We start from the raw sequence: 230,686 nt of genomic DNA, 5'->3' as shown, positions 1-230,686 counted from the left end.
CATCGGTCGAGTACCGGTGGATACCCCCTCCCAGGTGATCGTAGATGCCACCATTCCGTATCGCATGAAAGGTTTTTTCCACCATTGAGAGTGCCCGGGAATCTGCTTTTCTCACGGCGTACCTGAGCAGGAAGAGAAGGGTATGAGGTGTGGGAAATTTCGGGGCATTACCAAATCCCCCGTACACGGGATCGAAGTGGAGGAGCAGAGCGTTATAGCCTTCATCAAGGAGCTCGCTATCCGGTTTTGTTCCGTAAGGAGATCTCGCCGGGCCAGAAATGGCAGCAATTACCCGGTCACCGGACCGGATGAGATCCGATCGCTGTTCCCGCCACATTTGGGTAATCCGGGGAAGGAGGGTGAGCAGGCCCATCATGGAAAACCGGGTCTCTTTGGGAATGTACGTGGCAGCAAAAAACGGCTTTTTCTCCGGGGTCATAACGATCGTCAGCGGCCAGCCGCCCTGTCCCGCCATCTGCTGGCAGATTTCCATGTAAACGCTATCGATATCCGGTCGCTCCTCGCGATCGACTTTTATGGAAATAAAATCCCGGTTGAGCAGGGCAGCCACATCACTATCTTCAAACGATTCATGCGCCATCACGTGACACCAGTGGCAGGTCGCATACCCAATCGACAGAAAGACCGGTTTATCCTCGCGGGCAGCCCGCAAAAAAGCTTCCTCGCCCCACGGGTACCAGTCCACCGGGTTTCCCGCATGCTGGAGCAGGTACGGGCTCTTCTCGTGCATCAGCCGGTTATGAATTTTGTCGCCTTCCCGTCCGTTATCGGCCAAAGGAACTTCCGGCAGCATAATGCCTCATGGGCGCGCTGACATTATGAGCCTTTCAGAAGTACAATCGGGCGAAATCACTCAGGTTATGATAAATGCCGCCAACAGTACAAGATAATTTAAGGATTTTTCATGGATATTGCCGGGTATCTCCTCGTCATTGCAACAGGCATTGCGGTTATCCTCATCTCGCTGGCACTGGATTTTCTCTGGGCCCGGTGTATACCGGTCAGGTTTTTTTACTATTTCCTGCGCGCACCCGGCGTTGTTGTCCATGAATGCGCCCATGTACTCGGTTGCCTGATCACCGGGGCAAAAATCCAAAAGGTGGTGCTTTTCTCAAAAGGCGGTGGATCCGTCACCTACAATCCCCCGGCGATTCCGGTCATGGGAAATGTTGTGATAAGTACCGCACCACTTTTTGGTATCCCCCTTGTGCTCGCATTCTGCACATGGATTTTTTCAACATACTTCGGCTGTATATTCCCGGCGCTTCCCCTCACCTTCGATTCACCGGATACCGTAATATTAACCGGGGGTGCAATTCTGGGAACATTTACCCAGAATCTCGTAGTGCAATTCAATGCATGGTTTCTTCTTTACCTGTACCTGGTACTCAGTCTTATCCTGTCAGCAGCGCCGAGCATGCAGGATATGAAAAACGCAGCCATCGGGTGCTGCATCCTTGCCATCGCCAGTATACTCGTACTCTGGAGCCAGAACCCTTTGTCAGTCAGTATTCTTACGGAAATCATGCGCATCATTGGCATGGGATTTGCCCTTGGGCTTGGTTTCGGGCTGATAGCGCTGATGCTCTCGTCTCCCCTTATCATCATCTGTCTCCACCGGCACCCTGCATGAGCAGGGAGTGCATAAAAGATCGGTATTAATTGATCCGGAAGGCTACATTTCTGCACCCATGGTCCGTGAGTCTCCTCAGGCAGAATCCGATACAGAACTGGCAGGCCCCCGCCTTACCCCGGTTATGCGGCAGTACCGCGAGCTCAAGGAGAAATTTGCCGATACCGTCCTCCTGTTCCGCATCGGCGATTTCTACGAGACCTTTGAAGAGGATGCAAAGATCATCTCCCGGGAACTGGAGATCGTGCTCACGTCCCGGTCAAAGATTGGCGACAATCCCATCCCGCTTGCCGGTGTCCCCTATCACGCAATTGACGGTTATATCGCAAAACTGATCGGCAAAGGCTACAAGGTTGCCATCTGCGATCAGGTCGAAGATCCCAAAACCGCAAAAGGGATCGTGAAGCGGGAGATCGTGCGGGTGATTACGCCCGGCACGGTTATCGATTCATCCATGCTCTCCTCGTCCGCGGCTACGTACCTGATGGCCATCTGCCCGGATAACAGGAAAAACCTATGGGGAATAGCGCTGCTCGATATATCAACCGGTGAATTTTTTGTCACCACTATCGAGCAGGACGCCCATCACCAGAATATCCTGTCAGAGATTGCCCGGTATCACCCGGCAGAGTGTATCCTGCCATCTTCCGTAACGCAGGATCTGGAAGAGCGTATCCGGGAACGCGGCGTCCTGGTCTCCAAGGTTCCGGATGCACAGTTTGACGAGGAACGGGCCAACCGCCTTCTCACATCTCACTTCCGCGTTCCCTCACTTGCAGGGTACGGATGCGATGATGAACCGGCAGCAGTTGGTGCAGCAGGGGCAGCACTTGCCTATGCCCAGGAAACCCAGTACTCCCAGCTCCCCCATATCTCCAGCATGTCACGGCGCACATCGGCCCAGAGCATGATGCTCGATGCCATCACCCTGCGCAATCTCGAAGTGATGGAGAGCATCCGCGGAGGATCGAAAGGCGCAACCCTCTTCTCCTGCCTAAATCTCACAAAAACATCCATGGGAAGCCGGCTCTTGAGCCGGAACCTGAGCCGGCCGCTCACCGACATTGACGCCATTAACAACCGGCTCGATGCAGTCGAGTACCTTGCAGGACATACCGCAGAACGGCTTGCCCTGCGCTCTCATCTCTCCCGTGTGGCAGATATCGAACGGATTGCAGCCCGTATCGCGTACGGCAATGCCGGGCCACGCGATCTCCTCGCTCTTGCAGAATCGCTCAGCACGCTGCCGGAACTCAGGAAGCCATTAGAAGAACTGGGTACTAAAAACCAGCCCCGGCTGTTGCAGGAAGCATTCGAACAGATCCGGGATCTTCCGGAGACCATTGATCTTATCCAGCGAGCGATCGTTGACGAACCCCCGGCCATTGCCCGCAATGGCGGTGTGATCCGGCGCGGGTATTCCCCGGCACTCGATGAGATCACGGTAGTCCTGCACTCCGGCAAGGACTGGATTGTTGAACTGCAGGCAAAGGAACGCGAACTGACGGGGATAAAGTCGTTAAAGATCGGATATAACCGGATCTTCGGCTACTATATCGATATCACCAAACCCAACCTGCACCTTGTCCCGGCGCATTATGAGCGCAAGCAGACAACGGCAACGGGAGAGCGGTATACGCTCCCCGCACTCCGGGAAAAAGAGACCCTCATCACCAATGCCGATGAGCGGGTGCTAGCGCTCGAACGGGAGCTCTATACCAAACTTATAGAAACCCTGCAGAAACAGGTCGATTTCCTCCAGTCAATTGCCGCAGGAATCGCAACGCTCGACGTTGCGGCTGCGCTTGCCGAAGTTGCCCAGACCCGGGACTATGTGCGCCCGCAGCTCAATGACGGCGATGCGATCATGATCCGGGACGGGCGTCATCCTGTCGTGGAACAGGGGGTTGCGGGAGGATTTGTTCCCAATGATACCGAACTTTCGGGCAGCCAGACCCAGATCATGATCATCACCGGGGCCAACATGGCGGGTAAATCCACCTACATGCGCACGGTCGCCCTCTGCTGCATCATGGCGCAGGCCGGAAGTTTTGTTCCCGCCCGTCATGCCAGCATCGGCATCCTTGACCGGGTCTTCACGCGGGTCGGGGCTTTCGATGATCTCGCAAGCGGGCAGAGTACCTTTTTTGTCGAGATGCTCGAACTGGCAAATATCCTGAATAATTTTACGACAAAGAGCCTCGTTATTCTTGACGAGATTGGCCGGGGAACCAGCACGGTGGACGGGTGCTCGATTGCAAAAGCAGTGCTCGAATACCTGCACGGCAAAACTACCACCGGCCCAAAGACCCTTTTTGCCACGCACTTCCACGAACTGATCGCCATGGAAGAGCAACTCAAACGGGTGAAAAATTATCATTTCGCGGTAAAAGAGACCAAAGAAGAGGTGGTATTTTTGCGAAAACTCATCCCCGGTGCCACGGATAAGAGTTATGGTATCCATGTGGCCCGCCTTGCCGGCATCCCGAAAAAAGTAACCGAGCGGGCAGAAGTGCTCCTCTCCGAGAGTATGAACCGGGCCGTCCCGGCCGGCACCCGCCCCCAGCGCTATACGCAGATCCTCCTTGTCGATAATGCAGCAGAACCGGTCATTCCTGTTGAACACCCCACGCTCCGGGCACTTGCCCGGGTCAACCCGGACGAGATGACCCCCATGCAGGCGCTTGCAAAGATTGCCGAACTCAAAAAGACCCTGGACCGGAACACGACGCCATGAGCCGCGAAGATTCCATCCCGGTTATCCATATCCTTGACCCGGCAACAGTCAACAAGATAGCAGCCGGCGAGGTTGTTGAGCGCCCTGCGTCTGTAGTCAAGGAACTTGTCGAGAATGCGATCGATGCCGGGGCCCGCACGATCCGCATCGATCTTTTGGCATCGGATGGAAAAATCAGCAGCATCAGGATCACTGATGACGGGTGTGGCATGTCACCGCAGGATGCTGCGCTTGCATTTGTACCGCACGCGACCAGCAAGATTGCCGGCATCAAAGATCTCGACACCATCCGTACGCTCGGTTTTCGTGGCGAGGCCCTTGCCAGTATTGCCGCAGTTTCCCGCGTAACGCTCGTCACCAGACCCCATAATTCAGGTACCATTGCCGGCACAAAAATGATAGTTTCCGGGGGCACGGTAACAGAAACGACCGGTATCGGTACACCGGAAGGTACCAGCATCCTTGTGGAAGATCTGTTCTTCAATACCCCGGCCCGGAAAAAATTTTTGAAAAGCGTGAACACAGAACTCGCTCATATCCACACGATCATGGAGGGGGTCTGCTTCTCCCACCCGGAGATCTCATTCCGCATTTTTTACAATAACCATGAACAGATGGTGACCGACCGGTCACCACGTACAATCGACACCATCGCCCGCCTCTTTGGTACTGACACAGTAAAGCACCTGATCCCGGTAGAGGCGACCGTTCCCATCATGACGATCGCCGGGTATATCTCACGCCCGGCACTTTCACGAAAAGATGCCGCACGGATGCTGGTATCCATCAACGGGCGCTTCATCTCCTCATCCATCATCAACGGGGCAGTCAGGGCGGGTTATGGAACTTTGCTTGCCAAAGACCGGTTCCCGGTGGCATTCCTCTCATTGCAGATTGATACCGGCCTTGTGGATGTAAACGTCCACCCGACAAAAAAATTAGTAAGGATCTCCCGGGAAAAAGAGATCACCGAGATCATAAAAAAAGCCGTATCGGATGCCCTGCTCAGCCATGACCTGATCCCGGTAGCAGAATCTCCCGCACAGGTACCGGTCTCCCTGCCGGAATTTACGGACAGTAAACCGGCCCGGCAATATATCCCGGACCAGCAATACATTCCGGCCGGCCCGGAACCATCCGGGGTCTGCGAATCCACGCATGCAGGAACCATTGATTCCGACGAACGCCTTCGCCAGACCGAGCTCCTGACCGGACTCACGCCAGTCCAGTCACCTCTCCCGGCAATGGAAGTTATCGGCGAATTTGGCGGGATTTACATTCTCGTCCGCACGGTCACCGATGAACTGATGATTATCGACCAGCATGCAGCCCATGAACGCATCCTCTATGAACAGGTGATTGCGCGTTCACAGGGAAGTCCCGTTACCCAGGAACTCATTTCGCCGGTCATTATCCATCGCACGCCAAAGGAAGCAGCCATCCTGCGCGAACTGCTCCCGGGACTGGCACAGGAGGGATTCCTGCTCGAAGAGTTCGGCAACACATCCTACCTTGTCCGGGCCGTGCCGGTAGTACTTGGCCGGATGGAAGATACCACGATTATTGACGAGATCATCAGTGATCTGGTCAGCACGGTTCCGGTGCGTCCGGTCAACAGCCGGGAAAAACTTACCCGGATCATTGCCTGCCGCGGGGCGATCAAAGCAGGAACGGTCTGTACCCATGAACAATGCCAGCGCATTGTCAACCAGCTCCGGCGTACACAAAACCCGTTCACCTGTCCGCATGGAAGGCCGACAATTATCCGGTTCAGCCGGGCAGATCTCGATGCCATGTTCAAGCGGATTTAGGTTTTTTGACCGGTTCCCTTGTTCAGACAGAAGGGATAGCATCCATTCGATCAACAGAATTTCTTCCGGTTTTGTCACGAACTGAATAATTATAATTCATGCCCGAAAAGATCGTATGTCAAAAAACATACGGCCCACCCATGAAAAACAGGAAAAGTACGCGCCAGGTAACGCTGGAAAATAAGGTACAGACCTTTTCAAAAAAATTTGATCCGGTAACGGACATTTCATTATTCCAGCAAATGGTACTGGATTATTACCGCGACCATGGCCGTCCCATGGCATGGCGCGACACTACCGATCCCTACCGGATTTTTGTCTCCGAGATCATGCTCCAGCAGACGCAGGTGGAGCGGGTTACCGTTAAGTACCCGGAATTTCTTACGGCCTTTCCCGATTTTCGTACACTCGCTCAGGCCCCGCTCGCAGATATTCTCGCGGCATGGCAGGGGATGGGGTATAACCGGCGGGCACTATCCCTGCAGAAATGTGCACAGCGGGTGATGGATGAGTATAGCGGAACACTTCCTGCAGATGTCGATACTCTTGCGACATTTCCCGGTATTGGCAGGGCAACAGCGTCGTCAATTTGTGCATTTGCCTTTAACATGCCGGTCGTATTCATCGAGACCAACATCCGCAGGGTCTTCATCCACTACTTTTTTCCCGATGCGGATGCCATCAGCGATATAGAAATTCTCCCGCTCGCGGAAAAGTCAGTGTACCGGGAAAATCCCCGGGTCTGGTACTGGGCACTGATGGACCTCGGGACTGCGCTCAAAAAAAAATGGGGTAAATCCAAACCGGAAGAGCGCCCATTATGCAAAACAATCACCGTTTGAAGGATCGGATCGAAAGATCCGTGGCAGGATTATTGCATTACTTCTAAAAACACCGGAAATCACCATTGACGAAATAGTGGCCATGATCAGTGATGAACCAGACCGGATTATCCGGATTATCAAAGCACTGGAAAAGGAGGGTTTCATCAGTTGCTCACAAAACTGTTATTCCCTTTTTTCATGAGATATGCAGACAGCAATATTTTAAAAAATTGCATCGACACATTCATTGATATAACCCTGTTTCCCATACACCATTAAGGGGAGAGATGCACAGATGCCTGACCTCAAATCCATTCCCGATGATGTCAAGTGGCGGCTTGCAGCGGATTGTGCAGCCCGGCTTCCTGCAATGTACGATGTTGCATTCCGTAAGGTACTGTGCGATAAATTCGATGATATTGAACGGGAGATCTGGATTGAATTATCCAAAAGGGCATTTACCATTGCCCGGGATCTCTCGCTGCCGATGAATAACGCACATGATCTGGCAGAGAGTCTGCACATCGTCATGACCATCCTCTTTGGCCCGGAGTTCCGGAGCGAGACCCTTGACGTGTCGGAAGACGGCTCAGTCATTCTCATCAAACGCTGCCCGCTTCTTTCCGTGGCTCATGAAACCGGGGCTTTGGGAGAGCATACCTTCCCAAAATGCATGGCCCTCACGCTCACGACAATTCCTGCACTAAAAAAAGATTACTCGGCACGGTTTGTCCGGTCCATGTGCCACGGGGATCGCCAGTGCGAGATCAAGATCAGCCCGGAGAAAAAACCGGATACAACGGGAAGCGGGAAAGAAAAGAAGAGATAGTTTCCTTCCGGCAGAGGCAAAAAAGAATTGCCGGGTTACTTGAGATAGTACCCGATGATCATAAAGATCAGGCCGATATAGAACATAATGGCAAATGGCAGGGAAAAGCCAAGGTTGATGGTATCGAGGCGTTTTAGATCCTGCATGATCATCATCGCTAAACCGATCACAAAGAACATAACACTTAACTGCGTTTTGGTGGCTTTATCCATAGAAACTCATTCCTCATTCATTTATCCAATCTGACAGGGAAAAAAGCTTTGTTGACCGGGTTTTGTATTCCGGCAGAATACCGGCAGGGAACAATTTCAAAAATTACCAATAACCAGCGAGTAGAGATCCGCAGAGGGAACCGGGGGCGAGGCAATCTCTCCGGAAGTTATCCGCTCTTCGGGATAGCCAAGATTTTCGCAGACCGCAATCCGGAGCGGTTGGCAATTCTGTACCGCCAGCCTCCGGTACAGCTCCGCCACATCGAATTTCGGATCAGCGAGCAGGTAGACAATTTTTCCCCGCTGCACTTCTTCAAGGGTTTCCTGCATGCCTTTTTCATGGCCCCTGCCATGGGCAACTACGACCGATATGCAGGATAAGGGTATATGCAACCGGGCAGCGGCAACCTGGAGAGAAGATACACCGGGAGTCACGTCACCGGCAAGGTACCCGAGGCCGGCAAGCATGGGATCTCCGGTGGAAAGAACAACCGCATCTTCCGGCAGGGTATGAAGGGATTTGAAATCATCGATAGTCCTGACCACGCATCCGTTCCGGATATGCGGCCGGGCAATCCCGATAGCGCGATCAGAACCATAAATCGTCTTTGCTTCTGCGATCCTGAGGATCGCCTCTTCCGTCAGCATTCCCGGCCCGCACCCGACACCAACAATTTTCATGGACTCTCCCCAATTACCGCACCATTACGATCAACGAGCACTACATGAACATTGGGTCTTTCCTTTTTAAATGCTGCAAGGGTTTCGCGCATTACCGGCAGGAACGCAGGTGAAGCCGCGAATTCTTCTACCGTGGAAAACCCGGTACCGTTAAGTATCTGCGGCCGGATGTAGCGGAGGATCAGGGCCGGTAACCCGCAGAGAATAATATCGCCCTGTGCCGCATCAAGGGCAGCACCAATCTTACCGCCAACAAGAATCACCTCGCGTTCTGGAAAGAGCAGCCGGGCATACCGGAGACCGACCCGGCCGGTAGTAATCACCGGGCTCTGTGCCGCGGAAACCCGGCCGCAGACCGATTCCTCAAGATGATCGTCCCACGGTTCGACAAGTCCCGTGGTCCCGAGAATCGAGATCCCTCCTTCCACCCCGACCCGGGGATTCAGGGTTTTTTTGCCAACGTCTGCACCCCGGGGAACATGGAGTATCACCCGGATTCCCGGAAATCCCCGCTCATCAATGGCTTCCTGTATCGATGCCAGTATGCACGCGAGAGGGGCCGGGCTGATTGCGGGATCTCCTTTCCGGTAACGGGGCGTGTCGCGGGAAAACCTGCCAATACCTTCCTCCGGAAGGAAACTGATGCCTTCCGGTATGGGAATTGCTTCGGCAACAAAATCGAGACCTGCCGTCAGGTCTGCTGGATAATCACCGGCATATTTTTTGCACGAGGATTTTCCTGCACGGGCATCCACCGGCACTTCCACCGTAAGCCCGCGGGGGATCTGGACGGGGACTGAGGTAATAACAGTACCGGAGAGAGAAAGAATCGCAGCCTTGCACGCAGCAGCCGCAGTGGTCCCGGTGGTAAACCCGCGCCGGAGCACGGTTCCTGAAGAGGTGAGAACAGCAAGACCCTGCTCTGCGAGCAGGAGCCGGGCCGGATCGGTACACCGTTCCACCCATTCGTCTGGATATTCAAAACCGGTAACCGGATCTCTCATACCTTTGAGCCTTCGATAAAGATGGTAATGCACTCGTTGATGGCAGCAACTGCAACCGGCGTGCCGCCCCGGGTACCTTCATTGGAGATGGACGGGATATCGATAGTTCGCAGGACTTCTTTGGATTCCGCAGCATTGACAAACCCAACGGGCGTCCCGATAATGACTGCCGGGCGGATACCCGCTCTGACAAAGTCGCAGAGCATGAGCAGGGCTGACGGCGCATTGCCGATCACCACAATGGAGCCGGGGAGCCGCTCTTTCAGGGCGATAAACCCGGCAGAACTCCGGGTAATGCCCCGTTCTTTTACAATGTCCGCACCGTAATCCAGCGCACAGATCACTTCGCTCATATGCCCTTTCTTCTGGATGCCGACCTGCACCATGCGGATATCGGTAATTACCGGTGCACCGGCCCTGAGCGCCCCGAGTGCAGCAGGGACAGGATCATTGCTGAACCGGAGCAGGTCAGCCATCGAGAAATCACCGACTGCGATGGAGCAGCGCTGGCGTATCCGGTCCTCAACGGTCGCGTTTCCCACCATCTCGCGGGCGAGCGTGCGGGATTTCTGTGAGATCGCATAACCTTCCCGGGTGTCGGCGCCCGGATCAATATACGTATTTGTGGTGGTACCCGCGTGGTGTGATGATTCCTTTGACATTGTTACCCATCCTCCATATCCTGCTTTCCTTCCCGCCTATGAACACGGTCGTGTGCATATCAACCTGTTCCATCACCTGCTCAATGTCATTGAGCGTGGTGACAATCTGTTCTTCGCCTTCATCCCGCAGGGCATTTTTCACCAGTGCCACGGGAGTCTCGGGCGGAAGATATTTCCGGGCATGTTCTATTGCAACGGCAAAATTATACGGTCTGCCCCGGCTTCTCGGGTTGTAGAGCACGACCGGGATGCCAACCGAAAAGACTGCGTCAAGGCGCTGCTCGATCACTTCAAGCGGGGTTAACAGGTCCGAAAGGCTGATCACCGCGAAATCACCGGAGAGCGGCGAGCCGAGTTTCGAGGCCCCGGCATTGGCCGCAGTCACGCCCGGAATTACTTCCACATTGATCTCGATGCCGCTGTGCTCAAGCACTTCGAGCACGATACTTGCCATACCGTACACGCCGGCATCGCCACCGGAGACGATCGCAACGGCATGGGTTTTTGCAAGCTCGATGGCCTGTTGTGCCCGTTCCACCTCTTTTCCCATCGAGCTCCGGATCACATTCTTTCCGGTAAGCAGCGGTTCGAGCGGCTCAAGGTAGGAGGCATTGCCGATCACGTAATCTGCCATAGCAATCGCTTTGAGCGCCCGGGCAGTCATGTATTCCCTCCTGCCCGGCCCGAGACCGACAATGGCAAGACTTCCTTTCTCTTCAGTGTGCGATGGCAACTGTCACTCTCCCGTAAACTTTCTTTCCCATGACCAGCGTTTTTCGCCGGGCCGTTGCAAGGGCGCAGGGCTCGGCAACACCGAGAAGACCGATCTTCGATGCCCGCGAGGGACCTGTCCCTGACTGTGCGTTTATGGTATCGTCGTCAAGGAATATTAAATTGCCAGAAAGTATCCCGACTGCTTCAACCAGACCGGTCTCGTTAAATTTTTTTGTTGTCGTCGCGTAGATGAAAATATCTGTCTCAGAAATTGCATTCTCTGCAAGAGCTTCCAGTACCGCCTCTACGACTTCTGCGGAGGTGACACCTTTCCGGCACCCGATGCCAACGGTATACTCACCTTTATTCAGAAGAATGGAAACATCCGGGCCGGCCAGCACAACCGCAGGCCCTTTGACCGCGTGCACCGGGATATCTGCGTTCAGCAGGGCGGCATTCACCTGCCGGGTGGAATTACGGTTCAGCACATCCGTACCGGTCCGTTCAGCAATCGTCTCGACAGAGTCCCGTCCCCGCGATTCCGTTGCGGTGGTAATGACCGGTTGAATTCCGATTCCGGAGAGTTCCTTTGCAAGGGCATTGGCCCCGTGATGACCCCCGAGTACCGGCACTGCATATTTCATATCGGGGCTCACGACAACAACCGCAGGATCCGTCCACTTGTCCTGTAAGAGCGATGCTAACTTCCGTACAACAATGCCCATCGACATCAGGGCAACAATCCGTTTTCGCCCGACAAAAACGGTAGCAAAAATTTCCGGCGAGTATTCGACTACGTCAGCGTCAAGAAATGCGGCAATGCGCTCAGCTTCCGGACGGGAATAGGGAAACGTAATAACAACAGTCTCGGTCATGAATAGAGGTGCGATCGCTGGTAACCGGATTCTGTTCCTCTGACCGCATTACCGACAATGAGCAGGGCCGATTTTGTGATGCCGGCAGCCTGTGCCTTCTGGGCAATATCGGCAACGGTGCCGGTGATGACCTGCTGGTCGGGCCACGATGCATGGAAGATTACCGCAGCCGGGGTATCCGGCGGGCAGGCAAGTTTTGCCGTGATATCGAAAAAGTGCTCGCTTCCCAGGAAGAAGGCCATGGTAGCCGGGTACTGCGAGAGTTCGGCAATGTAATCCTTCTCGAGCGTCTTTCCGGCCGGGCGGGTGATGATCAGGGTCTCTGATACCCCCCGGGGGGTGAACTCAGTTGTGAGAGCGGCGGCAGCAGCAAAAACCGAAGATACGCCCGGCACAATCCGGACAGCGATATCGTGTTTCTTAAGTTCGGCAATCTGTTCAACGATTGAACCGTACAGGGCCGGGTCGCCCGAGTGGAGCCGGACAACCTGCTTTCCCTGCTTCACCCGGTCAGCCATGAGGGCAACCATATCGTCAAGATGCATGCCCCAGCTGTCCACCTTCTCAGCAGCGGGGCTTGAAGCGACCAGTGCGGGATTGACTAACGAACCGGCATAGAGCAGCACTTCGGCCCGGTCAAGCAAAGATTTTCCTTTCACGGTTATGAGTTCGGGATCGCCGGGACCGGCGCCGACAAACCAGATCACGTTCTGAAGATTATTTCCGGGCATACATCACGCTCATGTAATCGCTCTTCTCCGGAAGATTATCGTTCCGGTAGACTTTCATATCCTCAAAAAACATCCGCTCGACCAGGACAAACTCCCGGTAACCTTCGGCCCGGAGCTGGCCGGCTTTCTCCATTGGCTTGCGAACCTTGAGCAGGATCTTCGTATCCGAGACCGTGCCGTCCGAGACCGAGAACCCTTCGTTTATTGAAACACCGGAAGCCGCGGCAAACGCGGTGATGGAACTTATGCCGGGTTCTGTCCGGTACTCAATGCCCGGATGGGTCTCGTCAATGACATCGCAGAGCCGGGAGAACGTGGAGAAGAAGTTCGGATCGCCCAGGATGCCAAAGACCGCAAGACCGTCTTTTGCCACGGGAGCGATCTTCTTTGCGTTTTCCTTAAGGCAATTGCGGATCTTTGCTTCATCATCGGTCATCGGAAAATCGAGCATGACCGGTTCCCGGTAGGGGGCAACGAGGTCGTGTGCTATCCGGCCCGGGACAAAAACTGCATCCGCTTCCTTGAGGAGCCGGACTGCCCGGAGCGTGAGAAGTTCCGGGTTGCCGGGCCCAAGGCCAAGACCTACGAGCATGCAGCACCCCGGGCAACAATGATATAGACAGGATCAATCGGTCTGAACATGATGCTGCCGGCAATATCGTACGATCGCGAGACCTGCACCTGCACAACTTCAGTAAATATCCCGAGTTCTTTTAAGGCTGTCACCGCCCGTTCGAGCGTACTCACCATCACCGCGTTGATCACGATCGTCCGCTTTACTTTTTTTGCCATTACGGGAAGAATCTCTGTAAGGTGTTGCGTGCCGCCAAGAAAAGCGCAGTCAAACACCCGCTCTTCTTTAAGAAAATCCGAAGCGTCCGTGCAGAAAAATTCGATATTATGTACACCTGCGTTTTGTGCAGATTCTGTTGCAAGCGATACCGCTTCTGTCCGCTTGTCAAGCGAGAACACTTTTTTTGCGGTTTTTGCCATCGCAACCGAGACCTTGCCGGTACCGCAACCAATCTCAAGGACGGTGTCGGTGCTGAGGAGTCCCAGTTTGAAAAGTGAAACTGCCATGATCTCATCCTGGGTCGGGCCTCCGGCAAGTTTTGTCCCGTTCATCTGCACAAGTTTGGTTGCGTTATGGTATTAAGGCTTGTTTTAACGAGGGTCAATATCGATATCTGCAATATTACCGCGAGAACGGAGGTGTAATTAATGGGTACGATGACCAGAACAGGCCTTTTTTTCATTTTCCACTAACGGTCCTTAATCCGAAAAACGATCGGCCATCCAATTGATGCTATTAGCGTTTTTTTTAGAGCCCGATAACCCTGAATCCAGCAAAACGGGGCTCATTGTGCGATTTTCCGAAAACAATAGTGTCGTTTTTCCATGAATTCGTGTCAATTTGGGGGCCGGGGCTCTTGTTCGGGGAACAGGTCTCCGACGGAGAAGTAAATCGGACGGAATGCAGATCACCCGGGGCCACCGGGCCGGAATATCCGATCCTCAAAACAGGGGTTTTTTTGCTCGTCTTCCTGCCGAATCACCTGCCCCAAAGTGCGTTCGGAGATCCTCAATCCAAACTGCACAGGACTGGCCGGTCGCCCTCATCGCAAAACATTCCGTTTCCTTATCCGGATTCAAAATAAGATTTTCTCAAAAGAACTGGCCGGAAAAACATCGGAACTGGCCGGTCGGGTACCGGAAATGATGCAATCCGGGGGCAATTTGAGCCCGGATGAGGGGTTTATGGGAGCAGCCCTGGTGATGGGGTAAGTGGCAATGGCCTGGATCCCGGCACCCCCAAAACAGGGCTTCTTTTAAATTTCACCTGCCATTACCCCACCGGAAAAACCGGGGCGATTTAAAGCCCGCTAAATTGCACGGTTTTATTCTTATTAAATCGCGTATTTTTTGAAAATATTCATTTATAACAGTATTTTCCGTAACTGTTGGCACTGTTTCCACTGGAACCGGAAAATGAGAACCCCGGAACGGCAAAATACGCCCAAAATGAACCCGGTTGACTTGAGGTCCCGGCACCCTTTCCATTATCAGGATTCGCGCTTACCGAACCTGATCCAGGCCCGGGCTTATTGTATCCCCCCGGGGTATATTTCCGGAATTGGTTTACGGATTGTTGTTGTATTTTTGTTTTGTAAAATTTTCAGGAATAACAAAAATTTTAAAAATCCGGTAGAGCAACAATTTTTTTTCCCGGAATTTCAAAAAAAATCATGGAAAATTTTGAAAGATTTCCTCCACAACAAAATTTTAAAAAAAATCCCCTGACCCGGAAAAATCCCAAACACATTTCACCTCTCCGGAACAAAACCAGTACCAGTCATTATGAAATTCGAGATCATAGGCAACAACCTGCAGATGGCAAAGATCGACCTGCTGCCGGGCGAAGGCGTCTTTGCCGAGGCCGGGGCAATGGTGAACATGAGCGGCTCGATGATCATGGAGAGCCAGCTCAAAGGCGGGATCATCTCCGGCTTAAAGCGGGCGGTGATTGGCGAGAGTCTCTTTCTGACCAAGTTCATATCCCAGAACGCGGCGGGATTTGTCTCGTTTGCCGGCTCCATGCCCGGTAAGATCTTCACGGTTCACGTTGCGCCGGGAAAAGAGTTCATCGCACAAAAGGACTCGTTTCTCTGCTGCGAGGAATCGGTTGAACTGGACATCGCATTCACCGAAAAAATCCGGGCCGGCCTTTTTGGCGGTGAAGGGTTTATTCTCCAGCGCATGAATGGCGAAGGCACCGCCTTTTTGCACTGCTGCGGGGATATTATAGAAATGACATTGAAACCCGGCGAGGTCATTAAAGTGCAGACAGGTCTCGTTGTCGGTTTTGAAGACACGGTCAAATATGATATCGCACTTGCCGGCGGTATCACCACGGCACTGTTCGGCGGCGAAGGTCTCTTTGTCACGACGCTTACCGGCCCGGGAAAAATTGTTCTTCAGTCCATGGATATTGTCAAGATCGCCGCTTCGATCATCCCGTTCCTGCCCAAACCGGAAATAAAAGTAAAACCAGTATAATTTTTTCCGGTTTTTTTAGTAAGGAACCGGATTATTAACCCCGGATTATTTTTTCCAGCCGAGTCGCTCAATCAGGGCGTCTGTCTCATCCAGTGCCTTGCATCCGATAACACGGGGTTGCACCACGAGGGTTATCGCGTCTTTTAAGGGAATGCTCTTTGTTTTTCCCTTGCAGAGGATATAATCGCCATTGAAACGGCTGAGCGCTTTTTCAAAGGCATCGAGAATTTTTTTCCTGCTCTTGAGATCGCTCTTTTTGAGAGCCATAAGATGCTCGAAGATCGAGACATCGATGAGCGTGCTCGCCATCCACCCGATCTCACAGGTATACCCGAAGATCCATGCAATATGAGAATTTTTTGTGGTCGAGATGAAATCATCGATATTATTGCCAACACTGCACGAACCTATCAGCACTCCTTCAATATTGGAATAATTCGCTGCGTTTTTCACGGCCTTGAACATTGCCGGAAGTTTCATGCCGGTCTTGGATTTCAGCCCGCCAATCCGTTTACCGGTCCCGTGGGCTGCCACGTATAAGAAAAGCCGGTCCTCGCTGGTGTTGGTCAGGTCATCCTCAAGCGCCCGGCGGAACCCGATCTTTTCATAAAAATTCGCATAATAGATATTGAAATCTCCCTGAAAACTTTCCAGTCCCTGTAAAAACAACAGGACCGAAGGTCGCTTGGGTTTCTGCTCCGGAGTCCACCAGAGCCCTTCAATGACCAGCAGTGCCGAACTTGACATTATTTCACCAGTGCCATGTGCGTTAACCTATCAAAGCGCGCTGGTACAATAAAGATTTGGCAGAATTATCAATACACTAATGTATTTATTCTGAAAAACAAGACATTTTTTAGACGCATGCACCCCGTTAAGGCAATTGTACTTTCATCATTCCAGGAGAAAATCACGTGACAGAAAAAGAGATTCCTCCCGACTCAGCATCTTCCTGCAGTACCCCGGCACCCGCAGGAGATACCTCTGCTTCAGAATTTTCCGGAGGGATTACCCTTGAACGAATCCTCGATGAAACGGATGAGATGAACCATCTCAACCAGTTCATTCTTCTTTACGTGGAAAAGTGCGGAGGATTTACTACTCCGGAGGCATACTTTTCCCAGGTACAACCAGTCCTTGATCTGCTCGAAGTAGAAATCCGGGTAAGATACCAGCCCGGTATGACAAAAAATGATATGAAACTCGTGGTGCAGGATTGGATCGATCTTGAAATCGCCCAGTTGCAGAAAGAAAAATAAGATTTTACCTTCCGGATGATGGTCGGTATGACAAACTTTCAAATTCCGGGAAGGAAATCTTTTTTTAAAATTTCTCTGATAAAAAAGATTTATCTCAACTTTTTTCACAAAATAAAAAATCAGATGAGGTGAATGATCCAGGTCCACATGTTATGGAGACCGGTTGAGATGACCACACCCGGATCGATACCGAGCACGGGAAAGACGAAGATAAAGTACAGCACCGTGCCCAGCAGGCTGCCAAGATTGGTAAGGGCAGCTACCAGTACCACCTTAAACAGGGGGATCTTTGCCATGTCGGTGAGGGATTGGGCGTCATAAATTTTCCGGAAATCCGATACCGGTGGTTTCCTGACTTTGGCTTCCACAAATGCTGCAATCCAGCCGGAGTGAAGCATGGGATTGAGCGAAGTCATCCATGCCACGGAAAAACTCGCAAGTGCCGTGTAGGGATGTCCACCGGCCGCAAGAGTTCCTATTGCCGCAAGTACACCGTGAATGATTACCCAGAAAAGGAATGCGTAGAGCAACACTCCCAGACCGACGCCGGAAAACGCAATTGCGGCGAGCAGCAATGCAAACAGCGCAGTAACGGTAAAACCAAAGAGCTTTGCCCAGGGAAATGATTTCGGTTCCCGCGTGAGCGAATCAAACGGGGGAAGACTTGCCGGGTTCTGGATATAATTCTCAATGCCCTGCCGGTGTCCGGCCCCAACCACTGCAAGGATGCGTCCTTCGGGGCGCTGGACTTTTAACAGGACCAGCTGGTGGGCGATATAGGCATCCCGCTCATCGATTAAGGCACGGGCCCCGTTGGGAGAGAACTTACGGAACTCCACCATGACCATATCGATCACATCCTGCTGTTTGAGCGACTCGATATCGATCGCCTCACCGTTGTCAATCTCCGCAATCGAAGTGATCAGGGCCCAGACCATCTTCATTTTTTCCAGAAAACCCATTGCATTCCAGAACCGCAGGAGCGTGAGACGGATATCGCGGTCCACGAGGGCAATGGCGATGCCGCGTTGCTCTGCTACTTCGATTGCCGCTTTCATTTCAGCGCCGGGTTCAACACCGACATCAAAACCGATCTTGCGCTGGAGATATGCCATCAGCCACTGGACAAGAAGGGTATTGAAATTTTTGACTTCAAGTACATCATTGACCGAAGGATCCCGACCCTGTTTTTTCAGGGCAGCATAGCGTGACGGGTCAAGTTCAATCGCAACCGTATCCGGTAAATATTCATCAATAGCAACCCGCACTTCATCGACACTTTGCTGCGAGACATGCGCAGTTCCGATTATTTTTATTTCGGCCATTTACCACCGTATTGTCACCAGTATTGGTGCTGGGGGGTGATTAAGAATAGGCATGGGAATCATAGGATCCAGAAAATACTATCCGGTCTGTCGCAATTCCGAACGGAATCTGGACCGAATTGTCCCGTCACGCGCAGATTTTAAGAGACCGTTAATCGGCAAGGTATGGCGGTTGCATTGTGTCATCCCTATGAATAAAATGCAGGATTAAAGAGATAAAATGAACAAAATGGTTTTTCTACCGGGATTAATGCCGGGGTATATTGTCCTGATCCTGGGATGAGTGGTTGATATCGATCTCGATCTCCCGGGCAATACCCAGAATAATGATGATCACGGGAACAATCTCCAGTCGCCCCAGCCACATCAGCAGGATAAAAATCCATTTTATCGTGACCGGGCTTGCTGCGCTGATAAAACCCACGGTGAGACCAACGTTGCTTAACGCAGATACGAGTTCAAAAACTACCTCCTCCAGCCGGAATGAGGTAATATACAGGTGAAGGGTCACGATAGTTGCAATAAAGATGGTAATGACGTACAATACCACAACGAGCAGGTTCTTTGTTATTGCGAGTTCGGAGATTTCCTTGGATAATGTGCGTCCCCCGGATTTTAACGGGACGAGCACGCGACTGCTGACAAAGAACCTGCGGAACCACCATTTCACCCCGTCAGCGATAAGCATGATACGATTAACTTTTACTCCCCCGGCCGAACTGCCCATGGCTCCGCCAATAAACATCAGCATGGCAATGACAGCAATCGGGATTGCAGCCCAGAGGTGAGGATTTGAATTCTGGAGACCGCACGTGCAGAGACCGGATACGGCGGTAAAAACGCCCTGCCGGAATGCCGTAGTGAGGGGCAGGTTTCCGAAATAAAACAGATCCAAAGAAGTGATTACCGATCCCACCACCGCGATGAGCAGCAGGATCCTGACCGTCGGGTCCCGCAGCATATTGATAATTTTCCCATGGTACAGGAAAAAAAAGACTTTGAAAGGAATTGCTCCGGCAAGCATAACCGGAATAAGCAGGATTTCCAGGAGAGGATTATTGTAATAGGTCAAGCTGCCGGCATGCAGGGTAAATCCCCCGGTGGCAATTGCTACCATGACAAGGTTGAGTGAATCCCAGAGAGGTATTCCCGCGAGCATAATGAGCCCGGTAAAGGCAAAGGTCAGGACAAGATAGATCATCCACATGCGCCGGCTGGATGATACGGAAGCAGGAACCAGTTCCTCTTCCCGGCCTTCCGCACGGTAGAGACGGAACAATGACAACCGGGTCTTGCTTCGCAGGGAAATCCCAAACACAATGATACCGATACCCCCGATCCATTGGGTAAAGGATCGCCAGAAGAGCAAAGTTTTCGGGGTGGTGTCCAGCGAGGTAATCATCGTAAAGCCGGTACAGGTCCAACCGGACATTGCCTCAAATACACTGTCCACATAACTCATGTGCAGCCCGAAAACAAACGGGAGTGCTCCAATCAATGCAATTGCAAGCCAGGAAAAGGCAACGGCAGCAAGAGTTGCAGAAGAGGAGGGCTGGAGATCCTGGTAGGGGATGTGCGAGATAAGATACCCGAGCAGGATAAAAGCGATCGGTGCGCTTGCCATGGGCAGGATGAGATCCCACTCCTGAAAGATTACGAGCACAAGGAATGGCAGGAGTGATACGACACCCAGGAACTCAAAGATCAGTCCCATGTCGTGCGCGATCATGGCGATATGCTCGATGCGCTTCATCTGATAACCAAGGTGATTGGGCGGTTATTAGTGTTATGGGTATCGATTTCTGATGTTGAACAACAAAACAACGGGACGAACCTATTAATTTCCCATCCTGCACAATAGGAGATCATTCATGATCCGTATCCGAACCGACCAGTTCCCGTCCATTATTTTGATCATTCTCACGATTGTGGCATTTATCGTATTCTGGTCAATTATGGATATGGTCCTTTTAGGTGCATCACTGGCAATCGTACTCATTCCGCTCCATCACCAGCTGTCGCGCCATATGCGACCCTGGATTTCGGCATCGGTGATGACTCTTTCAGTGCTGGGTGTTTTTTGCGTGATGGGACTGATCACGCTGGCAATGTTTTCTGAACATGCTGCTACCCTCTCCCAGATGTTTATCACCATCGGCAACTGGATCAATAATCCCCTGACCAATCCCATGGCATACGGTATCCCGTTAAGCAAGACAACTCTTTCCGGCCTGTTACAGGAAGGAACAGGATTATTCGTCGATTACCAGAAAACGCTGATCACCTACCTTCCAATTATCCTGTTCAAGATGTTCGTCTTTTTCTTCACTTTGTTTATGCTGTTTTTAAAGGGTGAAGAACTCAGGGAAAAAATTATTTATCACGTGCCCGCGGTGTTAAAAAAATATGTAAACCGGCTTTCCGATGCCACCGGGGACACATTATATGCAATTTATTATGTCCAGGTTGCCATTGCGGTCCTCACGTTCTTCATTTCAATCCCGGTTTTTTATCTTCTTGGCTATGGCGATATTATTTTTTACTCATATTTTGCTGCATTCTGTGAACTTATCCCCATCATCGGATCATCCGTCGCGTTTATCCTTATTGGCGCCTATGCCCAGGCGATTGGGGATTTCCGGGGGGTATTAATCCTGTTTTTCCTCGGTTATCTTATTGTATCTCTCGTTCCTGAGATCTATGTCCGTCCGGTCCTTGTCGGCAGGAGGGTCAAGATCCACCCGGTGATCATGTTCATCGGCATTATCGGGGGACTCCTGACCATGGGGCTTGCGGGTTTTGTGCTGGGCCCGCTTATCATTGTGCTTCTCATTACCAGCTACCGGATGTATACCGAAGAAAGAAAAGAACGCGGCTTATCCTGTTTTGGGGATGGCCGGCAATAAACCGGTAATCATCTGAGGATATTAAAGGGAAAGCATTATACCCTATTTCCGACGACAGATAATAAAGAATGACAAGCGGCCCTGTATCTTTTTCCGGAATAATCAAGTCCATGGGACTTGTGTTTGGCGATATCGGGACCAGTCCCATCTATGCACTCGCGGCAATCTTTTACCTCATTCCCCCTACCCCGCAGAATATCATGGGTATCTTGTCATTGATCATCTGGACCCTCACGCTGCTGGTCACCCTTGAATATACATTCCTTGCCATGCACCTTGGTAAAAAAGGTGAAGGGGGAACAATTGTGCTCAAGGAGATCCTGCTCCCGATGTTAAAATCCGGAAACCAGGTTGCTTTTGTTTCGCTCATTGCAATTATAGGGATTTCGCTGTTTATCGGAGACGGCGTTATCACCCCGGCAATCAGTATTCTCTCTGCAGTCGAAGGTGTGCTCCTGATACCGGGATTTGAAGGCACAACCCAGATGACTATAATGATCATTGCTGCTGTTATTGCAATCGGCCTTTTCATGTTCCAGGCGCGGGGTACAGAACGGGTAGCCTTTGCCTTTGGCCCGATAATGGTTGTCTGGTTTATCGCTCTTGCGGGTTTCGGCTTGTTCTCATTGTTTTCTGCGCCGTCAGTTCTTCTCGCGATAAACCCGATGTACGGCATTAACTACCTGCTCCATCACGGGCTTGAAGGATTCCTGATCCTTTCTTCCGTGATCTTATGTGCTACCGGTACAGAGGCACTCTATGCAGATATGGGCCACCTCGGCAGAGAGCCCATTATCAAGGCGTGGTATATTGTTTTTATTGCCCTTGTGTGTAACTACCTGGGACAGGGTGCTTTCCTTATGACCCATCCCGGTGCAAAAAATATCCTTTTTGAGATGGTGTTTACCTATGGTCAACTGCTCTATATCCCGTTCCTGCTTATGAGTATTGCTGCAACAGTTATCGCTTCGCAGGCAATGATTTCCGGCCTGTTTTCGATTGTGTACCAGGGCATCACCACCCGCATCATGCCGCTCCTGCGGATTGAATATACCTCCCCCCAGCTTCGCTCGCAGATTTATATTGATATTATGAACTGGCTCCTCCTGTTTGCAGTACTGGTTGTCATTATTATCTTTAAATCATCCAATAATCTCACCATGGCCTATGGACTGGCAGTGAGCGGGGATATGGCGATCACCGGGTTACTGATCACCTGGATCCTGATTGCCCGGGGCGAAATTGTCAAGACCATGCTTGCGGCAAGTCTCTTTTGTATTAATATCATATTCCTGCTCTCCAATTTCCACAAGATACCCTCTGGAGGTTACTGGTCCCTGCTGATCGCGTTCATCCCGTTCTGCATCATCATGATCTATGTCCATGGCCAGAAGAAACTCGCTGCAGCATTAAGCCCGATTCCGCTCGATGATTTCTTAGTAAAATTCGATAAGATCTATACTTCGGTGAACAGGATCTCTGGTACGGCGTTATTCTTTGCCCGGGACTTCCGCAAGCTGCCGCAATATGTTCCCCGGATTATGTTTACCAATAATATCGTCTACGATGACAATATCATCATCTCAATCATCCGAACCGAGCAGCCGTTTGGCGTGACCTGGGGAGTCACCCGGGAAATCACCAAGGGCCTCTCGATCTTTGAGATCTATCTGGGTTACATGGAGATTGTGGATATCGGCAGTATCTTAAAAGAGGCTGAGATCGAAGAGAAGACGATCTTCTATGGCATGGAAGATATCATAACTACCCACGTGGTCTGGCGTATCTTTGCAGCGATAAAACGCCTGTCTCCTTCCGTTGTGCAGTTCTACAAGCTGCCATCCGATAAGATCCATGGTGTGGTGACACGGGTGGAGATGTAATTTTTTTTAGCAATAATTTCTATATCACACCAGCACAAATATAACCCGGCGAGCGAGGGTTGCCGAGCCAGGTCAAAGGCGCTGGATTTAGGGTCCAGTCTTGCAGGAGTTCAAGGGTTCGAATCCCTTCCCTCGCATTGGATTTTTTTTAGATTAATTCATGGGTACAGAATCGTAATTCTGACTTTATTTTTTACTTTCCGGTCGATCCTATGAGCACCCGAAGTAGTAAATGGATTGTCATCAATTGCGCGAAGCACAAGAAGAAGATATACTGATTAGTAACTATTTTTACACTCTTGCCATTTTATGAGAATCTGAAAATTACCTGAGTGTTTCAGGATTCCGAACAGGTAATTTCTCCTCAGCGTATCCCGCATGAATATGGATAACCAAAAATCGAATTAATGTTGGGATATAACAAAAAATGATAGGTTATTTCTATTCACCTATAACGTGAAAAGAAATCAGAATAACAATGTTTTGATAAAACGAAAAAAAATTATCGGATTAGAGGGTGGTATCGATCAATACCTGCTCTGAACCGTCAGTGAACTTCCCGACACCAATAATCTTGGAATTGGCCGCGGCAGCAAATCTGGTTGTATTACCGATATTAAGGGTTTTGGGGTCTTGTGATAGAAGTCCACCAGCATTGGCGGCGACATCAACACCATTCACAGACCATTGAATACTGGTAAGCGAACCAGAGTCCTGTCCTCCCTGGTAAACCGCTGATACAGTAGTTGTATTAACCCTGCTCAGAGTTGCCGAAACAACCTTTGTCTTGTTGATATTTCCAGCCATGCCGAACACGAATGCAGCGATAACCGCTGCGAGGATCACCGTGATTGCGACCATGAGGATCACACCAATGACCGGTGATACTGCTTCTTCATTCTTTTTTGTAAACGCCATAATTCAAACACCTAGAGAATGCCCAAAGATGGACATGACAATGTATATTCTGATTATGCATCATTTTTGTATATAGTATTTTGCATGCGATTTTCGCATTTTACTCAAGCCAGACTATGAAAGCAGCAGTAAATCAATGGGTTTTATTTTTATTTTAGTGCGAATATTATATTTTCCCCGGATGGCGATATGAGAAATCCATGAGACACTTTTTTCATTGAACCGTTTTATGGTGCAGAATTGAACAAGATGGTTAAAATATTGGAAACGGTCAAAATTGAATCTCTTGCCAGTCAACCAATAATATTTTAAATCGTTTCAAAATTATGAATCAATTTTGATATTCCCTTGTTTTTGTCCGAAATTGGAAATAATCAAAAATCATTCTTCGCTGGATCCAGAAGGATCTCATGGGGAAGTCCGGCAAGGGCCACTGCACCGAGTGCGCCGATCACCCCATTGCCCCCCCAGAGATAAATCCCGAACTGCTCTGCCGTAGCTTCGGCAATTGTACGGGAAATCACCTGCTCACGCACTAGCCTGCCATATTCCCGCAGTTGTTCCGGAACTCCGAGCCCGGTACGAACCGCAATACCCCATTCCGGGGAGAGCGATTCATCTGCAACAAACCGCCGCACCTTATCGGATAGTTCGTCAAGCATTTCGGGAATAACTGCAACTTCGATGAAACTTGCGGAATTGCCCGCAGTTTTTACAAACACATCCTGGTTGAGCATCGCAACATGATGACTGATAGGAAGTACGCCTTTGATCCGGGTCACGTGCGAGAGCAGGGCAAGGGCAAGCGCAAAGGTTGCACCACCCTCTTTTGTATCGGTGTCATCGATACCGATAGTCACGTGGACCATTGCCCGGGTCCAGACATCGCCTTCCACAATGTGACCGTTATGATGAGTATCGACCCGGGTCACCCCTTCGGCCCGGGCCATCATATCGGACAGGGAATAGGCCGGGCCGCCAATGCAACGGATCTTCTGGACAATAGAATCGCCGACATGCTCAACACCAATCACTCCGACTGCCGGAAGGGGCATAAGGCCAACCAGCACATCCCGGTATCCTGTACGGGCACATTCCCTGAGCAGCGTGCCGTCTCTCTCGACGTGGGATAATACTCCCCCGGCAAGCGAATGATGGTGCCCGCAGAACGCGGCACAGGCACCACTCATACAATCGTGATATATCTCGACATTATCGCCATCCACGGTGGTGAATATCCGACGGCAGGTACTGGACGGGATCGCACTGAATGCGGCATAGCGTGCTGCATTTCTTCCCCGCTTCTCTTCGCGGAGGAAGACACATCCTTCACGGAGGAGGCGGCTCACCCAGTCCTGTGCGGTGCTGCGGGGAATATCTGCTGCGGCGTGGATATCGGTGACGGTAAAAAATCCCTTGTCAAGCGTAATCTGTCGCATCAGGCGCAGGTACTCGCGCCGGTGTTCAAGTACGCCGGTCATAATGATCCCTGATAAACAGGATGTCTCCGATGATCGCACTTGCCGTCTCGACCGATCCTGCACCCCGGCCAATGAGCGTGATCTCTTTAGCCATATCGGTCTCGATGGTCAGGGCATTTAACGTGCCTTCAACGACCAGGGGGTGATTCTTTTTAATAATACGGGGTGAAACACGGAGAATGCGCTTGCGGGGAATCGCTTCAGCAATAAGACGGATCGTGCACCCATCATCTTCGGCCAGACGGAGGGCATCCGGGGTCAGGAGATCGATGCCGGTACAGTCAACGTCATTCAATGTTACGCCGTTTCCCCAGATCGTGTTTGCGAGAATCACCAGTTTGATCGCTGCATCGATGCCCTTGACATCATAGGTCGGGTCCGCTTCAGCGTACCCCATCTCCCGGGCTTCCATCAGGGCCTGGTCATAGGTAAGACCTTCAACGGCCATGCGGGTGAGGATATAGTTACAGGTGCCGTTGAGGACACCGTAGAGCGCAAGGATCTCGTTACCGGCAAGTCCCTGCTCCAGGGTATGCATTACGGGAATCGCGCCGGCAACCGTGGCTTCATACCGGAGTGCCACGTTACTCATGTGCGCCATATCACGGAGTTCTTTGTTTTTTAGCGCGATCGGGCCTTTATTGGAAGTTACAACGTGTTTTTTCCGGGCAAGGGCTGCTTTTATATATCCGGTTGCAGGCTCTCCCGATAGTGCATTTGTCGGTGTGACCTCAACGAGTATATCATACTCGGCTTTCTCTATGATATCTAATGCGGTAAGATTTCTGTCCCCGCAGTACCCGTTTTTCTTCTTGTTTGAAAGAAGTGCAGGTATGTCAAGCCCGCCAGAATCCATTGCCCCGCTTTTTGAATCGGCAAGCCCGGTAATGGTTAGGCCCAGATCTTTTTTCGTGATCATTTCTGCCACGCCGCGTCCCACAGAGCCAAGGCCAATTAAAGCAATCTTCATGCGATCTCCTCCAGCGGTTCAATGAGAAGCAGGGATTTATGCCGGGATACCCGGCGCAGGATTGCGAGAGCGGCTTCCATATCTTCTTTGCTTACCGATTTGATGGTAAGGCGTGATGATGAGCGGTCTTTTACTGCCGGCATACTCATGGAAAGCTCACTCACCTCAGCAAAGCCGGTGGAGTCAATCTGGTCAATGGTATCGGAAAGATCTGTGTGCATGAGATGCCCGATCAGGATGACCGTCCGCTTGTAGAGCAGGCGTTGTTCACCAATGCGCTGAATATGGACTCCCTGTTCCTTGAGAAGTTCAACCAGTTTTTCCAGGTGCCCTTCCGGTAGTTCGAGCACGATCTGGACATCAAGAGTGCCATGATCCGAATCGGGTTCCCGCTGGTGGATAACCGCGATAATATTTCCCCCAACATCGGATATGGGCTTTAAGGCCGCGACCAGCTGGCCCGGCGAATCCTTCATCTCAAGTTTCATGGAGACCTGCACAAAACCACCAGACCAGTAGTAGCACGGCTATTTAGATAAGTCTTTTATTTTGCGTACAGGCTTTACACAGCCATGCTATCTGAAAAAAACATCCCCGATTGTTATTTTCTAAAGGAAACCGGCAACGGTAAAAAAAAAGGATCAGAGTTTTCGTAATTTGCTGTCCACTTTTTCAAAGAAATTCCGCCCGGTATCCACAAACAGGGCAGGATGCTTGGCTGGTTTTACCTCGAGAGTCATAGAAGTACCCAGCTCGATGGTCTGCTGGCCGTCAATAACTAGATTCGCCGGTTTGGTGCTCTCAAGCCTCACTTCAAGGCGCCGGTTGCTGCTGATGATATGAGGGCGGGATGAGAGGAGATAGGGTGCAAGCGGGACCAGGATAAAACCATGAATTCTCGGATCTACAATAGGCCCGCCGGCACTCATGGCATATGCCGTGGAACCCGTCGGGGTGCTGATGAGGAGGCCGTCTGCACGGAACTGCTCGGTAATAATGCCATCCACTATTATCGAAAATCGCAGCATCTTTGCCGGACGTGTTGTTACGATCAATGCTTCGTTGAGAGCGGTGCCCAGAATAATACCGTCTTTTGCCAGAGTGATCCGCATCCGTTCTTCAACGGAAAAACCCCGGGGAAGGGTCCTGACAAAATCGATCGCTTCAGCCGGATCGAGGTCGGCCAGAAATCCTACCTCCCCACGGTTAATGCCGATTACCGGAACCGGGTGCTGCATCAGCTGGATTGCGCGGAGGATCGTGCCATCCCCGCCGACAATCACAACCGCATCGGCAGTGGTGTCAGCCAGCGGTAACCCGGTTTCACCAAGGATTGCCGCAGTATCATCATCGAAATGCACCTCAACTCCATCCTGTTCCAGGATCTCCTTAACCTTCCGGGAATAGGCAATTGCATCCGGATTATCGATTCGTGAAACAAGTAACAGACGCATCGTAAAATCACCGAAGATATTCGATCACTTTATGGTGTAATGCCCTGTTGGTAGCAACAATACACCGCCCGATAGTCACTTCATCCGGGAACTGTATCGGATCCCCGTTGAGATCCGATACCTTGCCTCCGGCTTCAGAACAGACAAGCATACCCGCTGCAGCATCGGTGACCCGGAGGGTATTACGCAGATCAATAAAACCATCTATCCTGCCACAGCCGACATAGCAGAGCTCTAATGCAGAGGCTCCCAACAGGCGCCAGCGGCGGATTTTTTGTCCCAGCTGCATTACGCGCGTCGGGTCAAATTTCCGCCCGTAAATGCTCATTGCACATTCATCAAGATTCGTAACATCCGATACCTGTATCGGTTTGTTATTGCACCGTGCAAATTTTCCCCGTATCGCCGTAAAAGTTTCACCACTGGACAGATTTCGAACAAATGCCTTTTGGATTTCTCCTTTTTCTGCATACGCAATGGAAAGCGCGAAAAAGGGTATTCCCGCTATGGCGTTGAAAGTCCCATCAACAGGATCGAGAAAAATTGTTCCCCGCTCTCCTTTAAATTCGACTTTTCCCGCTTCTTCACTGATAAGGAGACTGCACAGGGGATTTTCTGTCAAATAGTGCAGAACACAATCCTCTGCAACCTGGTCAATTACCTTGGTAGGAGTAAGATCTGCACCCATCCGGAGAGTTTTGCCGCCTTCGGGTGTCCCTACGAGATCACGGATACTCTCTTCGACCTCATCTGCCATCTGGTTGCATGCTGACAGGAACTCCATGACCATATTTCCCGTTTTTCTACGCTGTATTTATGTAATGCTATGGTGATAAATTACTACCGCGATTATTAAATTTCAAAAAAGAGATGTGAACGAGATGAAAGAACAGACAGAAATCGGAAAGATCAAGGAAGGACGGTATATTGTCATTGAGGATGAACCCTGCAGGGTGCTGAGTATTGCAACATCCAAGCCAGGAAAACATGGTGCAGCAAAAGCTCGTATCGATGCAATGGGCCTTTTTGATGGCGTCAAGCGTTCAATTGTACAGCCGGTATCGGCAAAGACGTATGTGCCGGTTGTTGAGCGAAAGAGCGGACAGATTCTCTCTATAGCCGGAACCACCGCGCAACTGATGGATATGAAAGACTTCACCAACTTTGAAATTCCGATTCCGGATGAAAAGAAAGGAACCATCGAAGTTGGAAAAGAGTATATGTATATCGAATCGATGGGCAAGAAAAAATTTGATTAATTTTTTTTAGTGTTTTACTTTGGCCGAAAAACAAATAATCAAAAAATGGCCCTGTAATATTTCTCTAAGTTCTTGATGCTATTAGAAAGCCTTGATCTTTGCACATACCACTCCAGGGGTATTTCCTTGGGGATAGATTCTAATGAAAAATAAAGTCAAGCGAGTGTCCGCACGGGTTGCATTCTCTTTATTGAAAAAAAGGATAACACTCATAACAGATAGTGAAATTTAGAGCATTTTTGGAGAAACTAGAATTTCAGAATAACCAAAAAATAAGGTAATTATTTGATATATTCAGATGGAACCCGTATCTCAATTCCATAGGAATTAATTGCATGCGTATTAATAATGAAGAAATAATTTCTGTTACCCTCAAAAAATTTTTCTTTCCAGGGTCTGGGATCTGGGATATTTACTGAACCGGAATAATCACTCTCAACCGATTTTCCCTTCCAAAGGGCTTTATCAAGTCCCCCGGGAGGTGTGATGGTCCGGATAATCCGGTTTGGATCATCCCCATCCATCACCTGAACAGTAAAGGAAGGAATCATTACAGAAAACGATCCTTGGATTACCTGGGCGCTTCCAATGCTCTTTTCCCCGCTTTGTTTTGAGCCTGTTACCGATGATGAACTAAGGGATTGTTCTTTTCCTCCCATATCCGTAAAGGGATCAACCGTGTACCACATTTCCCAGTAAGGGAAGGGGATATTCATGATCTCGGTTGTACCGCTGTATTGCCCGGATATTTTTGCAATAGTGGTCATACTTTTATTCTGGGTGATGCTGTCAATCCGGGTACCCCCGGGAAGGGACTGGTTAAAAGAGACACCATAGGTTGAAGGATTGACAAATACAACCGATGAGACGTTTTTGTCCCAGGTTGGAACCGGTGTTGGAGTAGAAGTAGGTACTGGAATTGTTGTAATGACCGTGACAATCTTATGGGAAATATTTGCAGTTTGGAGGGTAACAGATATTTCGGTAGGTTGTGGCGTGGCTGTTACAATGCCGGTATTAACAGGTTGCCCGGTCATGATGGGTTTTATAACTAAAGCTATGATCAGTATTATGCAGAGCGCGCCTGCCATGTACATAATATCTTTTTTATCCATTTTTCTGATTTATACTGTTGATTGCGAGCAGATAAATATTCATTCAATATACAAATTGCAGGAAACGAAAGTGAATACTATCCGACGATTTAACGACTATTAACCTACTGAATTTTGGCAATATCATATGCAATTTTTCAAAAAAACTGATTATGACTGTTTTTTGATTCCGGATTTTGGCCTAAATATAAATACAATGACATCATCCTATGAAATAAGGATGCTGCGATATTCAGTATCCACAAAGAAAAAGGTGAAAAGATGAATTCCTTGAAACATAATGATGAAGGGTTCACCGGTCTTGAGGCAGCGATTGTGCTTATCGCATTCGTTGTCGTAGCAGCGGTGTTCTCGTACGTGGTACTCGGTGCCGGGTTCTTTACAACCCAGAAGGCACAGGAGTCAGTGCACACGGGTGTACAGCAGGCAACCTCGGCACTTGAACCTTCGGGGCCGGTAACAGTTCGGGCAGCAACTGGCGGCCTCACAGCAGACAATGTGTCATTCTACCTTCAGCTCGCTGCCGGGGGTGCTCCGGTTGATATGGGTACAATTTCTTACACTGTTTCCACGGCTAACCGGGTTTCAACATATTCTGCCGGTCAAGTAACTCTCGAGATTCTCAACGAGGTAACTACCGGGAATTCCCTTGAACCACGCGAGATGGCATTTGTTACGATCCCTCTTGCCGCTGCATCTGACGGGGTTTGGACAAGTGATCAGCTGACGGTCAATGACAAGTTTATTGTTGAGGTAAAACCCTCTATTGGCGCAGCACTGCCGATATCAAGAACAATGCCATTAGGGATGACTGCCGGTACCTATTATGAGGTATTTTAAGGAGGGTGAAAAAATGAAAAATCTTTATTCAGATGATGCATTCACCGGACTTGAAGCCGCCATTGTGCTGATCGCATTCGTGGTCGTTGCGGCAGTCTTCTCGTACGTGGTACTTGGCGCAGGATTCTTCACATCCCAGACGGCCCAGGCAACCGTCCACACGGGTGTGCAGCAGGCAAGCTCAAGTATGGAGCTGGTGGGAAATGTGTATGGACTTGCTCCAGCATCTGGTGCAGCCAATCTAACTTCCATGAACGTAACGGTTGCTCTCACTGCTGGAGGTACCGGCATGGACTTGTCCCAGATGGTGGTATCCTACCGGGATAATAACGGGGGCTATAATTCAAGTGTGCAATTCTCAGAATCCTGCGGTGATGCAGTCAATGGCGGAGGAGCACAGTTGTCATGGTGTATTGGCGAAAAACTCTACAGCCAAAATGGTGTTGAAAATAATGTACTTGACCCCAATGAGCAGATGATCCTCATTGTTGGAATGCCAATAACGGCAACGCCAAACACAAAGATTTCTGTTAATTTCCAGCCTGCAATTGGAGCAGTTCTGCCGGTCACAAGAACGGTACCTGGTTCAATTACTAAGGTTCAGGCAGTATACTAATCTCTTTTTTTTCTCTCAATTAACCTGAAATCATTTCTCAAATGATTGTAAAAGAATCATCCTCGTCCCATTCTTATCACAAATTATATTTACTGTGATTGTACTATATTCATATATCATGGCGGTAAACCAGTCACAGGTAGACCATATCATCACTGCCGCATCTGAAGATGACCCCGAGGTCAAGCTCCAGAACCTCGAGCGTGAAGTCGACCTGATAAAGACCTCCATCAAACGTCTCCTTATGGATATCCGCGAACGGATGAATGAACTTGAAAACCCGTTCACGCTTGCCCCGGCAACGGGTGGGGGAATTACTTTACCGTCTTCTACAGATTCTGATGCAGAAGAAGCAAAACAATCTGCCCTTGAGGCACGGGAAGCTGCTCTGGATGCCCGTGAATCGCAGATTGATGCAACCAAATCAAAAGATGAAGCAGAAAAGTTAAAAACAGAGCAACTTAAAGAAAAAGAGCCGGAAAAATCACCTCCGGTAATGACTCAACAGGAGGCAGAACGGAAGATGCTGGATGAACAAATGCTCGCTGCCTTACGGAACCAGATCAATGTTCCACCACCATCAGGTCATCTTCCAAAAACAGCACAACCTCCTGCAGTTCCCGCAACAGAAAAACTCCGGCTCCAGAAAGTGTATAAACTCTTTAAATGGACGCACCAGTCGGTAAAAAAGTACGGGCATGACCGTCTCGAGATCATGTTGGGATCCTACCAGGCAATGGGATATATCACCAAAGATTCCTGTGATGAAATTCGCGAGATCTCCCGCCTTATGCCGGCAAATCTTGGTGAGGAGCACGAAGTAGGGCCAGATGAGTTCGTTGCTGAGCTCTATGCACTCAACCGCATCCTTGCGCCGACGGATACATCCCTTGACCGGGATATGATAGAAGTTATGATGGAGCAGCGCCAGCAGGATCCTCCAGCTAAAGAAAAATCCGGCGAAGGAAGAATAGATATAGCAAGTGTTTCGATGAGGGAGCGCTCTTCCCCTTCAAACAGCAAAGAAAAAGATGACGACTGGATGAACCTTCCCGACAGGATATAATCAATGTCTGCCGAGACATTCACCACTGCCATGTTTTTGATTACCGCAGTCATTGCGGCCGGTGTATTGATCAATGCCATTTTTCCGGTAGTCTATAACATGGCAGGAACATTCCAATCCTCAACGCATGAATCGGATCAGCGCCTCCGTACTGATTTTAAGATTGTTGCTACCTTTGCAAACAGTACACATGCTACAGTGTGGATGAAAAATATCGGAAGCCAGAGAATTACCTATACAGATATTCAGCGATCCGATGTTTTTTGTGGACCGGTAGGTAATTTTGGCCGGCTTACCTATGTTAATGACTGGCCACCCGTTGGTTACTGGACTGAATTACTGAGTGATCTCAATGTTCCTCCAAATAACTATTGGGATCCTGGTGAAACACTTGAGGTAATTGCACAACCCCCTACAATGCCATCAACGGGTGACATTGTGTACTTCCAGTTTGTCCTGCCAAACGGAATATGGCGTTCGAATGAATTTACCGTGAGCTGATTACTATGGCTGTTGCAGAGATTATTGGAGCAGCAATCGGAGTGATGCTGCTGGTGGTGGTGGCTTACATGCTTGTAGGTAGTGTACTTACTGCAGCTGAAGTTGTCTCAACCGCACAAAAAGATCTCACCCTGCAAAATGAGGAGCGAATGAGGACCAGCTTAGTAATCACCGATAAGAATAAAGATAGCAACATCCTCAATATCAGTATCACCAACACGGGATCCGAGATAATTAGTGATAAAACCCATATGGATATTTTTACCAGTTTGGTTGGGGGTTCAACTGGATACTGGCACCTGACTTACAATACTGCATGCGGTATTGAAGGGACATGGTGTATACCCAGCGATAAGGGGATTGTTCCTGATGCAATACATCCCAACCAACTGGACCCGGATGAAAAGATGTGGATAATGGCAACATCTCCAACTGGCACGACTCCCGGCTGGTGTCAGGTTGTCACCAGCAATGGCGTGTCTGATTCAGCATATATATGATTAAAATACTTGAGGAGATCGTTAAATGGCACACATTTCTGACCTGATGGGGGGAGAAGATAAGCATATCCTCTCTACCGGCAACAGTGAACTCGATAAAAAGATAGCCGATGGTCTACCGCTTGAATCGCTCACCCTGATTGAAGGAGAAAATGATACCGGGAAAAGTGTGTTGACCCAGCAGATCATCTGGGGCGCAATGAAGCAGGGATTGTCGGTTGATCTCTTCACTACAGAGAGTACCACCAAGAGTTTTATCAAACAGATGGAGTCGATGAGCCTCGATATATCCGAGTATTTCGCCTGGGGCTACATCAAGGTCTTCCCCCTTCACGTTGTCGGATTTGAATGGAAAAAAGAAGAGATGACCGGTATTCTTGCACATCTCATCAAGCATATCCAGACAAGTAAATCACAGGTTGTAATCGTTGATTCATTAACCTTATTTACCGAATATGCAGAGACTGATGCCATCCTTACCTTCTTTACCAGCTGCAAATCACTCGTTGATCACGGCAAGACAATTCTTGTGACACTCCATACCTACGCCTTTGAAGAAGATACCCTTGTACGAATACGATCAATCGCTGATGCTCACCTGAACATGAAAAAAGCCCTTGTCGGGGACAAGTATGTGATGGTAATGGAAGTAAACAAGGTACGCGGTGCAAGAAAAACCACTGGTAACCTTGTCAGTTTTGAAGTCCATCCGGGTTACGGGATGAAAGTTATCCCCATGAGCTTTGCGAGAGTCTGATATGGGCACGCCATCAATCGCAGTCAATCTTCCCTATAAACCCGAAGTAGTTGATTCCAATGTTGATTTTTACAATGATATCGAATCGAGCCCGCTGTACAAAATGCTCCCGGCGAATGCCAAGGAATATGTGAAAGCAAGCCCACACCTGCTCGAATACCTCCATACATTTCCGGTAAACACATATGGCATTCCGCTCTTTTTGTCAGAATTGAAAAAAGATCTCCGCAAGATGGAGAGCCCCAATATCATTTATCCGGTCAATGAGACCACATTTATCCACATTCTTCCCGATCCTGATGATGTCAGGAATTATTATATTCCTATTGAGCCGTCATTCCTCCACAATGTCGGTGCGATGCTGCCGGTTATTGAGACCAAACTTATTGACCTGATTGATGGCCTGGATGAAGATCCCATCAGTGACAAGGAACGTGCAGAAGTCATTAAACGAATGCTTGCAATTGTAGCAGTGATCCGACCCAAAAACGTTGATCTTGCACAGTTTACCGGTAGTAGCGGGGGACAACAGCAGGATATGAAATCCAAGATCACGACTTTTTTAAAGACAGACTTCTCGGCAAAAGACAAGATGAAGAATGTCAAAAAGAAGCATCAGGTCCCCCTCACACCCGATGGCAAGGTAATCCTTACGAATGAGGAGTACCGGGCTATCGAGTACCTGCTCATCCGGGACAAGGTTGATATGGGGATACTCAAACCGTTCCTCTCCGACTCCTATATCGAAGATATTTCCTGTGATGGTATCGGACCCATATTTATTGAACACAAGATTTTCAAAGGACTCAAATCAGTTATTGAATTCAAAGTCTCGAGCGAGCTTGATGAGTTTGTTGTCAAGATGGCAGAGCGGATCAAGCGTCCGATCACGTACCGCAACCCGGTCATCGATGCCACCCTGCTTGACGGATCGCGTATCAACATCGTATACGGCACCGCGATCAGCAGACATGGGAGCAACTTCACTATCCGTAAAGTGAACGAAGTTCCGCTTTCCATTCTCAACATCATTGATAGCAATGGCCTCGACTACCTGTCAGCAGCTTACCTCTGGATATGCGTGGAGTACGGTATGTCTCTTTTCGTTTCCGGAGAAACGGCAAGTGGAAAAACAACACTCCTGAATGCGATTACGACATTCATTCCCCCGGAAAACAAGATTGTTACTATTGAAGATACACCAGAGCTGAATGTGCCCCACAGGAACTGGATCCGGGAAGTAGCACTCGCCAAAGGAAAGGGTGAAGGCGGTGGTGCCAGTGGAGAAGTTTCAATGTTTGACCTGCTCAAGGCCGCCCTCCGTCAGCGGCCCAACCAGATCCTTGTTGGTGAAATTCGTGGAGTGGAAGGAGCGGTGGCGTTTGGTGCCATGCAGACAGGTCACCCCGTGATGAGCACGTTCCACGCAGCCTCTGTCGAAAAACTTATCCAGCGTCTCTGCGGTGACCCGATCAACATTCCCCGGACCTATGTCGATAACCTAAATCTTGTAGTCATCCAGAGTGCCGTCAAGCGCCCGGACGGGCAACTGGTGCGCAGGATGATCAGCTGTAATGAACTGGTGGGATTCAACCCGGAAACACAGGGATTTACATTTGTCGAGATGTTCAGCTGGGAACCGGTTACCGATACTTTTACCTGGAGCGGTAAAGGCAGTTCGTTCCTGCTTGAAAACAAGATTGCCACCATGCTGGGTATGCCGGACAGCAAAAAATCTGAAATATATCTTGAAGTAGAAAAACGGGCAAAAATTCTTGAACGCCTGCATAAAGCCGGTTATACTAAGTTCTGGGACCTGTTCCACATGATGACCAAGATCAAGAAACAGGGACTCCTGCAGATTGGTTCCTGATATGGCTGATATCCAGCAAGAGAAATCGGATACACCGGCAAAGCGAGAGATCCCGTTTGCTTCTACACTTGAAGAGCTAAAGGGAAAAATCGCTGTTGTTACCGAAGCAAAAAAAATGGGAGCAGATCTGCTCTTTATGATGACCTATATGGCATCTCTCGGACTTGCCAGTGCCACCCGCCCGGAAATTTTTGCCTACTCAGCCAACCGCACGGAGTATATCTCTGCAAAATACATCGCCAAAGTGGATACGCTTGCAAAGAAATGGGGTTTTAGTTATTCCGAATCGCTCAGCATTGTTGCCGAACGCACAAATAACATCATTCTCAAGAGCATGCTCAACCGGTATGCAAATGCCATTGAATCCGGTGTCCCGGATGAAGATTTCTTAAAAAATGAGCTATCTACGGTTCGAACCGTGTACCGGAGCCAGATCGAGCAGGGACTCGAGATGCTCAAGAAATGGGGGGATGCCTATATCGCCATGCTCCTTTCAGGTACCGTTATAGCGGTGGTTATGATGATCTCCATCGCCATTTACGCTCCGGCAGGGATTCAAGGCACACTGAATATCGCCTATGGTATCATCTTAGCCATCTCGGTCAGTGGCAATGTGCTGATGTATACGTCAGTTCCCGATGATCCAAAATCCCATGGCCTGATAACCCGTGCATCGAAAGAACAGGAGACCATCCGTGCCATGGAAAGGATTATTGTCCCTCTCACCATTGTTGCAGTTATCGTCCTTGTGCTGCTCGGTATTCACGCAGGACTGATTTTTGTTCTCGTAGGAATTCTCATGGCACCGCTTGGCATCATCGGCTATATTGATGATTCCAATATTACGATTCGTGATGCAGATTTTTCAACATTTATCAGGAGTCTCGGGGCGGTCATGGGAGGGCAGGGTACCACCGCAGTATATGCACTGGGAACAATCGATCGAAAATCACTCACGGCGCTTGAACCGCTGGTAAATTCTGTATATTCCAAGATGAATCTCGGACTTGATGATAAACAGATCTGGGATAAATTTATCGGTGAATCAGGAAGCGATCTCATCTATAAATACTTAAATATCTACCTGGATACAATCATGCTCGGGGGTCCCCCGGAACCCATTGGTACGGTCGTGGGATCTTCGGTGCTTGAACAGACACTCCTGAGGCAGAAGAAAGATATGCATGCAAAAAGTTTTTTTGTGCTGCTCATTCCCATGCATATCGCAATGATAGGAATTTTTGTTGCACTCTACCAGATCATGGTAGTCCTGACCGGCTCTGTTGCAAAAATGATGGCACAATTCGAAGCGAATGCAGCAGCCGCAGGATCATCAGGAGTGGGCGGTATGTCGTCAGGTTCTGCACTTGGCGGGATGAGCCTGCTTTCTAACTTCCCGGAAAAGGAGATGATGACCTTTGTAGTAATTATTCTCACCATCATCACCATTTCTAATATCCTTGCAGCAAGAATAGTTGGAGGAGGGGATCGGTATATGTATTATTTCTACACAGCAATATTCTGTTCATGTACCGGACTCGTGTTGCTCCTGGCACCCATCGGTGTCGGTTTGTTCTTCAGCCCGGAAGGACTTGCGAATATGGCAAAGCAAGGTTTGGGAGGATAAGAGATTCACCATGAAAGATAGTCTTCGCCGTCCAATACTGTTTGCTGTTATTGTTATCACCGGATCCATCCTGATCCTTTTCGATATCCCTATCATCGTTATGATCCCCATTGTGCTTATCGTGGGCTTTGCAATCCTCCTCATTCTCGGTGCAATTACGATTGCAGAAATTAAAACCGGTCTGGGAAATCTGAAAAAGAAATCCACACCCGGGCAGAAAGATAAAGCGCAACCAGTAAAAACTGCCGCAAAACAACCGGGTAAAAAGCCGGATAAAAAAACCGGCATAGGCTTCCACATTACTTCATTTGTATCGTCTATCAAATCGCTGGGAACATTACTCAAAGAACGCAGTAAACGCGGGAAAAAGGTAGAAGATATCAACATGATGCTTGACAAAACAGTCAGCGAAAAAGTTGTGAAAAGTTCAGCATCCGCGAGTGGTGGAAATGGTGGAGGCTCATCCGTTCCTTTACCATCCGGAGGTGCAGGGGGTATGACAAAAGATCAGGATCCCTTCCTTTCGCTTTCTGAGGATGAATTCGATATGGGGCTGCTCGACTCTCTCGATGATCAGGACTCCCCGGTAACAACTGCAGGAATTACTGACAGTCCAGATGCTTCAATTCCGGACACAATGTCTCTTGAGACCAATGAACCCGATATCCCGCTCCCCTCGCTTGACGTTGATGATGTAGCGGGAGATATTCTTAAGGACAATGCGGAGGGACTTGACGAATTTGGGGATCTTGGGAGCATTGAATCACTTGACAGCGACTTTGGGGATCTTGAAAACCTGAGCCTTGATGATGTCGATCTTGATGAAGACGGACAGGAAGAACCCGGACAGTCACCGGAAACTCCGGATGCTGACGCTCCGGTAAAAGCAGTTACCATTACTGAACCCGGCAAAGATGAGGTCAAGACAGAGTGGATTAAATCGGATGCTCCAAAAGATGCATCTCAATTCGAAGACCAGATATCGACCCAATCCGATATGGCTGCATTTGCCGGGGGTGGCGGGAGCGATGCAGATCTTTTAAGCTCGCTTGCTTCAGACGTCAAGCATGTCAAAGTCGAGAAAAATCTCAGCCTTCTCAGAGAATTAAAAGATTTCAAAGCCCCGGCTTCTGATGTTGAGAGCGAACTATCCGACATGTTCACAAGAATGAGTGCTATTCAGAAAACTGAAAAAAAGGAAGTCCCCCCGAAAGAGGGAACAAAATAAACCATATCACTACACACGTATAATTCAGGATATCATATAATACAATAAAGGAAAATTTTATCGAGGATTCATGAAAGAAGTTCCAGTAAAAATTGAGTTCAACAAGGAATGGATCGTTGCCAAAATGAGTGTTGGCGAAGATCGTATGATACTTCCGGCTCCGATTAACAAGGAGATCCTCTTTAAATCCGTATCGGACGTTTCTGAAAAGAAAAACATTCTCATTATTACCGTAAAAACGGACACGGAAGTAGTATATAAGATACTTTCCGTTGAAAAAGTCCTCCAGTTTTTAAAAATCCATATTCTCCCGGCATGCAATGCATACCGGCTCATGGCGTACTTTATGTCTCCTGCTATCCGTGGCGGTGTGATGATAAAAGAAGCGCAGTGGGAAAAAGGGAGCGTCGTTGTTGTCAAGAGCGGTATCTGGTTTGTTGGCGCAGCAAAACAGATCTGTGTACCCATATCGGATGTGGCAGCGATCGAACTCACCAAACGGGATGTCCAGGGAAAAGCTACCGATGTGGTAAGAATTGACCATCTGGAATCAGCAGAAGTGGTCTCAAGTCTTGTACTCTGCCCACTGTCTACCCTGCAGGTCCTCTACAATTTCTTAAAAGACACAACAAAAAGCATGGATATGAAAGGAACCGAGCTGGACGGAATTGACCAGCAGGTTGCCATGCTCATATACTCGGGAATGGATTCCCATGCCATCGAGAATATGCTCAATATACCCCACAAGCAGCTCGACTCGATTTATGATAAGATTTTAAAACTGGGACTGGCTGAAGTAGTTATCATAAGAAGAGAAGTCCAGCTCACGACAAAAGGGGTAAGATATATATCAGATGCCACAAAATCTCAAACAAATTAGAATTTCCCCTTTTTTATCACCAATACTTCTTTAAGTAATGATCTCACTAACTGTAAATTGATCGTCAATGGGAAAGATTTTGATCGTGGATGATACGCTCTTCATGCGAACCCTTATCAAGAATATTCTGTTTTCTGGCGGACATACGATAGCCGGTGAAGCAGGGGATGGCGAAGAAGCGGTAGCAAAATATCAGGAATTGAAACCAGACCTCGTCACAATGGATGTCGTGATGCCTAAAATGAATGGAATCGAGGCATTAAAGGCCATCAAGGCAATTGATCCCGCAGCAAAGATCATCATGTGCACGGCTGTAGGACAGGAACAGATGGTCAAACTTGCAATAAAAAGTGGTGCAAAAGGGTACATTGTCAAACCATTCCAGGCACCCAAGGTCCTGGAGGAAGTCAAAAACGTACTGGCGTCCTGATTATGGTTAAGGTACTTATCATAGATGATTCCGTGTTCATGCGGACAATCATCAGGGATATGCTGACAAAAGATCCGGCCATTGAAATAGTGGGAACTGCATCAAATGGTGCTGAAGCATTAGAAAAGATCCAGAGCCTGTCACCGGACGTTATCACTCTGGATATCGAGATGCCCGTGATGAATGGAATTGAAGTTTTAAAAGAACTTCAAAAACGAGCAAAGCGTCCAAAAATACTCATGCTGAGCACGCTCACGTCAAAAGATGCTGATCTGACTCACCAGGCAATACGGCTGGGGGCTGATGATTTTATGCTCAAGCCAAAAGATATCCCCCATGTGCGGGAGATCGGGCAGGAACTTATCAATGCAGTCAAACATCTCATCACCCTGCCTTCCAAAGCAGTAACAAGGAAAATCTCTTCAGCCACCGGACCCGCAGACCGGGTGGTTCTCATCGGGTCATCCGCCGGTGGTCCTCCCATGCTCGATATACTTCTTGCCGATCTCCCGGCAGATCTTCCGGCAGGTATTATCGTTACCCAGCATATGCCCCCGGGCTTCACTGCACCCCTAGCAGAACGATTTAACCGTATTTCCCCCATCCCGGTCAAAGAGACAGAAACCGGGGATTCCATTCTGACCGGGAGGATCCTTCTTTCAAAAGCGGGCGTGCACACTGTTGTCAGTGGAGTATTATCTGAGAACAACAAAAAAACCGGGCGTATTATTCACACCAATTCACCTCCGCTCCATGGAGTCAGACCGGCCGTTGATAAAACATTTGAGTCTGCAGTTACGGTATATGGAAAAAATATCGTGTCCGTAACTCTTAGCGGCATGGGAAATGATGCCGGGGCGGGGGCTCTTGCAATAAAAGAGGCAGGAGGGAAAAATCTTGTCTGTGATGAGAAAGACTGCCTGGTCTATGGCATGGCACGATCTGTTATCAAACATGATGCTGCCGACAAGATCCTGCCATTGAAAAAACTTGCAAAAGAGATCGAAAAGGTAGTGCGTGAAATGGAGGGCATCTATGTCTGAATTTGAAGCATACCGTGGCTTGTTCGTTGCAGAATCCCGTGAGAATCACGAGAATCTTGTAAAGAACATGTTAATCCTGGAAAAAGGCGGAAGCCAGACTGCAATTGATGAAATATTCCGTTCCATCCATACACTCAAAGGAGCCTCGGCATCCATGGGTTTTTCCGAAATGGAGCGGCTCTGCCACACCATGGAGGATGTATTCCAGCTCATCCGCAGCGGAAGCGCAGTAATTACCGCAGAACTGAGCAATATCCTTCTTGCGAGTTCTGATATCATCGAACTGATGCTTGATGATGTTGAAGGAGGAGGAGATTCTTCTTCTGTCAACCCTGATGAACAGGTAAAAGCCCTGAAACTATGGCTTTCACAGGATGATACCAAAGCAAAAGGTGACAAGGCCAAACCCGCAGTCATCCATGAAGCAGTTCCGGTAAAAATAATGGAAATTGACGATGATACAGATCGCCCGCGTTATTCCATTACAATCAAAGTTGCTGAAGACTGTGCCATGAAAGATATCCGGGCACTGCTTGCAATCGGCAACCTTGAATCTTTGGGAACCATCCTGTCAATAAATCCATCACGCGATGATATTGATGAAGGTAAATTCGATGGCTCTCTCGTATTGAAAATTGCCAGTGATGTTGGCGAGGATGCTCTCAAAACTGCTGCAACCGGCACAGATATTGCATCCGTTGAAATTCTGCCGGCAGAAAAAGAAGAGCCGGTTGCTTCAACCGATGCATCCAATGAGTCAAAATCAGCAGAATCTGATAAAAAGCAACAGACCGCAAGCCAGGACAAAACACGGGAAATAAAACACCTCCGGGTCGATATCAACCAGCTCGACCATATCATGAATCTTGTTGAAGATCTTGTCATTAACCGCGGCCGCCTCAAACAGATCGCCGAACAGAACAAGATCAAGGAGATGGATGAAGCAATAGGCATGGTTGAGCGGTCTGTATCAGATCTCCAGAACCTGATGATGATCATCCGCATGATTCCCCTGAATCATATTTTCAATCGCCTTCCAAGGGTAGTCCGCGATGTTGCACAGTATGATGGTAAAGAAGTGGAATTTGTTATGGATGGTGGAGAGACAGAGCTTGACCGGAGCGTTATGGACGGGCTCAATGATCCCCTCCTCCACTTAATCAGGAATGCGGTGAATCACGGTATTGAATCCCCCGATACCCGGGAAAAAGCCGGCAAGCCTCGCAAAGGATTTGTCAAGCTCTCTGCTCACCGCGACCGGGATAATGTCATTATCGAACTGATTGATGACGGGGGCGGAATCAATGTTGAGAGGGTCAAGTCAAAAGCGGTCGAGAAAGGGATGATTACCCCGGAAATTGCGGCGACGCTGACCACAGACCAGGCTGTTGATCTCCTGTTCCAGCCGGGATTCTCCACGGCCGAAAAAATAACCGATATCAGTGGACGGGGCGTGGGACTTGATGTGGTAAAGCGATCCATTGAGGCCCTGAAAGGTTCAATCCGCGTAGAAACAACCCCGGGTAAAGGCAGTCGTTTTGAATTACTGCTCCCGCCCACAATGGCCATTGTCGATGTCATGATCGTACGGATCAACAAGCGGAGACTTGCCATACCTATCAGCAGTATTGTGGAAGTTGCAAATTTCAAGAATGGTTCAACCCACAGGATAGGAAAAAGTGATGCGATTCTCTTAAGAGATGAAGTGCTCGAGATCTTCTTACTGGAAGATATGATGGGAGAATCGGAGGAACGGGAGATCCTTATTGTTGTGCAGTACCTGAAACGAAAGTGCTGTATTGCAGTTGACCTTGTAGAAGGAAAGCAGGAAGTAGTAGTAAAACCATTAAGCAGCATAATCGGTAATACCCGGGGAATAAGCGGGATTACCATTCTTGGTGACGGTGAAGTCGTACCGGTGCTTGATGTAAATACTATGGTGTAGGTGAATGTGATGAAATTATCAGCAGTACAGGCAGATGCGATACAGGAACTGGGAAATATTGGTGCAGCCCATGCGGCAACAACGCTATCACAGATGCTCTCGAGTACCGTCTCGATGAGCGTCCCGGCAATAAAGACTATTGACCTTTCCGAACTCGGAAACTATCTTGGAGAGGAATCTGCCGCAATGGTTGTATTCGAACTCCAGGGAGAGATCCAGCATGGCGGATATATTATTTTTTATATCACCAAGGAATCTGCCATACGACTGACAAACACCATGCTGGGAATGACTGATATGGATCGTGAATTTACTGAGATGGACCAGAGTGCTCTTCTCGAAGTAGGTAACATCATGGTCTCTGCATTCCTTGATGCCACAGCAGAACTTCTTGGTTTTATTATGCTCCCCTCCCCTCCCGCACTCAGTATTGATATGGCCCATGCTGCAATGGAGTCGCTCATCGCTCAGTTAGGCGAGGAAGTGGATGAGGTTTTACTCTTCTCAACAGAGCTTATCTGTGAAGAACACAAGATTGACAGCGATATCATCATGTTGCCGGAGATTAGTACATTGAGAAGAATTACTGAACTCCTTGAAGAGATGATGAAAGGTGCATAGATAACGTGACCATAATGGCCGATCAACCAACACAGACACCGCAAACGGCGATGATTGGTATTGGTGAATACCGGGTAGGTTCCTATCCCATGATGACCATCGGGCTGGGTTCCTGTATCGGGCTGACCCTGTATGACCCTCAGCGTAAAACAGGTGCTATGGTGCATATCATGCTACCGGAAAGTGGCGGGAGAACGGATCGTCCTGGAAAATATGCAGATACTGCCATTCCCCTCCTCTTAAAAGAACTGGATGCTATCGGTTGCAACAAACGTACCCTTATTGCAAAAATTTCCGGGGGAGCATGTATGTTCGAATATTTCGGCACTAATCTCAATATCGGTCAACGGAATACAGAGAAAGTCCGATCTGTGTTAAAAGAGCTGGGAATCAAGTTGTCTGCTGAGGATGTTGGGGGAAAAGTCGGACGCTCAGTCACCTTTTTTCCCGCTAATGGCGGTAAAGTCTCGATAAGGAGAGCAGATGGCGTTACGAGCGAGTTATGACTTCGCAATAATTATTATCATTTTTCTCTTTTTTTTCCCGGTGAATGCACTGCCGCAGGATAATGCTGCCCTGCCTGGCGATTCGATGGCAACCAGTATCCAGACAATGCCATACACGATTGTATTGTTCATCCCCTCATCGAACCAGGTCCATTCTGACCAGATCAAGGACCAGATTAATGACCCGAATGGTGATGTTGTATTAGCCACCTCGTATGGCTTATCCACCTTCAATGGCACATGGAGCACACGCCATATCAACCGTGATAATATATCTCAGGGACTGATGGATGATTTTATCACGGCTGTTGAATATGATCACCAGGGACGCCTCTGGATCGGGTATTCCGGCGGCATCCAGATTTATAACGGTGTCTACTACCAGGTAATCCGGGATCAGCAACTCCTCAAAGATCCCCAGATCCGTGATCTCCAGCGGTGGGATGATAACATCTGGATTGCAACCGGCAACGCAGGGATTCACCGTTACCACGATGGCGAATGGACATGGTTCCAGCCGATGACCAACGGGGGGCCGGGATTTTATGAGATCGACAGTATGGTCATTGATACCGGAAGCAATTCGCTGGTGATTGCCACCGAAAAAGAAGGCCTGTGGATTATCAGATCTCAGCTCGATCCGGTGCATTTTGAGATGCTGGCTGGCAAAGATTCTGCTGCCGGGCAGATGCAGCATGTTACGCGGGATCCGTTGGGTGGAGTCTATTTCTTCAACCCGGAAAAGATCATTCATTATGACACAGTGTCAGGTTTCAAGCATATCCTGACCACGGGTGATCTGACACAGGAACAAATTACCATCAATGATGTTGCTGCTGGATCCGATGGGAACCTCAACATAGCGACCGATGATGGAATATATATCTGGCGGGAAGGGGGAATATACCGTCACATTAGCAGTTTTGAAGGAATTGGTACATCGGACATTGTAAAAACGATCAATGTAGATATCAAAAACCGGGTCTGGTTTGCCACACAGGGATATGTTGGATATTATATCGATAACACAAATCCTGAAAAAATAGTGCAGATAGCCATGGTCACACCGATGGGGTCACTGATTCCCATTGTTATGGTCACACCCGATAAACCCAGTCCAACCGTAGTTACAACCGTCAGTTCACCTCCTGATTCATTCTCCATTACGGGGATCTTTGCCCAGATTACAGATCCAATAGCACGTGCCATTAGTGCCGTGGCGCAGAAATTTGGTGTGAATATCTTTTCCTGAACGGTTAATGATTATATCGCCATCAGGGATAGACAAATATTTTTATTTCTTAATATTCCTGAGTTCTTCAGTACAATATTGCTCAATAGAATCGAGAAGTGCTTTTTTGGCCCTTTTAACCCGGTTTTCATTATCAGAAAAGAAATCGGCGGCAATATACCGGAGCATAATGACATAATACTGGTAGTGCGGAAATTCGCGTTCAAAATCAGTGATCTTATTCATTGCTGCCGTTTTATCCTGGTTCAGCAGATCAAAGGATAAATCAAACAGTTCTACGATAGAAGCGGGCATGCCTTTTGTTGTGGCCAGTTTCCTGAAACTCTGGTACGTGATTTTCTTTGTCAGCATCAGGGACAACTTCAAGCCGAGGTATATTGGTTCAAGATCGTTAGGGTATTGCTTGATCATCTGGTTAACAACGCCAGCTGCACCGGCTGCGTCGCGATTCTCCAGTTTTGAGTAATACAGTTCCCTTAAAAAGACTAAGTCCGTGTAGAACCGTTCTGATCCTATCTCCAGCAGACGCATCTTCATTTCATCATTTTCAGTAATCTTAGCGTTTTTCAACCCAATTTCAAGGAACCATTGTTCGCTCGGGAACCATTCAAGCCCTAAAAAGATCATCTGCCAGAATATCTTTTCAAGAAATGCCGGATCCTCAACATCCAGCTGTTTCAGCTGGTTTACCGGAGGCCTGATGCGGACAAGATCGAGCATGGTTTCCCGGGCCAGAAGTTCCATCTCACCGGGGCGCTGGTTTCTCGGGGTCTCTTCGTTCTTTTTAAATTCCCTCAATGACAGGACATACTGGCAGTAGGCTACAGCGGTTCCAATCTTCGCATCGAGCTCGCTGTATTTTTTTAAGAAATCAAGGGCATGACCATAGTCCCCGTTCTTTAATAATTTCAGGCCGACAACCAGGTTTACTCCGATATCTGCATCCTTTCTCTTTTTTAAGCGAAGGGCATTGAGAATAACTTTCCGGATATATTCAAAATCATTAATATTTACGCTCGAATCAAGCACCTTAAACGTGATGCTATCGATAAAATCGTCATAGGATTCATCTGACAGGTGAGGAAAAGAATTGTCGAGAGCTGATATCACATGCCCGAAAAAAACGGGAAGATTTGAATCAACCTTTGCTGTATTGCGCCCGATATAACCTGAAAAATCCTTTTTTAAGAGGTTCAGCTTATCATAAATAATTGCATCAGTAAGCTGTTCTCCCCGCATATGGTGAAAATTGCATGTCCTAATATTAAAAGGTATAACAGACGAAGTTACACTTCATCTGCGGTATAATAATAAAATTCTCCCGAACTTTTCTGCTCGCGGTCAAGGAATGAACCGGGTTTATTGATTCGCGGTCGTCCGCTCTGGTCTCTCCTGAACGTGACATCAAGCTCGTCAAGGAACCGGTTCATCCCGTCACGCATCTTAAAAGGCCCTGCCGCGGTACCGGAGATCCCCGGCTCACCTTCAAAGACTAAAATCCGCTCGCTGATCATATCGATGAGGTAGATGTCGTGATCAATTACCATGATGCCTACCTGTTTTCCCTCAGCATGGTGCTTGATCATCCGGGTTACTTTCACCCGCTGCTCAACATCAAGATGTGCGCTGGGTTCATCGAGAATATATACATCGGCATCCCGGGAAAGGCATCCGGCAATCGTTACACGCTGCAGTTCACCGCCACTGAGGGAATCCACCGATGACTGGAGTATGGGCTCAAGCGAGAGCGACTCGATAATCTCGTGCTGGTAATACGAAGTATCGAATTTTGTCGTGCATCCACGGAGGTACATTTCCACGCTGTCGGATGTATCAGCCTTGATATACTGGGGTTTATACGATATGCGCAGGGATGTCTCCATCTTACCGGTTGTCGGGGTTTCCACACCCGCAAGAAGTTTTGCAAAAGTGCTCTTCCCCATACCATTTGCACCGACAATCCCGAGCACCTCCCCGCTCCTGACCGTACCGCCAGAGACCGTGAGATGGAATGACTCGTATTCCTTTGTCATTGCCGGGATGACAAAGAGATCATCCCGGTTGGATCCCTTATCATGCGCCCGCTTTTCAAAGACCACCTGCGAGGTGCGGAACCGGACATTCTCTTCGTTTAAGAATCCCTCAAGGTATTGGTTGATGCCGACGCGGACACCCTTGGGGCGGGTGATAATCCCAAAGACTGCCGGTTTGCCATAGCCAACATGGACGGTATCGGCAAGCATGTCGAGAATTGCCAGATCGTGTTCGACTACCACAACCGGACGCTCTGCTGCCAGTTCCCGAATCAGTTTTGCAGCCGCAATCCGCTGGTAGATATCCAGAAACGGGGTGATCTCATCGAGGAAATAGAGGTCAGCATCGCGCGCCAGGCAGGCAGCGATTGCCACTCTCTGGAGTTCCCCCCCGCTCAGCGTACTGATATCGTGATCCAGTATCGCATCAAGCTTCAGTGCCGGCAGCATCTCGTGCAGTTTATTGCGTTCATCCGTTTTTTTGAGGAGTTCCCGGACGCTTCCCGTGAAGACTTTTGGTATATAATCGATATATTGGGGTTTTGACGCGATTTTCAGACTCTTTTTCGAGACGGTCTGGAGATAATCGAAGAGTTCGGTGCCGGCATACCGCTTGAAGATCTCCTCCCACGCAACTTCTGAATCGAAGTTCCCGAGGTTAGGACGAAGTTGGCCGGACAGGATCTTGACTGCCGTGCTCTTACCAATACCGTTGGCACCAAGAATACCGGTAACTTTTCCTTCAACAGGGATGGGCAGGCCATAGAGCGCAAACCCGTTCCTGCCATACCGGTGAGTGGGGTGCTCAAGTTCTTCAGGAAGGCTTACGATATCGATTGCCCCGAACGGGCATTTTTTTATACAGATACCACAGCCAACGCACAGTTCCTCGGATATGACGGCTTTGCCCTCTTCTCCGATAATAATAGTTTCGTCACCGGTCCGTACACGGGGACAATAAATGATGCACTCAGTACCGCATTTTTTTGCGTGGCATCGATCTTTATGAACAATAGCTATTCTCATGGGGATCAAAAACGGTGAGGATTATTTCGGCATTGCCGTAAGCAGGATTGTCCATGTCATGAACCAGAAAGCAAAGGTCATGAATCCCTGGTAAAACCAGTCCTTTGCCCCGAGTTTTTCGGTATCCATTCGCAGGAGCATGAAGATGTGTTTCTGGACGACAACTCCAGCAATCATTATCATGAATGCGAGGAGCCCGGAATCCATGCTGTAGGATATGCTGATGTAGTATGACAGTCCACCCACAAGGATACCAATAAGACTGGCAGCCAGCGTCCGCTTGATGCGTTCGATGTGCTCTGCCTGTTTGTCCGCCTTGGTCTTCTGCTTCTTGGTCTGGACCGGCTTTTCTTCTATAATCTCGTCGCTCATCCCGTTACACCAGTAGTCTTATTTTTTAGTGCGCAAGCCATATGTAATTTGGTACATACAAATGGCATCCGAACAGGGAATGAGCGGGATCGACGTCAAGGCAATGACGTCAGAGTTATGTGAGAAGCTGCCGCTCTGGATCGACAAGGTCTACCAGTTCGATTCCCGGACGCTGGGCATCCGGCTCAACGGCGAGAACAAGGCACGGCACCTGTTGCTTATCGAGTCCGGCAGAAGGACTCATTTAGTAAAGGAATTCCCCGCACCCCCGAAAAACCCTCCCCAGTACGCAATGCTCCTGCGCAAGTACCTTTCCGGCGGAAAAGTGCTAGCAATTCACCAGCACGGGCTCGAACGGATCCTGATCTTCGATGTTGGTAAAGGTACCACGGTCTATCACCTGATCATTGAACTCTTTGATGAAGGAAACGTGATACTGACCAATGAAGAATACAAGATTGTCAAACCTCTCCGGCATCACCGGTTCAAGGAGCGCGAGATTGTCCCCAATGCAACCTATGAGCTGACCGCAACAGATCCCACCGCATCGTTAGAGAACCTGACTGCGGTACTTAAAGGAGAAGACCGGGATCTTGTGCGTGCGCTTGCAATGGGGTGTATGCTGGGAGGCGCCTATGCAGAGTATATCTGCCAGAAAGCAGGGCAGGAGAAAACAATGCCGGCGTCATCGGCCGATCCGGCTCTTCTTTTTGCCGCAATACAGGAGTTTTTTGATCAGGTCCTGAAGTCACGCACCCCGGTCATCTCAGGAAAGCACTGTGAGTCAGTTGACATCAGGGGTGGAACCGATCAGCAGACATTTTCAAGTTTTTCTGGTGCACTTGAAGCCTTCTATCCCCTAACGAAGAAAGAAACGGCAACGAAAGCGGCCAAACCCAAATTTTCCAAAGAAGAGCGGATCAGGAAATACCAGGAATCTGCGATAAAAAAATTCGATGAGAAAGTTGCAAAAACCGAAGAGATTGTTGCGGCAATCTATGAAAATTACCAGTTTGTCTCAAACCTGATCACCTCTTTAGATGCCGCAAGCAAGCAACTCTCCTGGCAGGAAATGGAGCGACACCTGAAGGGGGCAACATCGGCGGATGCAAAAAAGATCACAGCGTTTTATCCCGATGAAGCTGCAGTTGAGGTTGATATCGGTAAACGGGTAAAAATCTATGTGCACGAAGGCATCGAGCAGAATGCAGGCCGGTATTACGATATCATTAAAAAATTCAAGAAGAAGAAGACCGGCGCACTCGCGGCAATGAAGAACGTAGTTGTCAAAAAGAAGACAACACGGCGGGATATCATTCCGTTGAAGAAACTCTGGTACCACCGTTTCCGCTGGTTTATCACCAGCGATGGCATCGTTGTCCTTGGCGGGCGTGACGCTTCCCAGAACGAGGAACTGGTCAAGAAATATATGGCAGGCGGAGATCTCTTTGTACATGCGGATGTGCACGGGGCCAGTGTCGTGATTGTCAAGGGCAAGACAGAGCACATGGATGAAGTTGCACAGTTTGCTGCTTCCTACTCCGGTGCATGGCGAAGCGGTCATTTCTCTGCAGATGTGTACAGTGTCCTACCCCCACAGGTAAGTAAGACACCAGAAAGCGGGGAATTTGTCTCGCGGGGCTCTTTCATTGTCCGGGGCGAACGCACCTGGTACCGTAATGTGCCGCTCTCGGTGGGCATCGGGCTTATGCTTGAACCGAATGCAGCCGTGATCGGGGGTCCACCGTCAGCAGTAAAAGGAAAATGCAAAGCATATAACGAACTCAGGCCCGGGCAGTTCGAGCCCAATGATATCGCAAAGAAGATGCTACGTCTTTTAAAAAGTAAGATCTCTGAAGACGAGGAAAAGGCACTCAAAGGCATCCTGAATACCGATACGGTAGCAGCCTTCGTTCCACCCGGGGGTTCAGATATTGTAGGTCAGCATGAAGGCTGATTGTGGGGACCTGAAAGGAAATAATGGCGAAATCCGACTGTTTCCGGAAAGTGTGGACGATCTCTGGCACCTCCAGCACCTTGTATCACCCGGAGATCTCGTCTTTGCTACCACGTTCCGGAGCGTTGATACAGCAAGTGATAAACTTCGGCCGGAAAAGGTGGAAAAACGGCCGGTTCGGCTGGGAGTCCGGATCGAGCGGGTGGAGTTCTCGGAACACGGTATCCGGCTCCGGCTCAGCGGGATAATTGAACACGGGATTGACATAGGCGCGTATCACACCATCAATGTTGAGACGGGTTTTGAGATCTCGGTCATCAAACAGTGGCGCCCCCATGAGCTCGAACGTATTGAACGGGCCGTGAAATCATCGGCATTCAGCCTGATCCATATCCTCACAATCGAAGAAGGCGAAGCTGAACTCTTCCGGCTCCGGCAATACGGCCCGGAGAGTGTTGTAACCTTTTTAGCCGGTAGTGGTAAAGGTGGAGAATCGGATAATCGTCCCGCATTTTTTGAACAGGTACTTGCCCCCCTTACCGCAATCGACGGGCCGTTAATTATCGCCGGCCCGGGATTTATAAAGGACGATTTCATAAAATTTACCCGGAACAGGGGCAACCCGGTTGCCGAGAAAGCGATCAATGTCGAAACACGCCGCATCGGGCGGGGTGCGGTCCAGGAAATAATTGGCAAGGGTGCGCTGGAAAAACTGATCGATGATCTCCAGCTCTCCCGCGAGGTAAAATTTATGGATGAGGTGCTCTGCCGTATCGCGCAGGACGGGGCAGTTGCCTATGGGCGGCAGGAAGTGCAGGATGCCATCGGGTACGGCGCTGTTGAGCAGGTGCTGGTCGCTGATACATTGCTCCGGGATCCGGCAACCATGGCCCTCATTGAGAGCGCAGAGGCAATGCGGGCGACCGTTGTTGTTCTCTCATCCTCGTTCGAACCCGGCGAACGCCTTGTTGCATTGGGCGGGATTGCGGCTCTGCTCCGCTACAAGCTTGCATAATATTCGAATTCCAATTTTTTAAAAAAGGAAAAACGTGATTTAGATATTTATTGAGAAACTATTGGTCAATGTACCTGTCGTGCCATCAGTGTTTGTCAGAACAAGGTTCCATGTACCGAAAGACCCTGTGGGTATCGGGAAGTAGCATTGCATTTGTGTCTCACTGGTTCGTGATACATACGATGCAGTAATATCAGCATTCCCACTCCGGGTCAGCTTGCAGGCAATGTTATTCTTGAAATTGGACCCGAATATCGTTACCGCTGGATAATTCGAATAAGTGGATGCAGGATTTATGGAAGTAATATCGATACCTCCTGTTGATGAGGTGGTTGTTGTTGCGGTCACTGAAGGATTAACACGAACCGTGAAGCCATTGCTGTACCGGGATGACTGCCCATCCGGGTTACTAACAATAATATCCCAGACACCAATTACGGCATCCGATGGAAGGGAAAACGTACACGAGATATGTGCAGGAGAAAAGACATTTACATTTGTCGCAGAGATATTCGAGCCATCGGACCGTACTAGCTTGACAGTGGCACCGCTCTGGAATCCATCACCCAGAATATCGGTGATTGAGACCGATGTCCCCACATAACCGTTCTCAGGAGCGATCCCCTTTATCTTGGGTGCGATTGTACTGGTGGTTGCTGTTACTGCCGGTGTAGTTGCCGTACCCGTACTGGGGGTTATGGCAGCCGTCATTATCGATGTGGTAACGGCAGGTTGCTTCAGAGGTACCTGGGACGGATCAACATGAGTTACTTTAACCGCGTTGACTTTTTCGAGGATCGGTCGGGTAAGGGTCTCTGTCAATGCATTAACGCGGTAGCCCCAGCTTCCATCAGTATTTCTGTAGATAAAGGCCCTTTCGTAGGAATCAGTCCCTGAATCATATTTTAGAATGAGCCACCCTGTTTCTGCTCCAGATTTTGGACTGACAATATCACCTGCAATGTAGAGAGCTGTGGTCTCTGGGGTTGTTGTCGGGGAGGGTTGTACAGAAGGAGTTGTTGCGGGAGTGGAATCCGTGCAGCCGGCAATCAGTACAGCTGCGAAAAGAAGAACCAGAATGACAATGACTAGACCTGATATCCGTTTCATGGTAGATTATTTCGCCCGAATATTAATTAAAAAAAACGGTTCCGCCTTATATTTATGACACAGCATTGTCTATTTATTTCCCGGAATGTTCGATGAATTAATCTACTCGTGAAAATGCGATGCAGACGTATCTTAAAAAATTATTTTTCCCGCGAAAAACAACCAGTCTCATTCACTACTGAAAAGTTAAGACAACAGACACGGATTGCAATCTAACAGGAATTTCTATACCTCGTTTTCTGCCATAGTGTGGCCCGGAGAGATGGTTATAAAAAATTATAATCCGGAACCGGGATATCTCCGCTTTTTTACAAAATATGCAATTCCCAGGATTATGACTATTGCAAGAATATACACGTTTTTAATCACCAGATCTGTCACCCATGCCATCATACCGATAAAAAAATTCAGAGCCGTACCTGGGGGGGGCGGTGCCGGAGTTTCAAGGGGGGCCTTCATCTGAACGGCTGTAATTGCCTTGGGAACCGGTGTGACAGAGGTAATGGGTTTTGCAAACAGGGCAACGCAACAGAAGTGATCAATTAGTGCTGTTATCTTTCCGGTACTTGCGTCATACGTAGTGATGAGATCCTGCCAGGTACCTGATTGGGGATCAAATGTTTTTACGGTGAATTCCTGCCCCCACTGTGCATTTGGGGGGTAAGCAAATGAAAGTGAAATTGCGGGTGAAAATGTTGCATCATCAGGCCCGAGATCGTATGCCATGCCGGCAAAAGTATAGATTGAAGATGACGGGACCGGGGGTAAACTTTCTGGCGGAAGTGCTGTTAAGGTAACTGAAGCAAGAGGCGAGCCGGTACTGTCTTTTGCCACAACCCCGGTGCCAATGGCAAGTTGAGCACGCTGATCTGTTGACTGGAGAAGCGTTGCCTGGGTGACCACTCCATTTGCGTTGGCGTAAATTTTCTCCGTTTTTCCAATATCGGGAGGTGCGAGCTGGGCCTGGGGGGGGTTTGCATTTTGAACCATAGCTGGTGCTTTGCCGGGGCCTGCAACGGTACCGGGAGAATCACTACCTCCTGAGTTATCTTGTTGGCTTACGTGGCTTACAACGGATAGGGTGATGAGCTGGAGCGGGTTGCCGGAGCCGGAGAGCTGGGATAAACCGAACGTTGAAAATCCATGCGGGGAATCAATCTCGAAATAGTCTAGATTTGTTGCAGAATCATTGTAGAGGAATCTGCTCTGAAGGACTTCTCCGGTTGACCTGTCATCAGATATTCTCTCTACGTATGTATGGGCCCGGCCGTTAAGTCTGTCAACCCACGTTGAGTTTACACTCATATGGAGTTTTGCTGTTCCTCCGGCAGGGAAATTGGTTTTTGTGATTTTTGTGGTATAGGCAATACCCCATATATAGGAATATCCGGCGCGGCTGGCGATAGTATTGAATGCATTCCTGTCGTCGGAAGTATCTCCCTCCCATACTTGAGTATTCAGTGTTGCACCGGTCGGATATGATGGTAGCGTGACACTATAATTAATCGAACTCATGATACCAGTGGAAGTTGAAAAGCCGACAGGATTTATTTCCTTGATCAAGAGTATCACGCTTGAGATATTGCCCATTATTAATGTGCCATCAAGTTTGAATCCGATACCATCATTGGAGATGAAAGTGATGTTCTGCCATCCATGATCCAGCAGAGGCGGGGATGTGCTGATGAGGGTAGTACCACTGTTGACGGGCCCGATAAGCTTCGTTATGTCATAGGTCAGGAATGGTGAACCAAACGGAGTGGAGATTGTTATTCCATCAATCATGGTATCGGCATTCACGTTTGCACCGGTCAGCGCTTGTATGGTTGTCTGTGCATGGGAATAGCCATAGGTATTGCTGGAGTTGAGAACAACGGTGTACGTCCCCCCATCGGTAAAAATATGCTCCACAATTGGCAGCGTGGAATAGGTTCCATCCCCAAAAGACCAGTTCCATGCTGTTGCTGCAACGGACGTATCGGTAAATTTCACCGGTAAAGGAACCATGCCTGAAGTTACATTCGTAGTAAATGATGCAACCGGAGCTGAGCCGACACTGATCTTGTGCATATTGGAAACAGGCGTTTCATCCCGGCAATACTCGTTGTTTATGGTGAGCCTGACATCGTAGTTTCCAGGGATATTATACGTAAAACTGGGGTTTTGGTCAGTTGAGATGTTCCCATCACCGAACTCCCATTTACGATAAGAAACGGTGGCTGGCAATGATTTGTCTGAGAAACTGACACTGAATGGTATGGTCCCGCTCTGTGCGGACATACTGAAATCGGCCACCGGGCAGGTCTGGTCCGGACCTATTGTATACATATAGATGTCATTATTGCCATTCCTCATGTCAGTCCAGACGATCCGATTACCGGAAATCTTCGGGCCACCATCTCCAGTGGAAAGAAGAGCAAGGTCATTGGTAATCCGGGTATCGGAACCACTGGTCAGATTCTTGAGATAAATATCTGGATTCCCAGTGTCTATCCAGACAACATTACTTCCTGATATGGACGGCAATACCTTTTCCGAGACACCTGGCACATCATTGACTTTATCTTTATTCCATGAAGTGGTGTCATTGACGTAAATGTCCACGTTGGGGTTATTCCGGTCATCCTGCCACACAACATGATTTCCCGATATTGCCGGAGAGGTCTGGGAAGATCCGATTGTATCCGGAGTCAAGAGATGTTCGATCCTCCCAGTGAGATCTAAAAGATAAATATCAGGATCCCCATTACGTTCATCCTGCCACACAACGTAATTACCCGAGATAGCCGGAATCGTCTGGTCAGACCCTGCTGTATCAAGAGTCAGCAGTTGTTCAATGCCCACGGAGAGATCAAACAAGTAAATATCAGAATCGCCAATCCGGTTATCCTGCCATACTACGAGGTTCCCGTCAATGGCAGGGTAATCCTGATTATCTGGGTTATTCGTTACCTGCGTTTCAATACCAGTGTCGATATTATAAGCATAAATATCAAAATCCTCGCTTCTGAAATCATCCCACACAATCGTGTTTCCAGAAATCGAGGGGTGATCCGCAATAGATCCGGGAGGAGTGACTCGACGTTCATCCCCGGTGACGACATTATATGCGTAAATATCACGTGATCCGAATGTATCTTCATTTCGGGAATCTGTCCATACAATCCAGTTACCCGAAATTGCCGGAAAGGTCTCGGAAGATGCGCTGGTATTAGTTGTTATGAGAGTTTCTGTTCCAGCCTGTGCCGTACCGGTCAACAGAGAAAAAATCAGGATTAAGACGATAATAATAAAAAAACTGAAAGCAGATTTTTTTCTGTTCGTTTTTTTATACATTATTACCAGACCTTTTCAAAGCCGATTTAAGTTATCACCCAGCTGAAAGCAGCGAAAAATTTAACAAAATCCTCAATTTTCAATGCAAAAACACCGTTTAATGGGCGCTGCTGGCCATCAAAGATAGTCGGGGAGTATCGTACTCCCGCGGTATCCAAAATAGAGTAAAAAATAAGCGGACCCGGTGAAAGAGAATACGCTGTCTGCTCCGGGTCGTAGCCATAGCTTTCGCCCCACGGGTCCCTGAATATGACATATTGAACTGAGTTGAGCATATGAAGCCCCATCAGGGAATATGCATGACTTGCAGTGATAGGATCACTCACATATTCTACCCCAGAACCATGAGGTGCTGCACAATCCGGATGGGGAGGTGGATCCTGATACAGATCCGGATCACGAGTACAGTTAGTCCAGGCAACGGCCGGATATTTGGCTTTCCATGCATTCCATTGAGCGGTTTTCGAAATCGTCAGAGTCTCACAAATGCCCTTGAGTTTTGTCCAGACCTTTATCGGATCACGTTCATCTGATCCTATTGGTTTTCCTTTCATATCGTGTATTTTGAGATAATTGGTGTTTCTATTCATAAGAGCCCGCAGAGTTTCCCCGGCATCACCGCAGGGGATTCTGCAGATATCAGGATGGTACGGATCTGATGGTGGAACGATCGTCCCAATTGTTTCCAGATATCGTGTAAAAGCCTTTTCATAAAACGGTACCCAGCTTACCCCGGTTTTCGTTTTCGCCCCCACCGGTAAGGACTGGGGATCTAAAGGAAGACTGTAATCAGTCACGACCGTTCCCAAAACCTGGTTACTGACGACTTGGATAGGAGTGTTATCCGTTTTTAAAAATTTGATCGCCATGGTTGGATCAGCGTCAATTTTATTTTTGGTAACTGGCTTATTTGCTGCATAGTACCATGCAATGGATGAGAGCGCCGCGAGCAGGTAACAATCAAGAACATCTCCCTGGTACGGATCTCCATACCAGGGTGGTATCATGGCTAAACAATCATAATATATGGGATTGGGTATCGGGGTCATCCAGTTCCAGGGTAAAGAGGCGGGGTCATTAGGTTTCGTTCGATCTTTTAATTCCCAGGTTGCATTGGCAAGATTTTGAGTACACTTCAGATAATCGGGAGGTCCACCGACCAATGCATTAGTAGAATATGTTTCCGATGAGGACTTGGATTTCTGGTCAGGAACAATAGTATCCGGGTTTGCTTCAACGTGAATATGCTTCATTCTCACGGCGTCAATCGTTTTCTGGCAAAACAGGCATGATCCCCACCGCGGATCAAACAACTGATCGTAGGTCAAATCGCTGTTCGCTAATCCTGTTAAACAATTTCGTACTTCTTCGAAAGTCATTTCGGAAAACAGTTTAACAACGGGATCAAGATGAGAGAGAGGACCACTTTTGGTATGATGGATCGGATGTATATTATGAATTATCCGATATACTGCGAAGGGATTCCTTTCCCCAACAAGTTGAGGATGTTTCTTTTTTTCCCCAATTTTTGACATCTCACTTTTATTCCCCGGGATCACAGGTTTCTTTTCCCACTCGTTACCTTTCTGTATCCTTTTGTCATTCTTCACCATTTCATACACCTTTTGTTGTCCACCGGTTGATCCATTATCCGTTTTTATAACCGACAACGAATCCGACATTCTTTTCTGATTTCACCAGCAATTCATAAAATGTACAAGATTCCTTAAGTGCCACCTAAAGATTCTATGGTAAATATTTAATCGATTATATTCTTATGAAATAAATGTTTGCTAATCAAATCTGCTAAAAAATCCCAAATTCAAAAACAATTTTTTTAAAGAAAAAATCGGTCAGAATATACTAAATACAACGTAAAAACAGTCTGCTTTCATTTTTATGCCATATAATCCTCACGGCGGCTCCTCCGGCATTATCTTCGTAATATACCATGCATGGATCCCCAACAACAGGTAAAGAGGAAACAGCACTCCGTAAGTATTCGCTTCACCAGTGACCTTGAACAACCATACCGTGAAGGTGATATCGATCTGAAAGATCATGATCCCCCACCATTTGCCGATGTAACCATACCCAAGACCCGGCAGCAGGAAATTGAGAAATCCTGCAATCAAAGGATTCTTTTTCATGCGCGGCCGTTGGCACAATCCCCGGGGCATGTACATCGGGGGAACCCCGCATTTTTGAGAAGCAAGTACCGCTTCCCAGCGCACCTGCCGGCTTTCATCGCCAAGGCAACGGATAAGTGCTGGTCCGGCATTTCGGTCGCCAATCTCACCGAGTGTTTTTACTGCCTTAATCCGAACCTCACTGTCCTTATCCCGGAGAAGGTTTTCCAGCGGGGGTAAAGCCGGACTGTCGAGCTCCGTTAATTTTTCCCATTCCTGCATTCCCGCAAAGTACCATGCCCATTCAATTTCTTCTGCGGGTTTATGGCCAATTTTTACGAGCGAGATTGCGGATCCGTACCGGACATACTTGTCGGTATCCCTGAGCGCTTCAAGAATTGCAGGAGAAGCAACGGGATCACCAATCTCCCCCAGTGCAATTACAGCCTGCCAGCGGATTTCGCTGCTGGGATCCCGGGTCATTTTGATAAGCGAAGCGACAGCCCGGGAATCCTTTATCTCAGCAAGAGCACCTATTGCCCCTAACCGGAGGTTCCGGTTCTTTTTCTGAAGCGCGAGGATAAGCGGTTCTGTAGCACCAGATCCAAGACTTCCCAGTGCATGCACCGCAGATGCCTGGATTTCTGGATTCCGGGAATACAGTACCCGGATAAGACCGGGGATATCCCGCTTCCGGAGGATGAGATCGGTATCAGGTTTTTTGTTGAAGAACCAATCTAAAAATATCATACGAATCCTCACACTGAATCGGACATCCGCTCTGCCAGGTAATAGGTATGTACTGCAAAAACTGCTGTAACCGGGTACGCGATAAGATAGGGAAGGAATGGTCCGACTGCCAGTTGGGCCATAACAACCAGGGACATGTACCCCATGAAAACGGGAAAACCCCACCATTTGCCCAGGTAATTGTAACCGATACCAAGGAACAGGAAATTCAAGAGTGCTGCTGCTGCCGGGTTCGGACCGATCCGATCACGTCCAGCAAGCATGAGAGGAAGCTTACTGGAAGAAACCCCGCAATTCATGGATGCCAGTACCGCTTTCCATCGCACGGTGGGATCCCGATCCCTCAGCGCTGTAGGGCAGGCGGTTTTGGAATAAGTATCCCCGATCTCTCCAAGAACTGAGACAATCGCCGAGCGGGTTGCCGGGTCCTTATCCCGGAAAATATCCATGAGAGGAACGGTTGCAGCAGATCCCAATGCCCGTACTGCATCCCAGTCCTGCAGGGCAATTAACTGGTAGATTCGATCTGTCTCATTATCCGGCTGCCAGTCCATTTTTAACAGTGCATCTGCAGCACCGTACCGGATATAGCGATTGTCATCCTGCATAGACCGGACAAGTTCAGGTATCGCCTCCATAGAACCAATTTTGCCAAGGGCAAGAACCGCTGCCCACTGCACTTCGCTCATAGGATCGTGATGCAGTACCTCAATGAGGGGTTCAACCGCTCGTATATCCCGGATTACACTGAGCGCTTCGATCGCACCAAGCCGGATTGTTCCAAGAGATGATTTTAAGGCATCAATCAGAAGTGGCGTAGATTTTGTCCCGAATGTGCCCAGCGCATCAGCTGCATGCCACTGGATAGTGAAATCCTTATGCCCGAGCAACCGGATGATTGCCGGTATATCACCATTTTGTTGTAACCGGTCAATATCGGTAACCGATAAATCCGATTGCCACAAGTGAATCATGACAGACATTCCAGAACGTATTGAATGATTATACCGCGATGAGCAATATCAACCTTGTGGGATATAAGTCAGAATATAAAATTTATGTCAGCAGGCCCTGGAAATCTTATGATATTTACCGGGAGTTTCCCCCTCGTACTCATTCAATGCACGGCAAAAGAATAACGATTATACATTTTAAAAAGAGAGAAAGAATCAGGAATCCATTCCATGAAAAGCCCGTTTCATATCATGCTCATCCCGACACTCGGGTGCCCTGCCCATTGCAGTTACTGCTGGAGCTCTGAAGCAGGATCCCCGAAGATGAGTATTGAAACGGTCAGGCAAACGGTAGAATGGCTCAAGGATTTCCGGAAAGACCAGGTCACCATCACCTTCCATGGCGGCGAACCGCTTCTTGGCGGCGTGGATTTTTACCGTCAGGCACTACCCCTGCTCTCTGAAGGATTAAGCCACCTCATGCCCACATTTGCCATGCAGAGCAACCTCTGGCTGCTCACCCCGGAACTGGCTGACATTCTTGCGAAATACAACATCCCGATCGGCACCAGTATCGATGGCCCGGAAGCGCTCAACGACTCCCAGCGCGGTGAAGGGTATTTTAAAAAGACCATGCAGGGCTATGAACTGGCAAAGGCACATGGCCTGCAGGTCAGGTTCATCTGCACATTTACCGGTGAATCAGTAAAGCAAAGAGAAGAGATCTTCCGGTTTTTCCTTGACAACGGGTTCGTGATGAAACTCCATCCCGCCCTTCCATCACTCCGCAGCGATAACCCGAACCAGTGGGCGCTCGAGCCGGCAGTATATGGTGAACTGCTGGTCTTCCTGCTCGACAAGTATCTTGAAAATTTCGGAAAGATCGAGATTATGAATATCAATGACCTGTGCCGGTGTGTCTCCACCCGGAGAGGTTCGGTATGTACGTTTGCCGATTGTATGGGCAATACCTTTGCCATTAGTCCCGATGGCAGTATCTATCCCTGTTACCGATTCGTCGGCATGGATGAATGGGTGATGGGCCATGTGAGAGATAGCCCCACTCCCGAAACACTCGCAAATTCACCTGCTGGAAAACGGATGCAGCAGTTTAAAGAATTCGTAGACACTGCGTGCAAAGAATGTCCGCACATCAGGTACTGCCGTGGCGGGTGTCCTTACAATGCAATAGTCCCTACGGAAGGAAAAATTCAGGGTGTTGATCCCCACTGCATTGCCTACAAGCGGATCTTTGATGAGATGAATGAGCGGGTCAACACCGAGATGTTCGGTTCCGATGAGATGGATATGGCCATTATTTCACCATTCGGGTTGCAGCCAAAACGCCCGACAAAGGCGGGAATGATGACCCTGATGCATGCGGTGTTATCCAAATAAAATTGTCCGTTTTTTCAGAAGGGGAAAATAATCTTAATTGGATCTGTGATTTCTCCAATCTCCAGGATGCTGTCTGGCCACCTCAGCAGAGCCTTGCGGGGCGATTCGGTAATCAGATTATTTTTAATGCTGGGTCGAAATTTCATGGACACGGTTTTTATATATCCTGTCCATGGTAAAGGGCGTTGCACTGGACAAATGATCGCCGCAAATTACATTTGTCCCCATCCGACCCCCTTACGCTCCCCCCCAACACAATTGAGTTAAATTTTCTCCGTGAAATGCAACAAATCCTGACCGAAAACCAAAGGGGGTGATGGGGGGTCAGTGAGGGACATTTGCAATACAACGGCCCGGACCGGGCAGGTAATCCAGAAAAAATACGACGATAACAATTCAGATATCCCCATTCCGTATAAAACCAAAATGCCCCCACTGACCCCCCACATATGGCATCCGGGAACCACTCAAGCACCTCATCAGGATCAAACGGATGATTGTCCTCAGGCCGCCACAATTACACCCCACTAAGGCGACTGGAGATCCTTAAGGTACGGGGGCATCAGTTCCCCTCTTTGTTATCCACTAAAAACAATGGCGAATCAAAAAAATTTTAAAAAAAAACGGTTTTAAAAAAAGAAATTATTCTTCTTTCTTCTCAGGTTTCTTGTAGGATTCTACGAGAATAATCTCGGAGATTCCCTGGATCTGCTCAAAACCTTCATGAATGATTCGGCCACGCCAGAGCATCCAGCGGCGGTCATAGTTGATCCCTGCCGGGAGGATGACCGTTGCCTTGCCATCTTCGAGGGTTGCTTCCATCTCCCTTCCTGCATACAGGCGAATAAGGCCCTTGAGCTCTTCGAGCGGTTCTGTTACCACTTCTTCAATCTTGTAATGGTACTCGAGCGTCTGGCCGGCAAGGGGGGCGTTGAAGTCAACAAGAACGCGGCTGCCAATCACATCGACAACCGTGCCTTCTCCCAGCTCATCCATCTTCACGGGCATACCGCGGACGGGTTTCTGGGAGAACTTGTTCTTGGGGAATGACTGGACACGCTTCATATCGCGTTCGCCGAATGCCTTTTCCGGAGCAACGGTTACATCGCCCTCGTCACCGGCTTTCTTGCCCACAAGTGTTTCGTCAAGACCGAGAATCACATGTTTCTGGCCGACACATATCGTTACCGGGCCGTAAATCGCATTCGGGCTGTGGATACCGGCAGTTTTTGCCTCTTCTTCAAAAGTGGTATCAAAAACATTGCCATTCACTTTGCCGGTATAACTCAGTTTAATAAAATCTCCTTCTTTTATCGCCATGCTTCACCTGACTATATTAAGTCGCTACGATGACAGATAAAAGTGTAGCACGCCTATGCTCGAAGTTGAATTAAAAGTCAGAGTTTCTTCGCTTGAACCCGTCCGCAAACTGCTGCTGGAAAAAGGTGCAGTATGTTCGGGCAGGATACACGAACACGATATCTACTATAACGCCCCCCACCGGGATTTCGGCCAGACCGATGAGGCAGTCCGGGTCCGGTACACCAATAACCACGCTGTTGTAACGTACAAAGGTGCAAAGATCAAAAAGTTCGGCCTCAAAGCAAGGGAGGAGTTAAACACCGCAGTTGAATCCGGCGAAGTGTTTGAAACCATGCTCGACCGCCTCGGATTTACCAAAACAACCGAAGTCAACAAGTGGCGCGAGAATTACAAATTCTCCGGATCTGCAATCTCACTCGACGAAGTCGATGAGCTCGGCACCTTTGTCGAGATCGAGATCATGGCCGAAGATGAGAATACCAATGCCGCTGTCCTGATTGAGAAAATTGCAAAAGAGATTGGTGTATCCGGCGAGCCATTGCTCGCCTCGTACCTTGAACTGCTCCTGTCTAAACGGTCAGCAGTTCAATCTTGATGTCCTTTGCTTCGTTGCCGAAGTGGATCATCGCACAGTTCCCGTCACTTGCCGGGCCTGGATTTACAATTTTTACTCCTTCGACATCCATAATACCCCGTGCCTCATGAATATGGGCACAGCACACGATATCGAATGATTTCATGTGTTTCCGGATACTGTGGCTCCCGATATGCTCGTTGCCGGGCTTGTCGAGAATCTCGTAGGGAGGTGCATGGCAGAGCAGTACATTGTGGACTGATTTCTCCATCTTTTTCATCGCGCTGTTCAACACGTCATCTATCTGCTTGTCGGTCAGCTCGAACGGGGTTCCGAACGGTGTGGGGTTGGATCCGCCACAACCTGCGATCGTCATCTTGCCAAGGTTGATACTGGAACCATGGAGGCTGACGGCGTCGGAGTGTTCAAGTGTCTCGAGAATCTCACGCGGGTCACAGTTTCCGGGAACTGCAAAACACGGGACGTCGATGCGTGAAAGCACGTCGTCGACCGTGTCAACTGGACCCATATTGGTGATGTCTCCTGCAATAAATACCGCTTCTGGATTCAATTCCAGAAATGAATCAATTTTACCGAATTGACCATGGAGATCTGCTATCAATAGCACATCTTTCATGGTATATCATTTGAAGAGGGTCTAAAAAACCTTATCTCCGGTTCACTCCATGAACCCGTGATTTTTCCCGCCAAAGCGAGTTTTCCGCAGGCCTTTTCGGTCTCCTTCAGGAGAGGACGCGCGGTTGTTCCGGCGAGAGGGGTTCCGGGCAACGGGATGAACCGGTGGACGTGGACTTTTCCCGACCGTGCCACATCGCGAATCTGGTTCACCGTTGCCAGCTGTTCTTCGTCGCTCTCGAAAGGAAATCCAACGATAAAATCCACGACCGGGGTGATGCCGGACTCCGTGCACAGCTCAACTGCATGGATCACATCATCCACGGTATGCCCGCGATGCAATCGTTTGAGCACCGCATCGCTCCCTGACTGTGCCCCGAAGTGGAGTTTCGTGTTCGTGCAGTACTGGTTTACAAGAGCAAGAGATTCCCTGCAGACAAATTCCGGGCGCACTTCGGAAGGAAAGGTACCAAAAAAGATCTGGTTGTTGAGTCTTTTGAAGAGTGCCTCAATCTTCTCCCAGCGGGGATGGATACCATCCGAGCCATAGGCAAAGGCATTGGGCGTGACAAACCTGGCATGCTCGTACCGGTTCGAGAATTCGGCAATCGTATCTATCGAGCGGTGCCGCATGCAGTGACCGAATATATGCGGGGTCTGGCAGTACCCGCAGGCAAACGGGCACCCCCGCGAGCACTCCACAAATCCCTGCTTTGCAGAAAATGCAGGATATGCGTCGAGACGAACACACGATGTGACGGGCGTGCAGTAATCGCGGGTCACCACACCCGGGATTATTCCGGTGCCCCCACGCTCGATCTCTTCTAACAGCCGGGGCAGCGTGTACTCCCCTTCCCCGACGATTACATAGTCGGCATATGCGGCCACCTCACCGGGACAGGCGGTTGCGTGGGGACCCCCGACAATGGTAATACAGTCCGCTCCCGCGATCTCTTCACGATAATACGGCTCATTTAGCGAGTTGAGACTGTAGCAGGTAACCTCTGCTTCAGGAGGTTCCACAAGACGTAAGGAAAATCCTGACGGTTCGCATGCTGCCTGTAGTGCTGCATACGAGTTACGTGCCGCGTGAATCTGTCGCCAGTTTACCTGCATGATAATTAATTGTCCTTAAAAATCCTGTCAAAAAGAGAGGAGAGAGATTTTACTGGCGGGTGCGGTACGGGCTCTGAACGTCATTAATCGTGAAACTCTGCCCGTTGTCCATGGATACCCGGACAACCACACGATCGGTCTGTTTGGTGCCTTCAAGTTCAGCCTGATCGCCTTTATTTATGCCAATGGTCGCGGTCTTAATCTGCCCGTCAGAACGGTACAAGGTCACATCGATCTTTTTTACATGGATCTGGCCCATGCCACCCTGGAAGATGACCGGAATGTTACCCAGGTAATCTTTCTCGCCGACATCAACCGTGACCATATTATAGTCAGGCACTGCATCGGTTGGCGAGACAGCCAGATTCCCGGCAGCAGATGAACCTGAAGAACCGGTAGTTGTCCCGGTTGGAGAGGCTGCGGATGTAGTCTGCGTTCCCGTACAACCGGCAATCGCAAGTGCGATACAGATAAGAAAAACCAGAGATAGGATGATTCGATTCTTCATACCAGAAAGTGCAATCCGGAGTATATGATGTTTGTGCTCATGCATCAGGCCGGAGCAAGTTCACCCTCATATTCCATCTCACCAATCCCGCCATCGACCGTTACATGGGTCCCATCCTTCAACCGGGTGAGGGATACATCAATCCGGTCGATCATAGGAATTTTTCCGATAATCGCACCCGTAGCGATGATCGCTTCTGCCTCTGCATTCACGATGGCTGTTGGCGCATGTTTGTTCTGACTCAGCGCATAGAGCACATAGGAGCCGACCGTTGAACCCTTGCCATAGGGAAAGACCAGCACTTTGCCGGCAATACACTGCCCGTTGAGCGGGTGGCCTTTCTCTACAATAATGCCGGACTCCGGATCCACACCGCCCAGAAACGAGATCGGTTGCGGGCTGACAAGCAGCGGGCCGCTTGCCTTCCCCGTAGAAATTCCTCTTCCCCTGATTAGCAAAATCATACCTAATAAATGTTTGAAGATTGAGATATAAGATAGATATGGAAGATACTGCCGTCAATTCTTCTGCACCCCAGAATGAGCTCAAGTACCAGATCCAGCTCAATGAGCTGGAGGCCACCCTGCTCGACCTGAAGGTGAAAGTGGACGATCTCCAGAAGGAGAACGGCCAGCTCAAGCGCGAGAACAACCAGTTAAAGCGCATGCCGCTCTTTGTCGCCGTAGTTGTCGATATTCTTGACAACGGGGAGATCTATCTTCGTCAGCAGGGCAATAACCAGGAATACCTGACCTTGGTATCTGAAGAACTCCGCCCGCAGATCAAACAAGGCGCAAAAGTTGCCGTCAACAACGCCCTCTCGATTGTCAAAGTGATCGGCAATATCTACGACTCCCGGGTCCGGGTCATGGAACTCGAGGAATCACCGGATATCAGCTACGCCCAGATCGGGGGCCTTGTTGAAGAGATCAAAGAAGTCCGTGAAGCGGTCGAATACCCGCTGACACGACCAGAGATATTCAAGCGCGTAGGTGTCGAGCCACCAAAGGGTATCTTGCTCTACGGGGCACCGGGAACCGGTAAAACCCTGATTGCAAAAGCCGTAGCCCACGAAGCAAAGGCCACCTTCATCCGCATGTCGGGAAGCGAGCTCGTGCACAAGTTCATTGGCGAAGGAGCCGGCCTTGTCCGCGAACTGTTCCAGCTTGCCCGCGAACGGGCTCCTGCCATTGTCTTTATCGATGAGATCGATGCGGTAGGCAGCATGCGCACCAATGACGGGACTTCGGGAAGTGCTGAAGTCCAGCGCACCCTTATGCAGCTCCTGGCAGAGATGGACGGGTTTGACAACCGGGGCGATGTGCGAATCATGGCAGCAACCAACCGTGTGGACATGCTGGACCCGGCACTGCTCCGTCCCGGCCGTTTCGACCGGTTGATCGAGATCCCCCTGCCCGATCTTGACTCACGGCTCGAGATCTTAAAGATCCATTCCCGGAACATGCACATGGAAAACGTGAGCATGGAAGTCGTATCGGCCATGACCGAAAAGGCAACCGGTGCCGAGCTCCAGGCAATCTGCCGCGAAGCCGGTATGATGGCCGTGCGACGCGAGGCAGTCACTGTCGGCATGACGGATTTTATCTCTGCGGTCAAGAAAGTCAAGTTAGAGAAAAATACTGATACCCGCATGTATATCTGAACCACGGGGCCCAGCAATTAAAACTGCACACGACAACCCTCAGGAGATCGCATGAATATCCTTGTGCTCCAGAAGGAAGCAATCGATCTTCACCATACCCTTTTTACTTCCGAAACCAGCCGGATGGTGCTGCGTTTTTATCACCCGAAGAGAAAGCCCTGCGGGGTTATGATAACGACAACTTCGCTGGGAAGCGCCATGTCCTTAGTGGCAGAACTGCGCTGGTATATCCGGCGCTATGCCAAAGAACCACTCTTTGAGGTGGCTAAAGGGGTATATTGTACCCACCAGATGGCACAGGACATCTATTACGAGCGGGTGACCGTGCTCGGCACGACATGGCCGTATCGCCGGCTCTATGGATTTAAAGACGGTAAACTGATCAGCACGGTAATCATGTCTCCGGGTTCCACGATTGACGAGTATCACCAGGAATATGCAGGGGTCGATAAAGCAATCGAAATCTGGTGCACGGAAGACGAAGTGGAAGATATAGGCGAACCCATTCCGCTCGAAGATGCGGGCGAGACGGGCAGTGAAATATAACTGCATCAACGGAAACGGGTTTTGTTATATCCGTTCAATGCGTTTTTACATTACCTGCCCACGCACTCATCCAACAGAGAATCCCCGGACTAAAACGCGAATTCAGAGGCACAGTACCCGTTGGGGCATGCTTCGTTCCAGCGGTTTTTCATAATAGTTTTTCAGGAATTGTTCAACCTCGGCCCGGATATCATCTTCCCCGATAACCGCATCGAGCAGTCCTGATGCCACATACGTCTGCACATTGCAATTATCTTTGATACTGTTGGTCATCGTGAAGAGTTCAGCAACAGAAGCCCCGCTCTCCCGGGCAAGGAGTTGGATCGCTTTCGGGCCATAGATCGTGATACAGGCATTCGGGAATGCAACGAATCGTTCGGGATCGAATCCTGCCCCGCCCATTGCATAGAGACCGGCAGTATACGCTTTGCGCACGACAATGCAGAGATGTGGAACGGACAGGTTTGCGATCGTCGAGAATACCAGAGCCCCGTGGTGGATAATCCCTGCCTGTTCGGCAGATTTTCCCACCATGAAACCCGGAATGTCAGCAAGGAATACGAGCGGGATATTGAAAGCATCGCAAAGGGATGCAAAGGCTGCCATTTTCCGGCAACTTTCCGGAAAGAGAATCCCGCCTTTCTGTTCTGGGTTATTTGCAATAATGCCAACCACATTTCCCTTTACCCGTGCAAATGCGGTGATGACCTCGCGTGCATATCGAGCCCGGTGTTCGAGGAGGGAACCCGCGTCGATGAAAGAACCCAGGACCTCGTGCATGTCATACTGTTGATCCGGATCCTCCGGAATGATACTGCGGAGTTTCGGGTAATCCGGTTCGGGGGGATGCGGCTGTGCAACCGGGGGTTTTTCCGTGAAGTGTGAGGGGAAGAGTGCAAGATATTTCCGCACCCAGTCCAAAGCATCCTTTTCTGAAAAGACGAGTTTGTCACAGGTTCCCGAGATCCCGGCATGCATCCCGGCACCCGCGTATTCCTCGTACGGGCTCTGGTCACCCGTCATCAGCCGGACCATATCCGGACGTGCCAGCGACATCCCGGCATGGTCCATCATGACCACGGCATCGCATTCAACTACCGGATACGTCAGGGTTGTTGCAATGGGACTAAAAACGACCGCGATTCTCGGGACAACCCCGGACAGGTGCGCAAACCGGGCAAAGACCCTGCCGGCTCCCCGGGAATCAATGAACGTCTGCATAATAGTCAGCGGGATTGCCGTTGTGTCCATCGCCACGCGAGCAGGACGATCTGCCAGGTGGATAAGCGGGAGATGCTGCTCTTCTGCCAAGTCGAGCAATGCAAGCTCCTGCTGGAGAACTGCAAAGGCTTCGACCGGTCCACTGGCTTCCGGATTGATGGCGATGATGCAGACACGGCGGCCCCCAATCATGCCGGTTCCACCGACAAGTTCGCCATCATCGGCAGTGCAATGCGGGACAAAACTCCCGGGATCCAAAAGAAGTGCAAGGCGATTCGTCATCAGCGGGTTCAACAACATCTTCTCCTCATGAATGGTTTTTCTCATTCACGTTAATTGCCGTGTTCTCTGTATACCGGGGATGTAATCGGGCTTGAATATTCGCAATTATTTTTCCTATTTTCAATTACTCTGGTGCGAAGAGGCACTGCATGCCCGATTACCTGACCTTGACAACCATCAGGGTGATATCATCGTATTGCGGCTGGTTCTGGCTGAAATCATTTACGCTCTTGATTATGGCATCTACAATTTCCTGCGCAGTCAGCGAGCGTGATGCTAAAACAATGTCCATGAGCCGCGGGATCTCAAACATCTCTTCCTTGTCATTGACCGCTTCGGTTACCCCGTCGGTATAGAGGATCAGCAGGTCACCGCTCGCGAGTGTGACTTCCTTCTGTTCATAGGGAGCGTCATCCATTGCACCGATGGCTATACCGGTGGCTTCGAGTTCTTCAGCCACATCCAAACCTGCCCGGATGAGAAGTGGGGGGTTATGACCGGCGTTTACGTACGTAATGCTGTGGGCCGTATTATCCAGTACACAGTAAAAGACCGTTACAAACATGCCGGTCTTGGAGTCCCGGCTGATGATGGGATTAGCAAACGCAATCGCTTCCGAGGACTTCGAAAACCAGGTTGCACTGACCCGTATCACGATCCTCGAGAGGGCCATGAAGAGAGCGGCAGGCACTCCCTTTCCGGAAACGTCGGCAATCATCACCCCTACGCGTTGTTTATTAAAGGGGATGACTTCAAACGGCATCACATCGTAAAAATCTCCGCCCACCTCTTTTGCCGGGATGCTGGTGCCGGCAATTTCAAAACCGTCAATCTGGAGAATTGTTTCCGGAAGGAAGCTTTTCTGGATCTCTGCGGCGATCTGGAGCTCTGCATCTTTCCGGGCCATCTCGCGTTCAAGCGACTCCTTCTCCCGCTGCGTTTTTCGCTCGTTGAGCAGGTTATGGACAATGAACGAAAAGACTCCCACGGCAACGGAGGTGAGAACGATCATGGGAATCGCGACGTTGACAATTACGGTCCACACCGATGAAGAAGAACCGCCCATAGCCCGGATGATGAGGGCAACTGCCGAGACGAACGATTCTATGATAATTGTAAAGATGATTGCTCTCTTTGTCGAGAGCAACTCGCGCTTGTTAAAGAGGTATATGAGGCCCGAAAAGAGACCGGCAATGACCGGCCCGATTGCTGCTGCCATGACATTGGACCCGCCCATGGAGAGACGGTATGCACCGCCAATCAGCCCGGCGCCGAGGCCAACATAGGGACCGCACGTGAGGCCGGCGAGGATGGGGCCAAGATCGCGGATATTGACCGTTGCCCCGGAGAACGTGACTCCGCTGGAAAGACCATAGATCGAAAGACAGCCGAAGATTACGACAAGGATAATCTGGGTAGAGACAAGCGGGTGGTGCTCGAGAACCTCAAGAAAAAAACGGCTGCGGGTGAAGAGATAGGCAAAAACAATGACCACGCAGATCATTTCAAAGAGCATCAGGAATGTCTGCAAAAGACTAAGATCCATGTATAAGAATGTTGGTCAGGTAAGAATAAAGAGATTGAGTTATTTTCCTTAACAAAGAGATAATCTTCCCGGTTCTGCATTATAACAATGTAATAAGCAGGCTGGTGCATTTGACCGGGAAAAAACCGGTTAATAGAGGAGAGGATGCATGTCCTTCCGGATCGCACGGTGTTTTACGATAATATTGTATTTCTCCCAGGAATTATGCCGGGAAAGGAGAGGCCGCGGGATATAAAAACACCCCGTATGCAAAGATCCCAGGAATATTAAGAGAGTGTTCAGGAAAATTTTCCTGAACAGAATATTTTACCCTTTTTAGTATACCGCATACCACGTGTTGGGATTCATTCCCATGGGAACTGTTCCCGAGATGGGTACCGCTGCACCAACCGAAGGCTTCACTTCAACAAGGAACTTTGTCCTGGCGCCCATTTCCGTTGAACTGAACCCTGGGTTAATCGTGACAAGGACCATTTCACCGAGATTCATCACACCAGAATGCTCTCCATGGTTCGTCCCGGCAATTTCTTTGACCCACGTATACGTGACATCAGTACTGGTAAAGGTCCCGACCTTTGCAGGCGTAGTAACCGTATACGAAAAGGTTCCCATGTCCACTCCCGTACCGCCAGCTGCAAGCTGGAGGTAGAACGTAATCGTATTGATTCCCGTACCCGCTCCATCCGCCTGCACACTAAGCTCCCCGGATGGCTGGACTGCCGATGTTGTCTGTTGTATACCAGCATGAACCGACTCCTGGGCCTTCTCGGTGGTTAAGAAGCCGGCACCCAGTACCACATAGGCAAATACTGACGCCACGATAATAAATGCAATAAGCACAATCGCAGCTTCAAGACCGGTAAATGCTTGCTCAATGGATTTGGGCAATTTCATTCATTCACCTTGGTAAAGTAGTGAAAACTCCGGTTAATACACATAACATTTTGACATGAGATCTTATTGTATTTAGAGATTTTGTAATTTTTTCTAAAAAATTGGACTTTATTTAAAAAAACAGGATTGAATATCTGGACAAAATCAAATTGAGATGAAATTTGGACGGGAAAGGTCAGTGCCCTGAACCAGGCATCCTGCAGGCAACATTTGGAGAAATAGACCTTCAAAGGGCGGTATTTTATAAAAACTGCCCTTAACGTTCCTAAAAAAATGATCGTGCCGGATTATCCGGAATGAAAAACACCCTGAATAATAGTTACGGTATTAATCCTGCACAAAAGAACGATTAAAAAAAAGGATTTTTCCCTTACGCAAACATCTCGCCTTCAACATCCAGCGGGCCGCGGTTGAAATCAAGGCCTACCTTTGCCACTGCCGCCCGGAAATCGTCCTGCGTAATGGTGGGGCGTTCCTTCCGGATCGCAAACATACCTGCTTCCATGCAGATCGCGTACAGATCGGCACCGTTCCGGCCTTCCGTTAGCTGGGCAACTTCGATAAGATTGATATCCGAATCAACCGCAAGCGAGCGGCTGTGCACCTTTAAGATTGAGAGCCGCCCGTCCACATCGGGAAGCGGGATCTCGATGATTCGGTCAAACCGACCGGGGCGGAGCAGTGCCTTATCCAGAATATCAATCCGATTCGTGGCACCGATAATCTTCACATCGCCCCGGTTCTCGAACCCGTCCATGCCGGCCAGCAGCTGCATGAGGGTTCGCTGTACTTCGCGGTCACCGGATGTATTTGCCTCCGTGCGGGACGCACCCACTGCATCGATCTCATCGATAAAGATGATGGTCGGGGCCTTCTTCTTGGCAAGATCGAAGAGCTCGCGAACCAGCCGGGCACCTTCGCCAATGTATTTCTGGACCAGCTCGGAACCCACCACTCGCATGAAATGGGCATTGGTCTCATGCGCAACTGCCTTTGCCAGCAGGGTCTTTCCCGTGCCCGGCGGACCGTGGAGCAGCACCCCCTTGGGCGGCTCTATACCGATCTGCCGGAACAGTTCAGGGCGCTTGAGCGGGAGTTCAACGGCTTCCCGGATCTCATTGATTTGGGCCTGCAATCCCCCGATATCCGCGTAGGTCTCGGTCGGGGAATCCACCAGTTCCATGCCATAGACCTGTGAATCGAAACTGTTGGGCAGCAGTTCGACAATGGCTAACGACTGCTGGTTGAGCGTGCACCTCACGCCGGGCTTAAGATCATCTGCACTTATCGAAGGCGAACTCCTCACCATGAAGCGGGGGCCTGCACTGCTTCGCACGATCACCCGCGTGGAATCCACGATATCGGTAACCGTCCCGATGATAAGCGGCGGGCTCCTGAGCTGCTCGCTCTCGCTCTTGAGCTTCCTGACTTCACGCTCATACCGGATCTTCTGGGTCTCGATATACCGCTTGTCCGCTTCGGTCTGCCGCAGCTGTTCGCGGAGCTCAAGATTCCTTGATTCCAGGTTCCCTACCCGCTCCATCATCTGGACTTCCAGCTCATGCTTGTCGCTTTCGATCTGGCCCAGCTGCTCGCGGAGCTGTTCAGAAAGCGTCCTGTACAGTCTGTACAGCTCTTCCGGCGTCTGGGGTTCCGTGGATTGATGGAGGATGTCGCCCATCTCGTATCTCAATTAGGTATATAGGGAAATTGGGTATAAAGTGTTTGTGAGATTATGCAATGCGAAATGTGCGGAGAAACAATACGCGGCACCCCTAAGTTAGTCCGTGTCGAGGGAGCTGAACTCTCGGTATGCATGAAATGCGAGAAGTTCGGCACCGAGGTGCAACAGGTCCGGCGAACGGGTCTTCCCAGTCCAGCACGGGCCCCGGCAAAACCCGGCTTACCAAAGGGCGGTGCGGCCGCCCCGACCTGGCACAAACGGGACATGTTTGATTTCATGGAAGGCGAGGTTGTGGAGGACTACGCGATCCGGATCCGGAATGCCCGGATGGAAAAAGGCCTCTCCCAGAAAGATCTCGCCATGCAGATGAAAGAGAGGGAACACTTAATCAAGAAGATCGAGAATGCCGAGTTGATCCCGGAAGACGATGTGCGGAAAAAACTCGAAAAGGTTTTGAGTATCCGGCTTATCGATGCCCCGGCAGAACCAGAGGCCGGCAAGAAGGTTCCCGGCAGTCTTGCACCGACCCTTGGGGATCTCACGATTATCCGGAAAGTAAAGAAATAATACTCATTTTTTTGCAATACCCGGGACTCGCCATCCTTTTCAGAGATGAAATGGTGTTGAGCATTTTTCTGCCGATCTCTCCCCTGAGATACCGGCCAACCACTTCATCAGGATTTTCCCGCGCAGGGCTTTTTTAAAAATATCGTTCCAAAAAAAAGCCAAGTATTCTGACTGCTATCATCCCAAAATATAAGAAGTGAAAACACGGAAGGGATCGTATATGCAGGGCCAGAGAAACCTCTTGTTCATCTACAACACGGATAGCGGAGCGTTACAGGGATTCAAGGATTTTTCCTCGGGTAAGGCAGATTCTTCCGGAGCGGGTGCCTGCACCCTGATGGGGATCACGCATAGCCCTGTGGGAATGAAAAAGGAGTGGAAACGTTTTTGCAAAGATCTTGACATTCCGTCACGACCATTGCACCGGAATGAGTTCCTGGCAGAGTTTGGATCCCGGCAGCAAAAGATTACTTTTCCGGTTGTGCTTACCCAGAAAGGAACGGAGCTGGAGATTTTTATTAGTACCGATGAGCTCAACCAGTGCAGGGATCTCAATGACCTGATTCTCCTCATGAAACAGCGGCTTTTATTCGAATAATTTTTTTATCCACTCCACCGGGAAGATGAACGCATCACAAACCGGTTCTCTTGCACCTTTACCGTGTGCAACACTGCTTTACCTCTCTCGCCATTCAGTTGATGATATGAAGTTAATTCGGGAACTAAAACCCCGTAGCTAAAAAAAAGGAAATTGCCGGCACAGGATTATTTTACGATAAATCCATCGACCCGGTATCCCTGAGTGCATTCACCATCGAGAACCGATTCAAACGTGACCGACTGCCCGGCACCCATGGTGCCTATGAACACGGATCGGGAATCGCGTATGGTCCCGGTGCCGGTATTGACAAGGTTGAGATTCAGTGCCACATTGTCAACCGGTGAGTTCCCTGCATTGTAAGCATACCCGGAAACTTTCCCGTAGCACCCAAGGGTGGGCGACCAGCTCTCCTGGTATGCATAATGGGCCCGGATGGTGTCCCGGGCAGTCTCCTGGCCGGCGGCTGGTGTTGAAGTGCATCCCGCAAGCAGTACCGCTGCGATGATGAGCAGGATAACAATAACAGTTTTTTTCATTGTTCATCTCTGGTTCTGTTCTTATTCAGTAATCTGATTATTGCGTTTCGCTATTTGTGGTTGCTGGTCTCGTTGCTGGAGGCTCTTCTCGCAGAAGATTATAAAAAAAAGAACGCGGGGATTTCGGTTCAAAGACCGGTTGTAAATTTTATCCATTATTGACGGATATGCCAGCAAAGGCAATTCTCCCCATCCGGATGGGACCCTTACACCTTTGAACGATCCGGCTTCTCTTCCTCGGCTGCGAAGATCAGGGGATTTTGTCTGCTGCTCGCAGAGTTGTCCTTCCGGTTTCGCCCATATCCCCCGGAGGAATCAATATGTTTTGCTTCCCCGTACCGGGGTTCCATTTTCATGGTACCATCGGACTGCATAATCCGGACCATTTCTGGCTCTGCCGGGGCGACCGGCATCGCCGGCTGGTGTGAACCCCGGGGCCGGATCACGGTATTGCCATCAGGAGAGGCTGCAACGGAGGGTGATGCTGAAGTGCCTCCTAACGCAGGAGAGATTGTGCCCTGCGGCATTGTTCCCCATTTGAGCTGCTGGCGGTCGCGTTCCTCGTTCTCCCGGGTTATGTTCCGGGATACGGCCCTGATATCGAGCAGTTCCGCGATCAGTCCCTTGACCAGGGCTTCCATTTCGGTTAACTTCTTTTCAAGTGCCGCGATCCGGTCTTCCGATTCATTGGTTCCTGTAAGTTCCATACCAGTAATCAGTTTCTCCTGGCGATCATGTTCGTACCCGGGAAATTTGATTCTTGCATCAGACTGCGCATACAAAGCATTACAGATGATTCCTGAGATATTAAAGTGATGAGTAGGTTTCACCCGCAGGATATCCTCCCCTTTCTTTGGTGCTGAACCAACTCCCATGCGCATCAACCCCCTGCTCATACATCCTGTCAGCATCGATTGTCAGCGTGACAAACTATTTGGCATAAAGAAGTGCTATTACGATTATCGGACAGGAATTACGAACAACGATAAAGGAGTCCCCATCATCATGAATTTTAATAATTTCACCATAAAATCACAGGAAGCCGTACAGAAGGCAACGGAGATTGCAACGGCACAACAGAACCAGGCGATCGAGACTTCGCATATACTCAAAGGGATGCTGATGGTTGATGAGAACGTCATCCCGTATCTCTTAAAAAAACTGAATGTAAACCTCGATGTTTTCACCCCTGCGCTTGACCGGATCATCGAAACTTATCCCACGGTCAGTGGCGGGGAGCACTTCCTCTCCAGTGATGCCAACACCGCCCTGCAGAAAGCCTCGGCACTTGCCCAGGAATTCCATGATGAATTTGTCACCCTTGAGCATCTTCTCTTAGGAATCCTTTCGGTGAACGACAAAACCTCAAAACTGCTCAAGGAGAACGGGGTTGCTGAAAAAGACTTAAAGACCGCGATCAGCCAGTTACGGAAAGGATCGACGGTAAAAAGCCAGAACGCAGAAGAGACCTATAATTCGTTGGAAACGTACGCACGGAACTTAAACAATCTTGCCCGTACCGGCAAGCTCGATCCGGTCATTGGCCGGGATGAAGAGATCCGCAGGGTTTTGCAGATCCTTTCCCGGCGAACGAAGAACAACCCGATCCTCATAGGAGAACCCGGTGTGGGAAAGACCGCCATTGCCGAAGGTCTCGCCCACCGGATCATTGACGGGGATGTGCCGGAGAACCTGAAGAACAAGCAGATCTATTCGCTCGATATGGGGGCCCTGATCGCCGGGGCGAAGTTCAAGGGAGAGTTCGAGGAGCGGTTGAAAAGCGTGGTCAAGGAAGTGATCTCTGCTGAAGGGGAGATTGTCCTGTTCATCGATGAGATCCATACGCTGGTCGGGGCCGGCGCCAGCGAGGGCGCCATGGATGCGGCCAATATTCTCAAACCCGCGCTCTCCCGGGGAGAACTGCATGTCATCGGCGCCACGACCTTAAAAGAATACCAGAAATATTTCGAGAAGGACAAGGCGCTTGAGCGGCGGTTCCAGCCTGTGATGGTCAATGAGCCGGATACCCTGAGTGCGATCTCCATCCTCCGGGGAATCAAGGAGAAATACGAGACCCATCACCATGTGAGGATCAAGGATGAAGCGATCATTGCCGCTGTGGAACTTTCTCAACGCTATATCTCTGACCGTTTCTTACCCGACAAGGCAATCGACCTGATCGATGAGGCGGCATCAAAACTTCGGCTCGAGATCAACTCGAAACCGGAAGAGTTAGAGATCATTGAACGGAAGATCCGGCAGCTGGAAATTGAACGGGAAGCGATCAAACGGGAAAAAGACCAGGGGAAACTCAAGGGCTTAAACGAGGAGATCGGAAACCTGACCGAGGAACGAAACCGGTTGCAGGCAAAATGGCAATCGGAAAAAGAACTGGTGGAACAGATCCAGTTGCGTAAAACGGATATCGAGAACCTGAAATTCGAGGCCGAAAGTGCCGAACGTAAAGGGGATCTCGGTAAGGTAGCAGAGATCCGGTATGGTCGTATCCCGGAAAATGAAAAGATCATTGAGGAACTCAAAGGAAAACTGACCGTGCTCCAGAAGGATTCCGCGATGGTCAACGAAGAAGTGGATGCGGAGGAGATTGCTGAAGTGGTTTCGCGCTGGACCGGCATTCCGGTCAGCCGGATGCTGCAGAGCGAGAAGCAGAAACTGCTGACCCTCGAGACCGAACTCCACAAGCGTGTCGTGGGACAGGATGAAGCCATCGGCGCAGTTGCGGATGCGATCCGGCGGAGCCGGGCCGGATTACAGGACACGAAACGCCCGATCGGTTCCTTCATCTTCCTCGGGACAACCGGGGTCGGGAAGACCGAACTGGCAAAGGCGCTCGCAGAATTCCTCTTCAACAACGAGAACAGCATGGTGCGAATCGATATGTCGGAGTACCAGGAACGGCATACGGTCTCAAGGCTGGTCGGGGCACCTCCGGGCTACGTGGGTTATGAAGAGAGCGGGCAGCTGACCGAAGCAGTCCGGAGAAAACCCTATTCAGTGGTACTACTGGATGAGATCGAAAAAGCCCACCCGGATGTCTTTAACATCCTGCTGCAGGTTCTTGACGATGGCCGCCTTACGGACAACAAGGGCCGCACGGTGGATTTCAAGAATACCATCATCATCATGACCTCGAACATCGGCTCTACCATCATCCAGGAGAACATGGAGCAGGTCACCGATAAGAACCGTGACGAGGTATACGACCGCACCAAGGAACAGGTCTTTGAGCTGCTGAAAAAGACCATCCGTCCCGAGTTCCTCAACCGGATCGATGAGATCATTATGTTCCGGCCGCTCACCAAAGATGAGATCCAGACGGTAGTCGATATTCAGCTGGGCAATGTCCAGAAGATGCTCGGCAAGAGCGATATCCGGCTCAAGGCAACAAAGAAAGCGATCCAGTTCATTGCCACCCTGGGCTTTGACCCGCAGTTCGGTGCACGGCCGATCAAACGGGTGATCCAGAAGAACCTGTTAAACGAATTGTCAAAGATGATCCTGGAAGGAACCGTGAATAAGGAGAAGGAGATCCTGGTGGATGAGAAGGGCGGGAAACTGACCTTCTCAAATGCTTGAACCTCCACATCTTTTTGATGCATTTCCGGTTGAGCAGCCGGACGGCCCGTCAAGACCGCTTTTTTTAATACAGGTTCCTGTGTTGAAAAATAGGAAAATCAACCCAATGAGAATTCCCATACCCGATGAAAGTCGATATATTTTTCACTCTACCGCTCTTGACAGTAATAACGGTCAGGAACCCGGTATTTTCCCGATTTTTTTGTTCCACCAAAAGAAAGGAATATTGAGGAGTATCAGAGAATATTAGAGATATATTTCAGAATAAACTGATTCGTCCATCTGCTACGAACATACCCTTATACTCCAGGAACTACCATGGCAAAAATTCACGGAACTGCCGGCGGCACCCGCTACCTTCTGAACGGAACGAGACCGATACATGGTAAAAACCTGGCAACGCTTAAAGACATACTCCAGTTCCTGGAGGATTATCCGGAAATCCTTGCCGACGCCGAGGGAGTAGAGGCAAAACGGCAGGACGAGATAATTCTTGCATTGGAAGAACGTGAAGCACAACTCGACCAGCAGTTACAGGATGATATCGAAAAACGCACCCGGGAAGTGTATACCCATATCCTGAAAATCAATGACCGGATCGATGAAAGCGATTCTTTTTTCATGATTCTTGTGTATATCATCTGGTTCTGGGGCGCAAATCTTATCAGTTCCTACCGGATAAACCTGCCTTTTATCGGGGCTAAATGGCATAGAGAGAGATCCAAAAAACAGATGGAAAAAACGATAGCAGATAAACCCGACAACATCAGGTCTGCCGGTAAAAACATCACTGAAACGCAACAGTTTCTTACGCGTAATAATTCATTGCTCCTGAATGCAAAGGAAGAAGAAGAAGTCATCAGCGTCCTCTCAACATTACCTGAAGAATACCAGGTCTTAAGCGGGGTCAACTTACATTTCTTCGATCCCATTTACTGGTGTAAACGAAAGGACAAGGTCAGGTACAACCAGATCGATCACATTGTAATTGGTCCCACGGGATTATTCCTCGTGGGAACCAAGAGCTGGAAGGGGTCAGATGTTGAAATTAAAACCGATGACCTGAAGCGCCAGGTACGTCTTGCCAACTTTACCCTCTGGTGCCATATGAAAGATGAATACAAATTTTATGAGAAAAACCCGAAAATACGATGCGCAATCGTGTCCATTCATGGCTCTCATCCCGATTTAAAGATCGACAAATTCATCGATGTGATCGCTCTTCCCAGGATTTGTGAATTTATTACGAAAGGAGAGAGTACCTTATCGGAAATGTCAATTCACAAACTGGTTCACCTGATCCCATTCCGGGAGACCCATTAGTTACCGCCCGGGAAAGACTTCGGGCAAAACCCATCAGTTTTTAAGATCCCTGTGAGAATACCGATCAGGATATTTATGGGTTTAAGGGAATTTCTGCTTCCACAGGACACGGTTTTTTTCGACCTTTTCGAACAACAGGCAGCCCTGCTTGGAGAAAGTGCCGCAAAACTCGTCATCCTTACCGAAGATTTTACCAATACCAGGGAGAAATACCGCGAGATCGAACTTCTCGGGCAGCAGGCAGACCGGGTAACCAGCGATATCAAGAGGGAACTCTCGAAGGTCTTTATTACGCCTTTTGAGCCTGAAGAGATATCGGGTCTCGCACTGGCACTCGACGCTGTCATGGTCTATATTGCAGGGTCTGCCGAACGGATGCTCTATTACGATATCCGGCAACCTGACGCTCACATGGTCTCTCTTGCCAAAATGATCAGCCTGTCAGTGACCGAACTCGAGGCTGCAATAAAAGGGATCAGGACCATGAAAAATCCTGAGCTTATCGAGAAGCATTGCCATGAGGTGAGCCAGGTGAGGCGCCTCTCCCATGACCTGCTCTCGGATGCAATCACTGAAGTGGTCCGGAGGGAGGATGCACTCCAGGTCATCAAGTCCAAGGATATCTATGAGCACCTCGAAGAAACGACCGGTCATTGTAAAAACGCCGCAGATGTACTCTCGAACATTGCCATCCGCCATGCCTGAACGAGCCGGGATTTCTCTGAATCGGGGGGACTAAGATGCTTCTGCCACCGGAAATCCTTATTGCAGCGATCATCATCATTGCCCTGATCTTCGACTTTACCAACGGGTTCCACGATGCGGCAAATGCGATATCCACGGTCATCTCAACAAAAGTCCTCACGCCGCGAAAAGCGGTGATCTTTGCAGCGTTTTTTAATTTTGTTGCTGCATTCGTGATGGGAGTTGCCGTAGCCTCCACGATGGCCCATATCGTCAACCTCAACCAGGTTGCAGCCAGCATGATCCCGTACATTATCCTGGGGGCATTGCTCGCGGCGATAGCCTGGAATATCTTCACCTGGAAGGTCGCCCTTCCCACCTCATCGTCGCATGCACTCATCGGGGGCCTGGTGGGAGCGGGGATCTCTGCGGCTGGTGTATCGGTGATTCACTGGGAAACGATCGGACTGACCATTGCATTCATGGTCGTGTCTGCCATTGTCGGCCTGGTTGCGGGATACCTGTTCATGGTCCTCCTGCTCCGCACCGTCCGGGGAGCTCCGAAGGTAAAAGCTGATTATTATTTCAAAAAACTCCAGCTCTGTTCGGCGGCGTTATTCAGCTTCTCCCATGGTTCGAACGATGCCCAGAAGACCGTCGGCATTATTCTTCCCCTGCTCTTCTCCATCGGCTATTTCGGGGCATCTGCCGACACGGGCAACCTTCCTGTCCCGCCATGGGTCATCATTGCCTGTTATGGCGCGATATCGCTTGGCACCCTTTCAGGAGGTATGCGCATTGTCAAGACCATGGGATACAAGATCATGAAGGTTCGGCCGGTCCATGGGTTTGCCGCAGAGACCGCGAGCGCCATGACCATTATCGGGGCAACCCTCGGAGGGATCCCGGTCAGTACTACCCAGGTGATCAGTTCTGCGATCATGGGCGTGGGTTCCACGAGCGGAGTTCATAATGTTGGCTGGGGTGTCGGGAAAAGGATCCTGTGGGCATGGGTACTGACCATTCCCCTCAGTGCCGGGCTCGGGTTTTTGATATTCCGGGTAATCAGCCTGTTCATGTAGGGGGAGGGGCTGGAATCTCATCCTATCCCGGGCAAGACCGAGGTAAAAGAGGCCCCGGATAACTATCCTTATCATGCCGCTTTTCCCATCATTATTATACAAAATAAAAGATGCTCTTACCCGGGATAACCCGATCCATCCTGAGTAATGGGGTGATATTCATTAACAAGAAAACGATTCTGCTCATCGCTCTTATTCTGGCACTCCTTGCCGCCGGCGCCTGGATAGGGTACACGATCATCCACGCAAACACCCCGGTACGGATCGGTGTCCTCCTTCCCATGACCGGCGATGTAGAATTCAAAGTGCCGCTCGAATGGGCCAAAGACACCATCAACAGCCAGGGCGGGATAGCGGGGAGGCCGGTTGAACTCGTATACAAGGATACGGGATCCGGTAATACAACCCGGCTGGGACAGGAGTTCTTAAACGATGATTCCATCCGGATCGTGATAGGACCGGACAAAAGTGTTGACGTCTTCGCGCTCGCTCCCGGATTCATTGCGAAAAAGAAAGTTCTGATCAGCCCGGCCGCGACATCCGGCGATATCCTGCGAGCGTTCGGAAAGAACGGGTATATCTGGCGGACCGTGGAGGGTGATGTAGCCCAGGTCAAGGTTATCCTCACGATCCTGAAAGGCAAAGGGGTGACAAAAATTGCATTGCTCGCGGAGAACAGCACCTATGGCGATACCTTCTATGACTGGACCGGGTTCTTTGCAACCGAATACGGCATCGAGGTCCCGTTCATTCGCCAGTTCGATGCAGGGTCGCCCACGCTTGAAGCCGATGTAACCGAGGCCCTGAAGACTAACCCGGATTATATTGTTGCAGTGGCGTGGCCGCAAGACGCTGCAACGATCAAGCGGGCGATCGACCGGTCCGGCAGCAGGACAAAACTGTTCCTCACCGATGCCGCGGCCAAACCGGCCCTGATCAGTTCGCTTGGCGCAGCTGCCGAAGGACTTGAGGGGACCGGCCCTACGGCCGATCCGACAACCGGGTTTACCGAAGCGTACGAGAAGAAATTCGGGTACCGGCCGGCAGATTTTGCCGCGCCAACATATGATGCCCTCCTGATAGCCGCACTTACCGAAGCCCGCCAGGAGCGAGCCCCCTTTGAGTCGCTTGCAGACTCGGTCCATGAGGTTGTTTTTGGCGAAGCAACAGTCACCGGGTGGGATGCCCAGGGAATCCGCACAGCGCTTCAGGATACCCTGCATGGGCCCATGCCCTGGATCACCGGCGCAAGCGGTGGCCTGGAGTACGATGAAGTGCTGGGCGTAGACCCAATCGCCTCGTATTACGCCAACTGGCAGGTAAACAACGGCACGTTCCGGACCATCCGGGTCCTTGATTCAAATAACAGCACCGTCACGGAAAAAATTGGCGGCGAATCTGCCGGGCAGTCCCGGGCTTCGGCCGGACTTATGTCCTCGTCGTCAACCCTTACCGTAACATACAGCGCTCCGGTCGATAGGACAAATTTTAAAGCCGTAATTGTCGGTCCCTCGCGGGGATGGTCAAATTACCGGCACCAGGCCGATGCCCTGGCCGTCTATACCCTGCTCCGCCAGAACGGGGTCAGCGACAACAACATCATTCTCATGGTATACGATGATGTCCCCACCGTCCCGGAAAATCCCCTCCGGGGAGACATCCATAATATTCCCAAGGGACAGAATATCCGGTCCGGGGCGCAGGCGGATTACACCGGTGCAAATGTGACTGCTGCCACGTTTGGGAACGTTATGACCGGCACCAGGACCGAATTCACCCCGGTTGTGCTGGAGAGCAATGCCAGCACCGATGTGTTCGTGTATATTGCAAGTCACGGATCGCCGGGCAATATCGTATTCGGAACGGGTAACTCGTTACTGACCACGGAAGATTTTACTGCTCTTACGAATTCGATGAGAAAAGATCACCAATACCGGCAGATCGCCTTTTTCGTGGATACCTGTTTTGGGGAGAGCATGGCCACCAATGTTACCGCACCGGGTATCCTGTACCTGACCGGGGCAGCCAAAAATGAACCCTCGCTCGGGGCTACCTACGATGTGGACATCCGACAATGGCTCTCTGACGAGTTCACCTCAGGTGTTATCACCACGCTCCAGGCAGATGGCAACATCACGTTCCGGCAACTCTATCCTGAAGTGTACAAGAAAGTGACCGGCTCGCATGTCCGGATGAAAAGTACGGGAAAATTCGATATCGACACGCCCGTTATGCAGTACCTGAAACAATAAACGAAAAACTATTTTTTTGCTGGCGCTAGTGGCTGGGGCAAATCGTCGTTCCTGCAATTGTTCCGGCAGGGTCATATGGTCCCGCGATAGCAGGGAATCCATCCCATTCGGTAAAAAATTTCTAAAGTTCATCGACCGGCATTTCCCGGTAACGAGCAGGTAATTTTATTGGCTTCCTATGCAATGGTGGTAGTAAAATGGAGGAAAAGAATATGAAAAAAATATACATGCTATTGATCATTGCCCTGTTTCTTTCGTTCCTTGTACTGCCGGTACTTGCAGAAAAGGAGGAAAAGGGGGTTCAGAACGGCATCTCAATCGGGGCCGCAGAGAATAACGGCCAGTCTCAAGGGGGAAAGAGTGATGTTAGCGGGGCTGAAGACAACCGCATTTCCCTTACGCAGACCCAAAATATCGCAAGAAACGATCAACAGGAAGTACGGAACGAGAACAGGAATAACTCATATACGCCACGCACAATCTCCCCGGTTCCCGGGCTGAAGAACCAGAGTGGCGAGGAACACGGGGCTTTACTGCGGAACGAAAGCACGATCCCGCCGGGTTTAGAAAGGAACCAGAACGAGGTCAGGGAAGCGGTCCACGCATTGCTGGCCATGGAAAATCGCACCGGGGGGATTGGCCCGCAGATCTCAGCAATTGCCCGGCAGTTCAACAATTCCGCAATTGCAAGCCAGCAGTACGAGGAACGGATAAAGAACCGGGATATGTTCAGCCTGTTCTTCTTTGGCGGCGACCAACAGGCTGCAGCGGAACTGGCTAACCTGACCGTACAGAACCAGGCCCGCATCAGCGAGATCGGGGATCTTATGAATACCACAACACTGGATGCAGATACCCGTGCACAGATGGAACTGCAGATCCAGATACTCCAGCAGCAATTGGCACAGGAGCAACAGCTTATAGCCCAGGCTCAACAGAATAAAGGTCTCTTTGGCTGGGTATGAGATCCACCGTTCGTTGTTCCCGGAGCGGGACCATGCCTACAGCAGGGTCACTTCTCTTTGTGCTGCGAAAGGAGTAGATTTCCCCCCGGGTAATGTGGACAGGGTACCACCCATTTTTTTTTAAATTTTCAGGATTGTCCATTATCCTGCGAGGTTTTCCCGCCCCAAGGTCTCTTTGAGGTACATCGGGGCGGGAAAATTTCTCACTTTGCCAAGGCACCAGAACCGCCGCGGGGAATCCCTTCGGGAACGGTGGGGTCCATCGCAGTTGAAAAATGAGGACGCTCAATTAAGAGGTCTGAATATGAGCGCCCTTTGGTCGTTCTGAAGCATTACCATAAACGGTGATCAGAGAATGATCTCGATATCCAGTTTTTCTGCAAGTTCCTTGTACCGGTTCCGTATGGTGACTTCGGTCACACCGGCAACTTCTGCTACTTCGCGCTGGGTGCGCCGCTCTCCGCTGAGGATGGAGGCAATGTAGATCGCTGCTGCCGCGACACCGGTTGGCCCCTTGCCGCTCGTCAGTTCATGTTCGGTAGCCAGCCGGAGGATCTCGATGGTCCGGCTCTGGACTTCTCCTTTGAGGGTGAGGCCCGAACAGAACCGGGGCACGTAGTCCATCGGCGAGGTTGGAAGGAGCCTTAAACTCAGTTCACGGGAGATGAACCGGAAAGTCCTGCCGATCTCTTTTCTCGATACCCGGGAGACTTCTGCAATCTCATCGAGGGTTCTGGGCACGCTGCACTGCCGGCAGGCGGCATAGAGCGCTGCTGCTGCTACGCCTTCGATGCTCCGGCCACGGATCAGGTTCTTATCAACGGCATCACGGTACACCACCGCGGAGCTCTCGCGGATGTTCCGCGGCAGGCCCAGTGCGGAAGCCATCCGGTCCAGTTCCGATAGTGCAAACGCCAGGTTCCGCTCGGTCGCATTGCTGACGCGGATACGGCGCTGCCATTTGCGGAGACGGTAAAGCTGGGCCCGGTTCTTGGACGAGATCGATCTGCCATACGAATCCTTGTTGCGCCAGTCGATCATGGTGGAGAGACCCTTGTCATGGATCGTCATGGTCATCGGTGCGCCGGTACGGGCCCGTTTGTTCCGCTGCTCGGAGTCAAACGCACGCCACTCGGGACCCCGGTCAATGAACTCGTCATCAAGTACCAGCCCGCAATTCTTGCAGACCAGTTCTGCCCGCTCACGGTCGTGGACCAGCACGCGGCTGCCACACTCCGGGCAGGTGGTTTCGGTCTGGTTTTCCGCTTTCTTCTCCAGCTCATTCTGTTTCGTTCGTGATTTGAACGATTCCCGCTGAGACTGGAGGACTTTTAACTGTTCAATTTCCGCCATTCACATTCCCTTGCTGATGATCTGGTTGTCCAGGTATTTTCTGCTGCATTTTTACCGGTATATCCGCGTAACATCTTCATTCCGCGGACATTTGTGCGGATTTGCCCCCGTTTGCCGGCATCCACTTCCCTTCCCGCGGGTTGAACCGGGCAGGGCATGACATTTCTTTCACTGCCGATCTTTTGAGTCCCGTGACCATTTTTTTCCTGATAAATTCACAATCAGTACAAAAATAATCATGGACCATTCGACAGTTTACCGTCCGGTAGAATTCACCAGACTTGTCGTGGTCAGTTATCTGAGCAAGGATATATGCTTTTGTGTGGTGGCATAGGCCGGGATAAATGCGAAGGAGTGGGGCTTCCTGCCAGGAAAAAATGAATTTTCCTTTTTAAATCACTCCGCTGCGGGCAGGGTGCCAAGGATGTACGCGAGGAAGAAGAGAAGCAGGCCATTGAAGAAGAGGATCGCTGCGGTGACCATGCCGGGGATGAACCCTGGCAGGAGCATGGAGATGCCAAAGAGGATCCCGATGATATTGAGTGCGGTCTGGGTGAGGAGAAGGTTCCGCAGTGGTGTCGGAAGCGCAACCGGCCGGGCCGGAGCGTTTCTCAGCTGCAACACCATCGGCACAACCCGGCCTGCAAGGAGGACGAGGCTGCCGATAAGGTTGAGGAGACCGAGCATAACGCGGAGCAGGTCGGTAAGAACCCCCGGTACAATGCAGGAATAGACCCCCATAGCGACAAAGACGAGGCCAATCGTGACAATGAACCACGAACGCTTAAACGCTCCAAGGGGCGTCTCGCCCATTGCAAGGATCTGGATGGCCATGATAACGAGCAGAAGCCCGAGCTGGCCATCGGGCGAGAACGGAAGCGTCCCAAGGTTGACCGGGACAAGCAGGATGGCTAGCAGCGTTAAGAGCACGCCAAGGAAGATGAGCAATGCGGTCGTGAACGGCAGGGGGACTTCCCGGATAAGGAAGATCAGGCCCGTTTTTTCCCGGACCTCACCGGCCGGTTCAGGCTTCTTTGGGTATTTCTTCCCGACAACATCGATGCACCAGGCAAGGTAGAAGAGGGCTGCTCCATCGATGATGAGGAGAACGGCAGTGAGCTGGTTGGTCGTGATGGCGGGGATGAGCGTGACAAGACCGAGCAGGAACGCCATGAAATATACAAGAGCGCAGGCAACGGTGAGGTGCCGGAGGATGCCGGGGACACTGAACCAGTGGGCGGCCTTCTCCTTGTGGAAGAAGAGCTGGAGCAGGAGGACTGCACCCCCGAGGATGAGGATAACACCGACCAGTATCCGTACGATATCGGAGAGGAGTCCGGGGATGAAGCAGGCAAGCATCCCGGTGATGCCGGCCGCAATCCCGAGGATGATAACGAGCCATGTCCGGCGGAGATCCCCCAGCGGAGTCTTGCCCATCGTGATGACCTGCAGCGCAACGATGACCAGGAAGAGACCATAGGTGCTGTCCGGGGCATAGGGGAGTGCACCGGTCGTGATGGAGAAGAGGAGGAGACCAAAGAGGCCCATGAAGATTCCAAGAACAAGCAGGATCACGGACTCCAGCGTGAAATCAAATTCACCGGTATATGCCGGGACATGGGCGGTTTCGTTTGTCATAGCAGCGTAATCTCCGGAGTTTTTTGGTACACCGGTGTCCCGGCCGTCATATTTTCCCGTAGGGAATTCTTGTACCGGTTCTATTTGTGGGTTTTGAAATGATCCCGTCCGGATGGGTGGGACGCTTTCGATGAGATGGATTACCCGTTTGGTGAGATAAGAGTGCTTAATTATATTCCTTTTCCACTCATCGACACCGAAAAAGGGAGCATCCCCAATGGGGGCCCGGGACGGCATCCCGTGCCCGCAGATCTCTTACCCTCGCTTCAGATCGAAGTCTTTAGGAATGCCCGGGATGAAATATTCACCTATAATATCCAGATCTTCCAGAACGCACAAGCGGGGAATCTCCATGGCTGACACAAATTCAGGAACTTCCAGAAACGCAGCGCCCAAGAATGATGACGAGTTTAAGAAACGCTATGGCGAACAGGTTGGCAGCGGGATGTCTGCGGTAGTCTATGCCCGCGATGGCATCGCGGCAAAGGTCTACCGGCTTGGCCAGCCTTCACGACAGGTGTTCCAAGAGGCATTTACCCTGGCTGCTGTGGCGGAGCATGGTATTCCGGCCCCCAAAGTCTATGGTGTTGAGACGTTCCTTGGCAGGACCGCGATCCTGATGGACCAGGTGAAAGGTGAATCTCTCTCAGACCGGATGGTGCGATCGCCGGAGAAGACCGCCAAATGTCTCGACAAAGTGGTAGAACTCCAGGTCGCGATGCACAAGGTGATCTCATCCCACTTCCGCCCAATCAAGTTAGTCCTCAGGGGAAATATCCTCGTGGCCCCCGGGCTTATGGATGCGGAGCGGGAGCCGCTTCTTTCCCGTCTCGCGTCCCTCCCGGACGGTTTTGCAATTCTCCACGGGGATTTCCACGGCGGCAATATCCTCTTTGACGGGTCATCGTACAAGATAATCGACTGGGCCGAAGTAGCCCTCGGGGACCCGGCAGCGGATGTTGCCCGGAGTTACATGGACTACTTCCTCATGGGCAGGAAGGACCTCAGTGAGATGCACCTTGCCAAGTACTGCGCTTCTACGGGCATTTCCAGGGAAGAGGTCTTTGCGTGGCTTCCGGTCATGGCAGGATCGCTGTACGGGTTCCTTTCTGAGGATGCAAAGCGGATCCTCCGACCGCTTTTTTAAAAACCGGACGGAGGATCTGAATTTTCACTAACACTCATGGGGCTAAAGCCCCCCGCCCCGCATGATTTCTTATGCAACAGGGACAACCGGTAAGCATGAGTGCGGAGATCCCCTGGGACCAGTCAAGGATGGAGTGGAAACCGGTTGACATGACCGTCACGTACAGCGGCGACGGTGCTTTTACCGCTCTCACATCGTCCGGGATCACCTACCCGATGGAAGCCCCGGTCGGGATGGGCGGGCGCGGGACGGTGCCCAACCCCATCCAGTACCTGGTCGGCTCGCTCGGCGGCTGCGTTGGCGTGAAGATCCTCCTTGCGCTGTCGGACAAGGGCATTGTCCCGGAGGAGCTGACGATTGGCATCCACGGGACCCGGGTTAAGACCATGCCGGCATTTTTCGATCATGTCCACCTGACCATCACGCTCCGGGCCGATGCGGACGAAGCTCTTGTGTCAACGATCATCGACCAGACTCTTACCCGCCTCTGCCCGATCGCCGCCATGTTTGCCGAGGTCGGGAAAGTGACCGCGGAACACCGGATTATCCGGACAACATCTGGTTAAAGGGATCCCGTCGCTTCCCGACGGCAGTTAAGGATCGCACGCGAAATGCCAGTTACCCGCAGAATCGATCCGTATATTACAATTCTTCCCATTCAGTGGACCGAACAACCAGTCCCAAAAGGTAAAACCCGTTGTGGTAAATGCCGGATCCCCGGAATTCACTGGCGGGTGCAGTGCCTGAAGTTGTGCCGGCCGGTCCACGACAGCATAATGTAATCCCGCAAGACAGCTTCCGGCGACCGATAAGCAAATCATAAAGAGCACGAGCCGTAAAAGGGGTGATTGTGTGGGGGGCGGGGATGCCATCATGGTATCTATCAGACCTCTATGCAGAGACCTGTGTAAAGGTCACATTCCTTCTTTGGTTGATACGGGGAACTGCAGATTGCAATTTTTTCACTTCCTGAGATCTCGCATCCAAAGGAAGTTTCGCCTAAGGCGATACATTCGTAACACATGTCTCCATACCGTGCACAGGAGTCAAACATGGCGTATGAACAGGCAGAATTGACCGGCACCTTCACATCCTGCTGTTGCGGGAGATCGATAAGGGCATAATGCACCCCGGCTGCCAGGGTACCGGCTACCGATAAGCAGATTATGAACAATACGAGCCGGGCGAGCGGCGATCTTTCGTGAGGAGTTGAAGACAAAAAAAACCAACCTCGTTATAACTTGTTTGGAGTGACGGGCATATAAACGCGGATGATTTGGAAAAACGGGAAATATTCCCGGGCAAGAGGGGGGGTTGTGCACCACTGAAATTTCAGATGCCTTTTCTGCTTCACATGCCAAGGGACTTTAACAATCCATACACCAGAAAAGCAGGCCAGAGAATCGCTTTAATGACTCCCAGGATTCCCCCCAGCAGGCTTGTTGCCGTCGTGAGGTAATACCAGAGGGCCCCTAAAAAGCCCAGTCCATACAGTGCACCGCCCGACCCGTGGTGACACATATGCTTCATCATGTGAGTTTTGGATCCGCACCAGTTTTTCATGCCCTGCTCAGATGTTTCTGTCTCCATGTCTCTCAACTCACAGAATTTTATCTTTTCTATGAATATAAAAGAATCAGGTAGGGTGTTGTCATGCCGCTCCCGATGCATCATTACCGTTCCGGTAAAAACCCGGACTCGGGAAAAACAAAACGCAACCGTTAATGTATCGGCACCCGGAATACCGGTATATGCCCAAAAAACGGATGTACGTCTGTTCGCTCGAGGCGGCAATGGATGTGATTGGCGGGAAATGGAAACCGCATATTCTCTGGAAGATCAAGGAAACCCCGCTCCGTTTCGGGGCAATCCAGGAAAAACTGCCCGCGATCTCCCCAAAAATGCTCACCAGGCAGCTCAGGGCCCTTGAAGCAGATCGCCTGGTCTCCCGCACGGAATATCCCGGCATGCCTCCCCGCGTCGAGTATGCCCTGACGGCGCGGGGGCAGACCATCATCCCGCTCCTCATGTCGCTGAAAAACTGGGCAGATGAGGAACTGGCAGACCAGATCAACGAGAGCCACTAACCGCGCTTTTCCCTCGCGCCGGTATCGGATGTTCTGCCGGCCGGGCCTGCAGACTTTTTGTCCCTGGCTTGCTGACATTTTTGTCCCTGATCCCTTTTTATCTCCGCGGAGTCATCGTAAATTAGAGAATGGTGAGAGGATGCTGTACAGGAAGTTCCCCCAGGTTAATCACGAGATATCTATCCTCGGTTTCGGGTGCATGCGGTTACCTCCTGAAGAGGGTCAGCAGGCTGGAGGAAAGATCGATGTGCCAAAGGCAACCGCCCTGATCCGCACCGCCATCGACGGCGGGGTCAATTATATCGATACGGCTTACCCGTACCACAACGGGGAAAGCGAGGTGGTTGTCGGGAAGGCGCTTGGCGACGGGTACCGCGACAGGGTTTTTCTCGCCACCAAGCTCCCGAGCTGGCTTGTCACCAGCCGGGAGGACATGGGCCGGTACCTGGATGAACAGCTTGCAAAGCTCGCAACGGATCATATCGATTTCTATCTCCTCCACGGGCTGGGTGGCGAAACATGGGAGAACCTTTCCAAACTCGGCGTACTTGAATTCCTTGACAGTGCCCGGGCCGACGGCCGGATCCGGTACCCTGCGTTCTCTTTCCACGACCAGTTCCCGGTCTTTAAGGAGATCGTCGATGCCTATGAGTGGACCTTTGCCCAGATCCAGTACAATTACATGGACGAAGAGTACCAGGCTGGCACGCAGGGGCTCAGGTATGCAGCGGAACAGGGCCTTGGCATCGTTGTCATGGAACCGCTCCGGGGCGGTCTCCTCTCGGGAGACGTCCCCGCAATCCACGAGCATATCCAGAGCGCCCCGGTCCGGCGCACTCCGTCGGAATGGGGACTTCGCTGGGTCTGGAACCACCCGGAAGTCACGGTCGTGCTCTCCGGTATGAATGCAATAGAGCAGGTTAAAGAGAACCTTGCCAGTGCAGAGCAGGGCAGGGCGAATTCTCTCTCACCCGGAGAACTTGCCGTTGTTGAAACAATGCGGGAGACGTTTGCCTCCCGGGTGAAGATCCCGTGCACCGGCTGCCGCTACTGCATGCCGTGCCCAAACGGCGTTGATATTCCCTCATGCTTCATGTATTACAACCAGGCGTACACCTACGAGGCAAAGGAGAAAGCAGCGGGCGTATACCTCTGGGCCCTCGACGGTTCGTTTTCCGGGGGAATTCCGGGGTTTGCCTCCTGTTGTGTCCTGTGCGGGGAGTGCGAGGACAAATGTCCGCAGCATCTTCCCATCCGGGAATATTTACAGGATGTTGGGGATTTATTCGGGAAATGAAAAAACTGAGGTATTACTATGCCGGTAATTACGATTGATCTTTGGGCGGTAAGCCCTGAAACAAAAGCAGAACTGATCGAGAAACTGACTAAAACCGCGTCGGAGATCACGAAACTTCCGCCACCCGCATTTTTTGTGTATATCCGGGAGTACCCGACTGATGCTATCGGTGTTGGGGGAGTCCCGCTCTCCCAGCAGAAATTACCTCCGGGTGCGCCTCCCAAATAGATTCCCTTGTTCCGATCGCACTTGAGAAGGGGTTACCCTGCCATGATGGGGGGTAGGGGAACACCCTTGCTGAGGAGGGGGGTGGCCCCCCCAATCGAACACTGCCCGGAATACCCTGGCACACATTGTCCCGAAATAAGATGGAACAGGGCCGTAATTTCAGTATCCCGGGAAGTTAACCGGGTTTTATTCAACCAGCATCTTTTTTACTCCACTTTTCGTCAGGTTAAAATATGCCCCCATCAACTCACAATAATGAAGGATTTTTCCGGTTGTATCCTTGTTCTGGTTATTGTAGCACTCCTGATTCTTTCTGCCGGCTGTACGGCTGCTACGGGTACGGCCCCGGTATCTCCCGCACCGTCTCCGGCCACGGGCCAGTCATTTTCCGGTACCGGGGTGAATCCCCAGAATGAAACAGAGCTCCACGAGTTCGTTACCGGTTTTGATACCTACGCGGAGCAGGCACGGCAGGACTGGAATGTCCCGGGCATGGCAGTCGCGATTGTAAAGGATGGCAAGATCGTCTTTGCCAAAGGGTATGGTGTGAAGACCGCCGGGGGTTCCGATCCGGTCACTACCGGCACCGTCTTTGAGATAGGTTCCACATCCAAAGCGTTTACCGCCACACTCGCTGCCATGGAAGTGGACAGCGGCCGGATGAACTGGAACGATCCGGTGATCCGTTACGTTCCGGACTTCCGGATGAAAGACCCGTGGGTGACCAAAGAGTACACGATCACCGACTCGCTTGCCCAGAGAAGCGGCCTTGAAGGTTACTGGGGAACTGACCTTCCGATAGTCGGGTACTCCCGGAGCGACATGATTCATGCCCTCCGCTATGCCGAACCAATTACCAGCTTCCGTTCGGCATTCTCGTACCAGAACCTGGCATTTCTGGTGACCGCAGCAGCGATAGAAAAGACGAGCCAGAAGAGCTGGGAGGAGAACCTCCAGACCCGGATCTTTGCACCCCTCTCCATGACCAGCGCTACCACCGGGTATGATGCATTCAGGGCCGCACCCAATCATGTGTCCCTCCACACAACCGGTGTCCTGCCCGGCAACAGGACCGGGCCGGTTCCCACGGATCCCGACTGGTTGTTCAATGATTTTACCGACAGCATGGGACCGGCCGGCGGTATCAATGCCAACGTGAAGGATATGGCCACCTGGGCGATATTCAACCTGGGGAACGGGTCGTATGCGGGTAAGCAACTCATCAGCCCGGAGAGCATGGCCCACCTGCACAGCCCGAAGACTCCGGTTGGGGATGCGATGAGTACGTCGAAGATGTACTACACGCAGGGCTGGATGTACCAGGAAGTGGCCGGGTCGCCGTCCATTGTCTGGCACAACGGTGAGACGGGAGGTAACCATGCCATGGTGCTCCTTGTCCCGGGCAAGGACGTTGGGATCGTGGTTCTTGGCAATGTAGCTGATGCGGGCCTTCCCGATGCGCTTGCCTTTGCGTTCTACAACCGGTATTTCGGCCGGGAGGGACCGGATGCCAGTGCTGAATCCTTAAAAACGTACCAGGAGACCAGTGCCGGGCTCCTTGCCCCAAAGCCGGTCCGGCCGGCAACCCCAACCCAGCCCCTTGCCCTTTCAGAATACACCGGGCCCTACACGAATGATGTCTATGGTACGGCAATGATTGCAGAAGTGAACGGGAACCTGAGCCTCACGTACGGAAAGAGAGCGGTGATCTACAATCTGTCCCCCTGGGATGCAAATACCTTCACTGCCACGTGCCCGCAATGGGGTCCGGACTTTGAGGGGAATGTTATCTTCGGCACCGGAGCGGATGGCACGGTCCGCGAGCTGAATACGACGCTCGTCTTTGCTAATGGCAATACCGCGATATTTAACCGGGCGTAACAAGAAGGAAGAGGGGGTTTCCCCTCTCAATTTTCAGAATGGAGGATGGTACCCTGTCCCGGACGAGACAGGAGAACTGCAATTACCGCCGTATTTTATGAACGGGGAATTTCTCTCGTCTTTCGCGATACCTTTTTAAAACTCCATTTTAGTTCTGTTAAATTACTATGTTCGCTGGCGGGTGGAGTGCGGCCTGTTGCAGGGCGATATCCACAGCATAATACCAAGCGAACGCGATGATAGCGCCGAGGATTGTGAGTCCAATCATGAAGATTACGAGATTTTTTAGGAACCGGTTTTAAAAAAAAATAATTGCCAATCACAACCCTTCTGCGGGCAGCTTCGGGAGCCGGTTTCGGAAATGCCAGAAGACGAGAGCTAGGACAACGTAAACGATCGCAACAAACCACCCGAATTCGCCCAGCATCTCGGATCCGGCCGGTGTCGTGACCGTGAGGGCGGGATAAAAGGCCTGGATGAAATAGTTCCATAACCCGTGGAAGAGGATCGCTACCCAGACACTTCCCGAAGCGAGGCGGAGCCAGGCAAGGATGACCCCGGCGCCCATGACCGAAGGGATGAAAACAGCAAGCGAATACCAGACGGGTCCTGTGCCATGGTAGGTACCAAAGAGGATCATCGGGATGTGCCACGAGGTCCAGACGGCTGCGGAGATCAGCGCAATGGTTGTGAATCCGGAGAACCGGCCCAGTTCGGGGACGAGGAAGCCCCGCCAGCCGAACTCCTCCCCGGCAGCAGCAAAAATGTTGAACACTATGGCGTACATGAACGCGGGGATGAATGAGAGCGAGAAGACAACAAGGGCATTATCGGAATTGAACGATGCGATACCGGTGATCCACGCAAAACCGAACATGACAAGTCCGACCGTGATGGGGATGAGGATTCCCATGGCAAGCCAGACCGGTTTTCCAAGCCGTATACCAAAGCCCTTCAGGTTCCGCTGGAACCAGAGCCGGGTGATGACTGCGGCGAGCGTCGGGCACCACATAAGCCCGAGTGTGTATGCCATCATGATGCCCCGGTTGTCTGCTATGAGCGGTGTCATCGAAGTCAGGTACCAGAATACCGATGAGAACGCAAATGCGAGGATAACGAACGTCAGGACAGTGACCCGGGGGTTGGCCGGAGCGGCCGGTGAGCCGCAGGTCACGGTTGGGGCTGGAGTTTCCATAAACAAATTCCCCGACCGAAAAGAGATAAGGGTTTCCATTTACCTGTGCAGCATTATCATCACAGAGCGGGGGGAGGGCATCTCACGCACAGGGGAGACGACATCACGAATGGGCGGGACACGGCGGGTTTGCCGGGTGAGCGAGGCGTTCATCGTGAGGGGGATCTGCCGCGGAATAAAAAAAAGGTGAAAACCTGCTGGTTTTTATCGTACCTTTCCGTTAATCAAAACACATGGGTTGGCAGGGAATGTTCGTCGGGGCCAGGTTTGCCGCAGCCTGCTGGAGGGGGAGATCTACAGCGAAATACCATGCAAGTGCGATGACTGTGCCGAGGATTGCAAGCGCTATTATGAAATGCACGAGTTTTTTCATAGCATCGGATGGCTGATCATTGGTCATATCAAATTATTTTGTTGATGAACAATAATAATTATCGCGATGGGTCAAAAGGGGGGATTTTCCAGATTCCCACCGTTTAAATATCCCTTGCTCCCAACAAGATAATATTGATTAATTCATCAGGATGGTTACAACGATGCCAGGATCCCCTCATTCACCCCTCGCCCGGCTCGTGCTTTTCATGATCTGCTTATCAGTTGCCGGGACATGTATTGCCGGGGTCCATTATTACGCAGTCGACCTCCCGCAGCAGCAGAACCTGCAGGCACCGGCCAACACCCTGATGACCTGCAGCCAGTACTGCGATGCCCAGTACTATCCCTGTATTCCCTATTGCAAGAAAAGCAGCGATATCAACTCCTGCCGGAATGATTGCCTGACGGAGTATAATGCCTGTTTAGCTTCCTGTTAGAAAAATCCTTTTTTTTACATACGATCATTCTTTACCGGTTCGTCTATTCCCCCGTGCAATTGCGGATGGAAACTTTTCCCCGGTTTTTACCAGCTGCCATCCCGGATCATTCCAGCAGGATTAATTACAAAAAAATGGTAAAATATCGAGATCATCATTATGAGAAAATTACTGGTTCTTATCTTCGCCGGCATCATCTGCGCAATGCTTCTCGCTGCAGGCTGCACAAGCTCACCTGCTACCACACCGGCAACACAGTCTGCCACGACTACCACTGCGCCCGCAGTCACAACCGCTGCACCTGCATCATGGAACGGCACCTGGAACACAAACTACAGTTCCCCGGGCTCCAGCGACGTCATTGAGATGCTCACGCTCACCCAGACCGGTTCATCCGTCACCGGATCGTATGGCCACGGCAACGGTACCATCATAGCAATTGTGCAGGACGGCAAAATTACCGGCACCTGGAACGAGACCGATGACACGGGAGTATATGCCGGGTTCTTCGTATTCGAAAAAGCCGACGATGACAAATCATTCAAAGGTCTTTGGGTAGACACTGCTGATGGAAAAGATGCCCTGAAGAACACCACCCAGTACTGGAATGGTGTCCGGGTATAAGCATACAGGATTTTTTAATGGATTACCTTTCCTGTGGGGATCAAAGCCCCGGATGAAGGTAAGATCCTTTTTTTTGAGTGCCTCCCAACAGATCCCATTTTGCGCTCTGTTTCACTCATCCGGTAACAATTTTATGCCGCATTCGAAAAAAAACCAGGTCCCTTTTTTTGGAATAGGTTCATTCAGCCCCGAAAGGGTGAATCTCCCGGAAAACTGAACCCGTAAATATACTTCTTTAGCACTCTTTGCGAGGCGGAAAACCCGGGCGGGATGTTTGATTCCGTGAAGTATTGTATCCGCATTTTTTATTAAGAACAGGTTTTCCACGTTTTGGTCGTGAATATTTGCGTACAATTCAAGAAACCGGGCAGCTCAGTACTCTGCATGAGCCGGTTGGAAAACGACGGATTAAGGATCATTGCCCTCTACGAGAGAAGGAAAGTGCAGGAGATGCCGGATCCTGAAACGGTACTGTATCACGATCAATCGCTGCGGGTTGATGGCCAGGGGCTGATACCGAGAGCAGGCCCGAATTACTGTGTGCAGATCACCCTAAAGGACGATCCCAAAGACTACCGGTTTCCGGTTCCCGCTGAATTCAACAAAAGGGGATATTTTGTTATTAAGGCTCCAGAACTACCGGTTTCTATCCCCTACGATGCTGACGTTAAAATATCGATCATTGAGACAGACCGGAAAGGTGAAAAGATCCTTACCCAATCCCCGCTCAGGTACCGGACCATCTGACGGGCTGATAAATATCCTGTAACCCCACAAAAAATAAAAAAAATTTACCCATGTGGCAAATCCTGCAATTTATCCAAACCATTTTATCCGCAGATAATAATTGTCACTGTATGAAAACGGTCCATATTATCGGAATTCTTGGTATTACCCTGGTACTAATCTTATGCGCAGGGTGCACCAGCTCGTCGCAGAATACAAATCCACAATCTGCGATAACAACTACGGTATCAACCCCGGTAGCGACCATCCCGACTCCCGTACCCACCGCTACACCCTATCCCGGAACGCTTGCCCTTAATCAGCCGGTAACCATTGGAAAGGCAGACCAGACCGGCATATTAACCGTGTACAATGCAAAAATCCTGCCGAATTACAGCTGGACAGATCCCACGTTCAACAGCGCCCGCGCTCAGCAGAAAGCCGGTGATACCCTTCTCACCACACAGTACGGGTACAACACCCAGGATCCTGCAGAAGGCAATGTATTCCTGTTCGTGTACCCCCGGCTCACCAATACCGGGACAACCAGCCTTGGTGCCCTGTCCACCGGCCAGTTCGTCGTGAACTATGAAGGAAAAGATTATTCATCCCATCCCATCAGCGATCCGCATTTCACCTTCGCAAACGGTCTTGGTTCGCCTTATAATTACGATTCCGAGAATGGAGGCGTGATCGGATTTGTCGTGCCGGGTAGCGCTAATGCCGCATCCGGGTTCCTCATTTATGAAGTCCCGGCCTCCTTCGATATCAGGAAGGCAGCCGTTGTGGTCACGCTCGACGCGGAGAACAAGGCCGCATGGGCACTTGGGTAAATCGTAAAAATTAGTACATAATTTTTTTTAATATTTTTTCTCTGCAGTAAACCCCATAATCACTGATCTGAAGAGTGCCAAAAACATTACACCAGATCCAGCAGGAGGGACGGGAGGGGATCCCCCGGGGGTTTTCAGTACCTGCCGCAACCGGCCAGGCAGATAGCGTACAACGCATCGCACTCCGGCTGGCCGGGGATAAAGGCGATGCAGTGCATCGACTGGCAGGTCTGCTGGCACTGCCCCGGGATGTCAGCCGGCCCGCCGTTCTGCGGGGCCTGCATATGCTGCTGCGGGAGGTCGACGACGTACCAGTGCACCCCGGCAGTGGCGTGCCGGGACGTTGCAGCCCTCCCTTACCGACACTCGTTCACGCAGGTCTGGAAGTAATCGCTGGTATCTGCATTCTCATCGCACCAGTCGTAGCACATCAACCATGCAATTTTTGAAAAGAATTCAGATCGCTGTAAGGGGTATTTGGCACTACATTCGGCCTGACAAAATTGAACCAGATGCGTCGAGTCACATAAATTCTCGCAATAACCGTTCGAAGGCGGCAGCAAAGCGATCCGCTGCTGTGGCAGGTCCACGGCGAAATAGTGCGCACCGGCAACGAGCGTCCCGGCAAGGGACAGGCAGATCATAAACAATACGAGCCGGGCAAGCGGTGACATTTCGGGAAGGGACATTTTTGAGTGCTCTCCTGTGGAACTCTTGTTGTCCAGAGGTGAGACGGGGGCCTATATAAGCGGATGGGATCTGCATGGACACGGGGTCAGCAGTTTTTGGATGGAGGGGCCGGAGGATCAGCCCTTCGGGAGATGTGAAGGGGGGGAGGGGGTGGTACCCTGTCTTGGACAAGAGGGGGGACCCATGTTGAGGGAAATTGAGGGGCCATTCTTTTTCGGATAATTTACGGGTTGGTCATTAACTCGCATGGGTTCCCGCCACGGGAACGTCCCTCCGGAAGCCCTTCCCGGATTGTTCAGTTATGAATCCTTCCGGGCTAGCCGGGCCCCGAGATCGTACGCTCTCTTACAGTCAAGCGGGAACTGCTCCTTATGCCGCGTCTTCTTTTCTTCCGGATCGAACCGGGGGGCAACGTACTTCGAGTAGTCATCGAATTGCAGCGTATCGGTGACAAAGAAGGACTCGCACGACCCGAAGATCCGCTCCATTGCCATCTCGGTACCTTTTGCATTCCGGTCAAAGCCCATCTCCTTTACCATATCATCCGATGCCCCGGCCGTGTAAATGAAGGCTGTCCGGATCTTTTTGCCAAAGAGCGAGGACCGCTCCGCATCGTAAACAGAGAACTGGAACATCAGCCGCTCAAGGAAACAGCGCGTGACACCCGTCGTGATTCCATAGTAGATGGGCGAGCCTATCAGGATTGCATCGACTTTTCCTATTTTTTCAAAGATGGGTTTAAGATCGTCATTTACCGCACAGTGCCCGTAGTTCTTCCCGCCGGCACGCTTGCAGGAAAAACAGCTGATGCAGCCTTTGAAGTCAAGATCGTACAGGTTGTACAGTTTTGTCTTTGCGCCCTGGGACTCGGCACCTTCCAGGGCATGCTCAAGGAGTTGCGCAGTGTTCCATTTTTTCCGGGGGCTCCCGTTGAATGCAAGAAGTTTCATAGCTGTTCGTTGGGCGGTTGCGGATAAAAAAGATTGAGGCGGGGAGTGGGTACCCCTTTTGCCCGGGATAGGGAGGTAGGGGTACCCCCTCTCAAATTTCAGTGGGGGGGAGGGGGTGGTACCCTGTCCCGGGCAAGAGGGGGGGTAGGGTACGCAGGGGACCCCTCCTCATTTTTTGGAGAGGGGGAGGGGGTCCCCCCCACTCATTGGCAGGAGAGGGGGTATCCCACCCTCGTACTTTGGAGGGGGTACCACCCCCCTGTAGATTAGGGTGGATGGGGGGTGGGCTGCTCTTCTTATTTTATGTTCTATGATCTGTACGAAAGAATTGTTGGTGTGGGGGAATACTAAGGAGGGTTTCCCCGCCTCGGGGTCCCTTTGGAGGACGGCGGGGCTGGGAGGGTTTATTATTAGTCATTGAAACCGCCGCGGGGGCGTCCCTTCGGGGGCGGCGGGGTTCATCTTAGCAAAAAATAAGGGCGCCCCGCGGCGAACAGTTCTAATCATACTTCCGGAACAGCGCCGGGTTCTGCCGGCGGATCCACCAGCGCCGGAACAGCAGGACGAAACCTCCCAGCACTACAACCCCAGTTCCGATAATGCAAAGGGTCTTAAACAGGAAACCGGGTACTGGTTCCGGGACGGGTACTGCGGTAGTCTGGGTGGTTACCGGTACGCTCCCGGCTGGCAGGGTAGTTACTGCAGGTTGCGGGGAGACTGCCGGCACGGTAATGCCAAGTGTTGTCACCTGATTACGTACGGAAGTATTTCCCAAAAGACCGGCCTGCCCGGTTATGGCAAAACGGGAGAAACCGGGACTTGTCGCCGTGTAATAAAACTGGCCATTGGCCGTCCGGACCTGGGTTGTGGGGAGTGCCTGCCAGCCGGTCCCGGCACTGTGGTACAGGACGATATCCTGCGGGGCAAGATGGTGCTCATCCAGCCACAACTGCGGGACGACAAAGGAGATGAGGGCCTCAGTTATCGTGGTGAACCGGGCCGGTGAGATATCAACATAGGTGTAGACCGCCCCGGGAGGCACCGGCATACCGGTACCGGGTCCGCTCTCTTCGGTGGCTGTTACGATAATATCCCTGATCCCGGTGCCGGTAACCATAACACCGGTTATGGGGGTAGTACCGATCTGCCCGACATTTACCGGAATGGTTGACAGGGGAACCTGTGCTGAGGAGGTTGATTGTGCCACGGGTGCTGACGGGGGCATGTCGCCGTCCCCGCCATAATTTACCGGTGCGGGAGTCGGGGTCGGGGTTGGAGTTACGGTAAAGGTGAACTGGTCAGCAGCTCCTGTCACGGAGGTACCCCCTCCAGTCGTAACCGTAATGTCAACGGTACCGGCAGCACCGGCTGGTGAAATCGCCGTGATCTGCGTTGCACTGTTCACGGTATAGGACGCGGCACTGGTGGCACCGAATTTCACTGAAGTGGCTCCGTTAAACCCAGTCCCGGTAACCGTAACTGACGTACCTCCAGCAGTTGTTCCGGACGTCGGGGAGATGCCGGTAACTGTCGGCGGTATGACAAAAATATATGCCTCACCCCTTTTTATCCCTCCTCCCGCTGCCTGATATGCACCGACAATTGCCGTGTCATTGGAAATGGCAACAAACCAACCGAAACCGGCATTATCCGCTCCATCGGAAGCGGAGAGGATCTGTTCTTGCCCCCAGTTGTTGGTTCCCCCCGTGTCCTTCCGGAAGGTATATGCCTGACCCCTTTGGCTCCCACCTCCCGCTGCCTGATATGCACCGACAATTGCCGTGTCATTGGAAATGGCAACTAACCAACCGAACTGGGCATTATCCGCTCCATCGGAAGCGGTGAGAATCTTTACTTCTCCCCAGTTGTTGGTCCCATCTTTGTCCTTCCGGAATGTGTATGCCTCACCCCGTTGGGTTCCACCTCCCGCTGCCTGATTTGCACTGACAATTGCCGTGTCATTGGAAATGCCAACTGAATATCCGAACTGGGCATTATCCGCTCCATCAGAGGCGGTGAGAACCTTTACTTCTCCCCAGTTGTTGGTCCCATCTTTGTCCTTCTGGAAGATGTATGCCTCACCTCTTTGGGTTCCTCCTCCCGGTGCAGTATGTGCACCGACAATTGCGGTATCATTGGAAATGGCAACTGAAGTACCTAAATCGGCAAAATCCACTGCATCGGAGGCGGTGAGAACCTTTACTTGTCCCCAGTTGTTGGTCCCATCTTTGTCCTTCTGGTAGATGTAGGCCTCACCCCGGTTTGTTCCCCCTCCCGGAGCATTATTTGCACCGACAATTGCCGTATCGTTGGAAATGGCAACTGAAATACCGAATAAGGCATTATCTGTTCCATCGGAGGCGGTGAGAACCTTTACTTGTCCCCAGTTGTTGGTCCCATCTTTGTCCTTCTGGTAGATGTATGCCTCACCCCTTTTGGTTCCTCCTCCCGGCGCAACGACTGCACCGACAATTGCCGTGTCGTTGGAAATGGCAACTGACCAACCGAACTGGGCATTATCCGTTCCATCGGAGGCGGTGAGAATCTTTACTTGTCCCCAGTTGTTGGTTCCTCCTTTGTCCTTCTGGAAGATGTATGCCTCACCCCTTTGGGTCCCACCTCCCGCTGCCTGATATGCACCGACAATCGCCGTGTCGTTGGAAATGGCAACTCCATTACCGAATAAGGCATTATCCGTTCCATCGGATGCGGTGAGGATCTTTATTTGAGACCATGTCGGGTCGATAGTCACCGGATACACCGCGTTCCGGTCGTCAACCTGCCAGACAAGACGGGTGCCGGTGAGGATCATTATTGCCGGGAGAGTTCTGCCGGTTGCATCGTGTGCAGTCAGCCCTGCATACTTAATGACCGGGCCGTTCCGGGCCGAGAAGACCAGGGTCTGGCCCTCAAGAGCTGGCGTGAGTGTTCCGGAAAGGTCGAATGTTACCTGTACATTTCCCGTCCCGTCAGGGGAGTTCGCGAGTGTCATGCCCTGTTCGATACCGGTATTGCTGTTGAGGTACCATTCAGTGGCAGGGCCCCGGTCGATCTCAAGCCGTGTCCCGTCAGCATGAATGATTCCGGCGGGTGTAGTCAGGGTGCATTCGTCCCGGCAGATGCCGGCGAACTGCATGCCGGCAGTGCCGTTGTCACTGGTAATCCTGATGCCACCGGCATCCGTTGTCTGGAACGCCATGTGCTGGTCGTAATTTACCGCAGTCCATGCGCCGCTTTGTTCATTGTACCGGAATTCAGAGAGCGATGCCTGGATCTGCTTCTTAAGCGTTACCATCGCGTCATGTGTGATCCCGTTCAGGGATTTTTCCCGTTCCCGGGTAACCAGAGTGAATGAAAGATTACCAGATAGCGAAGACCTCATCTGAGCGGCAACGGCAGCGAAGTTCGTACCAGCGTTTGGTATGGAAACACTGGTCGTATTGACCCCGATGGCTGGCGTGATGGTGGTTATCGTGGGAGTTGCTGCACCGGCAGTGCCGACAAGCAGCAGGCAGGCAATCAGGAGTATTCCCGGTATTATTCGCAGACCGTTCATCGTCATTCCATTCTTCCTGTAAGATTGATCATTATCAGCAGATCCCGAGATCGTTGTGAAGTTCCGACACACGCCGGAAAGTAATCAGAAACCCTGAATAGGGGATGTTGTGAATAGCATCGACAGTGTTGAGGATAAATGTTGTTAAACAAAAGGGGAATTTTTATGATGGCAGTTCGGAAAATTTCCCAACAGGCTCTCCGTACCGGTTCTCCCGATGTGATTGAGGGTAATCGCGGGTGGCTGCTGCTGAGGGAGGGGGGACCCTGTCCCGGGAAAGAGGGGGGGTAGGGTACCCAGGGGACCCCCTCTTAAATTTCAGTGGGGGGGAGGGGGTGGTAACCTGTCTTGCGCAAGAGGGGGGGTAGGGTACGCAGGGGACCCCCCCTCATTTTTTGGAGAGGGGGAGGGGGTCCCCCCCACTCATTGGCAGGAGAGGGGGTATCCCACCCTCCGGACAACCGCTTACGAAAAACCCTCTCCGGCGTGACTCCATGCGAAGCGGTGGAGGGGCATGTGCGCCCGGAGGGGGGGAGGTACCCTGTCTTGCGCGAGACAGGGGGGAGGGGATCCCCCCCTCGCTTTTTGGAGAGGGGGTGGGTATACCCCCCCTCATTTTTTGGATAGGGGGGTAGGGTACCCCCTCTCGTACTTTTGAGTGGGGGGGTCCCCCCCTTGCTGAAGCGGACCTGTGCCCGGGTTTTCAGACGGGGGTCCACTCGCAGCGGGGGTTTTGTGGATGCGGAAAAGGGGGGGGGTACCCTGTCTTGCGCAAGACAGGGGGGGAGGGGGTCCCCCCCTCGGGTTTTGGAGATGGGGTGGGTATCCCCCCCTCGTACGTTTGAGTGGGGGGAACCCCCCTCAGGGTGCTGGGGATTAGAATAGATGGGGGTTAGCTTAGTTCTTCTTAGTATATCATCTGTACAAAAAAATCGGTGGGATGGTTGTGCACTATATACTAAGGAGGGTTCCCCGCCTCAGGGCCCCTCCGGGGCACGGCGGGGCGGGGAGGTTTTTCTTAGTCATTGAACCGCCGCGGGGGCGTCCCTTCGGGGGCGGCAGCGTTCATCGTTGTTGGGAAATGAAAGGCATCTATCGATATATCTAAAAAGGGAGCCCCGCGGAGAATCAATTACCGGTATTCTGTCTAAACAACAGACACGCGATAAGGAAAAGGGGGAAAAATCGCGAATCTTATATTAACGAAAATTAGAGAGAACTCAATATATATGATGATGATATTTTATAAATAAATGGATTTTATTGGAGAATTTTAAAAATTAAATCGAGATGATTGCCTTGCGTGAAATAATAATTCTATTTTTCTCACTTATTTTATTTGGATTATTGGGATCTTTCATACTTCTACTTAATTCTTGGATAATTCTACAGTCATTTTTCGAGTTTATAAAAAAATTTACCTTATTTTCATCATTTGATTATACAATTCTATTTTTCGTCATTGAGTTGATATTCTCTTTATTACCTCTAATTTTCATTGTACGCTATTATAAAGATCCTGAAAGAAAACCTTCCACGTTAATAAAAATTATTACTGCATATTCCTGTATTTTACTAATTTTAGTCCTTTTTAACGGTTTTGGAGCAATCGCAATCCAAAAAAATTCTGTAACAACATTCCCATTTGATCAAACCAATAATCCTCGTGAACAAATTTTGACACTTTGGTCATTAACAAATAGTCAAAGTGTTCTCAATTGCTCTCAAAATTTGACAATTAATAACGCTGTTGTCTGCGATTTAAATAATAATACATTAAGAATTACAGATTGGATTACTCTTTTAATAGCAATAATTGCTACAATTGGCGCTTTTATTATTATTTTAGAGATTATTCGGACAAAAGCGAGTTTATTTTCCAAGTTTATGGATTCTGATGATGATGACAGAAATAAGATGTCATATTTCATTTATTCTGCGATATTGACCATTGTAATTGCTTTAATTATTCTGAATTTTGGCAGTATAGTTCTTATTAAAGAAAATTGGTATCAATTCACTTTCTTGATTCTGATCATAGGCATTTTATTCATATCTTTAATTGTTATATCAGAATTAAAGGAAAAGATTTCATTAGATAATCCGTATCAAAAGATCGAACAAATTAATTTTTCATATGATAACAATGAAGACAATATTAAAATATACTTCAAGATTTTAGATCAATTGGATTTTTGGACGTTTATTCTCTCAGGTTTTGCGCTTGTTGTAACAATATCCTTACAATTTTCATTGTTGATTTTTTTTATCATATTGATCTGTTTGATGTTTAGTCATTTTTTTTACAATGCAATTCTGAATATTCCCTACGAAAAATACTCAATTTTCTTAAAAGTAGATTGTGTCAATGAGGATTTATCAAATATATACATAATCAAAACAACAAAAGATACCATGACGGTGTTAACGAAAAATAATGAGACAATTGTTGTAATGAAAAATGCGATATCTCATCAAAAATCTTGGAATAGTAGTCTAAAAGATAACAAATAATATTATCCCTATTTTCTTGCATTTTCCCCTTATTCCTCGTATTTCCCCACCATCATGCTAAGCCTTAGCACACACAAATATATACCCCCGGCATCATACAATAGAGTATGCAGGACGAGTGCTACAGCATTCATGAGGGTTTTTTTGCCCGTGAAGGCCTTTATCTCCACTAGTTCACCCGCCCGTTGCATAGAGTCATCCGTTTCTGAACAGTCTGAAGCCAATACCGCAGGGTATCGCTTTAGCGTTTTTGGTTTTTATTATTGGTATCGTTAAGCCCTCTGGTTCGCTTTTATATATCGCGAAGGCAGAGGGAGGAGTTGTTGTTTACTATGAGAGGAAAAGAAATTCGTCTGGAAAGAATCATGAACCGCAATACGAAAAAGACCATCATCGTACCGATGGATCACGGGGTCTCGGACGGGCCGATCCCGGGCCTGATCGATATGGGCCAGACCGTCAACATGATCGCAGACGGCGGGGCAAACGCGGTGATCGGGCACGTGGGGCTTGCCCTGCATGGGCATCGGCAGGGTGGCCGCGACATCGGCCTGATCCTGCACCTGTCGGCAAGCACCAAGCTTGCGCCGGACCCGAACAGCAAGGTGCTGGTCAACTCCGTGACCAATGCCCTTAAGATGGGAGCCGATGCGGTCTCGATGCATGTCAACATCGGGGCGGAATCCGAAGAGCGGATGCTGCAGGACCTGGGGACGGTCGCGGTGGAATGCATGGAATGGGGCATGCCGCTCCTTGCCATGATGTACCCCCGGGGCAAGAACATCAGTGTCGCAAACGATGTCGATCACGTCAAGCTCGCAGCCCGGGTGGCAGCAGAACTCGGCGCAGATATCGTCAAGACGGTGTACACCGGTGACCCGGAGTCGTTCCGGGAAGTGACCCGGGGCTGCCCGGTGCCGGTCGTGGTGGCCGGAGGTTCAAAGACGGATGACCGCACAACATTGGAACTGATAGAAGGGGCGATGGCAGGCGGGGCAGCCGGCATCTCGATCGGCAGGAACGCCTTCCAGCACAAGAACCCGGCAAAATTCGTGCGGGCCGCTGCCTGCATTGTACATGCGAACAAGAGCGTTGAAGAAGCACTGGAAATACTGAAGTGATTACCATGATCGGAAAGGACATCAGGATCGAGCGGATAATGGACAGGAACACGGGCCGGGCTGTCATCGTGCCAATGGACCACGGCTTTTCCATGGGACAGATTGACGGACTCCTCGACATGACGCAGGTCATCTCGGACGTGAGCAACGGGGGCGCAAACGCGATCATCCTCCACAAGGGGCTCGTCAAACGCGGGCACCGGAAGCACGGCCGCGATATCGGCCTCTTCATCCACCTCTCGGGCAGCACTTCGTTAAACCCGGACCCGAACGACAAGGTCCAGGTCTGCACGGTGGAAGAAGCCATCGCGCTCGGGGCTGACGGGGTCTCCATACACATCAACCTCGGCTCGCCCAATGAATCCAAGATGCTGGAGATCGGTGCCAATGTTGCACGGGACTGCAACCGCTGGGGCATACCGCTCCTGATCATGAGCTACCCGCGGGGCAAGGGCATCGACTCGTTCTCGCCGCAGACAATCGGCCACGCGGTCAGGGTTGCCGAGGAGCTGGGCGCTGATCTGATCAAGACCAACTACCCCAACGACCCGGCGGCATTCGGGAAGATCGTCAAGGCCTGCTCGGTGCCGGTCTTTATCGCGGGCGGGGAAAAGTGCGCAGATCTCGAATCCTTAAACATCATCCGGGACTCGGTCAATGCCGGGGGCGCCGGGGTCTGCGTGGGAAGGAACGCCTTCCAGCGCAAAGATACCAAGGCGTTCGTCCAGGCACTCTGCAACGTGGTGCACCACAACGTGGACCCGGCAAAGGCGCTGGAGCAGCACAAATGAAACAGTTCTGGGTCGACGTCCGCCCCTGGAACAAGGAGATTGCAACAACGGCCATCGAGAGCGGTGCGGATGCACTGGTTGTTGACAAGGCCGAAGATGTCAAGCGCCTTGGCCGGATCGCAACCATTGCACCGGATGGCGATATCAGGCCCGGCACCGATGTCACGGAATGCACTATCACCGATAAGGCCAGCGAGAACAAGGCGGCACAGCTCGGGAAGCACCAGCCCGTCATCGTAACCACGAGCGACTGGACCGTCATCCCACTCGAAAATCTCGTGGCCCAGTCAGACCACATCATCGCCCGGGTAAAGAACGTGGCAGAGACCGAGATGGCAATCCATGTGCTGGAGAAAGGCGTGTACGGCATCCTCCTCAGCACGACCGATCCCGCCGTGGTCAAAGCAGTGGCCGCGATCCTCAAGAGCACGACCGGAAAAGTCGGCCTCATTCCGTTCACGGTCACAAAAATCCACCCGGTCGGTATGGGAGACCGGGTCTGCGTGGACACCTGCTCGATGCTCTCCGATGGCGAGGGCATGCTGATGGGCAATACCTCGTCGGCCATGCTGCTCGTCCACGCCGAAACGCTGGAAAATCCCTACGTTGCCCCGCGCCCGTTCCGGGTGAATGCCGGCGCTGTGCATGCCTACATCCTGCTCCCCGATGGTAAGACCGCGTACCTCTCGGATCTCTCCATTGGCGGGCAGGTGCTGGTCTCTGATGCGAAAGGGACCGCACATACGGTCGTCATCGGCAGGACCAAGATCGAACGCCGCCCGCTCCTGCTCGTGGAAGCAGCAGCCGGGAAAGCCAAGGTCAGCCTCGTGCTCCAGAACGCAGAGACGATACGCCTTGTTAAGGAGGACGGGAGCGCGATCTCGGTCGTGCACCTTGCCCCGGGTGACAAAATTATGGGCTGCGCCCTTGAAGGCGGCAGGCATTTTGGGATGGCCGTAAAAGAGACCATCCGCGAGAAGTGACCATGAAGGCAGGCATCATCGGGGGTACCGGCAGGATGGGCAGGCTCTTTGCCCGGGTATTTGAAAACGTCGGGTACGAAGTGCTGGTCTCCGGGAGAAAGACGACAGTCACCGGTGCCGACATTGCACGGCAGTGCGATATCGTGATCATCTCGGTCCCGATCCGGGAAACGGTAAAGGTCATCGAAGCAATCGCACCGCTCATGCGGCCCGGCCAGCTCCTCTGCGATTTCACGTCGCTCAAGGTGAGACCCGTGGAAGCAATGCTCAGGTCTGAAGCGGACGTGATCGGTCTCCACCCGATGTTCGGGCCGACCGTGAAGTCCATCAGCCGCCAGACCATCATTGTCTGTCCGGCCCGGGCAGACGAAGCCCGCGTGGCAGCACTTATCGGGATCTTTGAGGCGCAGGGCGCGATCTGCACGATTGCAACGCCGGAAGAACATGACCGGATCGTGGCCGTGGTGCAGGGCCTCACGCACTTTGTCACGCTCTGTATGGCAGACACGGTCCGCAGGCTTGGCGTGGACCTCATGAAGACCGGACAGTTCGAGAGCCCCGTATACCAGATCGAGCTCTCGCTCGTGGGCCGGCTCCTCTCGCAGGACCCCGCGCTCTATGCCGACATCCTCCAGCAGAACCCCTATGTGCCGGAAGTCCTTGCAGCCTGCCGGAGTTCCGCAGCAGACCTCGCCGCGATCGTGGATGCAAAAGACCCGGAGCAGTTCCGGGCATTCTTTGAGAAGAACAGCCGCCACCTTGGCAGCTATTGCGAGGAGGGCCAGAAGACAACCGATGCCCTGATCGAATGCATGGTGAACCGATGAAACTCCTCACGCTCGGACCGGAAGGCACGTTCTCCCACGAGATGGCCCTGAAACTGAACCTCGTAAAACCCGGAGAGATCGTCTTACTCCCCACCATCCACAGCATCATGGCCGCAGTAGCGAGAGGCGACGGGGACGGCATTGTCCCGATGGAGAACTCCGAGGCGGGAAGTGTGGGCGAGACGCTCGACGGTCTCTCGCGGCACCCGCTATTCATTACAGGAGAGATGTACATGCCCATCCACCACAACTTAGCCTCGCTCGTCCCGCTGGAAGAGATCCGTGTCATCTACGCCCATCCCCAGACCCACGAGCAGTGCAGCGAAGCAATTGAGAAGTGGGGCGTGCCGGTCATCCACACGAGCAGCAATGCATCGAGTGCGCTGGAGGCAAAAAAGACCCCGAACGCAGGCGCCCTCATCCCGGTCATTGCGGCCGGGCTCTACCACCTGCCCGTGCTCGTCCGGAACACCGAGAACAATGCCGGCAATACCACGCGGTTTGTCCGGATCTCCCCTGCCCCCCTGCCGGACAAAACCCCGGAAAAGTGCAGCATCCTCATCGATCCCAACGCGGACCGGTCCGGCCTGCTCCATGACCTGCTCGAAGCCTTTGCCAAAAGGAAGATCAACCTGACCCGGATCGAGTCCCGGCCATCCAAGCGGAAGATTGGCGAATACGTCTTCTTCCTCGATACCACGTGGTCGGCAAAGACTGCCGAAGCAATCAAAGAACTCAAAACCATCACCGGGGTCAAGGAACTCGGCTGTTACCGGAAGATCGGGGTGGAATCATGATAGTCACTCCCGCACGGGTCACCAGCGTGGACCTGGAAGTAACCGCACCATCATCCAAGAGTTACACCCACCGGGCACTCATAGCAGCAGCTCTTGCCGAAGGAAAGACCACCATCTTCCGACCGCTTGAAGCGGAAGATACCCGGCTGACCGAAGGAGCCCTCCGGTTGCTCGGCGCTGTTATTGAAGACCAGCCGGGAAGGATGCTGGTCACCGGTTGCAGGGGATCCCTGCCGAACCGCAGGCCGACAACCCTTGACCTCGACAACTCCGGCACCAGCCTCCGGCTGCTGACCAACCTTGCCCTGCTCTGCCAGTTCCCGGTGACCCTGACCGGTAGCGCCCGTATGCAGGAACGTCCTATCGGGCCCCTTGCCGGGGCTCTCCCGGCCCTTGGCGGGACTGTGGAATTCCTGCAAAAAGACGGTTACCCCCCGCTCCGCGTGAGCGGGAAACTGCTTGGTGGGCCGGTGGTGATCGACGGCTCCATGAGCAGCCAGTTCATCTCCTCAATCCTGATGGCGGCTCCCTATGCGGAAAAGGAAGTCGAAGTCATCATCCCGACCCCACCGGCATCGGCCTCGTACCTCGACATCACGCTCAGCGTAATGGAAGCGTTCGGGGCAAAGGTTGAGCGGACCGGTTACGAGCGGTTCGTTGTCAGCACCGCTGACCGCTACAAAGCCCGGCGCTATACCGTAGAGGGCGACTACTCCTCCGCCTCGTACTTCTTTGCCCTTGCCGCCATCTGCGGCGGGAAAGTGATGGTAAAGAACCTGGCCCCCGCATCCGTGCAGGGCGACCGCAGGTTCCTCGACGCGTTAGAGGCAATGGGGTGTAAGGTAACCTATGGCGGGAAGTCGGTTACGGTGGAGAAATCCGGTGCACTCAACGGCATCACGTTCGACATGAGCTCATCGCCCGACACGGTTCAGACCATCTGCATGGTGGCAGCAATGGCCGGCACGCCCACCACCCTCACGGGCATCGGACATTTAAAATTCAAGGAAAGTGACCGTATCAGTAGTACCGCAGAGCGGCTGCGATTGCTAGGCGGGGACGTGCAGGTATCGGATGACAGCATCACGATACGACCTGCCCCCCTGCATGGCGGGACGATAGACCCGGCAAACGATCACCGCACCGCGATGAGTTTTGCCGTACTGGGCTGCGGTATCGGGGGAGTTACCATAGAAAACGCAGAGTGCGTGAACAAGTCATTCCCGGAGTTCTGGCTCATGCTGAAACAGGCAGGGGTGCTGCCATGAAGCGGATCGTACTCACCGGGTTTCGCGGAACGGGCAAGACTGAAGTGGGAAAAGTCCTTGCCAACCGGCTGAACGTGCCGTTGCTCGATACTGATGCACAGGTCGAGGCAAAGACCGGCAGGTCCATTCCCTCCATCTTTCACGAGGAGGGCGAGGAACGGTTCCGGGCCATGGAACGCGAGGTGATAGCATCCCTTCCCCCCGACAATGTTGTGATCAGCACGGGTGGCGGAGCCGTGATCGATCCAAAGAACATGGAGCACCTGCGCCGGCAGAGTGTCATGATCCTCCTCACCGCAGATATCGATGCCATCGAACAGCGGCTGGCAAGATCCCCCCGCCCGCCGCTGACCAGCCTCCCGCTCCGGGAAGAGATTGCCGAACTCCTGGACCGCCGCCGCCAGAATTATTACGCATCAGCGGATTTCTGCGTAGACACCAGCGAGACAACGGCTCAGGCTGCAGCAGAGAAGGTGCTGCATTTCCTTGCCTTTGGGAATTCCACGCTGGAGCAGCGTACTACCGCTGTGCAATTCTTCAGGACAGGGCGGATTCCACCCCCCGCACTCACAAAACTGGAACAGGTGCTTACGGGCGATGACCGTGACCCGCAGACCCGGGTCATGGGTGTAGCCGGTTACCCTTGCGCCCACAGCAAGAGCCCGGCACTCTTCAACGCGCTCTTCGAACGCTATGGCCTCAACTACCACTACACCTGGTTTGAAGACCCGGAGATCGATGAGATCATGCGGGTGGCCCGGTGCACCGATGCAAAAGGACTCTCGGTAACGATCCCGTTCAAGCAGGACGTGATGGAGTATGTCGATGAGGTGGATGAACACGCGGCCCAACCGATCGGTGCCGTGAACAGCGTGGTCTTTGCCTGCGGGACAGCAATCGGCTATAACACCGACTGGCTGGGTGTCAGAAAACCCCTCGTCCACCTGAAGGGGGTAAAAGCGGTGCTGCTCGGGGCCGGGGGGGTAGCTGCGGCTGCTGCGTATGCATTGGTCGACCTCGATATGGAGGTGACCATCCTGAACCGGACACCGGCAACGGCAAAAGCGCTGGCCGACCGGTTGGGCTGCAAGTCAGCCGACTGGGATTCCTTTGACAGCATAAAACCGGACCTGGTGGTCAATGCCACCCCGCTGGGCATGGAACCGGATACCCGGAGCCCGCTTCGCGAGGATCAGGTTCAGCCCAACATGACGATTTACGATCTGGTCTACACCCCTCCGGTGACTCCTCTCATCCAGGCAGCCCGGAAGAAAGGGTGTCACACCATCCTCGGCACCGAGCTGTTCATCCACCAGGCGCGTGAACAGTTCTATCTCAACTTTGGCATCGATGTCCCGGACAGCGTAATCAGGGAGCTGGTAGCATGAACACCTTTGGCAGAAATTTCAGGATCACAACATTCGGAGAGAGCCACGGCCCGGCAGTCGGCGTTGTTATTGACGGTTGCCCGGCCGGCCTGGCACTTGCAGAGAACGATATCCAGCCGCTCCTTGACCGGAGACGCCCGGGCACGTCGCCGCTCAGCTCGCCCCGCAAGGAGAGCGATAAAATCGAGATTCTTTCCGGCGTATTTGAAGGAATGACCACCGGCACACCGATAGCCCTTATGGTCAGGAACGAGAACCAGCAGTCAAAGGACTACGAGGAACTCCGGGAGAAATTCCGCCCGGGCCACGCTGATTTCACGTGCCAGGAAAAGTACGGCATCCGGGATCACCGGGGCGGCGGCAGGAGTTCAGGACGCGAAACACTCGCACGGGTGGCAGCCGCTGCCGTGGCAATGAAGTGCCTTGCTGCCCGGGGGATTGCCGTTAAGGGGACCATCAGCGAAGTGCATGGCAAAACCGATCCAGCAGAGATGGAACAAGAGATCCTTGACGCAAAGGCAGCCGGGGATTCTGTTGGCGGCATCGTGCAGCTGACCGCAACCGGCTGCCCCATTGGTCTTGGCGATCCGGTCTTTGGGAAACTGGACGCCCTGATCGCCGGCGCGATGATGGGAATCGGCGCAGTCAAAGGTGTTGAAATCGGTGACGGATTTGCTGTTGCACGAACGTTCGGCAGCGGGAACAACGACCCGATGACGGCTGACGGATTTTCAAGTAATCATGCGGGAGGGATTCTCGGCGGAATCTCATCCGGGCAGGACATTATCGTGAGAATTGCCGTCAAACCCACACCATCCATTGCAAAGCTCCAGCAGACCCGTGACATCCACGGCAATGTTTGCGAGATATCTGTTGGCGGCAGGCATGATCCCTGCATTGTCCCCCGCATCGTACCGGTGGCTGAAGCCATGCTGGCACTCGTGCTCATCGACTGCGTGCTGGAACAGGGGAAATACACGAAGTAAAAACACCCCGGGTAAGAACCAGTACAGGGAATCCTGATATGATGGCACGGACCCGGGTGCTACCCGGACAGGAATCCCTGCGATAATCCTTGCCATCATTCTCCTCATTATCGTAATTTTTCCTTTTTTCGACGGTGTTAAAAGCATTTCCAGCAGCGGCTGGGACAGTAATCCCATCACAGTTTTTTCTAAGATTATTCTGTCCAGCCGGGCCAACCCAACGGAAAATATATAAAATCACTGATAAGAAAAGAACAAACTATGAAATATATTCTTTTTATCGTATTACTGGTGGCAGTCCTGGTAACTGCCGGATGTACCGGGGAAAACCAGACTTCCGCAGTTACACCGACCCCGCAAATCGTATATGTGACGGTCCTCGTAACGCCAACTCCGCAAATAACAACAGAAACACCAGAAACAACTGCCCTCCCAACCCCGGACACATCCGCAGAACGAAAGATTACTGACGGGTACTGGTGCCGGGATACTACGATGAATATCGGGACGGCATCCACCAAAATAACAGAATGCTACCGGTTCTTTTCTGACGGGACCTACAAATGGGGATACTCTCCCGGATGGCCTATGGGAAAATCACTGAGTTGTTCCGGTGATCCGAGTGAAAAATGTACCTATATATTGAATGGGAGAGGCCAGTACGAAGTCGAGGGAGGATACATGTACACATTAACCGGTGATTCGCTCATTGATGCTCACGATCCTCCGTACTTCCTATGGTCTGCCGGGGGAATACCATAATATTCCACAACCATTTTTCCCGGTGTTTTTTTTATTAACAGACAATTGACTATGACAATCCAATAAAAAAATTCTTCTTTTATGACGGATAAATGCCGCGAAGACTGTAAATCTCAGATCTGTAGAAAAGCGATACTTTCTGGCAAAGACAATTCTTCAAAATAAGGATTTTTCTAATAATACCCGCCACCAAGTGCGAGTTCGTCCAGCACCTTATAGCGGACTCCGGCAGATATGACAAAAACCTCGCACCGGTCATTTGCTTTTGTGCCCTGGACAATAATTTCATCGCCGGGCAGGGGTTTCTTACCATCACTCATCACATATTCCGTGGAAGTACCATCTGAAGTGTATACCCGCATGAGGATCTTATTAGTGAATCTCTCTCCCGGTCCGCCCTGGTATTGTAAATGGATTTCCGATGTTGGACGATCTTTTGAGAGCACCACATTTACCTGCTGGTCACCGGGCATGGTCTGGATGCGTTCGGTTGTCGGGATTACAGAGGGGGTCGCTGTTGGCGGGGTGACAATCACCGGTTCAGTAGTGGGTACGGGCGTAGGCACCGCTGTTGCAGGAGCAGGTGCACCGGCATCGGAAGTGCAGCCCGATGAGAGGATGCACAGCAGGATTACGAGAGCGGGTATCAGGGTTTTCACACGATTCATAGCTAAAGGCTTGTTGTTTGTTTCTATTTCTGATTTGCGCCAGCAGGAGTATGCACGAACGAGTGAGATATGGCGTGGCAAAAAGAAACCAAATCGATTCCGTGCAGGCTCTGGATAACGAAAGGTAAAAATGTGGGAGGTTCACCGGGGCAACATGCCGGTCACCGTTTTATTTTCCATGTGCGAGACCCATTCGGTAAACCCGCCTTCGTACATCACCACATCCGGGTACCCGAGATACCATTTCAGGATAAGAAACACAGTAACTGCGGTCCGTCCCGTGCCACAGGAGCAGATAATCCTCTTTTCCGGCGAGATATCCGATCCGGCAAGGATAGCGCGGATCACTCCTTCCGGTTTTAAGAGAGTAGGATTATCCGGATCCAGCAGGCGGATTGCCGGAAGGTTGACTGCCCTGGGAATATGACCCGGTCTTCTCCATGGCCCCTGCCCCTCGTACCACGCTGCCGGCCGGGTATCCAGCAGTACTACGGCGGGGTCATTTTTGATGCGGATGCACTCTTCGTACCCAATGAAAAGATTAACCGGCACCTCAACCATAAACGGCGACGGGGTGGACACCCCAAAATCCTGTGCCAGAGGGTAGCCTTCGGCCCGCCACTGTTCGAGCCCGCCATCGAGTATCATCACCCGCCGGCACCCGAACCGGACAAGAGAATAGGCGATGATCCCGGCTTCCATACCGTCACCGGCTGCTGCGGCGGATGCATTTGCCGGCCGGTTCGCTGAATAGACAACGATCGGATTATCCTGCCCCAACCCAAGCGTCCGGAACAGCACCTGTGCCGCTTCGGCAGGAATCCAGCGAACCGGCATCCCGCCGATATGCATCCGGAGCAATCCTTCATGGAGGTAGATGGCACCGGGGATATGCTCCGTAAAATAGGCATGACTGTTCTGCCGGCAATCGATGATAACCAGCCCGGGATCGTTCCGGTGCGCATCAAGCCATTCCGGAGTAACCCAGCTGACAATGCTTTTATCCGGACTTTTTGGATCAGTCTCTTGCATAGAACTTAATCATCCCCAGATGAGTTCGTTTCCCGGCGGACGTATTGTAGTAACGCTCTTTTTCACCGGAATAGTTATAGCTTATGCATAAGAGGAAATTGAGATCAGGGATGCATCCTGCCTTGCGATGTATTTCCCGCAGCACATATTGTGCTGGTTGCATTATCAGCAGAAAAAAATCTAAAAAAATTATCCCAGCAGCAGTTTCTTCAGCTGGACAAATTCTTCGACCGTGTACTGTCCCTCTGCTGTGGTCTCCCCCATGTGACAGTATACCAGTTCAGAGCCAAAAAGCGGCAGCACTGCCCGGGCATAGCGGAACGCAGAGCCCATGACCCCACAGCAGATCGGTTGTTTCACTGCGTGCGTGAACGCGATAAGCTCGATGACATCATCGGCAGTTGACGGCGTCATAATAATCTTGACAATATCCCCGTATGCCCGGAGTTCGCGTTCCATGACAAACAGCACATGGAGAGGCATCATGATGGGTGCATGGTGGGACGCGATGATCTTTGTGCCTGCTTCCTTTACGGAGACAGCATTTTTTACAAACGATTGTTCCACGTCCACGTAATCGACAAGGGAGATGATCGGCCGGATCTTCTTCTCCCATTCCGCGCCATCGCCAAAGAACTGCCCGCCCTCACGCCCGGAGCGCAGGGTAGCAATTATGGGCAGCGAACAGGTTTTTTTGCACTGTTGCACCAGCTTTTTGGGATCCCCTTTCATCAGGTCGAACCGGAGTTCAATCATATCGGCGCCCTGTTCCTGTGCCCGGGATGCCAGGCGCGGATCCGTAAGCGCTGCAACGATCTTCATGTACCGTGGTGTTGGCCGGCTATTCACAAAAAGATACCCCGGACAACCCTGCGGGCAATCTGTCCGGAGAGTGTATCTCACGGGCAGGTTCTTTGCAGTCTGCCGGAAGATACCAGTTTATCCCTTTTTAAGCAGATAGATCTACCAGATCCATGGACTGCAGCGCGATTCCCCCCTATATCCGCCCGGTTACCGGTGCGATTGCAAAATGCCTGGGATTCGTTGTTCTCCTTCCGGTTGTTGCAGCCGTCATCTTCTCCCAGTCAGTTCCGGCGACACTGGCTCTCATCGCAAGTACGCTCATCATCGAATATGGTGCAGCTCCCATCGGCATCGGTCTTGGCCTTCACCCGGTATTTGTCCTCGGGGTGCTTACCTCGGTTGCGCTGGGAATAATCCTGTTTCTCTTCGACCTGTTCGATACGCTGGGCCGGCATTCCGATCGGGTGGGACGATTTCTTGCACGGTCAGAGGAGAAGGCAAAGCAATCCGAACTTCTTTCAAAATATGGCATATACGGGCTTGTTCCCTGTGTCCTCACGCTCGGGTTCTATGTCTGCCCTCCGGTCTCGTGGGTCTGTGCATGGCGCCGGGATTATTCGATTCTCCTGACCATGGGAGGATATATTGCGATCTCGCTCATCCTTATCCTTGCAACACTCGGATTATTCAGCATCATCTTCCCCTGACGAGGAATCGTTTTGACCGCACCTGCTAAAACTCCTGCAAAAAAAACCCTGCCCGAGCTGCTCGCCCCGGCCGGCTCTCCCGAAGCATTCCGTGCCGCCATTGCCGCGGGAGCTGATGCGGTCTACCTGAGCGGGAAGCGGTTTGGCGCCCGGAAATTTGCTGCCAATTTTTCCGATGCGGAGATCGAAGAGGCAGTGAACTTTGCCCATGCCCGCGATGTGCGGGTCTATGTGACGGTCAATACCCTCATCCATGACCGGGAGATTGCCGGGACGGTTGACTATCTCATCTGGTTGTATTCATTGGGTGTGGATGCAGTCCTTATCCAGGACATCGGGATCGCGGCACTGGCACGGGAGATCATCCCCGGACTCGTTATCCATGCATCCACCCAGATGACCATCCACAATGCAGAAGGCGTGAGATGGGCAGCAGAACAGGGATTTTCCCGGGTTGTGCTTGCACGGGAGCTTGCGCTGGCAGAAGTGGAGCAGATTGCCACCGATACAAAGGATTCCGGTGTCGGGCTCGAAGTGTTTGCCCACGGGGCACTCTGCTACGGGTATTCCGGGCAATGCCTTCTTTCATCTGTCATCGGGGGCCGGAGCGGGAACCGGGGGATGTGTGCCCAACCGTGCCGGAAACCCTACACGCCGGTCACTGCCACTACCGATGCGTATGGAAGACCGGGACCGGTGCAGGTAATTCCCGGCAAAGGGCAGTATCTCCTCTCGCCAAAGGATCTCTGCACGTACCGGCACCTGCCGGCACTGGTTGCTTCCCCGGTTGCTTCGCTCAAGATTGAAGGAAGGATGAAATCTCCTGAGTATGTGGCAACGGTCGTAGCTGCATACCGGCGGGCTCTCGATGCCATTGCAGCATGGGACAAGACACCTCTCCCGGACGAGATGGATAATCTCCTCCTCGCGTTCAACCGGGGTTTTACGTCCGGCTATCTCTTTGGGGACCGGCACCGGGCACTCATGGGCCGGGATGCTCCCGACAACCGGGGATTGTATATCGGGAAGGTAAGCCGGTATGATGCAAAAGTGAGAAGTGCATCGATCAAGCTCGAGAGCGGGATGATCCCAAAGCCCGGAGACGGGCTTTTTTTCAAGGATTATGAACGGCCGGATGAGCAGTTCGGGTTCGCTCTTAATACCGTCCCGACCCGGACTGGAGGAGAGATCCAACTTGCCGTCCCGCAGCCAGTGAGTCCGGGCACCCGGGTATACATCACGTCATCCATTGACCAGGCAGCCCATGCCCGGCAGATCATCAGCCGCCCTGCGACAGCACTGCGCCACCCGGTGCCGCTCGATCTGACCGTTCGTGTGGAGGACAACGGCCGGTTGATACTCGATGGCTGTATCCACACGGGCAGCGGGCGGGAAATCGCCATTACCCATACACCGGGTATCACGCTCGTACCGGCAGAATCCCGGCCGCTCACTGCTGAACAGATGGAACAGCAGATGAGAAAGAGCGGAGGCACCCCGTTTGTCATTGAAGCGGTGAATGTGCAGTACCGGGGTGATCTCTTCGCCCCGCTTGCGGACCTGAACCGGGCACGAAGAGAGTTCCTTGCACTCGCTGAATCTGCCCTTGTAGCTGCATCCCGCCCACCGGCAGAACTGGTTGAACAGGCAACGTCCCGCTGGCAGGCACTGGAGGCCAACTATCCTGCGACACACACTTCCATTTCCCCTGTCAAACCAATGGTCCCGCTCTGTCTTGCTGTATATGTGGATACTCCCGAAGCGGTCCGGGCAGCAGCAGAGTCCGGAGGTAACCGGGTATATTTCGAACCGGACATACCGGTTTCCGGTAAGGTTTCGTGCAGCAGTCAACCCCGGAAAGCCGATACAGAAGAGCAGATCGTGGCTGCCGTTGAACAGTGCCGGGCCCATGACATCCCGCTTGTCTGGAAATTTCCCCGGATAACCCGGACCGCATTTTCCGACAGGGTTCTTCCGCAGGTGCCGCAGATAGCGGAGCGAGGAATTGCAGGAATCATGGTGGAAAACCCGGGCATGATCGATGCTCTTCACCGGATCGCACCAAAGGGTAAAATCTCCGGGGCAACCGGTCTCAATGTGTTCAACCATGCAACGGCAGAAAAACTCTCCTCCCGTTGTCACCTGCTCACCCTTTCGCCGGAACTTTCCCGGGATGAAATACGGCTCCTGATCTCTGCTGCCCGATCACAGGGGCCTGACACCCGGTTTGCCCTGATTGTGCAGGGTGTCAGTGAGGCAATCATTACCGATGACTGCCTGCTGGAACCCTTCCTGCACTGCCGGGGTGCTGCAGAAAAACTGCAAGAAGTGCCGGGAATCTTTTACGGGATCCGGGACTCCACCGGCCATGTTTTTCCGGTTCGCATGGACAGCGAATGCAGGACCCATATCGGCAACGCCGCTGAGCTCTGCCTTTTGGATCACCTCCCGGAAATCCAGGACATGGGTATCAGCGAGGTCGTGATCGATGCCCGGGGAAGACCCGCAGCCTATGTCCTTGAGATGACTCGCATATACCGCGAAGCTCTGGACATCATTGCAGCCCAAAAACCCGTCACGGGAAAACCGTTGCAGGCACTCAAAGACCGGATTAAAAGGATCTCCTGCGATGAGATTACCGCGGGTCATTTCATCCGGGGGCTCAAAGAATCATAAGAACACGCTTCTGCACTGAGGGGGTATTTTTAAAAACCTTCATCAGGTAAAAAAGATCAATCGTGTAAACAGGACTAAAAAATCATTAAAGGAGTAGCAGAAATGGCTTCACCACTGATCCTTGTCAACCTGAAAACATACCGGGAGGGAATGGGCAACCGTGCCCACATGATCGCACAGGCGGCAGAACTCGTGGCGCGCGAAAGCGGGGCGGTTATTGGCATCGCACCTTCGTATATTGATCTCCATCCGCTCAGCCACCACTTTGCCATTCCGGTCTATGCACAGCACGTGGACGGGTGCGAACCCGGCGCAAATACCGGGCATATCACGGTCGATGCAATTAAAACTGCCGGTGCTGCCGGATCGCTCGTGAACCACTCGGAACGGCGCCTCACACTTGCCGATATCGAAGCATCGGTCAGGGGCCTTGCAGCGCATAAACTCATCTCAGTGGTCTGCACAAACAACGAAGCGGCCAGTGCCGGGGCCGCGGCACTCGGTCCGGATTACGTTGCCATTGAGCCACCGGAACTTATCGGCAGCGGGGTCTCGGTCTCAAAAGCAAATCCCGATATCATAAAGCGCTCGGTTGCCGCAGTGCATGCCGTAAATCCAAAGGTAAAAGTGTTGACCGGTGCGGGTATCCAGTCAGGGGAATGTGTGAAGATTGCCGTAGATCTCGGAACAGATGGCGTGCTGCTCGCATCAAGCGTAGTAAAAGCCAAAGATCCCGGCGCCATTCTCCGGGATCTCGTCTCAAAACTTTAAAAAGGTGAATTTTTTAAAGGCGTACTATTTTTTTTTGAGTACTGTTATTTGAGGAACAGGTACCAAAATCCGACAATCACTACAAATATCACAATACCGATTCCGATTACGGTCATACTGCTGATCTCATTTGACTCTTCTGACATGTGATACACCTCCTTAATGGATTAAACCTTGATATCTAATCCTTAAAGTATTGCTATAAATATTCTTCTCATTGCGTTTGCAGGTCTTTCCAGCTATTCGGGAGGATATTCTGTTAAAAGGGATATCAGGCAGGGAAAAATGAGGGGATCAGACAATCAGCGAGATCAGGTCATGCTTGGTAATAACGCCACGGACAATCCTGCCCTCTACTACCAGCACTGCGTGGTTCTGCTGGAGGATATTGATCACCGTCTCAACATCCATATCGGGGGGTACGGTGGGAAATCCCGGTTCCATGAAATCCCGCACAATGAACAGGTGAGTCTTGTGGAGACGCTGCTGCTCGATTGCCTTGACGATCACGGTTTCTGAAATGCACCCGACAGGAACGCCCCGTTCAATGACCGGCAGCTGGGAGATATTGTTTTTCTCAAAGATCTCAACTGCGCGGGTGATTGCGTCCTGCGGCTGGACGGAGAGCACGGGCATATGCATGATCTGCAATGCCTTGATCTTCTTGGGCTCGGCGCTGTTGAGCACAACGATGATCTTGTTGAGCGTGCTGATACGGGGGTCTACATTTCCTGCTTCGATCCTTGCTACCATCGACTGGCTGATACCTGCCCGCCGGGCCAGTTCAGTCTGTTTCAGGCCCAGTGATTCGCGGCGCGTGCGAAGTTCTTCGGGAGTTGGTATATGCATCCTGATTACTGATGGTTATAGAAAGTAATCAATCTTATGCTCATCATTGCATATCCATGACGATAATTCATACAATACGCGCTTGCCTGACGGGCAATGGGCGAATTGGCGGTTAAACAGAGAGGCTCATGATATGAATCACGCTCATTTTCCTCAACGCTCATGCAAAATTCTTTAAACAGCACTGCGTATAGCTATCAACGATAATCCAATCCATGTATTATTGGATTTGTGTTCCATATGACCGATTGTCTCGCTGAAGATGACGATGAAGAGCACCATCCGGTGTCTCTTACCGATTTTATTGTATACCCTGTCACTCAGGGTAGAGAACGAAGAATTGATTGTTTCGACAGGGAGGGGCTCCTGTACTCTTCCAGCCGGGATCCATTTCACCTGACCCTGCCGGGCAATGTAAGGGTAACCGGCCCGGTTGTTCAGGGCCGCTGTTCTTTCGGGTTGATGGGCCTATGAACAACAGGGTGGGAAAAACCCCGTTCCCGGAAAAAATATCTCTCCAGCAGTACGAAGGTTACGGCGCTGTTGCATTGGCCAACGCCTTCCTGGCTGCAACCATCAAGCCCGCACAATCCCTTTCACCCGGAATAGCGGCAGTAAAACCTCCTGCAAAAACAAACGGCAGGAAAAACCATGTGCTGCTGAAAGATTCCCTGTTTATTCTCAAACGGGGTGAGCAGTCTCACGTAGTCAGTGAAGATTATTCGTACAAGACCGATACGTACTATACCATCCTGCAGAGGGAGATGAGAGGAGAGAATATACTACCCTCAAGCAGTGCAGTGATTGATGCATTTGTGGTGCCTATCTGCCTTGAACGGGCAAAACTTGCCGGTATCCCGGTCTGTGAATGGGCAATCTCACAGGCCTATGTGCCGCTCCCGGCCATCATCTATGGCCTGAACTATTTTGCCACTTCATCGGAGTATGCGGCAGTGTATAACAATGAGACCGCAAAAGAAGCGGTCAGGCACCTCACCAACAAGGGAAAATACCCGTTCTGTTACCAGAAACTGGATGAAGGTGCGGAGATCTGCAAGTGCACGGCAATATTCGGACAGACGACCGGTCAGAATGATGCGGTAGCGCAGATTGCAGGGAAGATCTATGCCCTCTTTGCTATTCCACTCGTGCAGATGGTACTGGTGAAAAACAGGGGCCACTATACCCTTTCTTCCCTGTCTCCCACCCGCTATTCTCACCTGCCGGAGAACGAACGCGTAATCCTTGAGGCGTACCTGACCCACCAGGAGTTCCTATGAACCGGCTGGGCATCTTTGTTGACCGGAAAACCCTTTCGAATTCCGAGCAGTTAAACGCCCTGATCCGGTGCCGGGATGTGGCCGAGTCCCTGGGGCATACGGCGAATTTTATCTTCCCGGTAGACATCCACAAGATCAAAAAGATGGATGCACTCTTCATCCGGGCCCGGACCGACCCGATGAACATCACGTACGTAGCTGCACAGATGGCCAGGTTTCATGGTATCCCGGTCCTCGATGACCCGGAATCGATCCGGTGCTGTTCGGATAAGATCAACATGTACTCCCGGTTGATCAAAAAGAACATCTCGCTTCCAAAGACCGTCTTTTTGCCAAAACAGGAACTGAATGTCGAACGGGTCACAAAACTTTTCGATGAACTCGGCACCCCCCTTGTGTTGAAAGAGCCTTCCACGTCATTCTCGCTTCGTGTCGAAAAAGTGAATGATATTGCAGATTTTTTCAAGGTGGCCCACCGGTTCATCAAGCTCTCGGACTGGATCGTTGTCCAGCAATACATAGAAAGCAAATATGACTGGAGGATCGGGGTGCTGGACGGCAAATTGCTCTATGCGTGCAAATACACGATACCTTCGGTCACGTTCAAGATACAGGCCTCGGTCAACGGCCATATCGTGTATTGCGGGGTTGACAGTGTGCCTCCCGAAGAGGTCCCGCCCCACGTGATCCAGCTGGGAATCGATGCGGGCAATGCCATCGGCCGGGGGCTATATGGCGTGGATATCAAAAATAATAACGGAGATGCGTACGTGATTGAAGTGAATGACAACCCCTCTATTGAGAGCGGGGAGGACGATTGTTACCCCCGTGTTTTTGAGAATATTATATCCCATCTTTTTGCAGCGTGATTTTTTATGGAAGACTGGTTATTACGAGCTGAAACTATCTGTATGGAATGCGGCGGTCACTGCTGCGATGAGGCCCATCCCCCGGTATCATCCGCGTGTTGTGAACGGCTGACCACGGCCGGGGTCTCTCCGGATGTTTTTGAATTTGTCGGGTACAAGCGGTTGAAAACCCGGGAAAATGGTGAATGTGTCCTCTCAAAGAATGGTAAATGCAGCATTCATGCCATCAAGCCCGAGACCTGCCGGTCCGGGCCGTTTACCTTTGATATGAACGGTGACATGATCGCAATTTACCTCAAACATGAGCGGATATGCCCGATTGTCGGCCTGTTAAAAGAAGTGCCCGAGGCGTACCAACAGCAGTACGACCTCGCAGTCAGGAGCATCACCCACCTTGTCCGGAACCTGAGCGAAGACGAGCTTGCGGTGATCTGTGCCATTGAAGAGCCGGATACTGACAAAGTGGCAGAAATACCACGATAAATCCTGATTATGACGACAGGCACGGAGCATGAGTTCTCCATCAATGATTGCCGGTTTAATCCCTTACCGGTCTCTGATGAGATCATAAAGACAATCTGCGGAAGATACGAGGGCGAGATTCTCTTTGGGGATGTAAAACTGGGAAAGGAACTCCAGAAGACCGTGCTTGAGATCATTCCCCGTTCACCCGCAGAAGATCTCTGTGTCCTTGAAGCCCACCTGATGGGAGGAATAAGGAAATTTTTCCGGATATTTCCCGACCAGTACCGGCTGCTGGGTCTCGGCATGCACCCGCTGCTCCGGCTGGAACAGACTGCGGTCTGGGACCATGACGAGAGAGAATATTATGAGGTGTACGACCGGCTTTTTAACCTGCGGCAGCATGGCTGGCTGAACATCCAGGCGCTCCAGATCAATCTCTCGTACAAAAACAGCCAGGATCTCATCAGCCAGTATAACCGGCTCTGCTGCCTGATCCCCTATCTGGTCGCCATCACTGCATCATCGCCTTTTGTGGAAGGAAAACTGACAGGCTCCATGGACAACCGCCTGTTGTACTACCGCGAGAACCAGAAAAAGATGCCACGGATCTGCAACGGGATTATACCGGAAACAATCCAGTCGGTCAGGGATTACCGCACCTCGCAGGAAGAGATTTTCACGGAACTGCGCGAGCAGGATGCCGGCATACTCTGCGAGGAATGGCTCAATTCCAGCGGGTTGATCATCCGGTTCTCAAGAAAGTGCCTTGAGATCAAGGCGCTTGATGAGCAGGAGTGCATCCATTCGGATATGGCAGTCTGTGCATTTGTCCGGTCCCTGCTCCGGTGCCGGAAGCTTCCGGTTGAAACCGACCGGGATGCACTCCTGGCACTTATGGAGAATGCCATCCAAAATGGCACGAGCGGGCTGAAGCCGGAACTCGAAAAACTGTATAACGAAGCATGGAAACATGCCACCGATGACGAACGCCAGTACCTGCCGGTGATCCGGCACCGGATCCAGAAGGGAAGTCTTGCCGAGCTCATGCGGTATCGCTATAACAAAAATCCGGCACTATTACCGATCCTGTCAGATATGGCCACATGCCTGAGAAAAAACCAGCCTTATGCAACCCGTTAAACCGATACGGCCCGACAATAACAACACTTAATACTCCATTGCATGTATCCAATGGATAAGAGGGACCAATGTCGCGTCAACTGATTTCCGAGGCAAAAGGGTATGAGATTTTACAAAAGATTGGCGTACCGATACCCCGGTATGCACTTGCCACTACCATCTCCGAGGCTGTTTCCGCTGCGGAAAAAACAGGGTTTCCGTTGGTACTGAAAGTTGTCTCTCCCCAGATTGTCCATAAAAGCGATGCCGGCGGCGTGATTACCGGGATCCGGAATACCGAAGTGCTGCTTGGCGCCTATGACAAGATCCTCAGTAATGTCCGGGCCTATAACCAATCTGTAGTGATTGAAGGGATTATGGTCGAGCAGCAGCTCGAAAAAGGTCTCGAGATCATCATCGGCGGGAGGATCGATCCGGCGTTCGGGAAAGTGATCACCATCGGCATGGGAGGGACGCTGGTGGAACTTATCAAAGACGTATCCATACGGGTACTTCCCGTCACGACCACGGACATCAATGCCATGCTCTACGAACTGAACGGGTACCGGCTGATCAGGGGATACCGCAATGAACCCCCCCGGGACCGGGAAGCACTGGTACAGCTCATCGATACCATTTCCCGTTTTTTCATGGACAGTACGGATATCGTTGAATTCGATATCAATCCGGTCATTCTCTACGAGCAGGGAGTTTGTGCAGTCGATGCACGGTTCTATACGGACGATACAACGGCCATGGCTGAACCGGAACCCGTCCGGCCCCTTCCCAAAGAACTGCTCGATATCAAATCCATCGCATTGATTGGTGCATCTTCTGATCCGAACAAGGTAGGTTATGCCGTACTTCGCAACCTCCTCTCATTTCCCGGAACACTTTACCCGGTAAACCCGAAACACCCGGTAATCCTTGGCCGCACCACTTATCCTTCCATCACCTCCATCCCCGGCCCGGTCGATGTTGCCGTCATTGTCGTCCCGGCAAGAGTAGTCCCTTCACTTGTAGAAGAAGCCGGAAAGAAAGGAATACCCCTGGTAGTGATCATCTCTTCAGGATTCCGGGAGAGTGGGGCTGCGGGGATTGAACTGGAAGATCAGGTGACCGCAATTGCGCGACAATACGGCATACGTATTATGGGCCCCAACTGCCTGGGCATCATGTTCCCTCACCAGGGAATCAACACGACTTTTGATCCGGTCTCTCCCAAGCCGGGAAACCTTGCCTTTTTATCCCAGAGCGGGGCAATCATCACGACGATAGTGGACTGGAGCCTGCCCGAAGAGATCGGTTTTTCTGAAATTATCAGCGTCGGGAACCAGGCGGATCTCACCTTTGAAGACTACATTTACTTTGCCGCAGAGGACCCGAATACAAAAGCGATCATCATGTACGTAGAGCAGATCCGCAATGGAAGGCGTTTTATGGAGATTGTTCGGCAGGTAACGCCAGAAATGCCGGTTGTTGCAATCAAAGCCGGCTCATCAAAAATCGGTCAGATGACAGCTGCATCCCACACGGGTTCACTTGCCGGCAGCTATGAGGTATACCAGGCCGCCTTCCTGCAATCCGGGATCATCCCGGTGCGATCCATACGCGAAGCATTCCAGACTGCTGAACTTCTTTCTTCGGAAGGATATCCCAAAGGCATCCGTGCGATCGTGATCAGCAATGCCGGAGGTTTTGCGGTCCTGTCATCCGATTACGCAGAACTGATGGGAATCGAGCTCGTGGAGTTACCCTTGACGGTGATCAAGGAACTCGATTCTATCCTGCCCGTGGACTGGAACCGGCGCAATCCCATCGATATGGTCGGGGATGCAAGCGCAGACCGGTTTGCGCGAACCTTTGATGTGATGATCCGCAACCAGGAACTCTGGGATATCGCATTTATTATCGCAGTCCCTTCTGCCATTTCCGATCCCATTCGTGTTGCAAACGAGCTTGTCCGGTTTTCAAAAGGCACGCAAAAGATGATTGTCGGGTGCATGATTGGTGGCGATTCGATGAAGACACCCTTGCGGATATTAAGGGATTCCGGGATTCCCAACTTCCCGGATCTTGAGGATGCGTTCAAAGCGGTAGGTAATATCTGCCGGCATATCTGCTGGGAGGAGTTCCACGGGCGCCGGTGCAGCAGGGACGATCACAAATCGTGAGTCCTGCCCCGGTTACAGCGTGATCTTCTTTAAAATCTGCCCGTTCCGGAAGATGGTGATAACCCCGCCGCTCTGGGAGACCACGATCCCTACGGTTTTTGTTACCTGCGTAATCGCAGCTACCGAGTTATGCCGCGTGCCCATTCCCGGCGGAAGTTTGACACTGCTCGTATCGACGGTAATATAGCGTCCCACCGATTCAACAAACCCGTCCCCGGTAATAACAAACGCACCATCGAGCTGGGCCAGTGCCTTGATGTTTTCCTTAAGGCCGGGATTCATCACCAGGCGGTCTTCTGCTTTGTGTCCTTCGAACGGGTTTAAGATGATCTGGCGGGACTTTTCCAGCACGTTCTTGGTATCCCCGATAAGAAAAGTGGTTCCAACCGGCTTTCCTTCCCGGCCCTCGATAGATATCTCCGTGCAGATGTGGAAAACCGTGTCAAAGACTTCCTCTTTCACATCGCTGTCTGCAACAACAAGGTCTTTCCACGTATCCGTGCTGATACGCACAACACCGTCCCGTTTCCGGTCCGTGATGTCGTGACCGATACAGAGAATCTCGACAATATGCCCCTTATCGTCGCGGATGGCTTTGTTGATCCAGGCGATCCAGACCCGGTCGCCATTGCGCCGGACATTTTCATTCACGTTGACGGCATATCCGTCAGCATTGAAACCGAGATCATCAGCCATCGTGGAGAGATCATTGCCGGAACGGGTCTTTGCCGGAACGATGGTGCTGTTCACGTCTTTTCCAATCACTTCGTCACTGGAATAATCAAAGAAGGAGAGCGCATAGTGATTGAAGAAGGTGATAACGCCCTGCATATCCATCCGGATGATGATACTCTGGGTATTCTGGATGACTTCCCGGTACTTGGCCTCGCTTTCCTTCAATGCATCAGAAATCTTCTGTTTTTCTGAAATATCGGTGACAACAAATGTCCCGCCTTTATTAATATCGCGGGGATCGAGGGGAATTACCTGGAGCTGGCAGGTAATGGTTTTTTTATCCAGTTTCACAAACTGCCAGCTCGTGTGCGAGATCCCCTGAGCATCCTGCCTGACCTGAAGTTCCCGGGAAAGGAGATCATACTCATCAGGAGAGGAGAGGAAGGTCTTAAGCGCTTTTCCCACCAGCTGCGACTCTTCATACCCGAGCATTGCCGGGAACGGGTGGTTCACCCATTCGATGATACCATTGCGGGCCTGGAAGATCCCCAGCGGGGTTGCAGAAAGAATGGCGGCAAGCTGCTCATTCTGCGCCTTGATCTCGCGCTCGGATTTCTTCCGCAGGAGGGTCTGCTTGATCAGGTTGATCATCTCAAAAACCTGCGGGCGGATATCGCCGGTCTTTGGGAATGTTATCTCGGTCCCGTTGGATACTTCCATAACGGCAACCTTTCCTGAGCCCCGCCTGCCGAGCAGGATGACCGGGGTTACATTTCCCACGGATTTGAGATACTTGATGAACTCGATCCCATTCATTTCCGAGACAAATTCAATACCATTTACATCCGGCTGCTGCTCGTAGGCAACGATCACATCGTAATTGCGCCCTTTGAGTTTCTCGATGGCCTGTTTTGTTGAATGGGCATTATCGATCTTTATCTCCCCGGTCTTTTCCAGAAACAAGCGCACCTGCGCAAGAAGATCGGTATTGTCATCGACAAACAAAACAGATATCATCGGGCTTCTCCCGGAGGAAATTGGGTTGAATTCACTACTAAAAGGTAGATGGCGGAACGATAAATAGTTGTTCCAGAATAGTGCTCCGGTGAGAAGTTTTTAAAAATGGGTGCTGAAAACCAGAGGGGGAATAAGGCAGACTGGATCTCTTTTTAAGAATCCGGTGCTTCTTTCCCATCATCGTCTGACGCCATTTTATCATCGTTATCTTCGTCATCTTCGTCATTATCGAGATTTTCCTGGTACATCCACCACCCGATGATAAGGATGATCGGAATTCCAATGGGAATGGCATAGCCACCATTAAAACGAAACATCGCAGATAAGCCCAGGAGGATCCCGCCACTAATGGTAAAGTACGATGCTTTTTTGAGCAGTGAAAATTCTTCTTCAATATACGCAGCGTAAACCGTAATCAGGAGGCCGATAAAAAGAACTATCGAACCTGTTGCCCATAAGCCGGCAGCGGCGATATTATATATGCCGGTATTCAGGCCCAGATAGATGTAAAGAATATCCTTGTATCCGAGCAGCAGGCTGTTCCCATATTCAGTTACCTGAAAACGGAAGAGGGCCCACTGTACATCAACGAGCAGGTAGTTGCCCCACATATAGATGTTGAGAGGGATCAAGAAAATAAGACACTGGAATATTAACGAAGACCGGAATTTATCCATAAAAACCAAAATTACACCTGTTTCATTACTTTTTTTTGCAGATGGGATTGATCATTCATGCAAAAAAAGCAAATTATAAGAAAAAAATTATTCGGTATGCTCAACAATTGCCAGCTGGTACATCCAGTCCATGAGCGGGTGACATTCTTCAACAACGCACTCAAGCTCGCAAGCGATACACGGGATTAATTCATCACCGGCAAGCAGATCGGAAGGATTCACCGGCATCTGCCGGGCCTTCAGGAGATAGGTCTTGATCCCTTCCTTTTTGAATTCGATCCGGTCGATGAGTTCGTTCTCTTCAAGTTTCTTGACAATACGCGAACACTTCCGGCTATCAACACCCAGCTCTTTCCAGAGCTCGCTCTGAAGAATGCCTTCAGGTTTTGACTGAATCAGTTTCAGTGCTTCGTCAACAGGATCGTCCATTAGTTCCCACCAAGATCATTTCAGATAACCGGTGCGATAGTCAGGATATTGTTGCCCCGGATCACAACGGTTCCAAGGCTCCTGCTCGGCTGGTTATCTACAAACTCCATCGTCTCGTCCATGTGGATATTGAGATATTCATCCACCGCAACGAGACGTCCCTGCAGTTTCCTGCCTTCGTCTTTGATCTCTACGGATATTTTTGAATCCACAAGCGCAAACACTTTTTTTATCGGCAAAACAATTCCGTTAACCATCTGCCCTAATTTGGGATGTAAGATAATTAAAGTTTGCTCATTGTACCCATCCCGGGCACTTCATACGGCCCGGAAAATGGGATTTTAAAGGCCGGACACGAAAAAAATTATTCGGGTATTGCTTCCCACCGGTCGCGGAACTGTTTCTCAATGCCCGGAAGCGTGGTATACTCCATCTCCTCTAAAGAAAGGCGATGGGGTTCGAAAGGACCCTGATCCCGTATTATGTCGGCAAGCTCATTGCACCGGGCCCGCACGCGATCAAAGGCGACATCATCAAACATATCCGCCGGGCCGATAAGTTCGCCATTGCAGATCTGGAACCCGAGACAGATACATCGTGGCGGGCCATCGAACCGGGTCATGTTGGCATCGCAGACGCCGACTGGCATAAACGGACCATGATGCGATCCCCGCATCCAGCCGGCTACAATGATTGGGGTGCAGAACGGTTCGATCACTTCACCGACAGACGGAAGTCCGCTCTGTGCCCGGACGATCATGACCGGATCGTCTTTTCCCACATACCGGCCCGCCGTGAGGTTTAACTTCTCCGTGCTGGTTGATGCGGCGATCATCCCGTCCTTTCTATACACATACTTGACCACGTACCGGGAACAGGCCCCGATATAGGAGAGGAGGGTGTAGGTCTCTTCGGGACACCGGAACGTGATACGCCGTTTTTTTATCACATCATGCACTTCGAAAATAAAGCCCTGGTGCATGCTGGGATCGATGACAAGACCCGACGTGTTGAAGGGATCGGCAAATATTTTGTAGAGGAAGAAGTTCCATGCGCCGGGTTCTGTTTTATCGGCCATGAATATGAGAACAGGATCGGAACCCCGTTCCTCAAACTCCATTTCCGCAACACCGGGCCCAAGACCCCTGACATTGCCGGAAAAGGCATCCGACAGCATGTCCTGCCCTGCACCGTAAAGTTTCATGTTTTTCGCAATTTTGGTACATTCCATGAACACATCCCATGCCAGCTTGTGGACTTTTTCATTGTCCACACCATGGGTATGGGTCATGATCAGTTCAAGGTCATCCCCGCAATGGGTAACAAAGCAATCAATGAGGAGCTTGCCTTTCTGATCCTTAAGCATTTTAGCCGCTTTTTCCAGGAGCTTCGGATGGGTGCGGGAATGCCCGGGAAAACTTCCCACATCCGCTTTTATTACGGAGATAGTTGTTTTTGGCATACGAGATCACTATTGAATCTCGTTTTTATATAAAAAAAGGTAGGTTGTTTATTTCAGGGATTTCCTGACAAGAGAGGCAGTGCCATAGGAACTGAATGCTTTGAAAAATACCAGACTTTCGGCATACGCCATTGCCTCAATGGCATCTTCAGTTGTGCTGTCAACAGCATAGAGCTCTTTGAAAAATTCTTTAATAGCCATTTTGCAATTCCCGTCAAAGATCTGCTTGTCCGATTTCCCGGCATTGAGCGGACGGTACTTGCCAAGGGTCCATTCCTGGATATCTTTGTAAAGGGCAGGTTCGTACACTTTTAAGATACCAAAGACAACATCCTGCCAGAAGGTCCCCACATTTCCTTTTATGATGTCTCCTTTCGGGAAATGCTGGTTGATAAGATCCCGGGGAGTGCCGGTGATCCCGTGCTGGGCAATGCCGACGTGCAGGTTATTGTCCCGCAATGCTTTTGCAACGGCCCGGGTCTGTGGGATATCGATGGAAAGTTGCTCAACGACATTTCCTAATGCATCGTAGGTATGTCCGTGGGAGCTCCCGTTTGCGATGGCAAGCACCTGGGGGGATACGTCGTTTTCCTGCAGGGCTTTGATAAATGCGACCGCTTCTTCGGGCCGGGTCAGGATCAGTCCCTGACCGTCTTTCCTGCCGATCTCTCCTACTTCCACTTCGAGACCAAATTCCTTACCATTCATCCGGCTTTTTATATGGCGGGCCAGATCCGTAGTGGCAATGATATTCTTGTCCAGCTCTTCGCGGACATTTTTCCCTTCGAAATTAAAGAGATGGGAAGCATCAATGGCAAAGGAGGTATACCCGGCTGCAATCTGGGCATCGATCAATTGCTTTGTTCCCTCGATCTCAGCAGGCTCTCCGGTTTTTACCGAGATGTGATCCGCGTGAAGTGCCCAGATATCGAACTCTTCTGCCTTGGCAGCTTTGTTCATTGTTTCTGAGAATGCCTTGGGGGTGAAACCGGTATACCCCCCTTTCAGATCGCATTCAGACCGGGCAAGTTCCATGAAGATGGCAGAATCGGAATCCTTTGCAGCACGGAAAATACCCCGCGCAACGGTAGCAATCCGGATATTTGCTGCCATAATGATTGCTTTCTGGCCGGAAATGCTATTCAGTATGGTTGAACCGGGGATGGGACCAAATGTATTCTCGCTCATAGATCTTCACTCCTGTTTCAGCACCCATCATTCATAAACGTTTCAATCGCCCGGATCTCATTTTTGCCCCCGATATAGAGAGGGGTTACCTGGTCGATTCCCTTTGGCATAATCTGGCGGATATCAGATTTGCCGTTGCTGATTGCACCGCCTGCTTCATGGATGATCATTCCCATGGGATTGGCTTCGTACAACAGTCTCAGTTTCCCGTTTTCCCGGCCTTTGAACCCCGGGTAACAAAATACACCACCCTTATGAAGGATCTGGTGAACATCAGCAACAAAACAACCACTGAAGCGCAGTTTATACCCGGAGTGTTCGAGAGCCTCAATCCATTTGGCGTGTGCAGGGAGATAATCCCGCCTAAGAGCACCGGGTGCGTATATCTTTCCTTCAGGGATTTTGAGGTCCTGGTGCCGTAAATAAAATTCTCCCGAATCATCAAGAACAAATTCATGAACACCGGTTCCGGTGGTAAACGTCAGGGTTGTAAGGGGACCATACAGGATATACAAGGCGGCGATCATTGTTGCGCCTTTTTCGAGCACATGCCCGGGATAGATGCCAATGATGGAACCCGTGCAGAGATTTACATCAATGAGGGATGAACCATCCAGAGGATCAATGACAACCCCGTAATTGTTCTTCGGGTTCTCCACTTCGATGATGGTTTGCTGTTCTTCCGTTGCAATATAACGGACCAGTCGTGCCTTTTGCAGACCGGAAATAAACACATCATCGGCGAACATATCGAGGGGCATCTGCTCTTCGCCGTACACATTTTTGGTCTTTTCATCCGCCGGTGTTTTCCTGATCGTACAGAAAAATCCTTTCTTCACTTCCTGGGCCTGTTTGCTTAAAAAAAGGATTAATTCCATCAGGTTTTTATCTGTTCCTGCGCCGACAAGGAAATCTTTGAGCATCATGTTATACTTCCCTTTACTCCTGTAAAGAACGTTATTCCAAGATAATCCAACCGTATCTTATGTGTATTCGTATGATTCCGTGGTTAATAGGGATTATTATCCAGTCGTAAAAGATATCAAATCCCCTATATCCCGGGATACGTACCGGCTTTTTTTCACCACGACCGTTATTTCCGCAGGGATAAACGAGCGTGGAAGAGTCCCGTCATTACAAGGAACCATCAGAAGGGTCGGATGAACACGTTCAGCGCAGGAGCGGACTCCTGATGAAAAAAAAGGAATTGCAGGTTTTTTGATTGTTCGCGTTCTTACGGGATTTATAAGATCCTGAACTTCACTTCAAGGACACCGTTCTTGATCGATGTCTGCATCGAGCCCGGATCTACCGGGGGGAGTGCTGCAGTGGTATGATACTGCCGGATACCCCCTTCTGCATCAATGACGAGTTCATTTCCCACTACTGTGAGCCTGACACTATCCCGGGTTGCACCGGGCAACTCGGCAATCACCATCACCTCGTCTTCAATCAGGTGCACTTCCGGAATGGGTTCTGCACCTGAACGCGGGGAAATACTATCGTATTCCTCACGAGGTTTAAGCAGGTTGCCTCCGTTCTGGATAACAACATTATAGCTGAATCCATGTGGCATTCCGGTTCCAAAATCCCGGGCCATGCGGGCAAAGAGATGGTCAGCAAGGGTGTCCATCTCCCGGAATATATCCTGTGCATCATCGTTCATCGCATTTCCTCCTAGTTTTTTTTTGGTTTTTTGTGTTCACTCACGCTTCATTTATCCATATCATCAGTCAGTTTTTTGATCGCTGCAAAGTCTTTTTTGTCGTGATAGATTGCCTTACGGAGCGCTTCGACAGCCGGAACCGGCTTATCTTTTTGTTTCATGCCGGCTCGGTTGATTGCTGCCGATGCGTTTTTCAGGATGGTTCGCTGCTCTTCGTTATACAGCATCTGCCATGCCTGTTGTTCTGAAGTTTCTATGGCTTCACGGTTTAAGGACCCCCGCACATTGAGCAGTGCGGCATCGAAGTGTGCCTGGGTGATCATCACGTTGATGATGGCATCCTTGCGTTCCTGCTCACTGCGGTCACCCATAAGGACGATGAATTCGCGCATGGCCGCCATCTTGGCTTCCCGGACGAGCGATTCGATATCCGCACCCACATAACCCTCAGTCTGTTTCACCAGTGCATCGATATCCACATCCTTAGAAAGGATACTTCCGGTATCGCCACCGAGATAGACTTCGAAGATCTTCTTCCGGCTCTCTTCATCCGGGGCCGGTACGTAGATATGCCGTTCCAGGCGGCCAGGGCGGAGCAGGGCATCATCCAGCATGTCCGGACGGTTCGTTGCTGCAAGGATGGTAACATTTTTGAGTTCTTCCATGCCGTCAAGTTCCGTTAAGATCTGGGAGACCACACTTTCGGTTACATGAGATGAACCTTCGAAGCTTCCCCGTTTGGGCACGAGCGCATCGATCTCATCGAAGAAGATGATTGACGGTGACGCCTGTCGCGCTTTCCGGAATATCTCCCTGACACCTTTTTCGGATTCTCCCACCCATTTCGAGAGAAGCTCGGGGCCTTTTACCGCAATGAAATTGCATTCACTCTCGTTTGCCACTGCTTTTGCAAGCAGGGTCTTACCGGTACCGGGCGGACCAAAGAGGAGAATGCCTTTCGGGGGTTTGGTCTGGAGCCGCTCAAAGACATCGGGATACTTTTGTGGCCATTCAACAGCCTCTTTAAGTTCCTGCTTGGTCGCTTCCAGACCACCAATCTGTTTCCAGGTGATGTCAGGAACTTCGACAAGGACCTCGCGCATTGCTGAAGGCTCGACATGCTTTCGTGCTTCAGTGAAGTCAGCGTTGGTAACCCTGAGGGCATCAAGCACTTCATTGGGAATCTCCTCATCGATCTTGATCTGGGGAATTACCTTTCTAAGCGCATGCATTGCTGCTTCTTTTACCAGCAGCGCTACATCTGCTCCTACAAACCCGTGAGTGGAATTTGCATATTCCTCAATTTTTACATCATCTGCCAGCGGCACTCCCCGAGTGTGGACCTGGAAGATCTCCATGCGACCTTTTTTGTCCGGGATACCGATCTCGATCTCCCGGTCAAACCTGCCTCCACGGCGGAGTGCAGGGTCAATGGAATCCGGCAGGTTGGTTGCAGCGATCACGATGACCTGCCCACGCCCCTTTAACCCATCCATGAGGGCCAGGAGCTGGGCAACAACGCGCCGCTCGAGTTCTCCTTTGGTGTCTTCTCGCTTGGGAGCAATGGAATCAATTTCATCGATAAAGATAATTGCCGGTGCATTCGCCTGCGCTTCTTCAAAGACTTCCCGGAGTTTCCCCTCGCTTGCCCCATACGTTCCACTCACAATCTCCGGGCCGGAGATGGTGATGAAATGAGCATCCACTTCATTTGCAACCGCTTTTGCGATCAGGGTCTTTCCCGTTCCGGGCGGACCGTAAAGTAATACGCCTTTTGGGGGCTGGATACCAAGGCGCTCAAAGATCTCGGGGTGCCGCAGCGGAAGTTCGATCATCTCCCGCACAAGTTGCAGCTCCCTCCCAAGCCCGCCGATATCTTCGTAGTGGATATCGGAGACTTCCCTCATTCCCTCTTCAGGTTTATAGGGCTCTTCCTTGAGTTCAATCTCAGTCTCATCGGTGACAATTGCAATTCCTTTTGGAGCGACTTTGGCAATCACCAGCGTAATCGAGTTTCCGATCACATCCACGCGGACAGTCTGTCCTTCCATCACTGACCGGCCGCGCAAGACCCGTGCAAGGTACTGTTCACCCCCGACGAGACGTATCGGCTGGGTAGGCTGGATTACCACCTTTTTGGCATACACGGCCTCGGATTTTTTTATCTTTACCCGCTCGTCAATACCGGTTCCGGCGTTTCCACGGATGTTTCCGTCGATGCGAAGGATGGAGTACCCGGTATCCTGCGCAAACCCGGGCCAGACAACGGCCGCTGCCTTCTTTTTTCCCTGGATCTCAACAACATCGCCGGATACCAGCCCGAGCTTCTTCATCACTTCGATGCTCACCCGTGCAATACCCCGGCCGGCATCATCGTGAGTTGCTTCTTTTACTAAAACTTCTGCGTAATCTGTTTCTGTCATCGTAAAACACCTCGTCCATTCAAGGTTTACCATAAGTTAGCGTTCAATACTATATAAAACAATTGTCTGATTCGGCCAATTTTCTTCCTAGATGCATCTGATGGAATATAAACCTGAAACAGGGCGGATATCTCCATTTCCCAAGATCAATTCTGCCTTGTTCCCGTGAGAAGACTAAAAAATAGTGATGGAAATATAAACAAAAAATTCTGCGTTAGTCCAAATCAACTTTACTTGTTGAGTAGACAAGCCAGTTTTACTCCAGAATTGAAAAAACAAGCCTTTATCTTGTCTTTACTGCAACCAGTATGCCATGAGTATTGTCGCTGATGCCAAACGAGGTATCATTACCGAAGAGATGAAGATCGTCGCTAAACAGGAAGGAGTCACCGAAGACTTCGTAAGGCGCGGCGTTGCAGGAGGCCATATTGTCATCCCGGTCTCACCCTACCGGAAAGTCAAAATCTGTGGTATTGGCGAAGGTCTCCGCACCAAGGTTAATGCTTCGATAGGAACATCCACCGATATTGTAAATATCCCCGAGGAAATTGAAAAGGCAAAACAAGCAGAGCGTGCCGGTGCCGACACCCTCATGGAACTCTCAACCGGTGGCGATTTTGTCGAGATCCGCAAACAGGTGATCGCAAACACTACCCTTTCTGTTGGATGTGTCCCCCTCTACCAGGCATTCATTGAAGCGGCTATCAAGGATGGCGCTGTCGTCAACATGAAAGAAGACGACCTCTTCCGCATTACTGCCGAGCAGGCCAAACTCGGAACTAACTTCATGGCCATCCATACCGGCATCAACTTTGAGACGGTCAAGCGCCTGAAAAACCAGGGCCGTCATGGCGGACTGGTCTCACGCGGAGGTGCATTCATGACCGCGTGGATGCTCCACAATGAAAAGGAGAACCCGCTGTACAGCGAGTTTGACTACCTGCTGGAGATCATGAAGGAACACGATGTCACGCTCTCCATGGGTAACGGTATGCGGGCCGGCGCAATCCATGACGCGACCGATCGGGCAGCGGTCCAGGAACTGCTCATCAATGCAGAACTTGCCGACATTGCGCACAAACAAAATGTCCCGGTCATTGTCGAAGGCCCGGGCCATGTACCAATCGACGAAATCGCAGCCAATGTTACGCTGATGAAACGTGTCACCAACAACAAGCCGTTCTACATGCTCGGCCCCATCGTCACCGACATTGCCCCCGGTTACGATGACAGGGTTGCTGCGATCGGTGCTGCAATCTCGTCCTCACTCGGCGCGGATTTCATCTGTTACGTTACTCCTGCCGAACACCTTGCACTCCCAACCCCCGAAGAGGTCTATGAAGGAGTCATGAGTTCACGCATAGCCGCCCATGTCGGGGACATGATCAAACTCAAAAAGACCCGTGACCTCGATCTTGAGATGGGACATGCACGCAGGGATCTTGACTGGGACCGCCAGTTTGCGGTTGCCATGAACCCGGCCCGTGCAAAAGCCATCCGCGATGAGCGTATGCCTGCAGACAAAGATGGTTGCACTATGTGCGGTGACTACTGTGCGATCAAGATTGTGAATAAGCATTTCCAGTTCTGATCTGGATTCTCCTCATTTATCTGCCACGACATCACCCCCCCCTTTTTTGAGCGCTTTTTCTTATCGTCACCCTTATTGGATTATACAGACAATATTTGAATGAAAGCCACGAGGATGCACGCCACAATAACAATCCTGCAATCCCGACTCAATACAGTAAAATAATCTATCTGCTAAAATAATCAGGCACGGTGATCCTATACAACTGAACTTCGGGGGATTTGTTTCCCTCTCTACAATCGACTGGCGGGGAAAGGCAGTCTGCACGCTTTTTTTGCGGGGTTGCCCGTTACGGTGCACGTACTGCCATAATGAATCCATCCAGACCGGGGAGGATTTACGAGACATCGGAGAGATCACTGAAATGATTAAAACCTCATCGCCATTTATCAGCGGCGTGGTCTTTTCCGGAGGGGAACCAACGGGGCAGAAAGATGCATTGATTGCCCTGGCCCGGTATGCAAAAAAAATAAACCTTGAAGTAGGGATCCAGACTAATGGTTTTTTTCCGGAAACCCTTGAAGCATTAATTTCTGAAGGGCTGGTGGATAAAGTCGCCATTGATTACAAATCAACATGGGAAGGATATTCAGGTACAACGGGGGGTTACCGCCCTGCGGCAAAAGATAATTATGATAGAAATGTCCTGAAATCGATTGGCATCTGCAAAAAGGCATGGGAAAATAAAACGTTAGCAGAATTTGAAGTAGTGTTTACCATATTTTATGAAAACCGGGAATATATCAGGCAGATCTCAGAAAAAATCGGGGATGTGCCACTTGTTCTTCAGCAGGGTGAACATAAGATTGCATCAATGCATAGTGCAGATCCTGAAATGACCAATGGGGAATATATCTGCAAAAAACAAAACGAACAGAATAAACATCCCCCACTAAGACTAAAAGAGATTAAAGATATTGCAGATACCCTGAAAAAGACGGTACGGATCAGGACACGGGATATCGGGGAAATATCGTATAACTGGAGACATATTCTGTGAAAGTAATAGGAGTTGTCGGGCTTCCCGCAAGCGGCAAAGGTGAATTTTCAAAGATTGCAGCAGAAGCGGGTATTCCGGTCATTGTCATGGGAGATATGATCCGGGCTGAAGTCAAAAAAGCGGGACTGGAACCCACGGATACCAATTTCGGGGCAACAGCAAACAGGCTTCGGGCAGAAGGAGGTATGGATGCAATTGCTGCATTGTGTATACCCGAGATAAAGCGCCAGACCGCTCCTTTGGTACTTGTTGATGGAATACGGGGAGATGCTGAAGTGAACCTGTTCCGGAAGCACTTTTCCGGGTTTATTCTCATCAGTATCGATTCCTCATTTGAAAAACGGCTGGACCGGATCAGGGCACGGGGTCGTTCAGATGATTTTGTCCTCCCCGAATCCCTGCGTAACCGGGATGAACGCGAGATGAACTGGGGGCTGGGTAACGCACTTGCTCTGGCGGATATCAATATAAAAAATGAAGGCAGTCTTGAGGAGTTTTCAACTGAGGTAATTTCTGTCCTTGCCTCTTTGGGGCGTGATCCATGAGCCTTAAACCATATTTCTCTTCCTCATCAAAAGTCTGGGATGACATCGCATGGGTATACGGGATTGAAGATGCGGGTTATGACGGTTGGGAGATTGTAGCAGATGGCAATTACAAACTGGACAATGCAGAGTGCTTCAAAAAAATTGAAGAGGTGATTGCGAGCACCCACCTGGGTATTTCAGTGCACGCCCCTTTTGGGGATCTGAACCTTGCTACCTTAAACGACCCCATATGGCGCGAATCGATCCGGCAGATATGTACCTGTATAACCCATGCATCCGCAATCACTGACAGGGTCACCATCCATCCCGGCTATCTTTCTCCTGTCGGAAAACTGATGCCCCAGAAAGTCTGGGATCTCCAGAAAGAGGCACTCCGACAGATCGGAAGATGTGCTGTTGAACATTCAGTCATTGCATGCCTTGAAAATATGATTGGGGTAAAAGAGTTTCTCTGCCAGCTTCCCGAAGAGCTGATGGGCATGACTGACGGGATGGAAGGAATAGGTATGACCTTTGATTTCGGGCATGCAAATACCCGGGGAAAAGTAAACAGTTTCCTGCCGTATGTCAAAAAAGCCAGTCATATCCATATTCATGACAATCACGGCATGTCCGATGAGCACCTTGCTCTGGGGGACGGTAATATCAACTGGACCGTAGTGGGAAAAACAGTTGCAGACAACTATTCCGGTGTTGTTGTGATAGAAGGGAGATCCATTGAAGAGGCAAAAAAGAGCCTGCCAATATTCCGGAAGTGTTTCATATGAGCGGCGAGACCCTGCACGTCTATTTCCTTGGCACTGCCGGTGCCCTGCCAACACCGCAGCGTAACCCCCCCTGCATCATGGTACGGCGTGGTGCGGATACCCTCCTTTTTGACTGTGGGGAAGGCGCCCAGCAGCAGATGATGCGAGCGCGGTGCGGGTTTTTGGTCAATGCGATATTTGTCACCCACTGGCACGCTGATCACTTCCTTGGGATATTCGGCCTTGTCCAGACAATGTCATTCAATGGACGCACCGAACCCCTCACGATCTATGGGCCGGAATGGGTGCAGGATTTTGTCACAACGCTGCGTCATGTAACACGATTTAACCTGAAATTTTCCATCGACGCGGTTGAACTCACGCATGGCTCGTGGGTTCGGTTTGACGGTTACACGGTCACTGCCTTTGCCGTAAGTCATGGCATGCCGGCACTGGGATACTCGCTGGAAGAAGACCCGCGCCCGGGTCGGTTCGACCGCGAGGGTGCGATTGCGCTGGGAGTTCCTCCGGGCCCCCTGTTCGGCCGGCTCCAGCGCGGAGAAACGGTTACCATTGGGGTCGAGGGGCAACGGCGCGATGTAAAACCTGAAGAAGTCCTGGGCCCCGCCCGCCCCGGACGAAAGATTGTGTACACCGGAGACACCCGGGCTGTCCATACAACACTCGGAGAGATTGCCCGAAATGCGGATCTGCTGATCCATGATGCTACCTACGATGAATCAGAAGCGGCCCGGGCAATGGAATTTTACCATGCTACTGCAGCACAGGCAGGCGAGGCAGCATCCATCCTTTCCGCCAAAACCCTTGTTTTAGTCCACATAAGTTCCCGTTATATCGATGCACAGGCTCACGTGGGCGATGCAAAGAAAAAATTCTCCGGCACGATTTTGGCTCCCAATGACCTTGATATGGTAGAAGTTCCTTTCAGGGATTGATCCGGCCATTCTTTTTTGCATTTTTTCTTTTTTGCGGATAACAAGTAAATTAAATCTTCAGACACCCATTCATGAATATACAGAGCAATATCCAATCGCGTGGCATTAACAAAAAGCAAAAATGCCCGTTTCGCTGTGTGTGGTGAGAGAAAATGGAAAATAATGATTCAAACGATGTGCTCGTCTACCGGCTCGGCACCGGCTGTGATCTTGCTGATGTCGAAGCAGGAAATATCTACCAGGGAAAAGTGCAGGGTTTTGCAACCTTTGGTATGTTTGTGCAGTTAAATGACCGGATCAAGGGACTTGTGCATAAGAGCAATGTAAAGGCAGAACACAAGGAACGCGATTCCGTGCTGGTCAGAGTCCGTGAAGTCAGGCCAAATGGGAATATCGATCTCGAAGAAGTGCAGTACCAGGTTTACCAGGTAGAGAACGTTGAGCGGAAATCCACAACGGTGAGAATAATCGATCTTCCCTCAAAACTCGGAAAGACGGTTGCCATCGAAGGAGAAATCGCCCAGATCAAGCAGACCAGCGGTCCTACCATCTTTACAATCGTTGATGAAACCGGGACCCAGAACGGCGCTGCATTTATCGAAGCCGGTGTTCGGGCGTATCCCGAAGCGGAACTTGGGAACATGGTCAAGCTCATCGGAGAAGTGATGATGAGAAACGGCCAGCTCCAGATTGAAGTGGACGGATTGTCCATTCTCACGGATGAAGAAGCGGCTGTTGTCAAGGTGAGGATCGAAAAAGCCTTAGATCTCCGTTCAGAGCCGGAGAATATTCCGCTTCTTATCCAGAGCGAGGTCATGGAGAAACTCCGTCCCGAGATGAGGAAAGTCGCAAAGATCATCAGAAAAGCGGTCTTTACCTCCCAGCCAATCATCCTGCGGCACCATGCTGACGCTGACGGTATCTGCTCAGCAGTCGCAATCGAACAGGCAGTCGTTTCGCTGATCCGCGAGAGTGGCGGTGACTTTGACGCGGAATACTTCTTATTCAAGCGGGCTCCTTCAAAAGCACCGTTCTATGAAATAGAAGATATTACAAGGGATCTTGACTTCTCGTTAAAAGACCATGTCCGTTTCGGCCAGAAGATGCCCCTGGTGATCCTTACCGACAATGGATCAACCGAGGAAGATGAACCATCCTACAAGATTGCCAGTGTCTACGATATCCCGTTTGTGGTGATCGATCACCATCACCCGGATACCTCTATCGACAAATACCTCCAGGCTCATGTCAACCCCTACCATGTCGGGGGAGACTTCGGTATCACTGCCGGTATGCTCGGAACTGAAGTTGCACGGTTGATCAACCCCAAGGTCGAGTCGTTGATCCGCCACCTCCCGGCGGTTGCAGCAGTCGGAGACCGAAGCGAGGCACCAGAACGGGGATTATATCTGGCTCTGGTTCAGGACAACTTCCCCGAACAGCACTGCAAGGATATTGCCCTTGCGCTCGACTATGAGCAGTTCTGGCTCCGGTTTAACGATGGCAGGGAGATTGTTAAGGATATCTTAAACCTGACCGGAAATACCGAACGCCACAAGAAACTCTTAACCCTCTTAATCGATGGGGCTAATACCATGATCGCCGATCAGATGAGCGCCTGCATGGCCCACATCGATCCCCGCGTACTGAAGAACGATACCCGCCTCTTCCTCCTCGATGTGGAGATCCATGCCCACAAGTTCACCTTCCCACCCCCAGGGAAAACCTCCGGTGAAGTGCATGACCGGCTCTGCCAGCAGAATGTCGGAAAACCGGTTGTTACTATCGGGTTTGGTCCGGACTTTGCCGTGCTCCGGTCCCGTGGCGTACTGATGAATATACCCAAAATGGTCCGGGAATTACGTGTCGAGATTCCGGGTGGCGGAATCAGCGGTGGCGGGCACCTTGTTGTTGGCAGTATAAAATTTGTTGAAGGTATGCGCTCTGTAGTTATCGAAGCATTAATCAACAAAATTGCCGATGCACAGGTACAGCAATAATTTTTTTTAGCGATTATTCCCAATTTTGCTTAAATATCGCCGTAAAAGTTGAAACATGCCCGGAAATCTTTAATTTTAAAAACCGCTCGACCGGAGCGCCCGGTAAATTCTTTCTGGTCTGAATTATGGTGTAGTAAAGGAAAAAAGACCGAATATTTGACCTCAAAATCAGATATGTATATATAGTAGTTAAATTATATGAGTTTCTAATGCTGAGGCACAACATGTCAACTACCAAAAAGTTACGTGAAACGTATAATGAGACCCAGCACAAGATCGTCCAGTACCTCAATTCAGGTATAACCTTGGGCAAGCACTATTTCAAATCGAAATACATTGCCAAAGACCTTGGTTTATCACCCAAAGAGGTAGGAACCAACATGGCGATCCTTGCAGACAACTGTAAGGAACTGGACATCATACGGTGGAGCTATTCGAACAGTACAACATGGATGGTCACGCCAAGGGCGTGCTGAATCCATCCATTATTCTCACTCTTTTTATCATGGCTAAAGTTCTGGAATTCGAATCTGATATAGAATTTGTGGCAGATATTAACGACCACAAGGATTGCCTGATGTCACAGGATCCCACGCAGGAGACACCGAACGCTCTCTGGTACAACATTGACATTCCAAAGGGCCACAATTTAAAAGCAGGTGACCGAATCCGGATCACTGTGGAAAAACTCTAATTTTTCCTGTTCTGACATAAGGTCATGGCAGAGATCCATTAAAACGGCCCATAAAGATTGGTTTCAAGGGCAGGACTTCTTGAGGGTGATGGGGATGGATTATTTCCGACCCCCGATTACGGTCATTGCCAGTTCATAGAAATCAGGGTCAACCGTTTTTAGCGGGTTAACCGCTGTTTCAAGAGGGATGCTTACTATCCTGTTTCCCTGCAGGGCAACCATCTTCCCGAAATCCCCGGCATGCACGAGTTGGATTGCAGCAACACCAAACCGCGTGGCAAGGACTCGATCAAATGCAGTTGGCGATCCACCTCGCTGGACATGCCCGAGTATGGTAACCCTTGTTTCAATTCCCATCCGCCGTTCAAGTTCTTTTCCCAGGATATTACCGACACCAACAAACTTCTCATGACCGCATTCATTCCGTTCATTCTCAGGAACTGTGGATAAAACAAGATCTTCCTCATGAGCCCCTTCTGCAATCACCACGATCGAAAATTTTTTGCCCGCTTCATAACGGCCTTTTAATTTTTTACAGACCCCCTCAAGGGTAAAGTGCACTTCGGGAATAAGGATCTCATCAGCTCCTCCGGCTATCCCTGCGGTAACAGCGATCCAGCCGACATTTCGACCCATTACTTCAACAACAATAATCCGGTGGTGTGATTCAGCAGTAGTATGAAGTCTATCGATCGCTTCAGTTACCGTGGCAACCGCAGTATCAAAACCAACTGTCATATCGGTTCCGCTGATATCATTATCAATCGTTTTGGGAATTCCCACAACAGGAATCCCCAGCTTTGCTACGTCCCGGGCAGCCGATAGTGTCCCGTCACCACCAATGACTACCAGTGCATGAATGCCGTATTTTTTTATGTTGGCTTTGATCTTCTGGAAATCCGATGTATTTTTCAGCGGGTCTGTGCGGGAGGTGCCGAGAATTGTTCCCCCTTTAGGCAGGATACCTGATACAGAGAAATCGGTAAGTGGCTCGACATTGCCATCAATGAGACCCTGCCACCCGTTTTGGATGCCAAGCGTTTCAAATTCATATTTTATTCCCGCTCTCACAACAGCACGGATCACCGCATTAAGCCCGGGACAATCACCACCCCCGGTAAGGACTCCGATGGTTTTCATTCCTTGTCACTTCCTGAGTTCATAGTTCCCAGCCTCGATATATCAGAATGGTTATCAGAAGGCACATTAAACAAATTTTTGGGGCAGTGCCTTTTTCATGAGGGCATCCAAAACGTTTCTTTTGATTCACCGTTTATTCCATTTTTGGATGCGGGTATACAATGCTGTATTAATACCGGCAGGTTTCTATGAAAATCCGACGGTGAATAATGCGCCAGCAAAGAATCAGCTGGGCAAGATCTCCAGCGGTCACATAGTTCCGTTGTTTGAAGATGGAGATCGGATGAACCCGGGTCTGTTCCTCAATACTATGCTCAAGCTTTTTCACCACATGTTCGCTCAGTTCCCCATCAATAATAAGGTTACCCATCCTGTGACCATCCTGCTCATTTGTTACAAACTCCAAAGAGAAATTCCGATCAGATAACGAGAGGATGGAATACAGGTCCAAAGAAAGATCGATATTTTCGATGCTCTGCTTCATCCGGTCCTGGGAGAGGGTGACCTTGTACACATTCCGCTCTTTTCCTAACTGCTGCCCGTACCGGGAATAATCGATACCGATCACGGCATCCGCGTACTCCTTTTGAGGGGCGATGTAACGTTCATACTCCGGTTCCCGTTCGGCAATCTCTTTTATGACGGTGTCATGAGAATACCCCCGCTGTTTTACATCCCGTAGGATCTTCCAGTCATATTTCACTGATTTTGCCGGATCCACAAAAAGAGTGAAATCAAGATATTTTCGCAAAGTGGGGGTGAACAGCGTGTGAAGTCCCTCCAGTATGAGAATTTTCTTAGGCCTAAAAACAGCGGGAGGATCAAATGTGCCCGTGGCATGGTTGTAGGATGGCTTTTCAACCGGAACCCCTCGTTTGAGGGAGATGAGATCCTGCTCAAGTTGCCCAATACGGTTTGCCCTGGGGTTCAAAGCCGTGATGCCCTGCTCCTTCCGCCCGTCACGGTCCAGACTATGGTAATCATCAAGAGTAATAGTCGAGACGAGATCATTGCCAAAAATGTTCCGCACACCTTGCGTAAACGTAGTCTTTCCTGAACCGCTGTCCCCTGCAACCCCGATGGTAAAGATACACGGCGATGCTGCTATTTTCTCTTTAAAGTTCGGATGATGCATGCGTAATTCCTCTATAGTCATGTATCAGGTAAAAACAATCCGGGAGTTCCGTTTGGATTTCAGTGCTATTTCAACACTTACCGATTCAGATGCGATTTCGGTAAGCAAAGGAGCCTCACGAGAAAAGATAAATTTTTCTAATTCCCTGTTTCGAATCGGGACTGTACATATATGCGTATGAGAAAAAAATGACCGCTCTGATAACTAATCATTTTTTCCAACGATAGAAAACATTAAGCATGAAGTGGATGGGACAAAACCATGTCCTCCGGAATTAACCCATAACCTTCTAATTCCGGTGAATTGCTCGTGCCAACATCACTACGGATAATGTGATTATTCTTCACGGGGTTTGTGGAACGTTTGCCAGTGAACGTATCAGTCTCTGGGTTGCCTGCGCTGTATTTGTCGTGTTCACGAGATAAACGGCAGTCCGTTCAAGGAGATTGGTAATATAGCGTTTCCGTATATGTTTTTTATAAGAATTATTGACGAGAATGTGCGGATTGAAATAGTTATTTTCCTCGAATAACTCAAGGCCATCCTCCGGAAGCAGTGAGCGGGCCTCGTTGGAATCTTCCGGATCCCTTTTGAGGATAATCATCATCTTTAAGGTAGTCATGGGAAGAATTCGTCCTTTTCCAATCACCCACCGCAGGTCTGCAACAGCCCTGCCTTCCTTATCAAAATCACTCTCCGGAACAAGCCCGTTGTATTCCTTCCATACGGTTGCGAGATCCTTCCGGATATAGAAATTTTTTTCCGATCCATAGGCAAGGATGTCCGGCCCATATACTCGTGAAAAGAACCAGTCGTCCGATACAATCCGGGTATGGGGATCTTTTAAGAGCCCGTACGTCTGGGTTGTTTTACCTGCTCCGGAATTCCCGATCAGGCAGAGACCTTTCCCGTCTAAATCTATGCAGGCGCCGTGCACAGAATAGATGTTATGTTCATCTTCCAGGATATCCCCGGCAAGACTGAGGGCAATGGATTTTATCCAGCCATAATAATTGAAATTTATCAGGTACGCTGACCGGGAATGCGGATCGAAAAACACCGAGTCCGGAGCGCAGGAAGAATCTTTGAATACAAAAAGCCTGCCATGTGACCGGATATTCTGGGACATGGGGTAAAAATTCTCCTGCCAGGTTTCCTTTACGCTATGATCATCTGAGAGGAGTTTGATACAGCATCCATATATTTCCGATTTGATCTCATAGAGGACCTTGGGACTATAGAGTTCCATCAGGCGCTCGTTTTCATCAGTGGAGATCAGGGTAATGGTATACATCGTAAAACATCCTTAGAAAAACCGAAGATTATCTTCCTATTCCTCATTGGGGACTAATAATCATTTCCCTTATATCAGTATCCAGCCTGAGCTTCAGATCATCGGCAAAAAGGATACGAAGATTTTGCGTCCGGGCGGCAATAGGTAAAAATATTGATTTTACGAGGCACTACCGGAGCCGGTAGAGATCGTAATAATCCCTGGGGGTTTCAAGACTAATATAATAACCATCGATATATGCTGTACTGATAATCATATACATATCAGTGTTGGATGTCTGAACAACACGGTACGAAGAACCACGGTTAAAGATCTCTTCTCCTTCAATGATAGAGCCATTATCTGCATAGCAGAGTGCCATGCGGAACCTGCCATATTGCGGAGTTAGATTTGCAGTAACGGTGGTATTGAGTATCCAAACAGGATAAGGTACAGAGAATACCTGAGTCAGGCCCCCTCGTTTTTCATTCACAAATGCAAACGGAACCATCTCCCGGTTCCGCGCAATAATATCCGATCCCCCGAATGTCTCCATGTTCTCGGGGAGTTTGAAGACCGGGTACGTGAACGGTTTATCAGTATAGAAGATCTGATACGGCGGTGCATCCGCGGGTATTGGAGTAGGGGTCGGTTCGATATAGACAGGGGTAACCGGGGTCTGGTGAATAACCGTTGGAACCGGAACCGGGATAGGGGTGGGGGTTACCTTCACACCAACACTTTTAATGGAGGTTAAGTATTGGGGATTTGCAACTACTGCTATGACGAGCACGATGAGAAGACCCCCAAAAAGGGTAAGAATATCGCCTTTTTCCACACAAAGTACTGGGTGAGGGTCTATAAAAATGATGGCGGTATTAACCTGATAATTATCAAAACTTAAAAGCCCGGTACTGTTTGAATGGCTGTTCCATAGTTGACGAACGCACCATAAAATGTCACAGATATTTTTTATGCATTCGGCGAATAACTGATGAGTATGGAACTGCCGGGACTTCAGACGTGGGTTATATTCTATCTTATTTCGTTTGTTGTTTTACTCTGGGCTGCATTTCTCTCTGCGCAGGGTATCATGCTCTGGGTGAGCCTGATGCTTGTCATTGTGATTGTCGGGGTCAATTTCTACGTGGTGTTTTCCCAGATCAAGCTGCACGCGTCCCGCAAACAAATACAATCTGAACTCACCAAGGATTTCATTCGTGGTGAGGAACTGGAACGGGACGACCGGCAAAAACATTAACCGGCCCTTGGTGGCGCGGTTTTCTCCTTTTTCATAAAAATTTTCTGGGCTGTATTCTTTGATACAAACAGGTCCTCAACCTGGCGCCCGAGATATTCTGTCTTACCCATGATGTAATAGCCATCAGTAATGAGCGCTGAGTGGAAGGTACGCGCAAGATCATCTTTCTGTTTTTCCGTAAAGTAGATCGTAACATTGCGGCAGGTGATAAGATCATTGTACCGAGCAGGAGGGACACCGCTCATAAGATCGTGAGGCCGGAACCGGATCAGGTCTTTTAAGTGCTGCTTGGCTTCATAGGTGCCATCCGGTCGTTTGGTAAAATGGCGCTGGATCTGCAGGGTATTTAATTTGGCGATAGCTTTTTCTTCAAAAATTCCTGCTTTTGCCTTTCCCAGAACAACTTCATCGATATCGGTAGCGATGATATGACCGGACCAGTCCTTATGAGTGGAAAGTATGTCGTACAGGATAATGGCAAGGGAATAGGGTTCTTCACCGGTCGAACTGCCGGCACACCAGATGGAGATACGTTTCCTCAGCTGGAAGAGAGCAGGAAGAACCGTGTTCTTAATCTCATCAAAAACCTCCTTGTCCCGGAAAAATTCAGTTACATTGATCGTGAGTGCATTGCGTAAAGGCTCATTTTCCGCAGGATGTGCTTTGAGATACCGCAGGTAATCTGCGTAAGTTGCCGAATTCGTTGAACGCATACGGGACAAAAAACGTCTTTTGATATAATCTTCCTTATAATTTGAGCACTGGATTTTGAGCAGCTGCTCAACATGCCGTTTTAATTGATTAAATTCAGTTGCCGACTCTTCCATAATGGTAGTTCCCTGATGAGGATTAAGTATTTTCTATATCGTTAAACATTTTTTGTATATCCAGCCAGATGATCAATCCCTTTCCAGCATTCTCTCCATCATCGGTGCGGGTGTTGATAATCCCCTTGATATATCTTGATTCATTCCCGGCAATCCCTTCAGTCATTAAATCAACCTGGGCTGCAGAAATTTCAGTAACACTACTGACATTATCGACGATTACACCAACATTGTTGCCTTTTGCTGCATCTGCCATGAATACAATAATTTTCTGTGATTCAGTAATCGGCTGGTTGGGTAACTTGAGGAACGAGTTAAGATTGAGAATATTGACAATCTCCCCGCGCAGGTTGATTACCCCGGTAATGTGTCCGGGGGCACGGGGAATAACCGTGATAGGTGTCATTTCAACGATCTCACGAACCGGGGTTATATCGAGTGCATAATGCTCAGTACCCAGGGTAAATTCCAAAACTTCTCCTTCATCTGCCATTATCTGCCCTCCTGCTCATCAGTCATTTTCTCCTGCCATTCTGGATTTGTTATTTTACTGTTACTCTGGCACATTTGACCACCATTCCTCCTTACCGGTACATCCCTTCAGGTACCAGGATCTCAAACCGTGCTCCTTTACCGGTTTGCCCGGTTTCTGTAATAGTAAGACCCGTAATCGCGAGCACTTCCCGGGAGAAAAACAGCCCGTAACTTATGCGTCCCCTGCGGGTATGTTCAAAAACCAGCTCTTTTTCATCTACGGGTATACCAACACCGTCGTCTTCATAGACCAGGATCAGGTCCCTGCCCTGCGGTTCGGAAAAAAACCTGATAGTCGTTGTCTTGACGCCATGTTCGAGCGTGTTTTCAATAAGGTTCGAAAATACACGTTCAATTAAATTATCGGCAAAGACCTCAGTATTTTTAATATCTACGGAGACCGAGATTTTTCCAAGCGGGACCGATGCAACTGCGGTATGGAACCGTTCTGCGATGTCCTTCCACTGGGGAGGACGGATGCCAATACTCTGATAATCCCGGGTAAAGTTAATCTGGTGTTGTATAGAGGCGATGATTGTTTCCTGTTGTTCAAAGAAGCGGAGGAGTTTTTCGTCCCTTGTTTCATTTTTCGCAAGATCCAGAGATAACCGCATCTTCGTAATATCATTGAGAATATCATGCCGCGTGATACTGGTTAAGAGGATAATCTGTTTGTTTGCATGACGAAGCGCATCTTCCATGCGTTTGCGCTCATGAATATCAGCAATGACGCCATGATATCCGATGCCTGCCTCTTTTCCCGGGAGGGTTTTTCCGGATACCTGAACCCAGCGCACCGCCCGGTCCTTTGTCAGGAAACGGAATTCAAACGGTTCAAAGATACCGCGGCGATTTCGTTCAAGACCTTTTTCAAAGGGAACAATATCTTCATTATAGACAAATTCCTGGATGGGATGCCCAAGAAATACAGACGGATCGTTTCCTGACAGGTTCGTTATTGCCGGGCTGACATAGGTGATCTGGTTCTGATCATTGAGCGTGAAGATAACTTCTGTGATATTCTCCACAAGTGCCCGGTACTTGGCTTCGGATTCAATGAGTGCCTTTTCGATCTTCCGGTGTTCGGATATCCTGCGTTCGAACTCATCCTTTTCCAATATCTTCCCGGTATCAGTCTCTTTTACCGGATCGGGTTCCGGGGATGTTTCCGGTACATGGGGAACCTGTTCAAAGATTATCCCGAGTCCCTGCTCTCCATGGTCAAGAACAAGGGGTATCATCTTCACGCGGAAATGTTGTGCCTGATCCTGGACCATGAACTGAACAACATGTAACTGTTCGTGACCTTCACGCGCTTTCTGCAGATGATTCATACCTTGAGGGGTAAGCATTACCGCCATGGGGGACTTGTCGATCTGCATGCCAACAAGATCCTCACGCTTCAGGGACAGAAGGGCAAGTATAGGATCGTTCACCTGCTGGATCAGGAGATTATTATCAAGAATGATGATCCCATCCTGCCAGAGATTCAGGAAATGGGAGAGCGGTATGCGGGGCGACAGGGTAAAGATTTTTGCAGGACCGAGATTGCGTTTCTCAATTTTCCCGGATGCGATTAAGAAGTTAAGGTACTTTGCTGCAGTGGTCCGGTTAATTGCGAGCTGGCGGGAGACCTGCTCTATAGTCAGGCCTGCCGGGTTTTCCGCAAGCAATTGAGTAATCCGGTTAATTTCTACCTCTCGCACCATGGTACCTACGTCCTGTATATACTATTTTGTGTATTCATAGCGGTCCTGTCACCCAGTAAGTATTCATCATTATTGCTCAACAGTATTAAACATTGCTTTTGATGAGCAAAAGCCTAACATTTATATACCATTGATGATGAACGTCTATGTTACCCTAGCCCCTTTGATGAGCACAAGTAATGAGGGTTTTGGGTGTGCCCCCGTGGGTGCACATGATTGTAAACTCAACAATAACAGGAAATCGGTGCACCACAGTGCCGGTGTAGAATTAACAAATGGAGATGTGTGTGATTATGAGTTTCATCGACGATATGAAAATTGGGAAAAAACTGATTGGGGTAATCATTGTCGTGATAATCGGCTTTGCGATATTTGGCATGATTGCCTATAGCAGCTTAGGAACTGCATTACAATCAAACAAAGATATTGGAGAGGGCAAAGACCTGGTCGCAGACATTCTTCCACCGCCGGAGTATATTATTGAATCAGACCTGAATGCCTTTCAAATGATAGATGCAGTTGATAAGAAAGCAGATCAGGCCACTATAGAGAAATTAATCAGCCAGGGAACTCAGCTGAAAGCAGATTATGAAGACCGGCATTTATACTGGGTAAAAAACCTGCCCGAAGGGGAGTTGAAAACTGCCCTGACCGTAACCTCATATAATTCTGCAGAAAAATTCTACACCATCAGAGATTCACAACTTATTCCGGCGATCCGTGCCGGGGATTCAACCAAATCAAAAACCATTATTCGAACTCTTATGCAGCCGGAGTATGAGGCACACCGTGCGGCAATCGATAATTCGGTTCAGTTGGCAAACACCCGCAATAAACAGACAGAGACCAATGCCATGGGTGCGATTTCCACAGCAACATTACTGCTGATGCTGACCGGGATCGCTGCAATAATTGTCATCGCATCAGTTACTCTCTTTATCGGCCGCAGTATCACCACTCCATTAGCAGACGTATCGGGCAACTTCCGCCGGCTCAGCAAAGGAATTGTCAGCACGCGCCTGAACATGACGAGGAAAGATGAGATCGGCGATTTGGCCCGGGTGATGGATTCCTATGCAATCGGCCTCCAGAAATTTGTTGTAGGCAGTATGAAAAAGATTGCCGAGGGTGATCTTTCGGTAACCTGCAGGGTCCAGGACGAGAAAGATGAGGTATCTCCCGCACTGAACACAATAAATTCATCGCTCAAATCGCTTGTCGAAGAAGCAAATATGCTTTCAAAAACAGCGGTTGCAGGTCAGCTTTCCAAAAGGGGAAATGCGGACAAGTTCAAAGGCGGGTACTGGGAGATTATTGCCGGCGTCAACAAGACCCTTGATTCCGTAGTCGGTCCTGTCAATGAAGCAATGCGGGTATCCGATGAATATGCGGAGGGCAACTTTACCGCCCGCTTTGATGAGAAACTCAATGTGCAGGGGGACTTTGTCAAATTCAAACAGGCATTGGACAACATCGGCATCGAAGTCTCGAAATCGCTGACAGCAATTAACCAGCAGGTCGGTAACCTTGCTGCAAGCGCAGAAGAGGCAAATGCCAGTGTCGAAGAAGTCTCCGCCGGTTCTGCCCAGGTTGCGAAGAATGCAAGCGGGGTCAGCAATAATGCCGAGAAGGCGACACTGGGCATCGAACAGGTGCAGAAAGCAATGGAAGATCTCTCCCGCACCATCCAGGATGTAGCAACAAAATCCGAGGCTGTGGCAAAGATAGTCCAGGATACAACGGACTTCAGCAGGGAAGGTATGGAACTTGCCCAGAAGACCGAACAGGGTATGCAGGGAATCACCAAATCATCGAATGATGTGAACCAGATCATTGGAGATATCAAAGGCCAGATGGACAAGATCAGCGAGATCGTCAACCTGATCACGGACCTTGCAAACCAGACGAACCTGCTCGCACTGAACGCGGCAATTGAAGCAGCCCGGGCCGGTGATGCAGGACGCGGATTTGCAGTTGTAGCAACTGAAGTCAAGTCCCTTGCCGTTGAGTCCCGTGCTTCCGCTGAGCGGATATCGGAGATGATCGACAACCTCCAGAAACAGACCATGAGCGCAGTCGATGCAGTCACCGCATCAAATAACGGAGTCCGGGAAGGCAGTGAAGCCCTCCACGAAACACTCACCAGCTTCAGCAAGATTGTCGCTTCAATCGATCAGATCAGCCGAAATGTCAGCGATGTTGCTGCTGCGGCAGAAGAACAGGCTGCATCGGTTGAGGAAGTTACGGCAAGCGTCAATGAAGTCGGCGGACTGATGCAGAACACCACGAGGGAGGCAACTGACGCGGCTGCAGCAAGCGAAGAGTCCAGCGCGGCAATCGACCAGATCACCAAAGTGGTAGCAAACGTGAATTCCATCGTTGACAAGGTGACAAAAGAAGTGTCACGGTTCAGGGTATGATTACGGAGGAACAGTCCCATGGCAAAAACAGCAGGTGAAAAAGAGGTAAAACACACCCCCTCCCTATCGGGCAGTGTTCCCCCGGCAGAACTGGCGGAAACAAAAAAAGATCAACACCAGAAAGGCAAACTCCAGGTTGTGGAGTTCCTTCTGGGAAAAGAACATTACGCAGTTGACCTCTTCGATGTGCGGGAAGTGGTGGAGTACACCTCCATCACCAAGCTTCCCAACACACCTTCCTACATGAAAGGGATCATCGATCTTCGTGGAGAAATCACCACGATCATTGATCTCAAGGAGCGACTCAACATTCTTGAAAAATCGGATATCCCTGAAGAGAACAGCCGGATTATTGTCCTCGATGAAAAGATCACCAAGGCAAAGACCGGTATCATGGTTGATGATGTGCTCGCCGTTTCGACGTTCGAGCGCGGAGACATTGATTCTACATCGGCATCCGGTGCCCGCGAAGATGCTGCAATCCTTGGTATCATCAAAAAGAAGATCAAGGAAAAGGAGCACGAGCGTCACGAGCTGATCATCTGGATCGATATCCGGCATCTGCTCAGGGATATAGGAGAAGGATGATGGGTTTTTTTCAAATTCTTCAATTTCCTTTAACAACGATTGTTCACCATAAAAAAATAAAATTCACACTGAAACAACAGGAGATGTAAATAATGTTTGAAGAAATGACAGAAAAATTCAACCGCATGAAGATCGGGACGAAAATCCTGATCATATGTCTTGTACTTGTTATAGTCCCGACCCTTCTGCTCGGAACCGTTGCCTACATCACGGCAAGCAACGCGATCAACGACCAGCTCGACATGACCCTGAACACGCAGATCAGCGATTTCCGGGGAATGACATCCAATTCCTATGATCTCTCGAAGGACAAACTGAACGGGGATTTAAACCTCTTAAAAAGCAGGTTCACCGCGAACGGAGCCCCTGCTCTTGTAGGAGACAAGATCGCATATGGGGGCCAGGTTGTCAATGACAACTTCCAGATTGTCGACTCCATAGAAAAGGACATGGGCAGCAAGGCTACCGTCTTCCAGAAAATAGGCAGCCAGGCAATCCGCGTCTCAACAAACATTGTCGGCGCTGACGGAAAACGTGCCATTGGCACCCCGGTCTCAGATGCAGTATATGATACCGTCATCAACAAAGGCCAGACATTTTATGGGACTGCCGATGTACTTGGTAAAAAATATGTAACCGTTTACGATCCGATTAAGAATACAAAAGGAGACATTATTGGTATCCTCTTTGTAGGTGTCCCCGAAGATACCGTCTATGGTCCGTTGAAGCAACAGATCCTGGATACAGAAATCGGTACGAACGGCTATCTCTATGTTATGGACACCAAGGGCACCCTGCTGGTCTCACCGGTTGCACAGGGTACCAGCGTTGCTGACGCAGATTTTGCCAAGAAGATAATGGCAAACACTGCAGCAGTATCCACCAAAAATGCTCGTATTGCCTATAATGAAAACGGCAAGGAAGTAGTAACCTATTACACCTATTATGCACCCACGGGCTGGATCATTGCATCCCATGTTGATCCGTCGGACTTCAGCGGTCCCGTTGACAGCCTGAGAAATGCGATTATCATCATCCTGATCATCAGCATTGGTGCAGGTGCTGCTATTGCAACAATCTTTGGCAAGTCAATCGCCCAGAGAATGGGAGACCTTGTCAATCTTGGCCGTAAGGTAATGAACGGTGAAATATCCGATGCGGCAAAGGAGATCGACTCCAACGCACGGATGGTCAGCGGCGGCGACGAGATCGGCGAAGTTTCAGAAGCATTTAGCGGCGTGGTCAATAACATCCAGCAGTTCAGCAATGAAATTACCGCGATTAGCAATGCGGCTGTTGAGGGAAAACTCACCTCACGGGGTGACAGTGGCAAGTTCAAGGGCGAATACGCCACTATGATCACCGGCCTTAACAACACGATCAATGCCGTAGTGGGTCACCTTGACACGATTCCCGTCCCGGCATTCATCATCAACAAGGAGTTCTCGATCCTCTACGCCAACAAGGCATCAGCCACCATGGCCGGTGTAACCGTAAAGGACATGATCGGCGCAAAGTGCTTCGATCACTTCAAGACACCGGACTGCCGTTCGCAGAAATGCGCATCCGGCCAGTGCATGCAGTCTGGACAGATGGCCACTTCCGAGACACAGGCAAATCCGAAAGGACGCACGTATGATATCGCATATACCGGCGTTCCGATTAAGGATACCAAAGGAACGGTCATCGGATCAATGGAATTCTTCACTGACCTGACCGATGTTAAGGATGCTGCCCGCCAGGCACAGAAGAGAATTGAAGATGCACTCGCGATGATCAACAACGAGATGACCAGGATCTCGCGTGGTACGGAAGAGGCAAACGCAAATGTTGAAGAGGTCTCTGCCGGTGCCGGACAGGTAGCAAAGAATGCAACCGCCGTCAGCGTGAACGTGGAAAAATCCATGGAGGGTATTATCCAGGTACAGAAAGCCATGGAAGACCTGTCGCGTACCATCCAGGATGTTGCAACCCGGGCTGAAGCCACGGCACAGATTGTCCACGACACCGATGATTACAGCAAGGAAGGCATGGCACTCGCACGGAAGACCGAGCAGGGCATGCAGGGCATTACCAAATCCTCAAATGACGTGAATGTCATCATCCTTGATATTAAGGGCCAGATGGACAAGATCAGCGAGATCGTAAACCTCATCACCGACCTGGCTAACCAGACAAATCTGCTCGCATTGAATGCAGCGATTGAGGCTGCCCGGGCTGGCGATGCAGGACGCGGGTTTGCCGTTGTCGCAACCGAAGTCAAATCACTTGCAGTCGAATCCCGTGCATCCGCAGAACGTATCTCGGGTATGATTGAGAACCTGCAGAGCCAGACCCAGCATGCGGTTGATGCGGTCTCCGCAGCCAACGCCGGGGTCAAGGAAGGCAGTCTCGCACTACAGGAAACGGTTGCAAGTTTCTCAAAGATTGCAGGCTCCATTGACCAGATTACCCACAATGTGGGCGATGTCGCATCCGCTACAGAAGAGCAGGCAGCCTCTGTTGAAGAGATCACTGCCAGCGTTAACGAGGTTAATGAACTTATGCAGAACACGGCAAAGGAATCCACTGATGCCGCGGCAGCAAGTGAAGAGTCCTCTGCGGCAATCGAGCAGATCAGTAAAGTCATTGGCAATGTTTCCGAAGTTGTCGAGAATGTCAAAAAGGAGATTAACAATTTCAAGTAAGGAGGGGGAAAAATGACCGCTGACAGCACAGGATCAGTAAAATCCCACGAAACTGCGGGAACGGTTACACCGCCGTTGTCTAACGGGAGCACTGGTATTGCACGGCAGCAGGATTCATTCCAGGTACTGGAATTCCTCCTGGGAAAAGAGCACTTTGCAATCGATCTCTTCGATGTGCGGGAAGTGGTAGAGTATACCACAATCACCAAACTTCCCAACACCCTTCCCTACATGAAAGGAATCATTGATCTTCGTGGTGAAATTACCACGATCATCGATCTCAAGGAGCGACTCCACATCCCCCGCGAACCGGAACAATCCGATGAGACGGGCAGGATTATTGTCCTCGATGAAAAACTGACCGGGGCAAAGACCGGCATCCTGGTCGATGATGTACTGGCCGTCTCCACCTTTGAAAAATGTGATGTAGACGCTGCATCAACGGCCGGGGCCGGCGATGATGCCGCGATTCTCGGTATCATCAAAAAGCGTGCAAAGGACAAGGATAACTCCGTGCATGAACTGGTCATCTGGATAGATATCCGGGAAACACTCAGCCATATCGAAAAAAATGTCTAGATCGGCCAAACCGGCGGAAGTGATGGGGACACGCCCCTGATCCACCGGATTAAAATTTCTATCATTCTTTATCCAGATAAACAAAAAAACTTCCAAACTTCAAAAAAACACACAAAAATTACCCATTCAGGCAAGATACCATGGAATTTATTGACAACCTTCCTCTCGGAAAAAAGATCACCGGATCATTTCTTGTAATCGGACTGATCTTTGCTATCGTAGCGTTCGTTGAATTCACTATGTACAGTGCAGGAACTGTAGTCCTGTTAAGTATCATCGGTTTTATTGGTGCAATTGGCATGGGGATCCTCCTTACCCAGAGCATCGCAGAACCCGTTCAGCGGGTGACAAAGAACATTGGCGAGATTCACAAAGGTCACCTCGGCGATCGAATCAAACTCAACCGCAAGGATGAGATTGGTGCGATGGCTGAAGAGATGGACAAATTCTCTGAAGATCTCCAGAAATATGTTGTCGGCACCATGAAGATGATTGCCGATGGTGACCTCTCCCGTGAACTCAAAATCCGGGATGACAAGGATGAGATCGTTCCTGCCCTTAAAAAGACCATCGATACGTTGAGAGGCCTTATAGCTGAATCGAATAAACTCTCGATTGCCGCAGTAGAAGGAAAACTTTCCGTCCGCGGAGATGCTGAAAAATTCAAGGGTGGGTACTGGGAGATTATTGCCGGTATCAACAAGACGTTTGACAGCGTCATGCTTCCGCTTAATGAAGGCATGCGGGTCTCACACGAGTACGCGACCGGTGACTTCACCGCCCGGTTCGATGAATCGGTGAAAACGAGAGGGGATTACAAGAACTTCAAAAATTCCCTGGACAGCATAGGTACTGAAGTATCAAAAGCAATGCAGGGTGTTAACCAGCAGGTAACAAATCTTGCAGCAAATGCTGAAGAGGCAAATGCCAGTGTCCAGGAGATTTCAGCCGGGGCAAACCAGATTGCAAAGAACGCTACCGCAGTCAGTGTAAATACGGAAAAGTCCGCCCAGGGTATTGGACAAGTGCAGCAGGCAATGGATGATCTTTCCCGGGCAATCCAGGAAGTTGCCACGAAATCCGAATCAGTGGCCCAGCTCACTACGCAATCGACAAATTACAGCCGTGAAGGGATGGAACTTGCAAAGAAAACCGAAGGCGGTATGCAGGGCATAACCAAATCCTCTAACGATGTAAATCTGATCATTACCGGGATCAAAGGCCAGATGGATCAGATCAGCGAGATTGTCGACCTGATTACGGATCTTGCAAACCAGACCAACCTGCTAGCACTCAACGCAGCTATTGAGGCAGCACGGGCAGGAGATGCAGGACGGGGATTTGCTGTAGTGGCAACCGAGGTCAAGTCGCTTGCTGTTGAATCACGTTCATCCGCAGAGCGCATCGCCGGCATGATCGATAAACTCCAGGCCCAGACAAACAGTGCAGTCGATGCTGTATCAGCAGCAAACTCAGGAGTCAATGAAGGGAGCCGTGCACTCGGGGAAACTATCGCAAGTTTCAGCAAGATCGCCGAATCAATTGATAAGATCAGCCAGCATGTAAGCGAAGTAGCGGCAGCGGCAGAAGAGCAGGCAGCATCCATAGAAGAGGTTGCAGCCAGTGTAAGCGAAGTTATGACATTGATCAACAACAGTTCCAAAGAGGCCATGGACTCTGCAGCTGCATCCGAAGAATCCAGTGCAGCAATTGACCAGATTACACGGGTTGTCGGCAATGTCAATACCGTTGTAGACAATGTATCCAAAGAAGTATCCCGGTTCAAGTGCTGATTCGGGAGGTATGGCATGGCAAAATCTACAAAGCCGGCAGATGAAGAGAAGATCCTTTCTTCCCCTGTTACTGCAGGCCCAGATTGTATCGATAATACCCAATCCAAAAAGGAGGCACAAGCGGGAAAACATGAAAAAGGGATGCTGCAGATCGTCGAGTTCCTGCTCGGAAACGAACGATATGCTATCGATCTTTTCGATGTCAAAGAGGTTGTGGAGTACACGACCGTCACCAAGCTCCCAAACACTGCCTCCTATATGAAAGGCATTATCGATCTCCGCGGTGAAATCACCACAATCATCGACCTGAAAGAGCGGCTTCACATCAACGCTGGATCAACGATACCGGAAGAGAACTGCCGGATCATTGTACTCGATGAGAAGATTACAAACGCAAAGACCGGGATTATGGTTGACGATGTATTATCGGTTTCTACATTCGATATGAGTGATATCGACAAGACATCGGCAGCTGACAATCATGAGGATGCGGCGATTCTCGGTATCATCAAAAAGAAAGTCAGGGATAAGGATCTTGAGAAGAATGATCTTATCATCTGGATTGATATCAAGTACCTGCTCAAAGATATCTGCTAAAAAGACGGTTGCCTGAACCGGGAAAATTTTTTCCATGAAATCTGTGCTGAATGGAAGCAGCACAGAAAAAAACCTTTTTTTTATTTTTAAAAAAATAGCCCTGTAACTTTTTTTCACACGGGCCGTTTATGAAGGGAAACCATATCGTTTTTAAGCTTGCAGTTTTACCATTGGATCATGAACGGGCTGCATGGATTATTACTTCTTCTCTGCACACCGCTCGTTGTAAGTTCCGGCTACACTTCTCCGGCGAACAATGAAACCCGTTACCACTGTGGGGGGATATCGGTCAGGTTGACAAGCAGTCGGGATGTTGTTGATGCACGAATGCAGGTGACCATCTACCAGATCAGGGATCTTCACCTGACCGAGGACACTGTCGTCAATGCTCCGGTTACCTTAAAAAAAGGTGACAATGAATTGTTCCTGCCGGCTCTGCTTGAACCCGGCAGTTACAAACGCTCAATTTACCTGGTACAGAACGGAAAACGAAAATCCGCCATAATCAAGGATATCGTAGTGCAACCATCATGACAGTTTTTTCTCTGGACACAATCAATGCAGCCCGGGGCAATGCACCTGCGGATGCAGTATTTAAAAACGCAAAGCTCTTCAACCCGTTCACCTGCACGTGGGATGAAGGAACCCTTGCCGTAAAAGACGGGATTATCCTTGGCATCGGGGATTATACCGGGAAAACTGAGTACGATCTTGCCGACAGGTACATTGTTCCCGGATTGATCGATGCCCATGTCCATATCGAAAGCTCGCTGCTCACTCCCGGAGAATACACAAGGCTGGTGGCGCAGCACGGGACAGCAACCGTTGTTGCAGATCCCCATGAGATTGCCAATGTAGCAGGTATTGCCGGTATTGACTGGATGCTGGCCCACCGGGCAGGGCTTCCCGTAGATATCCGGTATATGCTGCCTTCCTGCGTGCCGGCAACACCAATGGATGTCGGCGGGGCAGTCCTGGACGCTGCCGATCTCGCACGGTTTAAAGATCGTGAGGGGGTTTCAGGGCTTGGCGAGGTGATGAACTTTCCCGGTGTTCTTGGCGCAGATCCCGGGATTGGAAAGAAACTGGAACTTTTCACTGTCCGCGATGGCCACGCCCCCCTGCTTTCGGGAAAAGACCTGAATGCCTATATTCTTGCCGGACTCCAGAGCGACCATGAATGCACCCGCCGGGACGAGGCGGAAGAAAAACTGAAAAAAGGGATGTATATCTATATCCGGGAAGGTTCGACAGAACACAATATCGAAGAACTCGCCTCCCTTATCACGCCAGTCACCGCTCCCCGCTGCTGCTTTGCCACCGATGACTGCCATGTTGACCTGCTGATGGCAGACGGGCACATCGATCGTTGCATACGAAAGGCCATTGCCTGCGGCGTAGCACCGGAACTGGCGATCCGTATGGCCACGCTCTCCGCAGCAGAACGGTTCAGGCTTACGGATCGCGGCGCACTTGCACCCGGATGCCGGGCGGATTTCTGCATCATTGATGACCCGCAGAAATTTACGGTACTAAAGGTATTTGTTGCCGGAAAAGTTCTGGCAGATTCGATGCCAGTCCAGGGACCCACGTTGCCACCAGCTTTCCGGTGCACGGTTCCTTCCGCGGATGCAATCAGGATTCATGGCAACGGCACGGCACGGGTTATCGGGATTGTGCCGCACCAGATCGTAACGGATTCTCTCAAGGTCCCCATCAATGAACATGCCCGCACTGAAAACGACATACTCAAAGTAGTGGTCTGCAACCGGTACGGAACCGGTGCCTGTGGGGTCGGCCTTGTCCAGGGATTTAAGTTCAGTCAGGGTGCAATCACATCCAGTGTTGCCCATGATGCACACAACCTGATCGCGGTCGGTTGCAGCGATGCAGAAATCCTGCGGGCAATTGATGCCGTGATACATATGAACGGCGGCATGGTCGCAATTGCCGGAGAACAGGAAGTCAGACTCCCGCTTGACTGTGGCGGGCTTATGTCAACACTGCCCTACCCGGAGGTTGCGTCCCGCCTGGAGAAACTCCATGCGGTCACAAGAAAAATGGGCGGCATTGACGATCCGTTCATGTACCTTTCATTCCTCTCATTAACCGTAATTCCCTCGCTGCGTATCACGGACCGAGGTGTGTTCGATGTAAATGAGTTCAGGGATGTGCCATTGTTTTTTTCCGGGAAATAAGCGGATTAAAACAAAAACCTGCGGCCTCTGTACACGATCCGGCCGGTGTCATCACTGCCGGATCCATTCAGCAGTTGTCAGGACCCGCGAGAAGCGCATCGCCTGGGTAACAAGAATCGCTCGGTGCAGTTCCTCACCAGTCACCGTTCCTGCATTGTTGGTGATCCCGAGGGTTCCGGTTGCATCCGACAGGAAGTTCACGGTGTACCCGCGATGAAATGCCTGCCGTGAGGTCGTATCGCAGCACATCTGGGTCATGTAGCCGGCAATAGTTACGATCGAGATGCCCTTCTCCTTTAACCAGTCGCCGAGATTTGTCCCGGTAAAACTTCCGGGCAGGTTTTTCTCGATGATGACATCAGCATGTCGCCGTTTGATCTCATCGTGAAGTTCCCATCCCATCGTTCCCTTCCGGAATGTTGGCGATTCCGGTGCAGGATTTGTGTGCTGGATGACGATAACCGGCATGTGCGCTACGCTGGCATGATCCATTGCCAGAAGAATTTTTTCAAAACTTCGCTCAGGAAACGTAACGGGAAGTTTCCCGGTAAAATATTCGTTCTGGACGTCAATTACGAGTAAAGCTTCTTTCATGTTTTATCCACCGTAAAAAATGTTTTTCTGTCAATCACCATAGTGAAAAATTCCACATTCTTTCCATTGACCACCGAAATGCATTCACCGGTATGTCTGAACCGGAGAGTTTCATACAATTTCCTGGCACGCGGATTATTCTTCCGCACGATTAACCGGATTCGGGTAATATCAGGGTCCGAAAAACCCTGCTGAAGCGTGAGGAGCGTCGCGGTCTTTCCTATTCCCTTGCCAAGATTGTCAGGGTGAAGGGCTATCCGGAATTCTGCTATGCCGGTATCCTCTTTGGTAATTATGGAAAAACCCGCTAACCCGCTCGGATCCGTTACCACGAAAATATTCGTACCGGCTTTTGTGCGGTACTCATCAAGCCAGCCACCATCCCGCAGGGAGTAATCCAGCTCGGAAAACTCCGGAGGATAAGGAGGCCAGGATTTTATACCGGGAATATCTTCATCAGTAAATTTCCTCAGGGCAATCATGAGTATAACGTGAAAATATATCGACAGATTATTGCATAAATGTTTTTTACCCTGAATCCGGGGGTGCGTCCCCCTCGTCTTCCGGTACAGGAATGTCCGGGATACACCGTATTGTGCCAAATCCCTGCGACACGGACTGGCCGATGCCGAAATAATCCGGGATCCGCAGATTCGTCCGGAACTTCCCTAAAAAGACGATGACATTTTCCCGATCGATCCGGTCTATCCGGAACTTTAGCTTTGCCTCGCAACTGATAGGAACAGGCGCTTTATAATCAAGGGATTTTGCCAGCGTTTCGAGATTTCCGACAAGGATCCTGTGCATGAATGCATCCCGGTCCGGCTTGCCTTTGAGATCATAAAACTTCTTTGCATTCTGCTGGTTCAGGGCAAGCCACGGCGTCAGGAACTCATACGTGAAGGTTGTGCCGGAGATCCCAAACTCTTCGGTCCTGACAGAGGCATCACGCTCAAGGATCGTGCAGGCAGTGTTGCCGTTCGAAATTTCTTTCCGTCCCTCTCCGAGCAGAAAAAGGAAATCTGCCCCCTGGCTGATACCCATGACAATCAACGAATTCCGGATCTGTTTGCACTGGACCACCGGGTAACGATGAATGAACCCGGCTGTACTCTCTTTGTGAAGCGCAGTATATTCACCGAGTTTCCCGGTGAGATATGACCGGAATTCAGTGAGGGAGAATTGCACCGGTTTCGCTGGTTCAAGAGTAAGGGTGAATATTTTCAGGATCATGGATGACGCTGCTCACACCATTTTTGCCGGCCATCTTCATGGAGTTATCCCCCGGGGCCTTAGGTAAAAGGATTGCGGGTTATGGCGGGGGGATCGGGAAAACGTTAAAACGCTGGATTGCCGTGGCATTCTGGGAACCCGCCGAGATCATGAAAAAATACTCCTGGGGAATGGTCATATCGAGATCAACTGACCAGGTATTCTCTCCGCACGCACCCCCCGATGCCCATAGCGACAAAGGTTTTTCATTTCCTGCGGTCAGGTTTTTTGGCAGCATTCCGCCGGGAAATACCAGGTATTTGAGTTCTTCACCCGCAGCACGGTTTGTTGTCCCGGTGATGGAAAATTTATTGCCGGCATACTGCTCGTCAATTGGGTTTATGCGAACCCACAATGGTTCATTGACAATATCGGGGCAGATTGTTGGCTCCAGTGTGGGCAGGACCCTGACAATGAATTCCCGGGATATCCCGCAATCCGATACAATGCGGTAGCGGTTAGGTTCAAAGCCGGTAGTGACAAACCCGTACCGGGGGGAGGTTTTTCCGGTCCCCGGGTAGGATTCATTGGTTCCCGGGGGAGTGCCGATCTCCATTTTGGTTGCCCAGGCACCATTGCCTTTCTGGAATTTTACGGAAAATGCCGGGGTATCGTTTGCACAGGAAGGCATTCTGCCATTATCATCAGCAATAAAAAATTCAACAACCTCACCCTGGTTGTACACATCGGTATCCATGTGGAGGAACCGGGATCGTTCATCCGGCTGGGCTATCGTCACTTTGTAACTGGCCGGGAGCGGTTGTATTGCGGCAGTTGCATTTCCGGACTGGTTGGTCTGATCGAACGGCAAAGTGCACCCGGCCACAAGAACTATGCAGGCTATGGCAATAATCAGGAGAAGAGTTGTGGATATGCGAGTCATGAGGTCACCATTCTTTTACCAACCGATACGAAAAATGGGGAGCGGGTCGGTAAATAGGTTGTGAAGGTGGAGTTGTTGATCCTTTTCCACCCGGTTGTCGTGCGGTGTGGTAGGAATGATGAGGTCAGGATCTTTTCCGGTTGAAAGGGGTCAGTGGGGGCATTATTGTTTGATATTGACTGGGAAAATCTGAACACGGTCTCCGTAAATTTTTAAGAGAACCTGAATGTCCCGTCTCGTAATAATCGCAAATGCCCCCACTGACCCCCCTCAATCCATCTGCTCCACGGTCCGGATTTTTGTGTAATATTAGTGGTTTTAACGAGGGAACATCATCCGCATTGAAGGCTCTTTTATATCAAAATGGGTGAGGGGGGTCTGTGGGGGCACTTTGAAAATAGCATAACCATACGGTCCGCATTTCAAAGGTAATTTCCCGGAGAGAGTTCCGGTAAAATATCATGGTCCCGGGGATATTGGCGTGAGGAGATGATCGGAAAAAAGGATCTCGCTGGCTACTCAGAGAATCTTTGCACCGGTTACCAGAGCCAGCAGGAGAACTATTACCGGTTGGTGGACGAGATATATCACCAGTGAGTGACGGCCAAGAAACGAGAGCGGCCTGACCAGCAGATCCGGCAATGACCGGAGGGAAAACTGCCGCACACCTCCGGTATAGAGACACTCGCCCAGCCCCATACCGATCAGCACCATCCCGAACCAGGGGAAGAGCGGTGTGTAATCAACGGAAGCAAAACCGGACGGTATTATTCCTAAGGGCAGCAGGAATGCAGGACCGCCCAAACCTGAAATGATCCAGCCGACCGGAATGCAAGCGAGCCCGAGCAGGATATTCAGTTTCCCGAACCTGAAGAAGAGCGGCGAGAGCATAATCGAGATCCCGATCAGGTGCAGGATACCAAAGATAACATACCCTTCATGCAGGTACCACCAGGTACCAAGCGTTACCAAAAGCCCGAGCGCAAAAATTCCTGCGCCCCGGAGAAAATATTTCTTCACCAGCGGAAAACCGGAAAGTTTCTGCACTGCCCGGGCATGACTGATGATCAGCGACACTCCCACAATCAGGAGGAAAAGCGAGGCGGTCAGATAAGCAAAGTACCGCCAGAATCCGGTCGCGACATCAACAGGAGCGATCCCCAAAAAGCTGATGTCAAACACCGTATGGAACACAACCATCATAAGAATCGCGATGCCACGGAACAGGTCAATCTCCCAGAGCCGTGATCCCATATCCATACAAAAATATCAGTATTGTTGTCTGATATGTATTCGTACCGGTTGCAATGATGGGAAAAATTACCCAACACCATGCACCTAAATACTGATGATAGATATTATGCTTAAGGAACTGATCTCATGACAGCAATTAAAGACGAACACATCATCGAAGCAATAGGAAAATGCCGCGTTGTTGTGCGTGACGGGAAGGTAGTCGAAGTCGGAAAACCGATCATCAATGACTGCCCCCTGGCAAAACGATTCGCCTTTCCCGTGCCGGAGATTACCCCGGAAGCGATCAAGGCAAACATTGAACACCGGATCCAGGCATTCGGGATGTGCACTCCCGAACGCGAGATACTCGATACCCGGCCGTTTGTCGGGTTCGGGGCATCGGAACTGATCAGTTTCGGCATCCAGTCCGGCATGCTTGACGCCGCAGTTATCGCGTGTGATGGCGCCGGGACTGTAGTTGCTACCCGGCCGGAAATGGTGCAGGGAATTGGCGGCCGTATGTCCGGGCTCGTAAGCACGTCACCGCACCAATCGGTGATTGACAGGATCGAGCAAAACGGGGGATATGTCCTGGATCCGGTCAATGCCAGGATGGATCAGCAGTCGGGTGTTGCACTCGCGCACCTCAAAGGATTCCGGCGCATAGCCGTTACCGTAGCGTTACCCGCAGAGGCAGAGGCGATCCGAGCCGCCTACCCGGACACATTGATCATCGCCGTTCATGTCAGCGGCCTGACCCGGGTCGAAGCAGCACGATTGGTCGGGGCATCCGATCTGGTAACTTCCTGTGCATCAAAACCCATCCGGGAGATCGCCGGCCCGCTCGCACTTGTCCAGGCAGGAATCGCGATACCCGTCTTTGCCATGACCCCGGTTGGAAAAGCGCTTGTTATCGAGAAGATCCGCTCGTCCAGTGAGCCGGTTCTCATCAAACCCACGAAGCTTCCTGTCACTGGCGATAAAGAACCTTCACCGCTGGTCTGATCTTTTAGGCCGGCTTTTTGCCTGATAATTTTAAAAATTTCCTTATTAAGAGATTAATCAAATATGCTTTTTTTATTCCGATAATCCTTACCGGATTCTTTTATTGCAAATATGCGGGGCAACAATCACCGAAAGAATAATGGATGAGAAAATATATTCTTGTGATTATGGGGGCAATCATGTTCCCGGGGTGATATTCTATGGTTGACAAAAAAATCGGCGATGCTGAAAAGGCACTTGAAGGTGGTGTTATGGCACTGGGAAAGGGTGCCCAGGGCTTTAATAAGGAGTTCATGGATTTCCTCCAGAAATACCAGGTGATCGGGCTTGCGGTTGCGTTCGTCATCGGTGCTGCTGCCACAAAACTGGTCAATTCAACCGTATCCGACATCATCATGCCTATCATTGCGGTGATTATTCCCGGAGGAAACTGGAGGGAGGCTATATTTCAGGCAGGTCCCATCAAATTCCTGCTGGGCGATTTTGCCGGTGCAATTATTGACTTTATCATCATCGCGCTGGTAATCTTCATCCTTGTGAAGTATATCATGAAGGGAGATGTCTCGAAAAAAATGTGAGTGGCGAATTTCTTTCCTTTTTTCTAATAATTGACAACGCAGGGAAAAAAACCCACATTCACGTTCCTGCAGGGTTTTCGGGTGCCGAAGGGGGTAAATAATTGGCGAAAAAACCTCTTAAAAAAGATGATGAGCGATTCGATAATCGCGATGGATGCGAGGGATGGGATTCGAACCCAAGAACTCCTGCGAGACCAGGCCCTGAACCTGGCGCCGTTGACCGGGCTTGGCTACCCTCGCGCCTGTATAGATTACGATTGAAATTAAATAAAGATAGGGGGTGATTACACCTTTTTGTGGTCACCATTCTCATTCGATACTTTCTTCATTTCCTGCTCACGGAGCTCTTTGCGTCGGATCTTTCCGGATATGGTCTTTGGCAGGGAATCCACAAAATCGATAATACGGGGATATTTGTACGGGGCGGTGACCTTCTTTACATGGTTCTGGATATCCTTAACCAGTGTTTCGGAGGGCTGAAACCCGGGTTTAAGGATCACGAATGCCTTGACAACGAGCCCGCGGACATCATCCGGGGATCCTACAACCGCAGCTTCCTGTACCGAGGGGTGCTCGATAAGCGCACTCTCTACTTCAAAGGGTCCGATCCGGTAGCCGGATGATTTAATCACATCGTCATCGCGCCCGATAAACCAGAAGTACCCGTCTTCATCCTTGTAGGCTTTATCACCGGTATAGTAATACCCGTTGACAAATGATTTCTTATTCTCTTCAGGATTGTTCAGGTATTCCCGGAACATACCGACAGGACGCTTATCCGTTTTGATCGCAATTCTGCCTTCTTCGTGGATGGGGACCGGTTTACCGTTGTCATCGTGGAGTTCAATATTCCAGCCGGGCGAGGGTTTTCCCATGGAACCATACTTTGGCGTCATGCCAGGGAAAGTCCCGATGCAGAGCACCGTTTCCGTCTGCCCGTATCCTTCGTAAATGGTCATTCCCGTGGCATCCTTCCATGCCTTGATCACTTCCGGGTTGAGCGGCTCACCGGCACTTACGCAGTGGCGGAGCTCGGAGAAATCGAACTTGTCGAGATCGGCTAAGATCAGCATCCGGTAAATAGTCGGTGGGCAGCAGAACGTGGTGATGCCATATTTTTCTATGAGCGGGAGGATCTCGGTTGCATTGAAACGGCTTCGTATATCGTACACGAAGATGGCCGAACCTTCGATCCACTGGCCATAGAATTTTCCCCAGGCACTCTTTGCCCATCCGGTGTCGGAAAGCGTGAAGTGGAGATCATTGGTGCGCAGATCGTGCCAGAACCGTGCAGTAACAATATGTCCCAGCGGGTAACTCTGCTCGTGCACCACCATCTTGGGCTCGCCGGTTGTGCCGGAAGTAAAGAAGATCACGAGCGGATCGGTGCTCTTGGTCTTTTTCATACTGGGAAAGTTAACAATCTTGGCAGATACCGGTGCCGGATAGTCAAGTTCAGTCAGGTAACTGATCCATCCCGGCCGCTTTCCGTCAATCAATACTTTACACGAAAGGGACGGGCACTCTTTTGCGATCTCTTCGATCTTGTCCGCCTGCTCTTCCATGGTGATGACCATCTTGATATCGGCAATATTGATCCGGTATTTCAGGTCTTTTGGGGTAAGCATCGTGGGAGCAGGAACATATACTGCACCACGCTTGATCAGACCGAGAGTAAAGGTCCACCACTCAGGAACCCGGGGGAGCATGATCAGTACCCGATCACCCTTGCCAACGCCATACTTGATGAGGATGTTTACAATCTGGTTCGAGAGCCGCATCAGGTCCCAGAACGTAAACGTCTTCTCCTTGCCTTCCTGGTTCAGCCAGAGCATGGCAAGTTTGTTCCGGTCCTTGTTCGCCCAGGCATCGATGACATCAAAACCGAAGTTGAAATATTCAGGAACTTCAATGGCAAATTTCCGGAACATCTCATCGTAATCCGGCATGTTATGATCATCTGGTCCGAAAACCGGACCTGCGGAGGGAAGTGTTGTTGCGCCAATCCTGCTCGTTCCCGTACTTTTGGTGAGCTGGGTGGTGCACGCCTCGTTTATCCAGTCGGACCGGGAAATATCACGCTTCTCACACGATTTGTCTATGCTTTCTGCAAGAGAATCGTCCATAGTGACAGAATACCGCACCATACTACAATGTTTAGTGGTGCAGAAGATGAGTATTTCGATCGACTTCTGCACCACACCACATTTTTTCTAAAAAGTTTTGCAAATATTGTGATTCAGAATATTGTTGAAACAAAAATCGGACGCTTTAAAAAAGAAGGATGAGTATGGTGCAGTTACTTGTGATTCAGGTATTTTTTCAGCTCGGCTGCACGCAGTTCATTGCGCTTGATCTTACCGGATATGGTTTTGGGAAGTTCCGGGACAAACTCGATCTCGCGGGGATACTTGTACGGGGCGGTGGTCCGTTTCACATAGGTTTTGATATCTTTGATCAGCGATTCTGAAGGATCGTACCCCGCGTTGAGAACGACAAATGCCTTTACAATCATTCCCCGGATACGGTCGGGCGATCCCACGACCGCTGCTTCCTGGACCGCAGGATGTTCGATCAACGCACTCTCGACTTCAAAGGGCCCGATACGGTAACCGGAACTCTTGATCACATCATCGTCCCTGCCCACGAACCAGAAGTAGCCATCATCGTCACGGTAGACTTTGTCACCGGTATAATACCAGCCGTTCACAAAGGACTTCTTGTTCTCTTCGGGATTGTCGATATACTCGGTAAAAAGGCCGGGTGGCCAGGGATTGGTGCTGATTCCCAGTCTTCCCTCTTCATGCTCTGCCACAGGTTTCCCGTCATCATCATGTACCTCTATCTTCCAGCCGGGCGACGGTTTGCCCATGGAACCCGGGCGAGGTTCAACATTGGGAAACGCGGCAACGCAACACGCAGTCTCGGTCTGCCCATAGCCTTCGCAGATGGTCAGGCCCGTGCCCTCTTTCCAGACCCGGATCACTTCGGGATTGAGCGGTTCTCCCGCACTGGTGCAGTGACGGAGGCTCGAAAGATCGAACCGCTCCAGGTCAGCGAGGATCAGCATGCGGTAGATCGTTGGCGGACAACAGAAGGTTGTGACCATGTATTTTTCCAGCAGGGGCAGGACTTCTGTTGCCTGGAACTTACCGGTGAAATTGTAAACAAAGATACAGGCACCTTCTATCCATTGCCCGAAGATCTTCCCCCATGCGCATTTTGCCCAGCCGGTATCGGCAACCGTGAAATGCAGATCATTGTGTCGGATGTCCTGCCAGAGCCGGGCAGTGACGATATGCCCGAGCGGGTAACTGTGATCATGCAGCACCATCTTGGGTTCTCCGGTTGTGCCGGAGGTGAAATAGATCAGCATCGGATCGGTACTTTTTGTCTTCCGCTGATCGGGAATGCTGACGGAACGGTGCGAGACCGGTGCCGGGTAGAGCAACTCGTACGGGAAGCTTGCCCATCCCTGCCGCTCGCCATCAGCTACCATGCGGGAGGTCAGCGTGGGGCATTCGTCACAGATCTCTTCGACTTTCGATGCGTTTTCAAGATCGGTGATGACCATCCGGAATTTACCCTTGTTCACCCGGTACTTGATATCGCGCGGGGTGAGCATGGTCGGGCAGGGCGCAAACACGGCACCGAGCTTGATTAAGGCAATGGCAAAGATCCACCATTCAGGAATACGGGGAAGCATCACCAGCACGCGATCTCCTTTGTTGATCCCGTATTTCAGGAGGATATTTGCAGCCTGGTTGGAGAGATTTGCAAGATCCAGGTAACTGTATTTTTTTTCCTCGCCTTCCTGGTTCACCCAGATCATGGCAAGTTTGTTTCTGTCTTTTTTCGCCCAGGCATCGATAACATCAAAACCGAAATTGTAGAATTCCGGGACGTCGATGGAGAAGTGTGCGCACATCTCTTCATAACTCTCTTTGGTAATCGCGCGTTTGCCCATACAATCAGGCATAATGTTTCATGCGGATCTTTTTCAGGTTGTCGTTTTGGTATGAAGTACGAAACGTGCAGAATGAAAAGGTTCCTGCGGTTTTTCATCTTCTGCACAGAAGCAGTCCTGCGGTTCTTCTCATTCACTTCATTATCCCGTGTCCATGAGTACTTTCCCAGCATTCGCACATTCAGGTCACCGGCGATGATGGGGGGGGTCGCATGGGTACAACTCGCAGATCCAAACACAGAACCGGATTCGGGAATCAACCACCCGATTCCGACCGATTAGCGACAGAGAAATCATGCCAATAGATCACCCGGAGTTGCTGGAGAACATGGCAGCAATTATCAGCTGTACCCACGCGACCCCCTCCCGCCTCTCCCGGATTTTGAGCGAATTTTGCCATGATTAACGCCGATAAGCCGGCTTTTACCCAACGGGTGTTGATGTGGGGGGTCGCGTGGGTACAAAATGTAGGTGAGGGATGATTCCCCGGACCAAGCGGACTATGGAGCATGAAGGGAAAATCTCCCGGAAGAGGGGCCATATAAAAAACGGCTCAAATGCAGGTATTCTCATATCAGGCCTCTAAAAAGAGACAGGTCCCGAATCCGAACCTTCCGGTAATGTCAGCAGAACTGAAAAAGAAAAGCATAAAAATTTTCCATTAGTATTATGGTAAAAGCCAAATCATAGTACAAGAGATGGCTGATAAAAAGTACGAATCATTGAAGATTGAGAACATCGTAGCCTCCGGTGTAATCGCCGATTCCATTGACCTTATCGAGGTATCAAAAAAGGTCAAGAACTGCGAACTCAATACAAAACGGTTCCCCGGGGCAGTATATCGTATAGAAAAACCCAAGATCGCCTCCCTGATCTTTTCTTCTGGAAAGGTAGTCCTTACCGGTATCCGGGATAAAAAAGCACTTACCGATGGCCTTGCACTGATTATCAAATCCTTAAAAGCAGCCGGTGTTGCAACCCATGCGAAACCGAACGTTAACATCACCAATATTGTCTGTTCGTACGATCTCGGCAAATACATCAATCTCAACAAAGTGGTCATCACGCTCAATCTCGAAAATATCGAGTACGAACCCGAGCAGTTCCCCGGCCTTGTTTACCGCATCAAGGATCCGAAGATTGTTGCCCTGCTCTTCTCTTCAGGAAAGATCATCCTCACCGGAGGAAAGAACATGGAAGATATCAAGAGGGGACTTGACTTCCTCGAGCAGAAACTCGAAAGTATCTTGTAATAATAAAAAATAATTTTTCTTTCTGAATTTTTCCTTACTTCACCAGACTTATGACCAGTACCGGTGCGTCTGGATGAACGTGCGCTCTGCCTTGAGGATCTCACGGTAGAACGCATCACCCTCGGTCTGGGTTCCTAGGATCCGCGACGCATTCTCCGGGCCAACCCCCCGGGCTGCAAGCGCGATAACGGCTTTTTTCCCGCTGGAGAGAACGATATTGGCATTTTTTTTCAGCCGCTGTTCAATCGCACGCTCGTCGGCATTCTTCTTCGGTTTTCGGATCATAGCATACTGCTCCTCGTCAAACGGTTTGAGCGCTGCAATCAGGCGGGCCCCGCATTTCGGGCACTGCGGTTGATCCGGAACCCGGGAGACAACGGTCCTGCTCTTCCAGTCCCGGCAATTCATACAGGCAAGCACCACATCGTCCTGCTCAAGCCTGCGCTTCAGCGTTGCGATCACCGCATGATCTGCCGTTGGCGGAGGAATCTGGTCCCGGGACGAGAGTAGTCCACCGGCGCCGATGAGCGAATGGGGGCCCAGCGCTACCTGGATCGTTTCCTGTTTTACCAGGGCAACGAGTGCAGCAGCGGTGTCGATATCCATGTATTCCGAGAGCAGCTCGCGGTACGCTTCCTGCTGGACAACGGTGTTATCAAAGAAATCGAGCAGGCGGTGAATGCTGATCTTCTCGTAATCCGCATCCGCATCGATCGCCCCGAACTTCTTTGCGATCTGCACCAGTTTCCATTTGAACAGTGCCGTGCGTTTCAGGGCAAGTCGCAGGATACCGGACATGTGCGCCGGGTTGAGCGTGAGCAGCAGGTCACGCACATCAGCAGCCCGGATGGACGAGGGGAGGCGCAGGAGCATCCGGTAGGCATCGAGTTCGAGCCCGACCGTTGTGCCATAACGGGCAGAGATCAGGATGGAAAGCACGCGCCCGAGCGCTTCGTTTGCCTTGTGCCCGGCACAGACATTGCAGACCACACCGTCATCCGTATTCTCAAGCGTGATGAGGTGATCGGTGGGAACGAGTGACCGGTTCTTGTCCATCTCGGAAAGGAACGCTTCAGCAAATGCAATCCCTTCTTCTCCGGCAGTATAATCGACAATCTTCCGGGTCCTGCGCATTTCACCAACCTCACGGGCAACATTGAACGGTACCGGGATCTGTTCTCCTTCCCATGAGGGCAGTTCGCCGAGTGCTTTTTTTGCCGGTTCTACCGTCAGCTTCCCGTCAGCGATCTCCAGCACGCGCCAGAGCTGCCCCTTGGTGATGAAGACTGCACCGGTGTGTACCCAGCCAACCACAAACGACTCATCGAGCGTGCCCACGGTTCTCCGGGACACCATATCAAAGACCGGCACTTTCCGTTCATCGTGGATCATCGAGAGATTGTTGGAAAGGTACCGCCGCGCCCGTCCCGTGGTAATTATACGTCCCCCGTCATTGCGGATGAGGCGGTGTTCTTCCATCTGCCTGCAAACATCTTCCAGCAGTGCCTCGCACCGCGGATAGAGCGCAGTGCGTTCAAGGATATCGACAATAGCTGAGCGCTCGATCTCCCCGTACTCGACGGCGATCGCTGCCACCTGGTTGGCGAGCACGTCTGCCGCATTTCGGGGAAGAACAACCGGTTCGATATCGTTTCCCTTGGCTTTTTTTGCGATGACAAGGGATTCCAGCAGGTCGTCAAAACCGGTGGCAAAAATGGTGCCCCGGGAGATGGTATTCAGCTGGTGCCCGGCACGTCCCACCCGCTGCACCAGCCGGGCCACTTCACGGGGGGAACCGAACTGGATCACGTGATCGACCCGGCCGATATCGATCCCCAGTTCCATGGATGAGGTGCAGATGAGGGTCCGGATCTCGCCCTTTTTGAACCGCTCTTCCGCATCGATCCTCACCTCTTTTGAGAGCGATCCATGGTGCACCTCGACATCCCCGTGCTCAAAGAGCGCGTGTCCCAGCGCCTCGGCAGTCACCCGGGTATTGACAAAGACCAGCGTGGAACCTTCACGCTTCAGCGCTTTTGAGAGCACATCCGTCTGGTGTTTGAAATCATCACCAACGTATTTGACCGAAATCTCAAGGTGTTTTGCTACCGGTACCTGCACAACCGAACACGGCCGGGCCCCGCAGAGGAAGCGGGCAATCTCTTCAGGGTTTCCCACCGTTGCCGAGAGGCCGATGCGCTGGAATTCCCCGGCATACACATGCAGTCGTTCCAGCGCAACAGCAAGCTGTGCACCCCGCTTGCTCCCCGCCAGTTCGTGGACTTCATCCACGATTACATACTTTACCTGTTTGAGATGCTCCCGGAGGCGCTTTCCCATGAAGAGTGCCTGAACCGTTTCAGGAGTGGTAATAAGGAGATCAGGAGGATGGAGCGCCTGTTTGCGGCGCTCTGCCATAGGGGTATCACCATGCCGCACGCCCACGGTCAGGCCAAGTTCCCCGCACCACCATTGCATGCGGGACAGGATATCGCGGTTCAGTGCACGCAGCGGGGTGATGTAGAGCGCCTTGAAACCCCCGCCAGCGGGAAGCGACAGCAGGCCATTAAAGACCGGAAACATCGCACTCTCAGTTTTCCCGGTACCGGTGGGGGCGATCAGGACGAGATGGTTCCCGTTTACGATCAACGGGATTGCATGGCTCTGCGCATCGGACAAGCGGGTAAACCCGCGCTTCCGGATACATTCCTGCACCTTTGGATGCAGCAACTCAATCTGCTTCATCGGGAATCAGCGCTCGCAGGGGCCCGATGTACGTCCCATCGGCAAGGATGATCTCGGTATCTTCCTTCCGCATCAGCCGCGAGAGCGGTGAGAACGGTTTTTTGATGATCTGGAGGATATCGTACCCGGCTAACTCATTGAATGACGGCACAAACAGCACCCGGGTAGGAGTGCCATTACCGGAAAGGGTTTTGCCATCAGGATCTTTTGCATCGATGCCGGCCCGCAGGTAAGCGGGAGTCTGCACAGCACAGCCTACCTCATCCCGGAGCGAGAACAGGGGATGGTGGTGACCGATTACCATCAGGTGGCCGGCCAATGCAGGTGAGGGGATCATGTGCCCGTGAAGATATCCCACACCATCCAGGACCGCCCCGTCCTTGGGCTGGACCTCCCCTTCGTGCAGGAACCGTTCGATGCCGATGTCATGGTTACCCGGAAACACGTGGAGCGGTAATCTCGCCCGTAATGAATCGAGAATTTTTGGCATCTCGTGAAACTCCTGCCACGTCAGGGAGGGGATGCTGTGTTTGACATCGCCCAGCAGCACGAGCGCATCCGGTTTTGTTGAATCGATAATCGAATGGAGGCGTTCAAGCCTGCGTTCACTCCGGCTTTTAAAATGCAGGCCATGTGCTGCCAGATCCGCTTCTATCCCGAAATGGAGATCTGCAACAACCAGCATGCGCTGTTCGCCTTCGATGATAAGTGCCGGGCCCTCCCCGATAAATTCCATTTTCATAACAGTTTGACAAATCCTTTCTGGGGCTGGTAGCATTCATCCTCAACGATAAGCGATTCTATCGCTGAGAGCACGTCAGCCTGGACAATCCCGCGCTCACCAGCCAGACTGATAACCTCTTCGACCGCAATTCCCCGGGGACTGCTGGTTCCTTTCATGATCTCCATCACCAGCTCGCGGGCATCAGACTGGATTGCAGCAATAATTTCCGGGGGCTTTATACTCTGTATGGCACAGCCAGTCATGTCAGCGAGGGTATGCAGGTGTTCTGCGGTGTGGGCATAGTGACGGTGTGCGATGTGGATGTGATTGTCAGTGCACTGGCCCTGCATAGCAAGACGTACCTGTTCAAGTCGCCCAAGGGTTGCTTCGGCAGTTGCAAGGGTCCATTGGTCCCGTACTGCACGATCCACGACAACCACATGATCGGGACGAATGGAAAGATCCACCATATCGTTCCTGCGGTATAACTGCGCACGACCAGTTACCGTCACAAAGGAAGGAACGGGAATTTTTCTGAACAGTTCAGCAAGCGGCGAATTCCTGCCGCCGATAACCAGATTGAATGCGCCGGTAGGATCGGCAAGCCGGCATCGCAGCATATCCCCATCTTCAGTCAGCTCAGTTATAGCCCCTGCAAGATACACAAGCCGGCACCAGGCTGCACCGGGAGTTACTACCCAGGCTGCACTCTGCCCGTCATCATCCGGAACCGAGAGGGTTGAACCGGAAAAATCCCCGGCAAATACCCGTGCTGCACCTTCCATAGTCCCATTAAAATGGTTGGCGGGAGGTATTCAAGATATAGTCATTACCAGTGCCACAGTTCAGCCACGTGACCGGACGCCCGAATAACAGCATTTTTCGGGCATACTAAATTGTCAAGGATTTTCACTTTGATGGTGAAAAAGGCGATAAAAAAAAGTTTATGTACTATTTGTTACGGGAAAAAACGCCGCCAATAAGGAACACTAATGCGAGTGCTCCGGCTGCAAGAGACCAGGGAAGAGGTGACTTTGCAGTTGTAGGAACTGGCGTAACAAAGGAAGTCATATCAGCAGGAGGAAGAAGGGTCGGATCCAGCGCATAAGCCTGTGCAAATGCGCGTACCGCTTCGTCAACTTTACCAAGGTGCCGGAGCGCATCACCTTTGTTATACCAGGCAATGGAATGCGTCGTGGTCATATTACCTTCCGAGGCCAGGGCAACATCTGCGGCAATAATTGCTTCATCGTATCGTCCGATCACGGTAAGGATTCCCGCACGGTTGGCCTGAATAACAGGAGTTAAGGAAGTTACATTGAGCGCGAGTGCCTGATCTGCTGCCTGCAATGCTTCCTGGTAATTTCCCTCATTGGCAAGGTCCACACTTTTTGAGTAAAGCGCACCTGCGGACTGGAGTTCTGCTGACTGGCTTTCTGCGGAAGATTCTGCTGCATTCACCAGACCAGAAACCGCGAGCAGGAGTATGATACATACTGAAACCAAACGAAAATTCATGACTATCTACCTTCATTATTCTTTGATATCGGATATGATAAAAATAGCAGAGAGCCCGGTCATTGATCGCGCCGGACCATTACCACGAATCCCGCAATCCCTACACCGAGCAGTGCAATCCAGCCCGGCAGGGGAGCATATGTTGTCTTTTTCGGGACGGGAGATGAGGTCGGTATTGCTGGAGAAGTCGCAGTAACCAGTGTTGCTGCGGGTGAGATGGTCGCTTCAGGTACTGTTGCCGCAACGGTGACTGAAGTTGTCGGTACCACCAATGGCTCTGCTGCAAGGAACGTAACCGTTGCCGATGATGTCGTCTTTCCTTCAGCAGCCGGATAACTCTCCTGCATACGGTTGAGATTCTGGGTTATGGTGAATGTATAGGTACCGGGGGGGTAAACCGGATCGCCCTGGATGTTCCGGGCTGCATGATCCCAGGCATTCCCGTTTTTCCAGAGATAGGGCGTGGACGAGATATAAGGGGTGCTTTCGAAAGGCAGGATAACGGTATCTGCCTTACCATAACTTCCGGTATAGATAGTGGGAATATTCCGCCCCAGGGGATCGGTCAGTTTTGCGGTAAAAAAACTATCGGAGGGGTTTGAGTTGGGACGGTTAAGGTAATTCAGTGCCGGGTAGAGATTTGTGTCTATGCGGTAGGTGATATTTGTCGCGCGGGGAATTGACTGTCCCGTGACATCCATGTTCTGATCCAGATCCCAGACTTTGATAGTCATCTGGGGATCGCGAACATCAAGCACGGGATAATGGGGCATCTTATCCACACAATACCAGGTACCGGTATACCCGGTAAATAGTTCCGGGCTGATATTGAAGTGATAAATTTTTTCAGAAGCGGTATTAAGCTCAAAGAGAGTCACCGTTTTTGCAGGGGAATCATCCATGCTGCTTCCGTTCTGCAGCCAGGCGATCGTTCGGCAACCGTTCAGTGCGGAAGATATATCCACGTCATTTTCACCGATGAAGACCGGCGCACCAGCCGCAATTTTATTCAGACTTGCAGCAGCGGGGGCAACAAGCAGAACCAGGACACAAAAAATGATCAAAAGATTTTTTCCTTGCATGAGAGTAATTTCAAAACCATTATGATAAACATTATGACATTCATAAAAAGATAGAATCGTTTTCCCCATGCATGAAAATGAGTATAACCATAAAAAATACAATACATCACCATAACATTACCAGCAGAAGAGAGGACACCCATGGAGGAGAGCCACACCATCTGGATAGAAAAATACCGCCCGTCCCGACTCGCCGATATCGTCGGCCAGGATGAGATCGTGGAACGGTTGTCATCATACGTAAAGAGCGGCAATCTCCCCCACCTCCTGTTCACGGGAAGTGCCGGTGTGGGTAAAACCACTGCGGCAGTCACACTGGCCCGGGAATTTTTCAAGGATTCCTGGCAGATGAACTTCCGCGAGATGAACGCTTCTGATGAGCGCGGGATCGATGTGGTGCGCAACCAGATCAAGCAGTTTGCCCGCACCACGCCGCTCGGGGATGCTACATTCAAGATCCTGTTCCTCGACGAAGCCGATGCCCTGACCACCGATGCGCAGTCTGCCCTGAGAAGGACGATGGAAACCTATGCCCAGACCTGCCGGTTCATCCTCTCGTGCAACTATTCCTCAAAGATCATTGATCCCATCCAGAGCAGGTGTGCCATTTACCGGTTCAAACCGCTGGGCGCAGATGCGGTAAAAGAGGAAGTCCGGAGAATTGCCGGCAAGGAAGGACTCAGTATCACTTCCGGGGCAATGGATGCGATCGTGTACATTGCCCAGGGCGATATGCGCAAAGCAATCAACGCGCTTCAGGGCGGGGCAATCATCAGCGCTACAATCGATGAGAAGATGATCTATGCGATCACCTCCACCGCGCGTCCGGATGAGATCAATGAACTGCTGGATCTTTCCCTTAACAGCGACTTTGACGCTGCCGAATCGGTTCTTCACCAGCTGCTGCACGATCGCGGTATCGCCCCCAACGAATTGATCAACCAGTGTTACCGGGCACTGGTCAAACGGGATATGAACCGGAACTTAAAAGTACAGTTGATAGACCATATCGGCGAAACAGATTTCCGGATTTCTGAAGGTGCGAACAGCGATATTCAGTTAGAGGCGCTCATTGCACGGTTTGTGCTCACCGCCCAGAAGAACCAGTGAGGCTGTGGATGGACAAAACACCAGATCTCCAGGAATCGGACCGGACCGGGGACTGGAGCCGGCTGCTCAAAACCCGGTATAAAAAAGAACTCGGCGAGATCTCGCGGGAATATCCCCATAAGCGCTCGCTCTATATCGATTACCGCGAGGTTGAGCGGTTCGGCAAAGCCGGTATCGCGATGGCCGACGAGCTTCTCGAAAATCCCGGGAAAGTTTTAGAAGATGTCGGGGAAGCGATAAAAAGCGGCCAGCTCATCCGGATAAAGGACGGCAAAGAGCCCAAAGGCATCAACATCCGTTTCACCAATCTCCCGAAAAAAATCGCTATCCGGAACATCAGGTCGGATGATATCAATACGTTTGTCTCAGCAGAAGGTATCCTGCGGAAAACGACCGAAGTCCGCCCGCGCGTGGTTGAAGCCGTTTTCAAATGCCCTGCAGGCCATTTCACGGTCAGGAAACAGAAGTACGGGAAATTCATCGAACCCGACGGGTGTGCTACCGATGGGTGTACGTTCAAGAAACTCGAACTGCTGCCCAAACGTTCGAAGTTTGTTGACTCGCAGAAACTCAGGATCCAGGAATCCCCTGAAGGGCTCAGGGGGGGCGAACAACCGCAGACCCTGGACATCGATGTGACCGATGATCTCTCGGGAAAGGTCTCCCCGGGAGACCGGGTCATCATCAACGGCATCCTCCGCTCAATGCAGCGGGTAGTCAAAGGCGAGAAAAGTACCGTCTTTGATATATTTCTGGAATGCAATTCCATCGAGATCGCTGAGAAAGAGTTCGAGGAAGTCGAGATCAGCGAGGAAGCGGAAAACGAAATTCTCGCCCTGAGCAAAGACCCGATGATCTACCGGATGATCACGCACTCCGTTGCCCCCACCATCTATGGCAGCGAAGATGTGAAACAGGCAATTGTCCTGCAGCTATTCGGAGGGATTGCTAAAGAGATGCCCGACGGGAGCCGGCTCAGGGGAGATATCCATGTCCTGCTAATCGGAGATCCCGGTATCGCAAAAAGTCAGCTGCTCAGGTATGTGGTAAAGCTCTCTCCCCGTGCCATCTATACGAGCGGCCAGTCCTCAACCTCTGCCGGGCTGACAGCAGCAGCAGTCAAGGATGAATTTGGCGAAGGGCGATGGACCCTTGAAGCAGGAGCGCTTGTCCTTGCCGACATGGGTGTGGCCGCAGTCGATGAGATGGACAAGATGAGCAAGGATGATCGCTCCGCCCTGCATGAAGCCATGGAGCAGCAGACGGTCAGCATTGCAAAGGCGGGCATAACGGCGACACTCAAGACACGCTGTGCACTCCTCGGTGCGGCAAACCCGAAATATGGGCGATTCGATATGTTTGGCGATATCGCCGACCAGATCAATATGCCCCCGTCCCTGCTTTCGCGGTTTGACCTGATCTTTATCATGACCGATCAGCCCGAACAGAAGCGGGACCTTGCCATTGCTGAACACATCATCAAAACACACAGCGTCGGGGAACTGATCGCCCAGCATAAGAAATCCCCCATTCCCGGCGTCACCCAGGAGTATATTCTCCAGCAGCTCAAGCCGGTGATGCCGGATGTTGACCCCACCCTGTTCAGGAAATATATCGCCTATGCCAAACGCACCTGTTTTCCTATGCTCTCCCCTGAGGCAAAGGAAGCACTTATCGGGTACTATCTCCGTCTCAGGGGACTTGCCGAACCCAACAAAGCAGTCCCGGTAACGGCACGACAACTCGAAGCCCTGGTCCGGCTTGCCGAGGCCAGTGCCCGTATCCGGCTCTCGAACACCATCGAGATTGGCGATGCAGAACGGGTCGTCCATATCGTTGACGCCTGCCTGCGACAGGTTGCCTACGATGCAAAGACCGGTACATTCGATATTGACAAAGTCACTACGGGCATTTCCAAAGAGAAGAGGGATATTGTCCGGGTAATCAAGGATGCGATCCGTGACATCGGTGGGGAAGGCCGGCGCGCCCCCATCGATCAGGTGATTGAGGCAGTTTCATCCAAAGGATTCAGCCGGGACAAAGTAAGAGATGGCATTGACATGCTCCTGCGCCATGGTGAGGCAATGGAACCTAAGGCGGGGATCATCCAGTTAATCTGAGGTAGATTATGAAAACTGACAGGGAACAAGCCGTCTTTGAGGCCGGTATTAAGCTGGGAGCACTGTACCACCAGTGGGTAGGCACGCCCATTTCACGGAATTCTGCAGCATCAGTTGAACGTGCAATAGAACAGGCAGTAATACTCCAGCCGTTTGTCGAAGAGATCACCGTTCGGCTGAACCGGGACCTGATGACAGAAAATGCGTTTGGGTACAGTGAATTGTCCGGGCTGATGTATGATGTGGAGATCATCACCCGCGTCGGGTTTACCTACTGCCGCGCCCGACTTGCTGCCGAAAACGGGTACCCACTCATGAAAATTATGGAGTGCAATGAAATCACCGGCATTTCCCATCACTGACGATCATATCCATTTTGATCCGGTCAATGGGCGCGGCATAGAAGCCGCTAAAGATTTTCTCAGGGCCGGAGGGACCCATATCTTTCTGGTCTCAAAACCGTCCTGGTCCCTTTCCGTACACCCCACCTGCGGTGCCGATTACCAGAAAGTCTTTGATGAAACCTTGCGGGTTGCAGAGATGGTAAAGGGGATTGGGCTTGGAGTCCATACGATCCTTGGAGTTCACCCGGCAGAGATCAGCCGGCTTACCGAACGCATGAGCCTGGAACAGGCAGTTACCGTCATGAAAGGCGGACTTGACTGCGCTGCCCGGTATGTGCAGGAAGGAAAAGCGGTTGCTCTCAAGAGCGGGAGACCGCACTATGAGGTACACCCGGACATCCTTGCTGCATCCAATGAAGTGCTGGCGCACGCGCTCGATCTCGCTGCTGAATGCAAATGCGCACTCCAGATCCATGCGGAAACCGGACCCTGCGCTGATGTCGTGGAGATGGCACAACGCTCAAAGGTGCCCGTGGAGCGGGTGGTAAAACACTACGGCTCCCCGGATACGCCCCTTCACCCATCACTCATTGCAAAGCACGAGGCAATATCCCAGCTGGCACGCGAGAAACGACCGTTTACCATGGAGAGTGATTACATGGATGAAAATTCACGCCCGGGTGCCGTGATAGGCCCCAAATCTGTGCCCCGGTACACGAATAAGCTGCTCAAAAGCGGCCTGATTACTGAGGATGACTGTTTCCGGATACATGCCGAAACAATAGAGAAAGTGTATGGGGTTGTAATCACGGTAGGATAATTATCCTGCTTACCTTTTTCATACCACCACCCCAATGAATATACAATGTTTATAAAAATTCATCATTCGCCGGGAGTGGCGGATGTGGTTGCGGTCTGCGACCGTGAGCTTCTCAACACGAGTATCAGCGATGATAAGCTCACCGTGAGAGTCCATGATTCATTCTATGGCACGACTCAGGTTAGCCAGGAAGAAGTGCGATCTGCACTGGAAAAAGCGGGAAATATCAATCTTATGGGTGAGCGTGCGGTTTCTGTAGCGATCTCTCTGGGGCTTATCACCCGTTCAGAATGTATCATGATCGGAAACGTGCCGCACGCACAAATATACAAGGTTTAACTATGAGTATTCAGGATCGATTCTGCCCGAAATGTGGCAAGCCAACGGAAAATGACGGGCTTTGCAGTGACTGCCTGGTGGGAAGCACCAAATGGTTTACCTGCGACCCGCGTGCCTTGAGCACGCACTGCCCGAGCTGCGGTGCTATCAAAGTAGGAAACACCTGGACGGATTCTTCCAAGGAGCGGTCTGATCTTGCACCGGACCTGGCGAAATCTGCCGTGCACCTGCACCCGGATGTAAAAAATGCAACCATTGATGTTTCGATTGTCGATATCAGCCAGAACCGGTCGCGGGCATCTCTTGTAATCAAGGGACAGTTATACAAGAAATTTGTAGAAGACTCCTGCAAGGTCGAACTCGTCTGGCATAAAGAGCAGTGTGACCGGTGCAACCGGATCAGCGGCAGTTACTATGAAGGAGTCGTTCAGGTACGCGCGGACGGCAGGATTCCCAGCACGTACGAGATGCAGATGACCATGAGCATCGCCCAGCAGGTGGAAGATAATCTCCAGTCTGGCGGTGAACGACTTTCCTTCATATCGGATATGAACGAAATTCACGACGGCATTGACATCATCCTTGGATCCCAGCATATCGGCGTCCTGATCTGCAAGGCACTTATCGCCCAGTTAGGAGGAAGATACACCACCCATCCAAAACTGGTCGGGGAAAAGAACGGGCGCCAGCTCTTCCGGATCACCTACTCCATGCGGTTTCCCCGGTTCCAGAAATACGATGTAATACTGTCCAAAGGCAAGTATGCCGAGGTGGAGCGCGTGGAATCCAATCATATCCGGGTGATGGACCTTGCCGAGGGTAATTTCCATGCAATAAAAGACGATGATGTGGAGCGTCTCATAGGCAATTCCCGGGATTCCCGACAGGCACTCGTGGTCTTTTCCGATAAGGACGTGATCGGGATTCTCGATCCGGCCACAAACCATACCCGTGAATTCAAGAAACTCGCGTGGATGTGTGCCCGACCGGGGGACCATCTCAATATTCTCTACGATGGGGAGCAGATCGTAGTCGTCAGGTAAGGAATGCGCGTCAGAGCGGTGCCAAGGGAAAAGGTACAATCGATCCAGGGTGAGGACTGGATCGACCGGAGCCGGAGTCCCTACGCTGAGGGCGATACAATCTGGGTGCCGGTCAAAGACGATGCCGCATCCGACCGGGAGATTCCAGAAAAACAACGATATTGCGGAAGAGGATTTTTCATGATCGGTGAAATTGCCGTGATTCATGGAGAGAGACCCACTCATCCGGAGGTTGAAGAGATCGTTGGGTTCCGCCACCCACAAGGCGTACTCTGGATCGAATCGCTCAATGAGGTGACCCGAACACCATCTACTGAAGTGCTCTGGGGAGAGGTCGGAGATGTCCGGCACAAGGAGAACGGGTATAGCTTTTTTTTAGATCCCCGCAAAGTGATGTTTTCGCAGGGAAACCGACCCGAAAAACTGCGCATGGCAGCACTGGTGCAGAAGAGCAACCAGCGTGAACGGGTGGCTGACATGTTCGCAGGCATCGGTTATTTCACCCTACCTGTTGCAGGGAGCGGGGCACTCGTCCATGCAATGGAGATCAATCCGGTGGCATTCGATTACTTAAAACGGAATGTCATCGCAAACGAGTTATCCGATCTTGTGACGGCATCCGTTGGCGATTGCCGGGATCTCCTCTCGGGAACCTATACGCGTATCATCATGGGACATTTCGATGCAATTACTATGCTGCCATCTGCCTTGCAGTATGCTGAAGCAGGAAGCACCATCCATGTCCACAGTATCGGAAGCGTGGAAGAGCAGATCCGAACACATTGTGAGAGCGCAGGTTTTTCTCCCACCATATGTGTACATAAAGTGAAGAAATACCGGCCGCATGCCTGGCATGTGGTGCAGGACGTGACCCTCGCATGACCCTTGTACAAACCCTTGCCGGAAAGCAGATCATTGTTGCCGTTACCGGCAGTATTGCTGCGGTAGAAACGGTAAAACTCATCCATGCCCTGCGACGGCGCGGCGCAATGGTCCAGCCGGTGATGAGTCCCGCGGCAACCGGTATCATCCACCCGGACGCACTCACTTACGCCAGCGGACGCGAGACCATCCAGCGAATATCCGGTATGGTAGAACACGTGCAGTATTGCGGGGACGAGGGAAGTGCGGACCTGCTGCTCATCGCCCCGTGCACGGCAAACACGCTGGGAAAAATTGCTGCCGGAATCGACGACACTACAGTAACAACCTTTGCAACAACGGCGATTGGCAGTAAAAAACCGGTAGTGATCGTTCCTGCCATGCATCACAGCATGTACCGTCACCCGGCAGTTGTGGAAAATATTGCGCGCCTGCAGCTCTGGGGAATTGAGTGTGCGGAACCCAGGATTGAAGAAGGAAAGGCAAAAATTGCTGATACCGAAGAGATTGTCCTCCGGTGCGAACGGGCAATCCTGCCAAAACCACTCAAAGGAAAACGGGTATTGATCACCAGCGGCCCCTGCCGGGAACCGGTAGACGATGTCCGCGTGCTGACAACCCGGTCGAGCGGACGCATGGGCAGGGCGCTTGCGCTCCAGGCATACCGTCTTGGAGCGGACGTGACGGTTGTGCACCGGGATACGTTTCCCTGCGTAAACAATATGCACATCGAAACTGCCGAAGAGATGCGCATTGCAGTTCACGATTGCTTTGCCGGCAAAGGGGCTGATCTATACATCAGCGCAGCTGCGATCTCTGACTTTGCACCCCGGAAAATCGAGGGTAAAATTCCCAGCGGGAAACCAGCAAACCTGGATCTTGCACCACTCCCCAAACTGCTGAACGAAGTGATAACAAAATATTCACCAAAGATCATTGCCTTCAAACTGGGAAGGGACCAGGAAAAAATGGGGAAGGAAATGATTGCAAAGGGGGATATCGCTATGGTGCTGGTGAATGGACCGGAAACCATGGACAGCGAACAGGGCGAGTATACTCTCCTGATGCAGGGCCATACATCCAGAGTAAGCGGAACGAAAGAGGAGATCGCAGCCGCCATCTGGGAAAAAATGTTGCAGTAACACCCTCGATTAAATTATCTCATGTAACAGGTCTGCAACAACTAGGAAAATTTCTCGCAATCTCCAGCGGATTGCGAATTTTTAGGGATCATTTCCGATAGATTTCCAGCATTTCCTGACAGGATTCATTAATGAGGGAAAAACACCCAACAATTTCACAGATCTAAGGAGGGCTTCCCATCAGACCAAACAGTGTTTCAGCATTCTGCCCGGGCCATATATCCGGCTATTTCAAAAAGATAAGCGGGAGCACATCGTTAACTACGGGGAGTATTGGAGCGGGAATTGTCATCACGGAAGGGGTGACCGCAACGGTCATGCCTGCAGATAGCCCGTCAGTTGTTATCATGCACCGGGCAGTGAATGGTACAACCACGATAATTGCACGTGAATCACCTCTTATGACTTCAGTCATGGAACGATTGGGAGTGACTGCATCCATAACAACGGAATGCCGTCTGCCGATTGGTGCAGGATTCGGCCTTTCTGCCGCAGCACTGCTTGCTTCCGCCACAGCCTTAAACCGCCTCTTCAGTCTCGGGCTGACCCCATGGGACATTGCCCGCCATTCTCATGAGATTGAGGTAGAACACAGGACCGGGCTTGGCGATGTGGCAGCAGCCCAGGGTGGCGGGCGTGTCATCCGTCACGGCCCGGGGATCGATGCGAAGATTGAACGGAATTTTGATCTTCCGGAATCCTTGTATTCCATAAGTTTTGGACCGATTCATACGCCAACCGTTCTTGGCTCTCCATCACAGATGGAACAGGTATCATCAGCTTTTCCTTCAGTAGTTCCCCATGATACAGGTGAATTTTTTACAGCGTCCAGACAATTCGCAGAGCAAAGCGGATTGATAACAGACCAGGTAAAAAAAGTATTCAACATTTGTGAACACGAGAATATTCCTGTAGGCATGACCATGCTCGGAAACGGTGTTTTTGCTTATGGAAAGAAAGCACGCCACGTACTCTCCGCTTTTGGCGAAGTCTACGAGTTCCGGGTATCTCCCACCGGCCCAGAAATAACAGGTGAAGAAATATGATTCCTGAGGATCATCCGCGATATCACTCACTGGTTACCCGTGAAAAACTTGCCTGTTGCGCCCGTACCGGTATTGTTTCATGGGAAGGGCTTACCGCCCATGGAAGAGGTGAGGCATTCGATTACCTGATTGGTGAACGGACAACGGAGAGTGCCCGGCTTGCCGAGCGAATTGCCGCAGCAATGCTCATCTCCGCACGCCACCCGGTTATATCGGTGAATGGCAATACTGCCGCCCTGGCCGGAGAACAGATAGCGGCGCTCCAGAAAGCGAGTGGGGCGATGGTTGAAGTAAACCTGTTCCACAGGACAGAAGAACGGGTAAAACAGATCGAAGATCTGCTCCGCGAGACAGGATCCGATGTTTTTTCCGGAGATGCGGAGCGGTTACTCCCGCTCTCCCATGACCGTGCGTGGTGCAGGCGTGAAGGGATGTATTCTGCTGATGTCGTGCTGGTTCCCCTTGAAGACGGGGACCGGTGCGAGGCACTTGTGGAAATGGGAAAAACAGTCATTGCAATCGATCTGAACCCACTCTCCCGAACGGCCCGGTCGGCAACCCTGACGATAGTTGATGAACTCACCCGGGCGCTTCCCCGGATTACGAGTGCCTGTAAAGCAATATCCGGACCTGAATGCCAGCACCTCATAAAGTCAGTTGACAATCATTATCTTTTGTCAGAAGCAATACGTGAGATAACATTGAGGCTTGGCCATGCTATGGATTGAACGATACCGCCCGAAAGAATTTTCAGACATTCTTGGGCAGGCGCCTTCAATCCGGGTTCTCTCATCCTTTGCCGAGAAACGAACCCTGCCCCACCTGATCCTCACCGGCCCCCATGGTACCGGAAAGAGTGTTGCGGTCGAGTGTTTCGCGCGTGCACTGTACAAAGAGAATTGGGAACTTAATACTTCAATATTCCAGACAGCCGATCTTTTTTCCCAGGGGAAAGCATTGCTTGAACAGGATGAACGTTATTCCCATCTCTACCAGAAAAACCAGTCTTTAATCAATAATTTCAAATATATTATCAAATGGTATGCATCCCTGCGCCCTTTGGATACCGAGTTCAAGCTGATGGTTTTTGAGGATGCACATACCCTGACCCTTGATGCCCAGCAGGCGTTAAGAAGGATTATGGAGCGTTCGAGCGGTACCTGTCGTTTTATATTTACGACAACAAACCAGAGTTCGATTATTCCCGCAATCGCCTCCCGCTGCCTTCCGCTGTTCTTCGCCCCGGTTGATCAGGACACCCTGCTACAATTCCTTCTCCGGATAAAGGAGATCGAACAAACCGGCAAACAGGGTTGCTCGGACGATGATCTCGATCTGATTGTCCAGTCTGCCCGTGGCGATATGCGGCGGGCAATCCTGTTGCTGCAGGCGGCTCTTGAAACAGGAAAATGCCACAGTCTCTTTGAGATCGATCAATCAGAGACCGCAAATGTGTCAGGTTCTGCGATAAAAGCAATAAAAGACGGGGATATCCGTGGGGCGGTCAGAAGGTTCGAATCACTGATGATCGATTACGGGTTATCCGGCAGTGAAGTGCTCGAACAGATCCGGATCATCACCAGAAGGGAGTACAATCACCCGGAAATTGCCATTGCACTTGCAGATGCCGAATTGCGGATGCAACACAGCAACAACGAATTTGTCCAGATCGGGGCATTTACCACTAAAGTCCATACGGTGTTTTCATGAGCGCAACCAGACACGACAAAATCCAGCTCCATTATGATTCCATCGCCGATGTGTATGATCATCATTACGATCATCACCGGGGAAGGAGATATCACACCCATATCAGCAGCCAGCTCATGCGTCCCCTGCCCCGCGGCGGAAGACTTCTCGACATCGGGTGTGGAACCGGACTGTTTGTAGAAAAATTCATTAAAAACGGGGGAACTGCTGTCGGCCTTGATATCAGCGGAAAAATGATCTCGCGGGCACACCACCGGTGTCCCACCAGCGAATTTATTCTCGGCACCGGAGAGAAGATCCCCTTTTGTGACGATTCATTCGAGGCCGTTGCCAGTCTTCTCGCATTCAGTTATGTCAAAGATCCGCAGGCAATGCTCAGCGAATCCCTCCGGGTATTAAAACCGGGAGGAACCATTTCCATCTGCACCTTAGGAAAAAAACTCCTCACCCGGGGAATCCCGGCAATCTATCAAATCGGGGAGATGATGAAGATCAAGCATGTCGTGATGAAGAATTTCGGGGAGCATTATTATGACAAGAACGAGATGACCGCTCTCTTCACCGAGGCAGGATTTTCAGATGTCGAGGTGTCATGGTGCTCCTTTGCCCATATCGATATGATCGATCCACTGTTCAATTTCGCCCAGAAAGTTGAACCATTCGTTGAGAAACGGGTTCCTCAACTGGCGTATAACATTTGTGTGAGTGGCAGGAAACCACAGTAATAAAAATATTATTTTTTCTGGAGTTTCTGAAGAACGCGTTCTTTTTTCTGTATGGCAGCTTCAGCAGCATGCAATACCCCTTCCTTCATTGCCTCAAAATCTCGCGTATCGGTGTCAGCAACCTTTTTCACCGGCGTATACGCAGACTCCCTGAACCTCGGGTTGAAATCGCATTCCTTTCCATCCATGAGAAGAACCGATTCCGGCCTGCCCGCTTCAACATACCCGACCTTATGCATCCGGACGCCCGCGGTTTTTACTACCCGGCAGATCTCATCGGCGGCATCCGGGGGAGCAACAATGAGAAGCGCATCGAGAGATACACCGAGGTAGTCGATCTCCAGTTTCTCAAGCATTGCCCGGACATGCGGCTCAACGAGCGTTGTTGTTGCGGATTCATCGATTATTATACGGCAATTCGCCGTCTCTGCCATCTCGAAAACATCACCCCGCAGACCCCCATTCGTCACATCGGTCATAGCATGAATGCGGGGAAAAATTTTATTTTTCATCAGGGTTTCGCAGGCCATGAGGAAGTTGAGATTGATGGTGTGTTCCACGACATCCGGAAATCCCGAGTATATCGCTGCAGTCGCAATAGTTCCCCCACCGGCTCCCTCAGACATGAGAAGCACGTCACCGGCTTCTGTTGCTTTGCGGGCAGTGAGATGTTCGGCAACACCAACGGCACCAACACAGCCGGTCAGGCGACTCCCCAATACCATATCCCCGCCAATACGCAATGTTGAACCCGTAACAAGGGGGACATTCATTGCTTCGCCCACGGTGGTAATTCCCGCAGTATAGTCAAAAATCTTCGCAACGTCACCGTCATCGGCGACATGGATATCGGAAAAGAGCATAACGGGTTTTGCTCCCATCACATAGGCATCGCGGAGCGTTGCCCGGGTTACATGAAAGCCTGCAAGGAACGGGTAATCGGAAAGGCGGGAGTGCATGCCATCAACGGTACAGACAATATATTTTCCTTCGGCACAAACGGCACCTGCATCATCCATCTCATCGACACCAACAGAAGCCGATGTTTTCCCGATGATACGGGCAATCTGGCGGTGGGCAAAAAAATCTCCCTGCCCTCTTGACCCGACCCCGAACTCTCCCATCTTTACCTGGGCGGGCTCGAACTCAAAAAAGTCACCGTGTAATCCAAGCGTATTGTTGACTTCTTCAATCACCGCGCGGGAAAAGGCATCGGCATAGGATTTCCTGACATTTTTTATTTCAAGGATACGATCGGTAAGATTCTTTTGTAAGGTTTCCCGATCCGCACCATCAGTAATATTTCTGCGGACATACTCCTCAACATCCATACACTTCTGTTCGTGCGAGAGACATAAAAAAGCGGAGTATACGTGACAACAGCCCTGCCGGATTACCGGAGAAGGATCCCATACACATCCGAAAAGCACCGGAGAGCGTCATCGAATTTCCCGCTTTTCAACAATGAAAGACCCTTGACTACCCCGGTCCGGACATCTTTTGCATCAAGATAGTACGCTTTATCAAATGCACGGGCTGAATCATCCAGTTTGCCGAGCATAAAGCAGGAATTGCTCATCACGACCCATGCATCAGCAATGGTTGGATCGATCTCAAGTGCTTTCTCAAGGCATCGTATCGCATCTTCATGCCGGGACAACATGCTGAGCGACAGGCCTTTCCGGTAGAGGGCTTTGGCATTCCCGGGATCGATTGCCAGGGCATGATCGAGGACTTCGATCGCTTCAAGGTATTGTTTGAGGTTGATGAGGGCCATGCCTTTTTTCACAAGAGCGGACAGGAAAAACGGATAAATTTTCAGGGCGCGATCATAGCAGATGATCTCTTCTTCATACCATTTCATTTTTCCAAAGGCAAATCCTTTGTTCACCCATGCCGAAAGGTAACGGGGCCTGAGTTCAATGGCACGATCGCAGCAATGGATCTCGGCTTCAAACCTGCCAAGCATCCCCAGGGCTACACCTTTGTTATTCCATGCCGCGGCATTCTCCGGATCGATCGCAAGTGCCTGATCACAGCAGGTGATCTTTTCCTGGAACCGGTCCAGCATACCGTAAGCAAATGCCTTGTTGTTCCATGCATCAACACACCGGGAATCCAAAACGATCGCTTTATCGCAGCACTCGATCTCTTCTTCATACCGGCCCAGCTTCCCCAGCGCAAAACCCCTGCCAACCCATGCAAGCGCAAGGGTCGGGTCAACTGCAAGAGCAAGAGAGAACGAAGCGAGCGCATCCGAGTGTCGTCCTTCACGTCCAAGTGCAAGACCTTCAAGGTAGAATTCCCGGCCTTTTTGCCGTGAATCGATCGTCTCGGAAACTTCGGGCTGAACAGACATTTAAGGGCAATCCATAAAGGAGACATTTATCCAGTGAGAATGCTTAGTGCCGTGAATATTTATGCTCACGGTTTTTCCTCATACCGACGCGATTCAGTGTGTTTTTGCTTCATTGTATTTACTGAAGCATAATATCATTAGCCATATCAGAAAGATTTCAATAAAAATATAATCTTATATCTTTTATTTCTGGTATTGTCATTATTTGCAGAGAATACTGATGCAACCTCTCCGGTTATTGGCGGGATCCTTACTATAGCGATAACGATTAGCCTTGCAGCGCTCGTTATCCTTCTCTTTCATATCCCTGATTTTACCTTACAGGATTCTCCTGTACCAGCGATTTTCAAAATCACCGGGGTAACTCACGGCACCAATTTTGAAAGTACCATGATAGTAAAAAATACCGACGCGATGGGGTATAAAAACAAGAACCTTTACGCAAAAACCTACAAAAATGGCATTCCGTTGGGTTCAGTCATTTCAACAATGAACGGGCACGATTTTATCAGTTCACACCATATTGGTGTCCAGTATATCAAAGGAATGACGGGACAAACATGGAATGCGGGTCAGGCTATAAGCATCAATTATAAGGATAAAACATTTCATCCGGATGAAGAGATCACATTCGAAGTATATGATAATTCAACCGATCAGATCATCTCACGCCACAAGTATACAGCGTAATAATAAAAAAAGAATGAAGATTATTGACCTCAATCATCAAGCCGCTTGAAGACACCTTTTTTTGCCTTGAGGATTTTGCATTCGGGACATCGCCATGAATCCGGTACATCCTTCCAGGGGGTTCCGCAGGGAATACCGTTTTTCGGGTCTCCCTTTACCGGGTCAAAAATATAATGGCATTCAAGGCATACCCAGCGCTCACCTTTTTCATCCTGTGTCAAATCTGCTCAACTCCCAGTAATTGTTTCTGCTATTCTCTTTTTTTGTGGATATTAATGAATACTTTCCTTCAGGCAATCTGTAGTATTAGTTAGAGAGATGGTTTCCCATTCGATAGTTTACCAGATGGCGCGAACAAAGCCGGGCGACACGAAGAGGTTCGGGAATCTTTCCTTCCAGGGTGAAATCTTTGCATAGTTGCTCAGCATCATTCTGGGATAAACCCCAGGCACGCAGGAAAATGGTCTGGTGCGTGTGAATTTTTACGGGTACGCGTTCACCCAGTTTCCGGTATGCAGTGATTCTCTCTTCATCATCGGGAAAATGATACCTGATATCTGCTTCCAGTCCATCCGAGTCTTCGTACGTGACACAGATCACCGGAATGCCGGTATCAAGTGCAATGCGGGCAGGATCGATCACATTGAACCACGCAATAACACAACCGGAGAGCATAATGACATTGATGTCACTCCGGTCAAGATCCTTAACCATGCCAAGGATACGGTCTGTAGCATCCATTCCCCCCACAGTTACATTACCAAACGCAAAGCCATCGATCCGGAGATCCTTTCGCATCACTACACCGGCCAGTGTGGAACAGGTACGGCCGGAAAAACTTTCTGCAATGCCCAATGCGCGCAACCCTTTTTTCGGGATGTGCATAGAAGCACTTATGCCACCGTATTAAAAATACTATACCAATGAAGTTCAACAAAGATGAGGTCTGCATTTTAATTCCCACCTTGAACGAAGGCCCGACAATCGGTAATCTCGTGCGGGAGTTCACGGCACTCGGGTATACCCATATCCTCGTTGCTGATGGTAAGAGCTCGGACAATACCGTAAAAAGCGCCCGGGAAGCCGGCGCAACGGTCCGCACACAATCCGGTAAGGGAAAAGGAAATGCGATCATCGAGGCATTTGAGGTCATAGAGCAGCCCTATATCCTCATGCTTGACGGTGATGGCACCTACTCTGCAAAAGATGCAGAGAAGATGCTCACCCCCTTGTTCCTGGGATTTGATCAGGTGATCGGGGATCGCCTCATCAATGCTGAAGAAGGTTCATTTTCCCATCTCAATCTCTTCGGCAACCACATGCTCAACCTTCTCTTCAAGGTTGCCCACAGCCGGGACCTGCACGATATTCTCTCCGGGTACAGGGCATTTACCAAACTTGCCATCCAGCAGATGCACTTAAAAGAGAAAGGGTTCGAGATCGAGACCGAGATCTCTGTTGAATCGGTCAGAAACGGCCAGCGGGTCATGGTTGTGCCGATTAAATATTCCCACCGCCCGGGAACCGCCACCAAACTCTCCCCATTCCACGATGGCATCAAGATTGTCAGCACCATCTACCGGCTTGCGCGGGTAAACAACCCGATGTTCTATTTCGGCATGATGGGGGTCTTTACGTCCATCCTGGGTTTACTCATCGGCGTCTTTGTGGTTCTCGAATGGATGCACAACATCGAACACATTCCGCTCACTATCCTTACCGTGCTTCTGATCGTGGTGGGTATTGAGATCTTCATGTTTGGGATGATCAGCGATATGCTGCTGGTCTTCCACCGCGAGATCATCCGGGAGATACAGATCCTGCAATCCCCGAAATATCCCAAGTAATTTTTTTTTACTAATCAGAAAAAAAATTCTCATACGATTGATTGGGTTATCTGGATTTTTTCCCAGCAAACAATTATCCGATCCGTAATTTTTCCCGGCCCGGTTTTTTGTACAGGAAAAAATCCGGATCCGAAAATTATTTTTAGAAAATTCCGGAAATTTTTCTCATAAGAATTTCCGGAAAAATTCCCGGCCTGCCACGCACACCAGTCCGACCCGGGGGATCCCACCCGGTACCCTGAAATCCCGCCACCCCCAGTTATTCTCCAATTATTTCGGCTTAAATCGCTCCAATCACAAAAATAGGCACAATTTGAGGCGCATATAATGCATTCTGATGCACATTATTGCGCTTTGGCAGCACTTTTTTTCCGAGCCGCTACCTTCCTATCTTCCGAAAATCCGGAAGGAAAATCCACCCAGATCCTGAAAACCCCGGAATGAACCCTTTTTTTAATTTTCTCCATGCTAATTGCCCTGATGGAATCCGGGCGTTTTGCGGGGTTTTTGGGAAATGCTCCGTTTGGCAAACCGGGCATTTTACAGGGTTTTCGAGGGATCAAACCCCCCTTTTTCATGACCCCCATAAACTCCTGACGGGGGTGGATTTTGGGGATTATCCGGGGGCGACTGGGACCGATACGAAAGATTCAGGATTTTATCAGGAACACCGAGCCGTTTGGTTTTTTATTTTTCGGAATATCCAAAAAAATATTTTTTCATTCAAAAAAAATCGCCAGGAATTTTTTAAAAAATTATTTCCGGAACCCGGGATCACGAATTCCCGGTTTTTTTTATTCCGGAAAAATCCGGTTCAGGAATTTTTTGTACAATTTTTCCTTATCAAAAAATAATCAGAGAAACTGCCGCTTGAGCGCGAGCACCCGGCAGGAATGTTCGGCAAGCGAAGTCAACACATACGCGTCATCGAGCGTTGCACCCGCGGCAAACGTGCCGTGTCCCCGGGCAATCACCAGTTTCGAAGTGGAAAGGGCACGCGCAACATTATCGGCAACTTCCTGCGAGCCGGGTGCACCCGTCACCACCGGAATCAGCGGGCAGAACATCTCCCCTTCACTGTCTTCCGGGACAATCGCATCCATGACCAGCGATGCTGCAACCGCGTACGGGGGATGGGCGTGAACAATCGCGGCATGGTTTGTTGTGGCATATACAGCACGATGCACCCGGTACTCACTGGAGGCAGCTTTGGGCGCATCACCCGAAAGCGGTACGTGCACCAGTTCAGTAGCAACATCAAGACAGGTCCCGGTGCGCTTGATGAAAAAACCACCATCTGCGGATCTCACACTCATATTGCCAAAGTTGCCACCCACAAGGTGTTCGGCAAACAATCGTTTCCCTATCCGTTCAAATTCACCAGAATACATTCACTGCACCTCTTCTTCCCACAGAATTCTTTTGCATATTCCACCATATGAGCATGAGTCTGCCGGTACACCTCCGGGTCACAGGCCAGGACTTTTTCAAACAGGGGTTTTAATTCCTGCCGTTTTTCCTGCACACCTGCGCATCGCACAATTTTTTCCGTATACGCATCAATCACAAAACTGGTGCGTAAAAAACCAAAACAGAGGATACTGTCAGCAGTCTCTTCACCAATTCCTTTGACACTGAGCAACCCTTCCCGGAGTTTTTCTGTAGGGATCTGCCGCATCCGGTCCACGCTGCCATAGGATTCCATAACATGAGAAGCAAGGGATTGCAGGCGCTGAGCCTTGATCCGGAAAAAACCCGTACACCGGATTGCATCCTCAATATCCTGCTTATCGGCAGAAAATAACGAGTGCATGGTGTTCAGCTGTCTCTCCTGAAGCTCAAGAAGCGCACGTTCAACATTCTCCCACCGGGTCTGCTGGGTCAGAATGGCACCGATCATTACTTCGTCTGTATCTCCCGGCCACCAGGCAATCGTGCCATAATGGCCGGCCAGGGACCGGACAATATGCCGGACCTTAACGGAACTGGATACCAACATCTCTCATCTTGTTATAGCGCGCGATATTGAGAAGAAGCGGCGTGAGCGACTCCACCATTCCGGACGCTGCAAGGGGGCCGGCATCGAATGCCTGGAGTTTCGACACTTGGTTGACAATATCCATTACCTCATGTTTTGCAGAAGAATCGTCGCCACACACCGGTACGGAATAGACTAACTCTTCATCGAGTGCCTTCCACTTGTTGGCTGCAATGGTGTTGAAAGCGGTACAGATTTTTGCACTTGCGGGAAGGAGTTTTTTTATCATGAGTGCCGCTGATCCTTCTGCCGGTGGAACAGACGTGAAGAAATCACGTTTTTCCATAGGATTTACCGGACTGATAACGGTCTTTCCTTCAAATCCGTGCAGTGTTTCGAGTGTGCCTGCAAGATGCTTAAAAGGAATTGCAAGAATCACAATATCCGCATCATCAATGGCAGACTGGTTTGTAACACCCGTGAGGGAACAGTTCACGCCTCTTTTTTTCTGGGTTTCAGAGCTCATCCTGCAGGTCGCTTCGGCCTTCTCGATCTCCCGGGATCCGACAACGACATCAAAGATTGGAGATAGGCGCATCGCCATCCCTTCCCCGATATCGCCCGTTCCCCCGACAATCCCTATCTTCACGTTATTCCACCAGAGGTTTCAAGAGTTTTTCAAGGGTTGACAGGTCCGTCACACCTTCCATGGACTGTACAACCTTCCCATCTTTCTCAATGATGAGCGTCGGGACCACACGTATCCCGTATTTTTCTGCAAGTTCCATGTTCTGGTCGACATCTACTTTCCGGATATCAACCGAGTCCCCCATCTTTTTTGCAAGTTCTTCGAGAATGGGCGTCTGCATTTTGCAGGGTCCGCACCATGTGGCAAAAAAATCAAACAACACTGGTTTGCTCATTAAACATACCCGGAAGATTAGTCGATTAAAAAAAAGATAAATCTATGGTATTGTTACTTGGAGAGGATCTGCATGATGATCTTCCCGTATGCCGGACGGGTGATTAAGACCCCGACGAGTACACCGAGAATCGTGATGATGGCAAATCCCTTGAGCGTGGAGAGATCCATCAGCGCAAGGGGCAGCATTGCGATCACTACCGTTGCTGCGGCAACGACGATAATACCCAGTGCACGCGAAAGTCTCTTGAGGTAGAGATTCGGTGAAGGTACCTTTCCTTCATGCAGGATCTCATCGGTGATCACGACCAGCTGATCAATACCTGTACCTACTACCGCAATTAAACCGGCAATGGTCGGAAGATCCAACTGGAACTTGATGAGACTGATGATCCCGAGAAGGATGACAATTTCAGAGGCATTGATCAACACCATGGGTAACACAATGCTGGATTCGCGGTACCGGAAGTAGATTACAAAGCCAACGGTGATCAGAGCAAAGATACCGGCAAGCAGTGCCATCATCTTATACCGTTCACCGAGCGGGGCGGATACTCCGCCAGAACCGGCTATATTCACATCAACGGGCAGGGCTCCTGCTCTGAGGTGGATTTCAAGAGTGGTTGCCTGCTGGGTTCCGGTTTTGCCCGTTCCGGTTGAGGCAAAGAGCTGCCGGGTATCCTCTGCCTGAAGTTTTCCGGCAAGGTCCTCAGATAGCGGTGCTGAATAAACCGTCTTGTTGTCAAGGAGCATGACCAGGTAGTGATTTGCCGGATCGACCGTTGCCCCATATTTTATTGCCCCGTTCCGGAATGCAGCTGCACCGGAATCACTTAAGGTAAATCCAACACCCCAGTGATCACTGCCGGCAGGCACCTGGGTGGGATTCTGGACACTGGTGATCGCATCGCCAAACAGGACATGTTCGCTCTGGTCACCAACCGTCTGGATACGGATCTCAAATTTACCCTGTTTCCCGACAATTTCCTGTGCCTGTTTCATATCCACACCGGCGAGTTCGACACGGATATAGCGGGCAATATTATTCATACCGGTCAGGGTGTTGACCTTTGCATCCTTGGTCCCAAGAGTGTTAATCTTATTTTCAAGAATACGTTTGACATCCTCAGCAGTGGCTTTTGAAACACCCTGCTGGTACGTATTGATTTTTCCTCCCGCGGTTGTAAAGATGGGTTCGAGCGCATCTTGTGAATAATATTTCCGGATCTCAATATGCGTCGGATCCACGAGTATTACTTCAGTATCCAGTTTCTCGGATAAATCCGTGACGAACTCTTCAAGAGGGCGGTCAGTAGAAAAACCTACCACTTCTGCGCGGAATTCCAGCTGCAACCACGACCCCTGCTGGAGATCCAGGCCATACTGGAGATTCGAGACCATTTTCCCATCCTGATCGTAATGGGGATATATCGCCACTACGGAAAGAACGACAAGGATGATGAGCATGGCAACCCGCCAGTCAGAAACGAGTGCCTTTAACGCAGAGGTATTCATTTGACACCACCTTTCTGCGCATACCATTTCAGGATGCCGGCATTCGTCAGCCAGGTATTCATGATATCAAATATCAGGCCAATCAGAAGCACAGCGGATATCTCCATGAGTATCTGCACCGAGCCAAACCATGAAACGAGGAACAGCGCCACCGTTGCCGCAAGCGTTGTTGTGGTCATGGTGATACCCGTATTAAATGCCCCGACAAGTTTTTCATTGAGTTTTCCCTGCCGCTTCAGAACACGGTTGGTAAGAAGGATATCACTGTCAACGGAATACCCGATAAGCATGAGTAGTGCTGCAACAGTTCCCAGGGTCAGCGGAATTCCAACGATATTCATCGCTGCTGCAGTCATCACCATGTCAGCAAACGCTGAAAGAATGACCGCAACTGCCGGAACAAAGGTCCTGAATGCTAAAAAGATTACAATTGCCATACCAATAAAGGAAAACAGCAGTGCCACAAGAGCCTGGGATTGCAGGGTTTTCCCAAAAGATTCTCCAATCTGGTCGATCTTTGCATCCGGATATTTCTGGGTGATCAAGGATGTCAGCGACTTGAATTTTGCATCATCCATTGATTTGAATTTCAAAAACTTCCCATCGTTCACACCTTCGCTGATATCGATCAGCGGATATTCAGAAAAGGTTGCCTGAATCTGATCCCGCGTATCCGTAGTAACTACTGTAACCGCTATCCCACCGGAAAAATCAATACCCGGAGTCACGGGCATTCCCGTTGATGCCGTATTCAGAGCCAGCAGTATGAGAGCAATTACAAGAAGTACGAGCGGGATTATCACCAGTTGTTTTGGTGAATATTTTTCAATATCATATTTGATAAATCCCATGTCATAATCATCTGTCAATCGACAATTAAATAGTTACCAGAGTCGCAATAGACCGTATTTGAATCTGGTGATATCTGCTGCAGTTTTTTCTCCAATTGTTCGCATTTTTCCAATTTCGCAGAAAAAAATTGTTCCTTTTTAAAATGGCTGGATTTCCATTCTGCGATTTTAAAACGCGCAATTTCAATAAATATATATACCTGGAACTTTGACACTAAAAGTATGAGATCTCCCTCAGAGATCAAGAGAGTCATTGAAGGACGCCTGCGATCCTACCTTTCCCGGGACAGGACAGGAATCCGGCGTGAAGTACTCAGGCTCTTTGTAAAGATAAAATCCATCACCATTGCAGAAATTGTTGCAGAACTGCAAAAGCAGTATGTTGTAACATTCCATGCAATTGCATCCATGGTTGGCATCATTGCTTCCCGGCTCGGTATACTCCATGCAACGCGAAATACCGATGGAGTGAACAGCTATGAACTCAAGGAAAAATATTACGACATTGTTATCAGGATTGTAGACGTCTGCTGATTATTCCACCGGATCCAATACCGTTTTTACCCTACCCTTCCTATCATTATAGCATCATGCATTCCGATTCTTATGACCGCGCTGGTGTAAGCGAGGTCACAATTGTTCCCGAAGTAATCGATTTTATCAATAAGCGGAACTGTGATTTTCGTATCAGTACATCCTGCGGGGGGCCGATTCTTTTACCGGTTCAGGTAAAGCCACCGAAAAAAACAGACCTTCTCTTAAAAGCGGGAAATCATACCATCTATATCTCTATCCACCAGGCACGGTTCCTGCACAGTATCCATATGGAAATGATACCGTTCTTTGATGATAACGATCTGGCCAGGCACGAATACTGATGAGTTTTGAAGAGATCTCTCATACGGCTGATGTAAAAATTCGGGCACGGGCATTAACGCTCGATGCCCTGTTTACCGATGCATTCCTTGCGCTAATGCAGGTCGTATATGGAACAGACCGAAAGGTTGCAATAACAAAAGAGATCCGGATAGAATCAGATACGATCGAATCACTTCTCATCGATTTTCTCTCTGAAGTGCTCTTTATTGCTGAAGTTGAAGGATTGGTTTTTTCTCAAGCGGATATAATAATCGATGGTCTGAACCTGACCGCAATTCTCAAAGGGGAATTATTTGATCCATTGCGGCATTCATCAGGAACCGAAGTGAAAGGGATTTCCTATTCAGGATTAATAATCCAGAAAGATGCGAACGGATATATGCTGGATATCTTATTTGATGTATAGATCTAAACATAAAAATTGGGACAGACCAGTATATGATCAAAGGTATGTCCTTCAATACAATTATCCAGAAGATGAGGATGAAGACTGATGCTTGACGGTGTGCTACAAACCGGTATAAACGAATGGGAAATACCGGTGGGGTTTGTCCCGGGCATGAGAGTTCCGGGAAAATTTTTCCTTTCTGAAGCATTGGGAGCCAGCCTGGAATCCGGCGCAATCCAGCAGCTGGCAAACGTGGCAACCATGCCCGGGATTATCCGGCATTCGCTCGCCATGCCGGACATTCACTGGGGGTATGGTTTTCCCATCGGGGGCGTTGCAGCATTCTCACTGGATGAAGGGGTGATATCTCCCGGGGGTGTCGGGTTTGATATCAACTGCGGGGTGAGGTTGCTCACCACACCCCTGGAACAAAAAGACGTTTCCGGGCGCCGTGACCTGATCGAAGAACTTTTCAAGGCAGTACCCACCGGTGTTGGAGGAAAGAGTTCCCTCCGGATATCCCCCCAGAATCTTGACGGAATGATGATAAAAGGGGCAGCCTGGGCGGTTGATGCAGGATATGGGACCCGTCACGATCTTCTCCGGTGCGAAGATGGCGGGTTTATGAAACAGGCTGACAGTCACGTGGTTTCTGCCAAGGCAAAACAGCGGGGAGTCCCTCAGGGGGGGACATTAGGATCCGGCAACCATTTTCTTGAAATGCAGGTAGTCCGGGAGATCTTCGATCCGGAGGCGGCACAGGCATTTGGTATCAGCCTGGGACAGGTCTGCTGTATGATCCACTGCGGTTCGCGGGGGCTCGGACACCAGGTATGCACCGATCACCTGAAACTTCTTGAAAGTGCAACAAAAAAATATCATATCACCCTGCCGGATCGGCAACTTGCCTGTGCACCTATCATGTCTCCTGAAGGAAAGGACTATTTTGGTGCAATGGCTGCCTCGGCAAATTATGCCTGGGCAAACCGGCAGCTCATCACCCATACCGTCCGGCAGGTACTTGCAAGGATGTTCAGGATCGAGTACGACGACATGCCACTGGTCTATGATGTGGCACATAATGTTGCAAAGTTCGAAGAACATGATGTTGATGGAAAACAGACCAAAGTCTGCGTCCACCGAAAGGGTGCTACCCGGGCCTTCGGTCCCGGTTCGGAAGAACTTCCTGCTGATCTGCTCCGGATCGGCCAGCCGGTGATTATTCCCGGCAGCATGGGAACGTCATCCTTTGTCCTGCGGGGAACAAAGACTGCGATGGAAAAGACCTTTGGCAGTACCTGTCACGGGGCTGGACGCATCATGAGCCGTTCCCAGGCAAAAAAGATGCTGAGCGGCAAGGATATTACCGCAAATCTGCTGAAAGCGGGAATTATTGTGCGGGCCCACAGCGAGAATGCGATTGCCGATGAAGCACCGGAGGTCTATAAATCCAGCGATGAAGTGGTAAACGTGGTGCACGATGTGGGGATCTCCCGGCTGGTTGCACGCCTTTCCCCCCTGGGAGTGATCAAGGGTTGAGTTGCCGCGCAGGGTTTGTGTGGGGGACACCCCAGCATTTTAACAGGTATATTGAGGATTGCGGGATTGCATGCGAACTCGTCACCCCCTATATGCTTGCAGCTCCGTTCTACCGGGGGACCTTCAACTGCCTGATCATCCCGACAGGATTTGCAAATCACCTCTATTCCAATCTTCTCCCGGCGCTCCGTGCATCTTCCCCAAGAATCAAAAAATTTGTAGAAAATGGCGGAAATCTCCTTGTTTTTGGTGCCTCAACAGAAAAGGCGGACGTCTATGACTGGCTTCCGTTCAGCGTTACCTACCAGCACGACTGCCATCCCCGCCGGATTGATTGTAGTGAATCGTCCGATACGACTTCCCTGATTGAAGATTATGATCCCGACTGTATCGAGTGCGATGGCTCGTTCCTATCCCATGATGGCATTTGCGTTGGTAAAGCAGAATCTGCGGATGTAATCATAGAAAAACAAGTGGGAAAAGGAAAAATTGTCATCACCAGCGTTCACGAATATCCCTCGCGAAATTTCTTAAAAAAGTTCTGTTGCGAAGGGTCGCAGACAAACCTTTAGACCTCATTTTTTCTTATCTTTTTTTTTTGAATTCCTCCACCGGGATCGCATATCGTTATACACAATATTCATCTAGATAGAAAATCACCAGACATATGAGGCGAATTCCATGCACCACTATACTTTGTCCTGCAGCGCTGATGCAGGCGATCTCGAACCAGTTATCCTTGCAGTCCACGAACTGATCCACCACCTGCCGGTTACCGCCAAATCACGGGATAAAAACGGTATACGTATTGAAGATGGAACAGTGATCGATCGCAACTATAACGGTCCGATCCTAATGGAGGCAATCTCAACAAACCGGATGATCAAAACCATCCCCTCCAGTGGTGCGTATAAAGGGGTCCCGGTAACCGTTTCTCCAATCAGGGATAATGACGGAAATGCAATCGGGGCAATTGGCATTGTTGACATCACCGGCATCTTCGATCTTGCCACCCTGATGGAAAACCAGTCGGCCATCATCAAACAGGTCTGTGGTAAAGATCCCTGTCCGCTGCCTTCAGAACAAAGTGATTCACGGCGGTAAATTCCATGCCGAATTCCGCATTCAAAGTGCTTGAGATTCTTGAACGGGCCATCGCGCCGATATCCGGAGAAGCTATCAGCAACGAGCTCGGCGTCACCCGCTCGGCGGTCTGGAAGAACATCAAGGAACTCCGGCTTATGGGTTATGATATCCAGTCATCCCAGAAGGAAGGTTACCGGCTCGTGCATTCCAGCAGCAAACTCCTGCCCTATGAGGTTCATAAGAAACTTCACACCCAGGTTTTTGGCACAAACCTCCGGTATTTCGAGCACACACCCTCGACGAATAGTGTGGGAAAACAGCTCTGTTCTGATGGGGAACCAAAAAAACTTCATGGCACGGTAATTATTGCTGAAGAACAGACCGGTGGCGTTGGGAGGATGGGAAGAGCCTGGATCTCGCCTTCCGGAGGGATCTGGATCACGGTGATCTTAAAACCACAGGTCCCGGTTGACCATATCTTTATGATCACAATGGCCGGTTCTGTGGCGGTAGCACGGGCAATCAGGAAAGAATTCGAGATCGGGGCATTGATCAAATGGCCCAATGATATTTTCATCGGGAAGAAAAAAATAGGCGGCCTGCTTCTCGAGATGGCTGCAGAAGCTGATACGGTCCACTACTGCCTGCTCGGTATCGGGATCGATGTCAATAACCCGGTCAAGGATTTCACCGCAGACCTCCAGCGGGATATCACCTCCATCAGCGCGGAGGTCGGGCACGAGGTTGACCGGGCATCATTCCTTGCACGCATATTACGGGAATTTGAAAACCGGTACCAGCTCGTAGAAAGCGGTGAGTATGATGCGATCACCCAGGAATGGAAGAGCCTCTCAGCCACACTGGAGAACCGTGTCCAGATACGGACCCTCAAGAATAGTTTTGAAGGCGAGGCGATCGATATCGACGAGTTCGGCGCGCTCATTGTCCGGAAGGACAATGGGAAACTGGAGCGGGTAATCGCCGGCGATTGTTATCAACAGTAAACGGACACTTTTTTATCGTCAACCATCATTTTTTTAATGGTTGACGATGTTTGGAGATTTGCAGCGATCCCGGATTATTGCCTATTCCGCAGCATTTATCGGGCTTATAGCACTGGGCAGCTGGATCTCGCTTCCCATCGGAAACATCCCTTTTACGATCCAGACCCTCTTTGTCTTACTGGCCGGGATCGTCATGCATCGTTATGGCGCGATCCCGGTACTGCTCTACGTAATCCTGGGGGTATTGGGCCTGCCCCTGTTCCATAATGGCATGGCAGGAATTGGCGTACTCCTCGGGCCCAGCGGGGGCTACCTTATCGGGTTTATCTTCGCCGCTCTTATCACAGGACTTGCCTGGGAAAACAAGTCACGAGTAATCCGTATTAGTGGGATCATTGCTGCAACCGCAGTAATCTACCTGTTTGGGGTCACCTGGCTGATGTATTCCTTACAACTCGGATTCATTCCGGCGATCGTTACCGGCGCGCTGCCATTTTTCCCGGGCGACGTGATCAAAGCTGCTGCCGCATATCTAATCGGAAAGCGACTCTCATGATCCGCATTGAAAATCTCCGCTATCGTACTTTGGCGATTGAGTCACTCACGATTAGAACCGGAGTTACTTCGGTTATCGGAGCAAATGGCAGCGGGAAGACCACGCTCCTGAAACTCTGTGCCGGCATTTTTCTTCCGAATACGGGCACTATCCTCATTGAAGGCATAGAACCACGCCGGTCAGAGATCGGATGGGTCAATGAATTTCCCGATCGCAATTTCCTGTTCGAGACTGTTGCTGATGAAATTGCATCCTCGCTCCGCTTCAAGCACCGCCCAATTGAAGAGATCACCCGGCGTATGGATGAAGTCCTGGAACGGTTCGGGATTGCCCGGCTGTCAGATCGGCCGGTGAGAGAACTATCCGGGGGCGAAAAAGTACTCGTTGCTCTCGCAGCAGCGATGATCCAGAATCCCCGGGTTCTCATTCTCGATGAATGTGACTCGCATATGGATGCGCGGTGTATGCAATCGATAGATGGGATCATCCAACATTCGAATATTCCCTTCATAATCCGTAGTACGCAGGATATGGAAACCGCTTCAGTGAGTGATCACCTCATATTTCTGGAAAATGGCCGGGTCCGGTTTTCCGGAACACCGGAGAAGGTCTTTTCAGCTCTTGAAGACTCGCCCTTTTTTCCACTCGCATGGAAGTGCAGAGTATGAGACTGGGGCTTGAGGGTGTAGAAATAAAACGCGGAAACTGGCGTCTTTCTGCGGAGGGAAGCTTCACTGAGGGGATTCACCTCATCAGCGGGGATGTAGGCAGTGGAAAATCCACACTCGCACTGATGATGGCGGGCCTGTTTTCCGCAGCGTCGGGCTCGGTCATTCGCGACCAGGTCTCCTCGCTCATGATCTCGTTCCAGTTTCCCGAATACCATATAACGGGAACAACCGTCCGTGAGGAATGTGAATCATGGGGTCTTGACCCGACCATCATCCTCTCGTCAATCAATCTTGAGGCGAAAAGGGATTATGATCCCTTCCGCTTAAGCAGGGGCGAATTGATGCGGCTCCACCTGGCTTGTGTCCTTGCAAACCAGTACGATCTCCTCATCCTTGATGAACCATTCAGTTCTCTCGATGTTTGCGAGAAACAGCGCATATGCAACATCCTTTCCGGGCGTTCCCATGGCATTACCATACTGTTTACCCATGAACAGGCAATCTTTCCCCGGATTGGGCATATCTGGGAAATTGAGGACGGCCAGCTCAGGAACTGCGGCTCACCGCCCGAAGGTCTTCGGAACTGGCACCACATACCATCCCTGATCAGAACACTGGTTGCCTCAGGCAAAATACCGGGGAACATCTCTCCTGATGATCTTATAGAGGTGGCATGCAGGACATAAGGCTGCGGACCGGAGTGGCAACACTCCTGTCCCTCATAGCATTCTTAAGCATTCCGGGGGCCATTGCAGCATTTTTCTGGTGGATGATCTTTACTCCTAATCTCCACCTTGTGCTGAAATACCGGCTTGTCCTTCCCTCCATAGCACTTATTGGGGTTTTCAGTATTATACTCGAAATTACCGGGGGAGGCGGACTCTCCTACTTCTTCCGGATGATGATTGTCATTCTCATAGGGATCTGGTTTCTTTCCGGGCAGAAACGGGGGGAGTTTTTGAACCTCGGTTGCTGGCTCTTTGGAAACCGCAATGGTTTCGAACTCGGCATGCTTGCTGAGATGGCGCTACAGAATTTGAACGCACTTACCATCGATTTTGACCGGATACTCGCTGCGGAGCGGATGAAAGGGATCCGATCTGGTTTACAGAGCATCATTCCTGTCGGCAGAGTTCTTATCCATGAGACGCTCCTGCGGGCAGAAGATACTGCAGAACTTCTGGCAATAAGAGGATACATCCATGGCGGAACCTGCGTTCCGGTCTTTACCCGGGAGAAGGGAGATTTTGTTGCCGCATTTTTTGCTGTATGCGCAGCAGTCATCGCCATGATTCCCGTTAGTGCATTTTTTATACTATCCTGATGAATTTTTGAGAGGCTAAATTTGATAGAATTGTCCCGCAGAGGTCAACCCATGTACTCCGCCGCTCCTCACAAAGTCAAAATCACGGATACCACCCTCCGTGACGCGCACCAGTCGCTTATAGCCACGAGACTCCGGACAGAGGACATGATTCCCCTGGCAGAGGGACTCGACAAGTGCGGTTTTTTTTCCGTTGAAGCATGGGGCGGGGCAACCTTCGATACGTGCATCCGGTTTTTAAACGACGACCCATGGGACCGTCTTCGTCAACTCAAAGCAGAACTAAAACGCACACCGATCCAGATGCTTCTCCGGGGCCAGAACCTTGTCGGGTACCGGCATTATTCCGATGATGTTGTCGATAAATTCGTGGCAGCGGCACATAAAAATGGTGTGGATGTCTTCCGAGTCTTTGATGCATTAAATGATATCCGGAATATGAAACGATCGATGGACCAGGTAAAGTTGGCCGGTGCGCACCTGCAGGGCACCATATGCTATACAACGAGCCCGGTCCATAACACCAGCACCTTCATCGAAATGGCAAAAGAACTCGCTGCGCATGATTGTGATTCGATCTGTATCAAGGACATGGCAGGGCTTATCATGCCCGAAGCGGCGCGGGAACTCATAACGGGGATCAAAAAAGCGGTGGACATCAAAGTCTGCCTGCACAGCCATTCAACGAGCGGGATTGCTCCGATGAGCTACCAGGCTGCGGTAGAGGCCGGAGTGGATATCCTTGATACGGCCATGTCCCCGTTCTCAATGGGTACTTCGCAACCCCCTACAGAAAGCATCGTAGCCGCGTTGAAGGGAACACCCTATGACACCGGCATTGACCTGCTGAGACTGCGGCCTGTGCGGAATACCTGTTTACAGATACGCGAAAAATATGGCGCCCTGGTCAACCCGATATCAGAAAGGGTTGATTCCGATGTCCTCATCTACCAGCTTCCCGGCGGTATGATCTCCAACCTCGTATCACAGCTTCAGGAACAGGATGCCCTCAACCGGATGGAGGAAGTGCTTGCCGAGATACCCCGCGTGCGAGAGGATCTCGGCTATCCTCCACTCGTTACTCCCACCAGCCAGATTGTCGGGACACAGGCCGTCCTGAATGTTCTCGTAGGCGGGGATCGTTACAAGAACGTAACTAAGGAAGTAAAAGACTATATTCACGGGCTCTATGGGAAATCCCCGGCGCCGGTCAGCGAGAAAATACGTCACCTGATCATTGGTAATGACGCAGTTGTCACGGTCCGGCCTGCTGACTTACTGGAACCATCGTACGAGAAAATGAAAGCAGAAGCAACCGCAGCGGGCCTCGTAAAAAAGGAAGAGGACATTCTTACCTATATCATCTACCCGGCAATTGCCCCGGCATTCCTGAAAGGTGAACGACCACCCGAGCCGCTACCCCAGATGCAGATGGCCATGCAGCCTAAGACGGATGTCCCCAGCGAGATGGAAGTCGAAGTTGACGGGGAAGTATTTACCGTACGCATTGTATCTGTCGGGGGCAGCAAGGTGGAAGTGGCAAGCGTCTCCCAGCAGAAGATACCCCAGGGAAATTTTGAAGGCGGCATCAAGAGCAATATGCAGGGCATGGTCCTGAAGGTCAATGTCAGCAGGGGTGCAGTAGTCAAGAAAGGTGACACGCTGGTCGTTCTTGAAGCAATGAAGATGGAAAATCCCATTCACAGCCCGATTGACGGTAAAGTTACAGAGATCTTTGTTGATACCGGAGATATCGTCAAAAATGGCGATGTTCTGCTGGTGGTGCAATGAAATATTTCGAAAAACTGCTGATAGCAAACCGGGGCGAGATCGCCATCCGCGTAATGAGAGCCTGCCGCGAGCTCGATATCGAGACGGTAGCAATCTATTCCACTGCCGATAAAAATGCACTCCATGTAAGATATGCCGATGAGGCATTCCAGGTCGGGGAAGCCCACCCGTCAAAAAGCTACCTCAATATGGAGCGAATCATCGATATCGCCAAAAAAAGCGGGGCGGATGCGGTGCACCCGGGATACGGATTTTTAGCCGAGAACTATAAATTCGCAAAACTCTGTCTTGAAGAAAACGTCACCTTTGTCGGACCGCGCTGGAAGACCATCAAAGCGATGGGATCCAAGATCGGCAGCAAGCAGATGATGAAAGAGCACGGGGTCCCGGTTGTCCCAGGCACGGAAGGTGGCATCAAAGATCCTGAAGAGGCAAAGAAGATCGCATCCGAGATTGGGTACCCGGTCATTGTCAAGGCCAGTGCCGGTGGTGGCGGTATCGGGATGCAGATCGTAAACGATGAGAAAGATATGGATGAGGCGATCTCGGCCAGCATGCGAATCGCCCAGTCTGCATTTGGCGATGCCACGGTCTTCATTGAGAAATATCTGGTCAAACCCCGGCATATTGAATTCCAGATTTTTGCCGATGAACACGGTAACGCCGTCCATCTCTATGAACGTGAATGTTCTATCCAGCGCCGGCACCAGAAACTGATAGAAGAGGCACCCTGCCCGATCATGACCCCGGAATTACGGGAGCGTATGGCAGACTCCGCACTCAGGGCAGCCAGGGCATCGGATTACACCAATGCAGGGACAGTAGAGTTCCTCTACAGCAATGGCAATTATTACTTTATGGAGATGAACACCCGCCTTCAGGTCGAGCATACGATTACAGAGTTCATCACGGGTGTAGATATTGTCAAACAGCAGCTTGCGATTGCAGCCGGTGAGTCCTTACCCTTCGAACAACAGGATATCTCCATCCGGGGCCATGCTATCGAGTGCAGGATCAATGCTGAGGACCCCCTCAACAATTTTGCGGCAGATCCCGGAAAGATTGTCCGTTACCGCTCACCCGGAGGACCGGGTATCAGGATCGACAGCGGAATCCACATGGGATACACCATTTCCCCCATCTATGACTCCATGATCGCGAAGCTCTGTGCATGGGATCAAACCCGTGCGGATGCGATCAGACGCATGCGCAGAGCGATATCGGAGTACATTATCCTCGGAGTGAAGACCACACTTCCCCTCCACTACGCGATCATGAACAACCAGCAGTATATCGAAGGAAATACCCATACTCACTTCCTGCAAGAAGAGCACATCTTAAGTACACTGGAACGGTACAAGCGTGACGAGGAGACGCGAATGCAAACCCTCGCGGGTTCATTCGACCAGGGTAAAAAAGTCGCCGCGATCACTGCTGCAGTCAATACCTACCTGCAGCAGAAAAAGGTATGATATTCGAGAGTAACTCTCATCAGAACCTTTAATTGTTTTTACCGCGTTTTTATTATGCACTTTTGTGCTGCGGTGGCCTAGCTGGTTAGGGCGCCAGACTCATAGGGTTTATCGAACGTTTTTTAGCGTTCAGGCTTGAGACATCTGGAGATCGGGGGATCGTAACCCTCCCGCAGCATACTGTTTTTATTGTATTTTTTTTGGAACTTTGATAAATAAACGTTCATTTCTCATCCAGATCGACAAAATATCCAATGTATATCCTTGAATTTTTCATAAGTTGACGATATATTTATTTGCCGATTGATTGAACATAATAACGCAATCTGGAGTGAAATTATGCTTTTGGAAAATGCAATTGTTGGATTAGTCCAATTGGTAATTGCCATTATATTTGCCGTTGTGGCACTGTATATCGGCTTTTCGGTGCTCGGAAAGATCACCAAGGGAATTGATGAAGAAAAGGAACTTGCAAAAGGTAACGTTGCTGTCGGTATCCTTGTCGCAGCAGTATTTGTTGCAATTGCGCTTGTAGTCCAGTCAGGAGTTTCGGGACTTTCAGTTGGAATCAATAAAGCACTGTCATTAGGCATTCTCTCTGTCGATGGAATGACTGTTGTCGGTGTCGCAATCATTCAGCTCGTTCTGGGCATTGTGCTCGCAGTTGGCGCTATCTACCTTGCGCTCAACATCCTCGACAAACTGACAAAAGGTGTTGAGGAGTTCGAAGAGCTCAAGAAGGGTAACGTTGCAGTTGCGCTTGAGATGGGTGGAGTCATTATCGCTGTTGCTGTTATTATCCAGTCAGGTGTTATTGGCATCACTGCAGCAATTCTCTAAACTTCTTTTTTTAGGTAGTCGCCTCCGATTTCGCGAGGGTTTTGGTTTCTTTGTGGGTCCCGGTTTGGGTAGGCATTTATTTTAGGTTCTTCGTTTTTCATGTGGGTAAAATAATGATGAATTCATTATCCATTGTGTCGCTTGAACCACCATGACAGCGTCCTACCAAGCAACTTAAGAAAATTTAGAACACAAATCAAATTGAATGCTTACATTTGACCTGAAACGTTCAGAATTAGGATAACGCTCTCGAACTACCGCCACAGGCAGGCAGTTCTTCGGGGATGAATTTTTGAGGTGAAGTGAGTGCCTGATTTCCTCACGGGAGTAATGAGGCAGAATACATTTTCCCCGGAGCTTTGTCAATATGATTCTGGTTATCAAAATAGTTGGGGATGCCTGAGTGACAGGGGTGGAATCATGAGATTACTGGGAATATCGTTCAAGGTAATCCCCATGCAAAATACAGCCCCATAAAAAAGATGGGGAATCCCTTTTCAACAGTTCCCCATCACTTGCTAACAGTTTTTGAGCTTCCGTACATGTTTATAGTCTGTATCAGTTCAGCAAAGCCTTCCATCTCCATAGCGAGAACCTGATCGCGGGTCATACCCATACTCGTTTCAGCATCCGCTGTCAGCATATCCGGCCCACGGATAACCTCGCGATCCATACCATCGGCCGAAAGGATTTCCTGCGCTTCCGGGTCAAACACAAACGCCCGCCCGGGGAGGATAACTGCGCGTTCAAGTGAAGATAGATCGAGTTTCCGGAGATCATCGGTTGTGATGAGGCACGCAATCTCTTTATTCACGGGAATAACAGGCACGTCAGAGCCACAGGCAGACAGGATTTTTTCGATATAGGGGGTGGCCACACTCCCGCTGATGACCGTTGCCCTCCGGGTTACCCGGGGGAGTTTCTGTACCAGTTGCGGTTCGCTGATAATCGCAAACGGAGATCCGATATCCGGGTCCCATAGGGGAGTTCCAGAAATTTTCAGGTTATATTTCACGCTCAAATCCGCGATCAGATCACGAAAAGATTCCACGGTCTGCACCGGCTGGTTTTGGATGATCGGGCCATTGTCCAGGATAAGACCATGTTCGGTTGTATTAGCAAACCGCATCAGGATTAATCCTTTTGCGCCGTAGGTATCCAGCCATTCACAGGTCTGTTCGAGAACTGTTCCATCGTTGATGCCCGGAAGGATAACTGCTGCTGCGTATACATCGGCATCCTCACATAACCGTTCCACAATTTTCAACGAGGCTTCCGGAGTCGGATCGTGCATGTAACGTTTGCGAAGGGCCGGGTCAGATGCAAAGACGGTGAATGATATTTCCGACAGGCCGTTGTCGATCAGGAGATCGGCTACTGCCGGATCATCCCAGCCTTTGCCGCTGGTATAACCGATATGGAGCGGAGCCTCCATAGTTCCGAGCAGTTCAATGAGTTCGGTGAATCGTGGATAGCAACTGGGGTCCCCGCCACCGCTGATAGTGATCCGTTCGATATCTCCTCGTTTTGTCTGGAGATTTGCAAGAGTCTCATCAGCGATGGTTTTTAGATCTTTAAATCCGCTGTACTCTTCCTTTACCCCACGGGTGCAGTAGTCACATCCTTTCTTGAACGGGAGGCAGTACCGGCACCCCAGCGGCTGGACACCCTTGACCTGTTTGAAGTAGCAGTATTCACAGAAACCGTGGCAGTTAATGCCCGGGCTTCCTCCGATGTCAACAGTCAGGTGAGCCATCTTTGTATGTTATGTCGGTTGTTGTCGGTAAAATGTGTTTGGAAAGGTGGTGATGGGTGATACTTATAGGGAGCGAGGAAAATGATCCATATGGGAGATTCCGCTTATATTACGAGCATATTTCATGATGTTTTATTCAGGGTACTTGCGAAAAAATGAGTGATTGGCATCATAATCCTTTAAGCGGAATGAATACCGGGCTGTTTAATGGAATAATTATGGACCCTGTGATCGTAAGTGAAAGAAGGCAATTCTACCCGTGGATCGTTTGAAATCAGCACCATCTTTTTTACCAGTTAATTCCTATAGTATATGGCGCCTCAGTGGCTTAGTTGGCAGAGCGGCTGACTTGTAATCAGCAGGTCCCGTGTTCAAATCACGGCTGAGGCTTTTTTGAACACTTTTCGATTTAATTTAAAAAAATGAATTTTTTTCTTCATAATATCAAGGAATTCAAAGATATGGAATGGCAAATCATGCAGTTTGTGAAAATGTTCACGTGGAATTTATCACGTTCACAAAATCACTAGAATTTATGTAATGACAATACAAAAACATAGTTGGCTTTCATGACAGAATCCGAACATGTTCAAGATTCACCACCCACGCTAATCATACGTCCACCGCGTAAATGGGTACCGGTTGATCTACATGAACTCTGGAATTACCGGGAACTTCTTACTTCATTCACGATACGGGATATTAAAATCCGCTACAAACAGACCGCTCTGGGTTTCCTATGGGCAATCATTCAGCCACTGTTCATGATGGTGATCTTTACCGTCATATTCGGAGGATTTGCAAAAATCCCATCTGAGGGTATACCATACCCGCTCTTCTCTTTTGCTGCACTCCTCCCCTGGATGCTATTTTCTGAAGGGCTCACCCGCTCAACGATGAGCATGGTGGCAAATGCAAACATCATGACAAAGGTGTACTTCCCCCGGCTAATCATGCCGATTTCTGGCATACTCTCCCCGGTTGTGGACTTTGCCGTTTCCATTTCAATTCTTATCCTGATGATGGCATACTATGGTTTTGTGCCAACCATCAATGTCGTTTTCCTTCCCCTGTTTATCCTGCTTGCACTTGCTACCTCACTGGGTATCGGGCTCTGGCTTTCAGCGCTGAATGTCAAGTACCGGGATTTCCAGTATACGGTCCCCTTCATCATTCAGCTCTGGATGTATGCGTCACCGGTTGTCTACCCTGCAAGCATGATCCCTGAAGCGATACGTCCCTTGTATGGCCTGAACCCAATGGCTGGTGTGATTGAAGGATTCCGGTGGGCATTACTAGGTACGGAAATTCCAGGAGCGATGATATTTGTTTCCGTTGGGGTTGTTGTGGTTCTGCTGGTTTCCGGGATGTTCTATTTCCGTAGGATGGAGCAGTATTACGCGGACATCGTTTAAAATTATAGATAACTCCCTGGGAACAGTTCCATGTTATCTGATAGTCACACCAACTATATCGAATTTTTCAAAATAAATTTAAATTAAAATTATCCAACAGTTACCGCACACGGAGGGAATCTATTATTACAATCCCAATCAGATCTTTGAGACGGATCATATGAAATATCTCGTTACGGGCGGAGCCGGATTTATTGGTTCCCATATTGTTGATAATCTCTCTGAATGCGGTCATGAGATCATAATTCTCGATAACTTTTTTTCCGGCAGGGAAGAAAATATTTTTCACCTTGAAGGGATTAAAAAAATTCGCTTTATTCACGGAAGTATTACAGACAGGGCAACGCTTAAAACGGCATGTGAATCCGTTGACGGTATATTTCATGAAGCAGCTATTGCATCGGTTGCACGATCGGTGAATAATCCTATTGCCACCAATGAGGCTAATATAACCGGAACATTAAATATACTTGTGGCAGCACGCGATGCAGGTGTGAAAAAAGTTGTCTTTGCTTCTTCTTCTTCCGTATATGGTGACACCCCGACTCTCCCAAAAAAGGAATCCATGTGTCCCAGTCCGAAATCTCCCTACGCGGTATCAAAACATGCCGGCGAAGAGTATTTACGGGTTTTCTCTGAACTTTATGGACTCAAGACCCTTTCATTCCGGTATTTCAACGTCTTTGGTCCTCGACAGGATCCAAAATCAGATTATGCTGCGGTCATCCCGAAATTCATCACCCGCATCCTTGCTCACGAGCATCCGATCATCTTTGGCGATGGTACACAAACCCGTGATTTTACCTACGTGAAAGATGTCGCAGAAGCAAATGTTCGGGGGATGGGGAGCACGGCTGAAGGATTATACAACATCGCGTATGGCCAACAGATTGATCTTAACTCCCTTGCCGAACTCATTATGGATATTACCGGAATCAGGACAACTCCGGTCTACGAGCCGGCACGCCCAGGGGATATTCATGATTCGCTCGCGGATAGTTCCCGTGCTCGTGAAGCTTTCGGGTATCATCCCCGATACACAGTGAAGACTGGATTACAGGAGACTATACAATGGTATCAGGACAGGATGACAAAGTAACGGTATGTGTAATCGGTCTTGGATATGTCGGCTATCCTCTCGCTGAAGCGTTTTCTCAGCACGTAGAGACGATTGGGTTTGATATTGATCGGAACAAAATTGATCAAATACAAAAATCCGGATCAAAAATTCATGCTACCAGCAATCCCGAAGAGATTCACAACGCGGATTATATTCTGATTTGTGTCCCGACACCGGTGACAAAAAACAAACAGCCCGATCTCTCACCGGTCCGGGGCGCCGTGGAAATTGCCGGCAGGCATCTGAAAAAAGGGGCAACCGTCGTCCTTGAATCCACGGTTTACCCGGGAGTGACAGAAGAGATCGTCCTTCCTATCCTTGAGAAAGAATCCGGTATGAAATGCGGGGAAGGGTTCAGGATTGGATATTCTCCAGAACGGATCAATCCTGGAGATGATGCACACGAACTCGCAAAGATTATCAAGATTGTCGCCGGCATGGATAATGAGACACTAGATGATCTCGCCATACTGTATGGGAACGTGACAACCGTATACCGTGCAAGAAGTATTCAGGTTGCCGAAGCAGCAAAGGTGATCGAGAATATCCAAAGGGATCTCAATATCGCGCTGATGAATGAACTTACGGTTATTTTCCACCGCCTCGGTATCAATACGGCAGATGTTCTGGAAGCTGCCGGCACGAAATGGAACTTCATGCATTTTACCCCGGGTCTTGTTGGCGGGCATTGTATCCCCGTCGATCCGTACTATCTTGTTGCCCGTGCACAGGAATACGGGTATCATCCCCAGGTAATTCTTGCAGGCCGTTCAATCAATGATTCCATGCCCAAGTATGTTGCAGATATGGCGGTCAAGGGGCTGAATAATGCAGGGAAAGTTATCAAAGGATCGAGTGTCCTGATTATGGGGCTTACCTATAAGGAAAATGTTCCGGATACCCGGGAATCCCCAGTTGAAGAGATGGTAAAGGAATTAAAAGAGTTTGGCGTTCATGTGTACGGTTATGATCCACTGTTGCCCGATAGCATCATCCAAAAATTCGGCGCAATACCGCTTCCGGAACTTGATAGAAAAGTGGATGCTATTATCGTTGCTGTCGCGCATAATGCATTCAGAACGATGAATATTGATTACATCCACAACCTGATGAATGCCCACCCCCTTCTCGTTGATGTCCGTGGAATGATTGCCAAGACAACTGCAGAAGAAAATGGGATCACCTACTACCGATTATAATATAGGTTTATAAAAACCAACAAAAATGGATTTATTGAAGTATGTCGTCCTATAATATCGCCATCCGTGTCAGCCATCTCGGCAAGAAATACGCCATTGGCGGACTGCAGGAACAATATCACACACTTCGCGATGCGATTGTCAATTCATTAAAAGCACCATTTAAGATATTACATCGTACTCCACCGGAGGATGGATTCTGGGCGCTGAAGGGGGTATCATTTCAGATTGAATCAGGGGAAATTGTCGGTATCATTGGCCATAACGGTGCTGGAAAGAGCACACTGCTGAAAATTTTATCCCGCATTACTACACCAACAGAAGGTTGTGTTGAACTCCATGGGAGGGTCGGTTCTCTTCTTGAAGTCGGAACCGGATTTCATTCGGAACTGACTGGACGTGAAAATATTTTTTTATCGGGATCCATCCTTGGAATGAAGAGGCATGAAGTTGAACGAAAATTCGATGATATTGTAAAATTTTCTGAGATTGAACAATTTATCGATACCCCGGTGAAACGGTATTCAAGCGGTATGTATGTCCGGCTGGCATTTGCGGTTGCAGCTCATCTCGAACCGGAAATATTACTGGTAGATGAAGTGCTTGCAGTGGGAGATGCAAGCTTTCAGAAAAAATGCCTTGGTAAAATGGGGGAAGTGGGAAGAGAGGGGAGAACAGTAATTTTTGTAAGCCATAACCTGACTGCAGTGAAAGCATTATGCAATCGTTGTATTGTTATTAGTGCAGGTCAGATCCAATTTGACGGGGACACCAATGAAGCCATAGATTATTATCTAGGTTACAAAAATTCACCAGATGAAGAAATAATTCCGATTGCTGAACGAACGCGGGAAAGATATTGCAATCTCCGTGCAAAAATTATGGAGATTACTGTAATTTCCGATGAACAAAGAAATCCAAAAATGATCAATCCATTCAAACCACTGATTGTTCAACTTACTGTGGAAGCTAAATCTGATGTGAGATGTTCCGCGACACTCTATATTTCAGATGAAATTCAAAATATTTGTATGTTTGATACCCAATTGATCGATGGACGGGATGTCTCCTTAAAACCTGGCATGAATATTATTGAATGCTATATGAGTCCGCTGAACTTATATGCAGGAGATTATTTGATTAAATGTGAATTGAATATTCATGGACAGGAACACATAGATCGTGTACATGATGCATACTCATTTTCTATTGATTCTTGTGATCCGAAAGGATCTGGCTATAATATTGTAAAAGGTTATCATGGGATTTTTTATATTAACCATGACTGGAAATGAGATTATTACATAAACGTTTCAGTATCGGGAATTAAAGTAAATTAATGATTTTTGTAAGATAATACCGATTCTTAACGATTCCCCCCACAAATAATACAAATGAAGAATGCCCAAAATAAGTACTAATGGTCAATATCAAAAACAATACCATCGCATCACGACCCAAGATTATCGTTATTGGCGCCGGGTCTATTGGAAAGCGTCATGCTAAAAATTTACAGGCCCTTGGCGCAGTTGTGCACCTTTTTGATGTTAACATTGAATTATTATTGAGGATATGCCATGAAGAAGGATTCGTCCCATGTGTTGATTTAGACCAGGCAATTGAAAAAACACATTTTGAGGGGGCAATTATTTGCACACCTACACATTTACATATACCAGTTGCGCAAAAAGTTGCAGAACGTGGAATCAATCTTTTTATTGAAAAACCTCTGTCTCATACCCTTGATGGAGTTGACGATCTCATATCACTTGCGGAAAATAATCATTGTATTGCAATGGTTGGATTTATGCTCCGCTTTGAACCAGGATTGCGATTCCTTAAGACCCGGATTGAAGAAGATAAAGTTGCATTTGGCCAGCTCGAGTTTGGCTCTCATATGCCACTCTGGCGAAAAGGTGTCGATTACCGAACAGTATACAGTGCAAACCGTTCTATGGGGGGAGGTACAATCCTTGATGATGTCCACGAGCTTGATTACGCCTGTTGGTTATTTGGATATCCAAAACATGTCACGAGTGTTTTTGGAAAGTTTAGCTCTTTTACAATTGATGTCGAAGATACAGCAATGATAAATTTCGAATATCCAGATAAAATTGTAAGTATTCACTCAGATTACCTCCAAAGAAAATATTCACGGAAATGTAAAATTTGCGACAGGGAGGGATATACTTTTGAATGGATATTTGGAAATTCTGTGCATGTATCTGATAAGCACGGTGAATCGGTATTCTCATATGCTGACACATTTGATGTAAATCAATTATATATTGATGAAATGCGATATTTTCTCGAATGTATTGATAAAAAAGTCCATCCTGAATCCGGTCTGCAGAATGGAAAGAAAATTATGGAAATTGCACTTGCGGCAAAGCATGAGTGTCAAATATGATTGCAGCAATAATACAGGCCCGTATGGGGTCCACAAGACTGCCGGGGAAAGTCATGAGGGTGCTCTCGGGAAAACCGGTTTTATGGCATGTTGTTGATCGGGTCGCAAGGGCAACTCTGGCTGATTATGTGATTGTAGCGACAACATCCGGAAAAGAGGATGATGTAATTGAAAATTTCTGTATTAACAATAATATCATGGTCTTCCGGGGATCTTCTGAAGATGTTCTGAAACGGTATGTGGATACTGCCCGGATGTTAAAAGAAAAAAAAATTGATCTTTCATTAATTGTAAGGATAACTTCTGACTGTCCAATGATCGATCCGGACATTATTGATAAGGTAATTATTGCGATGATAAAAGGCGATTATGATTATGTAAGTAACACTCTTGAACCGACTTATCCGGATGGTCTTGATGTAGAAGTGTGTACCTTATCAGCACTGATGGATGCAGATTCGAAAGCCCGTCTTCCCTCTGAAAGAGAACATGTCACTTCCTATCTCAAAACGACTCCTGGTATCAAAAGGCTTAACGTAACGGATGATTTTAATCATTCTTCAATGCGCTGGACACTCGATCAGCAGGAAGACTATGATTTTATTAATGAGGTTTATAAAAGTCTGTATAATCCTGAAAAATTTTTTAAAATGAGGGACATCCTTGATTTGTTAAGAAGAAGACCGGAATTGATTCTTTTAAATAATTCAATAGGCCGGGATGAAGGATATAAAAAATCTCTTAAAATGGACGAAAAATTTCAGGAGGTAAAAAATGTCTGAATCTAGTGGAAATAAACTCTGGAAAAAAGCCAAACAAATCATTCCAGGAGGAAATCAGCTTTTGTCGAAACGAAGTGAGCAGTTCCTTCCCGAACACTGGCCGTCTTATTATAAAAAAGCTAAAGGCATCGAAATCTGGGATCTCGATAACAGGCGATATATTGACATGTCAATTGTAGGAGTCGGTGCATGTACACTCGGGTATGCAGATGATGATGTCAATGCAGCGGTGATAAATGCAGTAAAGAATGGGTCAATGAGTACTCTCAATTGTCCGGAAGAAATCGAACTCGCAGAAATCATGCTAAAGCTACACCCGTGGGCTGACATGGTAAGATTTGCACGAACCGGTGGAGAAGCTGCCGTAATAGCAGTTCGCATTGCGAGAACTTGTAGCGGTAAGGACCGGGTTGCATTTTGTGGATATCATGGCTGGCATGACTGGTACCTTGCAGCAAACCTGGCAGATGATTCAGGTCTTGACGGGCATCTTTTACCGGGACTTTCCCCAAAAGGGGTTCCGAGAGGGCTAAAAGGAACTGCGCTTCCTTTCCGGTACAATCACCCTGAAGAACTCGAAGCATTGTTTTCACAGTATCCCAATGAAATTGGTACGGTAATAATGGAACCAATAAGGTACAGGGAACCTGAACATGATTTTCTTAATAAAGTAAGAAAAATTGTCGACGAACATGACGCCATATTAATCTTCGATGAAATAACATCCGGCTGGAGAATGAATGTAGGAGGGATCCATCTTCGTTATCAGGTAGTTCCTGACATTGCGATATTCGGAAAAGCAATGGGTAACGGTCACCCGATTGCTACAATAATTGGAAAAAAAGAGGTAATGGATACCGCACAGGACACATTTATCAGCAGCACTTACTGGACTGAAAGTGTGGGATTTGCTGCAGCAATTACTACTATTGAGAAGATACAGAGACTTGATGTTCCTCGACAAATTACATCGATTGGTCGTTATATTGGTCAGGAATGGAATAAACTTATAAAAAGTAATGATCTTCCGTTCAAGATTGAGGATGGTATACCACCACTCGTCCATCTTGGATTCAATCATCCGGAGGCACTCACAATACAGACATTTATCACACAAGAAATGCTCAAATCAGATTATCTCGCTCGCGAGAGTGTGTATGTCTCGTATCCCCATAAAAAAGAGGTTGTTGATCAATACATTCAGGTTTTGGACCCGGTATTCCATAAAATCAGCAATGAATTAGAAAAAGGTACTCTGAACCAATGTTTGGACGGCCCCCTGGCATATTCAGGATTCAAACGGCTTACTTGACTGAGATAACTAAAACACCAATCTTTGCGCTGCATTTGAGAGGAAGAAGTAAAAACTATATTATTATAACCATAAAAAAATTAGTTTAATTGCAGGTTTTTCATATCGGATACACTCAACCAGGTGTCATTAATATCACTTGAATACCGGAACCCTTCCGGGGGGATTTTTCCATGGGAGAATGCATTTTTATCCCAGAATTCTAACTCCGGCTCGATTACATAATAATTATCAAATTCACGTGAATGGCGGGCTTCATCTTCAGTGAGAAGGACTTCATGTAATTTTTCACCAGGCCGAATTCCGATGAATTTGATCTTGGCATCCGGGGCAATAGATTTTGCAAGATCCGTTACCTTCATGCTGGGAATTTTTGGAACAAAGATCTCTCCCCCTTGCATTTTTTCAGCACTATTAATGACAAATTGCACACCTTGGTCCAGAGTAAGCCAGAACCGGGTCATTCGCTCATCTGTTATTGTGATAGTTCCGGTTTTTTTCTGGTCCATAAATAATGGAATTACACTACCTCGACTGCCTGCTACATTCCCGTATCTTACGCACGAAAACCTTGTGTTTTTTTGGCCAGAATAATAATTCCCCTGAACATATAATTTTTCAGCTACCATTTTAGTGGCACCATATAAATTTACGGGATGAACCGCTTTGTCTGTACTCAATCCAATAACTCGTTTTACATCATTGTCAATGGCAGTATCAATAATATTTTTTGTACCATCAATATTGGTCTTGACCGCTTCAATGGGGTTATATTCACACGCCGTAACATGTTTTAATGCGGCAGCGTGGATTACAATATCAACGTCATTCATTGCCCGGGAAAGTCTTTCCTTATCCCGTACGTCTCCTATAAAAAATCTGAGCCGTTCGTCAGAAAACCGTTTCTCCATTTCATATTGCAGGAGCTCCCCGCGGGAAAATATTCTGATACGTTCAGGATTATGATTTTTTAGAACAATTTCAGTAAATTTTTGACCGAATGAACCTGTTCCACCGGTGAGGAGAATAATTTTTCCATCAAGATGATGCGTCATTGTAATAAAATACGAGCGTGAAGATTTTAATTATTTGGAATTTTTGATTGTGAGAGAAGTAAATCATAACCGAGAATATTAATCCGTGTTCATATTCCTTGACAATCATTTTTATTTCTTTGAATCAAAAATATCGATGCAGAAGCAGCGCGCAGGAATCAAACTAAAGTAATGCATTTAAAATCAGAGGGTTACGGAAAATTTTTATGAAAATTGTTGCGACAATAGAGGCAAGAATGACCTCGAACCGCCTTCCCGGTAAAATTCTTCGCCCGATACTCGGTAAACCTACATTAGAACTGCTGATCGAACGGTTGGCCCATGTCAGACAAATTGATCAAATTGTTGTTGCAACGACTTCAAACCGTACCGACGATGTTGTAGAAGAATTAGCATGTCGCCTTGGGATTGGTTGTTACCGGGGTAGTGAAGATGATGTTCTTGATCGGGTCATAAAAGCTGCTCAGTCCTATGATGCAGATATTATTGTTGAGATTACCGGTGATTGCCCATTACTTGATCCAAAAGTCATTGATCATCTCATTGAGATTTTCCTGCATAATTCGTATGATTATGTCAGTAATACCCTTAAACAGACATACCCCAATGGACTTGATGCACAGGTATTTTCATTAAAAACATTAGAAGAAGTTGCCTCCCTGACCCTGGACCCTGTGGATCATGAACATGTTTCTCTTTATATCTATGAGCATCCGGAGAGATATACATTATTTAATCTGGAAAGCGGTCTTCCTGAAAAATATTGGGATCTGCGTCTGACCGTTGATACAATAGAGGATTTTGGGTTAATCAATTCCATATATGAAGAATTATATCCTAAAAATCCAAGATTCACTCTTGAGGATATATTAGATCTGTTAGATAAAAAACCAGATTTGATCAATATTAATAAACAGATCCAGCAGAAAAAGGTACATTAATGAAATATCGTGCTGCAATCATTGGATGCGGTAAAATCGGAAGTGAATTTTCAGACGATCCTCGGATCAAAGATATCTATACGCATAGTGGTGCATACAGTTCATGCCCCGATACCAATCTCATAGCAGTATGCGATTCAGATTTGGGAAAAGCTCAAAAATGTGCGAACCGTTGGGGAGTACCTGAGGTATATAGTGATTTTCGAACGATGTTGGAAGAATCCAGACCTGAAATAATTAGTGTTTGTACTCCAGATGCAACCCATTATCAGATAATCCAGGAAATTATGGAATATAATTGTATACGAGCGATCTTTGCAGAAAAACCGCTTGCACTGAATATTTCCGAAGCAAAAGAACTAATTCACCGTGCTCAGGAAAAAAAAATAATCGTGTCAGTTAATTATTTCCGGAGGTACGCTCCGAACCACCGTGAATTGTCCCTATTTTTACAGGATAAGACCAATATTGGTGAGATTCAGACAGTCAGCGGATATTATACAAAAGGAATATTGCATAATGGCAGTCACTGGTTGGATTTAGCCCGTTTCCTTATTGGGGAGATTAACTTGGTTCAGGGGTTTCCCGTAACCAGTATAATCACCGATGATCCAACCGTGAGTGCGTATTTATTATTTAACAACGGAGCATCGGGATTTCTTTTTGGCTGCGATGAGAAAATGTTTGATATTTTTGAAATGGATATTATCGGTACCAAGGGGCGTATAAGGATCCTTGATTCCGGTCACACTATAGAAAAGTATCACGTTGAAGATGATCCAAATTATTCTGGCTATCTGGCTCTTGCAATAGGTTTGAGGAACTCCGGGGGATTGACTGACTCCTTACTCCATGCAGTAGAAGATATTGTGAGGTGTTTGAAAACGGGTGGGGAGCCAATCTGCTCTGGACTTGATGGTCTTGAAGCATTAAGAATCGGGCAATCAATTCGAGAATCTGCCCTAACCGGAAAAAAAATCGTGTTTCACAATGAATGAATGCAAGATATCATCCAACACCGTCCCAACCGTTATTGTCGTGAGCGGGGACCCGGGGGGGGCGAATGCGGCAGCACCGGTAATAATCCGATTAATCAATGATGATAGAGTCAAAGTTATGGCTTTTGCATACCGTGAAGCATGCAACTTGTGGAAAGAGAAAAATATTCCATTTACCCAACTTCCTGACAATACCACCGTTCTTTCCGCATCTGAAATTCTTTCAAAGTGTAACGCAAAACTATTGTTTACAAGTACATCTTGGAATCAACAGGAATTTGAGAAAACGTTTTTACTTGTAGCCCGAAGGCTTTCCATCCCATCAATTGCGATTATTGATTATCCATCAAATTATACAATTCGGTTTAGTGATATTACAGGTAATCCTGTATATCTGCCCGATAAAATTGCTGTTATGGATGCTACCACACGGGATGAAATGGTCAGCGAAGGATTTGAACCGGATATAATCATGGTTACTGGCCAACCTGCTTACGATGATCTGGGGTCATGGAAATCCGCGTTTTCAACGGAGAAGCGTGAAGCGTTGAGAAAAAAACTGGGGGTGAATCCTGGTGAACTCCTTGTTGTCTTTGCTTCTGAACCTCTTTTTTCTGGTACTCCATCCAGACCATCATATCCGGGTTATACGAAAAAGGAGGTCCTGCATTCTGTTATTTCAGCTCTCGATGAGATTCAGAGGACTTGTAACCAGAAAATTACCCTCATTATACGTCCTCATCCCAGGGAGAACCCGAATGAATTTGCAGGGGAACTAGGAGAGCGAATTCATATTATTATATCAACAACTGGGAACTCGCGGGAAATAATAATGGCGGCGGATCTTGTCACGGGTATGACTACCGCTCTGCTGGTGGAAGCATGTTATCTTGGGTGTATAGTAGTAAGTGTTCAACCCGGCCTAATACAGAAGGATATTCTTCCAACAAACAGGTTAGGTTATAGTTACCCTATTTACTCTGTGGAGAATGTTACTCCGGTACTACGGACACTGTTACTTGACTCACACAGAAGAAATAAAGTCTATGAAAATATTTCCAAAATAAGGTCTGATGGAAATGCAACCGGGCGCGTTGTCCAACAAATATACGTAATGTCAGGTATAATCTAACTATGAGGAGACTATGACAGAGCTCGCAATTTTTGGAGGCAGGCCGGTCAGAAAAAAACCATTTCCACCCTATATATCAACAGGGGAAGAGGAGAAACAAGCAGTAATTGAGGTAATGGATAGTAAAGTGCTTTCAAAATTTCTTGGAGAATGGTCCCCGGATTTCTACGGAGGTCCGAGAGTTCAGAAGCTTGAAAAGGAATGGGCTGACTATTTTCAGGTAAAATATGCCGTGAGTGTGAATTCAGCAACATCAGGACTTTATGCTGCAGTCGGGGCATCAGGAATTGGTCCTGGAGATGAAGTCATTGTCTCACCATATACAATGTCGGCATCAGCAACCGCTGCGTTGGTTTACGGGGCTATTCCTGTATTTGCAGATATCGATCCGGATATTTTTTGTATAACACCTGAATCAATTCGTGAACGGATTACCCCCAGGACCAGAGCGATTATTGTTGTTGATATCTTTGGTCATCCCGCTGATATGGATGAAATCATGGAAATCGCTGAGGAACATGATCTCATTGTTATTGAAGATGCTGCGCAGGCACCAGGAGCTACTTATCATGGCAGGTATGCAGGAACACTGGGTCACATGGGTGTTTACAGCCTTAATTACCATAAAACCATTCAATGTGGTGAGGGGGGAGTCGTTGTCACAAACGATGAGGACCTTGCAGAACGCATGAGGTTGATAAGAAATCATGCAGAAGTCGTAGTAAACCATAAGGAAGTAAAAAATCTTGTAAATCTTATTGGATTTAATTTCCGGATGACAGAAATTGAAGCAGCAATTGCTTCAGAACAATTGAAAAAATTGGAGAAACTGCTCATACCGAGGATTCAAGCTGCAAATTACCTCACTACGCACTTAAGGGAATATCCAGGACTTAAGACCCCACTCATCAGGAAAGGCGTACGCCATGGCTATTATGTATATCCTCTGCGCTATGATGCTTCAGTGACAGGAGTATCCCGGGAAAATGTTACCCGGGCACTAAATGCAGAAGGTATACCCTTTGATTCAGGGTATGTCCAACCACTATACCTTGAACCTGTTTATCAGCAGAGAATCGCATTTGGGAAAAATGGTTTTCCCTTTACGTATGAGGGGTATAAAGGCACATTAAATTATAAAAAGGGATTGTGCCCGGTAACAGAGCTCATGCATTACACTGAAGTAATGACCACAAATATTTGTCATGCAAATATTACTCAAGAAGATCTGAACAATGTTCTCGAGGCGTTTGAAAAAATCTTTAATCACATTCAGGAGTTAAAATAATCGTGTCAAATCTTGCGTTTCT

At 50.1% G+C, this 230,686-nt stretch carries 229 protein-coding genes, 4 tRNA genes and 2 pseudogenes (2 of these 235 only partly in view); 137 read left to right on the top strand and 98 right to left on the bottom strand.

What is annotated here, in order from left to right:
• Positions 1-814, bottom strand: the start of a protein-coding gene (locus CVV30_04215) for a thioredoxin domain-containing protein (protein ID PKL70563.1). The gene continues 1,352 nt to the left of window position 1, outside the view; only the first 814 of its 2,166 coding nucleotides appear in the window; it begins with the start codon at positions 812-814; its stop codon lies off the left edge, out of view.
• A gap of 111 nt (positions 815-925) precedes the next feature.
• On the opposite strand from CVV30_04215, the gene CVV30_04210 reads away from it, so the two are divergent.
• From CVV30_04210 to CVV30_04190, 5 genes and pseudogenes are all read left to right on the top strand, one after another.
• On the top strand, positions 926-1,654 hold the full coding sequence (locus tag CVV30_04210) for a hypothetical protein (GenBank protein PKL70562.1): 729 nt from the start codon (positions 926-928) through the stop codon (positions 1,652-1,654).
• Positions 1,655-1,712: 58 nt separating this feature from the next.
• A complete protein-coding gene (locus CVV30_04205; GenBank protein PKL70561.1) occupies positions 1,713-4,391 on the top strand; it encodes a DNA mismatch repair protein MutS in 2,679 nt (892 codons plus the stop codon).
• Entirely contained in the window at positions 4,388-6,202 is a 1,815-nt protein-coding gene (locus tag CVV30_04200; GenBank protein PKL70560.1) for a DNA mismatch repair protein MutL, read from the top strand. The genes CVV30_04205 and CVV30_04200 overlap by 4 nt, the downstream gene beginning before the upstream one ends.
• Positions 6,203-6,342: 140 nt before the next feature.
• Positions 6,343-7,228, top strand: a pseudogene (locus CVV30_04195) (endonuclease III).
• Positions 7,229-7,321: 93 nt separating this feature from the next.
• The gene (locus tag CVV30_04190; GenBank protein ID PKL70559.1) at positions 7,322-7,855 is read left to right on the top strand and encodes a hypothetical protein; all 534 of its coding nucleotides are present in this window, start codon (positions 7,322-7,324) and stop codon (positions 7,853-7,855) included.
• Between the two features lie 308 nt (positions 7,856-8,163).
• Here CVV30_04190 and CVV30_04185 read toward each other — a convergent pair whose 3' ends face one another.
• The 9 genes from CVV30_04185 to CVV30_04145 all read right to left on the bottom strand — a co-directional run bounded on the left by CVV30_04185 (position 8,164) and on the right by CVV30_04145 (position 14,253).
• On the bottom strand, positions 8,164-8,748 hold the full coding sequence (locus tag CVV30_04185) for a cobalt-precorrin-7 (C(5))-methyltransferase (protein ID PKL70558.1): 585 nt from the start codon (positions 8,746-8,748) through the stop codon (positions 8,164-8,166).
• Positions 8,745-9,752: a cobalt-precorrin-5B (C(1))-methyltransferase gene (locus CVV30_04180; protein ID PKL70557.1), complete on the bottom strand. Its 1,008-nt coding sequence runs from the start codon at positions 9,750-9,752 to the stop codon at positions 8,745-8,747. The genes CVV30_04185 and CVV30_04180 overlap by 4 nt, the downstream gene beginning before the upstream one ends.
• Complete coding sequence (locus CVV30_04175; GenBank protein ID PKL70556.1) at positions 9,749-10,414, bottom strand: precorrin-8X methylmutase; 666 nt, start codon at positions 10,412-10,414, stop codon at positions 9,749-9,751. The genes CVV30_04180 and CVV30_04175 overlap by 4 nt, the downstream gene beginning before the upstream one ends.
• A complete protein-coding gene (gene cobJ / locus CVV30_04170) occupies positions 10,362-11,147 on the bottom strand; it encodes a precorrin-3B C(17)-methyltransferase (protein ID PKL70555.1) in 786 nt (261 codons plus the stop codon). Before cobJ ends, CVV30_04175 begins: the two co-directional genes overlap by 53 nt.
• The gene (locus CVV30_04165) at positions 11,131-12,003 is read right to left on the bottom strand and encodes a cobalt-precorrin 5A hydrolase (protein PKL70554.1); all 873 of its coding nucleotides are present in this window, start codon (positions 12,001-12,003) and stop codon (positions 11,131-11,133) included. Before CVV30_04165 ends, cobJ begins: the two co-directional genes overlap by 17 nt.
• Positions 12,000-12,734 (bottom strand): cobalt-precorrin-4 C(11)-methyltransferase, encoded by a 735-nt coding sequence (locus CVV30_04160; protein PKL70553.1) that lies wholly within the window; start codon positions 12,732-12,734, stop codon positions 12,000-12,002. The genes CVV30_04165 and CVV30_04160 overlap by 4 nt, the downstream gene beginning before the upstream one ends.
• Entirely contained in the window at positions 12,721-13,326 is a 606-nt protein-coding gene (locus tag CVV30_04155) for a cobalt-factor II C(20)-methyltransferase (GenBank protein PKL70552.1), read from the bottom strand. The genes CVV30_04160 and CVV30_04155 overlap by 14 nt, the downstream gene beginning before the upstream one ends.
• The gene (locus tag CVV30_04150; GenBank protein PKL70551.1) at positions 13,317-13,859 is read right to left on the bottom strand and encodes a cobalt-precorrin-6Y C(15)-methyltransferase; all 543 of its coding nucleotides are present in this window, start codon (positions 13,857-13,859) and stop codon (positions 13,317-13,319) included. Before CVV30_04150 ends, CVV30_04155 begins: the two co-directional genes overlap by 10 nt.
• A 196-nt stretch (positions 13,860-14,055) precedes the next feature.
• Positions 14,056-14,253: a hypothetical protein gene (locus CVV30_04145; protein ID PKL70550.1), complete on the bottom strand. Its 198-nt coding sequence runs from the start codon at positions 14,251-14,253 to the stop codon at positions 14,056-14,058.
• 47 nt (positions 14,254-14,300) lie between these two features.
• Between CVV30_04145 and CVV30_04140 the strand changes: the two genes are divergently transcribed.
• The 3 genes from CVV30_04140 (at position 14,301) to CVV30_04130 (ending at position 15,791) form a co-directional block, all read left to right on the top strand.
• A complete protein-coding gene (locus tag CVV30_04140) occupies positions 14,301-14,519 on the top strand; it encodes a hypothetical protein (GenBank protein ID PKL70549.1) in 219 nt (72 codons plus the stop codon).
• A 237-nt stretch (positions 14,520-14,756) separates the two neighbouring features.
• Complete coding sequence (locus CVV30_04135; GenBank protein PKL70548.1) at positions 14,757-15,035, top strand: hypothetical protein; 279 nt, start codon at positions 14,757-14,759, stop codon at positions 15,033-15,035.
• 57 nt (positions 15,036-15,092) lie between these two features.
• Positions 15,093-15,791 carry a TIGR00266 family protein gene (locus CVV30_04130; GenBank protein PKL70547.1) on the top strand — a complete coding sequence of 233 codons (699 nt, stop codon included), beginning with the start codon at positions 15,093-15,095 and terminating at the stop codon, positions 15,789-15,791.
• A 45-nt stretch (positions 15,792-15,836) separates the two neighbouring features.
• On the opposite strand, the gene CVV30_04125 is transcribed toward CVV30_04130, so the two are convergent.
• Positions 15,837-16,538, bottom strand: coding sequence for a hypothetical protein (locus tag CVV30_04125; GenBank protein PKL70546.1), 702 nt, complete (start codon positions 16,536-16,538; stop codon positions 15,837-15,839).
• 167 nt (positions 16,539-16,705) lie between these two features.
• Between CVV30_04125 and CVV30_04120 the strand changes: the two genes are divergently transcribed.
• Positions 16,706-17,050: a hypothetical protein gene (locus CVV30_04120; protein ID PKL70545.1), complete on the top strand. Its 345-nt coding sequence runs from the start codon at positions 16,706-16,708 to the stop codon at positions 17,048-17,050.
• A gap of 119 nt (positions 17,051-17,169) precedes the next feature.
• On the opposite strand, the gene CVV30_04115 is transcribed toward CVV30_04120, so the two are convergent.
• Both CVV30_04115 and CVV30_04110 read right to left on the bottom strand, forming a co-directional pair.
• A complete protein-coding gene (locus CVV30_04115) occupies positions 17,170-18,375 on the bottom strand; it encodes a TraB family protein (GenBank protein ID PKL70544.1) in 1,206 nt (401 codons plus the stop codon).
• A 247-nt stretch (positions 18,376-18,622) separates the two neighbouring features.
• Entirely contained in the window at positions 18,623-20,128 is a 1,506-nt protein-coding gene (locus CVV30_04110; protein PKL70543.1) for a cation transporter, read from the bottom strand.
• 118 nt (positions 20,129-20,246) lie between these two features.
• On the opposite strand from CVV30_04110, the gene CVV30_04105 reads away from it, so the two are divergent.
• The 3 genes from CVV30_04105 (at position 20,247) to CVV30_04095 (ending at position 23,301) form a co-directional block, all read left to right on the top strand.
• On the top strand, positions 20,247-21,281 hold the full coding sequence (locus CVV30_04105; protein ID PKL70542.1) for an AI-2E family transporter: 1,035 nt from the start codon (positions 20,247-20,249) through the stop codon (positions 21,279-21,281).
• Between the two features lie 68 nt (positions 21,282-21,349).
• Entirely contained in the window at positions 21,350-23,164 is a 1,815-nt protein-coding gene (locus tag CVV30_04100) for a potassium transporter Kup (protein PKL70541.1), read from the top strand.
• Positions 23,165-23,216: 52 nt separating this feature from the next.
• A tRNA-Leu gene (locus CVV30_04095) sits at positions 23,217-23,301 on the top strand.
• A 373-nt stretch (positions 23,302-23,674) separates the two neighbouring features.
• Here CVV30_04095 and CVV30_04090 read toward each other — a convergent pair.
• The 6 genes from CVV30_04090 to CVV30_04065 form a co-directional block, all read right to left on the bottom strand.
• Positions 23,675-24,082: a type IV pilin gene (locus tag CVV30_04090; protein PKL70540.1), complete on the bottom strand. Its 408-nt coding sequence runs from the start codon at positions 24,080-24,082 to the stop codon at positions 23,675-23,677.
• 374 nt (positions 24,083-24,456) lie between these two features.
• Entirely contained in the window at positions 24,457-25,563 is a 1,107-nt protein-coding gene (locus CVV30_04085; protein ID PKL70539.1) for a sugar-specific transcriptional regulator TrmB, read from the bottom strand.
• Entirely contained in the window at positions 25,547-26,533 is a 987-nt protein-coding gene (locus CVV30_04080; protein PKL70538.1) for a homoserine dehydrogenase, read from the bottom strand. The genes CVV30_04085 and CVV30_04080 overlap by 17 nt, the downstream gene beginning before the upstream one ends.
• Complete coding sequence (locus tag CVV30_04075) at positions 26,530-27,021, bottom strand: amino acid-binding protein (protein PKL70537.1); 492 nt, start codon at positions 27,019-27,021, stop codon at positions 26,530-26,532. The genes CVV30_04080 and CVV30_04075 overlap by 4 nt, the downstream gene beginning before the upstream one ends.
• Positions 27,022-27,174: 153 nt before the next feature.
• Entirely contained in the window at positions 27,175-27,987 is an 813-nt protein-coding gene (locus CVV30_04070) for an NAD(+) kinase (protein PKL70536.1), read from the bottom strand.
• Between the two features lie 7 nt (positions 27,988-27,994).
• Positions 27,995-28,771 (bottom strand): fructose-1,6-bisphosphatase, encoded by a 777-nt coding sequence (locus CVV30_04065; protein ID PKL70963.1) that lies wholly within the window; start codon positions 28,769-28,771, stop codon positions 27,995-27,997.
• Between the two features lie 97 nt (positions 28,772-28,868).
• Between CVV30_04065 and CVV30_04060 the strand changes: the two genes are divergently transcribed.
• The gene (locus tag CVV30_04060; GenBank protein PKL70535.1) at positions 28,869-29,246 is read left to right on the top strand and encodes a translation initiation factor IF-5A; all 378 of its coding nucleotides are present in this window, start codon (positions 28,869-28,871) and stop codon (positions 29,244-29,246) included.
• Between the two features lie 281 nt (positions 29,247-29,527).
• On the opposite strand, the gene CVV30_04055 is transcribed toward CVV30_04060, so the two are convergent.
• Entirely contained in the window at positions 29,528-30,361 is an 834-nt protein-coding gene (locus CVV30_04055) for a hypothetical protein (protein ID PKL70534.1), read from the bottom strand.
• 261 nt (positions 30,362-30,622) lie between these two features.
• On the opposite strand from CVV30_04055, the gene CVV30_04050 reads away from it, so the two are divergent.
• The 16 genes from CVV30_04050 to CVV30_03975 all read left to right on the top strand — a co-directional run bounded on the left by CVV30_04050 (position 30,623) and on the right by CVV30_03975 (position 46,046).
• The gene (locus CVV30_04050) at positions 30,623-31,201 is read left to right on the top strand and encodes a flagellin (GenBank protein PKL70533.1); all 579 of its coding nucleotides are present in this window, start codon (positions 30,623-30,625) and stop codon (positions 31,199-31,201) included.
• Positions 31,202-31,214: 13 nt separating this feature from the next.
• Positions 31,215-31,817: a flagellin gene (locus CVV30_04045; GenBank protein ID PKL70962.1), complete on the top strand. Its 603-nt coding sequence runs from the start codon at positions 31,215-31,217 to the stop codon at positions 31,815-31,817.
• A 118-nt stretch (positions 31,818-31,935) separates the two neighbouring features.
• A complete protein-coding gene (locus CVV30_04040) occupies positions 31,936-32,883 on the top strand; it encodes a hypothetical protein (protein ID PKL70532.1) in 948 nt (315 codons plus the stop codon).
• Between the two features lie 3 nt (positions 32,884-32,886).
• Positions 32,887-33,384 carry a flagellin gene (locus CVV30_04035; protein PKL70531.1) on the top strand — a complete coding sequence of 166 codons (498 nt, stop codon included), beginning with the start codon at positions 32,887-32,889 and terminating at the stop codon, positions 33,382-33,384.
• 5 nt (positions 33,385-33,389) lie between these two features.
• Positions 33,390-33,884, top strand: a complete 495-nt coding sequence (locus CVV30_04030) for a hypothetical protein (GenBank protein ID PKL70530.1) — start codon at positions 33,390-33,392, stop codon at positions 33,882-33,884.
• A gap of 25 nt (positions 33,885-33,909) precedes the next feature.
• Entirely contained in the window at positions 33,910-34,641 is a 732-nt protein-coding gene (locus CVV30_04025) for a flagellar accessory protein FlaH (GenBank protein PKL70529.1), read from the top strand.
• A 1-nt stretch (position 34,642) separates the two neighbouring features.
• The gene (locus CVV30_04020; protein ID PKL70528.1) at positions 34,643-36,514 is read left to right on the top strand and encodes a secretion system protein E; all 1,872 of its coding nucleotides are present in this window, start codon (positions 34,643-34,645) and stop codon (positions 36,512-36,514) included.
• Position 36,515: 1 nt separating this feature from the next.
• Positions 36,516-38,141: a flagellar assembly protein FlaJ gene (locus tag CVV30_04015; GenBank protein PKL70527.1), complete on the top strand. Its 1,626-nt coding sequence runs from the start codon at positions 36,516-36,518 to the stop codon at positions 38,139-38,141.
• A 10-nt stretch (positions 38,142-38,151) separates the two neighbouring features.
• Complete coding sequence (locus CVV30_04010) at positions 38,152-39,369, top strand: hypothetical protein (GenBank protein ID PKL70526.1); 1,218 nt, start codon at positions 38,152-38,154, stop codon at positions 39,367-39,369.
• Positions 39,370-39,439: 70 nt separating this feature from the next.
• On the top strand, positions 39,440-40,249 hold the full coding sequence (locus CVV30_04005; GenBank protein ID PKL70525.1) for a hypothetical protein: 810 nt from the start codon (positions 39,440-39,442) through the stop codon (positions 40,247-40,249).
• 67 nt (positions 40,250-40,316) lie between these two features.
• Entirely contained in the window at positions 40,317-40,679 is a 363-nt protein-coding gene (locus tag CVV30_04000; GenBank protein ID PKL70524.1) for a two-component system response regulator, read from the top strand.
• Positions 40,680-40,681: 2 nt separating this feature from the next.
• A complete protein-coding gene (locus tag CVV30_03995) occupies positions 40,682-41,722 on the top strand; it encodes a chemotaxis response regulator protein-glutamate methylesterase (GenBank protein ID PKL70523.1) in 1,041 nt (346 codons plus the stop codon).
• Positions 41,715-43,667, top strand: coding sequence for a chemotaxis protein CheA (locus tag CVV30_03990; protein ID PKL70522.1), 1,953 nt, complete (start codon positions 41,715-41,717; stop codon positions 43,665-43,667). Before CVV30_03995 ends, CVV30_03990 begins: the two co-directional genes overlap by 8 nt.
• Before the next feature lie 9 nt (positions 43,668-43,676).
• Positions 43,677-44,288, top strand: coding sequence for a chemotaxis protein CheC (locus CVV30_03985; protein PKL70521.1), 612 nt, complete (start codon positions 43,677-43,679; stop codon positions 44,286-44,288).
• Between the two features lie 92 nt (positions 44,289-44,380).
• Positions 44,381-44,794: a chemotaxis protein CheD gene (locus tag CVV30_03980; protein PKL70961.1), complete on the top strand. Its 414-nt coding sequence runs from the start codon at positions 44,381-44,383 to the stop codon at positions 44,792-44,794.
• Positions 44,772-46,046 carry a hypothetical protein gene (locus CVV30_03975; GenBank protein ID PKL70520.1) on the top strand — a complete coding sequence of 425 codons (1,275 nt, stop codon included), beginning with the start codon at positions 44,772-44,774 and terminating at the stop codon, positions 46,044-46,046. The genes CVV30_03980 and CVV30_03975 overlap by 23 nt, the downstream gene beginning before the upstream one ends.
• 42 nt (positions 46,047-46,088) lie before the next feature.
• Here CVV30_03975 and CVV30_03970 read toward each other — a convergent pair whose 3' ends face one another.
• From CVV30_03970 to CVV30_03960, 3 genes are read right to left on the bottom strand one after another with little or no spacing between them, the layout of a single operon-like run.
• Positions 46,089-47,285, bottom strand: a complete 1,197-nt coding sequence (locus CVV30_03970) for a hypothetical protein (protein ID PKL70519.1) — start codon at positions 47,283-47,285, stop codon at positions 46,089-46,091.
• A gap of 47 nt (positions 47,286-47,332) precedes the next feature.
• Positions 47,333-49,105, bottom strand: coding sequence for a ribosome biogenesis/translation initiation ATPase RLI (locus CVV30_03965; GenBank protein PKL70518.1), 1,773 nt, complete (start codon positions 49,103-49,105; stop codon positions 47,333-47,335).
• Positions 49,106-49,126: 21 nt separating this feature from the next.
• Positions 49,127-49,477, bottom strand: coding sequence for a hypothetical protein (locus tag CVV30_03960; GenBank protein PKL70517.1), 351 nt, complete (start codon positions 49,475-49,477; stop codon positions 49,127-49,129).
• A gap of 61 nt (positions 49,478-49,538) precedes the next feature.
• On the opposite strand from CVV30_03960, the gene CVV30_03955 reads away from it, so the two are divergent.
• Together CVV30_03955 and CVV30_03950 are read left to right on the top strand one after the other, a co-directional pair.
• Positions 49,539-51,434, top strand: a complete 1,896-nt coding sequence (locus tag CVV30_03955) for a hypothetical protein (GenBank protein ID PKL70516.1) — start codon at positions 49,539-49,541, stop codon at positions 51,432-51,434.
• Positions 51,424-52,449 carry an mRNA surveillance protein pelota gene (locus tag CVV30_03950; protein PKL70515.1) on the top strand — a complete coding sequence of 342 codons (1,026 nt, stop codon included), beginning with the start codon at positions 51,424-51,426 and terminating at the stop codon, positions 52,447-52,449. The genes CVV30_03955 and CVV30_03950 overlap by 11 nt, the downstream gene beginning before the upstream one ends.
• Before the next feature lie 39 nt (positions 52,450-52,488).
• On the opposite strand, the gene CVV30_03945 is transcribed toward CVV30_03950, so the two are convergent.
• The 5 genes from CVV30_03945 to CVV30_03925 all read right to left on the bottom strand — a co-directional run bounded on the left by CVV30_03945 (position 52,489) and on the right by CVV30_03925 (position 60,757).
• On the bottom strand, positions 52,489-53,559 hold the full coding sequence (locus tag CVV30_03945; GenBank protein ID PKL70514.1) for a hypothetical protein: 1,071 nt from the start codon (positions 53,557-53,559) through the stop codon (positions 52,489-52,491).
• A gap of 276 nt (positions 53,560-53,835) precedes the next feature.
• Positions 53,836-56,895, bottom strand: a complete 3,060-nt coding sequence (locus CVV30_03940; protein ID PKL70513.1) for a hypothetical protein — start codon at positions 56,893-56,895, stop codon at positions 53,836-53,838.
• Positions 56,896-56,921: 26 nt separating this feature from the next.
• Positions 56,922-58,577: a hypothetical protein gene (locus tag CVV30_03935; protein PKL70512.1), complete on the bottom strand. Its 1,656-nt coding sequence runs from the start codon at positions 58,575-58,577 to the stop codon at positions 56,922-56,924.
• A 231-nt stretch (positions 58,578-58,808) separates the two neighbouring features.
• Positions 58,809-59,942 carry a hypothetical protein gene (locus CVV30_03930; protein ID PKL70511.1) on the bottom strand — a complete coding sequence of 378 codons (1,134 nt, stop codon included), beginning with the start codon at positions 59,940-59,942 and terminating at the stop codon, positions 58,809-58,811.
• Positions 59,783-60,757, bottom strand: a complete 975-nt coding sequence (locus CVV30_03925; protein ID PKL70510.1) for a hypothetical protein — start codon at positions 60,755-60,757, stop codon at positions 59,783-59,785. Before CVV30_03925 ends, CVV30_03930 begins: the two co-directional genes overlap by 160 nt.
• Positions 60,758-60,958: 201 nt before the next feature.
• Between CVV30_03925 and CVV30_03920 the strand changes: the two genes are divergently transcribed.
• Entirely contained in the window at positions 60,959-62,125 is a 1,167-nt protein-coding gene (locus CVV30_03920; protein PKL70509.1) for a TIGR04083 family peptide-modifying radical SAM enzyme, read from the top strand.
• 642 nt (positions 62,126-62,767) lie between these two features.
• Here the strand turns inward: CVV30_03920 and CVV30_03915 are convergent.
• The gene (locus CVV30_03915; GenBank protein PKL70508.1) at positions 62,768-63,445 is read right to left on the bottom strand and encodes a peptidylprolyl isomerase; all 678 of its coding nucleotides are present in this window, start codon (positions 63,443-63,445) and stop codon (positions 62,768-62,770) included.
• Positions 63,446-63,500: 55 nt separating this feature from the next.
• Here CVV30_03915 and cyaB point away from each other — a divergent pair, with 55 nt between their 5' ends.
• Complete coding sequence (cyaB, locus tag CVV30_03910) at positions 63,501-64,043, top strand: class IV adenylate cyclase (protein ID PKL70507.1); 543 nt, start codon at positions 63,501-63,503, stop codon at positions 64,041-64,043.
• On the opposite strand, the gene CVV30_03905 is transcribed toward cyaB, so the two are convergent.
• The 4 genes from CVV30_03905 to CVV30_03890 are packed head-to-tail and all read right to left on the bottom strand — an operon-like array spanning position 64,018 to position 66,746.
• Complete coding sequence (locus CVV30_03905) at positions 64,018-64,659, bottom strand: metallophosphoesterase (protein ID PKL70506.1); 642 nt, start codon at positions 64,657-64,659, stop codon at positions 64,018-64,020. The two genes, cyaB and CVV30_03905, sit on opposite strands and share 26 nt — an antisense overlap.
• Positions 64,656-65,774, bottom strand: coding sequence for a TIGR04013 family B12-binding domain/radical SAM domain-containing protein (locus CVV30_03900; GenBank protein ID PKL70505.1), 1,119 nt, complete (start codon positions 65,772-65,774; stop codon positions 64,656-64,658). Before CVV30_03900 ends, CVV30_03905 begins: the two co-directional genes overlap by 4 nt.
• 49 nt (positions 65,775-65,823) lie before the next feature.
• A complete protein-coding gene (locus CVV30_03895) occupies positions 65,824-66,327 on the bottom strand; it encodes a hypothetical protein (protein ID PKL70504.1) in 504 nt (167 codons plus the stop codon).
• The gene (locus CVV30_03890; protein PKL70503.1) at positions 66,327-66,746 is read right to left on the bottom strand and encodes a hypothetical protein; all 420 of its coding nucleotides are present in this window, start codon (positions 66,744-66,746) and stop codon (positions 66,327-66,329) included. The genes CVV30_03895 and CVV30_03890 overlap by 1 nt, the downstream gene beginning before the upstream one ends.
• Before the next feature lie 38 nt (positions 66,747-66,784).
• On the opposite strand from CVV30_03890, the gene CVV30_03885 reads away from it, so the two are divergent.
• Positions 66,785-67,945, top strand: coding sequence for a peptidase (locus CVV30_03885; GenBank protein ID PKL70502.1), 1,161 nt, complete (start codon positions 66,785-66,787; stop codon positions 67,943-67,945).
• A 51-nt stretch (positions 67,946-67,996) separates the two neighbouring features.
• On the top strand, positions 67,997-68,491 hold the full coding sequence (locus CVV30_03880; protein ID PKL70501.1) for a hypothetical protein: 495 nt from the start codon (positions 67,997-67,999) through the stop codon (positions 68,489-68,491).
• A 102-nt stretch (positions 68,492-68,593) separates the two neighbouring features.
• Here CVV30_03880 and CVV30_03875 read toward each other — a convergent pair whose 3' ends face one another.
• From CVV30_03875 to CVV30_03860, 4 genes are all read right to left on the bottom strand, one after another.
• Complete coding sequence (locus CVV30_03875) at positions 68,594-70,039, bottom strand: hypothetical protein (protein PKL70500.1); 1,446 nt, start codon at positions 70,037-70,039, stop codon at positions 68,594-68,596.
• 112 nt (positions 70,040-70,151) lie between these two features.
• On the bottom strand, positions 70,152-71,540 hold the full coding sequence (locus tag CVV30_03870) for a stage II sporulation protein E (GenBank protein PKL70499.1): 1,389 nt from the start codon (positions 71,538-71,540) through the stop codon (positions 70,152-70,154).
• Between the two features lie 315 nt (positions 71,541-71,855).
• Entirely contained in the window at positions 71,856-72,434 is a 579-nt protein-coding gene (locus tag CVV30_03865; protein ID PKL70498.1) for a flagellin, read from the bottom strand.
• A 370-nt stretch (positions 72,435-72,804) separates the two neighbouring features.
• The gene (locus CVV30_03860) at positions 72,805-74,115 is read right to left on the bottom strand and encodes a proteasome-activating nucleotidase (protein PKL70497.1); all 1,311 of its coding nucleotides are present in this window, start codon (positions 74,113-74,115) and stop codon (positions 72,805-72,807) included.
• A 54-nt stretch (positions 74,116-74,169) separates the two neighbouring features.
• Here CVV30_03860 and CVV30_03855 point away from each other — a divergent pair, with 54 nt between their 5' ends.
• Both CVV30_03855 and CVV30_03850 read left to right on the top strand, forming a co-directional pair.
• Positions 74,170-74,685 carry a TIGR00270 family protein gene (locus CVV30_03855; protein PKL70496.1) on the top strand — a complete coding sequence of 172 codons (516 nt, stop codon included), beginning with the start codon at positions 74,170-74,172 and terminating at the stop codon, positions 74,683-74,685.
• A 220-nt stretch (positions 74,686-74,905) separates the two neighbouring features.
• Positions 74,906-75,283 (top strand): hypothetical protein, encoded by a 378-nt coding sequence (locus tag CVV30_03850; protein ID PKL70495.1) that lies wholly within the window; start codon positions 74,906-74,908, stop codon positions 75,281-75,283.
• Between the two features lie 167 nt (positions 75,284-75,450).
• On the opposite strand, the gene CVV30_03845 is transcribed toward CVV30_03850, so the two are convergent.
• Both CVV30_03845 and CVV30_03840 read right to left on the bottom strand, forming a co-directional pair.
• Positions 75,451-75,822, bottom strand: coding sequence for a hypothetical protein (locus tag CVV30_03845; GenBank protein ID PKL70494.1), 372 nt, complete (start codon positions 75,820-75,822; stop codon positions 75,451-75,453).
• Between the two features lie 206 nt (positions 75,823-76,028).
• Positions 76,029-76,604, bottom strand: coding sequence for a hypothetical protein (locus CVV30_03840; GenBank protein ID PKL70960.1), 576 nt, complete (start codon positions 76,602-76,604; stop codon positions 76,029-76,031).
• Positions 76,605-76,827: 223 nt separating this feature from the next.
• Between CVV30_03840 and clpB the strand changes: the two genes are divergently transcribed.
• The 7 genes from clpB to CVV30_03805 all read left to right on the top strand — a co-directional run bounded on the left by clpB (position 76,828) and on the right by CVV30_03805 (position 85,725).
• Entirely contained in the window at positions 76,828-79,419 is a 2,592-nt protein-coding gene (gene clpB / locus CVV30_03835; GenBank protein PKL70959.1) for an ATP-dependent chaperone ClpB, read from the top strand.
• On the top strand, positions 79,412-79,669 hold the full coding sequence (locus CVV30_03830) for a hypothetical protein (GenBank protein PKL70493.1): 258 nt from the start codon (positions 79,412-79,414) through the stop codon (positions 79,667-79,669). Before clpB ends, CVV30_03830 begins: the two co-directional genes overlap by 8 nt.
• Positions 79,670-79,737: 68 nt before the next feature.
• A complete protein-coding gene (locus CVV30_03825; GenBank protein PKL70492.1) occupies positions 79,738-80,742 on the top strand; it encodes a hypothetical protein in 1,005 nt (334 codons plus the stop codon).
• Between the two features lie 75 nt (positions 80,743-80,817).
• Entirely contained in the window at positions 80,818-81,447 is a 630-nt protein-coding gene (locus tag CVV30_03820) for a DUF47 domain-containing protein (GenBank protein ID PKL70491.1), read from the top strand.
• A 35-nt stretch (positions 81,448-81,482) separates the two neighbouring features.
• Positions 81,483-82,508, top strand: coding sequence for an anion permease (locus tag CVV30_03815; GenBank protein ID PKL70490.1), 1,026 nt, complete (start codon positions 81,483-81,485; stop codon positions 82,506-82,508).
• A gap of 110 nt (positions 82,509-82,618) precedes the next feature.
• On the top strand, positions 82,619-84,760 hold the full coding sequence (locus CVV30_03810; GenBank protein ID PKL70489.1) for a hypothetical protein: 2,142 nt from the start codon (positions 82,619-82,621) through the stop codon (positions 84,758-84,760).
• A gap of 197 nt (positions 84,761-84,957) precedes the next feature.
• Positions 84,958-85,725: a hypothetical protein gene (locus tag CVV30_03805; GenBank protein ID PKL70488.1), complete on the top strand. Its 768-nt coding sequence runs from the start codon at positions 84,958-84,960 to the stop codon at positions 85,723-85,725.
• 348 nt (positions 85,726-86,073) lie between these two features.
• Here the strand turns inward: CVV30_03805 and tfb are convergent, their stop codons facing one another.
• Together tfb and CVV30_03795 are read right to left on the bottom strand one after the other, a co-directional pair.
• The gene (gene tfb / locus CVV30_03800; protein ID PKL70487.1) at positions 86,074-87,078 is read right to left on the bottom strand and encodes a transcription initiation factor IIB; all 1,005 of its coding nucleotides are present in this window, start codon (positions 87,076-87,078) and stop codon (positions 86,074-86,076) included.
• Between the two features lie 396 nt (positions 87,079-87,474).
• Entirely contained in the window at positions 87,475-88,716 is a 1,242-nt protein-coding gene (locus tag CVV30_03795; GenBank protein PKL70486.1) for a hypothetical protein, read from the bottom strand.
• Between the two features lie 135 nt (positions 88,717-88,851).
• On the opposite strand from CVV30_03795, the gene CVV30_03790 reads away from it, so the two are divergent.
• The 3 genes from CVV30_03790 to CVV30_03780 all read left to right on the top strand — a co-directional run bounded on the left by CVV30_03790 (position 88,852) and on the right by CVV30_03780 (position 90,429).
• Positions 88,852-89,076, top strand: coding sequence for a hypothetical protein (locus CVV30_03790; protein PKL70485.1), 225 nt, complete (start codon positions 88,852-88,854; stop codon positions 89,074-89,076).
• Positions 89,069-89,863, top strand: a complete 795-nt coding sequence (locus CVV30_03785; GenBank protein ID PKL70484.1) for an aminoglycoside phosphotransferase — start codon at positions 89,069-89,071, stop codon at positions 89,861-89,863. Before CVV30_03790 ends, CVV30_03785 begins: the two co-directional genes overlap by 8 nt.
• 71 nt (positions 89,864-89,934) lie before the next feature.
• Positions 89,935-90,429, top strand: a complete 495-nt coding sequence (locus tag CVV30_03780; GenBank protein ID PKL70483.1) for a hypothetical protein — start codon at positions 89,935-89,937, stop codon at positions 90,427-90,429.
• A 317-nt stretch (positions 90,430-90,746) separates the two neighbouring features.
• Here CVV30_03780 and CVV30_03775 read toward each other — a convergent pair whose 3' ends face one another.
• Both CVV30_03775 and CVV30_03770 read right to left on the bottom strand, forming a co-directional pair.
• Complete coding sequence (locus CVV30_03775) at positions 90,747-91,037, bottom strand: hypothetical protein (protein ID PKL70482.1); 291 nt, start codon at positions 91,035-91,037, stop codon at positions 90,747-90,749.
• Positions 91,038-91,213: 176 nt separating this feature from the next.
• A complete protein-coding gene (locus CVV30_03770; GenBank protein PKL70958.1) occupies positions 91,214-91,453 on the bottom strand; it encodes a hypothetical protein in 240 nt (79 codons plus the stop codon).
• 134 nt (positions 91,454-91,587) lie between these two features.
• Between CVV30_03770 and CVV30_03765 the strand changes: the two genes are divergently transcribed.
• The 4 genes from CVV30_03765 (at position 91,588) to CVV30_03750 (ending at position 95,356) form a co-directional block, all read left to right on the top strand.
• Complete coding sequence (locus CVV30_03765) at positions 91,588-91,950, top strand: transcriptional regulator (GenBank protein ID PKL70481.1); 363 nt, start codon at positions 91,588-91,590, stop codon at positions 91,948-91,950.
• A gap of 139 nt (positions 91,951-92,089) precedes the next feature.
• The gene (locus CVV30_03760) at positions 92,090-93,247 is read left to right on the top strand and encodes an aldo/keto reductase (protein PKL70957.1); all 1,158 of its coding nucleotides are present in this window, start codon (positions 92,090-92,092) and stop codon (positions 93,245-93,247) included.
• Between the two features lie 18 nt (positions 93,248-93,265).
• Positions 93,266-93,475, top strand: a complete 210-nt coding sequence (locus tag CVV30_03755) for a 4-oxalocrotonate tautomerase (protein ID PKL70480.1) — start codon at positions 93,266-93,268, stop codon at positions 93,473-93,475.
• 42 nt (positions 93,476-93,517) lie between these two features.
• Entirely contained in the window at positions 93,518-95,356 is a 1,839-nt protein-coding gene (locus CVV30_03750) for a hypothetical protein (GenBank protein ID PKL70479.1), read from the top strand.
• A 319-nt stretch (positions 95,357-95,675) separates the two neighbouring features.
• Here CVV30_03750 and CVV30_03745 read toward each other — a convergent pair whose 3' ends face one another.
• Together CVV30_03745 and CVV30_03740 are read right to left on the bottom strand one after the other, a co-directional pair.
• Complete coding sequence (locus CVV30_03745; GenBank protein PKL70956.1) at positions 95,676-96,551, bottom strand: CPBP family intramembrane metalloprotease; 876 nt, start codon at positions 96,549-96,551, stop codon at positions 95,676-95,678.
• Positions 96,552-96,771: 220 nt separating this feature from the next.
• Positions 96,772-96,951 (bottom strand): hypothetical protein, encoded by a 180-nt coding sequence (locus CVV30_03740; protein PKL70478.1) that lies wholly within the window; start codon positions 96,949-96,951, stop codon positions 96,772-96,774.
• 136 nt (positions 96,952-97,087) lie between these two features.
• Between CVV30_03740 and CVV30_03735 the strand changes: the two genes are divergently transcribed.
• Positions 97,088-97,363 carry a hypothetical protein gene (locus CVV30_03735; protein ID PKL70477.1) on the top strand — a complete coding sequence of 92 codons (276 nt, stop codon included), beginning with the start codon at positions 97,088-97,090 and terminating at the stop codon, positions 97,361-97,363.
• 86 nt (positions 97,364-97,449) lie between these two features.
• Here the strand turns inward: CVV30_03735 and CVV30_03730 are convergent, their stop codons facing one another.
• On the bottom strand, positions 97,450-97,692 hold the full coding sequence (locus CVV30_03730) for a hypothetical protein (protein ID PKL70476.1): 243 nt from the start codon (positions 97,690-97,692) through the stop codon (positions 97,450-97,452).
• Between the two features lie 37 nt (positions 97,693-97,729).
• Between CVV30_03730 and CVV30_03725 the strand changes: the two genes are divergently transcribed.
• On the top strand, positions 97,730-97,987 hold the full coding sequence (locus tag CVV30_03725; protein PKL70475.1) for a hypothetical protein: 258 nt from the start codon (positions 97,730-97,732) through the stop codon (positions 97,985-97,987).
• A gap of 111 nt (positions 97,988-98,098) precedes the next feature.
• Here CVV30_03725 and CVV30_03720 read toward each other — a convergent pair whose 3' ends face one another.
• Positions 98,099-98,314: a hypothetical protein gene (locus CVV30_03720; protein PKL70474.1), complete on the bottom strand. Its 216-nt coding sequence runs from the start codon at positions 98,312-98,314 to the stop codon at positions 98,099-98,101.
• Between the two features lie 57 nt (positions 98,315-98,371).
• On the opposite strand from CVV30_03720, the gene CVV30_03715 reads away from it, so the two are divergent.
• Positions 98,372-98,734 carry a hypothetical protein gene (locus CVV30_03715; protein PKL70473.1) on the top strand — a complete coding sequence of 121 codons (363 nt, stop codon included), beginning with the start codon at positions 98,372-98,374 and terminating at the stop codon, positions 98,732-98,734.
• A 110-nt stretch (positions 98,735-98,844) separates the two neighbouring features.
• The gene (locus tag CVV30_03710) at positions 98,845-99,546 is read left to right on the top strand and encodes a hypothetical protein (protein ID PKL70472.1); all 702 of its coding nucleotides are present in this window, start codon (positions 98,845-98,847) and stop codon (positions 99,544-99,546) included.
• Between the two features lie 134 nt (positions 99,547-99,680).
• On the opposite strand, the gene CVV30_03705 is transcribed toward CVV30_03710, so the two are convergent.
• Positions 99,681-99,866 carry a hypothetical protein gene (locus CVV30_03705; protein ID PKL70471.1) on the bottom strand — a complete coding sequence of 62 codons (186 nt, stop codon included), beginning with the start codon at positions 99,864-99,866 and terminating at the stop codon, positions 99,681-99,683.
• A 36-nt stretch (positions 99,867-99,902) separates the two neighbouring features.
• Positions 99,903-100,235, bottom strand: coding sequence for a hypothetical protein (locus CVV30_03700; protein ID PKL70470.1), 333 nt, complete (start codon positions 100,233-100,235; stop codon positions 99,903-99,905).
• 16 nt (positions 100,236-100,251) lie between these two features.
• Between CVV30_03700 and CVV30_03695 the strand changes: the two genes are divergently transcribed.
• Entirely contained in the window at positions 100,252-100,458 is a 207-nt protein-coding gene (locus CVV30_03695) for a hypothetical protein (GenBank protein PKL70469.1), read from the top strand.
• 77 nt (positions 100,459-100,535) lie between these two features.
• Here the strand turns inward: CVV30_03695 and CVV30_03690 are convergent, their stop codons facing one another.
• Entirely contained in the window at positions 100,536-101,186 is a 651-nt protein-coding gene (locus CVV30_03690) for a flavodoxin (GenBank protein ID PKL70468.1), read from the bottom strand.
• 499 nt (positions 101,187-101,685) lie between these two features.
• Entirely contained in the window at positions 101,686-104,748 is a 3,063-nt protein-coding gene (locus CVV30_03685) for a hypothetical protein (GenBank protein ID PKL70467.1), read from the bottom strand.
• A 1,284-nt stretch (positions 104,749-106,032) separates the two neighbouring features.
• On the opposite strand from CVV30_03685, the gene CVV30_03680 reads away from it, so the two are divergent.
• From CVV30_03680 to CVV30_03635, 10 genes are all read left to right on the top strand, one after another.
• Positions 106,033-107,256, top strand: coding sequence for a hypothetical protein (locus tag CVV30_03680; GenBank protein ID PKL70466.1), 1,224 nt, complete (start codon positions 106,033-106,035; stop codon positions 107,254-107,256).
• Between the two features lie 332 nt (positions 107,257-107,588).
• The gene (locus CVV30_03675; protein PKL70465.1) at positions 107,589-108,377 is read left to right on the top strand and encodes a fructose-bisphosphate aldolase; all 789 of its coding nucleotides are present in this window, start codon (positions 107,589-107,591) and stop codon (positions 108,375-108,377) included.
• 5 nt (positions 108,378-108,382) lie between these two features.
• Positions 108,383-109,168: a fructose-bisphosphate aldolase gene (locus tag CVV30_03670; GenBank protein PKL70955.1), complete on the top strand. Its 786-nt coding sequence runs from the start codon at positions 108,383-108,385 to the stop codon at positions 109,166-109,168.
• Entirely contained in the window at positions 109,165-110,151 is a 987-nt protein-coding gene (locus CVV30_03665; GenBank protein ID PKL70464.1) for a 3-dehydroquinate synthase II, read from the top strand. Before CVV30_03670 ends, CVV30_03665 begins: the two co-directional genes overlap by 4 nt.
• Before the next feature lie 2 nt (positions 110,152-110,153).
• Positions 110,154-110,978, top strand: coding sequence for a prephenate dehydrogenase/arogenate dehydrogenase family protein (locus CVV30_03660; protein ID PKL70463.1), 825 nt, complete (start codon positions 110,154-110,156; stop codon positions 110,976-110,978).
• A complete protein-coding gene (locus CVV30_03655; protein ID PKL70954.1) occupies positions 110,975-111,775 on the top strand; it encodes a prephenate dehydratase in 801 nt (266 codons plus the stop codon). The genes CVV30_03660 and CVV30_03655 overlap by 4 nt, the downstream gene beginning before the upstream one ends.
• Positions 111,772-113,043, top strand: coding sequence for a 3-phosphoshikimate 1-carboxyvinyltransferase (gene aroA, locus CVV30_03650; GenBank protein PKL70462.1), 1,272 nt, complete (start codon positions 111,772-111,774; stop codon positions 113,041-113,043). The genes CVV30_03655 and aroA overlap by 4 nt, the downstream gene beginning before the upstream one ends.
• Complete coding sequence (gene aroE, locus CVV30_03645; GenBank protein PKL70461.1) at positions 113,040-114,431, top strand: shikimate dehydrogenase; 1,392 nt, start codon at positions 113,040-113,042, stop codon at positions 114,429-114,431. The genes aroA and aroE overlap by 4 nt, the downstream gene beginning before the upstream one ends.
• The gene (gene aroC / locus CVV30_03640) at positions 114,428-115,417 is read left to right on the top strand and encodes a chorismate synthase (protein PKL70460.1); all 990 of its coding nucleotides are present in this window, start codon (positions 114,428-114,430) and stop codon (positions 115,415-115,417) included. The genes aroE and aroC overlap by 4 nt, the downstream gene beginning before the upstream one ends.
• 261 nt (positions 115,418-115,678) lie before the next feature.
• Positions 115,679-116,179, top strand: a complete 501-nt coding sequence (locus CVV30_03635; protein PKL70459.1) for a hypothetical protein — start codon at positions 115,679-115,681, stop codon at positions 116,177-116,179.
• A 173-nt stretch (positions 116,180-116,352) separates the two neighbouring features.
• Here CVV30_03635 and CVV30_03630 read toward each other — a convergent pair whose 3' ends face one another.
• The 3 genes from CVV30_03630 to CVV30_03620 all read right to left on the bottom strand — a co-directional run bounded on the left by CVV30_03630 (position 116,353) and on the right by CVV30_03620 (position 118,701).
• Positions 116,353-116,847, bottom strand: a complete 495-nt coding sequence (locus tag CVV30_03630; protein PKL70458.1) for a hypothetical protein — start codon at positions 116,845-116,847, stop codon at positions 116,353-116,355.
• A 141-nt stretch (positions 116,848-116,988) separates the two neighbouring features.
• Positions 116,989-117,879: a sulfurtransferase gene (locus CVV30_03625; protein PKL70457.1), complete on the bottom strand. Its 891-nt coding sequence runs from the start codon at positions 117,877-117,879 to the stop codon at positions 116,989-116,991.
• Positions 117,880-118,068: 189 nt separating this feature from the next.
• Positions 118,069-118,701 (bottom strand): 3-dehydroquinate dehydratase, encoded by a 633-nt coding sequence (locus CVV30_03620; protein ID PKL70456.1) that lies wholly within the window; start codon positions 118,699-118,701, stop codon positions 118,069-118,071.
• A 152-nt stretch (positions 118,702-118,853) separates the two neighbouring features.
• On the opposite strand from CVV30_03620, the gene CVV30_03615 reads away from it, so the two are divergent.
• From CVV30_03615 to tpiA, 3 genes are all read left to right on the top strand, one after another.
• Positions 118,854-119,390: a hypothetical protein gene (locus tag CVV30_03615; protein ID PKL70455.1), complete on the top strand. Its 537-nt coding sequence runs from the start codon at positions 118,854-118,856 to the stop codon at positions 119,388-119,390.
• 12 nt (positions 119,391-119,402) lie between these two features.
• Entirely contained in the window at positions 119,403-122,066 is a 2,664-nt protein-coding gene (locus tag CVV30_03610; protein ID PKL70454.1) for a peptidase U32, read from the top strand.
• 102 nt (positions 122,067-122,168) lie between these two features.
• Positions 122,169-122,837, top strand: coding sequence for a triose-phosphate isomerase (gene tpiA, locus CVV30_03605; GenBank protein PKL70453.1), 669 nt, complete (start codon positions 122,169-122,171; stop codon positions 122,835-122,837).
• 294 nt (positions 122,838-123,131) lie between these two features.
• Here tpiA and CVV30_03600 read toward each other — a convergent pair whose 3' ends face one another.
• Entirely contained in the window at positions 123,132-123,686 is a 555-nt protein-coding gene (locus CVV30_03600) for a transcriptional regulator (GenBank protein PKL70452.1), read from the bottom strand.
• A gap of 470 nt (positions 123,687-124,156) precedes the next feature.
• Between CVV30_03600 and CVV30_03595 the strand changes: the two genes are divergently transcribed.
• From CVV30_03595 to CVV30_03575, 5 genes are all read left to right on the top strand, one after another.
• The gene (locus tag CVV30_03595; GenBank protein PKL70451.1) at positions 124,157-124,966 is read left to right on the top strand and encodes a hypothetical protein; all 810 of its coding nucleotides are present in this window, start codon (positions 124,157-124,159) and stop codon (positions 124,964-124,966) included.
• Positions 124,963-125,835, top strand: coding sequence for a RimK family alpha-L-glutamate ligase (locus tag CVV30_03590; protein ID PKL70450.1), 873 nt, complete (start codon positions 124,963-124,965; stop codon positions 125,833-125,835). Before CVV30_03595 ends, CVV30_03590 begins: the two co-directional genes overlap by 4 nt.
• A 6-nt stretch (positions 125,836-125,841) precedes the next feature.
• Positions 125,842-126,318: a YkgJ family cysteine cluster protein gene (locus tag CVV30_03585; protein PKL70449.1), complete on the top strand. Its 477-nt coding sequence runs from the start codon at positions 125,842-125,844 to the stop codon at positions 126,316-126,318.
• 9 nt (positions 126,319-126,327) lie between these two features.
• Positions 126,328-127,440, top strand: coding sequence for a hypothetical protein (locus CVV30_03580; GenBank protein PKL70448.1), 1,113 nt, complete (start codon positions 126,328-126,330; stop codon positions 127,438-127,440).
• A 68-nt stretch (positions 127,441-127,508) separates the two neighbouring features.
• On the top strand, positions 127,509-129,593 hold the full coding sequence (locus CVV30_03575) for a CoA-binding protein (protein PKL70447.1): 2,085 nt from the start codon (positions 127,509-127,511) through the stop codon (positions 129,591-129,593).
• A 12-nt stretch (positions 129,594-129,605) separates the two neighbouring features.
• Here CVV30_03575 and CVV30_03570 read toward each other — a convergent pair whose 3' ends face one another.
• The 9 genes from CVV30_03570 to CVV30_03530 all read right to left on the bottom strand — a co-directional run bounded on the left by CVV30_03570 (position 129,606) and on the right by CVV30_03530 (position 139,130).
• Positions 129,606-131,285, bottom strand: coding sequence for a PAS sensor protein (locus tag CVV30_03570; GenBank protein ID PKL70446.1), 1,680 nt, complete (start codon positions 131,283-131,285; stop codon positions 129,606-129,608).
• A 152-nt stretch (positions 131,286-131,437) separates the two neighbouring features.
• Complete coding sequence (locus CVV30_03565) at positions 131,438-131,962, bottom strand: hypothetical protein (GenBank protein ID PKL70445.1); 525 nt, start codon at positions 131,960-131,962, stop codon at positions 131,438-131,440.
• Between the two features lie 87 nt (positions 131,963-132,049).
• Positions 132,050-132,391, bottom strand: a complete 342-nt coding sequence (locus tag CVV30_03560) for a MarR family transcriptional regulator (protein PKL70444.1) — start codon at positions 132,389-132,391, stop codon at positions 132,050-132,052.
• A 20-nt stretch (positions 132,392-132,411) separates the two neighbouring features.
• A complete protein-coding gene (locus CVV30_03555) occupies positions 132,412-132,648 on the bottom strand; it encodes a ribonucleoprotein (protein ID PKL70443.1) in 237 nt (78 codons plus the stop codon).
• A 107-nt stretch (positions 132,649-132,755) separates the two neighbouring features.
• Entirely contained in the window at positions 132,756-133,853 is a 1,098-nt protein-coding gene (locus CVV30_03550; GenBank protein ID PKL70442.1) for a fructose 1,6-bisphosphatase, read from the bottom strand.
• Between the two features lie 48 nt (positions 133,854-133,901).
• A complete protein-coding gene (locus tag CVV30_03545; GenBank protein ID PKL70441.1) occupies positions 133,902-135,041 on the bottom strand; it encodes a fructose-bisphosphate aldolase in 1,140 nt (379 codons plus the stop codon).
• A 17-nt stretch (positions 135,042-135,058) separates the two neighbouring features.
• Positions 135,059-135,967, bottom strand: coding sequence for a fructose 1,6-bisphosphatase (locus tag CVV30_03540; protein ID PKL70440.1), 909 nt, complete (start codon positions 135,965-135,967; stop codon positions 135,059-135,061).
• 317 nt (positions 135,968-136,284) lie between these two features.
• A complete protein-coding gene (locus tag CVV30_03535; protein PKL70439.1) occupies positions 136,285-136,707 on the bottom strand; it encodes a hypothetical protein in 423 nt (140 codons plus the stop codon).
• A gap of 47 nt (positions 136,708-136,754) precedes the next feature.
• The gene (locus CVV30_03530) at positions 136,755-139,130 is read right to left on the bottom strand and encodes an AAA family ATPase (protein ID PKL70438.1); all 2,376 of its coding nucleotides are present in this window, start codon (positions 139,128-139,130) and stop codon (positions 136,755-136,757) included.
• A 313-nt stretch (positions 139,131-139,443) separates the two neighbouring features.
• Between CVV30_03530 and CVV30_03525 the strand changes: the two genes are divergently transcribed.
• From CVV30_03525 to CVV30_03490, 8 genes are all read left to right on the top strand, one after another.
• Entirely contained in the window at positions 139,444-140,721 is a 1,278-nt protein-coding gene (locus CVV30_03525; protein ID PKL70437.1) for a thiamine biosynthesis protein ThiC, read from the top strand.
• Between the two features lie 205 nt (positions 140,722-140,926).
• The gene (locus CVV30_03520) at positions 140,927-141,721 is read left to right on the top strand and encodes an anaerobic ribonucleoside-triphosphate reductase activating protein (GenBank protein PKL70436.1); all 795 of its coding nucleotides are present in this window, start codon (positions 140,927-140,929) and stop codon (positions 141,719-141,721) included.
• On the top strand, positions 141,718-142,266 hold the full coding sequence (locus CVV30_03515) for a dephospho-CoA kinase (protein ID PKL70435.1): 549 nt from the start codon (positions 141,718-141,720) through the stop codon (positions 142,264-142,266). The genes CVV30_03520 and CVV30_03515 overlap by 4 nt, the downstream gene beginning before the upstream one ends.
• Entirely contained in the window at positions 142,263-143,036 is a 774-nt protein-coding gene (locus CVV30_03510; GenBank protein ID PKL70434.1) for a sugar phosphate isomerase/epimerase, read from the top strand. Before CVV30_03515 ends, CVV30_03510 begins: the two co-directional genes overlap by 4 nt.
• Complete coding sequence (locus CVV30_03505) at positions 143,033-143,971, top strand: ribonuclease Z (protein ID PKL70433.1); 939 nt, start codon at positions 143,033-143,035, stop codon at positions 143,969-143,971. The genes CVV30_03510 and CVV30_03505 overlap by 4 nt, the downstream gene beginning before the upstream one ends.
• A gap of 152 nt (positions 143,972-144,123) precedes the next feature.
• Positions 144,124-145,971 (top strand): phosphoesterase, encoded by a 1,848-nt coding sequence (locus CVV30_03500; GenBank protein ID PKL70432.1) that lies wholly within the window; start codon positions 144,124-144,126, stop codon positions 145,969-145,971.
• A 224-nt stretch (positions 145,972-146,195) separates the two neighbouring features.
• Entirely contained in the window at positions 146,196-146,447 is a 252-nt protein-coding gene (locus CVV30_03495) for a hypothetical protein (protein PKL70953.1), read from the top strand.
• A 29-nt stretch (positions 146,448-146,476) separates the two neighbouring features.
• Complete coding sequence (locus tag CVV30_03490) at positions 146,477-146,665, top strand: hypothetical protein (protein ID PKL70952.1); 189 nt, start codon at positions 146,477-146,479, stop codon at positions 146,663-146,665.
• A gap of 99 nt (positions 146,666-146,764) precedes the next feature.
• Here the strand turns inward: CVV30_03490 and CVV30_03485 are convergent, their stop codons facing one another.
• The 4 genes from CVV30_03485 to CVV30_03470 form a co-directional block, all read right to left on the bottom strand.
• Entirely contained in the window at positions 146,765-147,805 is a 1,041-nt protein-coding gene (locus tag CVV30_03485; GenBank protein ID PKL70431.1) for a 6-phosphofructokinase, read from the bottom strand.
• A 169-nt stretch (positions 147,806-147,974) separates the two neighbouring features.
• Positions 147,975-148,940, bottom strand: coding sequence for a uridine kinase (locus tag CVV30_03480; GenBank protein PKL70430.1), 966 nt, complete (start codon positions 148,938-148,940; stop codon positions 147,975-147,977).
• 343 nt (positions 148,941-149,283) lie between these two features.
• A complete protein-coding gene (locus tag CVV30_03475) occupies positions 149,284-150,234 on the bottom strand; it encodes an aldolase (GenBank protein ID PKL70429.1) in 951 nt (316 codons plus the stop codon).
• Between the two features lie 169 nt (positions 150,235-150,403).
• A complete protein-coding gene (locus CVV30_03470) occupies positions 150,404-151,051 on the bottom strand; it encodes a hypothetical protein (GenBank protein PKL70428.1) in 648 nt (215 codons plus the stop codon).
• Between the two features lie 156 nt (positions 151,052-151,207).
• On the opposite strand from CVV30_03470, the gene CVV30_03465 reads away from it, so the two are divergent.
• Positions 151,208-151,474 carry a hypothetical protein gene (locus tag CVV30_03465; protein PKL70427.1) on the top strand — a complete coding sequence of 89 codons (267 nt, stop codon included), beginning with the start codon at positions 151,208-151,210 and terminating at the stop codon, positions 151,472-151,474.
• Here CVV30_03465 and CVV30_03460 read toward each other — a convergent pair.
• The 3 genes from CVV30_03460 to CVV30_03450 all read right to left on the bottom strand — a co-directional run bounded on the left by CVV30_03460 (position 151,471) and on the right by CVV30_03450 (position 154,544).
• The gene (locus tag CVV30_03460) at positions 151,471-152,301 is read right to left on the bottom strand and encodes a chemotaxis protein CheR (protein ID PKL70426.1); all 831 of its coding nucleotides are present in this window, start codon (positions 152,299-152,301) and stop codon (positions 151,471-151,473) included. The two genes, CVV30_03465 and CVV30_03460, sit on opposite strands and share 4 nt — an antisense overlap.
• Before the next feature lie 22 nt (positions 152,302-152,323).
• Positions 152,324-152,794, bottom strand: coding sequence for a chemotaxis protein CheW (locus tag CVV30_03455; protein ID PKL70425.1), 471 nt, complete (start codon positions 152,792-152,794; stop codon positions 152,324-152,326).
• A gap of 91 nt (positions 152,795-152,885) precedes the next feature.
• Positions 152,886-154,544 (bottom strand): hypothetical protein, encoded by a 1,659-nt coding sequence (locus CVV30_03450; protein PKL70424.1) that lies wholly within the window; start codon positions 154,542-154,544, stop codon positions 152,886-152,888.
• Positions 154,545-155,569: 1,025 nt separating this feature from the next.
• Here CVV30_03450 and CVV30_03445 point away from each other — a divergent pair.
• From CVV30_03445 to ade, 8 genes are all read left to right on the top strand, one after another.
• The gene (locus CVV30_03445) at positions 155,570-156,964 is read left to right on the top strand and encodes a hypothetical protein (protein ID PKL70951.1); all 1,395 of its coding nucleotides are present in this window, start codon (positions 155,570-155,572) and stop codon (positions 156,962-156,964) included.
• 18 nt (positions 156,965-156,982) lie between these two features.
• On the top strand, positions 156,983-157,552 hold the full coding sequence (locus CVV30_03440) for a chemotaxis protein CheW (GenBank protein PKL70423.1): 570 nt from the start codon (positions 156,983-156,985) through the stop codon (positions 157,550-157,552).
• A 92-nt stretch (positions 157,553-157,644) separates the two neighbouring features.
• Positions 157,645-160,239, top strand: a complete 2,595-nt coding sequence (locus CVV30_03435) for a methyl-accepting chemotaxis protein (protein ID PKL70422.1) — start codon at positions 157,645-157,647, stop codon at positions 160,237-160,239.
• Positions 160,240-160,251: 12 nt separating this feature from the next.
• Positions 160,252-160,818 (top strand): chemotaxis protein CheW, encoded by a 567-nt coding sequence (locus tag CVV30_03430; GenBank protein ID PKL70421.1) that lies wholly within the window; start codon positions 160,252-160,254, stop codon positions 160,816-160,818.
• A 140-nt stretch (positions 160,819-160,958) separates the two neighbouring features.
• Positions 160,959-162,611, top strand: coding sequence for a methyl-accepting chemotaxis protein (locus CVV30_03425; GenBank protein ID PKL70420.1), 1,653 nt, complete (start codon positions 160,959-160,961; stop codon positions 162,609-162,611).
• A 141-nt stretch (positions 162,612-162,752) separates the two neighbouring features.
• Complete coding sequence (locus tag CVV30_03420) at positions 162,753-163,208, top strand: chemotaxis protein CheW (GenBank protein ID PKL70950.1); 456 nt, start codon at positions 162,753-162,755, stop codon at positions 163,206-163,208.
• Positions 163,209-163,535: 327 nt separating this feature from the next.
• Entirely contained in the window at positions 163,536-163,742 is a 207-nt protein-coding gene (locus CVV30_03415; GenBank protein ID PKL70419.1) for a hypothetical protein, read from the top strand.
• Positions 163,739-165,406 carry an adenine deaminase gene (gene ade / locus CVV30_03410; protein ID PKL70418.1) on the top strand — a complete coding sequence of 556 codons (1,668 nt, stop codon included), beginning with the start codon at positions 163,739-163,741 and terminating at the stop codon, positions 165,404-165,406. Before CVV30_03415 ends, ade begins: the two co-directional genes overlap by 4 nt.
• A gap of 51 nt (positions 165,407-165,457) precedes the next feature.
• On the opposite strand, the gene CVV30_03405 is transcribed toward ade, so the two are convergent.
• The 5 genes from CVV30_03405 to CVV30_03385 form a co-directional block, all read right to left on the bottom strand.
• The gene (locus CVV30_03405; GenBank protein ID PKL70417.1) at positions 165,458-166,000 is read right to left on the bottom strand and encodes a cysteine hydrolase; all 543 of its coding nucleotides are present in this window, start codon (positions 165,998-166,000) and stop codon (positions 165,458-165,460) included.
• On the bottom strand, positions 165,997-166,482 hold the full coding sequence (locus CVV30_03400; GenBank protein ID PKL70416.1) for an N-acetyltransferase: 486 nt from the start codon (positions 166,480-166,482) through the stop codon (positions 165,997-165,999). The genes CVV30_03405 and CVV30_03400 overlap by 4 nt, the downstream gene beginning before the upstream one ends.
• A gap of 46 nt (positions 166,483-166,528) precedes the next feature.
• Positions 166,529-167,233, bottom strand: coding sequence for a hypothetical protein (locus CVV30_03395; protein ID PKL70415.1), 705 nt, complete (start codon positions 167,231-167,233; stop codon positions 166,529-166,531).
• A 79-nt stretch (positions 167,234-167,312) separates the two neighbouring features.
• Positions 167,313-168,083: a hypothetical protein gene (locus tag CVV30_03390; protein ID PKL70414.1), complete on the bottom strand. Its 771-nt coding sequence runs from the start codon at positions 168,081-168,083 to the stop codon at positions 167,313-167,315.
• 591 nt (positions 168,084-168,674) lie between these two features.
• Positions 168,675-169,415: a hypothetical protein gene (locus CVV30_03385; protein PKL70413.1), complete on the bottom strand. Its 741-nt coding sequence runs from the start codon at positions 169,413-169,415 to the stop codon at positions 168,675-168,677.
• Positions 169,416-169,535: 120 nt separating this feature from the next.
• Here CVV30_03385 and CVV30_03380 point away from each other — a divergent pair, with 120 nt between their 5' ends.
• Positions 169,536-170,396: a hypothetical protein gene (locus CVV30_03380; protein ID PKL70412.1), complete on the top strand. Its 861-nt coding sequence runs from the start codon at positions 169,536-169,538 to the stop codon at positions 170,394-170,396.
• A gap of 200 nt (positions 170,397-170,596) precedes the next feature.
• Entirely contained in the window at positions 170,597-170,974 is a 378-nt protein-coding gene (locus CVV30_03375) for a mechanosensitive ion channel protein MscL (protein ID PKL70411.1), read from the top strand.
• Between the two features lie 155 nt (positions 170,975-171,129).
• Here CVV30_03375 and CVV30_03370 read toward each other — a convergent pair.
• The 3 genes from CVV30_03370 to CVV30_03360 all read right to left on the bottom strand — a co-directional run bounded on the left by CVV30_03370 (position 171,130) and on the right by CVV30_03360 (position 174,941).
• A tRNA-Leu gene (locus tag CVV30_03370) sits at positions 171,130-171,214 on the bottom strand.
• A gap of 44 nt (positions 171,215-171,258) precedes the next feature.
• Positions 171,259-173,121 carry an acyl-CoA synthetase gene (locus CVV30_03365; protein PKL70410.1) on the bottom strand — a complete coding sequence of 621 codons (1,863 nt, stop codon included), beginning with the start codon at positions 173,119-173,121 and terminating at the stop codon, positions 171,259-171,261.
• A 152-nt stretch (positions 173,122-173,273) separates the two neighbouring features.
• The gene (locus tag CVV30_03360) at positions 173,274-174,941 is read right to left on the bottom strand and encodes an acyl-CoA synthetase (GenBank protein ID PKL70409.1); all 1,668 of its coding nucleotides are present in this window, start codon (positions 174,939-174,941) and stop codon (positions 173,274-173,276) included.
• Positions 174,942-175,013: 72 nt separating this feature from the next.
• Here CVV30_03360 and CVV30_03355 point away from each other — a divergent pair, with 72 nt between their 5' ends.
• Together CVV30_03355 and CVV30_03350 are read left to right on the top strand one after the other, a co-directional pair.
• Positions 175,014-175,223, top strand: a complete 210-nt coding sequence (locus tag CVV30_03355) for a hypothetical protein (protein PKL70408.1) — start codon at positions 175,014-175,016, stop codon at positions 175,221-175,223.
• Between the two features lie 416 nt (positions 175,224-175,639).
• Positions 175,640-176,194, top strand: coding sequence for a TATA-box-binding protein (locus CVV30_03350; protein PKL70407.1), 555 nt, complete (start codon positions 175,640-175,642; stop codon positions 176,192-176,194).
• Between the two features lie 48 nt (positions 176,195-176,242).
• Here the strand turns inward: CVV30_03350 and CVV30_03345 are convergent, their stop codons facing one another.
• The 5 genes from CVV30_03345 to CVV30_03325 all read right to left on the bottom strand — a co-directional run bounded on the left by CVV30_03345 (position 176,243) and on the right by CVV30_03325 (position 182,332).
• Complete coding sequence (locus CVV30_03345) at positions 176,243-178,939, bottom strand: DEAD/DEAH box helicase (GenBank protein ID PKL70406.1); 2,697 nt, start codon at positions 178,937-178,939, stop codon at positions 176,243-176,245.
• Complete coding sequence (locus CVV30_03340) at positions 178,926-179,681, bottom strand: phosphoesterase (protein ID PKL70405.1); 756 nt, start codon at positions 179,679-179,681, stop codon at positions 178,926-178,928. Before CVV30_03340 ends, CVV30_03345 begins: the two co-directional genes overlap by 14 nt.
• Positions 179,678-180,448, bottom strand: coding sequence for a hypothetical protein (locus CVV30_03335; protein PKL70404.1), 771 nt, complete (start codon positions 180,446-180,448; stop codon positions 179,678-179,680). Before CVV30_03335 ends, CVV30_03340 begins: the two co-directional genes overlap by 4 nt.
• A gap of 166 nt (positions 180,449-180,614) precedes the next feature.
• Positions 180,615-181,181, bottom strand: coding sequence for a hypothetical protein (locus CVV30_03330; GenBank protein PKL70403.1), 567 nt, complete (start codon positions 181,179-181,181; stop codon positions 180,615-180,617).
• Between the two features lie 59 nt (positions 181,182-181,240).
• Positions 181,241-182,332, bottom strand: coding sequence for a hypothetical protein (locus CVV30_03325; protein ID PKL70402.1), 1,092 nt, complete (start codon positions 182,330-182,332; stop codon positions 181,241-181,243).
• Positions 182,333-182,404: 72 nt separating this feature from the next.
• Here CVV30_03325 and CVV30_03320 point away from each other — a divergent pair, with 72 nt between their 5' ends.
• The 12 genes from CVV30_03320 to CVV30_03265 all read left to right on the top strand — a co-directional run bounded on the left by CVV30_03320 (position 182,405) and on the right by CVV30_03265 (position 193,544).
• Positions 182,405-183,373: a replication factor C small subunit gene (locus tag CVV30_03320; protein PKL70401.1), complete on the top strand. Its 969-nt coding sequence runs from the start codon at positions 182,405-182,407 to the stop codon at positions 183,371-183,373.
• 8 nt (positions 183,374-183,381) lie between these two features.
• Positions 183,382-185,493, top strand: a complete 2,112-nt coding sequence (locus tag CVV30_03315; protein PKL70400.1) for an AAA family ATPase — start codon at positions 183,382-183,384, stop codon at positions 185,491-185,493.
• An 8-nt stretch (positions 185,494-185,501) separates the two neighbouring features.
• A complete protein-coding gene (locus CVV30_03310; GenBank protein PKL70399.1) occupies positions 185,502-185,855 on the top strand; it encodes a hypothetical protein in 354 nt (117 codons plus the stop codon).
• Complete coding sequence (locus CVV30_03305; protein ID PKL70398.1) at positions 185,827-186,657, top strand: hydrolase TatD; 831 nt, start codon at positions 185,827-185,829, stop codon at positions 186,655-186,657. Before CVV30_03310 ends, CVV30_03305 begins: the two co-directional genes overlap by 29 nt.
• A 45-nt stretch (positions 186,658-186,702) precedes the next feature.
• Entirely contained in the window at positions 186,703-186,996 is a 294-nt protein-coding gene (locus tag CVV30_03300; protein ID PKL70397.1) for a DUF424 domain-containing protein, read from the top strand.
• A 2-nt stretch (positions 186,997-186,998) separates the two neighbouring features.
• On the top strand, positions 186,999-188,039 hold the full coding sequence (locus CVV30_03295) for an NMD protein affecting ribosome stability and mRNA decay (GenBank protein PKL70396.1): 1,041 nt from the start codon (positions 186,999-187,001) through the stop codon (positions 188,037-188,039).
• 3 nt (positions 188,040-188,042) lie between these two features.
• Positions 188,043-188,921: an SAM-dependent methyltransferase gene (locus tag CVV30_03290; GenBank protein PKL70395.1), complete on the top strand. Its 879-nt coding sequence runs from the start codon at positions 188,043-188,045 to the stop codon at positions 188,919-188,921.
• Positions 188,918-190,063, top strand: a complete 1,146-nt coding sequence (coaBC, locus tag CVV30_03285) for a bifunctional phosphopantothenoylcysteine decarboxylase/phosphopantothenate--cysteine ligase CoaBC (protein PKL70394.1) — start codon at positions 188,918-188,920, stop codon at positions 190,061-190,063. The genes CVV30_03290 and coaBC overlap by 4 nt, the downstream gene beginning before the upstream one ends.
• Positions 190,064-190,242: 179 nt before the next feature.
• On the top strand, positions 190,243-191,109 hold the full coding sequence (locus CVV30_03280; protein ID PKL70393.1) for a GHMP kinase: 867 nt from the start codon (positions 190,243-190,245) through the stop codon (positions 191,107-191,109).
• Positions 191,106-191,837: a phosphopantothenate/pantothenate synthetase gene (locus tag CVV30_03275; GenBank protein ID PKL70392.1), complete on the top strand. Its 732-nt coding sequence runs from the start codon at positions 191,106-191,108 to the stop codon at positions 191,835-191,837. The genes CVV30_03280 and CVV30_03275 overlap by 4 nt, the downstream gene beginning before the upstream one ends.
• Positions 191,824-192,819 carry a replication protein C gene (locus CVV30_03270; GenBank protein ID PKL70391.1) on the top strand — a complete coding sequence of 332 codons (996 nt, stop codon included), beginning with the start codon at positions 191,824-191,826 and terminating at the stop codon, positions 192,817-192,819. Before CVV30_03275 ends, CVV30_03270 begins: the two co-directional genes overlap by 14 nt.
• Positions 192,816-193,544 carry a ubiquinone biosynthesis protein UbiE gene (locus tag CVV30_03265; GenBank protein ID PKL70390.1) on the top strand — a complete coding sequence of 243 codons (729 nt, stop codon included), beginning with the start codon at positions 192,816-192,818 and terminating at the stop codon, positions 193,542-193,544. The genes CVV30_03270 and CVV30_03265 overlap by 4 nt, the downstream gene beginning before the upstream one ends.
• An 8-nt stretch (positions 193,545-193,552) precedes the next feature.
• Here CVV30_03265 and CVV30_03260 read toward each other — a convergent pair whose 3' ends face one another.
• Together CVV30_03260 and CVV30_03255 are read right to left on the bottom strand one after the other, a co-directional pair.
• Positions 193,553-194,875 carry a hypothetical protein gene (locus CVV30_03260; protein PKL70389.1) on the bottom strand — a complete coding sequence of 441 codons (1,323 nt, stop codon included), beginning with the start codon at positions 194,873-194,875 and terminating at the stop codon, positions 193,553-193,555.
• Positions 194,876-194,937: 62 nt separating this feature from the next.
• The gene (locus CVV30_03255; protein ID PKL70388.1) at positions 194,938-195,903 is read right to left on the bottom strand and encodes a hypothetical protein; all 966 of its coding nucleotides are present in this window, start codon (positions 195,901-195,903) and stop codon (positions 194,938-194,940) included.
• Between the two features lie 195 nt (positions 195,904-196,098).
• Here CVV30_03255 and CVV30_03250 point away from each other — a divergent pair, with 195 nt between their 5' ends.
• Entirely contained in the window at positions 196,099-196,593 is a 495-nt protein-coding gene (locus CVV30_03250; GenBank protein PKL70387.1) for a hypothetical protein, read from the top strand.
• A 29-nt stretch (positions 196,594-196,622) separates the two neighbouring features.
• Here the strand turns inward: CVV30_03250 and CVV30_03245 are convergent, their stop codons facing one another.
• On the bottom strand, positions 196,623-196,814 hold the full coding sequence (locus tag CVV30_03245; protein ID PKL70386.1) for a rubredoxin: 192 nt from the start codon (positions 196,812-196,814) through the stop codon (positions 196,623-196,625).
• Positions 196,815-196,899: 85 nt separating this feature from the next.
• The gene (locus CVV30_03240; protein ID PKL70385.1) at positions 196,900-197,478 is read right to left on the bottom strand and encodes a DUF99 domain-containing protein; all 579 of its coding nucleotides are present in this window, start codon (positions 197,476-197,478) and stop codon (positions 196,900-196,902) included.
• A 38-nt stretch (positions 197,479-197,516) separates the two neighbouring features.
• Here CVV30_03240 and CVV30_03235 point away from each other — a divergent pair, with 38 nt between their 5' ends.
• Complete coding sequence (locus CVV30_03235; GenBank protein PKL70384.1) at positions 197,517-198,440, top strand: TIGR04182 family glycosyltransferase; 924 nt, start codon at positions 197,517-197,519, stop codon at positions 198,438-198,440.
• 29 nt (positions 198,441-198,469) lie between these two features.
• Here CVV30_03235 and CVV30_03230 read toward each other — a convergent pair whose 3' ends face one another.
• Both CVV30_03230 and CVV30_03225 read right to left on the bottom strand, forming a co-directional pair.
• Positions 198,470-198,670, bottom strand: coding sequence for a hypothetical protein (locus CVV30_03230; GenBank protein PKL70383.1), 201 nt, complete (start codon positions 198,668-198,670; stop codon positions 198,470-198,472).
• Positions 198,671-198,784: 114 nt separating this feature from the next.
• Complete coding sequence (locus CVV30_03225; GenBank protein ID PKL70382.1) at positions 198,785-199,027, bottom strand: hypothetical protein; 243 nt, start codon at positions 199,025-199,027, stop codon at positions 198,785-198,787.
• A gap of 15 nt (positions 199,028-199,042) precedes the next feature.
• On the opposite strand from CVV30_03225, the gene CVV30_03220 reads away from it, so the two are divergent.
• A complete protein-coding gene (locus CVV30_03220; GenBank protein PKL70381.1) occupies positions 199,043-199,294 on the top strand; it encodes a hypothetical protein in 252 nt (83 codons plus the stop codon).
• Here CVV30_03220 and CVV30_03215 read toward each other — a convergent pair whose 3' ends face one another.
• The 6 genes from CVV30_03215 to CVV30_03190 are packed head-to-tail and all read right to left on the bottom strand — an operon-like array spanning position 199,295 to position 203,706.
• Positions 199,295-199,831, bottom strand: a complete 537-nt coding sequence (locus CVV30_03215; protein PKL70949.1) for a fuculose phosphate aldolase — start codon at positions 199,829-199,831, stop codon at positions 199,295-199,297.
• Positions 199,804-200,439, bottom strand: coding sequence for a Fe-S cluster assembly protein HesB (locus tag CVV30_03210; GenBank protein PKL70380.1), 636 nt, complete (start codon positions 200,437-200,439; stop codon positions 199,804-199,806). The genes CVV30_03215 and CVV30_03210 overlap by 28 nt, the downstream gene beginning before the upstream one ends.
• Complete coding sequence (gene npdG / locus CVV30_03205) at positions 200,417-201,067, bottom strand: NADPH-dependent F420 reductase (GenBank protein PKL70379.1); 651 nt, start codon at positions 201,065-201,067, stop codon at positions 200,417-200,419. The genes CVV30_03210 and npdG overlap by 23 nt, the downstream gene beginning before the upstream one ends.
• A gap of 1 nt (position 201,068) precedes the next feature.
• The gene (gene trxA / locus CVV30_03200) at positions 201,069-201,341 is read right to left on the bottom strand and encodes a thioredoxin (protein PKL70378.1); all 273 of its coding nucleotides are present in this window, start codon (positions 201,339-201,341) and stop codon (positions 201,069-201,071) included.
• A 53-nt stretch (positions 201,342-201,394) separates the two neighbouring features.
• The gene (locus tag CVV30_03195) at positions 201,395-202,855 is read right to left on the bottom strand and encodes a preprotein translocase subunit SecD (protein PKL70377.1); all 1,461 of its coding nucleotides are present in this window, start codon (positions 202,853-202,855) and stop codon (positions 201,395-201,397) included.
• A complete protein-coding gene (locus CVV30_03190) occupies positions 202,852-203,706 on the bottom strand; it encodes a preprotein translocase subunit SecF (protein PKL70376.1) in 855 nt (284 codons plus the stop codon). Before CVV30_03190 ends, CVV30_03195 begins: the two co-directional genes overlap by 4 nt.
• A 222-nt stretch (positions 203,707-203,928) precedes the next feature.
• Here CVV30_03190 and CVV30_03185 point away from each other — a divergent pair, with 222 nt between their 5' ends.
• From CVV30_03185 to CVV30_03115, 15 genes are all read left to right on the top strand, one after another.
• Positions 203,929-204,240 carry a hypothetical protein gene (locus CVV30_03185; protein PKL70375.1) on the top strand — a complete coding sequence of 104 codons (312 nt, stop codon included), beginning with the start codon at positions 203,929-203,931 and terminating at the stop codon, positions 204,238-204,240.
• 56 nt (positions 204,241-204,296) lie between these two features.
• The gene (locus CVV30_03180) at positions 204,297-204,584 is read left to right on the top strand and encodes a hypothetical protein (protein PKL70374.1); all 288 of its coding nucleotides are present in this window, start codon (positions 204,297-204,299) and stop codon (positions 204,582-204,584) included.
• Positions 204,584-204,991: a protein archease gene (locus CVV30_03175; protein ID PKL70373.1), complete on the top strand. Its 408-nt coding sequence runs from the start codon at positions 204,584-204,586 to the stop codon at positions 204,989-204,991. Before CVV30_03180 ends, CVV30_03175 begins: the two co-directional genes overlap by 1 nt.
• An 87-nt stretch (positions 204,992-205,078) precedes the next feature.
• Positions 205,079-206,512 carry an RNA-splicing ligase RtcB gene (locus CVV30_03170; GenBank protein PKL70372.1) on the top strand — a complete coding sequence of 478 codons (1,434 nt, stop codon included), beginning with the start codon at positions 205,079-205,081 and terminating at the stop codon, positions 206,510-206,512.
• Positions 206,509-207,084 (top strand): hypothetical protein, encoded by a 576-nt coding sequence (locus tag CVV30_03165; GenBank protein PKL70371.1) that lies wholly within the window; start codon positions 206,509-206,511, stop codon positions 207,082-207,084. The genes CVV30_03170 and CVV30_03165 overlap by 4 nt, the downstream gene beginning before the upstream one ends.
• A 109-nt stretch (positions 207,085-207,193) precedes the next feature.
• Entirely contained in the window at positions 207,194-207,616 is a 423-nt protein-coding gene (locus CVV30_03160; protein PKL70370.1) for a hypothetical protein, read from the top strand.
• A gap of 5 nt (positions 207,617-207,621) precedes the next feature.
• Positions 207,622-208,602 (top strand): biotin--[acetyl-CoA-carboxylase] ligase, encoded by a 981-nt coding sequence (locus tag CVV30_03155; protein ID PKL70369.1) that lies wholly within the window; start codon positions 207,622-207,624, stop codon positions 208,600-208,602.
• 46 nt (positions 208,603-208,648) lie between these two features.
• Positions 208,649-209,158, top strand: a complete 510-nt coding sequence (locus CVV30_03150) for a biotin transporter BioY (protein PKL70368.1) — start codon at positions 208,649-208,651, stop codon at positions 209,156-209,158.
• Entirely contained in the window at positions 209,155-209,826 is a 672-nt protein-coding gene (locus tag CVV30_03145; GenBank protein ID PKL70367.1) for an ABC transporter, read from the top strand. Before CVV30_03150 ends, CVV30_03145 begins: the two co-directional genes overlap by 4 nt.
• Positions 209,823-210,515: an ABC transporter gene (locus CVV30_03140; protein ID PKL70366.1), complete on the top strand. Its 693-nt coding sequence runs from the start codon at positions 209,823-209,825 to the stop codon at positions 210,513-210,515. Before CVV30_03145 ends, CVV30_03140 begins: the two co-directional genes overlap by 4 nt.
• Positions 210,503-211,153 carry a hypothetical protein gene (locus tag CVV30_03135; GenBank protein ID PKL70365.1) on the top strand — a complete coding sequence of 217 codons (651 nt, stop codon included), beginning with the start codon at positions 210,503-210,505 and terminating at the stop codon, positions 211,151-211,153. The genes CVV30_03140 and CVV30_03135 overlap by 13 nt, the downstream gene beginning before the upstream one ends.
• A 51-nt stretch (positions 211,154-211,204) precedes the next feature.
• Entirely contained in the window at positions 211,205-212,944 is a 1,740-nt protein-coding gene (gene oadA / locus CVV30_03130) for an oxaloacetate decarboxylase subunit alpha (GenBank protein PKL70364.1), read from the top strand.
• Positions 212,941-214,416 (top strand): acetyl-CoA carboxylase biotin carboxylase subunit, encoded by a 1,476-nt coding sequence (gene accC, locus CVV30_03125; protein PKL70363.1) that lies wholly within the window; start codon positions 212,941-212,943, stop codon positions 214,414-214,416. The genes oadA and accC overlap by 4 nt, the downstream gene beginning before the upstream one ends.
• A gap of 66 nt (positions 214,417-214,482) precedes the next feature.
• A tRNA-Met gene (locus CVV30_03120) sits at positions 214,483-214,594 on the top strand.
• A 161-nt stretch (positions 214,595-214,755) separates the two neighbouring features.
• Entirely contained in the window at positions 214,756-215,256 is a 501-nt protein-coding gene (locus CVV30_03115; protein PKL70362.1) for a DUF350 domain-containing protein, read from the top strand.
• 511 nt (positions 215,257-215,767) lie between these two features.
• Here the strand turns inward: CVV30_03115 and CVV30_03110 are convergent.
• Complete coding sequence (locus CVV30_03110; protein ID PKL70361.1) at positions 215,768-217,012, bottom strand: methanogenesis marker radical SAM protein; 1,245 nt, start codon at positions 217,010-217,012, stop codon at positions 215,768-215,770.
• 317 nt (positions 217,013-217,329) lie between these two features.
• Between CVV30_03110 and CVV30_03105 the strand changes: the two genes are divergently transcribed.
• The 7 genes and pseudogenes from CVV30_03105 to CVV30_03075 all read left to right on the top strand — a co-directional run bounded on the left by CVV30_03105 (position 217,330) and on the right by CVV30_03075 (position 225,250).
• Positions 217,330-217,402: transfer RNA gene (locus CVV30_03105), tRNA-Thr, on the top strand.
• Between the two features lie 179 nt (positions 217,403-217,581).
• Complete coding sequence (locus CVV30_03100) at positions 217,582-218,427, top strand: phosphate ABC transporter permease (GenBank protein ID PKL70360.1); 846 nt, start codon at positions 217,582-217,584, stop codon at positions 218,425-218,427.
• Between the two features lie 160 nt (positions 218,428-218,587).
• Entirely contained in the window at positions 218,588-219,526 is a 939-nt protein-coding gene (locus CVV30_03095) for a GDP-mannose 4,6-dehydratase (protein ID PKL70359.1), read from the top strand.
• Positions 219,499-220,746, top strand: a complete 1,248-nt coding sequence (locus CVV30_03090) for a nucleotide sugar dehydrogenase (GenBank protein PKL70358.1) — start codon at positions 219,499-219,501, stop codon at positions 220,744-220,746. The genes CVV30_03095 and CVV30_03090 overlap by 28 nt, the downstream gene beginning before the upstream one ends.
• A 41-nt stretch (positions 220,747-220,787) precedes the next feature.
• Positions 220,788-222,041 carry an ABC transporter ATP-binding protein gene (locus tag CVV30_03085; GenBank protein PKL70357.1) on the top strand — a complete coding sequence of 418 codons (1,254 nt, stop codon included), beginning with the start codon at positions 220,788-220,790 and terminating at the stop codon, positions 222,039-222,041.
• Between the two features lie 125 nt (positions 222,042-222,166).
• Entirely contained in the window at positions 222,167-223,156 is a 990-nt protein-coding gene (locus tag CVV30_03080; GenBank protein PKL70356.1) for a hypothetical protein, read from the top strand.
• A pseudogene (locus CVV30_03075) lies at positions 223,153-225,250 on the top strand (glutamate-1-semialdehyde aminotransferase). The gene CVV30_03080 and the pseudogene CVV30_03075 overlap by 4 nt, the downstream one beginning before the upstream one ends.
• A gap of 80 nt (positions 225,251-225,330) precedes the next feature.
• On the opposite strand, the gene pseB reads toward CVV30_03075, so the two are convergent.
• Positions 225,331-226,305, bottom strand: coding sequence for a UDP-N-acetylglucosamine 4,6-dehydratase (inverting) (gene pseB / locus CVV30_03070; GenBank protein PKL70355.1), 975 nt, complete (start codon positions 226,303-226,305; stop codon positions 225,331-225,333).
• 206 nt (positions 226,306-226,511) lie between these two features.
• Here pseB and CVV30_03065 point away from each other — a divergent pair, with 206 nt between their 5' ends.
• The 5 genes in view from CVV30_03065 to CVV30_03045 are tightly spaced (at most 13 nt apart) and all read left to right on the top strand, a layout consistent with a single transcriptional unit that may run on beyond the window.
• Complete coding sequence (locus tag CVV30_03065; protein PKL70354.1) at positions 226,512-227,246, top strand: spore coat biosynthesis protein F; 735 nt, start codon at positions 226,512-226,514, stop codon at positions 227,244-227,246.
• Positions 227,246-228,244: a hypothetical protein gene (locus tag CVV30_03060; GenBank protein PKL70353.1), complete on the top strand. Its 999-nt coding sequence runs from the start codon at positions 227,246-227,248 to the stop codon at positions 228,242-228,244. The genes CVV30_03065 and CVV30_03060 overlap by 1 nt, the downstream gene beginning before the upstream one ends.
• Positions 228,237-229,376 carry a hypothetical protein gene (locus tag CVV30_03055; protein PKL70352.1) on the top strand — a complete coding sequence of 380 codons (1,140 nt, stop codon included), beginning with the start codon at positions 228,237-228,239 and terminating at the stop codon, positions 229,374-229,376. Before CVV30_03060 ends, CVV30_03055 begins: the two co-directional genes overlap by 8 nt.
• Before the next feature lie 13 nt (positions 229,377-229,389).
• Positions 229,390-230,664 (top strand): DegT/DnrJ/EryC1/StrS family aminotransferase, encoded by a 1,275-nt coding sequence (locus CVV30_03050; GenBank protein ID PKL70351.1) that lies wholly within the window; start codon positions 229,390-229,392, stop codon positions 230,662-230,664.
• Positions 230,661-230,686: the 5' portion of an N-acetyltransferase gene (locus tag CVV30_03045; protein PKL70350.1), read on the top strand. It continues 535 nt past the right edge of the window; 26 of the gene's 561 nt are visible here — the first part of the coding sequence; its start codon is at positions 230,661-230,663; its stop codon lies beyond the right edge, outside the window. The genes CVV30_03050 and CVV30_03045 overlap by 4 nt, the downstream gene beginning before the upstream one ends.

The organism is Methanomicrobiales archaeon HGW-Methanomicrobiales-1 (genome assembly GCA_002839675.1).
In the GTDB taxonomy this organism is placed as follows: Archaea; Halobacteriota; Methanomicrobia; order Methanomicrobiales; family Methanospirillaceae; genus Methanoregula.
Note: the sequence above shows the minus strand (reverse complement) of the source record. Positions and strands in the feature narration are given on the sequence as shown.

What these genes read in the sequence shown, in the direction of transcription:
- CVV30_04210 (PKL70562.1), top strand. Translation starts at nt 926, where the DNA reads ATGGATATTGCCGGGTATCTCCTCGTCATTGCAACAGGCATTGCGGTT.
- CVV30_04205 (PKL70561.1), top strand. Translation starts at nt 1,713, where the DNA reads ATGGTCCGTGAGTCTCCTCAGGCAGAATCCGATACAGAACTGGCAGGC.
- CVV30_04200 (PKL70560.1), top strand. Translation starts at nt 4,388, where the DNA reads ATGAGCCGCGAAGATTCCATCCCGGTTATCCATATCCTTGACCCGGCA.
- CVV30_04190 (PKL70559.1), top strand. Translation starts at nt 7,322, where the DNA reads ATGCCTGACCTCAAATCCATTCCCGATGATGTCAAGTGGCGGCTTGCA.
- CVV30_04185 (PKL70558.1), bottom strand. Translation starts at nt 8,748, where the DNA reads ATGAAAATTGTTGGTGTCGGGTGCGGGCCGGGAATGCTGACGGAAGAG.
- CVV30_04180 (PKL70557.1), bottom strand. Translation starts at nt 9,752, where the DNA reads ATGAGAGATCCGGTTACCGGTTTTGAATATCCAGACGAATGGGTGGAA.
- CVV30_04175 (PKL70556.1), bottom strand. Translation starts at nt 10,414, where the DNA reads ATGTCAAAGGAATCATCACACCACGCGGGTACCACCACAAATACGTAT.
- CVV30_04165 (PKL70554.1), bottom strand. Translation starts at nt 12,003, where the DNA reads ATGACCGAGACTGTTGTTATTACGTTTCCCTATTCCCGTCCGGAAGCT.
- CVV30_04160 (PKL70553.1), bottom strand. Translation starts at nt 12,734, where the DNA reads ATGCCCGGAAATAATCTTCAGAACGTGATCTGGTTTGTCGGCGCCGGT.
- CVV30_04155 (PKL70552.1), bottom strand. Translation starts at nt 13,326, where the DNA reads ATGCTCGTAGGTCTTGGCCTTGGGCCCGGCAACCCGGAACTTCTCACG.
- CVV30_04150 (PKL70551.1), bottom strand. Translation starts at nt 13,859, where the DNA reads ATGAACGGGACAAAACTTGCCGGAGGCCCGACCCAGGATGAGATCATG.
- CVV30_04135 (PKL70548.1), top strand. Translation starts at nt 14,757, where the DNA reads ATGAACCCGGTTGACTTGAGGTCCCGGCACCCTTTCCATTATCAGGAT.
- CVV30_04130 (PKL70547.1), top strand. Translation starts at nt 15,093, where the DNA reads ATGAAATTCGAGATCATAGGCAACAACCTGCAGATGGCAAAGATCGAC.
- CVV30_04125 (PKL70546.1), bottom strand. Translation starts at nt 16,538, where the DNA reads ATGTCAAGTTCGGCACTGCTGGTCATTGAAGGGCTCTGGTGGACTCCG.
- CVV30_04115 (PKL70544.1), bottom strand. Translation starts at nt 18,375, where the DNA reads ATGGCCGAAATAAAAATAATCGGAACTGCGCATGTCTCGCAGCAAAGT.
- CVV30_04110 (PKL70543.1), bottom strand. Translation starts at nt 20,128, where the DNA reads ATGAAGCGCATCGAGCATATCGCCATGATCGCGCACGACATGGGACTG.
- CVV30_04105 (PKL70542.1), top strand. Translation starts at nt 20,247, where the DNA reads ATGATCCGTATCCGAACCGACCAGTTCCCGTCCATTATTTTGATCATT.
- CVV30_04100 (PKL70541.1), top strand. Translation starts at nt 21,350, where the DNA reads ATGACAAGCGGCCCTGTATCTTTTTCCGGAATAATCAAGTCCATGGGA.
- CVV30_04090 (PKL70540.1), bottom strand. Translation starts at nt 24,082, where the DNA reads ATGGCGTTTACAAAAAAGAATGAAGAAGCAGTATCACCGGTCATTGGT.
- CVV30_04085 (PKL70539.1), bottom strand. Translation starts at nt 25,563, where the DNA reads ATGACCGGCGTACTTGAACACCGGCGCGAGTACCTGCGCCTGATGCGA.
- CVV30_04080 (PKL70538.1), bottom strand. Translation starts at nt 26,533, where the DNA reads ATGAAGATTGCTTTAATTGGCCTTGGCTCTGTGGGACGCGGCGTGGCA.
- CVV30_04075 (PKL70537.1), bottom strand. Translation starts at nt 27,021, where the DNA reads ATGAAACTTGAGATGAAGGATTCGCCGGGCCAGCTGGTCGCGGCCTTA.
- CVV30_04070 (PKL70536.1), bottom strand. Translation starts at nt 27,987, where the DNA reads ATGCGTCTGTTACTTGTTTCACGAATCGATAATCCGGATGCAATTGCC.
- CVV30_04065 (PKL70963.1), bottom strand. Translation starts at nt 28,771, where the DNA reads ATGGAGTTCCTGTCAGCATGCAACCAGATGGCAGATGAGGTCGAAGAG.
- CVV30_04060 (PKL70535.1), top strand. Translation starts at nt 28,869, where the DNA reads ATGAAAGAACAGACAGAAATCGGAAAGATCAAGGAAGGACGGTATATT.
- CVV30_04055 (PKL70534.1), bottom strand. Translation starts at nt 30,361, where the DNA reads ATGGATAAAAAAGATATTATGTACATGGCAGGCGCGCTCTGCATAATA.
- CVV30_04050 (PKL70533.1), top strand. Translation starts at nt 30,623, where the DNA reads ATGAATTCCTTGAAACATAATGATGAAGGGTTCACCGGTCTTGAGGCA.
- CVV30_04045 (PKL70962.1), top strand. Translation starts at nt 31,215, where the DNA reads ATGAAAAATCTTTATTCAGATGATGCATTCACCGGACTTGAAGCCGCC.
- CVV30_04040 (PKL70532.1), top strand. Translation starts at nt 31,936, where the DNA reads ATGGCGGTAAACCAGTCACAGGTAGACCATATCATCACTGCCGCATCT.
- CVV30_04035 (PKL70531.1), top strand. Translation starts at nt 32,887, where the DNA reads ATGTCTGCCGAGACATTCACCACTGCCATGTTTTTGATTACCGCAGTC.
- CVV30_04030 (PKL70530.1), top strand. Translation starts at nt 33,390, where the DNA reads ATGGCTGTTGCAGAGATTATTGGAGCAGCAATCGGAGTGATGCTGCTG.
- CVV30_04025 (PKL70529.1), top strand. Translation starts at nt 33,910, where the DNA reads ATGGCACACATTTCTGACCTGATGGGGGGAGAAGATAAGCATATCCTC.
- CVV30_04020 (PKL70528.1), top strand. Translation starts at nt 34,643, where the DNA reads ATGGGCACGCCATCAATCGCAGTCAATCTTCCCTATAAACCCGAAGTA.
- CVV30_04015 (PKL70527.1), top strand. Translation starts at nt 36,516, where the DNA reads ATGGCTGATATCCAGCAAGAGAAATCGGATACACCGGCAAAGCGAGAG.
- CVV30_04010 (PKL70526.1), top strand. Translation starts at nt 38,152, where the DNA reads ATGAAAGATAGTCTTCGCCGTCCAATACTGTTTGCTGTTATTGTTATC.
- CVV30_04005 (PKL70525.1), top strand. Translation starts at nt 39,440, where the DNA reads ATGAAAGAAGTTCCAGTAAAAATTGAGTTCAACAAGGAATGGATCGTT.
- CVV30_04000 (PKL70524.1), top strand. Translation starts at nt 40,317, where the DNA reads ATGGGAAAGATTTTGATCGTGGATGATACGCTCTTCATGCGAACCCTT.
- CVV30_03995 (PKL70523.1), top strand. Translation starts at nt 40,682, where the DNA reads ATGGTTAAGGTACTTATCATAGATGATTCCGTGTTCATGCGGACAATC.
- CVV30_03990 (PKL70522.1), top strand. Translation starts at nt 41,715, where the DNA reads ATGTCTGAATTTGAAGCATACCGTGGCTTGTTCGTTGCAGAATCCCGT.
- CVV30_03985 (PKL70521.1), top strand. Translation starts at nt 43,677, where the DNA reads ATGAAATTATCAGCAGTACAGGCAGATGCGATACAGGAACTGGGAAAT.
- CVV30_03980 (PKL70961.1), top strand. Translation starts at nt 44,381, where the DNA reads ATGACCATCGGGCTGGGTTCCTGTATCGGGCTGACCCTGTATGACCCT.
- CVV30_03975 (PKL70520.1), top strand. Translation starts at nt 44,772, where the DNA reads ATGGCGTTACGAGCGAGTTATGACTTCGCAATAATTATTATCATTTTT.
- CVV30_03970 (PKL70519.1), bottom strand. Translation starts at nt 47,285, where the DNA reads ATGCGGGGAGAACAGCTTACTGATGCAATTATTTATGATAAGCTGAAC.
- CVV30_03965 (PKL70518.1), bottom strand. Translation starts at nt 49,105, where the DNA reads ATGAGAATAGCTATTGTTCATAAAGATCGATGCCACGCAAAAAAATGC.
- CVV30_03960 (PKL70517.1), bottom strand. Translation starts at nt 49,477, where the DNA reads ATGAGCGACGAGATTATAGAAGAAAAGCCGGTCCAGACCAAGAAGCAG.
- CVV30_03955 (PKL70516.1), top strand. Translation starts at nt 49,539, where the DNA reads ATGGCATCCGAACAGGGAATGAGCGGGATCGACGTCAAGGCAATGACG.
- CVV30_03950 (PKL70515.1), top strand. Translation starts at nt 51,424, where the DNA reads ATGAAGGCTGATTGTGGGGACCTGAAAGGAAATAATGGCGAAATCCGA.
- CVV30_03945 (PKL70514.1), bottom strand. Translation starts at nt 53,559, where the DNA reads ATGAAACGGATATCAGGTCTAGTCATTGTCATTCTGGTTCTTCTTTTC.
- CVV30_03940 (PKL70513.1), bottom strand. Translation starts at nt 56,895, where the DNA reads ATGTATAAAAAAACGAACAGAAAAAAATCTGCTTTCAGTTTTTTTATT.
- CVV30_03935 (PKL70512.1), bottom strand. Translation starts at nt 58,577, where the DNA reads ATGTCGGATTCGTTGTCGGTTATAAAAACGGATAATGGATCAACCGGT.
- CVV30_03930 (PKL70511.1), bottom strand. Translation starts at nt 59,942, where the DNA reads ATGGTGGGGTTTTCCCGTTTTCATGGGGTACATGTCCCTGGTTGTTAT.
- CVV30_03925 (PKL70510.1), bottom strand. Translation starts at nt 60,757, where the DNA reads ATGTCTGTCATGATTCACTTGTGGCAATCGGATTTATCGGTTACCGAT.
- CVV30_03920 (PKL70509.1), top strand. Translation starts at nt 60,959, where the DNA reads ATGAAAAGCCCGTTTCATATCATGCTCATCCCGACACTCGGGTGCCCT.
- CVV30_03915 (PKL70508.1), bottom strand. Translation starts at nt 63,445, where the DNA reads ATGGCGATAAAAGAAGGAGATTTTATTAAACTGAGTTATACCGGCAAA.
- cyaB (PKL70507.1), top strand. Translation starts at nt 63,501, where the DNA reads ATGCTCGAAGTTGAATTAAAAGTCAGAGTTTCTTCGCTTGAACCCGTC.
- CVV30_03905 (PKL70506.1), bottom strand. Translation starts at nt 64,659, where the DNA reads ATGAAAGATGTGCTATTGATAGCAGATCTCCATGGTCAATTCGGTAAA.
- CVV30_03900 (PKL70505.1), bottom strand. Translation starts at nt 65,774, where the DNA reads ATGCAGGTAAACTGGCGACAGATTCACGCGGCACGTAACTCGTATGCA.
- CVV30_03895 (PKL70504.1), bottom strand. Translation starts at nt 66,327, where the DNA reads ATGCATGAGCACAAACATCATATACTCCGGATTGCACTTTCTGGTATG.
- CVV30_03890 (PKL70503.1), bottom strand. Translation starts at nt 66,746, where the DNA reads ATGATTTTGCTAATCAGGGGAAGAGGAATTTCTACGGGGAAGGCAAGC.
- CVV30_03885 (PKL70502.1), top strand. Translation starts at nt 66,785, where the DNA reads ATGGAAGATACTGCCGTCAATTCTTCTGCACCCCAGAATGAGCTCAAG.
- CVV30_03880 (PKL70501.1), top strand. Translation starts at nt 67,997, where the DNA reads ATGAATATCCTTGTGCTCCAGAAGGAAGCAATCGATCTTCACCATACC.
- CVV30_03875 (PKL70500.1), bottom strand. Translation starts at nt 70,039, where the DNA reads ATGAGAAAAACCATTCATGAGGAGAAGATGTTGTTGAACCCGCTGATG.
- CVV30_03870 (PKL70499.1), bottom strand. Translation starts at nt 71,540, where the DNA reads ATGGATCTTAGTCTTTTGCAGACATTCCTGATGCTCTTTGAAATGATC.
- CVV30_03865 (PKL70498.1), bottom strand. Translation starts at nt 72,434, where the DNA reads ATGAAATTGCCCAAATCCATTGAGCAAGCATTTACCGGTCTTGAAGCT.
- CVV30_03860 (PKL70497.1), bottom strand. Translation starts at nt 74,115, where the DNA reads ATGGGCGACATCCTCCATCAATCCACGGAACCCCAGACGCCGGAAGAG.
- CVV30_03855 (PKL70496.1), top strand. Translation starts at nt 74,170, where the DNA reads ATGCAATGCGAAATGTGCGGAGAAACAATACGCGGCACCCCTAAGTTA.
- CVV30_03850 (PKL70495.1), top strand. Translation starts at nt 74,906, where the DNA reads ATGCAGGGCCAGAGAAACCTCTTGTTCATCTACAACACGGATAGCGGA.
- CVV30_03845 (PKL70494.1), bottom strand. Translation starts at nt 75,822, where the DNA reads ATGAAAAAAACTGTTATTGTTATCCTGCTCATCATCGCAGCGGTACTG.
- clpB (PKL70959.1), top strand. Translation starts at nt 76,828, where the DNA reads ATGAATTTTAATAATTTCACCATAAAATCACAGGAAGCCGTACAGAAG.
- CVV30_03830 (PKL70493.1), top strand. Translation starts at nt 79,412, where the DNA reads ATGCTTGAACCTCCACATCTTTTTGATGCATTTCCGGTTGAGCAGCCG.
- CVV30_03825 (PKL70492.1), top strand. Translation starts at nt 79,738, where the DNA reads ATGGCAAAAATTCACGGAACTGCCGGCGGCACCCGCTACCTTCTGAAC.
- CVV30_03820 (PKL70491.1), top strand. Translation starts at nt 80,818, where the DNA reads ATGGGTTTAAGGGAATTTCTGCTTCCACAGGACACGGTTTTTTTCGAC.
- CVV30_03815 (PKL70490.1), top strand. Translation starts at nt 81,483, where the DNA reads ATGCTTCTGCCACCGGAAATCCTTATTGCAGCGATCATCATCATTGCC.
- CVV30_03810 (PKL70489.1), top strand. Translation starts at nt 82,619, where the DNA reads ATGCTCTTACCCGGGATAACCCGATCCATCCTGAGTAATGGGGTGATA.
- CVV30_03805 (PKL70488.1), top strand. Translation starts at nt 84,958, where the DNA reads ATGGAGGAAAAGAATATGAAAAAAATATACATGCTATTGATCATTGCC.
- tfb (PKL70487.1), bottom strand. Translation starts at nt 87,078, where the DNA reads ATGGCGGAAATTGAACAGTTAAAAGTCCTCCAGTCTCAGCGGGAATCG.
- CVV30_03795 (PKL70486.1), bottom strand. Translation starts at nt 88,716, where the DNA reads ATGACAAACGAAACCGCCCATGTCCCGGCATATACCGGTGAATTTGAT.
- CVV30_03790 (PKL70485.1), top strand. Translation starts at nt 88,852, where the DNA reads ATGGATTACCCGTTTGGTGAGATAAGAGTGCTTAATTATATTCCTTTT.
- CVV30_03785 (PKL70484.1), top strand. Translation starts at nt 89,069, where the DNA reads ATGGCTGACACAAATTCAGGAACTTCCAGAAACGCAGCGCCCAAGAAT.
- CVV30_03780 (PKL70483.1), top strand. Translation starts at nt 89,935, where the DNA reads ATGCAACAGGGACAACCGGTAAGCATGAGTGCGGAGATCCCCTGGGAC.
- CVV30_03770 (PKL70958.1), bottom strand. Translation starts at nt 91,453, where the DNA reads ATGGAGACAGAAACATCTGAGCAGGGCATGAAAAACTGGTGCGGATCC.
- CVV30_03765 (PKL70481.1), top strand. Translation starts at nt 91,588, where the DNA reads ATGTATCGGCACCCGGAATACCGGTATATGCCCAAAAAACGGATGTAC.
- CVV30_03760 (PKL70957.1), top strand. Translation starts at nt 92,090, where the DNA reads ATGCTGTACAGGAAGTTCCCCCAGGTTAATCACGAGATATCTATCCTC.
- CVV30_03755 (PKL70480.1), top strand. Translation starts at nt 93,266, where the DNA reads ATGCCGGTAATTACGATTGATCTTTGGGCGGTAAGCCCTGAAACAAAA.
- CVV30_03750 (PKL70479.1), top strand. Translation starts at nt 93,518, where the DNA reads ATGATGGGGGGTAGGGGAACACCCTTGCTGAGGAGGGGGGTGGCCCCC.
- CVV30_03745 (PKL70956.1), bottom strand. Translation starts at nt 96,551, where the DNA reads ATGGAAACTCCAGCCCCAACCGTGACCTGCGGCTCACCGGCCGCTCCG.
- CVV30_03740 (PKL70478.1), bottom strand. Translation starts at nt 96,951, where the DNA reads ATGACCAATGATCAGCCATCCGATGCTATGAAAAAACTCGTGCATTTC.
- CVV30_03735 (PKL70477.1), top strand. Translation starts at nt 97,088, where the DNA reads ATGCCAGGATCCCCTCATTCACCCCTCGCCCGGCTCGTGCTTTTCATG.
- CVV30_03725 (PKL70475.1), top strand. Translation starts at nt 97,730, where the DNA reads ATGCTCACGCTCACCCAGACCGGTTCATCCGTCACCGGATCGTATGGC.
- CVV30_03715 (PKL70473.1), top strand. Translation starts at nt 98,372, where the DNA reads ATGAGCCGGTTGGAAAACGACGGATTAAGGATCATTGCCCTCTACGAG.
- CVV30_03710 (PKL70472.1), top strand. Translation starts at nt 98,845, where the DNA reads ATGAAAACGGTCCATATTATCGGAATTCTTGGTATTACCCTGGTACTA.
- CVV30_03700 (PKL70470.1), bottom strand. Translation starts at nt 100,235, where the DNA reads ATGTCCCTTCCCGAAATGTCACCGCTTGCCCGGCTCGTATTGTTTATG.
- CVV30_03690 (PKL70468.1), bottom strand. Translation starts at nt 101,186, where the DNA reads ATGAAACTTCTTGCATTCAACGGGAGCCCCCGGAAAAAATGGAACACT.
- CVV30_03685 (PKL70467.1), bottom strand. Translation starts at nt 104,748, where the DNA reads ATGACGATGAACGGTCTGCGAATAATACCGGGAATACTCCTGATTGCC.
- CVV30_03680 (PKL70466.1), top strand. Translation starts at nt 106,033, where the DNA reads ATGATTGCCTTGCGTGAAATAATAATTCTATTTTTCTCACTTATTTTA.
- CVV30_03675 (PKL70465.1), top strand. Translation starts at nt 107,589, where the DNA reads ATGAGAGGAAAAGAAATTCGTCTGGAAAGAATCATGAACCGCAATACG.
- CVV30_03670 (PKL70955.1), top strand. Translation starts at nt 108,383, where the DNA reads ATGATCGGAAAGGACATCAGGATCGAGCGGATAATGGACAGGAACACG.
- CVV30_03665 (PKL70464.1), top strand. Translation starts at nt 109,165, where the DNA reads ATGAAACAGTTCTGGGTCGACGTCCGCCCCTGGAACAAGGAGATTGCA.
- CVV30_03660 (PKL70463.1), top strand. Translation starts at nt 110,154, where the DNA reads ATGAAGGCAGGCATCATCGGGGGTACCGGCAGGATGGGCAGGCTCTTT.
- CVV30_03655 (PKL70954.1), top strand. Translation starts at nt 110,975, where the DNA reads ATGAAACTCCTCACGCTCGGACCGGAAGGCACGTTCTCCCACGAGATG.
- aroA (PKL70462.1), top strand. Translation starts at nt 111,772, where the DNA reads ATGATAGTCACTCCCGCACGGGTCACCAGCGTGGACCTGGAAGTAACC.
- aroE (PKL70461.1), top strand. Translation starts at nt 113,040, where the DNA reads ATGAAGCGGATCGTACTCACCGGGTTTCGCGGAACGGGCAAGACTGAA.
- aroC (PKL70460.1), top strand. Translation starts at nt 114,428, where the DNA reads ATGAACACCTTTGGCAGAAATTTCAGGATCACAACATTCGGAGAGAGC.
- CVV30_03635 (PKL70459.1), top strand. Translation starts at nt 115,679, where the DNA reads ATGAAATATATTCTTTTTATCGTATTACTGGTGGCAGTCCTGGTAACT.
- CVV30_03630 (PKL70458.1), bottom strand. Translation starts at nt 116,847, where the DNA reads ATGAATCGTGTGAAAACCCTGATACCCGCTCTCGTAATCCTGCTGTGC.
- CVV30_03625 (PKL70457.1), bottom strand. Translation starts at nt 117,879, where the DNA reads ATGCAAGAGACTGATCCAAAAAGTCCGGATAAAAGCATTGTCAGCTGG.
- CVV30_03620 (PKL70456.1), bottom strand. Translation starts at nt 118,701, where the DNA reads ATGAAGATCGTTGCAGCGCTTACGGATCCGCGCCTGGCATCCCGGGCA.
- CVV30_03615 (PKL70455.1), top strand. Translation starts at nt 118,854, where the DNA reads ATGGACTGCAGCGCGATTCCCCCCTATATCCGCCCGGTTACCGGTGCG.
- tpiA (PKL70453.1), top strand. Translation starts at nt 122,169, where the DNA reads ATGGCTTCACCACTGATCCTTGTCAACCTGAAAACATACCGGGAGGGA.
- CVV30_03600 (PKL70452.1), bottom strand. Translation starts at nt 123,686, where the DNA reads ATGCATATACCAACTCCCGAAGAACTTCGCACGCGCCGCGAATCACTG.
- CVV30_03595 (PKL70451.1), top strand. Translation starts at nt 124,157, where the DNA reads ATGAACAACAGGGTGGGAAAAACCCCGTTCCCGGAAAAAATATCTCTC.
- CVV30_03590 (PKL70450.1), top strand. Translation starts at nt 124,963, where the DNA reads ATGAACCGGCTGGGCATCTTTGTTGACCGGAAAACCCTTTCGAATTCC.
- CVV30_03585 (PKL70449.1), top strand. Translation starts at nt 125,842, where the DNA reads ATGGAAGACTGGTTATTACGAGCTGAAACTATCTGTATGGAATGCGGC.
- CVV30_03580 (PKL70448.1), top strand. Translation starts at nt 126,328, where the DNA reads ATGACGACAGGCACGGAGCATGAGTTCTCCATCAATGATTGCCGGTTT.
- CVV30_03575 (PKL70447.1), top strand. Translation starts at nt 127,509, where the DNA reads ATGTCGCGTCAACTGATTTCCGAGGCAAAAGGGTATGAGATTTTACAA.
- CVV30_03570 (PKL70446.1), bottom strand. Translation starts at nt 131,285, where the DNA reads ATGATATCTGTTTTGTTTGTCGATGACAATACCGATCTTCTTGCGCAG.
- CVV30_03565 (PKL70445.1), bottom strand. Translation starts at nt 131,962, where the DNA reads ATGGATAAATTCCGGTCTTCGTTAATATTCCAGTGTCTTATTTTCTTG.
- CVV30_03560 (PKL70444.1), bottom strand. Translation starts at nt 132,391, where the DNA reads ATGGACGATCCTGTTGACGAAGCACTGAAACTGATTCAGTCAAAACCT.
- CVV30_03555 (PKL70443.1), bottom strand. Translation starts at nt 132,648, where the DNA reads ATGGTTAACGGAATTGTTTTGCCGATAAAAAAAGTGTTTGCGCTTGTG.
- CVV30_03550 (PKL70442.1), bottom strand. Translation starts at nt 133,853, where the DNA reads ATGCCAAAAACAACTATCTCCGTAATAAAAGCGGATGTGGGAAGTTTT.
- CVV30_03545 (PKL70441.1), bottom strand. Translation starts at nt 135,041, where the DNA reads ATGAGCGAGAATACATTTGGTCCCATCCCCGGTTCAACCATACTGAAT.
- CVV30_03540 (PKL70440.1), bottom strand. Translation starts at nt 135,967, where the DNA reads ATGATGCTCAAAGATTTCCTTGTCGGCGCAGGAACAGATAAAAACCTG.
- CVV30_03535 (PKL70439.1), bottom strand. Translation starts at nt 136,707, where the DNA reads ATGAACGATGATGCACAGGATATATTCCGGGAGATGGACACCCTTGCT.
- CVV30_03530 (PKL70438.1), bottom strand. Translation starts at nt 139,130, where the DNA reads ATGACAGAAACAGATTACGCAGAAGTTTTAGTAAAAGAAGCAACTCAC.
- CVV30_03525 (PKL70437.1), top strand. Translation starts at nt 139,444, where the DNA reads ATGAGTATTGTCGCTGATGCCAAACGAGGTATCATTACCGAAGAGATG.
- CVV30_03510 (PKL70434.1), top strand. Translation starts at nt 142,263, where the DNA reads ATGAGCCTTAAACCATATTTCTCTTCCTCATCAAAAGTCTGGGATGAC.
- CVV30_03505 (PKL70433.1), top strand. Translation starts at nt 143,033, where the DNA reads ATGAGCGGCGAGACCCTGCACGTCTATTTCCTTGGCACTGCCGGTGCC.
- CVV30_03500 (PKL70432.1), top strand. Translation starts at nt 144,124, where the DNA reads ATGGAAAATAATGATTCAAACGATGTGCTCGTCTACCGGCTCGGCACC.
- CVV30_03495 (PKL70953.1), top strand. Translation starts at nt 146,196, where the DNA reads ATGTCAACTACCAAAAAGTTACGTGAAACGTATAATGAGACCCAGCAC.
- CVV30_03490 (PKL70952.1), top strand. Translation starts at nt 146,477, where the DNA reads ATGGCTAAAGTTCTGGAATTCGAATCTGATATAGAATTTGTGGCAGAT.
- CVV30_03485 (PKL70431.1), bottom strand. Translation starts at nt 147,805, where the DNA reads ATGAAAACCATCGGAGTCCTTACCGGGGGTGGTGATTGTCCCGGGCTT.
- CVV30_03480 (PKL70430.1), bottom strand. Translation starts at nt 148,940, where the DNA reads ATGCATCATCCGAACTTTAAAGAGAAAATAGCAGCATCGCCGTGTATC.
- CVV30_03475 (PKL70429.1), bottom strand. Translation starts at nt 150,234, where the DNA reads ATGTATACCATTACCCTGATCTCCACTGATGAAAACGAGCGCCTGATG.
- CVV30_03465 (PKL70427.1), top strand. Translation starts at nt 151,208, where the DNA reads ATGAGTATGGAACTGCCGGGACTTCAGACGTGGGTTATATTCTATCTT.
- CVV30_03460 (PKL70426.1), bottom strand. Translation starts at nt 152,301, where the DNA reads ATGGAAGAGTCGGCAACTGAATTTAATCAATTAAAACGGCATGTTGAG.
- CVV30_03455 (PKL70425.1), bottom strand. Translation starts at nt 152,794, where the DNA reads ATGGCAGATGAAGGAGAAGTTTTGGAATTTACCCTGGGTACTGAGCAT.
- CVV30_03450 (PKL70424.1), bottom strand. Translation starts at nt 154,544, where the DNA reads ATGGTGCGAGAGGTAGAAATTAACCGGATTACTCAATTGCTTGCGGAA.
- CVV30_03445 (PKL70951.1), top strand. Translation starts at nt 155,570, where the DNA reads ATGACGAGGAAAGATGAGATCGGCGATTTGGCCCGGGTGATGGATTCC.
- CVV30_03440 (PKL70423.1), top strand. Translation starts at nt 156,983, where the DNA reads ATGGCAAAAACAGCAGGTGAAAAAGAGGTAAAACACACCCCCTCCCTA.
- CVV30_03435 (PKL70422.1), top strand. Translation starts at nt 157,645, where the DNA reads ATGTTTGAAGAAATGACAGAAAAATTCAACCGCATGAAGATCGGGACG.
- CVV30_03430 (PKL70421.1), top strand. Translation starts at nt 160,252, where the DNA reads ATGACCGCTGACAGCACAGGATCAGTAAAATCCCACGAAACTGCGGGA.
- CVV30_03425 (PKL70420.1), top strand. Translation starts at nt 160,959, where the DNA reads ATGGAATTTATTGACAACCTTCCTCTCGGAAAAAAGATCACCGGATCA.
- CVV30_03420 (PKL70950.1), top strand. Translation starts at nt 162,753, where the DNA reads ATGCTGCAGATCGTCGAGTTCCTGCTCGGAAACGAACGATATGCTATC.
- CVV30_03415 (PKL70419.1), top strand. Translation starts at nt 163,536, where the DNA reads ATGCAGGTGACCATCTACCAGATCAGGGATCTTCACCTGACCGAGGAC.
- ade (PKL70418.1), top strand. Translation starts at nt 163,739, where the DNA reads ATGACAGTTTTTTCTCTGGACACAATCAATGCAGCCCGGGGCAATGCA.
- CVV30_03405 (PKL70417.1), bottom strand. Translation starts at nt 166,000, where the DNA reads ATGAAAGAAGCTTTACTCGTAATTGACGTCCAGAACGAATATTTTACC.
- CVV30_03400 (PKL70416.1), bottom strand. Translation starts at nt 166,482, where the DNA reads ATGATTGCCCTGAGGAAATTTACTGATGAAGATATTCCCGGTATAAAA.
- CVV30_03395 (PKL70415.1), bottom strand. Translation starts at nt 167,233, where the DNA reads ATGATCCTGAAAATATTCACCCTTACTCTTGAACCAGCGAAACCGGTG.
- CVV30_03385 (PKL70413.1), bottom strand. Translation starts at nt 169,415, where the DNA reads ATGGATATGGGATCACGGCTCTGGGAGATTGACCTGTTCCGTGGCATC.
- CVV30_03380 (PKL70412.1), top strand. Translation starts at nt 169,536, where the DNA reads ATGACAGCAATTAAAGACGAACACATCATCGAAGCAATAGGAAAATGC.
- CVV30_03375 (PKL70411.1), top strand. Translation starts at nt 170,597, where the DNA reads ATGGTTGACAAAAAAATCGGCGATGCTGAAAAGGCACTTGAAGGTGGT.
- CVV30_03365 (PKL70410.1), bottom strand. Translation starts at nt 173,121, where the DNA reads ATGGTGCGGTATTCTGTCACTATGGACGATTCTCTTGCAGAAAGCATA.
- CVV30_03360 (PKL70409.1), bottom strand. Translation starts at nt 174,941, where the DNA reads ATGGGCAAACGCGCGATTACCAAAGAGAGTTATGAAGAGATGTGCGCA.
- CVV30_03355 (PKL70408.1), top strand. Translation starts at nt 175,014, where the DNA reads ATGAAAAGGTTCCTGCGGTTTTTCATCTTCTGCACAGAAGCAGTCCTG.
- CVV30_03350 (PKL70407.1), top strand. Translation starts at nt 175,640, where the DNA reads ATGGCTGATAAAAAGTACGAATCATTGAAGATTGAGAACATCGTAGCC.
- CVV30_03345 (PKL70406.1), bottom strand. Translation starts at nt 178,939, where the DNA reads ATGAAGCAGATTGAGTTGCTGCATCCAAAGGTGCAGGAATGTATCCGG.
- CVV30_03340 (PKL70405.1), bottom strand. Translation starts at nt 179,681, where the DNA reads ATGAAAATGGAATTTATCGGGGAGGGCCCGGCACTTATCATCGAAGGC.
- CVV30_03335 (PKL70404.1), bottom strand. Translation starts at nt 180,448, where the DNA reads ATGGAAGGTGCAGCACGGGTATTTGCCGGGGATTTTTCCGGTTCAACC.
- CVV30_03330 (PKL70403.1), bottom strand. Translation starts at nt 181,181, where the DNA reads ATGAATTTTCGTTTGGTTTCAGTATGTATCATACTCCTGCTCGCGGTT.
- CVV30_03325 (PKL70402.1), bottom strand. Translation starts at nt 182,332, where the DNA reads ATGGGGAAAACGATTCTATCTTTTTATGAATGTCATAATGTTTATCAT.
- CVV30_03320 (PKL70401.1), top strand. Translation starts at nt 182,405, where the DNA reads ATGGAGGAGAGCCACACCATCTGGATAGAAAAATACCGCCCGTCCCGA.
- CVV30_03315 (PKL70400.1), top strand. Translation starts at nt 183,382, where the DNA reads ATGGACAAAACACCAGATCTCCAGGAATCGGACCGGACCGGGGACTGG.
- CVV30_03310 (PKL70399.1), top strand. Translation starts at nt 185,502, where the DNA reads ATGAAAACTGACAGGGAACAAGCCGTCTTTGAGGCCGGTATTAAGCTG.
- CVV30_03305 (PKL70398.1), top strand. Translation starts at nt 185,827, where the DNA reads ATGAAATCACCGGCATTTCCCATCACTGACGATCATATCCATTTTGAT.
- CVV30_03300 (PKL70397.1), top strand. Translation starts at nt 186,703, where the DNA reads ATGTTTATAAAAATTCATCATTCGCCGGGAGTGGCGGATGTGGTTGCG.
- CVV30_03295 (PKL70396.1), top strand. Translation starts at nt 186,999, where the DNA reads ATGAGTATTCAGGATCGATTCTGCCCGAAATGTGGCAAGCCAACGGAA.
- CVV30_03290 (PKL70395.1), top strand. Translation starts at nt 188,043, where the DNA reads ATGCGCGTCAGAGCGGTGCCAAGGGAAAAGGTACAATCGATCCAGGGT.
- coaBC (PKL70394.1), top strand. Translation starts at nt 188,918, where the DNA reads ATGACCCTTGTACAAACCCTTGCCGGAAAGCAGATCATTGTTGCCGTT.
- CVV30_03275 (PKL70392.1), top strand. Translation starts at nt 191,106, where the DNA reads ATGATTCCTGAGGATCATCCGCGATATCACTCACTGGTTACCCGTGAA.
- CVV30_03270 (PKL70391.1), top strand. Translation starts at nt 191,824, where the DNA reads ATGCTATGGATTGAACGATACCGCCCGAAAGAATTTTCAGACATTCTT.
- CVV30_03265 (PKL70390.1), top strand. Translation starts at nt 192,816, where the DNA reads ATGAGCGCAACCAGACACGACAAAATCCAGCTCCATTATGATTCCATC.
- CVV30_03260 (PKL70389.1), bottom strand. Translation starts at nt 194,875, where the DNA reads ATGGATGTTGAGGAGTATGTCCGCAGAAATATTACTGATGGTGCGGAT.
- CVV30_03255 (PKL70388.1), bottom strand. Translation starts at nt 195,903, where the DNA reads ATGTCTGTTCAGCCCGAAGTTTCCGAGACGATCGATTCACGGCAAAAA.
- CVV30_03240 (PKL70385.1), bottom strand. Translation starts at nt 197,478, where the DNA reads ATGCACATCCCGAAAAAAGGGTTGCGCGCATTGGGCATTGCAGAAAGT.
- CVV30_03235 (PKL70384.1), top strand. Translation starts at nt 197,517, where the DNA reads ATGAAGTTCAACAAAGATGAGGTCTGCATTTTAATTCCCACCTTGAAC.
- CVV30_03225 (PKL70382.1), bottom strand. Translation starts at nt 199,027, where the DNA reads ATGGGGGTCATGAAAAAGGGGGGTTTGATCCCTCGAAAACCCTGTAAA.
- CVV30_03215 (PKL70949.1), bottom strand. Translation starts at nt 199,831, where the DNA reads ATGTATTCTGGTGAATTTGAACGGATAGGGAAACGATTGTTTGCCGAA.
- CVV30_03210 (PKL70380.1), bottom strand. Translation starts at nt 200,439, where the DNA reads ATGTTGGTATCCAGTTCCGTTAAGGTCCGGCATATTGTCCGGTCCCTG.
- trxA (PKL70378.1), bottom strand. Translation starts at nt 201,341, where the DNA reads ATGAGCAAACCAGTGTTGTTTGATTTTTTTGCCACATGGTGCGGACCC.
- CVV30_03195 (PKL70377.1), bottom strand. Translation starts at nt 202,855, where the DNA reads ATGAATACCTCTGCGTTAAAGGCACTCGTTTCTGACTGGCGGGTTGCC.
- CVV30_03190 (PKL70376.1), bottom strand. Translation starts at nt 203,706, where the DNA reads ATGGGATTTATCAAATATGATATTGAAAAATATTCACCAAAACAACTG.
- CVV30_03185 (PKL70375.1), top strand. Translation starts at nt 203,929, where the DNA reads ATGAGATCTCCCTCAGAGATCAAGAGAGTCATTGAAGGACGCCTGCGA.
- CVV30_03180 (PKL70374.1), top strand. Translation starts at nt 204,297, where the DNA reads ATGCATTCCGATTCTTATGACCGCGCTGGTGTAAGCGAGGTCACAATT.
- CVV30_03175 (PKL70373.1), top strand. Translation starts at nt 204,584, where the DNA reads ATGAGTTTTGAAGAGATCTCTCATACGGCTGATGTAAAAATTCGGGCA.
- CVV30_03170 (PKL70372.1), top strand. Translation starts at nt 205,079, where the DNA reads ATGCTTGACGGTGTGCTACAAACCGGTATAAACGAATGGGAAATACCG.
- CVV30_03160 (PKL70370.1), top strand. Translation starts at nt 207,194, where the DNA reads ATGCACCACTATACTTTGTCCTGCAGCGCTGATGCAGGCGATCTCGAA.
- CVV30_03155 (PKL70369.1), top strand. Translation starts at nt 207,622, where the DNA reads ATGCCGAATTCCGCATTCAAAGTGCTTGAGATTCTTGAACGGGCCATC.
- CVV30_03150 (PKL70368.1), top strand. Translation starts at nt 208,649, where the DNA reads ATGTTTGGAGATTTGCAGCGATCCCGGATTATTGCCTATTCCGCAGCA.
- CVV30_03145 (PKL70367.1), top strand. Translation starts at nt 209,155, where the DNA reads ATGATCCGCATTGAAAATCTCCGCTATCGTACTTTGGCGATTGAGTCA.
- CVV30_03140 (PKL70366.1), top strand. Translation starts at nt 209,823, where the DNA reads ATGAGACTGGGGCTTGAGGGTGTAGAAATAAAACGCGGAAACTGGCGT.
- CVV30_03135 (PKL70365.1), top strand. Translation starts at nt 210,503, where the DNA reads ATGCAGGACATAAGGCTGCGGACCGGAGTGGCAACACTCCTGTCCCTC.
- oadA (PKL70364.1), top strand. Translation starts at nt 211,205, where the DNA reads ATGTACTCCGCCGCTCCTCACAAAGTCAAAATCACGGATACCACCCTC.
- accC (PKL70363.1), top strand. Translation starts at nt 212,941, where the DNA reads ATGAAATATTTCGAAAAACTGCTGATAGCAAACCGGGGCGAGATCGCC.
- CVV30_03115 (PKL70362.1), top strand. Translation starts at nt 214,756, where the DNA reads ATGCTTTTGGAAAATGCAATTGTTGGATTAGTCCAATTGGTAATTGCC.
- CVV30_03110 (PKL70361.1), bottom strand. Translation starts at nt 217,012, where the DNA reads ATGGCTCACCTGACTGTTGACATCGGAGGAAGCCCGGGCATTAACTGC.
- CVV30_03100 (PKL70360.1), top strand. Translation starts at nt 217,582, where the DNA reads ATGACAGAATCCGAACATGTTCAAGATTCACCACCCACGCTAATCATA.
- CVV30_03095 (PKL70359.1), top strand. Translation starts at nt 218,588, where the DNA reads ATGAAATATCTCGTTACGGGCGGAGCCGGATTTATTGGTTCCCATATT.
- CVV30_03090 (PKL70358.1), top strand. Translation starts at nt 219,499, where the DNA reads ATGGTATCAGGACAGGATGACAAAGTAACGGTATGTGTAATCGGTCTT.
- CVV30_03085 (PKL70357.1), top strand. Translation starts at nt 220,788, where the DNA reads ATGTCGTCCTATAATATCGCCATCCGTGTCAGCCATCTCGGCAAGAAA.
- CVV30_03080 (PKL70356.1), top strand. Translation starts at nt 222,167, where the DNA reads ATGGTCAATATCAAAAACAATACCATCGCATCACGACCCAAGATTATC.
- pseB (PKL70355.1), bottom strand. Translation starts at nt 226,305, where the DNA reads ATGACGCATCATCTTGATGGAAAAATTATTCTCCTCACCGGTGGAACA.
- CVV30_03065 (PKL70354.1), top strand. Translation starts at nt 226,512, where the DNA reads ATGAAAATTGTTGCGACAATAGAGGCAAGAATGACCTCGAACCGCCTT.
- CVV30_03060 (PKL70353.1), top strand. Translation starts at nt 227,246, where the DNA reads ATGAAATATCGTGCTGCAATCATTGGATGCGGTAAAATCGGAAGTGAA.
- CVV30_03055 (PKL70352.1), top strand. Translation starts at nt 228,237, where the DNA reads ATGAATGAATGCAAGATATCATCCAACACCGTCCCAACCGTTATTGTC.
- CVV30_03050 (PKL70351.1), top strand. Translation starts at nt 229,390, where the DNA reads ATGACAGAGCTCGCAATTTTTGGAGGCAGGCCGGTCAGAAAAAAACCA.